This is a genomic window from Clostridium ljungdahlii (genome assembly GCF_001636845.1).
Classification (GTDB): Bacteria; Bacillota; Clostridia; order Clostridiales; family Clostridiaceae; genus Clostridium_B; species Clostridium_B ljungdahlii_A.
Map to the genome: position 1 here is coordinate 57,672 of NZ_LITT01000058.1, position 227,390 is coordinate 285,061.

The 227,390-nt window shown below is 30.7% G+C and carries 199 protein-coding genes, 1 tRNA gene, 1 other RNA gene, 3 pseudogenes, 4 riboswitches and 3 other annotated features (1 of these 211 only partly in view); of the genes and pseudogenes, 172 read left to right on the top strand and 32 right to left on the bottom strand.

Annotated elements, in window-relative coordinates:
• From WY13_RS15830 to WY13_RS15920, 19 genes are all read left to right on the top strand, one after another.
• Positions 1-1,865, top strand: partial view of a penicillin-binding transpeptidase domain-containing protein gene (locus tag WY13_RS15830; protein WP_063556560.1) — the 3' portion only. Its footprint begins 820 nt before the window's first position; only the last 1,865 of its 2,685 coding nucleotides appear in the window; its start codon lies off the left edge, out of view; its stop codon occupies positions 1,863-1,865.
• 249 nt (positions 1,866-2,114) lie between these two features.
• A complete protein-coding gene (gene minC, locus WY13_RS15835; protein ID WP_063556561.1) occupies positions 2,115-2,747 on the top strand; it encodes a septum site-determining protein MinC in 633 nt (210 codons plus the stop codon).
• Between the two features lie 234 nt (positions 2,748-2,981).
• Complete coding sequence (gene minD / locus WY13_RS15840) at positions 2,982-3,779, top strand: septum site-determining protein MinD (protein WP_063556562.1); 798 nt, start codon at positions 2,982-2,984, stop codon at positions 3,777-3,779.
• 15 nt (positions 3,780-3,794) lie between these two features.
• Positions 3,795-4,061, top strand: coding sequence for a cell division topological specificity factor MinE (gene minE / locus WY13_RS15845; protein WP_063556563.1), 267 nt, complete (start codon positions 3,795-3,797; stop codon positions 4,059-4,061).
• A gap of 77 nt (positions 4,062-4,138) precedes the next feature.
• Positions 4,139-5,260 carry a rod shape-determining protein RodA gene (gene rodA, locus WY13_RS15850; protein WP_063556564.1) on the top strand — a complete coding sequence of 374 codons (1,122 nt, stop codon included), beginning with the start codon at positions 4,139-4,141 and terminating at the stop codon, positions 5,258-5,260.
• 12 nt (positions 5,261-5,272) lie between these two features.
• Positions 5,273-5,644, top strand: a complete 372-nt coding sequence (gene mgsA / locus WY13_RS15855) for a methylglyoxal synthase (protein WP_063556565.1) — start codon at positions 5,273-5,275, stop codon at positions 5,642-5,644.
• A 430-nt stretch (positions 5,645-6,074) separates the two neighbouring features.
• The gene (locus tag WY13_RS15860; protein ID WP_063556566.1) at positions 6,075-6,437 is read left to right on the top strand and encodes a hypothetical protein; all 363 of its coding nucleotides are present in this window, start codon (positions 6,075-6,077) and stop codon (positions 6,435-6,437) included.
• Between the two features lie 18 nt (positions 6,438-6,455).
• Positions 6,456-7,307 carry a M50 family metallopeptidase gene (locus WY13_RS15865; protein WP_063556567.1) on the top strand — a complete coding sequence of 284 codons (852 nt, stop codon included), beginning with the start codon at positions 6,456-6,458 and terminating at the stop codon, positions 7,305-7,307.
• Positions 7,308-7,430: 123 nt separating this feature from the next.
• Positions 7,431-9,284: a TIGR03960 family B12-binding radical SAM protein gene (locus tag WY13_RS15870; protein WP_063556568.1), complete on the top strand. Its 1,854-nt coding sequence runs from the start codon at positions 7,431-7,433 to the stop codon at positions 9,282-9,284.
• Positions 9,253-9,969 (top strand): TIGR03936 family radical SAM-associated protein, encoded by a 717-nt coding sequence (locus tag WY13_RS15875; RefSeq protein ID WP_063556569.1) that lies wholly within the window; start codon positions 9,253-9,255, stop codon positions 9,967-9,969. The genes WY13_RS15870 and WY13_RS15875 overlap by 32 nt, the downstream gene beginning before the upstream one ends.
• A 24-nt stretch (positions 9,970-9,993) precedes the next feature.
• Positions 9,994-11,433 carry a ribonuclease E/G gene (locus WY13_RS15880; protein WP_063556570.1) on the top strand — a complete coding sequence of 480 codons (1,440 nt, stop codon included), beginning with the start codon at positions 9,994-9,996 and terminating at the stop codon, positions 11,431-11,433.
• A 133-nt stretch (positions 11,434-11,566) separates the two neighbouring features.
• Complete coding sequence (gene rplU, locus WY13_RS15885) at positions 11,567-11,881, top strand: 50S ribosomal protein L21 (RefSeq protein WP_013237406.1); 315 nt, start codon at positions 11,567-11,569, stop codon at positions 11,879-11,881.
• Between the two features lie 2 nt (positions 11,882-11,883).
• Positions 11,884-12,210: a ribosomal-processing cysteine protease Prp gene (locus WY13_RS15890; protein WP_063556571.1), complete on the top strand. Its 327-nt coding sequence runs from the start codon at positions 11,884-11,886 to the stop codon at positions 12,208-12,210.
• Between the two features lie 4 nt (positions 12,211-12,214).
• Positions 12,215-12,517 carry a 50S ribosomal protein L27 gene (gene rpmA, locus WY13_RS15895; protein WP_013237408.1) on the top strand — a complete coding sequence of 101 codons (303 nt, stop codon included), beginning with the start codon at positions 12,215-12,217 and terminating at the stop codon, positions 12,515-12,517.
• Between the two features lie 170 nt (positions 12,518-12,687).
• Positions 12,688-13,962 carry a GTPase ObgE gene (obgE, locus tag WY13_RS15900; RefSeq protein WP_063556572.1) on the top strand — a complete coding sequence of 425 codons (1,275 nt, stop codon included), beginning with the start codon at positions 12,688-12,690 and terminating at the stop codon, positions 13,960-13,962.
• A 26-nt stretch (positions 13,963-13,988) separates the two neighbouring features.
• Positions 13,989-14,627, top strand: a complete 639-nt coding sequence (gene nadD, locus WY13_RS15905; RefSeq protein WP_063556573.1) for a nicotinate-nucleotide adenylyltransferase — start codon at positions 13,989-13,991, stop codon at positions 14,625-14,627.
• A 130-nt stretch (positions 14,628-14,757) separates the two neighbouring features.
• Positions 14,758-15,333, top strand: coding sequence for a bis(5'-nucleosyl)-tetraphosphatase (symmetrical) YqeK (gene yqeK, locus WY13_RS15910; protein WP_063556574.1), 576 nt, complete (start codon positions 14,758-14,760; stop codon positions 15,331-15,333).
• 77 nt (positions 15,334-15,410) lie between these two features.
• Positions 15,411-15,791: a RidA family protein gene (locus WY13_RS15915; protein WP_063556575.1), complete on the top strand. Its 381-nt coding sequence runs from the start codon at positions 15,411-15,413 to the stop codon at positions 15,789-15,791.
• A 565-nt stretch (positions 15,792-16,356) separates the two neighbouring features.
• Positions 16,357-17,256 (top strand): RluA family pseudouridine synthase, encoded by a 900-nt coding sequence (locus tag WY13_RS15920; protein ID WP_063556576.1) that lies wholly within the window; start codon positions 16,357-16,359, stop codon positions 17,254-17,256.
• A gap of 39 nt (positions 17,257-17,295) precedes the next feature.
• Here WY13_RS15920 and WY13_RS15925 read toward each other — a convergent pair whose 3' ends face one another.
• Entirely contained in the window at positions 17,296-18,522 is a 1,227-nt protein-coding gene (locus WY13_RS15925) for a D-alanyl-D-alanine carboxypeptidase family protein (protein ID WP_063556577.1), read from the bottom strand.
• 145 nt (positions 18,523-18,667) lie between these two features.
• Between WY13_RS15925 and WY13_RS15930 the strand changes: the two genes are divergently transcribed.
• The 10 genes from WY13_RS15930 to WY13_RS15965 all read left to right on the top strand — a co-directional run bounded on the left by WY13_RS15930 (position 18,668) and on the right by WY13_RS15965 (position 29,566).
• A complete protein-coding gene (locus tag WY13_RS15930; protein WP_063556578.1) occupies positions 18,668-19,285 on the top strand; it encodes a helix-hairpin-helix domain-containing protein in 618 nt (205 codons plus the stop codon).
• Between the two features lie 75 nt (positions 19,286-19,360).
• Positions 19,361-20,395, top strand: coding sequence for a selenide, water dikinase SelD (gene selD, locus WY13_RS15935; protein WP_156499067.1), 1,035 nt, complete (start codon positions 19,361-19,363; stop codon positions 20,393-20,395).
• Between the two features lie 26 nt (positions 20,396-20,421).
• Positions 20,422-21,804, top strand: a complete 1,383-nt coding sequence (gene selA / locus WY13_RS15940) for an L-seryl-tRNA(Sec) selenium transferase (RefSeq protein ID WP_063556580.1) — start codon at positions 20,422-20,424, stop codon at positions 21,802-21,804.
• Positions 21,805-21,864: 60 nt separating this feature from the next.
• A complete protein-coding gene (gene selB / locus WY13_RS15945) occupies positions 21,865-23,772 on the top strand; it encodes a selenocysteine-specific translation elongation factor (protein WP_063556581.1) in 1,908 nt (635 codons plus the stop codon).
• Positions 23,773-23,836: 64 nt separating this feature from the next.
• Positions 23,837-23,933, top strand: a tRNA-Sec gene (locus WY13_RS21190).
• A 763-nt stretch (positions 23,934-24,696) separates the two neighbouring features.
• Entirely contained in the window at positions 24,697-24,846 is a 150-nt protein-coding gene (locus tag WY13_RS21565) for a hypothetical protein (protein ID WP_204377972.1), read from the top strand.
• A 163-nt stretch (positions 24,847-25,009) separates the two neighbouring features.
• Positions 25,010-25,813: a methyltetrahydrofolate cobalamin methyltransferase gene (locus tag WY13_RS15950; RefSeq protein WP_063556582.1), complete on the top strand. Its 804-nt coding sequence runs from the start codon at positions 25,010-25,012 to the stop codon at positions 25,811-25,813.
• A gap of 55 nt (positions 25,814-25,868) precedes the next feature.
• Positions 25,869-26,501 (top strand): corrinoid protein, encoded by a 633-nt coding sequence (locus WY13_RS15955; protein ID WP_063556583.1) that lies wholly within the window; start codon positions 25,869-25,871, stop codon positions 26,499-26,501.
• A 34-nt stretch (positions 26,502-26,535) separates the two neighbouring features.
• Positions 26,536-27,513 carry a uroporphyrinogen decarboxylase family protein gene (locus WY13_RS15960; RefSeq protein WP_063556584.1) on the top strand — a complete coding sequence of 326 codons (978 nt, stop codon included), beginning with the start codon at positions 26,536-26,538 and terminating at the stop codon, positions 27,511-27,513.
• Positions 27,514-27,742: 229 nt separating this feature from the next.
• Positions 27,743-29,566, top strand: a complete 1,824-nt coding sequence (locus WY13_RS15965) for an ASKHA domain-containing protein (RefSeq protein ID WP_063556585.1) — start codon at positions 27,743-27,745, stop codon at positions 29,564-29,566.
• A gap of 94 nt (positions 29,567-29,660) precedes the next feature.
• Here the strand turns inward: WY13_RS15965 and WY13_RS15970 are convergent, their stop codons facing one another.
• Positions 29,661-30,203, bottom strand: coding sequence for a TetR/AcrR family transcriptional regulator (locus WY13_RS15970; protein WP_063556586.1), 543 nt, complete (start codon positions 30,201-30,203; stop codon positions 29,661-29,663).
• Positions 30,204-30,472: 269 nt separating this feature from the next.
• Between WY13_RS15970 and WY13_RS15975 the strand changes: the two genes are divergently transcribed.
• The 16 genes from WY13_RS15975 to WY13_RS16050 all read left to right on the top strand — a co-directional run bounded on the left by WY13_RS15975 (position 30,473) and on the right by WY13_RS16050 (position 53,535).
• A complete protein-coding gene (locus WY13_RS15975) occupies positions 30,473-31,750 on the top strand; it encodes an efflux RND transporter periplasmic adaptor subunit (RefSeq protein ID WP_156499069.1) in 1,278 nt (425 codons plus the stop codon).
• A gap of 19 nt (positions 31,751-31,769) precedes the next feature.
• On the top strand, positions 31,770-34,811 hold the full coding sequence (locus WY13_RS15980) for an efflux RND transporter permease subunit (protein ID WP_063556587.1): 3,042 nt from the start codon (positions 31,770-31,772) through the stop codon (positions 34,809-34,811).
• Positions 34,812-34,917: 106 nt separating this feature from the next.
• Complete coding sequence (locus tag WY13_RS15985; RefSeq protein WP_063556588.1) at positions 34,918-35,331, top strand: OsmC family protein; 414 nt, start codon at positions 34,918-34,920, stop codon at positions 35,329-35,331.
• A 225-nt stretch (positions 35,332-35,556) separates the two neighbouring features.
• Positions 35,557-36,423, top strand: coding sequence for a YitT family protein (locus WY13_RS15990; protein ID WP_063556589.1), 867 nt, complete (start codon positions 35,557-35,559; stop codon positions 36,421-36,423).
• A gap of 268 nt (positions 36,424-36,691) precedes the next feature.
• Positions 36,692-37,396 (top strand): hypothetical protein, encoded by a 705-nt coding sequence (locus WY13_RS15995; protein WP_063556590.1) that lies wholly within the window; start codon positions 36,692-36,694, stop codon positions 37,394-37,396.
• Positions 37,397-37,592: 196 nt separating this feature from the next.
• Positions 37,593-39,548, top strand: a complete 1,956-nt coding sequence (locus WY13_RS16000) for an ABC transporter permease (protein ID WP_063556591.1) — start codon at positions 37,593-37,595, stop codon at positions 39,546-39,548.
• 393 nt (positions 39,549-39,941) lie between these two features.
• Positions 39,942-40,640 (top strand): response regulator transcription factor, encoded by a 699-nt coding sequence (locus WY13_RS16005; protein ID WP_063556592.1) that lies wholly within the window; start codon positions 39,942-39,944, stop codon positions 40,638-40,640.
• Positions 40,641-40,643: 3 nt separating this feature from the next.
• Positions 40,644-41,891 carry a sensor histidine kinase gene (locus WY13_RS16010; RefSeq protein WP_063556593.1) on the top strand — a complete coding sequence of 416 codons (1,248 nt, stop codon included), beginning with the start codon at positions 40,644-40,646 and terminating at the stop codon, positions 41,889-41,891.
• Positions 41,892-42,052: 161 nt separating this feature from the next.
• Positions 42,053-43,090, top strand: a complete 1,038-nt coding sequence (locus WY13_RS16015; RefSeq protein ID WP_063556594.1) for an aldose 1-epimerase — start codon at positions 42,053-42,055, stop codon at positions 43,088-43,090.
• 126 nt (positions 43,091-43,216) lie between these two features.
• Positions 43,217-44,617, top strand: coding sequence for a glucuronate isomerase (uxaC, locus tag WY13_RS16020; RefSeq protein ID WP_063556595.1), 1,401 nt, complete (start codon positions 43,217-43,219; stop codon positions 44,615-44,617).
• A 329-nt stretch (positions 44,618-44,946) separates the two neighbouring features.
• On the top strand, positions 44,947-46,338 hold the full coding sequence (locus WY13_RS16025) for a glycoside-pentoside-hexuronide (GPH):cation symporter (RefSeq protein WP_063556596.1): 1,392 nt from the start codon (positions 44,947-44,949) through the stop codon (positions 46,336-46,338).
• Between the two features lie 202 nt (positions 46,339-46,540).
• The gene (locus tag WY13_RS16030; protein ID WP_063556597.1) at positions 46,541-48,262 is read left to right on the top strand and encodes a methyl-accepting chemotaxis protein; all 1,722 of its coding nucleotides are present in this window, start codon (positions 46,541-46,543) and stop codon (positions 48,260-48,262) included.
• 121 nt (positions 48,263-48,383) lie between these two features.
• Positions 48,384-49,403: a LacI family DNA-binding transcriptional regulator gene (locus WY13_RS16035; protein WP_063556598.1), complete on the top strand. Its 1,020-nt coding sequence runs from the start codon at positions 48,384-48,386 to the stop codon at positions 49,401-49,403.
• Between the two features lie 351 nt (positions 49,404-49,754).
• Entirely contained in the window at positions 49,755-51,203 is a 1,449-nt protein-coding gene (locus WY13_RS16040) for a tagaturonate reductase (protein ID WP_063556599.1), read from the top strand.
• 163 nt (positions 51,204-51,366) lie between these two features.
• On the top strand, positions 51,367-52,854 hold the full coding sequence (locus tag WY13_RS16045) for a UxaA family hydrolase (RefSeq protein ID WP_063556600.1): 1,488 nt from the start codon (positions 51,367-51,369) through the stop codon (positions 52,852-52,854).
• 33 nt (positions 52,855-52,887) lie between these two features.
• Positions 52,888-53,535, top strand: coding sequence for a bifunctional 4-hydroxy-2-oxoglutarate aldolase/2-dehydro-3-deoxy-phosphogluconate aldolase (locus WY13_RS16050; protein ID WP_063556601.1), 648 nt, complete (start codon positions 52,888-52,890; stop codon positions 53,533-53,535).
• Positions 53,536-53,587: 52 nt separating this feature from the next.
• Here WY13_RS16050 and WY13_RS16055 read toward each other — a convergent pair whose 3' ends face one another.
• Positions 53,588-54,280, bottom strand: coding sequence for a Crp/Fnr family transcriptional regulator (locus WY13_RS16055; protein ID WP_063556602.1), 693 nt, complete (start codon positions 54,278-54,280; stop codon positions 53,588-53,590).
• Positions 54,281-54,387: 107 nt separating this feature from the next.
• Here WY13_RS16055 and hcp point away from each other — a divergent pair, with 107 nt between their 5' ends.
• The gene (gene hcp / locus WY13_RS16060; protein ID WP_063556603.1) at positions 54,388-55,953 is read left to right on the top strand and encodes a hydroxylamine reductase; all 1,566 of its coding nucleotides are present in this window, start codon (positions 54,388-54,390) and stop codon (positions 55,951-55,953) included.
• Between the two features lie 270 nt (positions 55,954-56,223).
• Here hcp and WY13_RS22330 read toward each other — a convergent pair whose 3' ends face one another.
• Complete coding sequence (locus WY13_RS22330) at positions 56,224-56,523, bottom strand: transposase (protein WP_431602469.1); 300 nt, start codon at positions 56,521-56,523, stop codon at positions 56,224-56,226.
• Between the two features lie 57 nt (positions 56,524-56,580).
• Between WY13_RS22330 and WY13_RS16070 the strand changes: the two genes are divergently transcribed.
• The 4 genes from WY13_RS16070 (at position 56,581) to WY13_RS16085 (ending at position 60,388) form a co-directional block, all read left to right on the top strand.
• Positions 56,581-57,291, top strand: coding sequence for a response regulator transcription factor (locus WY13_RS16070; protein ID WP_063556605.1), 711 nt, complete (start codon positions 56,581-56,583; stop codon positions 57,289-57,291).
• A 15-nt stretch (positions 57,292-57,306) separates the two neighbouring features.
• Positions 57,307-57,594 (top strand): ribosomal protein L7/L12, encoded by a 288-nt coding sequence (locus tag WY13_RS16075; RefSeq protein WP_063556606.1) that lies wholly within the window; start codon positions 57,307-57,309, stop codon positions 57,592-57,594.
• Positions 57,595-57,806: 212 nt separating this feature from the next.
• Positions 57,807-59,255 carry a HAMP domain-containing sensor histidine kinase gene (locus tag WY13_RS16080; protein WP_063556607.1) on the top strand — a complete coding sequence of 483 codons (1,449 nt, stop codon included), beginning with the start codon at positions 57,807-57,809 and terminating at the stop codon, positions 59,253-59,255.
• A gap of 26 nt (positions 59,256-59,281) precedes the next feature.
• Positions 59,282-60,388, top strand: coding sequence for a LolA family protein (locus tag WY13_RS16085; RefSeq protein WP_063556608.1), 1,107 nt, complete (start codon positions 59,282-59,284; stop codon positions 60,386-60,388).
• A 64-nt stretch (positions 60,389-60,452) separates the two neighbouring features.
• On the opposite strand, the gene WY13_RS16090 is transcribed toward WY13_RS16085, so the two are convergent.
• Both WY13_RS16090 and WY13_RS21940 read right to left on the bottom strand, forming a co-directional pair.
• The gene (locus WY13_RS16090; RefSeq protein ID WP_242866531.1) at positions 60,453-61,001 is read right to left on the bottom strand and encodes a sulfite exporter TauE/SafE family protein; all 549 of its coding nucleotides are present in this window, start codon (positions 60,999-61,001) and stop codon (positions 60,453-60,455) included.
• A 2-nt stretch (positions 61,002-61,003) separates the two neighbouring features.
• On the bottom strand, positions 61,004-61,228 hold the full coding sequence (locus tag WY13_RS21940) for a hypothetical protein (RefSeq protein ID WP_242866532.1): 225 nt from the start codon (positions 61,226-61,228) through the stop codon (positions 61,004-61,006).
• A 160-nt stretch (positions 61,229-61,388) separates the two neighbouring features.
• Between WY13_RS21940 and WY13_RS16095 the strand changes: the two genes are divergently transcribed.
• From WY13_RS16095 to holA, 3 genes are all read left to right on the top strand, one after another.
• Positions 61,389-63,977: a cation-translocating P-type ATPase gene (locus WY13_RS16095; protein ID WP_063556609.1), complete on the top strand. Its 2,589-nt coding sequence runs from the start codon at positions 61,389-61,391 to the stop codon at positions 63,975-63,977.
• 91 nt (positions 63,978-64,068) lie between these two features.
• Complete coding sequence (locus WY13_RS16100; protein ID WP_063556610.1) at positions 64,069-65,847, top strand: ComEC/Rec2 family competence protein; 1,779 nt, start codon at positions 64,069-64,071, stop codon at positions 65,845-65,847.
• A 17-nt stretch (positions 65,848-65,864) separates the two neighbouring features.
• A complete protein-coding gene (holA, locus tag WY13_RS16105) occupies positions 65,865-66,890 on the top strand; it encodes a DNA polymerase III subunit delta (protein WP_063556611.1) in 1,026 nt (341 codons plus the stop codon).
• 29 nt (positions 66,891-66,919) lie between these two features.
• Here holA and rpsT read toward each other — a convergent pair whose 3' ends face one another.
• Positions 66,920-67,186 (bottom strand): 30S ribosomal protein S20, encoded by a 267-nt coding sequence (gene rpsT / locus WY13_RS16110; RefSeq protein WP_013237456.1) that lies wholly within the window; start codon positions 67,184-67,186, stop codon positions 66,920-66,922.
• Between the two features lie 391 nt (positions 67,187-67,577).
• Between rpsT and gpr the strand changes: the two genes are divergently transcribed.
• From gpr to WY13_RS16250, 29 genes are all read left to right on the top strand, one after another.
• A complete protein-coding gene (gene gpr / locus WY13_RS16115; protein WP_063556612.1) occupies positions 67,578-68,552 on the top strand; it encodes a GPR endopeptidase in 975 nt (324 codons plus the stop codon).
• 103 nt (positions 68,553-68,655) lie between these two features.
• Positions 68,656-69,729: a stage II sporulation protein P gene (locus tag WY13_RS16120; RefSeq protein WP_431602470.1), complete on the top strand. Its 1,074-nt coding sequence runs from the start codon at positions 68,656-68,658 to the stop codon at positions 69,727-69,729.
• A 98-nt stretch (positions 69,730-69,827) separates the two neighbouring features.
• Entirely contained in the window at positions 69,828-70,151 is a 324-nt protein-coding gene (locus WY13_RS16125) for a hypothetical protein (protein ID WP_192845050.1), read from the top strand.
• Positions 70,152-70,272: 121 nt separating this feature from the next.
• Positions 70,273-72,081 (top strand): translation elongation factor 4, encoded by a 1,809-nt coding sequence (lepA, locus tag WY13_RS16130; RefSeq protein ID WP_063556613.1) that lies wholly within the window; start codon positions 70,273-70,275, stop codon positions 72,079-72,081.
• Positions 72,082-72,129: 48 nt separating this feature from the next.
• Entirely contained in the window at positions 72,130-73,278 is a 1,149-nt protein-coding gene (hemW, locus tag WY13_RS16135) for a radical SAM family heme chaperone HemW (RefSeq protein ID WP_063556614.1), read from the top strand.
• Positions 73,279-73,467: 189 nt separating this feature from the next.
• Complete coding sequence (hrcA, locus tag WY13_RS16140; RefSeq protein ID WP_063556615.1) at positions 73,468-74,508, top strand: heat-inducible transcriptional repressor HrcA; 1,041 nt, start codon at positions 73,468-73,470, stop codon at positions 74,506-74,508.
• A gap of 50 nt (positions 74,509-74,558) precedes the next feature.
• Positions 74,559-75,200, top strand: coding sequence for a nucleotide exchange factor GrpE (gene grpE, locus WY13_RS16145; RefSeq protein WP_063556616.1), 642 nt, complete (start codon positions 74,559-74,561; stop codon positions 75,198-75,200).
• A gap of 83 nt (positions 75,201-75,283) precedes the next feature.
• The gene (gene dnaK / locus WY13_RS16150; protein ID WP_063556617.1) at positions 75,284-77,161 is read left to right on the top strand and encodes a molecular chaperone DnaK; all 1,878 of its coding nucleotides are present in this window, start codon (positions 75,284-75,286) and stop codon (positions 77,159-77,161) included.
• Positions 77,162-77,442: 281 nt separating this feature from the next.
• A complete protein-coding gene (gene dnaJ, locus WY13_RS16155) occupies positions 77,443-78,591 on the top strand; it encodes a molecular chaperone DnaJ (RefSeq protein WP_063556618.1) in 1,149 nt (382 codons plus the stop codon).
• A gap of 448 nt (positions 78,592-79,039) precedes the next feature.
• A complete protein-coding gene (locus WY13_RS21570) occupies positions 79,040-79,207 on the top strand; it encodes a hypothetical protein (protein WP_156499072.1) in 168 nt (55 codons plus the stop codon).
• Positions 79,189-80,130: a 50S ribosomal protein L11 methyltransferase gene (gene prmA / locus WY13_RS16160; RefSeq protein WP_063556619.1), complete on the top strand. Its 942-nt coding sequence runs from the start codon at positions 79,189-79,191 to the stop codon at positions 80,128-80,130. Before WY13_RS21570 ends, prmA begins: the two co-directional genes overlap by 19 nt.
• 10 nt (positions 80,131-80,140) lie before the next feature.
• Positions 80,141-80,896 carry a 16S rRNA (uracil(1498)-N(3))-methyltransferase gene (locus WY13_RS16165; RefSeq protein WP_063556620.1) on the top strand — a complete coding sequence of 252 codons (756 nt, stop codon included), beginning with the start codon at positions 80,141-80,143 and terminating at the stop codon, positions 80,894-80,896.
• A gap of 87 nt (positions 80,897-80,983) precedes the next feature.
• Positions 80,984-82,288 (top strand): tRNA (N(6)-L-threonylcarbamoyladenosine(37)-C(2))-methylthiotransferase MtaB, encoded by a 1,305-nt coding sequence (gene mtaB, locus WY13_RS16170; RefSeq protein WP_063556741.1) that lies wholly within the window; start codon positions 80,984-80,986, stop codon positions 82,286-82,288.
• Positions 82,289-82,347: 59 nt separating this feature from the next.
• Entirely contained in the window at positions 82,348-82,692 is a 345-nt protein-coding gene (locus WY13_RS16175; protein WP_063556621.1) for a histidine triad nucleotide-binding protein, read from the top strand.
• Between the two features lie 139 nt (positions 82,693-82,831).
• Positions 82,832-83,008 (top strand): 30S ribosomal protein S21, encoded by a 177-nt coding sequence (rpsU, locus tag WY13_RS16180; protein ID WP_007061146.1) that lies wholly within the window; start codon positions 82,832-82,834, stop codon positions 83,006-83,008.
• 29 nt (positions 83,009-83,037) lie between these two features.
• The gene (locus tag WY13_RS16185; RefSeq protein WP_063556622.1) at positions 83,038-83,481 is read left to right on the top strand and encodes a GatB/YqeY domain-containing protein; all 444 of its coding nucleotides are present in this window, start codon (positions 83,038-83,040) and stop codon (positions 83,479-83,481) included.
• Between the two features lie 188 nt (positions 83,482-83,669).
• Positions 83,670-83,954 (top strand): sporulation protein YqfC, encoded by a 285-nt coding sequence (gene yqfC, locus WY13_RS16190; protein WP_063556623.1) that lies wholly within the window; start codon positions 83,670-83,672, stop codon positions 83,952-83,954.
• Complete coding sequence (gene yqfD / locus WY13_RS16195) at positions 83,938-85,092, top strand: sporulation protein YqfD (RefSeq protein ID WP_063556624.1); 1,155 nt, start codon at positions 83,938-83,940, stop codon at positions 85,090-85,092. Before yqfC ends, yqfD begins: the two co-directional genes overlap by 17 nt.
• 68 nt (positions 85,093-85,160) lie before the next feature.
• Positions 85,161-87,242 carry an HD family phosphohydrolase gene (locus tag WY13_RS16200; RefSeq protein ID WP_063556625.1) on the top strand — a complete coding sequence of 694 codons (2,082 nt, stop codon included), beginning with the start codon at positions 85,161-85,163 and terminating at the stop codon, positions 87,240-87,242.
• A 223-nt stretch (positions 87,243-87,465) separates the two neighbouring features.
• The gene (gene ybeY / locus WY13_RS16205; RefSeq protein WP_063556626.1) at positions 87,466-87,960 is read left to right on the top strand and encodes an rRNA maturation RNase YbeY; all 495 of its coding nucleotides are present in this window, start codon (positions 87,466-87,468) and stop codon (positions 87,958-87,960) included.
• A 41-nt stretch (positions 87,961-88,001) separates the two neighbouring features.
• Positions 88,002-88,700: a diacylglycerol kinase gene (locus WY13_RS16210; RefSeq protein WP_013237474.1), complete on the top strand. Its 699-nt coding sequence runs from the start codon at positions 88,002-88,004 to the stop codon at positions 88,698-88,700.
• 197 nt (positions 88,701-88,897) lie between these two features.
• The gene (gene era, locus WY13_RS16215; protein ID WP_063556627.1) at positions 88,898-89,779 is read left to right on the top strand and encodes a GTPase Era; all 882 of its coding nucleotides are present in this window, start codon (positions 88,898-88,900) and stop codon (positions 89,777-89,779) included.
• Positions 89,780-89,826: 47 nt separating this feature from the next.
• Complete coding sequence (gene recO / locus WY13_RS16220; protein WP_063556628.1) at positions 89,827-90,600, top strand: DNA repair protein RecO; 774 nt, start codon at positions 89,827-89,829, stop codon at positions 90,598-90,600.
• Positions 90,601-90,616: 16 nt separating this feature from the next.
• Positions 90,617-91,222, top strand: a complete 606-nt coding sequence (locus WY13_RS16225) for a DUF4342 domain-containing protein (protein ID WP_063556629.1) — start codon at positions 90,617-90,619, stop codon at positions 91,220-91,222.
• 208 nt (positions 91,223-91,430) lie between these two features.
• A complete protein-coding gene (locus tag WY13_RS16230; RefSeq protein WP_013237478.1) occupies positions 91,431-92,075 on the top strand; it encodes a helix-turn-helix transcriptional regulator in 645 nt (214 codons plus the stop codon).
• Positions 92,076-92,142: 67 nt separating this feature from the next.
• On the top strand, positions 92,143-94,785 hold the full coding sequence (gene ppdK, locus WY13_RS16235) for a pyruvate, phosphate dikinase (RefSeq protein ID WP_063556630.1): 2,643 nt from the start codon (positions 92,143-92,145) through the stop codon (positions 94,783-94,785).
• A 295-nt stretch (positions 94,786-95,080) separates the two neighbouring features.
• Positions 95,081-95,653 (top strand): recombinase family protein, encoded by a 573-nt coding sequence (locus WY13_RS16240; RefSeq protein ID WP_156499074.1) that lies wholly within the window; start codon positions 95,081-95,083, stop codon positions 95,651-95,653.
• Positions 95,640-96,695 (top strand): hypothetical protein, encoded by a 1,056-nt coding sequence (locus tag WY13_RS16245; protein ID WP_063556632.1) that lies wholly within the window; start codon positions 95,640-95,642, stop codon positions 96,693-96,695. The genes WY13_RS16240 and WY13_RS16245 overlap by 14 nt, the downstream gene beginning before the upstream one ends.
• 294 nt (positions 96,696-96,989) lie before the next feature.
• Positions 96,990-98,000 (top strand): hypothetical protein, encoded by a 1,011-nt coding sequence (locus tag WY13_RS16250; RefSeq protein WP_063556633.1) that lies wholly within the window; start codon positions 96,990-96,992, stop codon positions 97,998-98,000.
• Between the two features lie 346 nt (positions 98,001-98,346).
• Here the strand turns inward: WY13_RS16250 and WY13_RS16255 are convergent, their stop codons facing one another.
• Positions 98,347-98,673, bottom strand: a complete 327-nt coding sequence (locus WY13_RS16255; RefSeq protein ID WP_063556634.1) for a helix-turn-helix domain-containing protein — start codon at positions 98,671-98,673, stop codon at positions 98,347-98,349.
• Between the two features lie 1,052 nt (positions 98,674-99,725).
• Between WY13_RS16255 and WY13_RS16260 the strand changes: the two genes are divergently transcribed.
• From WY13_RS16260 to WY13_RS16330, 17 genes and pseudogenes are all read left to right on the top strand, one after another.
• On the top strand, positions 99,726-100,199 hold the full coding sequence (locus WY13_RS16260) for a helix-turn-helix domain-containing protein (protein WP_063556635.1): 474 nt from the start codon (positions 99,726-99,728) through the stop codon (positions 100,197-100,199).
• Between the two features lie 125 nt (positions 100,200-100,324).
• Positions 100,325-100,498 (top strand): hypothetical protein, encoded by a 174-nt coding sequence (locus WY13_RS21205; protein WP_156499075.1) that lies wholly within the window; start codon positions 100,325-100,327, stop codon positions 100,496-100,498.
• 14 nt (positions 100,499-100,512) lie between these two features.
• A complete protein-coding gene (locus WY13_RS16265) occupies positions 100,513-101,190 on the top strand; it encodes a metallophosphoesterase family protein (protein ID WP_192845051.1) in 678 nt (225 codons plus the stop codon).
• 567 nt (positions 101,191-101,757) lie between these two features.
• Complete coding sequence (locus WY13_RS16270) at positions 101,758-102,960, top strand: cell wall-binding repeat-containing protein (RefSeq protein WP_063556637.1); 1,203 nt, start codon at positions 101,758-101,760, stop codon at positions 102,958-102,960.
• 22 nt (positions 102,961-102,982) lie between these two features.
• Positions 102,983-104,182, top strand: a complete 1,200-nt coding sequence (locus tag WY13_RS16275) for a cell wall-binding repeat-containing protein (RefSeq protein WP_063556638.1) — start codon at positions 102,983-102,985, stop codon at positions 104,180-104,182.
• A gap of 150 nt (positions 104,183-104,332) precedes the next feature.
• Positions 104,333-104,587, top strand: coding sequence for a hypothetical protein (locus tag WY13_RS16280; protein ID WP_063556639.1), 255 nt, complete (start codon positions 104,333-104,335; stop codon positions 104,585-104,587).
• 429 nt (positions 104,588-105,016) lie between these two features.
• On the top strand, positions 105,017-105,412 hold the full coding sequence (locus tag WY13_RS16285; RefSeq protein ID WP_063556640.1) for a hypothetical protein: 396 nt from the start codon (positions 105,017-105,019) through the stop codon (positions 105,410-105,412).
• 181 nt (positions 105,413-105,593) lie between these two features.
• Complete coding sequence (locus WY13_RS16290; RefSeq protein WP_082848543.1) at positions 105,594-106,247, top strand: DUF4417 domain-containing protein; 654 nt, start codon at positions 105,594-105,596, stop codon at positions 106,245-106,247.
• Entirely contained in the window at positions 106,248-106,583 is a 336-nt protein-coding gene (locus WY13_RS16295) for a CPCC family cysteine-rich protein (RefSeq protein WP_063556641.1), read from the top strand.
• Positions 106,584-106,831: 248 nt separating this feature from the next.
• The gene (locus tag WY13_RS16300) at positions 106,832-110,098 is read left to right on the top strand and encodes a hypothetical protein (RefSeq protein WP_063556642.1); all 3,267 of its coding nucleotides are present in this window, start codon (positions 106,832-106,834) and stop codon (positions 110,096-110,098) included.
• 492 nt (positions 110,099-110,590) lie between these two features.
• Positions 110,591-110,902 carry a DUF960 family protein gene (locus WY13_RS16305; RefSeq protein ID WP_063556643.1) on the top strand — a complete coding sequence of 104 codons (312 nt, stop codon included), beginning with the start codon at positions 110,591-110,593 and terminating at the stop codon, positions 110,900-110,902.
• Positions 110,903-111,010: 108 nt separating this feature from the next.
• Entirely contained in the window at positions 111,011-111,415 is a 405-nt protein-coding gene (locus WY13_RS16310) for a hypothetical protein (RefSeq protein ID WP_063556644.1), read from the top strand.
• 699 nt (positions 111,416-112,114) lie between these two features.
• A complete protein-coding gene (locus WY13_RS16315; protein WP_063556645.1) occupies positions 112,115-112,312 on the top strand; it encodes a hypothetical protein in 198 nt (65 codons plus the stop codon).
• A gap of 1,033 nt (positions 112,313-113,345) precedes the next feature.
• Positions 113,346-114,026: a hypothetical protein gene (locus WY13_RS16320; RefSeq protein ID WP_063556646.1), complete on the top strand. Its 681-nt coding sequence runs from the start codon at positions 113,346-113,348 to the stop codon at positions 114,024-114,026.
• A 293-nt stretch (positions 114,027-114,319) separates the two neighbouring features.
• Positions 114,320-114,955 (top strand): annotated as a pseudogene (locus tag WY13_RS16325) (recombinase family protein).
• A 154-nt stretch (positions 114,956-115,109) separates the two neighbouring features.
• Positions 115,110-115,244 carry a hypothetical protein gene (locus tag WY13_RS22140; RefSeq protein ID WP_278321797.1) on the top strand — a complete coding sequence of 45 codons (135 nt, stop codon included), beginning with the start codon at positions 115,110-115,112 and terminating at the stop codon, positions 115,242-115,244.
• The gene (locus WY13_RS16330; protein WP_063556647.1) at positions 115,228-117,015 is read left to right on the top strand and encodes a recombinase family protein; all 1,788 of its coding nucleotides are present in this window, start codon (positions 115,228-115,230) and stop codon (positions 117,013-117,015) included. The genes WY13_RS22140 and WY13_RS16330 overlap by 17 nt, the downstream gene beginning before the upstream one ends.
• Before the next feature lie 504 nt (positions 117,016-117,519).
• Here WY13_RS16330 and WY13_RS16335 read toward each other — a convergent pair.
• Both WY13_RS16335 and WY13_RS21945 read right to left on the bottom strand, forming a co-directional pair.
• On the bottom strand, positions 117,520-117,762 hold the full coding sequence (locus WY13_RS16335) for a hypothetical protein (RefSeq protein ID WP_063556648.1): 243 nt from the start codon (positions 117,760-117,762) through the stop codon (positions 117,520-117,522).
• A 59-nt stretch (positions 117,763-117,821) separates the two neighbouring features.
• On the bottom strand, positions 117,822-120,017 hold the full coding sequence (locus tag WY13_RS21945; RefSeq protein WP_242866533.1) for a hypothetical protein: 2,196 nt from the start codon (positions 120,015-120,017) through the stop codon (positions 117,822-117,824).
• 292 nt (positions 120,018-120,309) lie between these two features.
• Between WY13_RS21945 and ppx the strand changes: the two genes are divergently transcribed.
• Positions 120,310-121,818: an exopolyphosphatase gene (gene ppx, locus WY13_RS16345; RefSeq protein WP_063556649.1), complete on the top strand. Its 1,509-nt coding sequence runs from the start codon at positions 120,310-120,312 to the stop codon at positions 121,816-121,818.
• Positions 121,819-121,863: 45 nt separating this feature from the next.
• On the opposite strand, the gene WY13_RS16350 is transcribed toward ppx, so the two are convergent.
• The gene (locus WY13_RS16350; protein ID WP_063556650.1) at positions 121,864-122,901 is read right to left on the bottom strand and encodes a CotS family spore coat protein; all 1,038 of its coding nucleotides are present in this window, start codon (positions 122,899-122,901) and stop codon (positions 121,864-121,866) included.
• Between the two features lie 402 nt (positions 122,902-123,303).
• On the opposite strand from WY13_RS16350, the gene dnaG reads away from it, so the two are divergent.
• The 22 genes from dnaG (at position 123,304) to WY13_RS16460 (ending at position 145,820) form a co-directional block, all read left to right on the top strand.
• A complete protein-coding gene (gene dnaG, locus WY13_RS16355) occupies positions 123,304-125,076 on the top strand; it encodes a DNA primase (RefSeq protein WP_063556651.1) in 1,773 nt (590 codons plus the stop codon).
• Positions 125,076-126,161: an RNA polymerase sigma factor RpoD gene (gene rpoD, locus WY13_RS16360; RefSeq protein ID WP_063556652.1), complete on the top strand. Its 1,086-nt coding sequence runs from the start codon at positions 125,076-125,078 to the stop codon at positions 126,159-126,161. Before dnaG ends, rpoD begins: the two co-directional genes overlap by 1 nt.
• A gap of 111 nt (positions 126,162-126,272) precedes the next feature.
• Complete coding sequence (locus WY13_RS16365) at positions 126,273-127,163, top strand: PH domain-containing protein (protein ID WP_063556653.1); 891 nt, start codon at positions 126,273-126,275, stop codon at positions 127,161-127,163.
• 82 nt (positions 127,164-127,245) lie between these two features.
• The gene (locus tag WY13_RS16370) at positions 127,246-127,935 is read left to right on the top strand and encodes a tRNA (adenine(22)-N(1))-methyltransferase (protein WP_063556654.1); all 690 of its coding nucleotides are present in this window, start codon (positions 127,246-127,248) and stop codon (positions 127,933-127,935) included.
• The gene (locus WY13_RS16375; RefSeq protein WP_063556655.1) at positions 127,926-128,741 is read left to right on the top strand and encodes a Nif3-like dinuclear metal center hexameric protein; all 816 of its coding nucleotides are present in this window, start codon (positions 127,926-127,928) and stop codon (positions 128,739-128,741) included. Before WY13_RS16370 ends, WY13_RS16375 begins: the two co-directional genes overlap by 10 nt.
• Before the next feature lie 121 nt (positions 128,742-128,862).
• Positions 128,863-129,576 carry a zinc ribbon domain-containing protein gene (locus WY13_RS16380; RefSeq protein ID WP_063556656.1) on the top strand — a complete coding sequence of 238 codons (714 nt, stop codon included), beginning with the start codon at positions 128,863-128,865 and terminating at the stop codon, positions 129,574-129,576.
• Positions 129,577-129,639: 63 nt separating this feature from the next.
• An RNA gene (gene rnpB, locus WY13_RS16385) (RNase P RNA component class A) lies at positions 129,640-129,984 on the top strand.
• Positions 129,985-130,419: 435 nt separating this feature from the next.
• Complete coding sequence (locus tag WY13_RS16390; RefSeq protein WP_063556657.1) at positions 130,420-131,352, top strand: ketopantoate reductase family protein; 933 nt, start codon at positions 130,420-130,422, stop codon at positions 131,350-131,352.
• Between the two features lie 418 nt (positions 131,353-131,770).
• Complete coding sequence (locus tag WY13_RS16395) at positions 131,771-133,078, top strand: MFS transporter (protein WP_063556658.1); 1,308 nt, start codon at positions 131,771-131,773, stop codon at positions 133,076-133,078.
• Positions 133,079-133,323: 245 nt separating this feature from the next.
• Positions 133,324-134,400 (top strand): butyrate kinase, encoded by a 1,077-nt coding sequence (gene buk / locus WY13_RS16400; protein ID WP_063556659.1) that lies wholly within the window; start codon positions 133,324-133,326, stop codon positions 134,398-134,400.
• 156 nt (positions 134,401-134,556) lie between these two features.
• The gene (locus WY13_RS16405; protein WP_063556660.1) at positions 134,557-135,978 is read left to right on the top strand and encodes a non-oxidative hydroxyarylic acid decarboxylases subunit C; all 1,422 of its coding nucleotides are present in this window, start codon (positions 134,557-134,559) and stop codon (positions 135,976-135,978) included.
• Entirely contained in the window at positions 135,978-136,211 is a 234-nt protein-coding gene (locus WY13_RS16410; protein ID WP_063556661.1) for a non-oxidative hydroxyarylic acid decarboxylases subunit D, read from the top strand. The genes WY13_RS16405 and WY13_RS16410 overlap by 1 nt, the downstream gene beginning before the upstream one ends.
• 11 nt (positions 136,212-136,222) lie before the next feature.
• Positions 136,223-136,567, top strand: coding sequence for a hypothetical protein (locus WY13_RS16415; RefSeq protein WP_063556662.1), 345 nt, complete (start codon positions 136,223-136,225; stop codon positions 136,565-136,567).
• A 92-nt stretch (positions 136,568-136,659) separates the two neighbouring features.
• A complete protein-coding gene (locus WY13_RS16420) occupies positions 136,660-137,217 on the top strand; it encodes a UbiX family flavin prenyltransferase (protein WP_063556663.1) in 558 nt (185 codons plus the stop codon).
• A 159-nt stretch (positions 137,218-137,376) separates the two neighbouring features.
• The gene (locus WY13_RS16425) at positions 137,377-138,213 is read left to right on the top strand and encodes a methyl-accepting chemotaxis protein (protein ID WP_063556664.1); all 837 of its coding nucleotides are present in this window, start codon (positions 137,377-137,379) and stop codon (positions 138,211-138,213) included.
• A gap of 1,106 nt (positions 138,214-139,319) precedes the next feature.
• Complete coding sequence (locus tag WY13_RS16430; protein ID WP_063556665.1) at positions 139,320-140,648, top strand: MFS transporter; 1,329 nt, start codon at positions 139,320-139,322, stop codon at positions 140,646-140,648.
• A 264-nt stretch (positions 140,649-140,912) separates the two neighbouring features.
• On the top strand, positions 140,913-141,464 hold the full coding sequence (locus WY13_RS16435; RefSeq protein WP_063556666.1) for a 2-oxoacid:acceptor oxidoreductase family protein: 552 nt from the start codon (positions 140,913-140,915) through the stop codon (positions 141,462-141,464).
• The gene (locus tag WY13_RS16440; protein ID WP_242866534.1) at positions 141,442-141,723 is read left to right on the top strand and encodes a 4Fe-4S binding protein; all 282 of its coding nucleotides are present in this window, start codon (positions 141,442-141,444) and stop codon (positions 141,721-141,723) included. The genes WY13_RS16435 and WY13_RS16440 overlap by 23 nt, the downstream gene beginning before the upstream one ends.
• Positions 141,723-142,934, top strand: a complete 1,212-nt coding sequence (locus WY13_RS16445; RefSeq protein WP_063556668.1) for a transketolase C-terminal domain-containing protein — start codon at positions 141,723-141,725, stop codon at positions 142,932-142,934. Before WY13_RS16440 ends, WY13_RS16445 begins: the two co-directional genes overlap by 1 nt.
• Positions 142,921-143,799: a thiamine pyrophosphate-dependent enzyme gene (locus WY13_RS16450; protein WP_063556669.1), complete on the top strand. Its 879-nt coding sequence runs from the start codon at positions 142,921-142,923 to the stop codon at positions 143,797-143,799. The genes WY13_RS16445 and WY13_RS16450 overlap by 14 nt, the downstream gene beginning before the upstream one ends.
• 84 nt (positions 143,800-143,883) lie before the next feature.
• Entirely contained in the window at positions 143,884-144,777 is an 894-nt protein-coding gene (locus WY13_RS16455) for a bifunctional enoyl-CoA hydratase/phosphate acetyltransferase (protein ID WP_063556670.1), read from the top strand.
• A 278-nt stretch (positions 144,778-145,055) separates the two neighbouring features.
• Complete coding sequence (locus WY13_RS16460; protein ID WP_063556671.1) at positions 145,056-145,820, top strand: IclR family transcriptional regulator; 765 nt, start codon at positions 145,056-145,058, stop codon at positions 145,818-145,820.
• A gap of 135 nt (positions 145,821-145,955) precedes the next feature.
• On the opposite strand, the gene WY13_RS16465 is transcribed toward WY13_RS16460, so the two are convergent.
• Both WY13_RS16465 and WY13_RS16470 read right to left on the bottom strand, forming a co-directional pair.
• Entirely contained in the window at positions 145,956-147,368 is a 1,413-nt protein-coding gene (locus tag WY13_RS16465; RefSeq protein ID WP_082848545.1) for an FAD-dependent oxidoreductase, read from the bottom strand.
• A gap of 270 nt (positions 147,369-147,638) precedes the next feature.
• A complete protein-coding gene (locus WY13_RS16470) occupies positions 147,639-149,126 on the bottom strand; it encodes a pyridoxal-phosphate dependent enzyme (protein WP_063556673.1) in 1,488 nt (495 codons plus the stop codon).
• Positions 149,127-149,342: 216 nt separating this feature from the next.
• Here WY13_RS16470 and WY13_RS16475 point away from each other — a divergent pair, with 216 nt between their 5' ends.
• From WY13_RS16475 to budA, 4 genes are all read left to right on the top strand, one after another.
• Entirely contained in the window at positions 149,343-150,104 is a 762-nt protein-coding gene (locus tag WY13_RS16475) for a sulfite exporter TauE/SafE family protein (RefSeq protein ID WP_063556674.1), read from the top strand.
• Positions 150,105-150,220: 116 nt separating this feature from the next.
• On the top strand, positions 150,221-150,475 hold the full coding sequence (locus WY13_RS16480; protein ID WP_347459480.1) for a DUF1653 domain-containing protein: 255 nt from the start codon (positions 150,221-150,223) through the stop codon (positions 150,473-150,475).
• A gap of 263 nt (positions 150,476-150,738) precedes the next feature.
• Positions 150,739-150,826: riboswitch (glycine riboswitch) on the top strand.
• A gap of 139 nt (positions 150,827-150,965) precedes the next feature.
• Positions 150,966-152,360, top strand: a complete 1,395-nt coding sequence (locus WY13_RS16485; RefSeq protein WP_063556675.1) for an amino acid permease — start codon at positions 150,966-150,968, stop codon at positions 152,358-152,360.
• Positions 152,361-152,478: 118 nt separating this feature from the next.
• Complete coding sequence (budA, locus tag WY13_RS16490) at positions 152,479-153,198, top strand: acetolactate decarboxylase (RefSeq protein ID WP_063556676.1); 720 nt, start codon at positions 152,479-152,481, stop codon at positions 153,196-153,198.
• Positions 153,199-153,240: 42 nt separating this feature from the next.
• Here budA and WY13_RS16495 read toward each other — a convergent pair whose 3' ends face one another.
• Together WY13_RS16495 and WY13_RS16500 are read right to left on the bottom strand one after the other, a co-directional pair.
• Positions 153,241-155,148 (bottom strand): ABC-F family ATP-binding cassette domain-containing protein, encoded by a 1,908-nt coding sequence (locus tag WY13_RS16495; protein ID WP_063556677.1) that lies wholly within the window; start codon positions 155,146-155,148, stop codon positions 153,241-153,243.
• Positions 155,149-155,251: 103 nt separating this feature from the next.
• A complete protein-coding gene (locus WY13_RS16500; protein ID WP_063556678.1) occupies positions 155,252-156,025 on the bottom strand; it encodes a GDSL-type esterase/lipase family protein in 774 nt (257 codons plus the stop codon).
• Between the two features lie 362 nt (positions 156,026-156,387).
• Between WY13_RS16500 and lgt the strand changes: the two genes are divergently transcribed.
• A complete protein-coding gene (gene lgt, locus WY13_RS16505; RefSeq protein WP_063556679.1) occupies positions 156,388-157,158 on the top strand; it encodes a prolipoprotein diacylglyceryl transferase in 771 nt (256 codons plus the stop codon).
• A 576-nt stretch (positions 157,159-157,734) separates the two neighbouring features.
• Here lgt and WY13_RS16510 read toward each other — a convergent pair.
• On the bottom strand, positions 157,735-158,973 hold the full coding sequence (locus WY13_RS16510; protein WP_063556680.1) for a S1C family serine protease: 1,239 nt from the start codon (positions 158,971-158,973) through the stop codon (positions 157,735-157,737).
• Positions 158,974-159,159: 186 nt separating this feature from the next.
• Between WY13_RS16510 and WY13_RS16515 the strand changes: the two genes are divergently transcribed.
• The 8 genes from WY13_RS16515 (at position 159,160) to WY13_RS16555 (ending at position 169,474) form a co-directional block, all read left to right on the top strand.
• Positions 159,160-159,600 carry a MarR family winged helix-turn-helix transcriptional regulator gene (locus WY13_RS16515; RefSeq protein ID WP_063556681.1) on the top strand — a complete coding sequence of 147 codons (441 nt, stop codon included), beginning with the start codon at positions 159,160-159,162 and terminating at the stop codon, positions 159,598-159,600.
• 50 nt (positions 159,601-159,650) lie between these two features.
• Positions 159,651-161,039, top strand: coding sequence for an MATE family efflux transporter (locus tag WY13_RS16520; protein WP_063556682.1), 1,389 nt, complete (start codon positions 159,651-159,653; stop codon positions 161,037-161,039).
• A gap of 111 nt (positions 161,040-161,150) precedes the next feature.
• A complete protein-coding gene (locus WY13_RS16525) occupies positions 161,151-162,827 on the top strand; it encodes a TaqI-like C-terminal specificity domain-containing protein (protein WP_063556683.1) in 1,677 nt (558 codons plus the stop codon).
• 488 nt (positions 162,828-163,315) lie between these two features.
• Complete coding sequence (locus WY13_RS16530; RefSeq protein WP_063556684.1) at positions 163,316-163,525, top strand: hypothetical protein; 210 nt, start codon at positions 163,316-163,318, stop codon at positions 163,523-163,525.
• A 57-nt stretch (positions 163,526-163,582) separates the two neighbouring features.
• A riboswitch (purine riboswitch) is annotated at positions 163,583-163,683 on the top strand.
• Positions 163,684-163,761: 78 nt separating this feature from the next.
• Positions 163,762-165,198: an NCS2 family permease gene (locus WY13_RS16535; RefSeq protein ID WP_063556685.1), complete on the top strand. Its 1,437-nt coding sequence runs from the start codon at positions 163,762-163,764 to the stop codon at positions 165,196-165,198.
• Between the two features lie 242 nt (positions 165,199-165,440).
• A complete protein-coding gene (locus tag WY13_RS16540; protein WP_063556686.1) occupies positions 165,441-166,973 on the top strand; it encodes a spore germination protein in 1,533 nt (510 codons plus the stop codon).
• Positions 166,970-168,130 carry a Ger(x)C family spore germination protein gene (locus WY13_RS16545; RefSeq protein WP_082848546.1) on the top strand — a complete coding sequence of 387 codons (1,161 nt, stop codon included), beginning with the start codon at positions 166,970-166,972 and terminating at the stop codon, positions 168,128-168,130. Before WY13_RS16540 ends, WY13_RS16545 begins: the two co-directional genes overlap by 4 nt.
• A 243-nt stretch (positions 168,131-168,373) precedes the next feature.
• Positions 168,374-169,474, top strand: coding sequence for a GerAB/ArcD/ProY family transporter (locus tag WY13_RS16555; protein WP_063556688.1), 1,101 nt, complete (start codon positions 168,374-168,376; stop codon positions 169,472-169,474).
• A 101-nt stretch (positions 169,475-169,575) separates the two neighbouring features.
• Here the strand turns inward: WY13_RS16555 and WY13_RS16560 are convergent, their stop codons facing one another.
• Both WY13_RS16560 and WY13_RS16565 read right to left on the bottom strand, forming a co-directional pair.
• A complete protein-coding gene (locus tag WY13_RS16560) occupies positions 169,576-169,767 on the bottom strand; it encodes a hypothetical protein (RefSeq protein ID WP_063556689.1) in 192 nt (63 codons plus the stop codon).
• Positions 169,768-169,913: 146 nt separating this feature from the next.
• Positions 169,914-170,507 carry a GDSL-type esterase/lipase family protein gene (locus WY13_RS16565; protein ID WP_063556690.1) on the bottom strand — a complete coding sequence of 198 codons (594 nt, stop codon included), beginning with the start codon at positions 170,505-170,507 and terminating at the stop codon, positions 169,914-169,916.
• A 167-nt stretch (positions 170,508-170,674) separates the two neighbouring features.
• A riboswitch (purine riboswitch) is annotated at positions 170,675-170,777 on the top strand.
• Positions 170,778-170,915: 138 nt separating this feature from the next.
• Between WY13_RS16565 and purE the strand changes: the two genes are divergently transcribed.
• From purE to WY13_RS16610, 9 genes are all read left to right on the top strand, one after another.
• Positions 170,916-171,395: a 5-(carboxyamino)imidazole ribonucleotide mutase gene (gene purE, locus WY13_RS16570; RefSeq protein WP_063556691.1), complete on the top strand. Its 480-nt coding sequence runs from the start codon at positions 170,916-170,918 to the stop codon at positions 171,393-171,395.
• Between the two features lies 1 nt (position 171,396).
• Positions 171,397-172,104 carry a phosphoribosylaminoimidazolesuccinocarboxamide synthase gene (purC, locus tag WY13_RS16575; RefSeq protein ID WP_063556692.1) on the top strand — a complete coding sequence of 236 codons (708 nt, stop codon included), beginning with the start codon at positions 171,397-171,399 and terminating at the stop codon, positions 172,102-172,104.
• 40 nt (positions 172,105-172,144) lie between these two features.
• Positions 172,145-173,590, top strand: coding sequence for an amidophosphoribosyltransferase (gene purF, locus WY13_RS16580; protein WP_063556693.1), 1,446 nt, complete (start codon positions 172,145-172,147; stop codon positions 173,588-173,590).
• A gap of 13 nt (positions 173,591-173,603) precedes the next feature.
• Positions 173,604-174,599, top strand: a complete 996-nt coding sequence (purM, locus tag WY13_RS16585; protein ID WP_063556694.1) for a phosphoribosylformylglycinamidine cyclo-ligase — start codon at positions 173,604-173,606, stop codon at positions 174,597-174,599.
• Positions 174,587-175,201 (top strand): phosphoribosylglycinamide formyltransferase, encoded by a 615-nt coding sequence (gene purN / locus WY13_RS16590; protein WP_063556695.1) that lies wholly within the window; start codon positions 174,587-174,589, stop codon positions 175,199-175,201. Before purM ends, purN begins: the two co-directional genes overlap by 13 nt.
• A 20-nt stretch (positions 175,202-175,221) precedes the next feature.
• On the top strand, positions 175,222-176,721 hold the full coding sequence (gene purH, locus WY13_RS16595; RefSeq protein ID WP_063556696.1) for a bifunctional phosphoribosylaminoimidazolecarboxamide formyltransferase/IMP cyclohydrolase: 1,500 nt from the start codon (positions 175,222-175,224) through the stop codon (positions 176,719-176,721).
• Positions 176,722-176,807: 86 nt separating this feature from the next.
• A complete protein-coding gene (gene purD, locus WY13_RS16600; protein ID WP_063556697.1) occupies positions 176,808-178,049 on the top strand; it encodes a phosphoribosylamine--glycine ligase in 1,242 nt (413 codons plus the stop codon).
• 156 nt (positions 178,050-178,205) lie between these two features.
• Entirely contained in the window at positions 178,206-179,219 is a 1,014-nt protein-coding gene (locus WY13_RS16605; protein WP_063556698.1) for a phosphodiester glycosidase family protein, read from the top strand.
• A gap of 15 nt (positions 179,220-179,234) precedes the next feature.
• The gene (locus WY13_RS16610; RefSeq protein ID WP_063556699.1) at positions 179,235-180,287 is read left to right on the top strand and encodes a hypothetical protein; all 1,053 of its coding nucleotides are present in this window, start codon (positions 179,235-179,237) and stop codon (positions 180,285-180,287) included.
• A gap of 52 nt (positions 180,288-180,339) precedes the next feature.
• Here the strand turns inward: WY13_RS16610 and WY13_RS16615 are convergent, their stop codons facing one another.
• On the bottom strand, positions 180,340-181,233 hold the full coding sequence (locus WY13_RS16615; protein WP_063556700.1) for an MBL fold metallo-hydrolase: 894 nt from the start codon (positions 181,231-181,233) through the stop codon (positions 180,340-180,342).
• Positions 181,234-181,414: 181 nt separating this feature from the next.
• Between WY13_RS16615 and WY13_RS16620 the strand changes: the two genes are divergently transcribed.
• Entirely contained in the window at positions 181,415-181,735 is a 321-nt protein-coding gene (locus tag WY13_RS16620) for a hypothetical protein (RefSeq protein WP_063556701.1), read from the top strand.
• Between the two features lie 48 nt (positions 181,736-181,783).
• Here WY13_RS16620 and WY13_RS16625 read toward each other — a convergent pair whose 3' ends face one another.
• The 4 genes from WY13_RS16625 to WY13_RS16640 all read right to left on the bottom strand — a co-directional run bounded on the left by WY13_RS16625 (position 181,784) and on the right by WY13_RS16640 (position 186,859).
• Positions 181,784-182,419 (bottom strand): hypothetical protein, encoded by a 636-nt coding sequence (locus WY13_RS16625; protein ID WP_063556702.1) that lies wholly within the window; start codon positions 182,417-182,419, stop codon positions 181,784-181,786.
• 19 nt (positions 182,420-182,438) lie between these two features.
• Positions 182,439-184,655 (bottom strand): cell wall-binding repeat-containing protein, encoded by a 2,217-nt coding sequence (locus WY13_RS16630; protein WP_063556703.1) that lies wholly within the window; start codon positions 184,653-184,655, stop codon positions 182,439-182,441.
• Between the two features lie 293 nt (positions 184,656-184,948).
• Positions 184,949-186,301: a 23S rRNA (uracil(1939)-C(5))-methyltransferase RlmD gene (gene rlmD, locus WY13_RS16635; RefSeq protein WP_063556704.1), complete on the bottom strand. Its 1,353-nt coding sequence runs from the start codon at positions 186,299-186,301 to the stop codon at positions 184,949-184,951.
• 3 nt (positions 186,302-186,304) lie between these two features.
• Positions 186,305-186,859 (bottom strand): hypothetical protein, encoded by a 555-nt coding sequence (locus WY13_RS16640; protein ID WP_063556705.1) that lies wholly within the window; start codon positions 186,857-186,859, stop codon positions 186,305-186,307.
• A gap of 179 nt (positions 186,860-187,038) precedes the next feature.
• Between WY13_RS16640 and WY13_RS16645 the strand changes: the two genes are divergently transcribed.
• The 5 genes from WY13_RS16645 (at position 187,039) to WY13_RS16665 (ending at position 192,351) form a co-directional block, all read left to right on the top strand.
• The gene (locus tag WY13_RS16645) at positions 187,039-188,889 is read left to right on the top strand and encodes an LTA synthase family protein (protein ID WP_063556706.1); all 1,851 of its coding nucleotides are present in this window, start codon (positions 187,039-187,041) and stop codon (positions 188,887-188,889) included.
• 58 nt (positions 188,890-188,947) lie between these two features.
• A riboswitch (TPP riboswitch) is annotated at positions 188,948-189,049 on the top strand.
• Positions 189,050-189,112: 63 nt separating this feature from the next.
• Positions 189,113-189,847 (top strand): TatD family hydrolase, encoded by a 735-nt coding sequence (locus WY13_RS16650; RefSeq protein ID WP_063556707.1) that lies wholly within the window; start codon positions 189,113-189,115, stop codon positions 189,845-189,847.
• A 17-nt stretch (positions 189,848-189,864) separates the two neighbouring features.
• The gene (locus tag WY13_RS16655; protein WP_063556708.1) at positions 189,865-190,617 is read left to right on the top strand and encodes an ABC transporter permease; all 753 of its coding nucleotides are present in this window, start codon (positions 189,865-189,867) and stop codon (positions 190,615-190,617) included.
• Positions 190,618-190,628: 11 nt separating this feature from the next.
• Positions 190,629-191,633 (top strand): ABC transporter substrate-binding protein, encoded by a 1,005-nt coding sequence (locus tag WY13_RS16660; protein WP_063556709.1) that lies wholly within the window; start codon positions 190,629-190,631, stop codon positions 191,631-191,633.
• A complete protein-coding gene (locus WY13_RS16665; protein WP_063556745.1) occupies positions 191,614-192,351 on the top strand; it encodes an ABC transporter ATP-binding protein in 738 nt (245 codons plus the stop codon). The genes WY13_RS16660 and WY13_RS16665 overlap by 20 nt, the downstream gene beginning before the upstream one ends.
• Before the next feature lie 84 nt (positions 192,352-192,435).
• Here WY13_RS16665 and WY13_RS16670 read toward each other — a convergent pair whose 3' ends face one another.
• Positions 192,436-192,924 carry a DUF6803 family protein gene (locus WY13_RS16670; RefSeq protein ID WP_063556710.1) on the bottom strand — a complete coding sequence of 163 codons (489 nt, stop codon included), beginning with the start codon at positions 192,922-192,924 and terminating at the stop codon, positions 192,436-192,438.
• Positions 192,925-193,195: 271 nt separating this feature from the next.
• On the opposite strand from WY13_RS16670, the gene WY13_RS16675 reads away from it, so the two are divergent.
• Positions 193,196-193,876 carry a response regulator transcription factor gene (locus tag WY13_RS16675; RefSeq protein ID WP_063556711.1) on the top strand — a complete coding sequence of 227 codons (681 nt, stop codon included), beginning with the start codon at positions 193,196-193,198 and terminating at the stop codon, positions 193,874-193,876.
• Positions 193,877-193,878: 2 nt separating this feature from the next.
• Positions 193,879-195,249 (top strand): sensor histidine kinase, encoded by a 1,371-nt coding sequence (locus WY13_RS16680; RefSeq protein ID WP_063556712.1) that lies wholly within the window; start codon positions 193,879-193,881, stop codon positions 195,247-195,249.
• A 126-nt stretch (positions 195,250-195,375) separates the two neighbouring features.
• Here the strand turns inward: WY13_RS16680 and WY13_RS16685 are convergent, their stop codons facing one another.
• Positions 195,376-196,161, bottom strand: a complete 786-nt coding sequence (locus tag WY13_RS16685; RefSeq protein ID WP_347459495.1) for a PLP-dependent aminotransferase family protein — start codon at positions 196,159-196,161, stop codon at positions 195,376-195,378.
• 158 nt (positions 196,162-196,319) lie between these two features.
• Here WY13_RS16685 and WY13_RS16690 point away from each other — a divergent pair, with 158 nt between their 5' ends.
• The 3 genes from WY13_RS16690 to WY13_RS16700 all read left to right on the top strand — a co-directional run bounded on the left by WY13_RS16690 (position 196,320) and on the right by WY13_RS16700 (position 199,377).
• On the top strand, positions 196,320-197,501 hold the full coding sequence (locus tag WY13_RS16690; RefSeq protein WP_063556713.1) for an MFS transporter: 1,182 nt from the start codon (positions 196,320-196,322) through the stop codon (positions 197,499-197,501).
• 46 nt (positions 197,502-197,547) lie between these two features.
• Complete coding sequence (locus WY13_RS16695) at positions 197,548-197,736, top strand: hypothetical protein (RefSeq protein WP_063556714.1); 189 nt, start codon at positions 197,548-197,550, stop codon at positions 197,734-197,736.
• A gap of 279 nt (positions 197,737-198,015) precedes the next feature.
• Complete coding sequence (locus WY13_RS16700) at positions 198,016-199,377, top strand: Na+/H+ antiporter NhaC family protein (protein ID WP_063556715.1); 1,362 nt, start codon at positions 198,016-198,018, stop codon at positions 199,375-199,377.
• A 10-nt stretch (positions 199,378-199,387) separates the two neighbouring features.
• Here WY13_RS16700 and cls read toward each other — a convergent pair whose 3' ends face one another.
• Together cls and WY13_RS16710 are read right to left on the bottom strand one after the other, a co-directional pair.
• Positions 199,388-200,911 (bottom strand): cardiolipin synthase, encoded by a 1,524-nt coding sequence (gene cls / locus WY13_RS16705; RefSeq protein WP_063556716.1) that lies wholly within the window; start codon positions 200,909-200,911, stop codon positions 199,388-199,390.
• Positions 200,912-200,974: 63 nt separating this feature from the next.
• Positions 200,975-201,361 carry a hypothetical protein gene (locus tag WY13_RS16710; RefSeq protein WP_063556717.1) on the bottom strand — a complete coding sequence of 129 codons (387 nt, stop codon included), beginning with the start codon at positions 201,359-201,361 and terminating at the stop codon, positions 200,975-200,977.
• A gap of 203 nt (positions 201,362-201,564) precedes the next feature.
• Here WY13_RS16710 and WY13_RS22235 point away from each other — a divergent pair, with 203 nt between their 5' ends.
• The 10 genes from WY13_RS22235 (at position 201,565) to cutA (ending at position 213,084) form a co-directional block, all read left to right on the top strand.
• Positions 201,565-202,536 (top strand): ABC transporter permease, encoded by a 972-nt coding sequence (locus WY13_RS22235; RefSeq protein ID WP_347459497.1) that lies wholly within the window; start codon positions 201,565-201,567, stop codon positions 202,534-202,536.
• Between the two features lie 66 nt (positions 202,537-202,602).
• On the top strand, positions 202,603-203,274 hold the full coding sequence (locus WY13_RS22240; protein WP_347459499.1) for an ABC transporter ATP-binding protein: 672 nt from the start codon (positions 202,603-202,605) through the stop codon (positions 203,272-203,274).
• 6 nt (positions 203,275-203,280) lie between these two features.
• Positions 203,281-205,116: an ABC transporter ATP-binding protein gene (locus tag WY13_RS16720; RefSeq protein WP_063556718.1), complete on the top strand. Its 1,836-nt coding sequence runs from the start codon at positions 203,281-203,283 to the stop codon at positions 205,114-205,116.
• A gap of 130 nt (positions 205,117-205,246) precedes the next feature.
• Entirely contained in the window at positions 205,247-207,391 is a 2,145-nt protein-coding gene (gene fdhF, locus WY13_RS16725) for a formate dehydrogenase subunit alpha (protein WP_063556719.1), read from the top strand.
• A gap of 78 nt (positions 207,392-207,469) precedes the next feature.
• Positions 207,470-207,528 (top strand) — a sequence feature (sodium ion sensor (DUF1646 type); this cis-regulatory element may regulate processes involved in with the transportation of sodium ions).
• 46 nt (positions 207,529-207,574) lie between these two features.
• Positions 207,575-208,765 carry a cation:proton antiporter gene (locus WY13_RS16730; protein ID WP_063556720.1) on the top strand — a complete coding sequence of 397 codons (1,191 nt, stop codon included), beginning with the start codon at positions 207,575-207,577 and terminating at the stop codon, positions 208,763-208,765.
• A gap of 170 nt (positions 208,766-208,935) precedes the next feature.
• Positions 208,936-210,363 carry a transglutaminase domain-containing protein gene (locus WY13_RS16735; protein WP_063556721.1) on the top strand — a complete coding sequence of 476 codons (1,428 nt, stop codon included), beginning with the start codon at positions 208,936-208,938 and terminating at the stop codon, positions 210,361-210,363.
• Between the two features lie 131 nt (positions 210,364-210,494).
• A complete protein-coding gene (locus tag WY13_RS16740; RefSeq protein ID WP_063556722.1) occupies positions 210,495-211,019 on the top strand; it encodes an FmdE family protein in 525 nt (174 codons plus the stop codon).
• Positions 211,020-211,150: 131 nt separating this feature from the next.
• Positions 211,151-212,020, top strand: coding sequence for a DUF1002 domain-containing protein (locus tag WY13_RS16745; protein ID WP_063556723.1), 870 nt, complete (start codon positions 211,151-211,153; stop codon positions 212,018-212,020).
• Between the two features lie 276 nt (positions 212,021-212,296).
• Positions 212,297-212,434, top strand: coding sequence for a hypothetical protein (locus WY13_RS21575; RefSeq protein ID WP_204377974.1), 138 nt, complete (start codon positions 212,297-212,299; stop codon positions 212,432-212,434).
• Between the two features lie 314 nt (positions 212,435-212,748).
• Positions 212,749-213,084: a divalent cation tolerance protein CutA gene (gene cutA, locus WY13_RS16750; RefSeq protein WP_063556724.1), complete on the top strand. Its 336-nt coding sequence runs from the start codon at positions 212,749-212,751 to the stop codon at positions 213,082-213,084.
• 41 nt (positions 213,085-213,125) lie between these two features.
• Here cutA and WY13_RS16755 read toward each other — a convergent pair whose 3' ends face one another.
• Complete coding sequence (locus WY13_RS16755; RefSeq protein ID WP_063556725.1) at positions 213,126-215,240, bottom strand: methyl-accepting chemotaxis protein; 2,115 nt, start codon at positions 215,238-215,240, stop codon at positions 213,126-213,128.
• Between the two features lie 383 nt (positions 215,241-215,623).
• Positions 215,624-215,817, top strand: a binding site (T-box leader).
• Positions 215,818-215,866: 49 nt separating this feature from the next.
• Positions 215,867-216,064, top strand: a binding site (T-box leader).
• 166 nt (positions 216,065-216,230) lie between these two features.
• Between WY13_RS16755 and WY13_RS16760 the strand changes: the two genes are divergently transcribed.
• The 5 genes and pseudogenes from WY13_RS16760 to WY13_RS20720 all read left to right on the top strand — a co-directional run.
• The gene (locus WY13_RS16760) at positions 216,231-217,766 is read left to right on the top strand and encodes a 2-isopropylmalate synthase (RefSeq protein ID WP_156499077.1); all 1,536 of its coding nucleotides are present in this window, start codon (positions 216,231-216,233) and stop codon (positions 217,764-217,766) included.
• Between the two features lie 34 nt (positions 217,767-217,800).
• Positions 217,801-219,066 (top strand): 3-isopropylmalate dehydratase large subunit, encoded by a 1,266-nt coding sequence (leuC, locus tag WY13_RS16765; protein ID WP_063556727.1) that lies wholly within the window; start codon positions 217,801-217,803, stop codon positions 219,064-219,066.
• The gene (gene leuD, locus WY13_RS16770; protein WP_063556728.1) at positions 219,066-219,560 is read left to right on the top strand and encodes a 3-isopropylmalate dehydratase small subunit; all 495 of its coding nucleotides are present in this window, start codon (positions 219,066-219,068) and stop codon (positions 219,558-219,560) included. Before leuC ends, leuD begins: the two co-directional genes overlap by 1 nt.
• Complete coding sequence (gene leuB, locus WY13_RS16775; RefSeq protein ID WP_063556729.1) at positions 219,557-220,621, top strand: 3-isopropylmalate dehydrogenase; 1,065 nt, start codon at positions 219,557-219,559, stop codon at positions 220,619-220,621. Before leuD ends, leuB begins: the two co-directional genes overlap by 4 nt.
• A gap of 356 nt (positions 220,622-220,977) precedes the next feature.
• Positions 220,978-221,646 (top strand): annotated as a pseudogene (locus WY13_RS20720) (IS1595 family transposase); the annotation flags it as partial.
• A gap of 196 nt (positions 221,647-221,842) precedes the next feature.
• Here WY13_RS20720 and WY13_RS16785 read toward each other — a convergent pair.
• The 4 genes from WY13_RS16785 to WY13_RS16800 form a co-directional block, all read right to left on the bottom strand.
• Positions 221,843-222,370 (bottom strand): hypothetical protein, encoded by a 528-nt coding sequence (locus WY13_RS16785; protein WP_063556730.1) that lies wholly within the window; start codon positions 222,368-222,370, stop codon positions 221,843-221,845.
• 108 nt (positions 222,371-222,478) lie between these two features.
• Positions 222,479-222,859, bottom strand: coding sequence for a DUF6262 family protein (locus tag WY13_RS16790; RefSeq protein ID WP_063556731.1), 381 nt, complete (start codon positions 222,857-222,859; stop codon positions 222,479-222,481).
• The gene (locus tag WY13_RS16795; protein ID WP_063556732.1) at positions 222,846-224,978 is read right to left on the bottom strand and encodes a tyrosine-type recombinase/integrase; all 2,133 of its coding nucleotides are present in this window, start codon (positions 224,976-224,978) and stop codon (positions 222,846-222,848) included. The genes WY13_RS16790 and WY13_RS16795 overlap by 14 nt, the downstream gene beginning before the upstream one ends.
• Complete coding sequence (locus WY13_RS16800) at positions 224,968-226,101, bottom strand: tyrosine-type recombinase/integrase (RefSeq protein WP_063556733.1); 1,134 nt, start codon at positions 226,099-226,101, stop codon at positions 224,968-224,970. The genes WY13_RS16795 and WY13_RS16800 overlap by 11 nt, the downstream gene beginning before the upstream one ends.
• A gap of 188 nt (positions 226,102-226,289) precedes the next feature.
• Between WY13_RS16800 and WY13_RS21210 the strand changes: the two are divergent.
• Positions 226,290-226,430 (top strand): annotated as a pseudogene (locus WY13_RS21210) (IS1595 family transposase); the annotation flags it as partial.
• A gap of 150 nt (positions 226,431-226,580) precedes the next feature.
• Positions 226,581-227,129 carry a VanZ family protein gene (locus WY13_RS16805; protein WP_063556734.1) on the top strand — a complete coding sequence of 183 codons (549 nt, stop codon included), beginning with the start codon at positions 226,581-226,583 and terminating at the stop codon, positions 227,127-227,129.
• Positions 227,130-227,390 lie beyond the last annotated feature (261 nt).

Consider the following 227,390-nt stretch of genomic DNA (forward strand, 5'->3'; position numbering starts at 1 on the left):
ACTATGATAAATACAAGGAAAAAGGTTATGATGTAAGTAGTGATTATGTAGGTCAGGCAGGTATAGAAGGTGCACTTGAAGATAGATTGAAAGGGTCAAAGGGAGGAAAAATAGTAAAGCTGAATAAAAATGGGAAAATAGTTCAAGAATTAGGTACAAAAGACTCTTACCCAGGTGAAACAGTTCAGTTAACAGTGGATTCCAAGGTTCAAAAAGCAGCAGAAGATGCACTCGATACTACTATGGCAAGTCTCAGATCTAATCCTTATGGGCAGCAGAGATCTGATACTACCAATGCAACTAGAGGGGCAGCAGTAGTACTTGATGTGAATACGGGAGCTGTACTTGCCATGGCCAGCAGGCCAGGATATGATCCAAATATGTTTGCAGTTCCTGGAATGATTTCTCAAGATTTATATCAACAATATTTCAATCCGGATTTAGGAGCTTTTGGAAAGGAATATATAGAAAAGAGAAATATAACTTCAAACTTTCCAGGAGAGACAGAGGATCAGGTGTTAAATACATTATTTCCACTTGATACAAGTATAAAAAATAACACTACTATAAGACAAGATGTTTATGACATATATCCAAAACCGTTTTATAATTATGCTACTCAGTCTTTAATACCTCCGGGTTCTACATTCAAGCCAATGACTGCTATTGCAGGTCTTGAAGGCGGAGTAATAAATCCAGGCTTTTGTGTAGATGATACGGGGCAGTTTGATCAGGGCGGAAAAATTGTAAAGTTTATATTGGATGGACCAAAAGGAGTAGTAGATTTGGCCAAGGCTCTACAAGTATCCAGTAACCCTTATTTTATGACTGTAGGCAAGCGCATTCGTGATGCTCTTGGAGACGATGGACTTGCTAAATATGCCTGGAAGTTTGGGCTTGGCGTTCCTGTAAATAGTGATGTAAAAGCATCCACTGGGATAGAAATTCCAGAAAAGTTTGGGCAGGTATACAATACAGTATCAAATAAAAATACCTATGCTAGTACTTATTTGTGGCAAGTTATGGCTGATCTTAGAGATGGTCAGGATGATAAAGGTCATAAGGTAGTTTCAGTTAACCTATATGATAATAGTAATGATTCAAGTAAGGTAAAGCAAATTAAAAATGATATCAAAACTTTGATAAAGAATTCTGTAAAAGATGGAAAGAGTGCTTTTGATAAAGCAAAATACAAAGAATTATTTTCTGAACTTGTAAAGGAAGATCCTAATAACAAAAAGGATATAAGTGATGAGAAGATGGATGATTTGATTGATGTCATATACAGTATAACTGTTTCAGATGCAAATGCTCAGTTAAAGGTACCAGCTAATATAGAAAATGCTGCTATAGGACAGGGATTGAATGAGTTTACTCCTCTTCAGATGGCAAATTATATTGCTACCCTTGTGAATGGTGGAACTAGATATAAAGTACATTTAGTAGACAAATATTTAAATTCCAACGGAGGAATTATTGAGCAGGTTAAACCGGAAGTCATACAGAAAACTGGAATTAATCAAGAAACTGTAGAAGCCATTAAAGCTGGAATGGGTTCTGTTAATGAAGGAGGTACAGCAGCGCAGGTATTTAATGGATTCCCTATATCTACGGGAGGAAAAACCGGTACTGCAAGTTTAGGAAATCAGGAACAAATAGGAAGAACAGACTATTCTGAATATGTTGGATTTGCGCCTCTCGATAAACCTGAAATAGCAGTATGTGTAGTCCTATTTGATGGTGGTCAAGGAGGATATGGTGCAGCTACTGTAACAAGAGATATTTTTTCATCATATTTTACTGAAACAGGCCGCATAGCTACTAGTACACCTACTAGTACAAATACTCAACAAAACAGTAATTAAAAAAAAGGGGCTGTTGCACTAAGAATAAATATTACAATATACTGTGTTTATCATTAATCTTTAAAACAATATATTGTATGTAAATTTCTTAATGCGGCAGCCCTTTATATGATAATAATTTTAATTAGAATTTAGCTTAAGTAAGAATTTCTAGAACAAGTATTATATTAAAAAATAAAGTTGGAAATTAGAAAGGATTTACGTAAAGTGTGTTGAAATAGTATATGAGGTGACTTATGGAGGCTAATTATGAGGAATAATAATATAATAGTTAAGGGCAATAGAGATGGAATAAATATAATTATAAATAATAATGGTTTTAAAGATTTTGACGAAATGCTTGAAAGTTTAATCAAAAGGCTTTCAACTGGAAAAATGTTTTATAAGGGATGTACTCTAAAAATAACAACGGAATTAAAGAGCGTAAATGAAAAGCAATTTAATAAACTTAAAAATATATTGTTTGAAAAATTTCTCATAAAGGATTGCATATTTGAAGACAGCAGTGAAAAACCAAGCAAAGTATTTTCGGGAATTTACGAAGGAAGAACTAAATTTTTACATAGGACGGTTAGAAGTGGTCAAATAGTAAATTATTCGGGAAATATAGTCGTAATTGGAGATGTAAATGCAGGTTCTGAAATATATGCAGGGGGTAATATAATAGTTTTTGGAGCACTTCATGGATATGCCCATGCTGGATTTGGTGGGAATGCAAAAGCTATAGTTGCTTCAATTTGTTTGCAGCCGGAAATGCTTCAAATTGCAGACATAGTTACCAGATCACCAGAGGACAATATTAAACCCCAGTATCCAGAAGTAGCTAAGATTAGGGAAAATATGATAATAGTAGAACCCTATTTGCCAAATAAGTTTATTTGATATGTCATAGTTAGTAAGAACTTCAGTTTTATTTTATGCTGAAGTTCTTTGTTAGTAACTTTAAAGCTATATAATTGGTATAAATTGTACTGAATAATATTCTGGATTATTCTTGTTATGTCTAGTATAATATTCTATAGATGGTTTTATTGCTTAGATGATTATCGTTAATTGTATACGTTCATATATTAAGAGAGATTTATCTAATAAATTTATTTGATGGAGGTAGTATAGATGGGAGAAGCAATTGTAGTAACATCAGGCAAAGGGGGAGTTGGAAAAACTACTACTACGGCAAATATAGGTACTGCATTAGCTGCTTTGAATAAAAGTGTAGTAGTGGTAGATGGAGATACAGGACTTAGAAATTTAGATGTTCTTATGGGACTTGAAAATAGAATTGTATTTACTATACTTGATGTAGTAGAAGACAAGTGTAGGCTAAAGCAGGCTCTTATAAAGGATAAAAGACTACCAAATTTGTATCTTTTGCCTACAGCACAAACAAGAGATAAAGATGATATAAGTACCCAAGATATGCTGAATTTAATTGAAGAATTAAAAAATGAATACGACTATGTAATTATAGATTGTCCTGCAGGAATTGAGCATGGTTTTGAAAATGCAATAGTAGGGGCAGATAGGGCATTAGTTGTAGTAAATCCTGAAGTTACTTCAGTTAGGGATTCTGACAGAGTCATTGGAAAGTTGGATGCTAAGGGAATTGAAAAACATCAACTTATAGTAAACAGAATAAATTATGAAATGACTAAAAATGGAGATATGCTGGATGTAAATGACATATTAGATAGTTTGGCTATAGAACTTATAGGAGTAGTGCCGGATGACAGAAATATAACTATTTCTACAAATAAGGGTGAACCTATAGTATTGACCAGCGGCTCATTATCAGGACAAGCATTTAGAAATATAGCTAAAAGAATAACGGGAGAAAAAGTGCCTCTTATGGATTTGAATACTAGCCATGAAGGATTATTTTCGTCAATAAAGAAACTATTTGGTATTAAATAAGGGGGTAGTAGGGGAATGGACTTGTTTAAGATGTTCTCTAAGCAATCTTCCAAAGATGTAGCTAAAGAAAGATTGAGATTAATACTAATACACGACAGATGTGATATGTCAAAGGAAGTATTAGACAATATAAAGGATGACATACTTAAAGTACTTTCAAAATATATGGAGATAGATCGTTCTGAAATAGATGTAAAAATGACAAATTCAGAGGAATTAACGGGAAATTCAGCAGCACTTGTGGCCAGTATACCTATAAAAAAGGTTAAATATAATAAATAGGCTATGTATAAATTATGCATAGCTTTTTTATGTTCCTGTGTTATAATCATTATAGTTGTATTGGAGGGATATATAAAATGTTTGAAAAATTTATCATAAATAGGAAGCTTTTAAGGGAATTCGATTTTCCTCTACTAATTACTGTCATAATTGTATGTATCTTTGGAAGTTTAAATATTTATAGTGCTTCCCATATGAGTGATGGAACTTATTATCTTAAGTCCCAGCTTATGTATATGGCTGTAGGGCTTGTACTAACTTATTTTATACTTCTAGTAGATTATTCTGTGATAAAAGGTTATGTCGGCATAATATACTGGTTTTGTGTGTTTTTACTTATAATAAATTGCATACCGGCATTTCAGTCTACAGTTAATGGAGCTTCATCATGGATTAAAATCGGTCCCGTTAGCATGCAGCCTTCTGAATTTGCAAAAATAGGGATTATATTAATGATTGCAAAAAAACTAGAGGATATGGAAGGGAACATAAACAACGTAAAAAATTTTATGAAGCTTATGATTTATCCACTTATTCCTATGGCTCTAATTGTAAAACAGCCTGATATGGGAATGACAATGGTATGTTTTTTTGCGGTTCTTGGGATAGTTTTTATTGCAAAATTGGATTTAAGAGTATTAATAGGAGGACTTTTGGCATTAACTGTTTTAATAGTGATAGCTTTGAATACACCTCTTATAGAAGAATATCAAAAAATGAGAATTATATCTCTATTTAGTCCTGAAAAATATCAAATGTCTTATGCTCTCCAGGTTACCCAATCACAAATAGGAATTGGTTCAGGTGGAATTTGGGGAAAAGGATTCTTGAAAGGAACCCAGATATCAGGAGGGTATGTACCGGAAGCACGTACAGATTTTATATTTTCCGTAGTTGGAGAGGAATGGGGACTTGTTGGTGCTTTAGCTTTGATACTATTTTATGTCATTATACTTTATAGATTCATAAAAATATCCAGAGAAGCTAAAGATATTTTTGGGTCTATAGTATGTGTAGGAATAGCTTCAATGATGTTATTTTCAATTTTTCAAAATGTAGGTATGACTATAGGATTACTTCCTATAACAGGTATAACATTGCCTTTTATGAGTGCAGGTGGAAGTTCGCTGCTTGCAGCATTTATAGAAATAGGTTTAATTTTGAACATAGGTATGAGAAGAAAAAAAATTAATTTTTAGGGGGAAATTTATATGAGAATTGCTTTTATAGCACATGATAAAAAGAAAGATGATATAGTAGATTTTGTAAAAAGATATAAAGATGTTTTTGAAAGCCATGAGATTTTTGCTACAGGAACTACAGGAAAACTTATAAATGAGATGACAGGTTTAAAAGTTAAAAGATTTCTTTCAGGACCTTTAGGCGGGGATCAGGAAATAGGAAGTAAAGTGGCACAGGGAAAAATGGATATAGTTATTTTTTTAAGAGATCCTTTAACTTCACAGCCCCATGAACCAGATATTGCTGCATTACTTAGAATATGTGATGTTCACTGTGTGCCTCTAGCTACTAATTTAGGTTCTGCAGAAGTTTTTGTAAAAGCACTAAAGTCACATAATTAGTAGACAAGCCATATTCTATAGAGTTTCTAAACGAAAAATCAACTTATACTCCGGATATTTTTTACAACCTTCAGCTCGTTAAATATTTTGATAAGGCTAAGCAAAAAATTTTGAAAAAATACTGAGAACTTTTGAAAACTCGTACCTCAAACAATTCAAAAGTTCTAGATTTTTCAGAAATTTTTACCTAAGCCTTATATACAAAATATTTAAAAGAACTTCATTATTGTAAAAATATCCTTGCGTATAAGTTGATTTTTAAGTTAGAAAACTTATATGGAATTTTCATTAATTGTGCGTTGTGAATTAATGAAAATTCCATAGCTCTAAACTTTCCACTCTCGACTGTTTTTTATATGCTTAAGTAATAAATCGGTCACCCTTTAAATATATATAATTATGTGTATCATTTTAAATGGGGGAATCTATATTGGGAAATTATGATTCAGAGTACCAAAATTATTATAATTCTTTAAAAGGAAGAGCCAATTATTCACCATATCATGACAGAATGAGAAGTAGTGGAGGTTTCTTTTTTCAAAAGGGTAACTATTTGGTCAAGAGAATTATAAGGGATCTAATAGGAGTTTTAGTGTTGTTTGCATTCGTTATAGTTTGTAAAATTATTCAGACTCCTCAGACTAAAAGTATATATAATTATTCTAAAGAAATTGTGGATGAAAATTATGATTATAGCAAAATAGAAACTCAACTCAAAAATATAAATATAAATGATATTAAAAACGGGGCTGAAAATGTAATGAATCGAATTAGAGTAAATGAAGAAGAATAAATTTTAAGAGGTATTTCTGTGATTAAAATAAGTAAATATTTTATACCATATGTGATATTTCTGATTTTCATAGGGTATAAAGGGAAACTTATTTATACCTTTATTATAGTTTTTTTCCATGAAATGGTTCATTATTTAGCTGCTAGATATTATAAATTTTCTGGATTTGACATAGAATTTATAGCAATAGGAACAGTTATAAAACTTAAGGATCTAGATGAGGCATCCCCAAGAGAGGATTTGATAATTTCAATTTCTGGTCCTGCAGCTAACTTGATTTTTAGTGCAGTTTTTTATTTTGCATATAAGAATTTTTGTTCAAGCATTTTCTATATGATCTTCTCTATAAATCTAGCTATAGGATTATTTAATTTAATACCGGCTTTTCCTTTGGATGGTGGAAGGATATTGAGAAGTATCCTAAGCTTAAAAATGACTTATAGAAAAGCAAATAGAATCATGATAATGACAAGTATACTTATTGGAATAGTACTTATGTTTATGTACATTCTCTTATTTTTAAATGGATATAGCAATTTTAGTATAGGAATAATAGGAATATTTATAGTTACTACTTCTTTAAGAGAAAATGAAAGGATATCATATATAATTATGGGGGATATAATTAGAAAAAGATATAAATTTATAAAGAGAGGTTATATTGAAAACAGAACTTTATCAATACACTATAAACAGGATTTGCTTACAGCTATGGGGCTATTTGATAAGAATAAGTATAATACATTTATGGTCTTAGATGATGAGATGAATTTAATGGATACAATATATGAAGAAGAGATTATAGAAGGGTTGAAATCATACGGAAATATAACCCTAGAAAAATTTATTGAAATATTAAATGGTAAATAATACTTTTTAACCTAAGGAAGGAGCAAGATTGTATAGATTTTGTCTTTGCCTTAGGTTTATATATTTTAAATTATTTTTGGTTATGCTAAAATATAGGAATGAAACCTAAGAGGAGGATTTTTGATGAATAGAATTTCTGATGATATATTATTTAAAGTGGAAAAACCTGCCCGATATATTGGAGGGGAAATGAATTCCTATGTAAAAAATAAGGATGAAGTAGATATTAGATATGCATTTTGCTTTCCAGATGTATATGAAGTTGGAATGTCATATCTTGGTATGAAAATACTTTACTACATACTAAATGAAAGAAAAGATACTTATTGTGAGAGAGTATTTGCACCATGGCCTGATATGGAAGAGCTTATGAGAAAAAATAATATATCACTTTATGGACTTGAGAGCAAAGATCCTATAAAGAATTTTGATTTTATAGGGTTCACTCTTCAATATGAAATGAGTTATACCAATATTTTAAATATGTTAAATTTAGCTGGACTTTCTGTTAGGGCTTCTGATAGAGGAGAAGAAGATCCTATAATTATGTGTGGAGGACCTTGTGCCTATAACCCTGAACCTCTCTTTGATATAGCAGATATGTTTGCTTTAGGTGAATCTGAGGAACAGATGAACGAGATTATGGATCTTTACAAAGAGTATAAAGGAAGAAAAAAAGAATTTTTGAGGGCGGTGTGCCATATAGAGGGTATATATGTACCTTCTCTTTATGATGTAAACTATAATGAAGATGGAACTATAAGAGAGTTTAAACCGCTTTATGATGATGTGCCACCTAAGATTACTAAAAGGATAATCAAAAATTTTAATGATGTGGAATATCCAGATAAAATTATAGTGCCTTATACAGATATAGTACATGACAGGATAACTCTTGAGACCTTTAGGGGATGTACCAGAGGCTGTAGGTTTTGTCAGGCAGGTATGATATACAGGCCTGTAAGGGAGAAAAAAACATCTAAACTTTTGGAAACAGCAGATAAACTTATAAAAAGTACAGGGTATTCAGAGGTATCTCTTACTTCTTTGAGCATATGTGATTATTCAGATTTAAAAAATTTAGTTGTTAATTTTATAAATGAACATGAAAAAGACAAAGTAGGGTTATCCTTGCCTTCACTTAGAATAGATTCTTTTTCTGTAGGACTTATAAATGAAATACAAAAGGTTAGGAAAACTGGACTTACTTTTGCACCAGAGGCAGGAAGTCAGAGGATGAGAGATGTAATAAATAAGGGTGTTACAGATAAAAATTTGATGGATTCTGTAAGCAGTGCTTTTGAGTCTGGATGGTCTACCATAAAGTTGTATTTTATGATAGGGCTTCCCTACGAAACTATGGAAGATGTAAAGGAAATTGCGTATTTATCCCAAAAAGTAGTGGATGAATATTTCAAAGTACCTAAGGATAAAAGAAAAAAAGGATTAAAAGTAACAGTCAGTACTTCCATATTTGTACCAAAACCTTTTACACCATTTCAGTGGACGGCTCAAATAAAAATGGAAGATGTTAAAGAAGAGATTAGAGAATTGAGATCTTCTATAAGCAGTAGACATATAGTATATAATTGGCATGAAAGTCCCTTAAGCTATTTGGAAGCTGTATTTGCAAGGGGAGATAGAAGGCTCTGTGAAGTACTTATTAAAGCTTACGAAAAGGGAGCTAAGTTCGATAGTTGGTCGGAGTATTTCAATTTTGATTTATGGAAAGAAGCTTTTAAAGAATGTAATGTGGATGGCGATTTTTATGCTTATAGGAATAGAAGTTATGAAGAAATACTTCCTTGGGATTTCATAGATATAGGAGTAAATAAGAAATTTTTAATAGAGGAAAACGAAAAAGCTAAAAGGGCTGAAGTAACTTCAGATTGTAGATTGGGATGTAAAAATTGCGGAGTTAATGTTAATTTAGGAGGTGAATGCTTTGAGGGCTCAGTATTTAATAAAATTCAGTAAAAAACATAGTATAAGGTTCATAGGGCATCTTGATTTATTGAGAACCATACAGAGGATGATAAAGAGATCAGAGCTTCCTGTAGAATATTCCAAGGGATTTAATCCACATATAAATATGTCTATAGCACAGCCTCTAGCTGTAGGAGTTTATTCTTGCGGAGAATATATGGACTTATATTTTGAAGAAGAAGTTTTAGAAGATCATATTAAAGAAAAATTAAATGAAAGTGCACCTAGTGGAATAGAAGTATTAAGGGTGGATAAGGTAAAAAATGTAGAAAATAAAAAAGTATTTAAATCCATGGCGGAAATAAATGCAGCTAAGTACATAATTAACATAAAATATAAAGACGTAAATGAACTTAAAGAAAATATGGAAAACTTAATGAAACGCCCAACTTGGAATACAATAAAGAAGACCAAGAAGGGAGAAAAAGAAGTAGATATAAAAAAATTAGTAAAAAAATTGGATTATAATGTTTTTGAAAATAATCTTAGATTAGAGACTTTGATAAGCTGTGGAAGTGTAGAAAATTTATCTCCAGAACTTTTATCAAGCTTTATACAAGATAATACTGAAAATGCTGACAAAGATTGTTTTATTGATATAATGAGAGAAGAAGTGTATGGTAGAAGACAGAATAGGTTACTCCCATTATATGAGTATGTATCAGACTTATATTAACCTGAAGGAGAGGTGAATTATGGCTTGGAAGAAATATTTGTTGAAAGAAGTGCGGAAGGTTTTTTGAGAATTGCTATAAAGGATAATGGTATTCTAAAAGAATGCCATATTCAGGAAGAAAAGGGCAATGCTTACCCGGGAGAAGTGTACATAGGTGTAGTTAAAAATGTAGTACCAGCTATAAAATGTGCTTTTATAGATATAAACTGCAGGAGAAATGCCTATATGTATATGGATAGCAAATTTAGAAATCTTAACTTAAAAAAAGGTGAAAAAATTTTGGTACAGGTGACAAAGGAAGATTACGGAAGAAAAGGCGCCAAAGTTATCAAAATTATAAGCTTACCAGGCAAATATTGTGTTTTAAGTAATTTTAGTAAAGGTATGAGGTTTTCACAAAAAATACAGGATGAATCGTTTAAGAAGCTTATACTTGAGAAAATAAAAATACCATCAGGTATTGGTGTAATGATAAGAACTGATGCCCAGAATGCTCCAGCAGAATTTATAAATAAAGAAATCCATAAATTGAATGATATATATAACAAGGTAAAAAATAAAGCTCAGTATGCTCTAAAGCCTGAACTCATGTTTGATAGTGGAGGTGCACTTGGTGAAGTACTTAGAGATAGATTGTGGGATAGTAATTTAAAGATATATGTAAACAATGATGTGGATTATAAATATATAGAGGATTTTCTAAAGGGTATATGCAATGTAAATGCACACTTAGAACTGTATACGGGTGAAAAAACTCTTCTGTCTCATTATAATATGGAAAATGAAATATTAAATTTACGAAATAATAGAATAGAATTAAATTGTGGTGGATACATAGTTATAAATAAAACAGAAGCTATGTTTGTAATAGATGTTAATTCGGGTAAAAACATAAGAAATGATAAAATGGATAAAACAGTATTTATAACTAATTTGCAAGCGGCAGAAGAAATTGCAAGGCAAATAGTGCTTAAAAATTTAAGTGGAATAATTTTAATAGATTTTATAGATATGGAGGATGAGGTAGATAAGAAAAAGGTTATGGACAAACTTAAAGCTGGTTTTTTAAATAGCAAAAGTAAGGTTGTTATATACCCTTTTACAGAGTTGAATCTAGTGCAGATAGCTAGAAAAAGACAGGGCAAACCAATATATGATTATATAGAGGAAGATTGCAGGTACTGTGATGGGACAGGAAAAAAGATAAAACTATCTTATATGATGGTTCTCATAAGAAATGAAATTTCAAATATAAGTTGTGACAGGGATGTAAAAGATTTTCACATACAGATAGATGTATCTTATGAAAAGGATGTTAAAAATAATATGGATAGGTTCATAAAAGGCATAGGTGCTGGGGACAAGAGAATATATATTACTTATGAAAAAAAAGTATCTTATAAGATAGAACCTCTTGAGTTTATGAGCCAGATAGAGCATCTGAAAGAGTTTAAAGTAAATTGAAAAAACTTTACAAACAAGAACATATGTGTTAAAATGGCATTTGTAGACCGCTCAAAAAAGGTTTTATAAATTATAGAAAGAATGGATTTTCTATATACCTTTTAGGCGAGACTGGATTGAGGAGGTGTTTTAAATGTATGCAGTTGTAGCTACTGGTGGAAAACAGTATAAGGTTTCAGAAGGAGACGTTATATATGTTGAAAAATTAGATGCTGAAGTTGATTCAACAGTTGAACTTGACAAAGTTTTAGTAGTAGGTAAAGATGACGCAGGTGTAGTTATTGGAAAACCTGTAGTTGAAGGAGCTAAGGTAAGTGCTAAAGTATTGGCACAGGGAAAAGCTAAAAAAGTTATAGTCTTCAAGTATAAGGCTAAAAAAGATTACAGAAAGAAGCAGGGACATAGACAGCCTTACACTAAATTACAAATTGAAAAAATTGATGCGTAATTATGATTGAAGCATTGTTTAAAAAAGAATCTTGTAATTTGGTTTCAGTTGTACTTAAAGGCCATGCAGAGTCAGTTAACCAGGGGTATGACATGGTGTGTAGTGCTGTTTCTGCCATATCTCAAACTACTGTAATAGGAATAACAGAAGTGTTAAAGCTTAAATTAAAGTACTCTATAAAGGATGGATTTTTAAGCTTTTCTTTAAAAGATATGAAAGAGGATGACATTTTAAAATGTCAGGTACTTGTGGAAACTATGTTACTTGGTTTGAAAAGTATTGAATTTAATTTTGGTGAATATATAAATGTAAAGGTAGAGGAGGTGTAATTTTATGTTAATTATGAATCTTCAACTATTTGCCCATAAAAAAGGAGTAGGTAGTTCAAGGAATGGTAGAGATAGTGAATCCAAAAGATTAGGTACTAAATCTGCTGATGGACAGTTTGTTTTAGCTGGAAACATATTGGTTAGACAGCGAGGAACAAAAATTCATCCTGGAACTAACGTTGGAAGAGGATCTGACGATACTTTGTTTGCAAAGATAGATGGTGTAGTTAGATACGAAAGAGTAGGAAAGACTAAAAAGAAGGCCAGCGTATATCCTTTAAAGTTAGAAGAATTAGCAGCTGAATAGTATTATTAAGGCACCCTAATGAGGGTGCTTTTTTAAAATTCCTTATTTTAAGAAAAAAGTTGTATACTGTGGTTAGAGTGAATTACTTACTTATCTGTGGGAATAATAAAATTTAGAATAAAGTGATTTTTTAATTTGATATAATTAACTTTTGAAAGGAAGTGAGCGGCATGTTTGTAGATACAGCTAAAATATTTGTAACCTCTGGAGATGGTGGAGATGGATCCATTTCTTTTAGAAGGGAAAAGTATGTAGCCTTTGGAGGACCAGATGGTGGAGATGGTGGAAAAGGCGGAGATGTTATACTTGTAGCAGATACAGAAAGTACTACACTTTTGGATTTTGCATATAGGAAAAAGTATCGTGCAGAAAAAGGTGAAAATGGATCAGGATCTAAGTGTTTTGGAAGGAATGGAAAGGATCTTTACATAAAAGTACCTATGGGAACAGTTGTAAGAGATGTGAAAACGAATAAAATAATGGCAGATCTTGCCCATCCTGAAGACAAATGCATAGTTGCAAGAGGTGGAAGAGGCGGAAGAGGAAATGTGAGATTTACAACTTCTGTAAGGCAGGCACCAGATTTTGCTGAGCCAGGAATGCCAGGAGAAGAAAGATATATATCATTGGAACTTAAGTTACTGGCAGATGTAGGACTTTTAGGATTCCCAAATGTAGGAAAATCCACTCTTTTGTCTATAGTGACTAAGGCTACACCTAAAATTGCAAATTACCATTTTACAACATTATCTCCTAATCTGGGAGTAACTAATATTTCAGGAATAAAAAGTTTTGTAATAGCAGATATACCGGGTATAATAGAAGGTGCAGCAGAAGGAGTAGGCCTTGGAATTGAATTTTTAAGACATATCCAAAGGACAAGGCTTTTAATACACGTAGTAGATATATCAGGAATTGAAGGAAGAGATGCTTTTGATGATTTTACCAAAATAAATAAGGAATTGAAAAAGTACGATGTGAAACTTTGGGATAAACCTCAGATAATTGCTGCAAACAAATCAGATATGCTATATGATAATGAATTATTTGAAAACTTTAGAAAAAAAGTTGGTCAATTAGGATATGACAAAGTATTTAAAATATCTGCAGCTACAGGACAGGGTGTTAAAGAACTTATGAAGGAAGCTGCTAGGATATTAAGTACTATACCTGTAGAAAATATTGAAATAAATGAAGAAGATAAATTTGTACCTGAAGAAAAGAAATTTACTTATAACATAAGAAAAGAAGAAAATACTTTTATAGTGGAAGGAAGTTTTGTTGATAGGTTACTTGGAAGCGTCAATGTAAATGATCCTGACGAATTACGATATTTTTATAAAGTACTTAAAAACAAAGGAGTTATGCAGGAATTAATGGATATGGGAATTAAAGATGGGGATGTAGTTAAGCTGAATGATTTTGAATTTGATTATGTAATGTAATAAAAAAATAAATGGAGAGAAAATAGATGGTTAAAAAAGCTATTTTTGGGGGAACATTTGATCCAATACACAATGGACATATACATATAGCTTATGAAACTTTATATAGATTGGGAGTAGATAATATTGTATTTGTACCTACAGGTAATCCTCCCCATAAAACGAACAAAGATGTAACAAGTGCTTTTTTGAGATATGAGATGGTAAAGGCAGCTGTAGGTACGGAAAGTAAATTCTCTGTAAGTAAATATGAAATAAATAAGCCTAATTTAAGTTATACGTATAATACCTTAAAACATTTTAATAAAGTCGAAAGGAAAACTAAGTGGTATTTCCTAACTGGAGTAGACTGTCTAATGGACATTGAAAATTGGAACAGGGTAGAGGATATATTTAAGTTGTGTCAATTTATAGTATTTAATAGACCAGGATTTCCAGATTTTACTGCACAAAACATAAAAGAACAGAAAGAAAGAATAGAAAAAAAGTATTCTACTAAAATTATATATTTAGATGCTCCTCTATTTGATATTTCTTCTACAGATATACGAAAAAATATTAAAATGGGCAGAAATGTGAGTTATCTTCTTCCCGAGAGTGTTTATGATATTATTAAACAACATAATCTTTATAAACAGAGTCCTTGGCGTCAGATGGAGTTTTGACTCCACCTGATGCTTAGAAATCGTTATCCAGGGACGTAGCTGCTCTTTATTACCACTTGGAGAAGCGGGAATATTAGAGCAGGTAGTCATCGGATAAATGAAATTAAATAATTTTTTGGAGTGATAAGGGATGTGGAGTGAAGAACAAATCAAAGAATATTTAAATGAGAAGCTGAAGAAAAACAGATATGAGCATAGTTTGAGTGTACAGGATACGGCAATAAAGTTAGCTGAATTTTATCATGTGGATGTTAAAAAGGCAAGCACAGCAGGGCTTGTTCATGATTGTGCTAAGTACATGTCAAATGATGAAATTTTGTCTATGGCACATGAGAATCAGGTTCCTGTAGATGAAGTAAGTGCATTAAATCCTCAACTTCTCCATGGAAATATTGCTGCAGTTATAGCAAAAAATGTTATGGGGATTTATGATGAGGAAATATTGAGTGCAGTATCTTGTCATACTACAGGTAAGAAAGATATGAACCTTTTGGAAAAGATAGTGTATATAGCAGATTACATAGAACCCTTAAGAAATTTCCCAGGAGTAGCAATACTTAGAGAAGAGGCGTTTACAGACTTAGATACTGCACTTTTGGATGCCTTTAATAATACTATAAAAGTTGTAATTGATAGGGGACAACTCTTGCACGTAAATACAATTAGCGGCAGAAATTATTTGGTTTTTAAAAAAGCTCATAGATAAATTCTAATTGTATGAAAGTAAATACGTTATAATTAATATGTTACAAATTTTAAGCTTATTTTAGGAGGTTTTTTATAATGGAAAAAGAAATAATAAGCACAAAAAAAGCACCAGGGGCTGTAGGACCTTATTCTCAGGCTGTTAAGGTTGGAAACTTTTTATTCACATCAGGCCAAATCCCACTGGATCCATCTACAGGAGAATTAGTTTCAAGTGACATTAAAAAGGCAACAGAGAGATCACTTGAAAACATAAAAGCTTTACTAGAAGAAGCAGGAACAAGTTTTGATAAAGTTATTAAGACTACTGTATATGTAAAAAATATGTCAGATTTTGCAGCTGTAAATGAAGTATATGCAAAATATTTTAAAAAGGATATGCCTGCAAGATCTTGTGTAGAAGTAAAGCTTCCAAAGGATGCATTGGTTGAAGTAGAAGTAATAGCATTAGTTGATTAATTGTAGAGTTTCTAGTTTGAAAGTTGACTTATACCAAGCAATATACTGACAAATTTTATCACACTAAAAACTTTTAATAAGTCTAAAGCTTGGTATTTTGAAAACCTAAAGAAACTTAGATAAACTCGTATCTCAAACATATCTAAGTTCTAAGGTTTTCTAAAATACCAAGCTAAGACTTATTTGAAAAAGTTTTTAAATGTGATTTCAATTTTGTCAGTATATTTTATGTATAAGTTCAAATTTCAATTAGAAGACCTCATATAGGTCTATTCTTAGCAATAAACGTATGCAGGGGTATCTTACTGAGTTGTTCTAAGACTTATATACAAAATATTTAAATGTACTTGCTTATTGTAAAATATTTCTATGTATAAGTTTATTTTAAGTTAGAAACCATAACACTTTAGAAAATCTACATATAGAGTTTCTAATTGAAGCTTGCGTCAGCAGTATTATATTTTAGATTTTCTGGAGTTTTAACGAGAGAAAATCATCCATAACTATTAATTCTTAACTATTAATTATTAATTGTATTTAGCTTGTTGCAGAAAGGAAAAGTTGTATGAAGGAAAATAAGATAGTATTTACAGTAGATGAAAAAGATGAAGGCTTGAAATTGAGATACTACCTGCAAAGAGTTCAAAGACTTTCAGGCAGACTTATAAAAGGGGCGGCCTTGAGTGGAAGGATAGAGATAAACAATAAAAGGGTAAAATTAAACCATATAGTAAAGTCAGGGGAAAGCATATCTTTAAACCTTGTAAAAGAGGAGTCTCAAAATGTAGAGCCTGAGAAAATGGATATAGAAGTAGCATACGAAGATGATGATTTGATAGTTGTAAATAAAAGACCGGGTATGGTGGTACATCCTACAAGAAGTTATCCTTCAGGTACCTTAGCTAACGGACTTATGTATTATTTTAAGGAGAAGGGAGAAGACTGTATAGTTAGATTAGTAAGCAGATTGGATATGGATACTTCAGGTCTTATAATAGTTGGAAAAAATCAATTTGCTCATATGGCTCTGGCAAGAGACATGAAAAGTGAAGAATTTGAAAAGAGTTACATTGCTGTCATTCATGGAAAGATGGAAGAAAATGAAGGAACTATAGATTTGCCAATATATAGACAAGAAGGAGAAGACATAAGAAGGATTATAGATGAAAGAGGCCAGAAAAGCATTACTCACTATAAGGTAATGAAAGATTTTAAGAATGATCAGCTATTAAAGCTTACGTTAGAAACAGGAAGAACCCACCAAATAAGGGTACATTTAAGTTATTTAGGTCATCCTCTTTATGGAGATACATTGTATGGAAAAGAGGACGATAGTATGTATATAAATAGGCAGGCACTTCATGCTTATAGGCTTAAATTTCCACACCCTAGGGGAAATAAGATATTGGAGCTAGAAACTGCTATTCCAGAAGATATTTTAAAATTAATAGAAAAAATAAGCTGAAACCCTATGTATTTTAAGTTTCAGCTTATTTTAATATAATTATTTATTAGAAAACACACGTTTTTTCAATACAAATACAACAGCCCAAATTATAATGATAGGTGGTACAGCAAGTAAATATTTATTTTTCATAATAATTTTTTGCATATTGTTAGAATTTAATACTTGTTTTTCACCATGAGTTATGCTGCTTGCAAGCTTTAATTTTCCTATTTCTTTTCCCTCAAAGGATATAGAAGCTTCATCAACTATATCTCCTTTTTTAAAGAACCTAAACATTAAGCTTTTATCCTTTAGGGTTACCTGGGGTACATTTGTATCATCTTTAGGTTTAATATAGTAAAAATCATAAGCAGCAATCAGTGGAACAGAAAGTCCATCTTTATTATAAGTTGTTACTAAAGCCCCTTTTTGGTACAATTTAGTAAAAGTAAAATTGTTAAACCCAAAATTAAATAGAGATACTGCGTCAGGAAAAAAAGTTTTATTTTTATCGTGAATTAGTGCCACTATAAGTTGTTGTCCATTTCTTGTAGCTGTAGACACATAGGAGTGACATGACTGTACAGTATAGCCTGTTTTACCTCCTAGGCATCCACTGTAATAATAAATGGATTGTTTTTGTATCAATTTATTTTCATTCCATACTTCCCTTGGCTGTGGGGATTTGTTGGTAGCTGGAATAGTATAAGATATAGTAGTAGCTATTTTAGAATATTCAGGATACTTAGATAGTGCTCTCATCATTAGAGCTAAATCCCTTGCTGAGGTTTTGTGGTTTTCATCAAATAATCCAGTAGGATTTACGAAATTGGTATTTTTAGCTCCAAGTTCCTTAGCTCTTTTATTCATCTTAACTACAAATTTATCCATAGTACCGCCTATATGCTCTGCTAGTGCTTCTGCACAATCGTTGTCTGAAGCTAGTAGTAAACCATATAACAAGTCTTTTACAGTTAATTGCTCACCTTCACAAAGCCCAACTCTAGTTCCATCTACATTTGGTGGATTTTTACCGATTATAACTTTATCATTTAAATTTGTATTTTCAAGTGTTAAAAGCGCAGTCATTATTTTTGTAGTGGATGCTGGTGGATAAGCAGTATCTGGGTTTTTGGAATACAAAAGCTGGCCAGTAGCTGCATCCAAGATTACAGCGCCATCAGCTGAAACAGGAGGAGGCATTTCTTTAGCATGAACTACTCCATAGGGGTTATTAGAACAAATAAGCAAAAACAGTAGTGCAAATGTGACTATTCTTTTCATTTTTTCCTCCTTTAGGACAATTCCTAAATATTATATCAAAAAAATAATATATATGCGACATAATTTTTTTAAATTGTCAATAATTTAAATTATAAACATAAATATATTTCATTGCAAATTACAATTATATAAAAGGGGAATAGTAATGAGAGATAAGAAAAAAATTATAGGTTCAATTGTTATTTTGATTGTATTTGCTCTATTTTTAATTATAGGGTATGTGAACTCAAGACCATCCAGTAATACTGCAGTGAAGAGTGAAGAAGTATTTAAAGATCAGGATAATGCTGGAGAAGCCTCTAAAAGTAAATCAGATAAAGGCATAACCGTATATGTAAATGGAGAAGTTAAAAATCCTGGAGTTTATAAATTGAAAAATGATAGTAGAATACAGGATATTGTAAAGGAAGCAGGTGGATTTACAGCTGCAGCGGATACAAGTAAACTAAATTTAGCTAAGAAGTTAAAGGATGAAGATTATATATATGTGGACAAAAAAGGAGAGAATGGATCAAATAAGGTTGAACCTGGGGGAAAAGGAGGCAGCAGTGGAGGAGTAGAACAGGATGGAAAGGTAAATATAAACAAGGCTTCCAAAGAAGAATTAAAAACAATATCTGGAGTTGGAGATGTTACTGCCCAAAAGATAATAGACTATAGAGAAAAAAATGGGGATTTTTCTTCTATTGAGGATTTGAAAAAAGTGGGAAGAATAGGTGATAAAACCATTGAAAAGATAAAGGATAAGATAGAGGTAAGGTAGATATAAACCAGATGAAGTTTGTTATAAAATGGTGTACAATATTGTAGAGAATGAATTTCTATTGGAGGTGTTATTTTGAAGTATAAGAGACTAACAGAACTTACTCGAACTTCTGGGTGAGCAGCTAAAATAGGACCGGAGGTCCTTTCTAAAATACTGGGTAAGTTACCTCGAATGGAAAATGAAAATTTAATGGTTGGTATAGAGACTTCGGATGATGCTGCAGTTTATAAATTAGATAATGATACAGCAGTAATACAAACACTTGACTTTTTTACACCAATAGTGGATGATCCTTATACTTTTGGTCAAATAGCCGCAGCAAATTCTCTAAGTGATATATATGCGATGGGAGGAAAGCCTAAAGTAGCACTTAATATAGTTTGTTTTCCTTCCTGCCTTCCTGAAGAGGTGCTAGGAGAAATACTAAAAGGTGGTGCTGATAAAGTTATTGAAGCAGGTGCAGTAGTAGTTGGAGGCCACACTGTAGAGGATAGTGAGCCTAAATATGGGTTGTCAGTTATGGGACTTGTACATCCTAGTAATATACTTAAAAATTGTGGATCTGAAGTAGGGGATGTAATTATACTTACCAAACCTCTGGGTATTGGAATAATTAATACTGCCATAAAAGGAGAAATGGCATCTAAAGAAGCTTATGATAAGGCAGTTAAAGTTATGTCTACTTTAAATAAGTACGCAGGAGAAATAGTAAGCAAATACTCTGTAAGTGCATGCACAGATGTAACCGGTTTTGGAATTATGGGTCACGGATATGAAATGGCTTCTGCATCTGGTGTTACATTAAAGCTTTATGCGAGCAGAATACCTTATATACAAGAGGCAAGAGAATATGCCGAAATGGGATTGGTACCGGCGGGAACATATAGAAATAAAGACTATTTGGAAGGTAAGTATTCAATAGAAAATGTACCTGAGTGGATGGAAGATATTTTATTTGATCCACAGACATCTGGTGGACTTTTTATAACCTGCAGCAAGTCAGAAGGTATTAAAATCATGGAGGAACTTTCAAAGCTTGAAGTGAAATCTTCTGTAATAGGTGAAGTTATACCTTTTCAGGGGAAGAAATATATAGAAGTAGAATAATGGTTTAAAGGGGTGAAAGTCAAGTTTTGGATAAAAAACAATTATTAAGAAAACTTCCTAAAATGGATGAACTCTTGAATGAAGAAATTGTAAAATTAGAGGTTGGCACTACAATGAAAGAAATTGTAATGGAATCTTTGAGAGAAGCTGTAGACAATTATAGAAATCTTATTTTAAAAGGTAAAATTGAAAGCTTTACAAAAGAAGGCATATTGGAAAGCTTTAGAATAATAATTGAACAAAAAAAACAGCCCAACTTGAAAAATGTAATAAATGCTACGGGAGTTATCATACATACGAATCTAGGGAGATCTATTTTAAGTAAGAATGCTTTAAAGAATGTAATTGATGTAGCTCACAATTATAGTAATTTGGAATATGACCTGGAAAAGGGCACAAGAGGATCCAGGTATAGCCACGTAGAAGAGCTGATTAAAAGGATTACGGGAGCAGAGGCTTCTTTAGTTGTAAATAACAATGCAGCTGCAGTAGTTTTGGTTTTAAATACTCTTTGCAGTGGAAAGGAAGCTATAGTGTCTAGGGGACAACTGGTGGAAATAGGGGGTTCCTTTAGAATACCTGAAGTTATGGAATTCAGTGGAGTTAATCTTGTGGAAGTAGGAACAACTAATAAAACCCATCTGAAAGATTATGAAAATGCCCTTAGTGAAAATACGGGAGCATTTTTAAAAGTCCATACATCTAATTTTAAAATAATTGGTTTTTCAGAAGAGGTGTCTTTAGAAGAATTGGTGAAACTGTCAGTAAAAAGCAGGATACCAGTAGTAGAGGATATAGGAAGCGGAACACTTATAGATTTTTCCAAATATGGATTTGAGTATGAGCCTACAGTACAGGAAAGTATAGATAAAGGTGTTGATGTAGTTACTTTTAGTGGAGATAAAATGCTAGGAGGACCTCAGGCGGGCATAATTGTAGGAAAGAAAAAATATATAGAGAAGATGAAAGAAAATCAGCTTACAAGGGCTCTTAGAATAGATAAAATGACTCTTGCAGCTCTTGAAGGTACATTAAAATATTATCTGGATGAAAGTGAAGCAATAAAAAATATACCAACACTGCATATGATACTTGCAAGTAAAGATGAGCAAAAACGCAGGGCTCTTATTTTGAAGGAGAAGCTTAAAAATAAGAATTTGAATTTTAAATTTACTGTAGAAGAAGACTATTCCATGGTAGGAGGGGGATCCATGCCAGGACAAAAAATACCTACCTATGTAATTAAAGCAGAAACCAGCAGTATATCACCAGAACAGGTTGATGAAAAGTTTAGAAAGAGAAAAGTACCTATAATTGTACGGTTAGCACATAATCAAGTTATAATGGATTTAAGGACTATACTAGATAGGGATTTTGACGTTTTGGTAGATGCTTTTACAGAGTTGTAGTTTAAGGTATTTTCTTTTAAATGCCTAACTTGATACATTTCAGTTTGGAGGTAATTTTGCATGAAGCATGTTGTAATAGGAACAGCGGGGCATATAGACCATGGAAAAACTGCACTTATAAGAGCTTTGACTGGAAGGGAAACTGATACTTTAAAAGAAGAGAAGGAAAGAGGAATATCCATAAACCTTGGATTTACTTTCTTTGATTTGCCATCAGGCAAAAAAGCTGGAATTATAGATGTACCTGGCCACGAAAAATTTATAAAAAATATGTTAGCTGGGATTAGTGGTATAGATTTGGTACTTATGGTGATTGCAGCAGATGAGGGAGTTATGCCACAAACTAGAGAGCACTTTGAAATACTTCAACTTTTAAATGTAAGTAAAGGTATTATCGTTGTTACTAAAATAGACCTAGTAGATGAAGAATGGTTGGGTATGGTAATAGAGGATATAAAGAAAGAGTTTAAAGGAACTTTTTTAGAGAATGCTCCCATATGCAAAGTTTCTTCTAAAACTAAAATTGGTTTAGATTCTCTGGCAAAAGAAATAGATAGACTTACAGAAGATGTTTCCCGTAAAGATATAAGAGGACATTTTAGGCTTCCTGTAGATAGAGTCTTTTCTATAAGTGGATTTGGCACAGTTGTAACGGGTACTGTAATTAGTGGAAGTATTAGAGAAGGTGAACAAGTACAAATATATCCTTCTAAAGTATTATGTAAAGTGAGAGGCATACAAATAAATGATAATCAGGTAAAAAAAGCTGAAGCAGGTGAAAGATGCGGAATAAATTTAGCTAATGTAAAAACTAGCAGTATAAATAGGGGAGATGTCATATCATTAGAAAATTTAATGGAACCATCTCTCATGATAGATTGTAAATTACATTATTTAAAGAGTGCACCAAAACCTTTGAAGAATAGACAAAGGGTAAGGATTTACCATGGTACCAGTGAAATCATATGTAGGGTAGTGATACTTGATAAGAAGGAAGTAAATCCAGGAGAAGATTCTTACGTTCAATTTAGATTAGAAAAGCAGCTTACTTCCCAGAGAAAAGATAGATTTGTAATAAGAAGCTATTCTCCTATGAGTACAATAGGTGGAGGAATTATAATAGAACCTTCTGCTAAGAAAGCTAAAAGATTTAATGAGGAATGTATAGAAGGGTTAAGAATAAAAGAAAAAGGGAATACACAAAATATACTAGAAGGTGTCATTAAAAATTTAAGCGAAAGTTATCCTAAAGAAGAGGATATATTAAAAGCTTTGGGTAAAAACGAAGTCAGCATAAAGGATCAGTTGAAAAACCTGGTGGATAATGGAACAATAATAATACTGAATGGAGGAGAAAAGACTGTATATCTTCATAAAGATTTTTTGAATGAAAAAATTGATGTATTAGAGGATATATTAGAAAAGTTTCATGAAGATAATCCTTTAAAAATAGGAATATCAAAAGAGGAAATTAAAAATAAAGTATTTGGAAAAAAAATTAAGCAAAAAATATATGATTGTATAATGGAGTTTTTGGAAAATGAAAATGTTATAAATACTTACAAAAATTTTGTATCTCTAATAGATTTTCAACCTAAATACAATGATATGCAGAATGCTATTAGGAAAAATATACTGAGTGAGTTTAAAAAGCAAAAGTTTATTCCACCAAAGTACTCAGATTTAGAGAGTATGTGCAAGGATAAAAGATCATTTAAAATGGTATTTGAATCTTTAGTTGATAGGGAGGACATAGTTAAAATTTCTGAGAATTTCTGGCTTCTCTCTGAGTACTATGAGAAAGCTAAAGATATTGTAATAAATTTTATAAAGGAGAATGGAAGCATATCAATTGCTGAGTTTAGAGACGAATTGCAAACGAGTAGAAAGTATGCTTTAGCACTTATGGAGCATTTTGACACTATAAAGTTTACCAAGAGAATGGAAGATAAAAGAATCCTTTATTAACCACATATGAATTCGTTGACATTAGGTTTTGGTTTACTTATAATAGTACTTGGTGATTTGAAATGGGAGTAGATAGGTGCTGGTGTGCCTGCCAGTCTTCAAAACTGTGTTGTCGTGCTAATACCACGATGGGTGAGTTCGATTCTCACATATTCCCGCCAGTTGATATTACAAGCTTTAGAAGAATTTACAAAATTCTTTTAAGGCCTTTTTATTTTGAGGAATTTTAGATTTCAAAAAACTTGTGATGATAGGAAATGATACGTAATCTTCGATAATATATGCATTTAATCTCATGAGTACCTCTAATTTATACATTTTGTATAAATTATTTTTAAAAAAATGTACATTTTGCAAATAGAATTACAAATTTCCATTTGCTATAATATAACTATATCAAATGGTTGATAAATTACAACGCTTTCTGCTGGTTTTTCTGTTACCTATACGATAATAAAAAATGTATAAATTCAGTCAGGAGAATTAGAGATTATGGCATATCCTTTCAATTGATGCAACAGATATATATCCTGATTAGAGTTGTGAATAGCTGATGGGGTACATTTCCCTAATATAAATGTTTAATAGGACTTTTTTCGGTGTAGGATGATGAACATATCATATCCAAAAATATTGTAAAAGCACCCAATCTGATTTTATGACTCTTGCTGCGTTATTTTTATCAACTATGTGTACAATGGGTGATATGGTCGTGATACCTATTGTAAGTAATTTATATTAGGTATTAAAAATGATAATTTAGTCAATGCTATTATCGGTGGATCATCCATAATAGGTGTTATTTTTTGCTTTATTGGCAGTGCTTTAGTAGACAGAATAAACAAAAATACATTGATGATTGTCAGCTTTGTCTTGTTGACGTTTACTTCTGTCTTTGACAGTGTAATTGTTAACGATTACTATATGTTGGCATGCCATTTGATTGTTATGGGTGTCACATTGGGATTAGAAGTAGTACCGAAAAATATTCAGGGTACAGCAATTGGTATAATGGGTGTGGCAAACGCAATTGCATCATTTTTTTGTACATATGCAGTTAATGGCCAATACTAGGTGTGATTTGTCTTGTGGCTGGTGTATTTGCCGTGATTGGATTTATTAAAAGTGGAAAAAGTTTGGATGAAAAGCATAAGGTACAAATCAAAGAAGTTTAAAGTATTGTAGTATTAATTGATATAATTGTAACTTAAAGTAAATGTTTAAAGGGGTGTATATTATGATAATAATTGGTGAAAAAATTAATGGAGCGATTCCTTCCACAGGTAAAGCCATTGCAGCAAAGGATGCAGAATTCATAAGAAATCTTGCAATAAAGCAAACAGAAGCAGGTGCAGATTTTATTGATGTTTGTGCTTCAGTAGATGATGACATCGAACTGGAAACAATGAAATGGCTTATAGACATTGTACAGGATGCAACTGATGTGCCAATTGCAGTGGATAGTCCTAACGTCCACACATGCGTAGAAGCCATGAAATATTGTAAAAAGCCAGGCCTTTTCAATTCCGTGTCAATGGAAGGGGACAAGATTGATGTAGCATTCCCTGCAATCGCTGATACAAAATGGGAGTGTGTTGCTCTCTTGAACAGCGACAAAGGAATCCCTAAAACTGCTAAAGACCGTTTGGATGTATTTACAGATTTAATGGCAAAAGTAAAAGAATATAACATTGATCCATCTAGGATGCATATTGATCCCTTGATTGAAATGCTATGTACATCAGAAGAAGGGATTACCATGATAACCGAAGTTATGAAGAAAATCAAAGAATTGTATCCTACGATTCATGTCGTTGGAGCTGTTAGTAATATCTCCTTTAATATTCCAGCTAGGAAAATTGTCAATCAGGCATTTGCAGTATTGGCTATGAATGCAGGAATGGACAGCTTTATTCTTGATCCATTAAATCAGGATTTAATAGGAATGTTGTTTGCAACAGAAGCACTATTAGGTGAAGACGAGTACTGCATGGAATATATTAGAGCATACAGAGAAGGAATATTTGGTAAAAAGAAATAATTATATAAAGTAATAAGGAGAAATAATTATATAAAACAATAGGGAGGAAAAGATAATGTCTAAAATTGAAGAAGTAAAAGTTAATTTAGAGGCAGGTAAAACTAAACTTATTAAAGGATTGGTGCAGGAAGCACTAGATGAGGGAAGCAAAGCAGAAGATATACTTCAAGCTATGATTGACTCAATGGGTGTTGTAGGCGATAAGTTCTCCACAGGAGAAATATTCGTACCTGAAATGCTAATAGCAGCAAAAGCAATGTCAAGAGGCGTAGAAGTGCTTAAACCTCATCTTGCAAGCGGGTCTTCAGCTTCTTTAGGCACATGTATTATTGGAACAGTCGCAGGTGATTTGCATGATATTGGAAAAAATCTGGTTGCAATGATGATGGAAAGTACTGGATTTAAAATAGTAGACCTTGGCGTAGATGTACCTGATGCTAAATTTGTTGAAGCAGTTAAGGCAAATGAAGATGTAAAAATAGTAGCATGTTCAGCACTTCTTACTACAACAATGGCAGCTTTGAAGAAAACAGTTAAGACTTTAAGAGAAAGTGGATTAAAAGGATTTAAGATAATGGTTGGTGGTGCTCCTGTAACGGCTGAATTTGCGGCTTCAATAGGGGCAGATGCATATACGCCTGATGCAGGTAGTGCTGCAATTAAGGCTAAAGAATTGGCAACGGCATAAATATATCATAAATAATATAAGGAGGTATTGATGTATGTTAACTAAAAGACAGAATTTACTCGAAACTATTAAAGGTGGGAATCCAGATCGTTTTGTTAATCAATATGAATTTTTGAATATGATCATGGAGATGCCTATAGGAGTTAAGTCCCAATACGGTGGTGTTTGGAAAGATGATTGGGGAATAACGTGGCAATGGCCAGAAGGTCAACTTGGTGCGTTCCCTGTACATGATGCCGAACACATAGTTTTAAAGGATATTACTGAATGGAAGAAATACGTTAAAATTCCTGAAATTAAGACTTCCGATGAAGCTTGGGGTCCAGCTATTGATCATGTCAATTCTGTCGACCGTAACGAGGAATTTGTGGCACCTTTCTATGCTCCAGGTGTCTTTGAAATGACACATCATCTTATGGGTATGGAAAATGCCTTAATGGCTTTATATGAAGAGCCTGAAGCTATGCATGAGTTAATTGATGCCATTACGCAGCATGAACTAGATGTTGCAAAAGTGATAGTTGAAAAACTTCATCCGGATTGCATTTTTCATCATGATGACTGGGGCAGCCAAAAAAATTCTTTTATCGCTCCTAAAATGTTTGAAGAGTTCTTTTTCCCAGCTTATAAAAAAATCTATGGTTACTATAAAGCCAATGGTGTTGAATTGATTGTTCACCATAGTGATTCTTATGCCGCTAACCTGGTTCCATATATGGTCGAATTGGGCATTGATATCTGGCAAGGTACTATGAATACTAATAACATTCCTGAACTGATCAAGCAATATGGTGGAAAAATATCCTTTATGGGAGGGCTCCACAGCGGTTTGATTGATTTTCCGGATTGGACACTTGAAAATTGTATCAAACATGTGGAAGAAGCTTGCAAAGCTAATGGAAAGAAATACTTTATTCCATGCCTGACTGCGGGTTTACCTGCAGGGTATTTTCCAAATGTATATGAGACAGTAAGTAAGGCAATAGATGAAATGAGTAAAAAAATGTTTTAAGGTACATAACTGAGATAAAACATTTTTGTTGTAAATAAAAAACATTTTGGATCAATGTTAAAATAAATTAATCCAAAATGTTTTTTATGCAAAAAAGAAGTTAATTATCTTATATCACCATTTTCCATTAATGACATTTCAATCACTCCATAGGTTCCGCACATTCCATAAGTCAGTTCAAGTAGAATATAATTATATTTAAAGAAAAATACTTCATAGGAGGAATTACATGAATATTTTCAATAAGAAATTTGAACTTATTATTAATTCAGAAAAAGGTAAAGATATCATAAAGGTTAAACCAGGGGAAAATTTATTTAATGTATTAATGGATAACAGAATATTTATAGATAGTCCCTGCAATGGAAAAGGAATTTGTGGAAAATGTAAAGTTAAAGTAGTAAAAGGATTAAAAGAACCTACTCCACTTGATACAAAACATTTAACTAAAGAAGAGTTAGAAAGTGGATTTAGGTTATCCTGTAATTTGACTATAAATGAAGATTTAGAAATAGTACTTTTAGAAAAGAATAAAGATATGGAAGTATTAATAAATGGGACAGAACAGCAATATACTCTAGATACTGTAGTGGAAAAAAAATATTTAGTAATTGAGAAACCATCCATTAATGATCAACGAGATGATTATAGAAGGTTAAGTGATGCTTGTGAAAGTGATGGTTTACTCATTGGGTTACAATATTTACCCCAAATAAGTGATTTGTTAAGAGGAGCTGATTTTAATGTTACCGCATCACTTTATAAGAATCGTCTTTTACATTTAGAAAACGGTAACTGCTTGCAACAAAACTATGGACTGGCTGTAGATATAGGTACAACTACTATAGTAATCTATTTATTAAATCTAAATGATGGGAAAGTAATAGATATAGATTCAAGAGTTAATAACCAGAGAAGCTATGGGGTTGATGTGGTTTCAAGAATAAATTTTACTATTGAGAATCCAAAAGGATTAGGTATATTGAAGGACAATATTGTAAGTCAGCTCAATGATATGATAGAACTGTTATGTAAAAAAAATAACATAAGTGAAGATAACATATATGATATAGTTATTGTTGGAAACACTATTATGATTCATCTACTACTTGGACTTCCATGTGAAAATATAACTAGGTCACCATATATTCCAGTGGTTACAAAGGCACTGGAGCTTGAAGCTAAGGAGATTGGAATTAAGACTAAAGGTATGGTAAGCTTACTTCCTAGTATATCAGCTTTTGTGGGAAGTGATATAACTGCTGGTATATTATCCTGTGGTATGTTAAATTCAGAAAAATACTCATTATTATTAGACCTTGGAACTAATGGAGAAATTGCACTAGGCAATAAAAACGAAGTAGTAACTTGCTCTACGGCTGCTGGACCAGCTTTTGAAGGTACAAATATTAAGTATGGAATAGGTGCCGTAAAAGGAGCTATAAGCAAGGTTGATTTATCAAGGAATAAAATATATGAAACAATAGGAAATGAAAGGCCCTGCGGAATATGCGGTTCAGGAGTGTTGGATGCTGTCGCACAATTTGTGAAGTTTGGAATATTAGATGAAACAGGTAGAATGGTTGGAAAGGACGAAGTGGAAAACGAGGATTATCAGAATAGGATTGTTGATATAGATAATATGAGACAGTTTATGCTAGTACAAAATAGTATACATGAGGAAAGTATTAGCTTTACACAAAAGGATGTACGAGAAGTTCAATTAGCAAAGGCTGCTGTATGTGCTGGCATCAAAATACTTTTAAAAGAAAAGAACATAAACTTTAATGAAATAGAAAAAGTGTACATTGGCGGCGGATTTGGTAATTATATGGATATAGAAAGTTCTGTTGACATAGGCATGATACCCAAAGAGCTCAAGGGTAAAATTGAATCTGTTGGTAACTGTGCAGGGGGTGGAGCTAAATTATATTTGCTATCAAAACGAATAAGAGAGAATGCAGTAGATATTATTAATAAAACGACATATATAGAGTTATCAAAAAGAAAAGATTTTCAAGAATATTTTATAGATTCTATGATACTGGATTAAGGCATTTGAAAGAAAATAGCAAGTCAAAGATGCGACGAATATTTTTTATCAGACAAGGAGGCAGGTTCCTTAGATAGTGAATCCTACCTCTAATTTAAAGCATTTTAACAAGAATAGCGGCCATATCTTTAGGAGAAACAATCATGTCATCTTTCAACCACTGTTGTATTACTCCAATACAGCCTGATATAGCGAAAGGCATAACATAGTGAGCTTCAGCTTCTGAGGATGTAGTATCCAGTGGAATCTGGCAGTGTTTTATAGCATTTTTAAGCTTTTCTATAAAAGCATAGTCCCCATCATGCACAAGAAATATCTTGGACATTTCAGCATTAGTTTGTATGAACTCAAATAGATATATAAAAAAGGATAGTAAGTCATCATAGGTGGTAGCTTTTTTTGAAAATTTGTCATAGGCTTCACTGAAATCATTAATCAGTTCAGTTTCGACTTTATCTACCATATCAAATATATCTTTATAGTAAAGATAAAAAGTTGATCTATTAACATCTGCTAAGTCTGTAAGTTCCTTTACTGTAATATTATTAATCTTCTTTTTAGATATAAGTTTTGTCAAGGCTTGAAGTAGAGCCTTTTTAGTTTTTCTCACACGCCTATCAAGTTTTTTTCCCTCCATAAAAACCCTCCATAAAAAATATTTCAATAGTTATTCAACACATGTCTATTATTATGTTGAATAACCGACAAAAGAGCAATAGATTAATGATTGAAGTTATACAACACACATTTTATAATAAACGCATGTCGATAAAAGTACAAGTGTCTTATTACTGATATTGTTTGTTCCAGTAGTCAATTCACAATTAAGGATAATTCTCTGTTGTCGAAGAAAATCTAAAAATCTACTGAAATTTTGAATTGTGTTTAAGCTAAAGGAGGTATAACATGAGGAAATTTATATATAAATTTGAGCATATTTGTTCAGCAGTAAAAAAATTAAGTAAAAAAAAGAAAATAGTTTGCATTTGCTTGGCTGTTGTGACTATAGCAGCGTTAAGCACATATTCTATAATTAGCGGAAAATCTGATGAGGAAAAAACGTATACGAGGAGTTATCCAGTAAAGACTTTAGAAATTAAGAGTGGGAGTTATCCTATGTCACTGCAATATCAGGGGCTAACTGGAGGTAGTGAAGTTAGAAAATTATCTTTTAAAAGTTCGGCTAAAATTTTAAAAATATATGTATCTAAAGGTCAGCATGTAAAAAAAGGTGATAAGCTGGTAGATCTTGATAAAAGTGATCTTAATTTTGCAGCACAAGCTGCTAAATCTCAAGTTGATGCAGCTTCTGCACAGTATAATAAGGCGGTAAATGGTGCGCAGCAGGAAGATGTAAGTAAAGCACAGATAGCGGTTAAAAATGCACAAGACAGTAATAATTATTATAAAGATTTGTATGATAAGTACTGTAAACTAAGTGATGCAGGGGCCATTTCGAAACAGGAATTAGATGATGTCAAGTTACAATTAGACAATTCCCAGAATGCATTAAATAGTGCAGAGCAGAGTCTTGAACAAGTGCAAAATGGTTCCAGAGATGAAGATAAAAAGTCACTGTTAGCACAATTAAATGAAGCAAAAGCAAATTATGATTCGAAACAAAATTTACTTCAAGATGCCTCTATGGCAGCAGATCAAAATGGATATGTGGTAGATGTACTGGGTAAAGAAGGAGAAATGCAGCAAGCAGGAGACTCAGTAGTTTTGTTTAGAAGTGAAAATGAAGTCATTACAGTTGGACTTTCAGATGATGATGTAAAGGAAGTAAAAGTTGGTACAAATGCAAAGGTCAAGATAGGGGATGACAGTGCAGAAGGGCAAATCATAAATGTAGTTCAAATGGCTGACAGTAAGTCTGGAACATATAGTGCAGAAATTAAACTTTCAAAACCAATAGATAATAAATTTTATGTAGGACAAACAGCAGCAGTTTATATAGATATGGGGGATAAGAATGCAATATCTATTCCAATTAGTTCTGTTTTAAACGATGGTGAAGATTATGTTTATGTGATTGAAAATGGACATGCTGTTAAGAAAAATGTAACTTTAGGTGATACTGATGAAGATAAAGTTTCAGTGGATGGTTTAAAAAATGGAGATGAGCTCGTAGTTGAAGGAATGAAAACTCTAAAATCAGGATATAAAGTTACAGTTAAATAAAAGAAGAGGAGAATATAATATGGGATTAATTAAGGCGGCTATAAAAAATAAAAAGATTGTATTATTCCTGGTGGCTATAGTTATAATTGGTGGTTTTTACTGTTATAGTGGTATTTCAAAACAGGAAACACCTGATGTTGCATCTCCAGCAGCTATGATTACTACGGTTTATCCAGGTGCCTCATCTAGTGATATAGAAAAGTTAGTTACTAAAAAAGTTGAACAGAAAGTTGAAGAAGTTGATGGATGTGATTATGTAGAATCTTATTCAGAAAGTAATGCATCAATAGTTATCATATATTTAAACAATGATGCTGATCAAGATAAAGCATGGAGAGATTTAAGAGACAAGGTAAAGGATTTAAAGTCTGATCTTCCAAATGGATGTAATGATAGTGAAATTAATACTAACCTTGCAGAAACGGCTGGTATCATAATAAGTGTATCAGGCAATAATTATTCTTATCAACAATTGGGAAATTATGCTGATGATATAAAGAAGCAGCTTCGTGATACTAGTGGTATTTCTAGAATAGATGTAGAAGGTAAGCAGGACAGGCAAGTGAAAGTACAGGTAGATTGGAATAAAATAAATAAATATCAAGTATCTGTAGCAGATGTATGTTCTGTATTAAGTGCACAAAATGTAGACATACCATCGGGGTCTTTAAATCTAGTTACAGGTAAAATAAAAGTAAATACACCTGGTATGTTTAGTTCACTGCATGATATAGAAAATACTGTTGTAGGAGTTTCAAGCAGCACTGGTGAGACCGTAAGAATCAAGGATATAGCTAAAGTATATATGGATTATGATGATGATTCAAATTACAAATTTACTGACAATGGTCAAAATGCAGTATTACTTGCGGGATATTTTCAAAAAAATAAAAATATAGTTCCAATAGGAAAAGATATAACAAAAAAATTAGACACGATAAAAAAGCAGATGCCAAAGGATTTAACTATAGATGAGATTACTTTTCAGCCTAAAGATGTAAGCGATTCTGTTTCTTTCTTTATGAAAAATCTCAGAGATGGAATAATACTTGTAATTGTAACTGTCCTTATAGGTATGGGCTTTAGAAATTCAATGGTAGTATCTGCAGTTATACCTATATCAATATGTATGACATTTATCATTATGTATGCACTTGGAATTAAAGTTGAGCAGATGTCAACTACGGCACTTATTATAGCCCTTGGAATACTTGTTGATGATGCCATAGTAATAGGAGATGTCATACAGGTTGGAATAGATGAAGGCATGACAAGGGATGAAGCAGCATTTAATGGTATAAAGAAGCTCTTTGTTCCAGTATTTACATCTACTCTAATTATTGTAGGAGCCTTTTTACCTCTATTATCAATATCAGGAGAAGTAGGTGAGTTTTTAAAAAGCCTGCCGCAGGTTGTTATAATATGTGTAATTTGCTCTTATTTATCTGCGCTGCTTGTAACTCCGGCTATGTCCTCATTGTTTTTTAGAAAAAGCAAGGAAAGTACCAGAAAAAATCCAATTCGTATGATGTTTGAGAACCTTTTAAAATATGGACTTAAACACAAGAAAAGTATTATTGGGGCAGCACTAGCTGTTTTTGCAGTAGCATTAATTTTAATTAATACACTCGGAATGCAGCTTTTTCCATATGTAGATAAGAATGAAGTATATATAGATGTTGCAAATGAGAAGTTTGACGATATAAAAAGTACCAGTAAGCTTGTAAAAAATATAGAAGGCGTATTAAAACAGCAAAAAGAGGTTACAGCTTATACTTCAGCTATAGGTGGTGGCATGCCTCCATTTTATGTAACACTGCCTACAGTTAATCCTTCTAATGATGTAGCTCAAATTATGGTAAAAGTAGATTTGGATAAGACTAAAAAGTTTAAGACAAGACAGGAATTGGTTGAACATATTCAAGAAGAACTGGATAGTAAAATTTCAGGAGGTACAGCTACAGTAAAACAACTTGAAGAAGCAGTACCTATAGGGGCACCAGTGCGCTTGAGAATTACTGGAGATGATTTAGATCAGATTGAGAATGCTTCCGAAAAAATACAGCAGCAATTAAAAAATATACCTGGAACTATGAATATAAGAGATGATGCAGCTAAAAAAAGTTATCAATATGAAATAAATATAGATGAAAATAGGGCATCACAGCTTGGGTTATTGAAATCAGATATTCTGCAGCAGATAAATATTGCACTTAAAGGTTATACAGCTTCTGTTTATAGAAAAAATGGCAGTGAATATGATATCATGGTTAAAACAAATATTTCATCTGTAGGAGACCTTAAAAATTTATATATTGAATCAAGTGTTACCAAGAACAAGGTGCCTTTATATGAAGTAGCATCTATTAAGCTTAACTCAGAGTTGGATGAGATAAAGCATTATAAAGAGGATAGGACTATAACTGTTTATAGTGATGTTAAAAGTGGATATAATTCAGTTGATATAGAAAATGCATTAAAGCAAAAAATAGATGGAATGAATTTAGACCCAGTAAAAGTTATATATGATGGGGAAAAGGCTCAAATAAGTAAGTACTTTACAAGTCTTGGCATAGCAGGTGTACTTATTTTAGCAATAGTATATATACTTTTATTTATTCAATTTAAATCATTTGTACAACCTCTTGTAATAATGTGTGCACTGCCGCTGTCTCTTATAGGAGTGTCAATAGGACTTCACGCTTTTGGAATGGATTTGTCACTTACAGCTTTTATGGGTGTAATAAGTTTAATTGGAGTTGTTATAAGAAATGCCATACTTCTTATTGAATATATAAATAATGGTAGAGAAGATGGGCTTTCTGTAGATGATGCTTGTATGTATGCTGTAAGTCAAAGATTCAGACCTATAATATTAAGTTCTGTAGCGACTATTACAGCACTTATACCACTAGCTTTTTCAGGAAGTGCACTATTTGGTCCTATGTCGGTTGCTATGATGTTTGGTCTTTTAACAGCTACTTTCTTAACATTTATTGTCGTTCCAGTAATTTATTCTTTAGTAAATAATAAACTTGAATGTAGAGTAAAAAAATTATAAAGATTTATTTACATTACATTAGAAAGTTACATATTATATACAAACACATTAAAATGCAAACAAAGAATAACTTAGACTGAAAAATTATTGAGGAAGTGAGTTTGTAATGCTAACACTTAAATGTAATGCAAAATTAGATGGAACATTTAAAGTACGTGCTAAAGTAGGAAACCATGAATATATTATGGACCATTCAATTGAGAATGGTGGAAAGGATGAAGGTGCGATACCAGGTCAAATGCTATTAGTGGCTTTAGCCGGATGCAAGTTAATGGTGATAAGCAGTTATGCTCAGAAAAGGAGAATTACTTTAGAAGAATGTGAAGCTCAAATCACCGGTGATTTTGATGAAGTTGAGAATGGAATAGGTTTAAATATCAAAGTGGATATCTTAGTTAAAACAGACGCAGATGACAAAGAAATTAAAAAGATGAACGATTTTGTTGATAAAAATTGTAGTATTGCAGCCATCTTATCCCAACCTAACATTGTCGAAGGACAAGTAAAAAGAAAAGAATGATATTTTATTAGTAAATAATAGGTTATATTAATCTTTATATATGTTCTGTAAATCATTATAAGTTTATATATTATTTTGAGAATAGAATTATTTTGTATACACACTTATACTTGTAAAAAATATATAAGTGTGTATTAGTATGAGTAAAAATTCTGTAATATTGAACCTGTGAGAAAAAACTATTATAATAAATATACTAATTAGGAAGGGGGTCGTTATAAAAATATGAAATTTAATATGAAATTTATAAAAAAAGATGACATTATAAATGTAATGCTTATTATTTTTGGAAGTTTTTTAGGATGTATTAGTGTCAACATGTTTTTAACTCATGCCCATTTATTAAGTGGTGGTGTTACTGGAATAGCTTTAATAATACAATATTTATTTAAAATACAAGCAGGATATGTTGTACTTATATTAAATATTCCTCTATTTATTTTAAGTATAATAAAATTAAATAAACGATTTACTATCTATTCATTGATAGGCATGTTAACATTTTCAATAGGATTAATACTTACACAACCTATATCAAACATATTACATATTAATGATAATTTACTTTATTGTATTTATGGTGGAGTTTTAAATGGAATAGGATTTGGTATTGTTTTTTCATATCATGGGTCTACAGGTGGTTTGGACATAATAGCTATGCTCATTAGAAAAAAGCATTCTAATTTTGATATAGGAAAAATATCTTTTTATATAAATCTTATTATAGTTTCCATTAGTGCTTTTATATTTGGAATACCCAATGCTCTTTATACGTTAATAGCCATGTATTTAACATCTGCTGTACTCGATAAAGTAGTACAAGGGTTATATAAATCTAAATCGGTAATCATTATTACTGATAAAGAAAGAGATGTTACCAAACATATACTTAAAGACCTTAACCGTGGAGTAACAATGCTCTATGGAGAAGGTGCCTATACTGAAAAACAAAAAAAGATACTCTTTTGTATAATTCCTTTATCTCAATTACCTGAATTAAAAAAGATTGTTACTTCTTGTGATAAAAAAGCTTTTATAAGTATATCTGATGCTTCTGAAATAATGGGAAAAGGATTTAAAAAAGCTATATAAGCACAAGAGAAGGGATTTCTATAATAGTTATGTTATAGAAGTCCTTTTTTAGTATTTGTAAAACTGTAATGGATTTTTTAGGATTAAAAGAGTGAGCTTTGTCAATTACTTTTATGTTGAACAAATAGCAATGTCAAGTGAGAGCATGGGAAAATTAAAAGAAGAAATAGGCAAATTTAAATTATAGAATTAGTACCTTTTTAGAGTAAGATATTAGCATTTTATTACAATATATTTAAAGTTATATAATTAGGGAGGAAATTATTTTATGAAACATAAAGTAATAACTATAATACTTGTACTTATTATAGTGAGCAGTATTGGTTTGATATTAGGATGTGAAAATCGATCTAAGACATCAACTAATAGTACAAGTGGTAATTCGAATATGAAAACTTCAACTGATAAAAATACAGATAAATCAGCTGCTAAGCAAGAGGTTAAGCAGAGGCAGGTTCAGGGAAAAGCAACAGATTTGGGAGCAGGTACATTTACAGTGGGGAAAGATATAGAAGAAGGATTATATGATGTCACTCCAGAAGATGGACAAGGCAATTTTATAATTCAAAATACACAGCAACCAGATTTAACTGTAAATGAGATTTTAGGAAATGTAGGAGATATGGGTATTTCTAAAGCAAGGGTCGAGCTCGTAAAGGATGAACAAATACAATTAGAAGGTATAAACAAAACACATTTTGAACCTGTTACAGCTCTATTTATTACAGAACATAAAGCAACATCACTTTATAGTGGAAGGTGGAGTGTAGGAGAGGATATTGGTAGTGGAAGATATGTAGTGACACCAGTAGTTGGAGAAGGAAATTTTATAGTTTACAGTAAGAATGAAATGCCTAAAGTAAATGAAATTTTAGGAAATTCTGGAGTGAAACAAGTAACTGTAAATTTAGATGATGGAGATATAATTACAATAATGTCATTAAATCAAGTTGATTTTGCACCTCAAAAATAATATAGAAACCCCAACTTAATTTTAAGTTGGGGTTTTGTTTTTGACGTCAAAAATAATTTAGATTTTATAATATGAGTTTAAATTGCAAAATTGCATACTTACAGAAATGTAAGATTCCACATTTTAATTGTAAGAGTCTAGTTATTGTTATAGATTACTTAAAAAAATATAATAGATTAAGAAAACATAAGTATATGTGAGCATATACAAAAAGGCAGGGATATCAAATACTGTATCAGAATTAAGTAATAAATTTAAAGACAACTGTATTTTAAATAAGGATTTATTGGACTATTCAGGTGAAGGCAGTAATGATTTAAATAAACAATTGTATGGTATAGCAGGTGTAATAATAGGTATAATTGTAATAGCAACTATGGCTGTCATATATAATTCTTTTCAGATAAGTGTAATTGAGAGAATGAAGCAATTTGGACTTTTGAGAGCTGTTGGAGCGACACCAGCACAGATTAGAAAAATAGTTTTGAGGGAAGCATCTATAATAAGTGCAATAGGCATTCCACTTGGGATTTTATCTGGAATATTTGCAATGTTTGTAGTGAGTAAGATATTTAGTATAATGTCAGATACAGCGTTTAACAATTTAAAAATAGTAATTCCTTACTATTTGATTATCATAAGTGCATTAGTTGGATTAGCTTCAATATATTTATCTGCATTTATTCCAGCAAGGGCTGCAGCAAAGGTATCACCTTTAGTTGCTATAAGCAGCAGGACATCTATATCAAAGGAAAAGATAAGCAAAAAAAGGGGAAGTATTTTAAAAAGATTTTTGAGCATTGAAAGTTTAATGGCATTTAAAAATATAAAGAGAAATAAGAAAAAATTCAGAGTTACTGTTTTTTCAATGGTAATAAGTATAACACTTTTTATATTCTTTTCATCTTTTATAAATATGATGACAATTTTTACAGATTCACAGTCTGAAGATGCAAAAATGAATTTTGAATTAATTGGTGTGATTGATAAAAATGGAGCAAGCTCCCTTAAAGAAAATATTATAAACAAAGTAAAGCAAAGTAAACTTGTAGATAAACAATATGTATCCTATGGAACTTATTCTTCCAGTATGTTGATTCCAAATGAAAAGAGAAATGATTACTTAGTCAAAAATGTACCTAAGACTTATAGTGATGTGACCTTTGAAAATAAAAAGATGAGTTCTATAACAACATTGTTTGATATTTATGATGAGGACAAGATTAGAAGCATTAAAGGCTATATTAAATCTGGCAAGGTAGATACTTCAAATATGGCTAAGGAAAATGGTGTTGTCATAGTAAAGAATAGTATGTTAACTGTAAATAAAAAATACTATAATGGTTCAATTACTAATTTAAAAGTTGGAGATACTATTTATATTGATAAAAATATGATGTATAAACCAGTACAGGGAGAAGATTATATTGATAAGAACAAAAAGGAAAATGAAGAGTTTAATAAAGACAATATGATAAAGGTAAAAGTAGCAGCAGTAGTAGATGATGCACCATATCAATTTTATCCAGATAATATTAAACTTTTTCATATTATAATGACAAAAGATGTGATGAAGAATATTACTGGTAGAGATTTAAATAAGATGCCTGTTAAAATATCTGAAATACGCTTAAAGGATAAAAAAGATGAGGATAAGTTTAATAGTTTTATTGAACCAATATGTGATAGAGAAGGAGTAAAGGCTGTTGATATATCCAAACAAGCTGAAGCTGCTAGAGGAGATACGCTGCAGCTTATGGTACTTATGTATGGATTTATAGCTATAATTTCTCTAATAGGTGCAGTTAATATAATAAATACTATAACTACCAACCTGATTTTAAGAAAAAAAGAAATAGCATCTTTAAGTGCTATTGGCATGACTTATAAAAATATAAGACAGATGATATTAAAAGAAGGAGTTTTATATGGATTATATGGTGCATTTTATGGCGGTATTGTAGGCAGCCTGTTATCTTATGCAGTGTCATCACCTATGAGAAAAATTATTGATTTTAAGTGGAATATTCCATGGAACTTGATACTTGTGAGCGGATTAGCTGCAATATTTATAGGGTTAATATCTGTAATAAAACCTTTAGCTAGAATTAAAAGGGAAAATATAATAGATGTCATAAGACAAGAAGATTAAGTGTAATATATAATATAGGGTTTCTAGATTAAAAATTGGTTTGATATAGGCTATATGCTGCTAAATTTCACTGAGAATCCCATAAATTAATCTTGTAGAAGGTGGTTATATGAGGTTTGGTTTTATGTTTGTTGCTGGACTTATTTGCGCTGCTATAATTATTATGGTTGTAAAAGATAGAAAGTCAAATAAAAAGTAAAGATAACAAATTGCTTCTCTAATTAAATATACAGTTCCATTGGCTGCGGATTTACAATTTACACGGATAATTATTGATAAGCACCAAATAAAAAAATATTTCATTTGATGCTTATCAATTTTTGTATATAACTAGACAAAAACTTTAGTTAGCGTATAGAATATATTTTAAAGATATATTGTGGGGGTGCTAATTTGAATAAAATATTACTTCTAGAAGATGATGAAGCACTGGCACTTGGAATTGATTTTACTCTTCAAGATGAGGGATATGAAGTGAAAAGGTGTTCCTGTGTTAGTGAATCTAAAAAAATTTTTGACAGTGAAACTTTTGACATTGTTATATTAGATGTGATGTTACCAGATGGAAGTGGATATGATGTATGTAAATATATACGTAAAAAAAGTCAAATTCCAGTAATATTTCTAACTGCTTGTGACGAAGAAGTAAACGTTGTTTTAGGACTTGATATAGGTGCGGACGATTATATAGCAAAGCCATTTAGAGTAAAAGAATTCATTTCTAGAATTAAGGCAATTTTGAGAAGAACGGAAAAAAACAATTCGGATAAGAGTGATATATTAAAATCCGAAAAAATTGTTTTAAATACAACTAAATTAGAAGCCTATAGAAATGGATGTGATATGTCCCTTTCTATGCAGGAGTATAAATTGTTATTACTTTTTATGACTAATCCAAAAAGGGCTATGAATAGAGAAGAAATACTAGACAAGCTTAGCGAAGGAAGTGGAGATTACTTCGATACAAATACGCTTTCCGTATACATAAAGAGGATAAGAGAAAAAATAGAGGATGACTCTTCAAATCCTAAGTATATAAAAACAAAAAGAGGATTTGGATATGAGTGGGATTTGGAAGTTGAAAAGGAGTAGAACATGAGGGAATATTATGAAAATTCGGAACTTAGGAAAAGTTCCTGTATTATATTGATTTTAGCTTTATTGTCAATACTTATAAGTTCTTATACTATTGATAAGAGTTATGAGAAAATAAAGGATAGTTATGTAGATAATAATGCAACTGTTGTTGGTAAAATAGTAAAGACTCATCCTGAATTGAAAAATGAAGTGGTAACTATTATAACGAAAAATAGCAGTGGGGAAGACATAAAAAGTGGAAGAAAAATACTAAAATATTATGGATATAGCACAGAATTGAATATAGGTTTGATGCCTCAATTGGAAAATAACTATAGAAATTTAATTAAATTTTTACTTACTTCTATGGTTTGTTTCTTTGCAATAGTGTTTTTAACAAATGCTATTTTATATATAAGAATATATAAAAAACTTGAAAGACTTATACTAGCGGCAAAAAATATGTTAGATTATAATTTTGACATAAGAATTTATGAAAATGCGGAAGGTACTTTTGCAAAGCTTGCCTATGCTTTTGATAACATGAGGGTGATTTTAAAAAATAATTTTTCACAAATACAGCATGAAAAAGATTTTTTAGTTAACACTCTGTCGGATATATCACATCAAATAAAAACTCCAATTTCGTCCCTTATAATATATAACGATATACTTTTGAATAGAAAGGTAGATGATAATAAGAAAATTGAATTTTTAGAAAATAGTAAAAATCAATTAAATAGAATTGAATGGCTTGTGAAAAGTTTACTCCAACTTGCAAAATTAGATGCAGGTGCAATAAAGTTTAAAATGATAAGTTTAGATATAAATAAAACTGTAATGGAATCTTTAAAATTTTTAGGTATAAAAGCAGAAAGTAAGAATGTTAAACTCAAATTTTATCCTGGTAGGGATAAAATTATGTTAAAGCATGATCATAATTGGATAAGTGAAGCAATTGTAAATGTGATTAAGAATGCAATTGAACACACGAAGTCTGGTGGGGAAGTTGATGTGTTTACTGAAGTAAGTCAGGTTTGCACTAGGATCATAGTTAAAGACAATGGAGAAGGAATACCGGAAGAAGAACTTAAACATGTTTTTGAAAGATTTTATAAAGGAAAGACTAATAAAAGTACTGAATCCATTGGAATTGGCTTGGCACTTTCAAAATCCATAATCGATGGAAACGGTGGTATGATTGATGTAAAAAGTAAGGTAGGTAAGGAAACTGTTTTTACTGTTACTTTTTTAAATACAAATTAATAAGATGAATTATTTAAATTTCTTGATAATTATATGTAGAATTTGTATAATATATATTATAAAGTATTGTTCACGTTAACAATAATACCATATAAATATTAAGTAAATTTCGAAATATAGTCATAAAATGATGTTCACGTTAACAATAAAGCAAAATGGAGATGGTAAAATTGCCAATTAATGAAAAGCAAGCTGCAAGTGTAGAAGAGGTGTTATGGAAAGGTCATACAGCTGTTAAATTTTCCGCAGGGGGCTATGAAGCACTTATAGTACCTGATGTAGGAGCTAATGTTATAGAACTTAAAAATACTTTGAAGAATATAAGCATACTTAGAAGCCCTAATGAAGATTTAGATTTTGAAGCATTTAAAGAAAGACCTCAAATATATGGATTTCCAGTATTATTTCCTCCAAACAGAATAGAAGATGGAACCTTTAAAGTAGGGGATAAAGTATATAAGTTCCCTATAAATGAACCTAAACGCAATAACTATATACATGGATTTATAAAAAGTGAAAAATGGCAAATAACTAAAAAAGAAGTTATTTCTAAGGATGAAGTTCAAGTAGAAGCTGTTTTTAACTTTACAAAAGAACATGACTTCTATAAGTATTTACCTCATGAATTTAGATTTAAGTTATCTTATAATCTCTCATGTAAAGGATTAAAACAAACTGCTAGTGTGACAAATTTAAGTGATGAGAAGATGCCTATAGGAATAGGATATCATACAGCTTTTAATGTACCGTTTGATGAGAACGGCAATGATGAAGATTTTAGAGTTATGGCCTCGGTAGACAAAAGGTGGGAGCAGAATGAGAGAAATTTACCTACAGGTAAGATTTTAAAGCTTACAGAAGAAGAAAAAAAATTATTAGATGGAGGAATGGAAGTATCAGGGCATCCTATAGAAACTCATTATATGTTAAAAAATATGAATTTGGATGGAAAAGAGTTTAGAGGAGCAGTAATTGAGGACAAGTCTAATAAATTGAGAGTTATATATGAAATGGGAGCGGATTATAAACATCTTGTAATATGGAATGATACTGGAAATAAACATTTTGTATGTATAGAACCTCAAACCTGGGTTATAAATGCGCCTAATGTTAAAATGTCTGATGACATAACTGGATTTAAGACGTTACTGCCAAGGAAAACCTGGAGTGAAAAAATAAGAATATATGTGGAAATGTAAAATAAATATTTTTGCACACGTTAACAGAAAACCATTGCATTTTTTATCCAAAAGAATTATAATATAAATAATCAAGAATGTTCACGTGAACATATTCGAAACAAAATAGAGTAGGTGATTATTGTAATGAAGAAATTTATGGATGAAAATTTTTTATTAACCAACCCAACTGCAATAAATTTGTATAATAACTATGCAAAGGACATGCCTATAATTGACTATCATTGTCATCTAAGTCCTAAAGAAATTTATGAAGACAAGAGATTTAAAAACATAACAGAAGTATGGTTATATGGTGATCATTATAAGTGGAGAGCCATGAGAAGTAATGGTATAGATGAAAAATACATTACTGGAGATTCTACTGATTATGAAAAATTCATGGTTTGGGCGAAAACGTTACAAGTATCTATAGGAAATCCACTTTATCATTGGACTCACCTGGAACTTCAAAGATTTTTTGGAATATATGATGTTTTAAATGAAAAAACTGCTCCTGAAATCTGGAAAAGGGCAAATGAAATACTAAAAGATAAGGATTTTAGTGCAAGAGGTCTTATTAAGAGATCAAATGTCAAGGTTGTATGTACAACAGATGATCCTGCAGATTCTTTAGAGTATCACATAAAGCTTAAAGAATGCAGTGATTTTGACGTAAAGGTTTTGCCAGCATTTAGGCCAGATAAAGCTGTTAAAATAGATGAAGAAACATTTGTGCCATGGATTAAGAAATTAGAAAAAGTGTATGGAAAATCTGTAAATACATTGGATGCACTTTTAGAAGCTTTGAAAGAAAGAGTTGAATTTTTTGAATCTTTAGGATGTAAAGTATCAGATCATGCTATAGACAGCGTGGTATATAAAGAAGCATCTAAAGATGAAGTTGACAGGGTATTAAAAAAAGCATTAAAAGGTGAAAATTTAACTTTGGATGAAGTAAGTGAATATAAGACTTGTGTATTGAAATTTTTAGGAAAACTTTATTCGAAACATGGATGGGTAATGCAGCTCCATATTGCAGCACTTAGAAATAACAATACTAAGATGTTTAAAAAACTGGGACCTGATACTGGATTTGATTCTACAAATGACGAAGGTATTGCATATCCTCTTGCAAGATTTTTGGATTCACTTGAAGTTGAAGATTCTCTTCCAAAGACAATTTTATACAGCTTAAATCCAAAGGACAACTATGTTCTTGGAAGTATGCTTGGAAATTTCCAAGGTACAACTGTTCCAGGAAAAATACAATTTGGAGCAGCTTGGTGGTTTAATGACAATAAAGATGGAATGATTGAACAAATGAAAGCTTTAGCAAATCTAGGACTTTTAAGCCGATTTGTAGGAATGTTAACTGACTCCAGAAGTTTCTTATCCTATACGAGACATGAGTATTTTAGAAGAATACTTTGCAACATGATAGGAGAATGGGTTGAAAATGGAGAGTTCCCAAATGATATGAACAATCTAGGACAAATAGTAAAAGACATATGCTATAATAATGCAGAAAAATATTTTGAAATGTAAAAATTGAAAAATCCCTTATTTATCCGATGACTACCTGCGTTGATACTCCCATGCACACAGTGAAAGCGATTATCACCAAATCAAAGATTTGGGATATCTGCTTCGCCAATTGGGATTAAAGGGCAGCTACGTCACTGGATAACGATTTCTAAGTAAAAGTTAATATATTATCTGGATGCTTTGAAACCCTTAGATAGACTAAATATTCTTGATTATAAGTCTAAATAAAAATTAAAAAATCTGAAAATTTTCAAAAGTGTTTTTATTAGGTATATATGAAATACTACTTATGCATGTGTAAACGATTTTGAATAAAGGAGTTAATTAATATGGAAAAAGATAAATGTAAAAATCCACCATCTGGAGATAAAAAGTTAACCTTAAAAGAAAAGATATCTTATGGTTTTGGTGATTTTGGTAATGGATTTATGTTTGACTTAGGTCAAGCATACCTTTCTAAATTTTTCACAGATGCTTGTGGCATACCAGCAGCAATGGCAAAAAATATATTTGTATATACAAAAATATTTGATGCATTTATGGATCCTATAGCTGGTTCAGCAGTAGATGCTAAGAAGCCTGGAAAGTATGGAAAATTCAGACCTGTAATGATGATTTCAGCTATTATATTAGGTATACTCACAGTAATAACATTTATTATGCCTCATTTTGGTTCAGTAACAGAAAAGCTTATATATGCTTATGCTGCTTATATGATATGGGGACTTGTTTATTCATTTACAAATGATCCTTATGGTTCGCTGGCATCTGTTATGACTCAGGATGTTGAAGAAAGAAGTCAGTTGGCAACGTTTAGACAAGCAGGTTCACTGGGAGCACAGCTTATAACTGGTGTAGCATTTGTACCTATACTAATACATTTTACAAATCCTAGGATTGGATATCCTATAGCTGCTGCTATTATGGCAATTATAGGTATAGGCTCATTTTATATATGCTTTAGAAATACTAGAGAACATGTAAAACCTCAAGCTAAAACAAAGGAAAAGATAGGTGTAAAAGAATGTTTTAAAGTAGTATTTACAAATAAACCACTATTATGTTTAATTCTCATGACATTATTTACTATATCTTCAATGAATGCAAATAACCAGATGATGATATATTATTGTCAATATGCACTTGGTAACGTAAAACTTCAGCCTGTTATAAATTCTATAATGATTGGATGTTCTGTTATAGGTATTGCAGCTATTCCCAAGATGGTTCAAAAATTTGGTAAAAAGAAAACAGCTATGATAGGCTTTATTGTTGGTATTGTTGCTGATGGACTAAATTTTATAGCACCACCTAATCCAGTTGTATTTACAATACTTGTAACTGTTGGATATGTAGCTTTAGCTATTCCAAATGGTGTTACATGGGCTTTTGTTTCAGATGCCATTGATTATGGTGAATGGCATACAGGACAAAGAAAAGAAGGTATAACTTATGCTGCATTTAATTTTTCAAGAAAAATAGCTCAATCGATAGCAGCATATGTTACTTTAGGAGCTTTACAAATGACAGGATATGTAGCAAATGCGCATCAAACTGCAAAGACTATACTTGGAATGAAAGCAGTAATGGCATTGTACCCAGCTTGTGCATTAGCTGTAGCAGCTATTGTAATCGGATTCTTGTACAAATTGACAGACGAAAAATACAGGGCAATAGTAGATGACCTTCATAATGGAAGATATGATGTAACTGTAAAATAGGATGTACTGAATTTTACAAATTATTAAAATTAATATAGTAAAGTGATTGTGTAACCAGTTTCTCTAGGGTTAAATACACTTTAGGTAATACAAGCATTTATTAGGGCTGCTGCATTAGCGATTTTTGAAATCATTATGTACAGTCCTTCTTCTTTAATAGACTAATTACTATTTTTAACATATATTTTTGGGAGGAAAATGTATGATCAAAAGAGCAAAGTTAAATAAACTACAAAATATAAAAATTACACAAAGTGTAATAATAATGTGGGTTATATCTTTATTAGCAACAATTATAATTGGAGTAGTAGGTTATGTAAATACATCTAAAATGTATAATACAATTGATAATGTAAACAGCAATGTTATTCCTAAATTAAAGGATTGGGAAGATGTAAATGGAGATATGGGAGTTTTGAGAAATACTTTAACCAAGATACTTGACAGACCTTTTGATGAAGAAAATGAAAAGACAATGCTAAAATTAAATAAGGATATAACTACCATAATATCTAGAAATGAAAACATATCAAAGAACGATAAAAAAGAAGCTGAACTTGTAAGTCAAATGAAAAATGCGTATGAGCATTATTATTCATTTATACCAAATATAATAGAACAAAGAAAACAAAATATTGTTCCAGATAAGGCAATAACTAATGTGGCAATGGGGAATTATGGTAATGATCTTGCTAAAAAAAATGTCAAGCTTGTTGAATATCAAAAACAAGCTGCCAATGAACAAAGCCAGAATTCAAAAAGTTTATATCACAACAATATGATATTGTTTATTACTATATTTATAATATCAATTTTAATTTTAACAGTGCTATCAGTGGTAATAATCAGTATAATAAAAAATTCAATAGATGAATTTACAGATAAACTAAAAATACTATCGGGCGGTAATTTTAAAATAAAATTTAATTCTCAGCTTACAAATGAATTTGGGACAATGAATAGGGCTTTGAATAAAACTGTTAATTCCATTTCAAATATTATTTCTATAATTAAAAATGATTCTATGGATGTTATGAAACAGTCTGAGTCACTTACAGGATTATCTGAAAAAATGAATTCTTATATAGGGAAAGTTTCAAATTCTATTTCAGATGTAGCTCAAGGGTCTTCACATCAAGCTGAAAAACTTGTGTCTATAAGTTCTAATTTAAATTCTTTTGGAGAAGAAATAAATAAAATAGCTCATTCTATAAACAAAATGGATGAAAGTACTAAAGTTATCAATAAAAAAACAAGGAAAAATAATGCAAAATTGAATGATTTAGGTACTTCTATAAATCAAATTTCATCATCTTATGATGAATCAAGAAAAAAGGTTGATGATTTAGCTGTTAGTATTAAAAAAATTACAGAAATAACGAATCTTATAAATGATATAGCAGATCAGACTGATTTACTTGCTTTAAATGCGGCAATTGAAGCAGCTAGAGCAGGGGAATCCGGGAAGGGATTTTCTGTTGTAGCAGACGAAATCAGAAAACTAGCAGAACAGTCTAAAAGGTCATCAAAAGATATAAATGATTTGATTGGCATTATAAATGAAGAAACGAACGTAGTTACAAAGACAACAAAGGATGCAAATGAGAAACTTGAAAATCAAGTTAGTGTAGTAAAGACTACTATTATTTCATTTAAAGATATAGTAAATGCTATGGATAATATATTACCGCAGGTTGAAGAAGTGAACAATTCAATAATTCTAATTAATAAGAGAAAAGATGAGATAATATCAAATGTGGAGGAATTATCTTCTGTGGCAGAAGAGAATTCAGCGTCTTCCCAGGAAATTTCATCATCTGCTGAAAATATGAATGAGTCATCACAAGATGTAGCAAAGTCAGCGCAATTGTTAAAGGGTACAATGAAAAGAATTTTAAAGCAAGTTGAGAAATTTGTGGTCTAAATAGTGACTAAAGGGCTAATAACTTTAAATTGAATTTTAAAATATAAAATATAGTGAACTTGTAAAAAGTGTGATATTATCAAAAGAAGAAATATAGGTTTATATAAGAAAGGTGGACATAATGAGCATAACAATAAAGGATATAGCAAAATTGGCAAATGTATCACATACAACAGTATCAAGAGCACTTAACAATAGCCCTTTAATAAACGAAGAAACTAAAATAAAGATAAAAGCTATAGCTGATAGATTGAATTACGTTCCAAATTATAGTGCAAAAAGTTTAGTATTGGATAAATCTTATACTATAGGTTTGTTTTTTTCTAGCATAAGTAAGGGTACATCTCCAGGTTTTTTCTTTGATACTGTAACAGGAGTTAATAGCACTATAGAAGAAAAATATAATTTAGTTATAAGAGGTATTGATGATTATAAGGATTTTACAAATATTAATGATAAAAGATTTGATGGAATTATTTTAATGAGTCAAAGTGATAATGACAATCCTTTTATTTATCATGTTGTGGAGAAAGGAATTCCATTAGTTGTCTTGGATAGAGAATTAGATGAAAAATCTTTAATAAACATTATATCTGATGATAAAGAAGGTACCTTTAAGGCTGCAGAACATTTGATAAAAAATGGACATAAAGATATAGCTATAATAGAAGGAAAAGAAGAATTTAAATCTACTAAAAGAAGAAAAGATGGATTTATGGAGGCTTTAATTCAATATAACGTACCAGTCCATAGTGAATATATTATTAAAGGAAATTATAGTATGAAAAGCGGATATAATGCCATGAGGGAACTTATTAATTTATCAAAATCTCCTACAGCAGTAGTTTGCTCTAATGATGATATGGCCGTAGGTGCTATAAAAGCTGTATTTGACAGTGGACTTCAAGTTCCCAAAGATATTTCAATAGTAGGTTTTGACGACATAGCAGTTTCAGAATATACTACCCCGGCACTTACTACTGTAAAGAGACCTATAGGAGAGATAAGTATAGCTGGAGGAAAAAAATTAATTGAGATAATGAATAAAGAAAACTACAAAGGTGAAAAAATTTATATTAAAACAGAGTTTATAGCAAGAGATTCTGTTCTAAACTTAAATAAAAATTATGATATAAAATAAGTTTGATTGATATTGGATAATTATGTTTTTTAGTTTAAACTTATTATATTTTGAAATCTGCCAACTTTAGATGGGAATGACTCAGCTTCAAAAAATAATGTATGGAATGCAATGCCGTGTCATGCCCATAACAGAAGAAAGTAAATGTATTTTATTTTAATAGCAGACTCAGAGAAAACAATTTAATATAAAATTTACAAAAAATAATTTAAAAATATTGTTAACGTGTGCAAAAGGCAGTATAATAGTATAGAAAGAAATAGTCGTAAAAATATATGAAATTTATACAGAAATTAAGTTTAGGTTTAGTTTGTTGTGCACACGTTAACAAAACAATTGGGAGGATAGATTATGAAATTAAATAAGGAAACTTTTAAAAATTATAAGAAATATCCAGAAAAAGTTTTGCAATTTGGGGGAGGTAATTTTTTAAGGGCATTTGTTGACTGGCAAATTGATAAAATGAATAAAGAAGCAGATTTTAATGGAAGTGCAGTAGTAGTTCAGCCTACTAAAGATGGAAAAGCTGATAAACTAAATGCCCAAGATTGTTTATTTAATTTATATCTTCAAGGAATAAAAGATGGAAAATCCGTTAGAGAACATTCTGTCATAAATAGTATAAGTAGAGCTGTCAATCCATATGTACATTATGAAGAATTCTTAAAAGTTGCAGAGCAGCCTGAATTAAGATTTATAGTTTCCAATACTACTGAAGCTGGAATTGCATTTGATGAAAACGATAAGTTAGAAGGCAGATCACAAAATAGTTATCCTGGAAAATTAACAGCATTTTTGTATCACAGATTTCAAACATTCAAGGGAGAGAAGGATAAGGGATTAATAATAATTCCTTGCGAACTCATAGATAGAAATGGTGAGAAACTAAAAGAAATAATACTTAAGTACACAGAAATGTGGAAGTTGGAACAAGACTTTGTAAATTGGTTAGAGGATTCCAATGTATTTTGCTGCAGTTTGGTAGATAGAATAGTTCCTGGATATCCAAAAGATACAATTAAAGAAATAACTGAAGAATTAGGATATGAAGATAGCCTTGTAGATGTAAGCGAACAATTTTATTTATGGGTAATTGAAGGACCACAGTGGATAAAAAATGAACTTCCAACTGAAAAAGCTGGATTAAACGTAAAGTTTGTTGAAGATATGACTCCTTATAGGACAAGAAAAGTTAGAATATTAAATGGAGCTCATACATCTTTAGTACCGGTTGCATATCTTTATGGATTAGATACTGTGGGACAGGCAGTTGAAGATGAAGTTATTGGAAAGTATGTTAGGGAAACTATAAATGATGAAATAATACCTACACTGGATTTACCAGAAGATGAATTAAAATATTTTGCAGGTGCAGTACTTGATAGATTTGCGAATCCATTTGTAAAACATTATCTCATGAGTATAGCATTAAATTCTATGTCAAAATTTGAAACTAGGGATTTGCCTTCACTATTGGAATATTTAAATAGAAAAGGAGAACTTCCTAAAAAATTATGTTTCTCTCTTGCATCATTAATAGAATTCTATAAGGGCAAAAGAGGAGAAGAAGATATAGAGCTAGCTGACAGTGAAGATATCTTAGATTTATACAGATCTTTATGGGAAAGTTATGATGGAACGGAGAAAGGACTTAGAAAGATAGTTACTTCTGTTTTGGCATATGAAAAGAATTGGGAAATGGATCTAAATAAAATAAAGGGCTTAACAGATAAAGTAACTGAATATTTGATAAAAATTGAGAGATTGGGTATGAAAGAGGCTGTAAAAGAGGTTATGTAATAAAATTTACTAAGGTATTAAAGAAACTATCATTATTTGGACTTTGAACTCTTTTAAAAGTTCTTATGGTAGTGAGATTTAATAGTATATCCACCTGTATGTGTCAACTTCTTACTTAGAATAATATAAAAGACATGTTTAGATGAAAGTGAGAGATATTTACATGAAAGATGTTATTAAAATAAATAAAAATGATAATGTAGCTGTGGCATTAAGAAACTTAAAAAAAGATGACATTGTAAAAGTAGAAAATGAAAGTATTTGTCTTAAAGAAGATGTTAAAAGAGGCCATAAAATAGCTGTAAAAAATATTAATAGCAAAGAGAATATAATTAAATATGGTTTCCCAATAGGACATGTAACTTGTGATGTTTTAGAAGGACAGTGGATTCATACACACAATGCTAAAACTAATTTGGAAGGTATAAAAAATTATAATTTTAGTCAAAAGTTAATAAAAAATGTGTTTAAAAATAAGAATTTAACTTTTAAGGGATATAGAAGAGAAAATGGAGATGTAGGTATAAGAAATGAGCTGTGGATAGTACCTACAGTAGGCTGTATCAATGGTATAGCAGATAAAGTTGTAGAAAAATTTAAAGCTGAAGTTGGCCCATTATATATAGACAATACTTTAGTATTAAAGCACAATTATGGATGCTCCCAGCTTGGAGAGGATCATGCTAGTACAAGAACGATACTAGCTGATGTCGTTAAACATCCCAATGCTGGTGGAGTACTTGTAATGGGCCTTGGCTGTGAAAATAATAAAATGTCTGAATTTAAAGAGATATTAGGTGATTATGACAAAAAAAGAGTAAAGTTCTTAGTAGCTCAAGAAGTTTCAGATGAAATAGGAGAGGGGGTAAAGCTGCTAAAAGAACTTTATAAAAATATGAAAAACGACAAGAGGGAAGATGTGCCTTTATCTGAACTTAAAATTGGACTTAAATGTGGAGGCTCTGATGGATTTTCTGGGATAACTGCAAATCCACTTCTAGGTAAATTTTCAGATTGGCTGATTGCACAAGGCGGAACAACCATTTTGACAGAAGTTCCAGAAATGTTTGGAGCAGAAACACTACTTATGAATAGAGCTAAAAATAGAAAAGTATTTGATAAAACTGTTCATTTGATAAATGATTTTAAAGAATACTTCATGAAGTATGATCAGCCTATATACGAAAACCCTTCACCTGGAAATAAAGCAGGAGGGATAACTACTCTTGAGGATAAGTCACTAGGCTGTACACAAAAGGCAGGAATAGAAACGGTAGTGGACGTGCTTGAGTATGGAGAAAAATTAAGAGAAAAAGGATTAAATCTTTTAAGTGCTCCTGGAAATGATTTAGTTGCAGCATCTGCACTGGCATCCTCAGGATGTCAGATTGTTTTATTTACAACAGGCAGGGGAACTCCCTTTGGAAGTTTTGTTCCTACTATGAAGATATCGACTAACTCTCAGTTATATAAATTAAAACCTCATTGGATTGATTTTAACGCAGGAGCCTTAGTAGAAGATAAATCTATGGACAGTTTATTAGATGAATTTATTCAATATGTAATTAAAGTGGCAAACGGTGAACTTGTAAACAACGAAAAAAATAATTTTAAGGAAATAGCTATATTTAAAAGAGGGGTTACCCTGTAATAAAAAATTTAATAGGATGAGGAGGATTTTTAAATGATAGAAAAAATAGAAACTTTAAGAAAAATTACTGAAGTTGGAGTTGTTGCAGTAGTTAGAGCTGAAAATTCTGAAACAGCAGAAAAAATTTCAAAAGCATGCATAGAAGGTGGTATACCTGCAATTGAAGTTACGTTTACTGTTCCTGGAGCAGATAAGGTAATAACATCATTAAAAGAAAAATTTTCAGAAGACGAACTTATAGTAGGGGCAGGGACAGTGCTTGATAGTGAAACAGCTAGAGTTGCAATACTTGCTGGTGCAAAATATATAGTAAGTCCTGGTTTTGACCTGGAAACTGTTAAGTTGTGCAACAGATATCAAGTTCCATACATGGCAGGATGCATGACTATTACTGAAATGATAAGGGCATTGGAAGCAGGAACAGATGTTATTAAATTATTTCCAGGAAGTGCATTTGGTCCTAAAATAGTAAAAGACATAAAGGCACCTCTTCCTCAAGTACCTATTATGCCAACAGGTGGTGTTAATTTAGAAAATGTAGGTGATTGGATAAAAAATGGTTGTATTGCAGTAGGTGTAGGAGGAAAGCTGACAGGTGGTGCAAAAACAGGTAATTATGATGAAGTTACAAAAACTGCAAAACTTTTTGTGGAAAAAGTAAGAGAAGCTAGAAATCAATAGTTAAGGGGAAGCTTAAAAAGAGACAGATACTTGTAATCTGTCTCTTTCATTTTTACTCTGACATATTTTTTAATCCTTCAATATCCTTAATATGAAAAGATGATCTGTTAAAATCAATAAGTCCCTCATCTCTCATATTACACATTTCCCGCGAAAGGGAAGGTCTTGAAACATTTAAAAATTCAGCTAGTTCATTTCGCTTCAAGGGAAGTTTGAAAGTACTTTTCCCTGATTTTTTATATTGTTCTATTAAAAAGGTACTTATTTTACCCCTCAAGTTCTTGATATTTAAATACTCTACATGTTTGTTTAGTACTAGTGCCCTATTGGATATAATTTTAAACATATTGCGAATGAGAGTGCGGTGCCATGAGCACATATTTTTACATTCACCTATAATTTTTTCACCAGGTAAAAATAAAACTGTACACTTATCTTGGGCTTCAACGGTAGCAGGAAGTACAGATTTTCCTGAAAAAACGGCCATTTCACCAAACATGTCTCCTGGATTCAAATTTGTCATAAACATTCTGTTTCCTGCAGCATTTTCCTTTACTACAACAGCTTTTCCAGCTATTACAATTCCAACGCTTTTAAATTCATCTCCACTTATAGCAATCAAATCATTTTTCTTGAATTGACTGATTTTAGGTTTAATGCAATTTAGCATGACAGTAATATCTTCTTTAGTAATATCTTGAAATAAGCTAATTTTTGATAATATATCCACATATTTTTCAAACATTTAATCACCTTTAATTTGGTAACAGAGGATACCGATTTATTACCATTATTATATTATACTCATCTCATAAAAGCAATTAAAAAATAATAAGGTTATGGGGTGTAAATATGGATAATATGTTTTGTTTTCAATGTGAACAAACTGCTTGTGGAAGTGGGTGTACAAAAGTAGGGGCATGTGGAAAGCAGCCTGATGTTGCAAATAAACAGGATAAGCTTACATGCAAACTTGTAGAACTTGCCTATGCTGCTGAAGGAAAAAATAGAGATAAAGCTGTAGATGAAGTTATGATGGAAGGTTTGTTTTCAACTGTTACTAATGTAAATTTTGATGTATCAAGGATTGATGAAATTATAAATGCAGTAGAAGTACAAAGTGAAAAATTTCAAAATGACAGTAAATTCCATTTTGATGGACTTTGGGATGGAGATACTGATATTGTATCCCTTCGCTCTACACTTCTTTTTGGAATTCGTGGTATGGCAGCATATGCATATCATGCCTGTAAGCTTGGTAAAAAAGACGAAGAAGTTATGGATTGGTTCTATAAAGGTATGAGAGCGGTTGGGGGAACGCATTCAGTAGAAGAGTGGCTAAACATTCTAATGGAATTTGGTGGTGTCAACTTAAAGTGTATGGCATTATTAGATGAAGCTAATACATCTGCTTATGGACAACCAGCTCCTGTAAAAGTAACTACAAATGTTGAAAAAGGTCCATTTATAGTTATTACAGGTCATGACTTATATGATTTAAAGATGCTCCTTGAACAGACAGAAGGAAAAGGGATAAATATATATACTCATGGAGAAATGCTCCCTGCACATGGGTATCCCGAGCTTAAAAAATATAAACACTTGAAGGGGAACTTTGGTACTGCATGGCAGAATCAGAGAAAGGAATTTGACAATATTCCTGCACCTATATTATTTACAACTAATTGTCTTGTACCTCCAAGTGAAAATTATTCAGATAGAATATTTACTACAGATGTTGTAGGATTTCCTGGACTTAAACATGTTAAGGCAGATGGAAATGGAAGAAAAGATTTTAGTGAAATTATAAATAAAGCACTTGAACTTGGTGGATATACTGAAGATAAAAATTTTACAGGTATAAATGGTGGAAGTGTACTTACAACTGGATTTGCTCATGATGCAGTGCTTGGAGTAGCAGATAAAATAGTAGAGACAATTAAAAATGGAGGAATCAAGCACATATTCCTGGTAGGAGGCTGTGATGGAGCAAAGTCTGGCAGAAACTATTATACCGAGTTTGTAAAGAAAGCACCAAAGGACAGCCTTATATTAACTCTTGCCTGTGGAAAATATCGTTTTAATGATTTAGATTTAGGAGATATTCAAGGTATTCCACGTATTATTGATGTTGGTCAGTGTAATGATGCTTATTCCGCTATACAGATTGCTTTAGCACTTGCAAATGTATTTAAATGTGGAGTAAATGATTTACCGCTTACACTAGTACTGTCATGGTACGAACAAAAAGCTGTATGTATATTGCTTACTTTATTGTCTCTTGGAATAAAAAACATTTATGTAGGACCTTCTATTCCAGCATTTTTCTCATCAAATGTGTTGAATGTTTTAGTTGATAAATTCAGCATAAAGCCCACTACGACAGTGGAGGATGATTTAAAAGCTATATTGAAATAAGATAGAATATCTATAGAGAGAGTTCCTAAGCAAAAAATCAACTTATGCTCCGAATATTTTTTACAAACACAAGCACGTTAAATATTTTGATAAGTCTAAGCAGAAAATTTATAAAAACCTAAGGACTTTTGAAAACTCGTACCTCAGACAATTCAAAAGTCCTAAGCTTTTTTATAAATTTTCCACTAAGACTTATATACAAAATATTTAAATGTGCTTATTTATTGTAAAAATATTTCTATGTATAAGTTGATTTTTAAGTTAGAAAACTTACACATATAGGGTTTTCAATTTAAAAGTTAACTCTTCAATACAACTTCTAGAAGAAGGTTTAAACAATCTAGCTTTAAGATAATTCCATATATTCTTCTGAGTATTCATATATGGTGAATATCGGGGAAGGTAAATAAGCTTAAGTTTTTCCTTAACCTTTTGGTAAGAAGTTTGAATTAGGAAACTAGTATGATTTTTAGCATTATCAAGGAATACAACAACCTTTTTGCCAGGATTAATTTTCATTAAATATTCCAAATGTGATTTTACTTCTTCGTAAAGAAAATATATATACAATGTAAATATGGAAAATTCATGTTATAATTTTAGAAGTTAGATATGGAGGTTTTATTGATGGGTCAAAGGTTACTGATAGTTGAAGATGATGAGGCAATTGCAAACATATTAAAGGAACATCTTGAAAAAGAAGGATATGAAGTTAATTGGGCATCAAGTGGCAAAGAGGGATTAGAGGATTTTAAAACATATGAATTTGCACTTGTAATGATAGATATAATGCTGCCTGAAATGGATGGCTTCACTCTTTGCAAGAATATAAGATGGATAAATGAAGATATACCAGTAATGATAATAAGTGCAAAGCAGACGGAAATGGATAAAGTGAAAGGATTAAAGCTTGGAGCAGATGATTATATAACAAAACCTTTTAGTTTGATTGAAGTTTCTGCAAGAATTGAAGCGCATTTAAGAAGGTATAAAAAGGTAGATAGAGAGTCTGCCATAAATGGAATATTAAAATTTAAAAATGGACTTATTATAATACCTGAGGAAAAAAAGGTTACTGTGAATGAAAAAGAAATTCAAATGACTATAAAAGAATTTGAACTTTTAAGTCTTATGGCACAAAATCCAAACAAAGTATTTTCAAAAGAAGAATTATATCATCACATATGGGAGAGTATGGATGTTGAAGGAAACAATACTGTAACTGTACACATAAAAGAACTTAGAGAAAAAATAGGAGACAGTAGTAAAAATCCTACTTTTATAAAAACTGTATGGGGAGTAGGCTATAAGTTTATAGGAGAAAGGAATATAGGTTAAATAAGGAGTAAAATTATGGATTATAAAATTGTTCTGATGCTTGCGACAGCAGGATTTCTAATATGGATAGTGACAGATATAAGCCAAATACGAAATGATAATGCAAGAATGAATGCAACTTTGAATAGGATTGCTAGAAAAATAGGAGCATTTGATACATTAACAGATGAATTAAAAAAACTTATTTTGGAGAATGAAAGAATTAAGGCAATCAAATTATATAGAGAGTCTACTGGGTGTGGGCTAGTTGAAGCTAAGGAATATATCGATACTTTAAAAGAAGAACTAAATAAAAATGGCTAATTAAATTTTTCAAGACTCGTTTTGCTAAAGCAAAACATTAATGGCTTTATGAATTTACTAACTAATTTTTAATAAAATATAGAAAAGTTGTATCAAAATGTGTATTTTTGCAGGGTGATATAGCTTTTTTCTTAATTATAAAGAAATTATTAAGTTTTATAAAGAAATGAAAAGTATTTGTATAATGATATTGTACAGGTTAGGAGAAAGATATGAAATTAAAAAAGTGGCTTATATTATCTCATTTAGCAGTTATGCTGACACCTATAATTTTAGCTTTAATCTTGTTTGTAATTATAAATAGTTACAACAAAAATACACAGGTTATGAATTATATATCTACCATGAGCAAATTTAAGGCATACGAGAAAGTGCTTGATGATCCTAATATATATGATGGCAGCTCTTTAACAAATAAAAAATTTGTGATGGATGAAGATAAGAGTTCTGTTGCGATAGAAGTATACAATGCAGTAGGTCAGCAGATATATTCATCAGATGATAACATGTTAGGCTATATTGACAAAAGTGAGATTTATTCTGACCTATATAAAATACAAACAGGAACTAAAGCTAATACTCTGAAAATGCCTGTATTTAAAGATAGTAAATTAGTTGGCTTTTATAAAATAGTTATGACAAGAGACGACTTTATTCAAGCTGTAAATTATAGAACTGTTTTAGTTATTTTATGTTTTATATTTATGGTTTTAGCTGTATTCACATTAGTAGTAATTCTCTTAAATAAAAAATTTAATAAGCCTATTAAACTTTTAATAGAAGGCATGAATAAGTTTGCTGTTGGGGATGAAGTTAATTTAAATTACAAATGTGGTGATGAAATAGGAGAGCTTATAAACCACTTTAATAATATGAAAAATGATATTGAAGAAAAAAGAAAAACTATAGAGCTTCAGCAAAAATCTAAGGAGTACATGATATCTGCAATATCGCATGATTTAAAGACGCCGCTTACTGCCATAAGAGCTTATGCAGAGTCAATGGAATGTGAAGAAGACCTAGGTATGGAAGATTTAAAAAATAAGGTTTCTATTATACTTCACAAAAGTGATTATATGAAAAATATGATAGATGATCTAATGATGTACAACCTTCTTACAACAGATTATAAAATGAAATTTGTGGAACTTGAAGGATCAGAGTTATTTGAAATGCTTTTTTCAGGATATGACAAGCCTTGTGAAAAAAAGAAAATAAAACTTACTTCAAATATAGAAGTAAATGGGAAGTACAATGTAGATGTGAGGCAAATGACAAGGGTAATAGATAACTTAATGGCAAACGCACTTAGATATACAAAAGAAGGAGGAGCCATATACATGGGAGCATTTTCACCTGATGAAGAACTTCCTAATTGGCTTGAAATTAATTCCCAAAATGAGATAAGAAGCTGGAGAGAAAGAAGCCTCTTGATTTTAATCAAAAATGAAGGAAGTGGAATTAAAGATAAGGAAAAGGAAAAAGTATTTATGCCATTTTATCAAAGTGATGATTCCAGAAGTAAAAATATGTGGAAAGGTGTAGGACTTGGATTAAGTATTGTACAACTTGTAATACAAAAACATGGTGGTGAAGTAAAAGTATTTTCAGAAGAAAGCAGTACTGTTTTTATATGTGCTATACCTATGATTAAAAATTAAATAGATATTGGAGGGAGAAATTTATTATGAAAAGGAAAATTATGGCAATATTGACTATGGGGATATTAACGGCAGGTATATTTAGTGGATGTGATGGTCTAAAAAAGGATACTATAATACCAGGAGATGTTATAAGTAAGGCTATGACTGCCTATGAAAAGCCTAAATCCTATTATGGAGAGGCAAAGATGGAAAATTATGAAAATGGCAAGGCGGTTATGAATGGTACTATAAAGGAATGGACAGATAATTCAAATAATAAAATAAGAAGGCGTATAGAAGTTGACAACGAATCAGGTAAAGTGATATCTACAAGTGATGGAGGCAAAATGCTCATATATATGGAAAAAGAAAAAAAGGCAATGACTATGAAAGTAGATGGCGATTTGACTGAAAACAGTGTTGATTATAAATCTCAACTTATGAGGGAACTTAATGCAATATCAAAAACTCATACTTTAATTTATAAAGGTGAGGAAGCTGTAAATGGATTTAAAACTTATCACATATTTGCTAAACCAAAACAGGAAAAGAGTTTAATAGGAGAAGTTAACTTTTGGATAGATAAGGACAATTGGTTCTTAGTAAAAAATACGTCGGAAAATGCTAATACTAAATCAAGTATGGAGTATACAAAGCTTGATTTTTCACCTAAGTTTGATAATAGCTTATTTACCCAAAAGTTACCTTCTGATGTTAAGATAGAACAGATTGATGAAAAAGTTAATCAAAATAAAATAGATATGAAGCAAGCAAAAAAGATAGCAGGAAAACCTATATTAACTTTAAATGAAAAGTCCGGATATAAATTGAAAAGTATTACCTACTTGGATGCGAAGGCAGTTAAGCACAAAGAGATAAATCAGACCTATGAAAAAAATGGAGCAGAAGCCTTAGTTCTTACAACTATCATTTTTAATGATAACAAAATACCTTCTAATAAAGATAATTTAAAACTTGATGGAGAAAAAGATATTACTATAAGAGGTAAAAAAGGAACTTCTATGGAGGATAACGTAAAAAGTATAGCATGGAGTGAAGATGGCTTTAATTATGATATGCTCGTGCAAGATCCTTCAATGAATATGGAACAGGCAAAGAAAATAGTAGAGAGCTTGGAGCATTCCAAGTAAAAAATAAACAGAGACAAGGGATAAATTATACCCCTTGTCTCTATTTTGATGACTTGTAAAAAATTTAAATTATAAGTAATGTGGCGGCTGTAATAGGAACTAAAAGCATTGCAACTTTTAATATTGGTATAGGTACTCTTTTTGTAAATTTAGCACCTATATAGGAACCTGTTATTGTACCTACAACTACTTCAATAAGAAGATGTATGTCTAAATATCCTAAGTGATAATATCCAGCTCCTCCAGCTAAAGCAATAGGTATAATTACCATCATAGTAGTTCCTACAGATTGACGTACTGACATACCTAGAATAAACATCAATCCGATTTGAATAAAACAAGCAGACCCTATGCCAAACAAACCTGAAATGGCACCTGTAACAAGTCCTATTCCACAGGCACGTATCCAAAAACTCATGCCATTAGGTAAAGAATTATTATCCTGAGAAGAATGTCTTTTTTCTATAATAAACATACGAATCCATAAAATTAAGGCTGACAAATATAACATCCCTGAAGTCATCCATTTTAATTCACTAGCAGGTATAATTGCAGAGAAATTAGAGCTAGTCCAAGAACCAATAGCTCCGAAAATTCCTACGGCAAGTCCCACTTTTAGTACAGCGTCGCCTTCTCTATAGTGGCTAAAAGCTCCAGATATGGATGAAAAATCATTGCAGCTAAAGCAGTTCCAAGGGATACATGAATGGTAAAACCAAAAATTACAGTCAAAATGGATATTATAAATCCAGAACCACCTGCCCCTACAAATCCAAGTGCAATTCCAACTATGAACATTACAAGTATTATCTGTACTGCCAACGTCATTCCTTCTTTCAAAGTAAATATTCAAAAAACTTAACATAATGTTTGCATTATACCATATTTTAGACGTAATATTAAAGTATGTAATATAACTAAACGATTATTAAAAAGATGATAATTATATTAAGTATAAATTGCTAATAGCTTTAGACCTGGAAATGGAAGGTGTTAATATATGATTGAGTGGTACAAACGTTCCTGGAGTGAAATAGTAAAGGAATTAAATAGTAATACATACTATGGACTTGATGAAGATCAAATTGTCCCGCTTAGGGAAAAATATGGGAAAAATCACATTGCTATGCCGGATAGTAAAAGTTTGTTTCATCTTATTATGGTGCAGTTTAAGGAGATATGGGTTATATCTTTAATTTTATGTGCTGCCATATTTTCCTACTTAGGTATGTTTATACAGACATCTTTGTCTCTACTTATAATATTTTTAAATATTTTTGCTGTAGCACTAGAACAATATAAGGAAGAGAGAAATTTTAAAGAACTGAGAAAATTAAATTTTGGAATAGCCAGGGTAATAAGAGATGGAAGAACTATGAGGATACCTTTTGAAGAATTGGTAGTAGGAGATATAGTTATAGTTGAACAAGGTCAATTAGTACCAGCTGATATGAGAATTATAGAGAGCAATGATTTAAAAATAGATGAATGCTCCGTTACAGGAGAAAGCTTTATATCGGAAAAATATGAATCCAAAATAGATGATAATGAACTGACACTTTCAGATATGAAAAATGTACTATTTAAATCATCTTCCGTTGTTTCAGGAGATGGTACAGGAATAGTTATAGCTGTGGGAATGGATACTCAAGTAGCTAACATGGTGAAACTTTTACTGAAAGAAGAAGCGGATAGGAAATCTTTTGGTTTTAGGCTCAATAAGATTTTTAATATATTTAGTGAAATTTTAATTTTTGGTCTTCTAATTGCTGGAGGAGTATCCAATTACATATTTCATCATGAAATCTATTATACCTTAAAGAGAGTAGCAAATGTATATTTACTTTCCTTGCCTCAGACATTGTCAGTAATAATTTTACTTATGGGAATTATTTTATTTAAAAATCTAGAAAAAAAGAATATAAATTTTAAGGATTTGTCTAGTGTAGAAAAACTTTCAGAGATATCCACTGTCTGTACAGATAAAGTTGGGGCTTTTTCTAAAAATAAAATGGATATTGTAAAAGCTTATGGAAGTACTGGATTCATTGATATTAGTGAGGAAGCTTTAGAGGATGGCATACATGAAAGCTTGTATAGAATGATGCATATAGGGCTTCTATGCAATGATGTTAAATCTATAAATGGTAATATAGAAAATTCTAGAGAACATTTAGTAGAACAGGCTCTTATAAAATTTTGTCAACAAAATGGAATGGATAAAAAAGATTTAGACAAAAGACATAAGAGAGTATTTCAAATTTTATTCGATAGTGAAAGACGTATAATGACAACTGTAAATAGAATGGATGACAAATACAGAGCTCATGTAAAGGGAGCAGCGGATTCTATCATAGATAGATGTACTCATATGATGAAAAATGGTGTAGAAGTTGATATAACAGAAGAAGATATAAAGGCTATAAAAGATGCGGATATTAGTATGGCTAATGATTGCCTTTATGTGGTAGCATTTGCCTATAGAAATTTCAACTATGAACCGAGTCCTAAAGAAAATATTGAGAGTAACTTAGTTTTTGTAGGGTTAATTGGTTTTGATAATATGCTCAAAGAAAATGCAGTAAATTCTATAAAGAAGGCTCTTTCACTTTCCATTAAGCCTATTATAATTACAGAAGATAATAAACTTACAGCTTTATCTGTAGGAAAAAAGCTAAATTTTGTATCAAGGCTTTCACAAATAATTTCTGGTGTGGAGATAGATAACATGACAGAAGAAGAATTTGAACGTATAGGAGGAAAGGTTAGTATTTTTTCTATGATAAATTCTAAGCATAAAGTAAAGATAGTTAAGACTTTAAAAAGTTATGGATATATAACTGCTATAACTGGGTGGAAGCTAACGGATTTGCCTGCACTTAAGATGTCTAATGTTGGAATAACTAATACTAAGAGCAACATAGTAAAAAAATTATGTGATATATTTACAGAAAACATGGATTTCATGAGTATTATAGATACCATAGAAGATTCAAGAAAAATTATGCATATGATAAAAAAAATGATTGTGTATATCATAAGTTGTAGTACCGGCTTTTTTGTGTTTTTAATGATAAGTTTGTTATTCGACCTTAATATTTCGAATAATATGATTGTGGAGTCACTCTGGTTCAACAGTGCACTTGTATTTTTATCATCCCTAGCTCTTATGTGTCAGTATAAGGAAGAAGAAGGAGACTATGATACGTATACTATTGATAAAGATATAATTAAAGAAAACATGAGTTTTATTGTTTTTGGAGGATTTTTAATGGGAGTTTTAGCATTTGGAGTTTTTTACTTTGCTAGTATACAAAAAAATAAATTTCCGTTATTTACTTCTATTTCATTACTAAATACTTGTGCTGTGTTATTTATATACAGTTTTTCAAATGAAAAATTCTTTAATAACATATATTCAAATGCAATTGTAATTATAAATGTTATTGTTCAGTTGATTGGTATATTAGTTTTAGGAAACTTTCAAATTTTATTTGACATAAATTACTGGAAAATCTTTTTAATTGGCACTGTCATTTGGTTTATATTTTGTATGGTCTATAAATTTAGTAAAAATGAGTATGTTTAACCTGTTATTTTTTGGATAATATAAAGTAACAGGAGGTGGATTTTTTGACTTTATTATATTATGATTATTACTACAATAGGTTAAGGAAGATATGAAAAGACCATTGGTGTTTTACTCTATCTCCTTGGCGTTAGGGTCTTTGTCTGCTTTAGTATTTTTAGATAATGTTTTTATAGCTGCAGCAATAGCAGCTTCTTTTTTTATAATAATGTTTTATACTTTGAAGATTAAATTCTGTATTTTAAGTGCTATTTTTTTTATTTTTGGAGTGGTAAGTTTCAATATGTATTTTAATATACGGCCCCAAGATCCTTCTCAAATTAGGGTAGTGGAAAAGAAAAGCTACTATTTTATAGGAGATTATAGAGGAAGAAAAATCATACTAAAAAATAAATTGGATAAGCTAAAGGAAGGAGAGAATATAAAGGTATATGGTGATTTTAAGAGAGAATTAAATGCACAAAAAGGTATAATAGGCACTTACTATATAAAAAAATATGAGACTGGAAAAAAAGATTTTATATATTCCATATATGAATTTAAAAGAAATATATATGAAAAGTTTAAAGAAGTGATAGGTGAAGAAAGATCAGCTCTTGTTATGGCATTATGCTATGGTGAAACTTCATACATTAGTCAAGATGAAATGCAGAAGTTTCAAAAACTTGGAGTAATTCATGCAGTAAGTGTGTCAGGTTTTCATATGGCTATAATATACCAGGTATTGGAGAGTATAGTAGGACTTAAAATAGCTGTGATTGTATCAGCACTTTATGTATTTTTTACGGGCATGGCAGCTGCAACTATGAGATCATTTATAATGATATTCTTATTTAAATTATCAAAAATATTTTTTAAAGAATATGATAGCATATCCTCTCTCAGCTTGTCAGCTCTGATTTTAATAACTGTAAAACCATATTATATAGTGGATTTAGGATTTGACCTTTCTTTTTTAGCAACTCTTGGAATACTTCTGTACAATGGGAAAATTTATAGAAAACTTTTTATGCTTCCACAAAAATTGGCCTCCAGTATGAGTCTAACTTTTAGTTCTCAAATATTTACTCTACCCTATATTGCATTTACAATTCAAAATTTCAGCTGGGGATTTATGCTTGGCAATTTATTTTTGCTTCCCCTTTTTTCAATTATAGTTGTTTTAGGAAATGCTGCACTTTGTGTATGCTTTGTAGAACCTTTATTTAAATTATTGTGTAAAGCTATGGAAGTTATTTTTACTGCCATAGATGGTGCCAATATGGTTGTTTTGAAACTATGTCCTGAAGTTATATATTTAAAGTATATAGACGGACTTGCCTTTATTGCAGTATTTGTAAGCTTCCTAATGTATAAAAAAGGATATAGAAAATTAAAATATGTTCCAATAGTATGTTTTATTTTAGTATTTTTAGGAGTTTATACACCATTTATGAATATAACTTTTATAAATAATGACAATGGAAAGGCTGCAATTATAAAACAGGGAATAAGTAAAGTTATGATATGCAGCTATGATGACTTTCATTCCAGTTGGATAACAAATATAAAAGATGATCAGTATATAGGAAAAGTAATAACCAATCCTGTAAAAAACTTTACCTATATAATAAATAGTAATTCCTATTTAAAGATAGATAATGATATGAATTCCAAACTTCATGTAAAGAATAAAGAGTTCCAAATTCTATTTGATGATGGAAATAAAAATGATACTGAAGTTTTTAATAGAAACAATTGCATATTTATTTCTAGAATTAAATCTAAAAATAAAAATGCAACTAAAAAGTATGAAAATCCACTAGAAGGCAGTACTTCTTATGTTATAATATTTAATATGATTTTTAAAATACCTACAATATGCGATTAAAATGGAAGTGAGTAAAATTGATAGACATATTTACCTTTGAAAAAAATTTAGAAAAGGGAGATTTGAGGAATTGTTACTTGTTTTGTGGTATAGATGAACTACTTATAAAAGAAAATATAAAAGCTTTAATTAAAAAAGTTATAAATCCTAATTTTATGGATTTAAATTATATGAAATTTGATGGAAGTTCACTTGAAAGTTTTGATCCTGTAATAAATGCCTGTGAGACACTGCCTTTTATGAGTGAAAAAAAAGTTGTACTTGTATATAGAGCTTCTTTTTTTGGTGAAGATAAAAATAAATTGTCCACTGAATTTAAGAGCATACACAGTTACTTGAAAAACCTACCTAAGCACTGCATTTTAATATTTTACTATGTATTTAAAAGTAAAAGAGATAAACCAGGAAGAAAAATATATAGCGTTGACAAGGACATTTGTGTTGTAAAAGCTGACAAGGTAAAGGGAAAACAGCTGGAAAATAAAGTTCAAGAATTTTTCTATGAGCGTGGAAAAGATATAAAAAAATTGGATTTAAGGATATTCTGCAGCCTTATGAACGAAAATAATTTGAGTATAATAGAAAATGAAGTAGAAAAATTGTGCTGTTATACTTATGGAAGAAATATAGAGAGAGAAGACATGAAAAAGATGTTTTTAAGAAGCGGTGATGAGGATATATTTGATTTGGTAAATGCAATATCTGATAAAAAGATAAAAGATGCACTTTACATGTTAAATGAACTCATGTATAAAGGGTATAAAATAAGCTATATTTTATCTATGGTAGAGAGACAGTTCAACCTTCTTTTTAAAATAAAAATGTGCCTGGAAGAGAGAATAACCAAAGAAGAAATCATGAAAGAATTAAACATAAAATCAGAATATGGTTACAGCATTATGGTAAAACAGAGTAAAAAGTTTACAATAAATCAACTAAAAAAAGCGGTGGTATTGTGTTTGAATACAGAAAAGAGAATAAAGAGCTTATCTATAGATGAAAAAACTGAAATGGAACTTTTGATAATAAATACAACTGCATAATAAATAACCGGTTAAAACCGGTTTATTTATTATGCAGTTAATTTATTTAACTTAAAAGCCAATTTAGATTTATTTCTTGATGCTTTATTTTTGTGGATTATACCTTTTGATTCAGCCATATCCAAAGCTTTTACAGCTGCTGTAAAATTAACTTTAGCTTCTTCTACGTTTTTAGTTTCAACAGAAGCTAAGAATTTTTTTATAGTAGTCTTTAATGAAGACTTTATAATTTTATTTCTAAGTGTTTTTGTTTCAATAACTTTTATTCTTTTTTTTGCTGATTTTATATTTGCCATGCTTTCACCCCCTTATAGTTTTATAGACCTCAACAGCGTTGGGGAAACTTGCTAATGGGTCATTCTATTTAACAAATGATATTATAGCATTAAATTTCAACTACTTCAAGTAAAAAATCTTCATTGTTTGTGCATTGTAAGCTGTCAATTGTCAATTTAAGTTATGTGTTGGTATATTGAGTATGAAAACAGCTAATAATAAACTTATCAATTATTTTGAAATCCTATAGAAGAAGAACTTATCCAAGGGCGTACTAGCTGTTATACACAGCATAAGAACTCTAAATCGCTGAAGTTCAAGAGTCCTAATATCTTTCACCTAAAGTGGATGGAGTATTACGGATAGCAGCCAGCGGATAGAAAAATAAAAGTTGAATTAGGAGCGGATAATATGTTTAGTGTGAGAACTGATCTAGCAGTAGAGGCAAGAGAAGTATGTAGAAAAGAAAGAGGAGAAGAAGTCCCAGGGGTAGAGACAGAGGAAAAAATTGAAGATGACATAAGAATAACATATGTGAAAATAGTAGATGACATAGGAGAAAAGGCTATGGGAAAGCCAAAGGGATCTTATATAACTATAGATATGCCTAAGTTTACCCACTACGATGGTGAAATCAGAGATAAGGTAAGTAAAGTAGTTGGAAAAGTGTTATCAGGAGTAATAAAAATAGAGGATAGTGCCATGGTATTAGTTGTAGGATTGGGCAATTGGAATATAACTCCAGATTCACTGGGACCTAAAGTTATTTCTAAATTAATGGTAACAAGGCATTTAAAGCAGCTTGTGCCTGATAAAATAGATGAAGGTATAAGGCCAGTATGTGTCATATCTCCTGGAGTACTAGGAATTACGGGAATTGAAACAGGAGAAATTATAAGGGGAGTTTGTGAAAAGGTAAAGCCAGATTTAATAGTATGTATAGATGCACTGGCATCCAGAAAGATGGATAGGGTAAATTCAACAATACAAATAGGTAACACAGGAATATCTCCAGGTTCTGGGATAGGAAACAGGAGAATGGAATTGAGCCAGAAGACCTTAGGAGTGCCTGTAATAGCTATAGGAGTCCCTACGGTGGTAGATGCGGCTACTATGGCTAATGATACCATTGACTTACTTTTAGATGATCTTATAAATAAAAGTAAAGGCGGAAGTGAATTTTACAAGATGCTGAAATCTGTGGATAAAGATGAAAAACAAGGGGTTATACAAGAAATAATGGAACCTTATGGGGAAAATATTATAGTGACTCCTAAAGATGTGGATTTAGTAATGGATTCAATTTCAAAAATAATTGCTGGTGGTATAAACATAGCACTCCAGCCTGCTCTTGATTTAGAGGACATAAATACTTATTTAAATTAATTTACACTTGTGATAATTTTAATTTCCTTCTCATATAAATTAACAGTATTAAATTTACATGAGAGGGGGGAATTGCTTTAAGAAATTTTAAAGCAGTCAAATATTGAATTACAGAAGATTTAATTTTAAAGGTGATTCTAAATTAGAAATGTGTATTTTAATGTTAACGGTAATACTAGTTATCATTTTGCCATGCATAGCAAAAGCCAATTCGTACAGCAGCAATGTAAAGAGAAATATGTTCTATGTTGAAGTTTTAAATTATGCAATGCCAACAGTAAAGACTACTTCTTTTTCTGAAGATGATATGGCAGAAAATTGTTTTTCTATAGGAAATACTATTTTGAAAACCGTAGGATTAGATATAAATAATCCAAAATCTCTTTTAGGAAGAGAGGTGGCTTTTTTAGGACTAGGCTATTCAAAAAATGAAGATATAAGTTTTAATGAGTTTAAGTTAGATGACAAACAGATTAAAAAAAATGGAAGTACGTCTAAATCAAATACTCAAAATGATTTGAATCTGGAAAATAAAGATGTAACTGTGTATAACCCAAAACTTAAAAAAACTTTAGATGCGAGTAAACCTGAGGTGCTAATATATCATACACATACTACGGAAAGCTATAAGCCAGGTGATGCAAATAGTTTTGATACTACCCAAAATGTATGCGCAGTAGGAGATGTAATAGTAAATGAACTTCAAAACAACTATGGCATATCTGCAATAAATGATAAAACAGTGCATGATGCAGAAGCTTATACCCAAAGTTATTCTAGATCTGCTGTAACACTTGACAAGTATTTGAAAAAGTACGGTGATTTTAAGCTTATAATAGATTTACACAGAGATTCTGTAGATGATAAAAAATCTGTTACAGCCAGGATGAATGGAGAAAATATATCTAAATTTATGTTGGTTATGGCCAGAAAAAATCCTCACTTTGATAAAAACATGGCTATGGCAAATTCTATAATAGATACTTCAAATAAGCTATTTCCAGGACTTTGCAAGGGAGTTTGTTACTATAATTATGGAACAAGGTACTTTAATCAGGATAAGAGCAACAATGCAATACTAATGGAGATTGGAGCAGATATAAACACTTCAGATGAATCCAAAGCCACAGGTAAATATGTTGCTAGAATAATAGCAGAGGTACTTAACAATAAGTGATAAATTTGAAAAATTTTGTATAGAATTAGTAAAAATGTTCATCCTTATAATAGAAACTTTATGCTTTTAAATCTAGTTTCTATGTGGGGTGATTTTTTTTGAGTAAAAAAGGTATTAGGGCTGTGATAATATTTTGCATTATGATAGTACTTTTCGGATTTGTAACTATAACAGCAGGACTTCCTAAATATATAAAAGATAAATCTGATTTTAAAATAAATTATACTGTTTCTCCCTTCGACTTTACAGTTGATGTAGGGGAGTATTCATTATGTCTAAATAATAAAATAGTTTATAATTTTCAAAACGGATCTAAACAAGTTATAAATATAGTAGGAGAAAAAATACATTCAGGTACTTCCTATATTATAAATAAAACTTCAGAGACATTTAAAAATCTAGAAAGTAAGCTCCCTAAATAATGTACTTTTCACTGCATATTTGTTATGATATAATTTACTGTAGTTATTCGTACAGAAAAGCTAGAGATTGATCAAGTAATGAAAATCTTTTAACTTTTCATAGGTATTGGAGGAAAATAGTATGCAGAGCGAAAGACAAAAACATATAAGAAATTTTTCTATAGTTGCTCATATAGACCATGGTAAATCTACACTTGCGGATAGATTGATTGAAAAGACAGGAACTCTTACTGAGAGGGAGATGGACTCCCAGGTACTTGATAATATGGAGTTGGAAAAAGAAAGAGGAATAACTATAAAGTCTCAGGCTGTTAGACTTATATATAAAAGACCTTCAGGAGAAGAATATATACTAAATCTTATAGATACACCGGGACATGTAGATTTTAACTATGAGGTTTCAAGAAGTTTGGCAGCCTGTGAAGGTGCTATTTTAGTTGTGGATGCAACTCAGGGCATACAAGCACAAACCCTTGCAAATTGTTATTTGGCACTGGATCATGATTTAGAGATTGTTCCTGTAATAAATAAAATAGATTTGCCAAGTGCAAGGCCTGAAGAGGTAAAAAATGAGATAGAAGATGTTATAGGAATAGAAGCATCTGATGCACCAACAGTTTCTGCAAAAACTGGACTAAATATAGAACAGGTTTTAGAGGCAATAGTAAGCAAAGTGCCAGCTCCTGAGGGAGATGAAAATGCACCTTTAAAAGCTCTTATATTTGATTCAAATTATGATAGCTATAGAGGAGTAGTTTGTCATATAAGAGTAATGGAAGGCGTAATAAAACCTGGAATGAAGATAAAACTTATGGTTACAGGAAAAGTGTATGAAGTTACGGAAACAGGAATTTTTGTTCCTAATTTTATGCCAAGAGATGGACTTAAAGCAGGAGATGTAGGATACTTTACCGCATCCATTAAAAATGTAAGAGATGCACGTGTGGGAGATACTGTAACCGAAGCTTCTAGAGAAGCCAAAGAGCCACTGAAGGGATACAGGCCTGTTGTTTCAATGGTATATAGTGGTATATATCCCGTAGATGGAGCAAAGTATGGTGAACTTAAAGATGCACTGGAAAAGCTTCAGGTAAATGATGCAGCTTTGTGCTTTGAACCAGAAACTTCTATAGCATTGGGGTTTGGATTTAGATGTGGATTTTTAGGACTTTTGCATATGGACGTTATACAGGAGAGGGTAGAAAGAGAATTTAACCTTGACATAATAACTACAGCTCCTTCTGTTATATATAAGATTGGAAAAACAGATGGTACTGTAATAGAACTTACAAATCCAACAAATATGCCCGAAGCTTCAGAAATAAAGTATATGGAGGAACCTATAGTAAAGGCATCAATAATAACACCTTCTGAATACGTGGGGGCAGTTATGGAACTTTCCCAAAATCGAAGGGGAACTTTTAAAGATATGCAGTATATAGAAACTACCAGAGTTTCCTTAAATTATGAAATTCCACTAAATGAAATAATATATGACTTTTTTGATGTATTAAAATCTAGAACAAGGGGTTATGCTTCACTTGACTATGAGTTAAAAGGATATAAAGCTGCTGAATTAGTAAAGCTTGATATACTTTTAAATGGAGAAGTGGTAGATGCATTGTCCATGATAGTCCCAGAAGAGAGAGCTTATGAAAGAGGAAGAGGTATAGCAGAAAGATTAAAGGAAATAATCCCAAGGCAGCTTTTTGAAATACCAATACAGGCAGCGGTAGGTGGAAAAATTATAGCAAGGGAAACAGTTAAGGCTATGAGAAAAGATGTACTTGCAAAATGTTATGGAGGAGATATATCAAGAAAGAAAAAACTTCTTGAAAAACAAAAAGAAGGAAAGAAGAGAATGAGGCAGGTTGGCTCCGTAGAAATTCCTCAGGAAGCATTTATGGCTATACTTAAAACTGAGGATTAGCATATAACAGGAAATTTGTTAGGAAAATAGGAGGTTGGAAGTGGTTTTATGCAAGGCAAAAATATACATGGTAAAAAGGCTGTGGCTTTATATATACACATACCCTTCTGTAAAAAAAAGTGCCTCTATTGTGATTTCCCATCTTATAGTGGAAAAGAAAAACTTATGATAAATTATACAAAAGCACTGGCTAGAGATATAGAATCTATAGGAGATAGAAAAATAAGAACTATATTTATAGGTGGGGGGACTCCCACCTATTTATCATTAGAATCCTGGAATAACATATATGAAGCATTAAAGAAAATAAATACAGAAGATAATTTAGAATTTACAGTAGAAGGTAATCCGGGTACATTTACAGAAGACAAATTCAAAGTTTTAAGTAAGATGGGAGTAAATAGACTCAGTATAGGTCTTCAGGCTTGGCAGAATTCTATACTTAAATGTATAGGTAGAATTCATACTTTAGAAGATTTTCTAAAGACGTATGACATGGCAAGAAAATTTGGATTTTCAAATATAAACATAGATCTTATGTTTGGTCTTCCAGGTCAGACAATAAAAGATTGGAAAGAATCACTGCAAAATGTAGTTAAGTTGAATCCGGAGCATATATCCTGTTATAGTCTTATAGTGGAAAAAGGTACTCCTTTTTACAATGCATATCAGTCAAAAAGCTTGAATTTGCCTGGAGAAGAAGAAGAAAGACAAATGTATTATTTCACACTTGATTTTTTGTCTAAAATGGGATATGAACAATATGAAATATCCAATTTTTCAAAAAAAGATAGAAAATGCAAGCATAATTTAATTTATTGGAACATGGAGGAATATATAGGTTGTGGGGCAGGTGCCCATTCTTATATAGACGGGTACAGGTATAGAAATACTAAAAATATAGAAGAATATATTTTACAGGGAAATTTGAACCAGTTTTTAAGATTAGATAAACATAAAAATTCTATCTGTGACAGTATGGAGGAATTTGTATTTATGGGCCTTAGAAAAATAGATGGAATTTCTACAAAAGATTTCTATAGGAGATTTAACAAGGATATTTATTCTGTATATGGGAATGTAATTGAAAAGTACATAAACATGGGTATTTTAATAAAAGAGGGACATATGCTGTACTTAAGCAAAAGAGGAATAGAAGTATCTAACAGTGTAATGTGTGATTTTATATTGACATAATTTTAAGTGAATTAGATATTTTAAGCAAATGTAAGAAACCTCAATGAATTCTATTTTAAATTATAAAAAACATACTATTTACCTTCATAATATAGTTATATAGTATTGACAAAAAAAATTATGAGTGATATTTTTTAATCATAGCGATTAGCACTCAACAACAATGAGTGCTAATAAAGAGGTGATATTATGGAAATGGATGAAAGAAAAATAAAAATACTTCAGGCAATAGTAAATGATTATATAAACACTGCAGAGCCTGTTGGATCCAGAACCATAGCTAAAAAATACAATTTAGGTGTAAGTTCAGCTACTATAAGAAATGAAATGGCGGATCTGGAGGAAATGGGTTATTTAGAACAACTTCACAGCTCTTCAGGAAGGATACCTTCTAATAATGGATACAGGTTGTATGTTGACAAATTGATGCAGATACCAAATTTGAGCCAAGAAGAAATGTATATAATAAAATCACAGATTATAGATGCAGCTTTATTTGAGGTTGATAAAATATTAAAGCAGTCTGTTTGTCTTTTATCGGAGCTCACCAAACTTACTTCTATAGTTAGAGCACCTTCAGTTAAAAGGGGCTATATAAAGCATGTACAGTTAATAAACATAGAATCAAGCACCAATATATTATTGGTACTTATAATTGATAGTGGTATTATAAAGAACAATTTGATAAAGGTAGGAAAAACTATTTCAGATGATACTCTTATTAAATTAAGTAATATGCTAAACGTCAGATTAAAGAATTTAAGTGCTGAACAGATAAATTTAGAAGTTATAAATAATTTAAAAAATGATTTCCAAGGATATGAGGATATATTTAATAATATAATTTCTGCATTGTATGATAGTCTAAATAGTGTAGATAATTCAAATATATATACCCAGGGGGCTACAAATATTTTTAATTATCCGGAATATAAGGATATAGAAAAGGCAAGAGAATTTTTATCTATGATGGATAATAAAGATAAAGTTAGCAGCTTACTGAATAGTAATTCAAATATTTCAGTAAAAATTGGGAAGGAAAATTATACAGAAGGTGCAGAAGATTGCAGCGTTGTATCTGCTGTTTACAGTTTGAATGAAAGGCCTATAGGTGAAATTGGAGTCATAGGACCTACAAGGATACCTTATTCTAAAGTCATATCAATACTTGCAAATGTAGTAAAGGAAATGAATTATATTTTAAGTAATGCCTATTCTGATGAAAAATAAAATAAATTTTGTAAAATAGGTATAAATGTTAGATTGGAGGAAGTATCTAAATGTTAAAGGATAAAGGTGATAATAAAGACCTTAATGAAGAATGTGAAAATGATTCAGAAAATGAAAAAAAAGATAAAGATAATGAAACTGTAGATGAAAGTGTAGATGAAAGCACAGAAGATAATTCAGAAGAGGAAGTAGAAGAAACAGAAGATAAAGAGATAAGTTTGCTAGGAGAATTAAAAAAAGAAAATTTGAAATTAAAAGATGAAAATAAAAAGGCAATAAATGAAATGGATTCTATTAAAGATAGACTTGCAAGAGTTATGGCAGAGTATGATAACTTTAGAAAAAGAACTGTTAAAGAGAAGGACAATATTTATTCCGATGCTTGTAAGGATATATTAAAAGAAGTTTTACCAGTGTTAGATAACCTGGAAAGGGCAATAAATGTAGAAGGAAATGCAGAAGATTTGAAAAAGGGCATAGAGATGACAATGAAACAATTTAATAATGCCCTTTCAAAATTAAATGTAGAGGAAATTCCTTGTGAAGGAGAATTTGACCCAAATCTACATAATGCAGTTATGCATATAGAAGATGATAAATATGATAAAAATTCTATAGTAGAAGTATTGCAAAAAGGATACAAAAGAGAAGATAAAATAATTAGATACAGCATGGTTAAGGTGGCAAATTAAGTTTAAACATCAAAGTTAAATTTGTTTGAATTAAATATATGCAATATAATTTTAACGTAGTTAAATTTAGGAGGTAAGTTAATATGTCAAAAATAATAGGTATTGATTTAGGAACAACTAATTCATGTGTCGCAGTTATGGAAGGTGGAGATCCTGCAGTTATAGCAAATTCAGAAGGAGCAAGAACAACTCCATCAGTAGTATCATTCCAGGCGAATGGAGAAAGATTAGTAGGTCAAGTTGCCAAAAGACAGGCAATAACAAATCCTGATAAGACAATAATGTCAATAAAAAGACAAATGGGAACAGACCATAAAGTAAATATAGATGGAAAAGATTATACACCACAGGAGATATCTGCAATGATACTCCAAAAAATAAAGGCAGATGCTGAAGCTTATTTGGGAGAAACTGTAACTGAAGCAGTTATAACAGTACCAGCATATTTTAACGATAGTCAGAGACAGGCAACTAAAGATGCAGGTAAAATTGCAGGATTAAATGTACGTAGAATAATAAATGAACCAACAGCTGCATCACTTGCGTATGGACTTGATAAAACTGATACAAGTCAAAAGATATTTGTATATGACTTAGGTGGAGGTACTTTTGATGTATCCATACTAGAACTTGGAGATGGAGTATTTGAAGTTAAAGCTACAAATGGTGATACTCGTCTAGGTGGAGATGACTTTGACCAAAAAGTTATGGACTATATAGCAGAAGATTTCAAAGCTAAGAATGGTATAGATTTAAGAAATGACAAAATGGCACTTCAAAGATTAAAGGAAGCAGCTGAAAAAGCAAAAATTGAACTTTCAGCATCTACTCAAACAAATATAAATTTACCATTTATTACAGCAGATGCAACTGGTCCAAAACATATAGACATGAACTTGACAAGAGCAAAATTTAATGAGTTGACTCAAGATCTAGTCGAAAGAACAATTGAGCCTATGAGAAAAGCATTAAATGATGCAGGACTTACAATAAATGATATAAATAAAATTATATTAGTTGGTGGTTCTACAAGAATACCAGCTGTTCAGGAAGCAGTTAAGAATTTTACTGGTAAGGATCCATCAAAGGGAGTTAACCCTGATGAATGTGTAGCTGTAGGAGCTGCAATTCAGGCCGGAGTTTTAACTGGAGATGTAAAAGACGTATTACTTCTTGATGTTACACCTCTTACACTTGGAATAGAAACTTTAGGAGGAGTTGCCACTCCACTTATTGATAGAAATACTACGGTACCAACTAAGAAGAGTCAGGTATTTTCAACTGCAGCAGATGGCCAGACTTCAGTTGAAATTCACGTAGTTCAAGGTGAAAGAAAGATGGCTGCTGACGATAAGACTCTTGGAAGATTTACACTTTCAGGAATAGCTCCAGCTCCAAGGGGAATTCCTCAAATTGAAGTTACATTTGACATAGATGCCAATGGCATAGTAAATGTATCTGCTAAAGATAAAGGAACAGGAAAAGAAGCTAATATAACAATTACAGCTTCAACTAATTTAAGCGATGATGAAATAAACAAGGCAGTAGATGAAGCTAAAAAGTTTGAAGAACAGGATAAAAAGAGAAAAGAATCCATAGATATAAAAAATAATGCCGATCAATCTGTATATCAGACAGAAAAGACATTAAAGGATTTGGGAGATAAAGTATCAGCTGAAGATAAGAAAACTGTAGAGGAAAAAGTTGAAGCTTTAAAGAAAATAAAGGATGGAGAAGATTTAGAGGCAATAAAGAAAGCTACTGAAGATTTAACTCAAACTTTCTATGGAATTACATCTAAAATATATAGTCAGAATGCTCAAGCAGGACAAAATCCAGGAGCAGATCCAAATACGGGAGCAGGACAAAATCCAGGAGCAGGAGCAGGCTCTCAAGGTGCATCAGAAAAAAAAGATGACAATGTAGTTGATGCAGATTACAAAGTAGATGATGATAAATAATATTTCCTCTTCACGATTATATAATAAGTGTGTATAATGGTAATAGTTAAGGGATGAGTTTTTATACTCTTCCCTTAATTTAAGTAGCGAACCCAAATCTTCGATTTGGTGTGAGTCACTTACTCATTCGACTGAAAGGAGAAGGAGTTACAGAAATTAGAACCCAAATCTCTGATTTGGTGTGAATCACTTACTCATTTGACCGAAGGGAAAAGGAGTTACAGAAATTAGAACCCAAATTTTAGTTCAATGAAAATATTTTAGGTGGTGAAAAGTAAAAAATGGCACAGAAGGACTATTATGAAGTACTTGGACTTGAAAAAGGTGCAAGTGATGAAGATATAAAAAAAGCATTTAGAAAATTAGCATTGAAATACCACCCAGATAGGAATCCCAACGATAAAAAAGCTGAAGAAAAATTTAAGGAAATAAATGAAGCCTATCAAGTACTCTCAGACCCTCAGAAAAAGGCACAATATGATCAGTTTGGAACAACTGACTTCAATGGCGGCGGTGATGCAGGCTTTGGAGGCTTTGGAGGTTTTGATTTTTCAGACATGGGAGGCTTTGGAGATATATTCGATTCTTTCTTTGGTGGTGGAGGCGGATTTGGCTCTAGCAACAGAAGAAGAAATGCACCACAAAAAGGAGCAGATCTTGAATATACTCTAAATTTAACTTTTGAAGAAGCTGTTTTTGGAGTGGAAAAGGAAATAAATATAGCTAGAAATGAAAAATGTGAGGCTTGTGGTGGAACAGGAGCTAAAAAAGGAACACGGCCCCATACTTGTGATAAATGCGGTGGAACAGGACAGATGAGAACTCAGAGAAATACACCTCTTGGAAGCTTTGTAAGTATGAGCACTTGTGATAAATGCGGTGGAAGAGGAACTATAATAAAAGATCCTTGTCCAGAATGCAGAGGGAAAGGTGCAGTAAGAAAACATAAAAAGATAAAAGTGAAGGTTCCAGCAGGAGTAGATAATGGAAATATAATTCCATTAAGGGGACAAGGAGAAAGTGGCAAGAATGGGGGACAGTCAGGAGATCTTTATGTAAATATAAGGGTTTCACCTCATTCTAAGTTTAAGAGAAAGGGATTTGATATATATACAGATACACATATAAGCTTTGGTAAAGCTTCCCTTGGAACTAGCTTAAAAGTTGCAACTATAGATGGGGATGTAAAGTATGATGTACCATCAGGAACTCAATCAGGAACTGTGTTTAGACTTAAAGGTAAGGGTGTCCCTAGAGTTAATGGTCATGGTAGAGGTGACCAATACGTAAATGTAATTGTTGATGTACCTAAGGATCTAAATGAAAAGCAGAAAGAAGCTATTATAATGCTTATGGAGGCAAGTGGAGAAATACCTGCAGGAGAAAGTGGAAAGAAATCTATCTTTGAAAAACTTAAACATCACCACTAATATAATTAAAATCACTAAGTACATGGAATTATAGAGTTTCTAAGCAAAAAATAAACTTATACTCCGGATATTTTTTACAACCTTCAGCTCGTTAAATATTTTGATAAGGCTAAGAAAAAAATTTTGAAAAATACTGAGAACTTTTGAAAACTCGTGCCTCAAACAATTGAAAAGTTCTAGATTTTTCAAAAATTTTTCCCTAAGCCTTATATACAAAATATTTAAAAGAGCTTCATTATTGTAAAAATATACCTGCGTATAAGTTGATTTTTAAGGTAGAAAACCTATATAGGGTTTTCTATTGAAGTTTAGACTTATTAAAGTTGTTAATGTGATAAAATTTGTCATTATATAATGTGGTATAAGTTAAAGTTCAAATTAGAAACTCTATAGTATCAATGAATCTTACTTAGTGGGAAAAGCAGATATCCCAAATCTTTGATTTAAAATGAATCGATTTCTTTTTAGAGTTTTGTTTCTCCCACTAAGTTTAGATGAATTATCTAGGGGCATAGCTACTGTTATATCCCACTTTGATAGAAATGGGAGCATTACAGTAGGTAGCCATCAGATAAAATTTTGTATAGGAGGAAACCTATGGACAAAGAATGGATAGAAGTCTCAATTACTACTAGCAGCGAGGCAGTAGAGGCAGTTTCAGGAATACTTTACAATACTGAAGTTAAAGGTGTATCTATAGAAGATTCTCAGGATGTAGAATTTAAGAAAAAGCATCCAGAAGATTGGGATTATTTTGATGAAAGCTTACTTAAAATAAAAGATGGAACAGCAGTAGTAAAAGGATATTATAAGCAGGATAAGAACTTAAATGGATATTTAAAATACATAAAAGATAGTATAAATAACTTAGAAAATTTTGGCATAGACAAGGGAAAAGGTTTAATTACGGTATCTAAAGTAAATGAAGAAGACTGGGAGAATAAATGGAAAGAGTACTATAAACCTTATAAAGTTGGAAAAAATATAGTAGTAAAACCAATATGGGAGAATTATGAGGCAGAAAAAGATGATATAATAGTAGAACTTGACCCAGGTATGGCTTTTGGTACTGGTACTCATGAAACTACAAAAATGTGCATAAAGGCGTTAGAAAAATATATTAAACCTGAATATACTGTATTTGATATAGGAACTGGTTCAGGTATACTAGCAATAACTTCTTCAAAACTTGGAGCAAAAGAAGTTACAGGAGTGGATTTGGATCCTGTAGCTGTAAAATCTGCATCAACAAATGTTGGATATAATCATATTAAAAATGTAAATATACTTCACGGAGATCTTATGGATGTAGTTAAAGGCAAGGCCAATATCGTAGTTGCCAATATAATTGCAGATGTTATAATTTTTTTAGCTGATGGAGTTAAGAATTTTATGCTTCCAGGAGGAGTTTTTATATGCTCCGGTATAATATTAGAGAGAAAAGAAGAGGTAGTTGATAAATTAAACAAAACAGGATTTAAAATAGAAGAAATAAATGAAGATGGAGAATGGGTGTGCATAGTAGCATCAGTGAAATAGGTGGTATGTTATGAATAAATTTTTTGTACCTCAGGAAGATATAAATTTTAATACAGCCTATATTAGGGGCGAAGATGTAAAACATATACGAAAAGTACTTAGACTTAAATGTGGAGACAAGATAAATATAAATAACTGTAATGGAAAAGAATTTTTAGGTTCTATAGAGAAAATAGATAAAGATGAAGTTGTGGTAAATATTATAGAAGAACTTACGCTATATAATGAAAGCAAGGTTAAAATTTACCTTTTTCAAGGGTTACCTAAGTCCGGTAAAATGGATTTGATAGTACAGAAGGCTGTTGAACTTGGAGTTTATGAAATTACGCCTGTTGTTACAAGTAGAGTTGTTGTAAAAAATGATTCAGGAGAATTTAAAAAGGTAGATAGATGGAATAAAATTGCTAAGGAAGCTTGTAAGCAGTGTAAGAGAAGCATAATTCCTAGGGTTAATGTTCCAATTAGTTTCAAAGAACTTTTGAGTGAAGGGGAATGTATGGATCTTATAGTAGTTCCCTATGAAAATGAAAGTAATGCAGGTGTAAAAAAAATAGTAAATTCTATAGAAGATAAGAGTAATCTAGATAAAATAGCTATTGTAATAGGACCTGAAGGTGGATTTGAAGAACAAGAGATAGATGAACTTAAAAATATAAACTCTCATATAGTTACATTAGGCCCAAGAATACTTAGAACTGAAACGGCAGGTTTTGTATGCATATCGCTTATCATGTATGAATTAGGAGATTTAGGAGGTCTTTATTAGGTGAATTCAATTAATGAAAAAAAATTTGATTTAACCCTTGATAACAAAGAATTCTTTAATGCTTATGGAAGAAATAAAAAAGTAGGTATGTCTACTTTAGGCTGCAGGGTAAATCAGTATGAAACTGAAGCTATGGCTGAAAAATTTATACAAGAGGGATATGATATTGTAAACTTTGAAGATTATGCAGATGTGTATGTAGTAAATACTTGTACTGTAACCAATATGGGAGATAAAAAATCTAGACAGATGATACATAGGGCTAGGAAAAAAAATAGTAATGCTGTAATTGCTGTAGTAGGGTGTTATTCTCAAATTGCACCAGACAAGGTATCGGAAATAGAAGGAGTAGATGTAGTCCTAGGAACTAGAAATAAAGGAGACGTAGTATACTGGGTAAGTAGGGTCTCTTATGAAGGGAAAAAAATAGTCAAAGTAAATGAAGTATTGAAAAATAAAACATTTGAAGACTTAAAAATAGACGAATACCAAAAGAGAACGAGAGCTTTTTTAAAAATTCAAGATGGGTGTAATAGATTTTGTTCTTATTGTGCAATACCTTTTGCCAGGGGAGCTGTGTGCAGTAAATCTCCAGATAAAATAATTGAGGAAGTAGAAAAATTATCTCGTAATAATTTTAAAGAGATTATACTTTCAGGTATACATATTGCATCTTATGGTACAGATATAGATGGAGACTGGAATCTTTTAAGAATATTGCAGGAAATAGATAAAGTAAAAGGCATCGATAGAGTTAGAATTGGATCTATAGATCCTCAATTTTTTACAGAAGGCGTTATAGAGAAAATGTCAAAATTAGAAAAGTTATGTCCTCATTTTCATCTTTCACTTCAAAGTGGATGCGATGAAACCTTAAAGAGAATGAACAGGAGATATACCACTTCAGAATATGAAAAAATAGTATATGAGATAAGAAATGCCATAGAAAATGCATCTATAACTACAGATATTATAGTTGGGTTCCCTGGAGAAACAGAAGAAGAATTTAATAAAACTTACGATTTTTTAGATAGAATAGCTCTTTCCAAGATGCATGTATTTAAATACAGCAGAAGAAGTGGGACTAAAGCTGCAGATATGCCCGGACAGGTAGATGGTAAAACTAAGGATGAAAGAAGCAGCAAGGTATTGGAGTTAGATAAAAAATTAGAAAAGGAGTTTATGAATAAATTTTTGGGATATAATATGGATGTACTCTATGAACAAGAAATTGACAATCATGGAATATATTACGAAGGCTATACGCCAAATTATATAAAGGTAATAACAAAGTGCGAAAAAGCTTTAAATTTGGAAGGAAAAATCTTGTGTACACAACTTGAAGGTACAAAAGATGGATATATAGAAGGAAAGTTGAAAAAATTTATTTGACTTTAGCAGGATTTTATTATTAATTATTGAATATTATACTGTTAAGGGAGGTGAAATTTATGGAAGACTGTATTTTTTGCAAAATAATAAAAGGTGAAATTCCATCTGAAAAAATATATGAAGATGATATGGTACTAAGTTTTAAAGATATAGAACCAGCTGCACCGGTACATGTACTTATAATACCTAAAAAACATATAGGAAGTATAAATGATCTTACCGAAGATGATTCTAAAATAATTGCTCATATATATTTAGTTGCAAAACAGATTGCAGCTAAACTTGGTATAGATGAAAAAGGATATAGAATTGTAACTAACTGTGGAGAAGAGGCAGGACAGACAGTACATCATGTTCATTTTCATTTACTAGGTGGTAGATCGTTTGCATGGCCTCCGGGCTAAAATTATAGAACATTTAAGAGTTATGAAATTGTTGACAGTATTGAAAGGTTTATTGTATAATGGCTATGTGCTATTTGACCCATGTTAACTGTATTTGATTTTTTAAATTGAATTGAGCTAGCGGAGGGAGGGAGATAATATGTCAGAAATAAAAGTTGGAGAAAATGAAACTATAGAAAGTGCATTGAGAAGATTTAAGAGAAAATGTGCTAGAGCTGGTGTTCTTTCAGAAGTTAGAAAAAGAGAACACTATGAAAAGCCAAGTGTAAAGAGAAAGAAAAAATCAGAAGCTGCAAGAAAGAGAAAATTTAAATAGAATTCTTTGAAAGAGGGTATTAACTGGTAATGTCTCTTAAAGAAAGATTGCAAGAAGACTGGAAGAATGCTTTAAAATCTGGAGACAAATTTAAAGCAAACACTATAAGTATGGCTAAAGCGGCTGTCTTGCTGGTAGAAAAAACTGATGGAAAGAAACTTGACGATGAGAAAATTATAGATATAATAGCAAAAGAAGTCAAAGAGAGGCGTGAATCTATACTTGAATTTGAAAAAGGGAAAAGGCAGGATCTAGTTGAAAAAGCAAAATCTGAAATAGATATCTTGTTGGAATACCTTCCTCAGCAGTTAAGTAAAGAGGAAATTTCCGAAATTATTCGGAATGCAGTTAATGAAGTGGGTGCAGAAAGTATTAGAGATATGAAAAAGGTTATGGCAATTGTTATGCCTAAAACTAGAGGCAGAGCAGATGGCAAACTTGTAAGTCAAATAGTAAAAGAACATTTAAATTAAATAAGTAAAAGGTTGAGATTGTATCTCAACCTTTTTTTACTTCCGGTATGCCCCAAAGATTGTAATTACACATGCCTAATAAATTTAGGAACTTTCTGTAATTTATTATATACATATCTCATAAATTATTAGGAGTAAGCTAATATATTTATTTAAGTGAATATATATAAATTCTTAGAGGTGATACTATGGGAGACAAGATGTACAATGCAAAACGGAATATTGCAGATAAACTGGAATTGCCCGGAGATATAATTTTAAATATGCCCCAAATCAAAATTACAGGAGATAATGAAATAATAATTGAAAATCATAGAGGTATTATAGCATTTGATGAAAGTCAAATAAAAGTTAATTCAGGTATAGGATTGATATCCATATATGGAAGTAGATTTGAAGTGCTTTTTATGGGAGGAAGCACTATAACTATAGGAGGAAGATTTACATCTATAGTCTATGAAGGAAACAAGTAAATTTAGTTTTAAAAACTATAGAAGCGGAATAATTTTATTGGAAATACAATCCCTTATACCTGAAAAATTTATTAACGTTATGTGGAAAAATAACATCTACATAAAAAATATTAAAAAGAAAAGTATTACAACTATGACTATGGAGATAAATTTAAGAGATTATGATAAGATAGAGGATATAGCAAGAAGAACTGGAACTAGAATAAAGATAATAAATAGAAGGGGCCCTATATTTTTTATAATTAAGCTTAAGAGAAAAATAACTTTAGTATCCGGAATAATTTTATTTATAGGAACAATATATTATTTATCTACTTTTATATGGAGTGTAAAAATAAATTCTGAAGAAGGATTGCCGCCTTATATAATAAGACAGCAGCTTAAATCTTATGGCGTAAAGCCAGGTATTAACAAAGATAAAATAAATGTATATAAAATAGAAAAAGATTTAGTAAAGGATAATGACAATATAATGTGGGCAAAGGTGAGAATACAGGGTTCTGAATTAAATGTAAGTGTAGTTCAGAGAAAATCACCTCCTAATATAGTGGAAGAAAACACTCCTTGTAATTTAATAGCCAAAAGGGATGGAAAAGTTGTAAGAGCATATACCACTAAAGGAACTGTTGTTGTAAAAGTAGGGGACGATGTAAAAAAGGGACAGTTACTTGTAAAAGGTGAACAAGGATTGGAAGGATCAACCTATGGTGTTCATGCTGCAGGATATATTATATGTACGACTACCTATGAGGCATCTGAAACTGTAAAAGTAAATAACATAAAAAATGAGAGAACAGGTAAGAAAATAGAAAACTATTATATTAATTTCAGAGGAAAGAAACAGTATCTAAAAAAAGATAATAATAAATTTAATAAATATGATAAAATAGAGGAAAGTAAATTCATCTTTGGAAAAGAGACTTATTTTGAAGTTAAACAAGTTACAGTAAAAGGAAATCTTCAAAAAATAGTACAAGACACTGGAGAAAAACTTTACAATAATATATCTTGCAATTTGGATAAATCTATAAAAGTTGTAAATAAGGTAGTTACTTATGAAGGTCAGGATCCTTGTAAGATTAAAGTACAAGTTACAGCAGAAGAAAACATAGCCATTCCAGATACAATTACAAATTAGGGGCAAAATATAACTAAAGATTATATAAAGAGATTACGTATAAAATGAAGAATAAAGGGTGAGCTTAATTGAAAAAACTATCATTAAAAAAGTTTTTTTTACAAGAAAAAATTAATAAAATAATTGTTTTTATGATAAGTTTGATATTTATTTATTCGCTACTTGTAACTGGACTAACGACGAAAAAATATAACTTGAAGGAAGGAGATATTGCCAAAGTCGATATAAAAGCACCAAGGGAAGTTAAGGATGAATTATCCACAGAAACGCGCATTCGACAGGCAGAGGATTCTGTACCAATTCAATACAATAAAAAACCTGAAGTAAAAACTGGAGTTATCAGTAAGTTAAATAGTTTTTTTTCTAAAATAGATCAGGTAAATAGTTCACAATTAGAAGAAAAGGATAAAATACAAAAATTAAAAAGTGAAGATAATATAGGATTAGCAGATGATGATTATCAGGATATAATAAAGTTGAATAAAGATGAATTAAAGCAACTTCAGGATTTTTTGCAAAAATCTCTCTCAGATATGTATGATAACAATAATATAAGCGACAATACACAAAGGGATAATAGAGAAGATATAAAAAAGGCTCAGGAAATTATATTGCTGAAAGTCAGTACTTCTAATAGCTTGTCAAAAAATTTAAAGGACATAGCTACTAAAATAGGATATTCTCAAATTTCACCAAATTTCTTTTATGATAAAGATAAGACAGAAGAACTTAGAAAAGAAGCTGTAAAAAAAGTCTCACCAGTTATAATAAAAAAGGATCAAATTATAGTAAAAGAAGGCGAACCTGTAACAAGATATCAAATAGAAGTATTAAGAAACTTAGGACTTCTAAATAATAGTTCACATTTTCAATGGCACATTTATATTTCATTAGGCATATTGATTCTTTTAGTATTGGTATTGGAATGGACATATTTTTCTATATATTGTCCTAAAATATATAATGACTTAAAAATGCTTATAATGGTTAATATATTGAGTTTATTAGCTATATTTATGGCTAGGACCATTGGTATGATTTCTACTTTCCTAATACCACTTACATTTGTACCTATGATAGTATCACTTCTTGTTGGAAAAAAAGTTTCACTAGTAATAAGTACTATTAATTGTGTTTTAATAAGTGTGGCTGTACAATTTAGCCTGGACATAACAGTGCTAGCTGTGGTAAATGCTGTAGTAGGAGCTATTATTCTTAAAAAGATGCAGCAGAGAATGGATATATTATTTTCATGTTTATATATGACGGTTATAAATGTTATACTTACTTTTTCAATGGGATTTTTAATCAGTGATAATATGGCAGATGTGGTTGAAAAGGCAGTATATATTGGAATTTCAACTATAATTTCTGGAATTTTAGTTATAGGTTTTTTGCCTCTTTTTGAAGGAGTATTTAATATAGTTACAACTATAAAACTTTTGGAACTATCTAACCCTAATAATCCACTTCTGAAGAGACTGCTCATGGAGGCACCGGGCAGTTATCATCATAGTCTACTAGTTGGAAATTTAGCAGAAGTAGCAGCAGAAGAAGTAGGTGGAAATCCACTTTTGGCCAGGGTAGCTGCTTATTATCATGATATAGGTAAAATAAGAAGACCTTATTTTTTCAAAGAAAACCAACTGGGAAAAGATAATCCTCATAGTAAGTTAACCCCTAGCTTAAGTGCTTTAATAATAATATCCCATGTTAAAGACGGAATTGAAATGGCTAGGGAGTATAAGCTTCCTGAAATAATAATAGATGCTATACAGCAGCATCACGGCACATCTCTTGTAAAATATTTTTATGTTACTATGAAAAATTCAAGTGAAAAACCAGAGGATGTGAAAGAGGATGATTTTAGATACCCAGGGCCAATACCTGAGACAAAGGAATCAGGTATAATAATGTTAGCAGATGGTGTAGAAGCTGCTGTAAGGTCAATAAATGACCCAACTGAGGATAAAATTGAGGAAATGGTAAATAGCATAATTAAAGACAGATTAGATGAAGGACAGCTTAATAATTGTGAACTTACTTTAAAAGATATAGGCAAAATAAAAGTTGCGTTTATAAAAGCTTTACAGGGAATATATCACCATAGAATAGAATACCCGGAGGATAAGGCATTTTCAAAGAAATAACTAGTCAGTATACTAGCCTATTTTCTATCATACTGCGTCGGTAGAACCCTTAGATAGGATTTACTATCTGCGGAATCTGCCTCCTTGTTTGATAAAAAATATTCGTCGCATCTTTGACTTATTATTTTCTTTCAAATGCTTAAATTTTCTCAAAAATCTATCAATCAATTAAAAAGTTCTACTTAAAGTAGAATTTTTACATACTAAATTGGGAGGAACACAAATGATTTTTATAGATAATAGACAAAATAAAATAGAAGTAACACAGGAGTTAGAAGAAAATATAAAAGGTGTAATACAATGCGCTCTAAAAGAAGAGAATGTAAATATTCCATGTGAAATAAGTGTTATTTTTATAGATAATGAAGAGATAAAAAATATAAATAGGGAGAATAGAAACATAGATAAGGTAACTGATGTATTATCTTTTCCAATGTTAGAGTATCCAGAAGGCAGCGTATTTAAACAGGTATATGTAAATCATGAATTTGAAGAAAGTGATATGGATGATGGAAATTTAGTATTAGGTGATATAGCACTTTCTCTTGAAAGAGCAGAGGAACAGGCTCAGGAATTTGGCCATTCATTTTTAAGGGAAGCTTGTTATTTAACAGTACATTCAGTACTTCACCTTTTAGGATATGATCATATGGAGGAAAGTGATAAAAAAATCATGAGGCAGAGGGAAGAGGAAATTTTAAGCGGATTTAAACTGTAATAATGTATATAAGTTAAAATTATATAAAATGAGGAATAGAGATGAAGGTTAAAAAGCTATTGGATAGTTTTAACTATGCTATTGAAGGTATAATATATTCTGTAAGAACTCAGAGAAATATGAAAATACATATGATAGCAGCTCTTTTAGTACTGGTTATATGCTTTATTTATGATTTAAGTAAAATGGAAATATTAGCTGTAATAATAACAATAAGTATTGTTATTATTGCGGAACTTTTTAATACTGCTGTAGAATCTGCTATAGATGCAACTATAAACTACTATCATCCACTTGCTAAAATTGCTAAAAATGTGGCTGCTGGTGGAGTGTTAGTTGCTGCGGTAAATGCTGTTGTGGTAGGATATATAATATTTTGGGATAAACTAAAGTATATTAATTTTATAGTTATGAGAAAGGTAAAAAGTACAAATCCTTATGTAATATTTATAATACTTGCAATTGTATTTATAACTACAATAATTATAAAGGCAATTTTTGGCGAAGGAACTCCATTAAAAGGAGGTATGCCAAGTGGCCATAGTGCCATAGCTTTTTCTATAGCTACTACTATAGCGCTTATATCAGAGCAATTAGCAGTAGTAATATTGAGTTACCTTTTGGCATTTATAGTGGCGCAAAGCAGGGTGGATTCAGATACTCATTCAGTTATAGAAGTAGTTTGCGGAGGAGCATTTGGTGTCTTAATAACTGTATTTCTTTTTAGAGTATTTGGGTAAAAAGAGAATTTAAATACTATATTTATATGTTTTTTAGGGGAATAATATGAATTATATAGACAAGTAATTTTAGAATTTTCATCAGAAATATGGAAAGTATACTATTTAAAATATATGAAAATTTGCATGATAAGAATATAGAAAAAATTTTAGTAGAAACTTTTACAAAAAAGATTTAGAAAATAAGGAGAAAATTTATGTTTAAATCAGGATTTATTACAATAATAGGAAGACCTAATGTGGGAAAATCAACGCTTTTGAATAATATAATGGGGGAAAAATTGTCTATTGTATCTTGTAGGCCGCAGACTACTAGAAACAGTATACAGACTATTCTAACAGAGGATGATTTTCAGTTGGTTTTTGTAGACACACCAGGTATACATAAGCCAAAACATAAACTGGGGGACTATATGGTTAAAGCTGCTGAAGATTCCATCAAAGATGTAGATTTGGTGCTTTTTTTAACTACCCCTGAATTAGAGCCAGGCAAAGGGGATTTGCATATTTTAGAAGAACTTAAAAAATGTAATGTACCTGTGTTTTTAGTTTTAAATAAAATAGATGAAAATCCAGAACAGAGAGTGGCAGAAACTCTAAAAAATTATTCATCTATATTTGATTTTGTGGAGGTAATACCTATATCTGCATTAAAGAAAAAGAATGTGGAAGAATTAATAGATCTTATGGTAAAGTATATGCCTGAAGGACCTAAATATTATCCAGATGATATGATTACGGATAAACAGGAGAAATTTATAGTATCTGAGATAATTAGGGAAAAAGCACTTAGGCTTCTCTCAAAAGAAGTTCCACATGGAATAGCAGTAGAGATAGACTCAATGAAAAAAGACTCAAAGGAAATTTACAATATAGAAGCTACATTACTCTGTGAAAAAGATTCCCATAAGGGTATAATTATAGGTAAAAGTGGTGCTATGTTGAAGAAAATTTCAACTTATGCAAGGAAAGATATTGAAAAATTTTTAGATACTAGGGTCTATTTAAAGGTATGGGTTAAAGTTAAGAAAGAATGGAGAGATAGTGATAGATTGTTAAAAGAATTAGGATATAAATAGTATGGGAATTTATTTTAAAATAAGGACATAATATAATTAGAACTGTAGTGGGGGATGATTTTCTGAACATATTCAAAACTAGAGCTGTCATAATTAAAACTCAAGATATAAAAGAGTCAGATAAATTGGTATGGCTTTTTACTGAAAAATTAGGCAAAATAGCAACTATAGCTAGAGGATCAAAAAGTAGTAAAAACTCTCTATTTTCTACTACACTTCAGTTTTGTTATGGAGATTACGTAGTCTATAAAGGTAAGAACTTGTATGTAATAAATGAAAGTAGTTTAATAGATTCATTTCAGGATTTATTAAATGATTTAAATGATTTGACTTATGCTTCTTATTTTTGTGAACTTACGGATATAGCAATGAATGACGGTGAAACTAGCAGTGAATTATTTAGATATCTGGTTACTTGTTTTTATCTTATAAGAAGTCATGGAGTTGATGTAGAAACTTTAGCCAGAGCATTTGAACTAAAAATTTTACAGATTACAGGATATGGTCTTAATTTTGATCATTGTGCTCTATGTAGAAAAAAAATTACCTCTTTTGATTATTTAAATCTTCAGTATTTAGGCGGAGTTTGCAGTGAATGTGAAAAAGTAAATGGTATACCTATAAAATATGCTACTTCGAGTGCCCTTAAATATCTGTCTAAAATTCCTTTAGAAAATGTATATAAGGTTATATTATCAGAAGATGTAAAAAAAGAACTATATAAAATTTTGACATTAATTATTTCTCAAAACTATTTTAAAAAACCTAAAAGTTTAGACGTTTTGAATTGCCTTCAAAGTTTTGAAAAAAATAAAAATTGAAAAGGAGAGAAAAATTATGAGTGAAATAACATTAGAAAAAATTGATATTATAAGAGAGAGAACTGGGGTAACTTACGCCGAAGCAAAGGAAGCTTTAGAAAATTGTGAAGGAAATGTGGTTGATACACTTATATATATAGAAGAAACTGAAAAATCAACTAAGGATAGTATGTATACTACAAAAGACGAATTTCTTGATTGGTTAAAGGATTTGGTTAGAAAGGGAAATGTAACTAGGATAAAAATAAGAAGAGAGGATAGAATTGTACTTGATATTCCAGTAAATGCAGGTATTGCAGCTACATTAACAGCACTTGTATGGCCTCCACTTATAGCTATAGGCATATTGACTGCTGTATTTACAAAACTGAGCATAGAGATAATAAAAGATGATGGAAGTGTAGAAGTAGTAGATAAAATAATAAAAAGTGGAGTAAAGAACACTGTAGATGATGTAAAAGATAAAGTTTTTAATGCAGCATCTTCTGTAAAAGATAAATTTACTAATAAAAACGAGGATGAAGATAAAAACACATACAAGTATACTGTAAAATTTGATGACATTGATGAGGATGAAAAAGGATATGGAGAAAATGAGGAAAAAAGTAATGATAAGCAATAAATTTTATTATTAAGTTGTATTTGAAAGATATTTTAGGTGCAGCTCATATACAATTTAAAATATATTGATAATTTTGAATAAAACAAAGAAGAACATATTATTAATTTGTATATATGTGGTATAATAGCTTTAAGAATACAGTTATGAACTGTAAATTCCTCTTAGTAAATATTTTTACAATTAATTTAATTTACTATGAAGAGAGAGGGTGGACATCATAAAATTATCACCAAGGCAAGAAAAAATAATAGAATTAGTAAAAGAACATGCACCAATAACAAGTGAACAGCTTGCGTCTAAATTGAATGTTACAAGGGCAGCTTTAAGACCTGATTTAGCCATACTTACAATGACAGGCATATTAGAGGCAAAACCAAAGGTTGGATATATATATTCTCAAAAACCTTCTTACAGTTTATTATATGATTATATAATGGAAATAAAAGTAAAAGATATAATGTCAAAACCAGTAATGGTAGATGAAAATACTACTGTGTATGATGCGATACTATACTTGTTCCTAAATGATGTAGGGACTTTATTTATAGAAAACAATGGTGTTTTGATAGGAGCTGTTTCTAGAAAAGATTTTATAAAAATAGCTATGGGCAGTACAGATATGCATAAAATACCTGTAGGTGTAATAATGACAAGAATGCCCAATATAGTATGTGTGCAGAAGGATGATCCTGCATATTTAGCAGCTCAAAAAATAATGGAGCATGAAGTAGATAGTCTTCCAGTAGTAGAAAAATCTTATGATAAATCCAAAAACGAGACATTTAAAATTATAGGAAAAGTATCAAAAACCAACATAACAAGACTTTTTGTAAAGATAGGGGAGAGTAAATAAACCGATTATTCAGGTAAATCCTGTTAATATACAAGAATGTTAAAAACTTTATAAGGGAGATGTTTGTATGAATGGCAAGAAATACGTTTATCTTTTCAATGAAGGAAATGCTGGCATGAGAAATTTACTTGGAGGCAAGGGAGCTAATCTTGCAGAAATGACCAATCTTGGCATACCCGTTCCTGGTGGATTTACTATATCCACAGAGGCATGTACCAAATATTATGAAGATGGTAAATCTATATCACAGCAAGTTATAGATCAAATTTATGATGCACTTAAAAATGTGGAAGAGACAACAGGAAAAAAATTTGGAAGCATAGAAAATCCATTGTTAGTTTCAGTAAGGTCAGGAGCCAGAGTTTCTATGCCAGGAATGATGGATACTATATTAAATTTAGGATTAAATGATGATACTGTAATAGGACTTAAAAAGTTGACAGGAAATGAAAGATTTGCGTATGATTCTTATAGAAGATTTATTCAAATGTTTTCAGATGTAGTTATGGGAATTGAAAAGAGAGAATTTGAAGATGTACTCGATGACGTAAAGAATGCTAAAGGAGTAAAATACGATACAGATTTAGATGAATCTGATTTAAAGAATATAATCCAGAAATTTAAAGATATTTACAAAAAAGAAGTAAAAGAAGACTTTCCTCAAGATCCTAAGGAACAGTTAATTCAGTCAGTTACTGCAGTGTTCAGATCTTGGGAAAACCCTAGAGCAATAATTTACAGAAGGTTAAATGATATATCAGGTGATTGGGGAACTGCAGTAAACGTTCAATCAATGGTATTTGGAAATATGGGAGAGACTTCAGGAACAGGAGTTGCATTTACTAGAAATCCATCTACAGGAGAAAAGTCCATATTTGGTGAATATCTCATAAATGCTCAAGGAGAGGATGTAGTTGCAGGAATAAGAACACCTCAACCTATAACAAAGCTAAAAGAAGACCTTCCAGAATGTTATTCTCAATTTATGAGTATAGCAAATAAACTTGAAAATCATTATAAAGATATGCAGGATATGGAGTTTACTATAGAGCAGGGAAAATTATATTTCCTTCAAACAAGAAATGGTAAGAGAACAGCTCAGGCTGCACTTAGAATAGCAGTAAATATGGTAGATGAAGGTCTCATCACTAAAGAAGAGGCCATACTTAAAGTTGAGCCTAAACAGCTTGACACACTATTGCATCCAAACTTTGACAGTGATGAATTGAAACGGGCAGCTGTGATAGCAAATGGACTCCCTGCATCACCAGGAGCAGCTTGTGGTAAGATATATTTTACAGCAGATGATGCTAAGAAACATCATGATCAAGGTGAAAAGGTAATACTTGTAAGGCTAGAGACTTCTCCAGAAGATATAGAAGGAATGGCAGCCTCTGAAGGAATACTTACAGTTAGAGGAGGTATGACATCTCATGCAGCTGTTGTAGCAAGAGGTATGGGAACATGCTGTGTAGCTGGATGTGGTGATCTTATAGTAAGTGAAAAGGAAAAGCTTTTCAAAAGATTAGATAAGGTTTATAAAGAAGGAGATTACATATCTTTAGATGGAAGTACTGGAAATGTATATGGAGAGCCTATAAAGACTGTAGCACCAGAAATATCAGGAGATTTTGGAATCTTCATGGGATGGGCTGACAATATAAGAAAATTGGGAGTTAGAACGAATGCAGATACACCAAGAGATGCAAACCAGGCTATTAGTTTTGGTGCCGAAGGAATAGGACTTTGTAGAACAGAGCATATGTTTTTTGATGAAGATAGAATACCAGAAATGAGAGAAATGATAGTTTCAAAAACAGAAGAACAGAGGAGAAAGGCTTTAAATAAATTACTACCAAGACAAAAGAAAGATTTTATTGGCATGTATGAGGCAATGGAAGGAAAACCTGTTACAATTAGATTTTTGGATCCACCACTCCATGAATTCCTACCTACTGAAACTGAGGATATACAGTCTTTAGCTAATGAAATGGGAGTAAGTTTTCAAGAGTTAAAGGATACTATAGATTCTCTACATGAATTTAATCCTATGATGGGACATAGAGGATGCAGACTTACTGTTTCTTATCCAGAAATAGCTGAAATGCAAACAAGGGCTATTATAGAAGCAGCTATAGATGTTAAGAAGAGAAAAGGGTATGATATAGTTCCAGAAATTATGATACCTCTTGTAGGAGAAATAAAAGAATTGAAATATGTTAAAGATGTAGTTGTAAAGGTAGCGGATGAAATAATACAAAAAGAAGGAATAAATTTAAAATATAAAGTAGGAACTATGATAGAAATTCCAAGAGCGGCTATTACAGCTGATGAAATAGCTAAAGAAGCTGAGTTCTTCTCATTTGGAACTAATGATTTAACTCAAATGACTTTTGGATTTTCAAGAGATGATGCAGGTAAATTTTTAAATGATTACTATGATAAAAAAGTATATGAGTTTGATCCGTTCCAAAAGTTAGATCAGGTTGGAGTAGGAAAACTTGTAGAGACTGCTGTAAAATTAGGTAAAAAGACTAGACCTGACATTCATCTTGGAATATGTGGAGAACATGGAGGAGATCCGTCTTCTGTAGAATTTTTTCACAATGTAGGACTTGACTATGTATCTTGTTCACCATTTAGGGTACCTGTAGCAAGACTTGCTGCAGCACAGGCTCAGATAAAACATCCACGACCAACTCAAAAATAAAGTAAATAGTTATAAGAATAGTAAAAAAGCCTTATATAATAGAGGTTTCAGGCTATTTATGCTATAAAAATAATAGAGTATTGAGAATTTAAATTTTAATTAATTTTAGGCTCAATACTCTATTTTATTTATAAATTAGTATTACAGAATAAAATCAATACAAAAATAAAGTATTATGGAACATTTTGTGTTTTTAATTATGAAACACTTTGTGGTAAAATAGTGATGAGAGAAATCCAATTATTAGTATTATTGGCACAGTCAAGATAAAATGATTTAATATTCAGTTCGTGAGGTGATTAAAGTTAGATTAGGGTATGTAAGAGGTAAAAAAAATTCACATATATATGAGACGCAGATGAAATTTTTAAATAGCGCTAAGGTAGACAAGGTGTTTGCTGAAATACACGGTGGAAATATTGAATTAAATGAAATGATTAGATATGCAAGAGCAGGAGATATTATTTTTGTATATAGTATTGAGGCATTAGGTAAAAATATAAAGGCTATAATTAGGTTTATAGTGCAGACACAAGAAAATAAAGTAGAATTGTTTATAAAAACTGAGAATTTTGATACATCTAATGAGTTAGGAAAATATGTATTAAATATAATAAAAGCATTAGATAAAATTAATGGCAAAAATGATAAGATGGAACGGGTGGATGCTCCTAACAAAAAAGGTAGGATACCGAGGGAATTATCAGATTTAAGAGCTTATGAGAGGCAGGTTGAAGAGAAAACTATGAGTGTTAAAGAAGTATGTCAGAGACTTCATATAGGGCGAACTACTTATTATAGAAGGATTAAACAGCTTGAAGGTGTAATGACTGAAAAAGTGGAGGACAAAGGCAATGAGATTATTTAAATTCTTGGTAGTTAGTAATGAAGTAATGGAAAAGTCAAATATGATAACGCCCATAGTAAGAGTTAGGATTAACCACCAAGAAAATAAATTAGATAAAGTAATAATAGCAAAGAACAAATTTTACTTCTATAGAAAAGGTTTAGAGAAAACTGACTATAATATAGTAACTCAATTTAATATTAAAAATAGTAAAAGTGGAATAGTTTTAATGAGTATAGATTATCCTAATGAAGGTAAAGAATTTGCTGAAGAAAATAAGGCGTATGTTATTATTGATGCTGATAATGTTGATAAAGTAATGGAATTAATAGCTCCTGAAAAGTACAGAGATAAAAAGAACTTTCAAGGATGTTATATAAAGGATTGTGAAAGTTGCATAGAATCTCTAAAAATATGTAAAAACAAAAACTTAAGTGTATCGATTAATTCACATGAAAAATATATTAGAGGAACAACCTGGAATTTTGCAAATGATACAACAGGAACAAAAAATGATAATTTTTCTGAAACTCTAGATGGAGTAATTTTTAGAAGAACTATTGAACCTAAAACTGGAGGTATAGTATATTCTAGTTTACAGTGGGAGGATGGTAAAAGACCAGCAAAATTCCACGGAAAAACTATCTATGTATCATTACATCATTGGGTTAAGTGCAAATCAATACCACATCCACGTAAGGAAGAGAAAGATGCTGATTATTCTTTCTATCATATAGGGCATACATTTGACTGTAGAAATAAATTTATAGGGTTGAAGACACTAGAATCCCAAAAAGACTTGTATAAAAAAAATAATCCCAAATATCTCATTAGAAGAGGTAGAAGAGTATTAGCAGGACAGAGATATTTTTCAAATTCTTTGGAGTGTAAAAAGGAATGTTTTAGGAGTCCTAAAGAAAAATTCTGTTATATAAGCAATACTAAGTGTAGAGATTGTGAAGGAGCATTATATATAAATACTAAACAAGGGCTTGTTGACTTGTATAGTCAACTTATGTCAGATGAGTACAAACAATTACTAGGTGTTGATAAGACAATATAAAATTAGTAATAGTGTTTATAGACTTGGTTACAAATGTAATTGAGTCTTTTTTAGTGCCCTAAAAAGTTTCAGCTTGGTAGAAAAGTAGCTTTAACTATTTGTGATCGAAAACACATTTTTAAAAGTGAATCTTTAGGTAGGCTATAGAAGATTTAACATCTCATTAGTATAATTTGGATTTTAAAACCCTACTCTTGGTTAGTGAAAAGGTAAGTAATATTAAATGTAATAAAAAATAAAAAAGAACAATAAAAAAATTAACTTACAAATAATGAAAAAAAGGAGACGGAAATTATGTTTGAGAATGAAGGAAATTTAGAAATGAGGTTAGAAAAGAACGGGACTATAAAAAAAATGGGAGATACGAATAGTAATAGCAATATGTTATCTGTTGAAAAAAATCAGATCAACACGAATGGACATTCAAAGGATCACATTAGCGTATATCATAATCAAAATTGTAACCTTGAAGATATAGCGACAGAGAAAATTTATAGTAACTTAGCAGAGGCACAAGAAAATTTTATTGCACCTGTTGATAAAGGATTTTTAGAAGATGATATTTTGGATAGTGATATTTTATCCGAAATTGCTAAAGCGAAAGCTAGTGGTGCTTTTGTTCGAACTAAGCACTTAACCTTGATCTATGGCAACGAAGAAACTACTAAAATTTTTGCTAAACGAGTGGTTAGAAACGGCAATAGAGGTGAACCGGTCATTGTCTTTGTTTACAAGGACGGTGAATCTTCTTCAGAACTAGAAATTAGTAAGGCCGAACTTATAAGACTTTCACTTGGCAATTACGGGGAGAAAGCTGAGGGAGTAAATAAGAAAGATGTTTCATATGCAGAGACTTTACTTAAAAAAATAGGGGACAGAATTTTGCCATATTGGGAGTTTGATATTGAGATAACGCTCATAGATTTGTTAAAAATACTTTCTAAAAATATTTCTAAGTTGAAAATAGATAGGGGAGATGAATTAGATATCACGATGGTATATTCCTGTATATACAAATATGTTCAAAAATTAAAAACTTATCCCAATAAATGTTACTTAATAAGAAAGGGATTCTATGCGTTGACAAGAGAAGATATGCTTGAAGTGGCAAGTAGCCTAGAGTCTAACATACCTGATCTTATTAAAATTTTAAAGCAAAACAATCTTCTATATCTACAAAACTCTTCCATTGGTAATCAGTGCGAAGTTAAAGGAGTAGGCAGTTGTTATTGCGTTAAGATGCTTGCCAAATACCAAACAGAAGAAGTTGAAGCAATTGATGAAAACATAATTGATGAATTGTAAAGTTGGAAAGATAATTCGTGAATATTTAAGGTGTTATTAGGATCTATTATTGATGGTTGGTAAAACAAATATATAGCTTTTAAGGTATATAGGCTGATATTTCTACGGAGATATCAGCTTTTATTACTGTTATGGACATATAGTCTGACTTATATATATAAATATTATCCCACAAGGCAGATATAAAGGAAATCAATACTTTTGTATTCATTGTATAAATTCATAGGACTATAAAATATTTTATATAGTTCTATGAATATTTAAAACTCTCAGATTTTGTGAGACTTATGTTAAAATTTTAGAATAGATAGAAATATTAAATGAGCTTCCTTCTAAAGAATGGGTGCTATTTTTTTAGTGAAGTAATTAACTTTGTAATTTTAAGTACAACATCTTTTTCTTTGGATGACAAACCTTCTAGCAGTTTAGTAAATTCGTTTGCTTTATAATCAGGCGCTTGTGTTACTGAACCTGATATTAAATATTCTATGGGACATTCTAAAATCAGACTCAATTCTGCTAAACGCTTCAAACTTACATTAACACGACCATTTTCAATTTTACTCATATATTCGCCAGATATACTTAAACATTCAGCCAATCGTTCTTGTGTTAACTTTTTTTCTAAACGTTTTTGACGAATTCTTGAACCAATGATTTCATAATTTATCATATACTCACCTCTTGAATAACTTAATTTCATATTATCAACATTGACCTATAAATATAATGAACTTATAGGTTAATGCTGACATTTAAATTCAATAATAGCTATAAGTTTTAAATTATTGCGTCATTTATTCAAGAGAATATTTTTTCGTAGCTTACTATAGTAAATTTGATCTATATCTATATAGTGAATTTCACAATTACTAATATTTAAAGCACGAAAAATAGCATTTTTATGATTAAGATATGGACGGAAAAAGTAGTATATAAGTATCCCTTAGCAACAGATAGACTATTTAGATAGTAAGGGGGAGAGTTTATTAGTGAATGGATATTTGTATAGGGTAACCTTTCTCTTATTATACTTTCGTGTATTAATAAAGGAGGATCACCTGCAAGTATAGGAGCATATAAATTTTTTACTATGAATTTTAAGATGTTTTTTCTTGGGTCAAAGATTTATGAAATATTTAAGGTTATAGCTGGTGAGGAACTCAATAAAACTTATGTAGATTTAGTGATTGAGGTATTAAACAAACGATTTATCAATGAGTGAACCAGAAATAATAGAGGAACAATAAAATATTCTTATACTGAACTTAATGCAATGTTTGGTATGTATTAGGTTGGAAAAGTTGGAAGAATCACTTGATCATTCAGATAACTTTAATCATTTAGTATTTGGTAGGTGATTTTCTATTATGTGCATATTGAATCTCAAAGATAAAATAAGGTTGAAATGTTAATTATGCACAAAATTCTACTTTAGATTAAAAATATCTTAAATTCTCAACTATATAGACCTTTGAAATAGAAGAATTTTAATAAAAAATTATGTGAATGGTAAATTTCAAATTCAAAATATAATTGAAATGCTGGAAATACTTATTATTGACGTCATTTAATGAAACAGATAAATTTATAAAATAGTTTATAGCTTAAAATTTAAAGACATCTTTGATTTTTTATATGCATGAAAAATATCATTTTCAATCTCAAATAACAACATATGTTTGAAATGATAATATAAATAATATTTTTAGGAGGCTGGTTTAATTGAATAAAAATGATATTTACGAGGTTAATTACATAAGCATAGTTATAAAAGAAAATGTAAACTCTTATTTTTTTATGACAGACGAACAATTACAAGAAATCTATAAGAGAACAAAATTAGATGGATATGAATTAGTAAAAGCATCTTTACAAGTTTTATTAATGATGGCAGATTATTATTCAAGGCAGTCAGTGAAAATGGGTAAAGCTGAATCGGAACTAAAGGCAGCAAAAGAAGAATTAAATGTACTAAGGAGCAAGAACGCTGTAAGTTTAAATGAACTAAGAAAATGCAAAATGAAAAAGGGAGGGAAAACTTCATATAATCATGGAGCAAGTAAGCAATTGGTTGATTACTACGCTAAAAAGGGTATGACTAATAAGGAGATTGCAAAGGAACTAGGTATCAGTGAATCAACAGTATGGAGACGTAAGAAAGAATATGAAAAAGAGTTGTATAAGAATTTTAAATAAAAAAGGCGTGAGAGTTATATCTTGAAAAAATTTATTAGAGGGTTGTATTATTTTACAAATTAATATACAATTCCTTAAAAATGATTTAAAGGTTTTAATTGATTTATATAGGAGGGATAATTTAAATGACGAATCAAGACATAATGGAAATGATTCAAGAATTGAAAAGGAAAAGGGCAAGTGAAGAAGAATTGACTGCCTGTGAGTTGACAATACTTGATATAAACAATATTGCAAAAAGTCAAAATATGAAGTTAACTGATAGAGATATAAACTTTATAAAGTTTTGGATGGAATGATACCAGAGGGAGGCATGATGAAAATATTTTGTACTTCTGATATACATGGTAGATTTGGCTATTTACAAAAGATAATAGATTTTGTAAATAGCCGATATGATATTGATGTAGTAATTTTTGCAGGTGATATTGTTAAAGACTATAAGTGGTCAAACCTTTTGGAATTAGCACAGCATCAAATGAATGATTATAAACGGTTTAAGTCTATGATCATGAAAATCTCGAATAGACGTGTTTATTATATAAGAGGTAATCATGATGTGTTTACTCCTGATGAAGGTGATATGAATTTTCTACCTAATGCATATAAAGCTGGCATTGAAACTTATTTTATACCTTTTGAAAAAATGAGCATTCAGTTTTACCAAATTGATAGGGAATGTACTGAATTAGAGCTGGGTGTATATTTAAAGGACATTGTTATGGGTGGTAAATATGTAGTTGCTCATCAGCCTATTTTTGGGATCCTTGATGAAGGATACAGTGGGCATAATTTTGGAAGTTTAGCAATAAGAAAAAAGATAGTAGCAGATGAACCTAGGTTGTTTATATGCGGTCATGTTCATGAGAATTTTGGAATAAAAAAATTGAATAAAACTACTGTAATAAATTGTGCTTGTATGAAAGGAGCTGTAAGAGGAGTAATTTTTGATACAAGCTCTAATTCATATGCAGAAGTAGTTTTGAATTAAGCAGGGATATAAAGTGCAGTCAATAGTTTAATATTGACTGCATTTGTTAATTATTATTTAAATGATGCTTTAAATAAAGGCTTGTTTTAGCTATTTGAGAACTTATTAACCTATAAATCAATGTTGATTTATAGGTTAATAAAAATTATAATGAAATTAGTGGAATATATGGAATATGCATCTTGACTTTTGAAAGTAGATATATTTTAAGGATCAACTATATGGTGCAAACTATAGTTCTTCATAATTAAGTAAGACTAGTTCTAAATTGTATAATTACATGTGAAAATATAATAAAAATCATATAATTACATAACTGGTAATTAGAATAAATATATACTTTAGAAGTAATTTTTACATAAATATTCATATGAATTCGTTGTAAATTTAGGTATAATGCGGTAACATATAATATATTAATAAATTATTAATAAAAAGTAAAATAATACAATTATTTCTTGTAGGTAAAAAAGCACATCAAGCATATATCAAGAACACATCTTAAAAATTTATAAATATTTACATAATGGCATAAGGGGACATCAAATAATAAGGGAGGAAAAATCTATGAAAGGTAAAAAATTAGTAGCCATACTAGCAATGGTAGGTTTATTGGGTACGTTAAGTGTTACTGTTCGTGCTGATGGTAAGCAATACACTACTAAGAGAGTAGGAGGACAAACACGTATTGAAACAGCTGTCAATATAGCTAATAACTACAGCAGTAATCAGCTTTCAGCAGTTATAGTAACAACAGCGAATAACTTTCCAGAGGCATTAGTTGGTAGTACGCTAGTATCTAAGCTTAAAGCACCAATATTACTTGTAAATCAAACAGCACATGATAGTCAAAGTACATTAGATTATATAAAAACTCACCTAGCATCTAATGGTACAGTATATATACTTGGATCAACATCATCTGTGTCATGGGATATTGAAAGTGCTATAAAGTACTTGGGATACACTAACATCAAAAGATTAGCAGGAACTAATGAAGATGAAACATTAAAGGCAATAACTGATGAAGTTGGAGTTTCAGCAGGAACTCCAGTATTCATAGCTTCGGAAGATAACTTTCCAGACGCTTTATCTGTTAGTTCGATATCAGCTATAAAAGGATATCCTGTAATATTATGTTCTAAAGGAACACTATCAGATTCGGATGTACAGCAGTTGAAGAAAATCAAGCCAAGTGAGGTTTATATAGCAGGTGGTACGGCAGCTGTATCGGATGCTGTAGTACAACAAGTAGCTAGTACAACAGGCTTAGATTCAAACAAAATCACAAGATTATATGGTCAGGATAGGTATGGTACATCTTTAGCCATAGCTAAATTCTTTAATTTGGATACTAAAAATGCCATTATAGCATCTGGAAATAACTTTCCAGATGCCTTAGCAGGAAGTTCTTTGGCGTTGAAAAATAGTGCCCCCATAATTCTTGTTGGAAACGATACAGATAGGCAAAGACAATATCTTGATACTACTTCTATATACAGTTTAACAGTTTTAGGAGGAGAAGGAGCGTTAACATCTAGTGAAGTTAATGCAATTGTTACAGGAGTTCAGTCACAAAGTAGTAGCAGTGGAAGTACAGGAGGAACAAGTAGCAGACAATCAAGTGCAAGTAGTCAAGGTGGAGGAAGCACAGTAAGTCAGCCAACACAGAGCAGTGGAGGAAGTAGCGAAGGATCAACATGGAGAAGCCATGTTCATGAGACACATGGTGGATTTGATACTGATACAACATCTCATATTCACAACTAACTAGTAAAAGGGGGTCAACAATATGGTAAGTAAGAAGCTAGTAGTAGCGGCAGTCTTAGCGGCTGTAATTCAAGCAGGAAGTATTAGTGCATATGCACAAGGTAATTATACAACTACAAGGTTAGGTGGACAAACACGTATAGAAACATCGGTAAAGATAGCGAATAATTATAGTAATAGTAGTAAGGTACAGGCAGTAGTTGTAGCAACGGCAGAGAACTTTCCAGAGGCATTAGTAGGTAGTACACTAGCATCTAAGAATAAGGCGCCAGTACTATTAGTAAGGAAGACGGTACAAGACAGCCAAAGTACTATAGATTATATTAGGGATAATTTAAGATCAGGAGGGGTAGTTTATCTGTTAGGGGATAATAATTCAGTTTCATCGGAAGTAGAGAGTGCCATAAAGAGCAGTGGTTCTTTTAGTATAAAGAGGTTAGCAGGAGTAAATGAAGATGATACTTTAAGGTTAATAAACAATGAAGTAGGGGTAAGCCAGGGAACGCCAGTATTCGTAGCATCAAACAGTGATTTCCCAGATGCACTATCAGCCAGTGGGATAGCGGCAATAAAGGGATATCCAATCATATTAGGAAGTAAGGCAGGGTTATCAGCTAGTGCAATAGATACTTTAAGGAGTATAAAACCAAGTATGGTTTATATATTAGGAGGGGCATTGGTTATGCCTGATACAGTTGTCAACGATATAATGAACAATACTGGTTTATCGGCAAATAAAGTAATAAGGTTATCAGGTCAGGATAGGTATGATACTTCCTTAGCCATAGTAAAGTATTTCAATATAAGTACTAAGAATGCAGTAATAGCTTCAGGAGATAATTTCCCAGATGCGTTAGCAGGTAGTTCATTAGCTGCAAAGGAAAATGCACCAATAATTCTATTAGGCAGTGATGCATCAAGGCAGAAGGCATATTTAAAGAGTGCAGGGATAAATAATTTAACCTTCTTAGGTGGGGATTTAGTAATGACAAGTGCAAAGATGGATTCACTGATAACAGACACACCACCAGCTCAACAAACACCAGTAGTTCAACCAACCCAGCCAACAAACTCAACACCAGATACAGTAGTTCAACCAACACAGCCAACCAGCACATCACAAAGTCAAGGAAGTAGCTGGTCAGATTCAATGAGAAATCACCAATCCGGAAAAAATGGTGGAGGATTTGATACTGATACTGATTCTCATATTCACAATTAAAAGGTAATATAATAAAATATAGAATAAAAGGAAACTCCAATAACTGGGGTTTCTTTTTATGCATTATTTCAATCACTATAGTCAATAAAAATAAAGTAGATTAATTATGGTATAATATTCCTATTACATAGAAAATAGGGGATGTTATACATGCAGTTTAGAAAAATAAATAAGAAGTTTAGAAGAGGATTAGCAATAATAGTAGGGGAAATGGAGGGTAACGATATGAAAACAGATGGTATAGTCATGCATACAGCATTCTGTTTATCAGATAATCCACAATTGATATGTAATGCAACTATAACTAATCAGGACAAAATAATTTATATTTGTGGTCATGGAAACGCAGAGAAAAGAACCATAGGAAAACTATCCATGAACTATATAGCATCTGAATTAATATAATGTTGATGCAAAAAAGGAGACTATTTACAAATTGAATACGGGTAATTGATATATTAGAAATTACATGGAAAATAAAAATGCTTATGATGAAATAAATTAATTTAATAAAAATCAATAGTATCTATAAAGGGTACATTAAAGTTAACAAAGTAATTAGTATATACGCAATATAGGATTGATAACTTAATTAAGTACGTACTAACAGTGAAAGTTATATTATATACAATTGGGGTAGAATCAAATTCCAAAATGCAAAACAAATAAGCTTAAAAATCATTCAATAACTATAATACATATAATATTAAAGCATATGAAATGCAAATGTAGTGCAAATAGAATACATATAAATAACTTTTCTACTTAACATATATTGATTTAAAAAATGAATAGTACTATAATAAAAACAAAAGCAATAAGCGAGGTGAAATTATGTTTGAAAATTTTAAGAGAGTAAATCTGACAACAGGGTTACCATATATGTCAATAACACAAAATGGAATTACATTTTCAAAAAATGTAATTATTAAAATGGGCAGACCAGCTTATGTTGAATTACTAATGAATGATGAAGATAAGCAACTAGCCATTAAAGTTTGTGATGAAGATGAAGAAGATTCAATACAATTTGTGAAAAGTAAAAGAACCATAAATGTGAGGTGGAATAATAAAGATTTTTTAAACACATTATCTAGAATAACAGGATGGAATTTGGAAAAAGAGGGATATCGTGTATTAGGTGATTGGTATGACAGTGAGAAGGCTATGCTATTTGAATTATCTAAAGCAACTCCAATTAAGGAGAAAAAAAATGAATCTGACGATTAAACAGTTTTATTGTTTAAGATAAAAATGAAGCTAATTAAGGCGGCAACCTTAACTAACATCATTTCTTTAAAAAAATTGTGAACATAAAATTACACATAAAATTATTTTAACACGTTCACATTTTTTTTTCAAGATTAGCTGAATAAGTTTAATAAATTTAATTAGGGAAGGTATTAAAATATTGAGTAAAAAAGTTATGAAAAGAGACAGTTTAAAAGAAAGAAAAGAAAAAATAAATAACAAATTATTACGAAATGAATTTCCATCAGACAATAAATGGGGAATACCAAAGTTGGCAAAAGCTAATATAGAAGTATCTGACGTTAAATTAATGGGATTTGATCGCATTGGAAGAACTGTTTTAGGAAATGAAGATAAGGTAATTCATTTTTTCCTTGATGATTCCAAATTTAATTGTGTTTATGATAAGCCAGAAAATAGTTTAAAAAAACTTGCTAGATTTAAGGCTGTGCTAACTCCTGATTTTAGTTTATATATGGATATGCCACCTGCAATTCAGATAAATAATGTTTTTAAAAACAGATGGTGTGGAGCATATTGGCAAGATTATGGTTTTACAGTAATACCAACAATAGGATGGAGCAATGAACAAAGTTTTGAATACTGTTTTTTAGGAATAGAAAGGAGGTCTACAGTTGCAGTCTCAACAGTAGGTAATAGAAGAAGTAAAGATGATTTTATGAAAGGATATGATGCAATGTTTGAGAGAATCAATCCGTCAATAGTCTTATGTTATGGTAAGCCGTTCCAAGAAATGCGAGGAGATGTAGTATATATTTCCTATTTAGATTCAACGGGGAGGTGTTGTGCATAAGTGGGAGGTAGAGGAAAATCATTAAGTTTAAATTACAAGCAAATAGATATTAAGAACTATAAGGATAGACTTGAAATTGAAGATATTATGCATAATGCAGACATTGTACGACAGGCTTTAAACGCTATTAATAGAGATTCATCTGAGACAAGTTTATTTAGAAAATGTTATTGTTGTGAAGAGCATATAATACCAATAAATTCATTCCATAAAAAATGTAATATATGTGGATGGATTGATGATGATTATCAGAATATAAATCCTAATAGTCATGATGGACCTAATGAACTTAGTTTAAATGAGTCGAAAATTATATTTTGGAGAAAAGAAAACTAAAAATGATAAGAGAAGAATATCATATAATGCATAATTCTAATGGAGGTTGGGATAAAAAGGCAATGTGGTTAAAGTAAAAAGTCATATAAATTGATAGATTATCTTTAAAAAAATTTAGATATAAGCCAACAGATACGTATGGTCATTTTACTAATGGAATGTATCCATGGAAAAAAATTGAAATCATTTAATAAATCACTATTACTTATATAGTGAGAGGATAAAATTTAAGAAAGAAGGTTTATTTTATGACTAATGTAGAATCTTCGCTATCAGATTTGACAAATGAAATAAAAGTTCATGGGGCTATTGTTATTGTGGGTGCAGGAATTTCTTTTGAAGCAGGACTTCCTTTGTACAATCAACTTGCTCCATTAATATGGCAAGTTGTAGATGAATTTCCTAGTATTAAAGATATGTATAAACGTGACCGAACTCTACCTGCTAAATTAATCATTGGTAATTCAATAGAAAATCTAAAAAATGCATTTAATTTTATTGAAAATAATGTGGAAGCAGTACTACGATTTAAAGAGTTATTTAAAATATTAAATGATAAACATCACAAGAATCCTTCTATATCACACCAGTATTTGTGTCAGTTGATCCATGCTGGATATATTAAAATTGTTGTATCTTTTAATTGGGATGATTTATTGGAAATGGCTTGGGAACAACTATATGGCACTCAAATTAATGACAATAAAAATAATTTATTAAAACCTCATGGTGACGTACGCAATGTTAATTCGAAATGGATATTTCCAAATAGCTCTGGTGAGATAAGTGTATCGGACAAGAAATCAATCAGTTTAGCATCTGAAAATACCCCATGTACGTTTATTATATTAGGTTATTCTGAATCTGATCCTAATATTGTTGATCAACTTATTGAACCAAATGAAGTAAAAAATAAAGTGTTTAGAATATCTCCATCAGCAATTGATTCTATTCCATTAATGGCATCTGAAGCTCTTAATTCTATCGTAAATAATTTATTACCAAAAGTAACTGATCATTGGATTCATTTGGATTTCTCAAATCAAGTTGGTTTAGAACATGCCATAATGGGTTACCGTCTTCGGGAATCTGATGTATTAGCTTGTCCTAAACTTCCTCAGTTTAGTGAGGCTAAATACAAATTGGAACAAGCACATAGTGTCATTATAGAAAGTGATCCTGGTTGTGGAAAATCTATAACAGCGTATCAACTTGCATATGATTTTTTAATTTCAGGGTGGGAAGTGATTAAATATGATAACACGAAAATAATTTCTTGCTCTGACGTAAAACTGAAAAACAATGGATATAAAACAGTTTATATTATTGATGATGCACAGCAGTTAGATAAAGGTGTGATTAATAAACTTTTAGGGTATGCAAATAATACTCGAAAAATAATTATTACGCAAACACATACATTTGAATTCCCATCTGAAAGTGTGTCAATTTCAAAAGAGCAATCAGTTAAAACAATTTATAATCATTATTTAAAGAATAAAAGTACAATTGTTCCTATAGTTGCAAAGATAAATAAAAAAGTCAACCGGAAAATAGGTGATCTATATATGGATACGCCTTTTGAATACATTTTGAACTTAGCTTCACATGAGAGTACGCCATGGTTGTTTAATTATTCCCTAAGAGGTGGATGGGAAAACACAAAGAATCAATATAGTATAGCAAAGGAATATAAATGTTCAGATATTCTCTTGACTTTAATAGCATTTAAACAAATTATTTCATTAGATAAACCAGTAGAAAAAAATTGGCTTATTGAATCTGTCCAAATATGGAAATATAACTCTGATTGGTGTAATAAATGCTTAAATTTCATGTTTCGAGAAAAAATGATTTTGTCTTTAAATGAAATTCGTACTATGCATTTACAAGCAGCCATTCGTATTGTAATATGCTTTGTTGAAAATCATTCTGTTGAAGAATGTCAACCTTTATTTAAACTTATTAAATCTGAAATGTTAAATAAAAATACTCCGCTTCAGGGAGTTCTTTGGTTTTTCAACTTATTATTTGGTTTTGAAACAAAATATAAAATACTGTATAATATTCTCAACAAAGAATATTGCTATTCATTATTAGATAGATGCATGGTACAAACTGATTCATCATCAATTTTATATGGAATTTATGTAATAGATAATGTAATTCATAGGGACGGACAAATAAAATACAGAGAAATTTGTAAAAAATATAATAATACATTAAAACTCTGGATGGAACAAGTGAATAATAATACTGCCTATTCTTTATCATTGATTTTAAATGATATGATAAATGAAGATAAGGATTGGAAAGTTAAATGGGTTGAGTGTCTAAACATCTCTTCAATTTTTCAAAATTTAAGAAATATAAATACTAAATATCTTTATGATTGGGCAAGTTTTATTGATAGACTTTCAGCTTGTCAAAAAAGGAACTGGAAAAACAAGTTTTATTTAGAACTACCAAAACGAGAAATAGAATTATCACTTTCGAAAACTATTTACACTGATATAAGTGGTATGATGAAAATGATATATACTTTGCTTCAATTTGACAAGGCATATGGTCATAAAAAATTTATAGATTGTTTACCAATTATTAGCCAAGCTTTACATCATAACTTTTCTGATGTTTTAGCTGATCTCGGATTAGATTTTTTAATGTTTATTTGTGGTGAAAATCTTTTTGGTATTGGTCATCCAGATAAATTGCAAAAACAATCAACTAAAGCGTTTATTAATTGTATTAAGCCTGAGATGATTTCTAGTTGCTTATTGACAAAAACTCCTAGAGATTATGAACGACTATATAGATTTATTTTTGAAATACATTGCTATGATCCAGAAAAAATGAAAATTGCTGTCCAAACCATTGATTTTAAAATATTAGATGAATATACTGTTGATTTATGGAAAACACAACCTAGAGAGTTTAGCATGCTTATTAATATGATTTCGATGTTTAGATTAAAAGAAGTAGATGACTGGATTTTTTCTCATTGTAAAGATATGGACTTTTTACGACCAACTTTGGTAGCAATTTCACCTCAAACAGTTGAACAATTTTTGAATGAAAATAAGGAAATCTTCCTTGTTGAGGATAAACAAAATCTATGGAGTTTAAGTGCCTGTGCAGTTAAAAAATTAAAAGCATATGATAAAAATGTATGTAAGGAAGTAATACATAAAAATGGTACTCGTATTAAAAAAAGTCTATTGGAATTGACCCCACTTGATTGGGAGGACTATTTTAAATTCTTTAGCCAGCTCATTAAAGCAGATTTGACATTTGTAAATTCTATATTTGAGGAAATAAATCTTGAAAACCTTAAGATAATATGGATAGATAAAATGAATTCTACACAATATCCAGATAATAAGCAGAAAAAAGCTCTACAAGGATTTAAAAGATTACTTGTTATAATACAAAATGCTACTGATGATATTGAGCTAAACAAAGTTATTATATGCTTGAAATCAGAGGTTAATGAAAGATTGATAAATGCTCACTAAAAATGCTATATAAAGAAGTTTATGCTTCAATGATAAAAATCATACAAAAAGATTATAAAGGAAGTATTATACCTACTCTATTTAAAAATCTATCTAAATGTGAAAATATAATTTCTAGCATTAGGATAAAGTAAATAAAAAAGTAGAGGATGAATATTATAGGTTAATTTTATATAAGATAAAAATTATAAGCACTTGCCTTTATATTTTTTAGAAACTTTTGAATTGGTACTATCAATAAATATAATACTAGGAATATGAGTTTATTGAAGTAATAAATGTATAAGACGTATAAATAACAATATATATGAAACCTTTAATAAAAGAGCATTGTCATGCGTAAGGATAATGCTCTTTATCATTAATCAAAACTTTTGCTTTCAATAAAACTGTAGTTGTTTTGAAGTTGATAAATTTAAGTATTGAATTTTTATAAATTCTGCTTTACCATACCCTTCAAGTTATAAATTTAAAAGAGAAGGATGTGTAAAAATGTTTCAGAACGATAGGTATATGACTTGCGGTATTAAGCATGATATCAATGAAAAAAATCCTGTGACTTTCTTATTGTTATGGAACCTCATTGATGAAATGGAAGTTGATGAAAATAAGAAAGACTATTTACAAATATTTGTACTGCGTGCTAAGTTTGATAAAAAAAACTTACAGGAGATTGTCCACATGCAAGAAAAACCACCATATAAGAAGGTGCATAGATATTTTACAGAGATACCTATAGATGCTAAGGTTTATGCTATTGATGATGGGGAGCACTCAACAATGTTACTTGCAGAAGAATATTAGGTTTATTTGATGAGCTATAAATAAATTCTATATCAAATTATAAATAGTACAAATATGAAATTTGATAGGCATAATGTTAAATTTATTAAAAGGTAGGTGGTCATTAAAATGAGGTTTGAGTATATTGAGAAAACCCTGCAGGAAAGGTATCCATATATTAATACAGGTGATTATATATGGAATCAATTGGTAAGCGCGGATAACGAGTATGGGTCTGGTTGGCATGATCTTATTATTGAACTAGTAGAAAAAATAGAAAACATTTATAAAAAGAATAATATCAATGTTTGTGAATTTAAAATTGACCGAATTAGAGAGAAATATGGAGAATTACAATTTGATGCATTATCAAGTATAAAAGAAGTGTATGCTGTAATAGCAGAATATGAAAATAAGGCATATACAATTTGTGATGAATGCGGTGAAGTAGGTAGTCTATGTGAGAAAAATGGTTGGTTAGAGACATTGTGTGAAAAGTGTGCATTTAAGAATGGTTATAAAAAGTTGGAATAAATAAAAAGGTATATTTTGAAATATTTTTAATAGAGATAAGGAGCTTGTAAAGTTTACAGGCTCTTTATTTTTGCCTTAAATACAAATGATATTTAATAGTATATGTTCACTATAGGTAAAATGTGTTGAGTAGTCATAAAAATAAATTTGTATATATAAAATAGTACATTAAAGTTGCTGGCTGATAGCAGAGAATAACCTATATAACACTGATAATAGGGAAAAAATTCTATGTAATAAATTGTAAGTTTAATAATGTTTGTTATATGGTTTATTGAGTTAAATAAATAGTTGAATAGTGTCCAAAACAAACCAGATTGTGTCACAATTGTTTTTTATGAATTTAATGGTATGTTATAAGTGTAAAGAAGTAAAATTAACCCCAGTGGGTTATATGTGATTTTGAATAGTTATGTAAAAATAAGTAAAATTAATAAGAGATATATAATTATAAGTTTTATCTATACTTAAAATATATTTAGATTGTGCGTGTAAGAGGGCGTTTGATATATATACATATATAATAAAAAAATTGGTAGGGAGGAAAGCAAATGGATAACAGTAAAAATTAACTCTGGAGTTGGTAAGGTATGGTTTACTGGATGGATAGATGCCTATAGGTAATTTTACATTGTCCAAGCTTGACAGTTACTATATGCAACATTAGAACAAAATATGAAACTTAAGGAGGGTTTAATTATGCATGGTAAGTTTAGCATATCACTTCACTTAGAAAATGAAAACCTTGGGGAGATAATTCGAGACTTTAAAACAGATATTTATATAGATGCATTAGATGGGTGTTCTATTGATTACATTAAAGAGTGCATTATATCAGCTTGCAATAGTGCAGTTAATATTACTAATGACATTGATTTAGGAAATATCTTGGAATAATATGGATATAAGGAAGCTTACTACATGTAAAGGATAGCTTTGGCTGTCCTTTTATTTATATTTAAAAAGTAAATTATTTTGAGTTAAAAAAATTTAATGGAGTGGGTTTCATTATGCATATAAGAGACTTGTTAAGAGGAATAAAAGAGCAAATTATTTCAATTTATAGACTAATTAAAGCTTATAGAAGATAAAGCATATTATAAAGGTTTAGTGCCTAAAATACAGGTTTATGTATTTTAGGCACTTTTTTATTTAATACATTTAATCTTCTACTTTAATAAGGCTAGTTTGAAAATTTAGGACATTGCGAGCTATGTAATTATTTTGATTGAAGTAATTATAATTGAAATACTCAAATATGACTAGTAGCTAAATTGGAAGTATATTCTATTTTAATAATTCAAATGTATTTTAGATTCATTCATGTAGCTTGCTAATAAATAAAGCAGACTTTATTTATTTTTGAATTTGAAATTTATGTTAGAATAATGAAACTTTCATGTAGCTAGTGATGAAAAAGGTATTTCTTTAATTAGAAGCAACATTTCATAAAAAGTATGATTAATCTATCAAATAATATTAATAGACAACAGATAAAGAACTTTTATAGTTATGAGCTAAATGATATGAAGTGTTTATCCTATAGAAGTAAATTATTTAATTTACAGGGAATGCGTGTAATTTTCATATTCTAAACTTAATTTAATTGCTATGAGGAACATTACGTATACATCATAAAATTTCTTAATTGAAGTCATAAATTTAAGAAATTTTATAGCTAAGAAAAAATCACTATAGATATAAATAGTAAATTAAGAAATTAAATATTAGATTTTTTAAAAATTATTGCAAAATTGATTGAGATTAGGGGGATAGAGAGAAATAACATCAACTGTAATTATGTATGAAAATAAATTTAAGAAAAAAGTATTAAGTTATGAATGTAAAGATAAAAAGATGCATAAAAAACTATAAGTTAAACTGTCATAGGATACTCTTAAAACAAATGTGAATGATTGGAGGAAAGGCTATGAAGCAAAGAAAATTAATAATGAGAATGACAAAAATAGTTCACCACTGTTTCATGGATAGGGAAGATAACTTGTATAATAAGCCATTTGGACGTCTTGCAGAGTTAGAACTTGAGAAAGAGAGACAAGACTTCCTAAAGGATTACATTGACTTCATAATGCATAGCGATATAGTTGCAGAAACTACTAAGATTTATATAAGAAGTCCTTTTGATTCTGTGGCATCTTCGATTGTAGATTATAATAGAACACTTCCAGAAGGAATAAAAAGTATAAATATTAAAACAGCTGAGTCAAATTGTAATAATAACACTAATAAGTTACTGGAGTATTTTCCTGATGATATGCTTTATAGTGTAATATACAGTAAAAATTGTAATTTAGAGCATTATAATAAACTCTTAGATCTAGCTATAGCTAAAAGGTGCAAGAAGAATAAAATATTTAATAACCTTATACTAAAATTACCTACTGATGTAGAACTTCAAGATAGTTTAGATGAAGATGAGTTTTCGGACTTTGTTAAAATTATTGCTCCATATCTTAGAACTCATATCAAGTATTTAGAGGAAAATATTTCATGTAAAGCAGTTGGATACCTGTTCTATTTAATTTCAACACGCCAGTTGTATGGAATTGATAAAGATAGATATAACCTGTTAAAAGAAATGTTAGAGTAATATTAAGGCAATTCAATAACTAGTTAATAAAGATAAAGCGATCACCTTTTATAAGTGATTGTTTTATTTTAGGTAAAAATAATTAATGTTTTAGATTTATAGTTAATGTTGTAGGCTATTTAATAGCTAGTAATATTTTAGTGTTCATAAATCAATTGATTTTATAAACATAAGATCAAGAAAGAAAAGTAATGAAAAGTGTAGACCAATTGTTTCAATTTTATGACAAAATTGTATATGATATTTGAATATATTTTCATAGACAATTATAGTACCATAAAGAGGTGATTTTTTTGATTTATGGATATATGAGAATAAGCACTAAGAAGGAGAAACAGACAACGGATAGACAAAAAATAACATTAGAAACTTATGCAAAAGGCAATAAGTTTAAATTTGATAAGATTGTAGAAGAAAGGGTAAGTGGAGCTGTTATAGCTGAAAAGAGAGAAGTTTATAGTGATCTAAAAGCTAAAACACTAAGAAAAAATGATATTCTTATAATAACTGATTTAGACAGATTAGGCAGAGATGCAGATGACATAATTTCAGAACTAAAAGAACTTAAAAGTAGAGGAATAAGAGTTATAGCTTTGGATATACCTTACATGAACAAATGGCAAAAGTTAATGGATAGTAGTTTGTACAATATGATTATTGATATAGTCATTACTTTAAAGGCACATATGGCACAGCAAGAAAGAGAGAAGATGGTTGAACGAATCAATTAAGGCCTAAATGCAGCAAGAGCTAGGGGAACTAAATTAGGCAGACCACAAGTCGAGTTACGAAAAGATTTTATTAAAGAATATGAGAAATTTAAAAATGGAACATATGGTAAGATGACTGCTTTAGGGTTTGCAAAGATGCTTGGAATAGGTAGAGCGACCCTATATAAATATATAAACATTTATAAGAATAAAAACTAAAAAAGATAATAATATTTATGATAAAGGCAACCCAACAGAAGTGGTTGCCTTTATCAATAAAAAATACTTATAAAAGATATTTAAACCCCCTGCGTGGTTGGCAATCTTTTTTTTTATATCTTGTATCAATTAAATGATAGGAGAGAAGAAAAAGATGAAAAATGGCCTAAATTTTGTAAAACCACTTATTCAAATTGTGTATGACAGAGGTGAGATAAATGAGCTTACGTATAAAAAAATCATGCATAAGTTAAAAAAGGAGGAAGCTAAAAATGAGAGAAGTAACTAATAAAAATCGTAAGGTAGCAATCTATGGTCGTGTTAGTTCTGAGCATGAGTCACAACTATCAGCCTTTGCAAATCAGATAAAGTGGTATGATGCACAGGCAGAAAGACATCCTGAGTGGGAAATAGTAGAAAAATACTTTGATAAGGGTATTACAGGTACTCAGGCAAGAAAGAGACCAAGCTTTCTAAAAATGATAAATGATGCAGATCAAGGAAAATTTGACTTAATAGTAACACGTGAAGTAAGTAGATTTGCACGTAATACACTTGATGCACTTAAATATACAAGGCAACTCAAGGAACATGGGATAGAGGTTCGTTTTCTAATTGATGATATTAGCACTTTTGACTGTGATGGAGAAACAAGACTTACTAATATGGCTGCATATGCACAAGATGAGAGTAGAAAAATTAGTGAGCGTGTTAAGGCTGGTCAATATATAGCAAGGCATGAAAAAGGTGTTCTTTATGGAAGTGGAAATATACTTGGATACAACAGATTAGGAAAAACTTTTATTATAGATGATGAACAAGCTGAAACGGTAAGGATGATATTTAGGATGTATTTAGATGGTTATGGACTAAGGCTAATAAAAACAGAATTATTAAAAAAGGGAAGAAAAAATTCAAAAGATCAGGTGAAATGGTTTGAGTCAACAATAAGCAGAATGCTAGAAAATCCTATGTATATAGGTAAGCAATACCAGAATAAGACATATGTAAAAGACTTCCTGGATCATAAAATTGTAAGGAATGATAAAATTAATTATTTGTTAATAGATGGAAAGTTTGAACCTATTATATCAGTTGAAGATTTTGAAAAAGTAGCAGCAATTAAAAAAAGGAGGGTCAAGAAGAATCCTGGTCAAAATCCTTATGGTATTAAAACATCTAATGATAAATGGATAAATTTATTGGAATGTAATTGTGGTTCAAGATTTCAGCAGTATAAGTGGAGAAAAGACAAAAAAACAGGTAAAATAAAAAAAGGATATGCATGTAGAAATAGAATAAACAATGGTAGGACGGAGTATAGAAAAAATAATAATTTACCTTTAGATGGGGTGTGTGATAGAAAAACAATTTGTGATTGGCACTTAGAACTTATGATAAAAGACATACTTGAAGAAATATGGGGCTTTCGCAAAGAATCAGTGATCAAAGCTTTTGAACTTATTAAAGATAACTTTGTAGATGATAATATTAACAATGTTAGTACAATAAATAAACTTAATTCTAAGATATTAAGGTACAAGAAAAAAATAAGTGTGCTTACTGATTTATATACTGATGGTGATATCATAAAGAGAGATTTTATTGATAACCGAGATCAGTATAATGGATTCATTAAGACAGCAGAAAGTGAAATAAAACGAATTGATGGAGGCGTAGGCTTAGAGAAAAAAAATTTAGAAAATAAGCTACAGCATATAAAAAAAGTATTAGAACAATTAATTGATTTTAATGTTGAACAATTAGATGATAGTTTAATTAGGCAACTTGTGGATAAAGTTATAGTAAGAAGTGATAATAAATTTGAGTGGCTTTTAAATATCTCTGGTGGTGAAATGGGAGATGTATTCAGTTTTATGCTTAATGAGAAACTTGATATTAAGAGACAAAAGAGTATAGAAACAAGAGATACAAAATATACTTTAGCATTTAGCTCAATAATAAGCTTTGATAGAGCTAGGGCGTACAGAAAGCAATATAACAAATATCTTAGGAAAAATCAATGGACAGATATTAATTATGAGGTTTATGTGAGATAATAAGCAAAGATGAGGCCTATCCAGATGGATTGGTCTTCTCTTTTTAGAGTCGATTAAAAAAGGGCATTTAGATAATAAATTTAAATTTAGTGCATGAAGAAAAAAGTCGTTATGTAAAAAGTGGAACACATAATAAGTGACAGTAAGCTTCTATTAAAAGATTTTTATAAATAAAAAGTACATATATAATAGGAAGGAAAATTTTTACTAGACTGATAAAAAATAAGCAAAGACTATTTTTAAACATTTACATAGAGCAATTTTTAGTATATTATTAATATAAAGATGCTCCGTAATAGTAAAAAATGGAGTTTGGGCTATTAAGATAGCAACAGCTCAAGCTCAGATAAAACATCCAAGAAAGTAATTAAAAGTATAGTAATAGCTTAAAAAGCCTTATAAAATGGCAATTTGAAGCTATCTGTACTATGGCATTGTAACTTAATTTCACCATTGATTTTAAGTACAATGCCATGTTTTTATATAACAAGTTGATTAAAATTATTAGTGCTGCAAACATTTTAATAAATCATAGTGTACAGAAATATCATTCCTATATTCATCAATAAAAATACGATATAGTATTCTGTCATTAATCAGAGTTTGTACAAATATACCATTTGAATAAATGTCATACTGTTCGTCTTCAAATTCAAACATCTCCTTATTAGTTTTTGTAGCTTCAATCATAGTTCTGTCAAAAATTTTAATTTTTTGAAAAAACATTTCTTCACAACTAATTACCATAATATACTCTCCTTTGTATTATTGAACATTTAATATGTTCATATTTTTGTATTTTACTGTTATATAGAATTAGCTAGCTTGGGTTTGAACCCATTTTCAATCCAATAATTTTTGCTATATTGTAAAAAAACTTGCCTGTCATAATTGTTTTCTGTTTCAACATTGTAGAAAATTTTTTGACTGTTTATACTCTCTTTGCCTCTTCTGTCAATTCGGGTATAAGATCCATCTATATTTAAGATTCTGGTTTTTACGGTATCTGCAAGTCCAATACTTAAAATCTCCTTTACCTTAGCTATTGCACTTTTGTCTTCAACTGGAAATAATAACTCTATCCTTCTATCTAAGTTTCTATTCATCCAATCAGCACTGGAAAGATAAATTGTTTCATCTCCATCGTTATAAAAATAGTAAATACGGCTGTGTTCCAAGAATTTTCCTACTATGCTCTTTACAGATATATTTTCACTTATTCCTGGGATACCAGGCCTTAGACAACAAATTCCACGTACAATTAAATAAATATTAACTCCTGCACTTGAGGCTTTGTATAGAGCCATGATAATTTCAACATCCACCAAAGAATTCATCTTTGCAATAATTTTAGCGGGCTTGCCAATACTTGCATTTTTCGTTTCTTGAGATATCATATATAGGAAACGATCTCTTAAATTTAAAGGTGCTAAGCTTAACTTATATAAGTCAGTTGGATGAGAATGTCCCGATAGCATATTAAATACAGCAGATGCATCTGAACCTATATAAGGATTTGTAGTAAACAACCCCAAATCTGTATATAACTGTGCTGTGACATCATTGTAATTGCCTGTACCTAAATGGACATAACGTTTAATTCCATCACTTTCTTTACGAACAACAAGCAATATCTTGCAGTGGGTTTTAAGGCCAACCAAACCGTAAATTACATGACATCCTGCCTTTTCTAAACGCTTTGCCCAGAGAATGTTATTTCCCTCATCAAATCTTGCTATGTTGGCAGTCAACTGTAAATCTTCATCAGAAAATCCAGTAATATTTTGACTGGAAATTATATTATAAGATTGAATACAATGGTTACAGGCATCCACAAAAATTCCTACATCATGAAGAATAGAAGCCGTCTGTAAATAAAGTCTCTCATTTTCTCCAAGCTTATGAAGTTTTTTTGTTTGATCAAATATTGATAAAGCAATTTTTTCAACAAAAGCGGCATGCCTTTTATTAATTCTGTATTTTTCAGCTATATACCACACGGAACTAATAATGTAATTTTGAGAGTCTTCTTTTCTATCAATGCCAAGAAAATCTTCTGCTAAATCATATAAAATGCCTTTTCGTAAGGAGGCCATTGGAATTTGTATATTTTTGTTTTTAGTTATTTTAAGAAAATAATGAAAAATTAAAATTGAAGGTAAAAGTAACTCAGCAGATTTATAAGAAACATTATATGTAAATCTTATTTGATCGTTTGTCATATTTCGAATATGCTCATATAATTCTATAAAGTCTTCTCTTTTTATAAAGTTGCCATTTTCAAAAAAAATTTTTTGCTTATTCAAATCACTTCTTTTCCATATGATTTTTGAAATTGTCTTGAGTTCTCCTCCCAGGCCTATTATGTATTCAAAACTAAGGTTTTCTATAAAACATTTTATGGAATAAAGTTTATTTTCAATAAACTGTTCCATTATTGAAGGAAAATCTAATGTTTTTGCTTCCAATTCACCTAAGGTTTCTCTAAGACGTAAAGATCCTATTTTTGACTGCTCAATAAATTTTAGCTGTCCTTCTTCATAAATTGATACCTCAACAGCTCCTGAGGTAATATTTATAACTAATACTCGTCTTAAAGTGGTTAAATTAAAATTGTAATTAATTTCCTTTAGCATAAGAAGACGTTCTTGAGTAGCATTAATGCATTCAACAAATAAATCTGTTCGAAGCTTTATTTGTTCTAGAATATATTGTTTATTTTCAGCTTCTCTGATTCCACTAGTAGAAATAGCTTTATAAAAATTTACATTATAATCTTTTATTAGCTGTGTAAAATTTTTTAAATGGTAGCACGTTTGATGCATAGTTTGTATAGAAATTTTCTTTGAAGTAAAGGTATCCTTACCTATATTTGTAGGTTTAATTACGTCTTCTAGAATTTTTATAACTTTATCTTTATGAATTTCTGCTATACTCATTTTTAAATAATTAGAGCCTATGTCAATAGCAGCAATAGTATCTCCTTCTTTGATTTTTTTCATAAGGCTTTCCTTCCTTAATATAAAAATATAATTATTATGATAATTTCTACACTTTCCATATCTAATTATAGTATAATTCTAAAGCTTATTGTCGAAAGTTTACATTTCTTAAACGTACTTAACATATACTTAACATAGCCAAAAAAGTTGCAATAAGGGGTGTTATATGATAGTCGATTAAGTTGTTGCAAATGTTTTAGTTATTGAATAAAATTAGAGATAAGTTTATTAATGGCATGTGTTTTATACTGTCAATAATTAGAAAGTTTTGAATTGAAAAAAGGAGAGAAAAATGAAGCAAATAGGGATTATTGATATAGGATCAAATTCAATAAGATTGGTACTTGCTAAGATTAGTGAAAACAAATGTTTTAACATAATAGACGAAGTAAAGGAAACTGTACGGCTTGGCAAGGATATGACTATTCATGGAGAGTTAAATTCTTTAAAGATAGAGAAAGCTATAAAGGCAATATCATTTTTTAAATGTTTATGTGAAGCACAAGGCATTACAGAAATTATAGCAGTAGCTACAGAGGCAGTGCGTAAAGCATCAAATCAGTCAAAGTTTATAAATAGGGTTAAATCAGAATTAAGCATTGAAATAAGGGTATTATCAGGTACAGCAGAGGCTTATTATGATTATTTTGGAAATATAAATAGCATGGACATTTCTAACGCACTTTTAATGGATATTGGAGGAAGTAGTGCAGAACTTATTTGGGTTGAAAACAGAAAACTTAAGTATTCCATTAGTTTGCCTTTTGGTGCAATAAATTTGACAGAAAGATTTTATTTAAATGAAGCTATAGATGAAAAAACAGAAAAGGATTTGAAAAAATTTATACTTTCTTTTTATAAAGATATACCATGGTTAAAAGAGATAAAAAATTTACCTTTAATTGGTATAGGAGGAACATTCCGAAATATAGCTAAGATAAGCCGAAAAAAGAACGAATATCCTATAGACAATATTCATAATTACACAATAACTATGGATGAGGTAGAGGAAATATACAACATGATAAAAATAAAAAATCAGGCAGAACGAAAAAAAATAAAAGGGTTGTCTAAAAACAGGGCAGATATATTTTTGGGTGCTGTCGGTGCTATAGTTACTTTATCTCAATTTCTGAACTTAAAAAAACTTTATGTAAGTGGATGTGGAATTAGAGAAGGAATTATTTATGAATATATTTTGAAAAATAATAAACCTTTGAAAGATGTTTTAGACTTTTCAATAAACAATTATATGGTTAATCATGAAATGAATTTAAATCATGCTAAACAGGTATGGAAACTTGCTGAAAGTTTATATAATGACCTTAAGCCAATACTAAATATTAATTGTGATTACTATAATATTTTAAAAACAGCTGCTCTTCTTCATGATTGTGGAATACACATAAGTTATTATAATCATCATGCCCATTCTTTTTATATAATCTTGAATTCTAAAATAAATGGTTTATCACATAAGGAGCAACTTATGGCTGCGTATATAGCTGCTCTTCATAGAAAAAATGATTTTAAGATAAATTTACAGAAATATGGCAAGGTAATAAGCGAGAATGATATAGAAATTATTGAAAAACTAGCTGTACTAGTACGAATTTGTGAAAATTTAGATGGTGGTATACATGGGAATATAAGCAGCGTATCCTGTACTATAAGGTCAGATAATGTAACTATAAATGTCAAATCCAAGACGGATTCATTTTTAGAAATAAGTCAGGCGTTAGAGTGTACTGCAGCTTTTGAAAAAATTTTTAGTAAGAAGTTAATTATTAAAGCTAGTTGATTTTATAAATGTTCCTAATTAAACTGAATATAAAGTTTCATACTATTAAACAATAATAGTATGAAACTTTTTTTCTACGTATTTTCCTAGACTTATAATAAATTTAAGTTGATTAATATTATTAGAACATTTTTTTAGTATATAGTAAAAAGAATTATGGTTACATTTTGATATGTTTTTATAATAATCTCTAGATATTTTCCAAAATTTTTGAGGAAAAGCTAAATAAGATATTATATATTTATAATCATCTAATGTTAATGGAAAAGTTTTTTCGTATAAATTTAAACATTCTAATGTTATATCTAGCTGCCAATTAGTAGAATTTCGCTTTAGAAATCTTCTTAAGAAATAGGAGATATCATGTGCACAATAGTCTATGCTGCATTTATCAAAATCTATTATCCAAATTTTATTGTTATTATCAAATATTATATTTTTATTTACATAATCTAGGTGGCATAGGCAGGTATTTAGATTATCATAGTTTATAGAAGAAGATATTCTAGAGGACATTTGTGCCAGTATAAGGTTAATTTCAAAATATTGTAGAAACAATTGCGAGAATTTATCTTTATATTTAACTGCCAAATTTGAGCAATTTAACAGCTGCTTAGAATGTTTTTCAAAAGATATATATGTTTTTTCAAAATTAATCCTTTCAATACTACCTTTAATGGGAGTGAAACTTTTGCTTACTTTATGCATTTTTGCTAAATTAGATATGGATACTAAGAGATGATCTTTAATGTTATAATTACATTTAGTACCCGTTATCCAGGGAGTAAGCATAAAAAGCATTTCATTATATTTTACATATCGACCTCCATAAATTGTAGGTAATATTCTAGGAACTCTAATGTTATTTCTAAAAAGCCATTCTATGGCAGAATATACAAAAAGTAAATTTGCTTCATCAAAATATACTTTCTTTAAACAGTAATTTTTATTTAGATGACTTACTTTATATACTGCCCTCTGCTTATCTGTATTTTTAAATTTGATTCTATCTATAGATGCATTATTCATATTGTAATAGGGAAGTACGTATTTTTTTACAGTTTTTTCAGATAACAAATCCATACAAAAACTCCTCAAAAGTTGTTCCTCTATAATAATATTAAAGTACCTTTTATAATATACATTATTCTTAAAAAAAGAAGTTTTAGAAAATAAAATGTAACAAATTTCTTATATAGAGAGGAATAATTTTTAATAGTATGTGGGCAAAATAGGAACAAATACATAGCATTTACAGTAAAGTTACAGAATTAAATTATATATTATATATTTATAAGTAAAATTATGCAGTTTTGAAATTAAAAATTTTTTTTATTGAAGGATATTTAATTTTTGTAAAGAATATATATAGTATATTCCTTATTTGAGAAAAAAAATATTTATTTTTGAAGAAGGAATATAGTAATTTATGTCGAATATATTTATTCTTGAACATAATAATTTAAGATAGGTGGGGATTCGTTAGTGATATCGGAAGATGTCATTCAAAAAATAAAAGATGCAAGTGATATAGTAGATATCATATCTGAAAGTGTAAAGTTAAAAAGGTCAGGTAGAAATTATTTAGGACTATGTCCTTTTCATCATGAAAAAACCCCATCTTTTAGTGTATCTGTGGATAAGCAAATATATAAATGTTTCGGTTGTGGTGAGGCAGGAAATGTAATAACGTTTGTTATGAAACTGAAAAAATTAACTTTTCCCGAAGCATTGAAGATTTTAGCTGATCGAGCAAATATAGATCTGGATGAAACTGGTAATGGAAACAGCAATAGAAAGAATACTTATGAAAAACTTTATAAACTAAATATAGAAGCTGCCAGATATTTTTATAATTGTTTAAATAAAAATAAAATAGCTAAATCCTACATGTTAAATAGAGGAATAACAGAAAAAACCATGAACAAATTTGGTATTGGATATTCTGTTGACAGTTGGAATGATATGCTGATTTTCTTAAAGAAAAAAGGATTTACTGAACTGGATATGCTATCAGATGGACTTATAATTAAAAGTAAAAAGGGAAATTACTATGACAGATTTAGAAACAGAATAATTTTTCCAGTATTTGATTTTAGAGGAAAAGTAATAGGATTTGGAGGAAGAGTATTAGATGATTCTAAACCAAAGTATTTAAATTCTCCAGAAACTCATCTATTTAAAAAAGGTATTAATCTCTATGGATTAAATTTTGCCATAAAAAATAATACTTCTAGAATGTTTATAATTGTGGAAGGATACATGGACTGTATATCTCTTCATCAATATGGTATAACCAATGCAGTGGCTTCTCTAGGTACAGCTCTTACTATAAATCAGGCAAAACTTATGGCTAGATATGTTGATAAAGTTATAATATCTTATGATGCAGATGCAGCAGGTCAAATAGCTACAGTTAGAGGTCTGGATATACTAAAAAGTGTAGGATTGGAAGTAAGGGTTTTAGTAGTACCACAAGGAAAAGATCCTGATGAATTTATTAGGAATAATGGAAAAGATGCTTTTTTAGAACTTGTAGATAAAGCTCTACCACTTATAGAGTATAGAATTCAAAATATAAAAAGTAACATGAATTTCAATGATTCTGAAGATACTATAAAATATGTAGAAAAAGCACTAAAAATATTGTCTCAATTAGATCCTATAGAAAGAGAAATATATGTAAAAAGTATATCTGAAGAAACTGGAATAAGGGATCAAGTACTATATGATATGTTGAATGATAATATTCAAAAAAATGTAAAAAAAAATGAAAAAGTGAATATAGATGCTGGTTTTGGACAAAAATTATATTTAGAGCCAGCATATTTAAAGGCTGAGAGGGCTCTTTTAAAACTTATTTCAGAAAATGAAGAAGCGTTTAAGTATGCTCTAGATAAAATAGAAGTTGATAATATTATATTAGAAAGTCATAAAAAAATATATAGGTATATAGTGGAAAATATGAAATATGATATAGAAAAAAGAAAAAAATTTGTAGAGTTAAATTGTCATGACGTAGATACCTCTAAAGAATGGGTTAATATTATGGAAACTAAAATTAAATATGATAGCAGCAATTATAAAGATATGATAGATAATTTTATAGATAAAATAGAAAGACATAGATTGGAAAAATCCAAGAAACACATTATAAATAGAATAAAAGAATGTGAAGCTCAGGGAAATTTGAATGAATCTCTAAAACTGGCACAAGAATTAATTAAAATACAAAAAAGGATTGGTGAAATGCAGTAATGGCAAAAGGAGGCAATAAAATGAAAAGTAAGAGTGCAAAGCTACAGTTAGTTAAAAAAATCATAGAAAAAGGTAAAAAAAATGGCACCTTAACTTATAAAGAAATAATGGACGAATTAGAAGAGGTGGACTTAAGTCCTGAGCAAATAGAAAAAATATATGAAGCCCTTGAATCCATGGGAATAGAAGTAACTGGTGATGAACATGGAACAGAATCAAATGAGAAAACCTTAGATTTATCGGTTCCTGATGGAATTGCAATAGATGATCCTGTAAGAATGTATTTAAAAGAAATAGGAAAAGTGCCGCTGCTTTTACCAGAAGAAGAAATATCTCTTGCAAAAAGAATAGAAGATGGAGATCAAGTTGCCAAGAAAAAGTTAGCAGAAGCTAATTTGAGATTAGTAGTCAGCATAGCTAAAAGATATGTAGGGAGAGGAATGCTTTTCTTAGATTTAATTCAAGAAGGGAATCTTGGACTTATAAAGGCAGTGGAAAAGTTTGATTACAGAAAGGGATATAAATTTAGTACCTATGCTACATGGTGGATAAGGCAGGCAATTACAAGGGCAATAGCAGATCAGGCAAGGACAATAAGAATACCTGTTCATATGGTAGAAACCATAAATAAACTTGTAAGAGTTTCAAGGCAGTTACTTCAAGAACTTGGAAGAGAACCTCATCCAGAAGAAGTAGCGCAAATAATGGAGATGCCTGTAGATAAAGTAAGAGAGATTATGAAAATAGCACAGGAGCCCGTATCTCTTGAAACCCCTATTGGAGAAGAGGAAGACAGTCACCTTGGAGACTTTATACCAGATGATGAGGCGCCAGCACCTGCAGAGGCAGCAGCTTTTACAATGCTTAAGGAACAGCTTATAAATGTATTGGATACCTTAACTCCAAGGGAAGAAAAAGTTTTAAGACTTAGGTTTGGGCTAGATGATGGAAGAGCTAGAACTCTGGAAGAGGTTGGAAAAGAGTTCAATGTAACTAGAGAGAGAATAAGGCAGATAGAGGCCAAGGCTCTTAGAAAGCTAAGACATCCAAGTAGAAGTAAAAAATTAAAAGATTATTTAGATTAAGGCACCCTTTTCAAGGTGCTTTTACTTGTCTGGAAAACTAATTTGCAGACTTTCAAATAGGAGCAGAATATAACTTTATGATATAATGTTTAATAAAGAAGGTGAGCAAATATGAAAACTACTTATAAATCTGCAAAAGGAGTAGGAGTATGGGTTATAGCAGGTATAACAGTTGTATACAATGTATTTATGATAGTTCTTATGAATTTTATAAATTCCTACGAAATATTTAATCTTTTTAAACTAGCATTTATAGCTGTAAATGTTTATCAAATTTATTATATTATAATTTGTGGAACTTTAAAATACTCTATGGACGAAGAAAATTTATATATAACCAGTATGTTTAAGTTTAAGAATGAAAAAATTCCTTTTAAAGATATAAGAATGTATCAAAAATCTAATGAATACATTAAAGGGGTAAAGCTATCAGGATATGGGAAAAGTAAATTTGCCATAGGAAGATCGTTTATTCATAAAGTAGGTAGAACGTATATGTTTGTTACTTCAACTAAAAATGTTATATACTTAAAGACAGATGATATAACTTATGGAATATCACCGGAAAACTTTCAAGAATTTGAATTAAAAATACAAGAAAGACATATAGAAAATTTACAGTGGGAAAATAAATTAAATAAGGGTGTTGAACTAAGAAAAGAACCCCAATTTTTTGTACCATTTATAATTGCAGCAGTTACAGTTCTAATGCTTACATTAAACCCTATAATCATGTATCTTTATGGAAATTTGCCAGATAGAATGCCTTTAAGCTTTAATCCTAATTTTATAGCTGTAGAATTTGGAACAGGAAAGCAGTTTGCATTTAAACAAATGACATATGGACTTTTGAATATGGGACTGCTGTTTTGTATGTACTATGCTGCATATATTTTTTCTAAATATGATAAAAAGGTTTTTTATAAGTTTATATATACTGCATTAGTAGTGGCAGCATTTTTTTTAATTATGCAGATAAGAATACTTTATACATTTAAATAAGACATTTGAAAGAAAATAGGCTAGCATACTGACTAGTTGTTTATTTTGAAATGCCTAATATTATTTTGGAATGGAGAATTATATGGAAGTTAGTTTAAGGCTTAAAACTGTATCAAGTATGGTAGACAATTGTGAATGTGCAGCGGATATAGGTACAGATCATGGATATGTGCCTATTTATCTAGTAGAAAGTAAGGTGTGTAAAAGGGCTATAGCTTCAGACATAAATAAAGGTCCTGTGGAAAAAGCTAGGTTTAATATAAAACTTCATGGATTAGAAAATAAAATAGATGTAAGACTCGGTAGTGGACTTGCCCCTATAAAGCCTGGAGAAGCTCAGCATGTGATAATTGCAGGTATGGGAGGTAATCTTATAAGGGATATAATTATTGATGGTATGGAAGTATTTAAAAAGTCAGATGCTCTAATACTTCAACCTATGAGAAATTCTGAAGTTCTTAGAGAATATATATACAAAAGTGGTTTTAAAATAATAGATGAAGAATTATGTATTGACGAAAACAGATTTTATGAGATAATAAAAATAAGATATGATAATGAAAAACAAGAAATAGATAGTATATTCTATGAAGTGGGAAAGGCTTTGATAGACAAAAAGCATAAGCTTCTTTTAAAATTTGTAAGAAGTAAGATCGAATCTTATAATAAAATAGTTTTAAATATAAAAGACAATACGGAGCTAGCGAGAAGGAGAAAAGAAGATTTATGTAATAAAATAAAGAAGCTGCAGGAGTTGATAGAATGTATTTAAGAGTACAGGATGTACATGATATATTGGAAAAAAGAGCACCTTCCATACTTAAAGAAAGCTATGATAATGTAGGACTTATGGTAGGAGATATGAAATGTGAAGTAGGATCTATACTTGTGGCTTTAGATTGTACACTAGAGGTAATAGAAGAAGCTGTAAGGAATAATTGTAATCTTATATTTACCCATCACCCACTACTTTTTAAAAGGCCATATACCATAACTACTGATACTCTAATAGGAAAGAAAATAATAGAGTTAATAAGAAATAATATAAATGTATATTCCAGTCACACTAATCTTGATTCTGTAAAAGGCGGAATAAATGATATTATTATGGAAAAGCTTGGACTTACCAATCATAAGGTTATTGAACCTTCTAGAATTAAGAATTATGGTGAAAATGATTGTGGTATAGGAAGAATTGCAAGCCTTACCGAACCTATGACTTTAGCTAGGTTTTGTAATGAGGTAAAGAAATGTTTGAATATATCTTCAGTTAGATATTCAGGAAATGAACTTAAAATTATAAATAAAGTGGCTCTTATAAACGGAAGTGGCCAGGATTATTTTGATGCAGCTAAAGTATTAGGTGCAGATTGTGTTATTACAGGTGATACTACTTATCATTATGTAAGTGATTTTCAAGAACAAGGTATAGCTGTAATTGATGCAGGACATTTCGGAACAGAATGGCCTGCTATGGAAATTATAGCTAATTTTCTAAGACATGAAATAAAAGTAAGAGGATTTGAGAATACTGTAATTTTGTCAAAAGTAAATAAAAGTCCGTATAAATATAAGTAGAAATGAAGGTTGAATTCATTTCTACTTTTTTTAAAATAAATATGGAAAGTATTTCACAGTGTGGTGCTATTTACTCTAGAATTATATTTAAAAAATTTATTTAAATTAATGGGAGGAAGATATGATAAATTTACTTATTGAAATTCAGAAAAATATGGGGATTATAAAGAAAAATAAGAAAGATATAAAAGAAGGTTTAAATGTTAGCTTATTGAAAGAGATGAAAAAAGAATTTGAGGCAGAAAAGCTAGATTACAAAAATATAGATAATAAATTTAAAAAGATAGAAGAAGATATGAAAGGTCTTGAAGAAAAAATAAGCAAACTAAAAGTGGATATAAAAGTAGACGAGAATAAGTTATATGGAGACATGAAGTATGACTTGAAGTTTATGGAAACGCTGGAGAAGTCCATTAAATTGAAAGAAAATGATATAAAGAAACTGGAAGAGGATAGTTTAAATCTTATGTATGAAGAAGAGAGTATATCAAAAGAAAGATCTAAAAGTAGAAAAAAGTTAATGGATTTAAAAGAAAAGTTTTATAATTGTAAGGAAAGTAGCAGTGAAAACAGAGTTAGAGCTAAAGAAAATATAGTTAAGGCAGAAGGTAATATTAAGAAATTTGAACAACGTATTCCTAAAAAACTTTTGGATGAGTTTAATGAACTATGTTCTGTTAAGGGAACAGGAGCTGCCTTAATTTCAAAAGGAGTCTGTTCTGGGTGTAAAATGAAGGTATCTGCTGTTACTGTAGATGATATTAAAAAGAATAAGCATATAGTTTATTGTGATAATTGCGGTAGAATAGTACATTATAACCATTCAATTGAATAACTTACATTAAAAAATTAAAATTTTTGTTGTAATATTTTATTAGTTATGATATTATGTAACTCGTAAGTAAGTCAGACAATCGCTGCTGTAGAAATACAGGAGAGGAAAGTCCGGGCTTCATAGGGCAGGGTGCTGGGTAACACCCAGTCAGGGTGACCTGAAGGAAAGTGCAACAGAAATATACCGCCGAAATTTATTTCGGTAAGGTTGGAAAGGCGAGGTAAGAGCTCACCAGCGCATTGGTGACTTTGCGGCTATGTAAACCCCATCTGAAGCAAGATCGAATAGGAAAGCATATAAAAGCGGCCCGCTTTGCTTTCGGGTAGTATCGCTTGAGCCCACTGGTAACAATGGGCCTAGATAGATGATTGTCTAATACAGAACTCGGCTTATAGATTTGCTTACCCACTAGAAAACACTAGGTTTGTACCTGGTGCTTTTTTATTTTGCCATACTATTAGCCGTCAACCAATTTTGAAATGCTATCTGTAGCCTGCTTTTGCATTTTTTTATTTACATGGGAATATATATTTGCGGTAGTAGAAATGTCTTTATGTCCAAGATGTTTGTTAGTGGTAAGATAAAATTACTATCCAAATGTAAGGATTGATATTAATGTAAGAGATCAAATTGTTCAAGAACTATTAAAAATATCTGAAGAAGTGTTAGTAAAATTAGGGTATGTTTAGAGAATAAACATACCCTAATTTTTATTTGCATAAAATTATAAGAAGTCTGAAAAAAATTTTTTTCAGTAGACAGAAATGAAAAAAAAGAGTATATTTATCTTATAAAGAAATGATATGTAACATAAAGAAACAAAATCAGAAGGAGGAACAAATAATGAAGATTGTAGTGATAGGTGCAGGTGCTATGGGGAGTTTATTTGGAGGATTGCTTAGCGAAAGTGGAAACGATGTCACATTCGTTGATGTTTCTAAAGCCCATATTGATGCTATTAATAGAGATGGACTTCTTCTTACAACAACATCTGGTGCTAGATACATAAAAGTTGCAGCAAAATATGCACAAGATGTAAATGAAACTCCAGATCTTGCAATTATATTTACAAAAACTGTTTATTCAGCAGATGCTATGGAGTCTGCTAAACCTTTCATAGGAGATAATACCTATGTAATGACATTGCAGAATGGACTTGGAAATGTAGAGTTAATTGAAAAATACGTTCCAAAAGAACGAATTATTGTAGGTATGACTAATTTCCCAAGTGATCTTGTAGGACCAGGAAAAGTAAGCTCTATGGGAAGCGGAATAGTAGTAGCTATGAGTGCAAATGGGCAAGATCATCCATTATTAAGAACCGTTGAAAAAGAATTCAACAAGGCTGGTCTTAATTGTGAAATTTCCAAAGATGTGTTTGTTCATATTTGGGAGAAGGTGGCTTTTAATGCTGCGATGAATACACTAACAGCAGTTACAAGGCTGCGCATAGGAGATATGTCTTCAACTGAGGAGGGACGCTCTCTTGCGTTTGAAATTGCTGCAGAAGTTATTTCAGTGGCTAATAAATGTGGAGTTGATGCCAAATTGCAAACTGTAATTAAAAATCTTGAAATGGCTTTTTCAGAACATGGAAGTCATATGCCTTCAATGATGCAGGACATGCTTGCCAAAAGACAAACAGAGGTGGATTTTATAAATGGTGCTGTAGTTAAACAAGCAGAGTCAGTGGGAATTGATGTACCAGTAACACGAGTTATGTATTCTTTGATCAAAATTATTCAACAAAGGTACATTAATCAAGTATTAGAATAGTTTTCTGTTTTATTATGATTTAAAAAGTTTTGTGATGCATATCTCTTAAACTTATAGAAGTTTAGTTTTTTATGGATTCCAGTAAAATTTTTTGTTTTACTGGAATTTGTTGTATTTAATATAGAGTAATATAGAAAGTGTTTCTTTATATTAAATAATAATTAACATGAAGAAATATTTTTTGAAAAACTATTTACAAAATAGTCTGATAAGTTTATAATTATTATAAGAAACGGCGTTTAATATAAAGAAACAAAGGAAATTTTAGATGAAAGCAATGCTTATATTTTTGTATAAATTAAGATATGAAACAAGTATTATAATGTTGGTTCATGCTATTTCTAAGGTAGGTTGTTTAAAATCTAGGGGAAAATAAAAAGATATCCTTCTAGATTAAATAAAAAAGGAGGTAGTAAATGTGAATGAAAATTTAAGTAATGGGATTCCAAAAGGTAGGTGGGTACATATAATTCCACCGGCAATGCTAGTGTACATAGTTGCATTTATGGACCGTACGAACATAGGATTTGCTATAGCAGGAGGAATGGACAAAGCTTTAGGCATGACAGCTACTGCATCTGGTCTTGTTGCAGGTATATTCTTTATTGGATATTTGACGCTTCAAGTACCAGGGGCTCGAATGGCAGAACGAGGGAGTGCTAAGAAATTTATAGCAGTAACAATTATTGCATGGGGAGTACTTGCAGTTCTTTCAGGGTTGGTACAAAATATGACGCAACTACTTATTACCCGTTTTATGCTGGGTGTTGCAGAAGGAGGCGTTTGGCCAGCAATACTAACAATTCTAAGTCACTGGTTTCCAAATGAAGAGCGTGGTAGGGCAAATGCATTTTTTATTATGAATGTTCCAATTGCTTCAATCATTACTGGACCATTGTCAGGTTTCATTGTATCAACATATGGTTGGAGAAATGTATTTATAATAGAAGGAGCAATAGCAATAATATTATTATTTATTTGGTTCCCACTTATTAGTGATCGTCCTGGCGATGCTAAATGGATTAGCAAAGAAGAAAAGGATTACATCGAATCTAAACTACGTGAAGAACAAGAATTGCTAAAAGGAAAAGAAGTAGAAAAAGTATCAATTAGCAAAATTTTATCGAATGTAAATATGTGGAAACTAGTTATAATTTATATGTGCTTTTGTATTGGAACTTATGGATTTTCACTTTGGTTACCAACGCTTTTAAAAACACTAACTCACTCAGGAATGACTGGTGTAGGGTTACTGTCAGCTATTCCATATATAGGTACAATTATTGGGTTATATGTTTTTGCGGAACTTTCAGATAGAACCATGAATAGAAGGCTTTACACAGCTATACCTTTGTTAGCATTTGGAATATGTTTAGCGCTATCAGTAGTATTTAGGAATAATGTTTGGGTATCATTTGCATTTCTTATAGGTTGTGGTGTATTCTTTCAAGCTCCATCAAGTACATTTTGGACAATGCCACCATTATTATTTGAAAGTGATATGGCGGCAAGTTCTCGTGGGGTCATAAATGGATTAGGAAATTTAGGCGGATTTTTAGGACCATATTTAGTAGGATTCTTAACTACCTTATTTAACTCAGGAGTGGGTATTTATAGTTTAGCAGGATTTATGGCAATAGGATTTCTGGTAACAATGACACTGCCAGAAAAAACTGCAGGAGCTAATACAAAATCAAGTTTATCAAAGGGTCAAGCTATTGAGTAGAAATTGTTAGTCATTTTATATCATATGAGGAAATACAGTCATCAGAAGTAAAAGAGGGTGGACATAAATGATCAAAAAATCATCAATACAAATAAATGTATTCGTATAAATCAAATAATAAATAGTAAGTCAAATCAAAGCAATAGCTGTTCTGTATATAGATACAGTTATTGCTTTATAGATAAATGTGAATTGCAATATACAGTGAGATTTGTTGTAAAAAATATAAATTAAGAGGTGGTAAAATGTTTAAAATATTAGCAATAAATTTAGGTTCAACATCAACAAAAATGGCATATTATGAGGATGACATCTGTATAAATCGTGTAACAGAAGAGCATCCTACAGAGGATATTGTAAAATTTCCTGATATAATGGATCAGCACCAATATCGTAAAGAAATAGTTGAAGAATTTCTTGAAAAAAATAAAATTGATAAATCTTCACTTGATTCTATTGTTAGCCGTGGAGGACACACAAAACCATTAGAAGGTGGAGTATATCGTGTTAATAATGAAATGCTCCTTCAACAGGCTAGTGGAATGTATGGTCGTCATGCTTGCGATTTGGGTAGTAAAATAGCTTATGAAATGTGCAAGGATACAAAAGCCATTCCTTTAGTGGTAGACACTCCAGTTACTGATGAATTTGAACCTGTAGCAAGATTGTCAGGACATCCATTGATGACTCGACATAGTAGATTTCATGCCTTGAGTCATAAAGCTACTGCTAAAAGATATGCTCGTGAAAATGGGATAAGCTATAATGAAATTAATCTAATTGTAGCTCATCTTGGTGGTGGAATTTCAGTAGCAGCTCATAAAAATGGACGTATGATTGATGGTGACAATGCGTTAGATGGAGATGGAACTTTTTCTACAAATCGTACAGGGGCACTACCAGTAGGTGAATTAGTAAAAATATGCTATTCAGGTGAATACACTTATGACGAGGTAAAAAGAATGCTTAATGGAGAGGGAGGACTTGTAGCCTACCTTGGCACCAGCGATGTTAGAACCGTAGAAAAGATGGCAGAAACAGATGAAAAAGCTGCTTTGTGTCTTGAGGCAATGATCTATCAAGTATGTAAGGAAATAGGTGCCATGAGTACAGTACTTTGTGGTGACGTTAAAGCTATTCTGCTTACTGGTGGTATTGCAAATTCCAAATATGTTGTGCAGAGAATAAAGGATAGATGTGCCTTTATTGCTCCAATTGTAGTATTCCCAGGTGAAAATGAAATGGAATCTCTTGCCAGAGGTGCCCTTGAGGCTCTTCGTGGAGAGGAAACTATAAGAGAATTAACAGCGGATTGTATTTAAGGATTTTTATGATATAGAAAATAGTAATTTAAAAGATGAAAAGATAATATAAACATTCACAAGCTGTTTTTCAAATATTGAAATATAAATCATTGACCACAATAGTGAACTGTGTTCAACAATAATGAACAACGTAAAGTGAAAGGAGAGATAGAAGTGTCTTATAAAGATTTGAGAGAATTTTTGGCGGTATTAGAAAAAGAAAATCAATTAATAAGAGTTAAAGATGAAGTTATGCCTGAACCAGATTTAAGTGCAATAGGAAGATCTGTTCCAGATATGGAAAGTGCTCCAGCAGTTATTGTAGAAAAGGTAAAAGGGTATAAAAATAGTGTAGCATTAAACGTACATGGCTCATGGCAGAACCATGCATTGATGTTGGGGTTACCAAAAGATACTCCAGTTAAGGAACAATTTTTTGAATTAAATAAAAGGTGGTCAGATTATCCAATTAAACCTGTATGGGTGGAGAATGCACCAGTTAAAGAAATTAAGATTACCACTGATATTAATTTATTTGATGTACTTCCTCTTTTCAGAGTTAATAAGAATGATGGAGGTTTTTACATATCTAAAGCTTTAATAGTTAGTAAAGATCCAGAAGATCCAGATAATTTTGAAAAACAAAATGTTGGTACTTATAGAATACAAGTAAAGGGAAAAGATTTAGTTGGAATTCAACCACTGCCTTTCCATGATATAGCAGTTCACTTGAAAAAAGCAGAAGAAAGAAATGAACCATTGCCAATAGCAATATGCATTGGTAATGATCCAGTACTTAATTTTATGTCAAGTACACCAATTGAATATGTCCAATCAGAATATGATTTTGCAGGAGCATTAAAAGGTGAACCTATAGAACTTACAAAAAGCGAACAGGGAGACTTAGATATTCCAGCTAGGAGTGAAGTTATTCTTGAAGGTTATATAATACCAAGAAAAAGAAAAATAGAAGGTCCTTTTGGAGAATTTCCAGGAAGTTATTCGGGAGCTAGACTTCAACCAGAAGTAAAAATACACACGATCACTCATAGAACAAACCCTATTTTTGAGAATTTATATTTGGGTATGCCTTGGACAGAAATAGACTATTTAATGGCTTTAAACACAAGTCTTCCTTTATATAGACAACTTAAAAGAGATTTTCCAGAAGTAGTTGCTGTAAATGCTATGTATACTCATGGAATAGGTGTTATTGTTTCAACTAAATCAAGATTTGGAGGATATGGTAAGTCAGTAGCAATGAGACTATTATCTACTCCTCATGGAATGCCTTATTCTAAAATAGTTATTGTAGTTGATGAATTTGTAGATCCATTTAATTTAGAACAAGTTATGTGGGCTTTAACTACAAGAGTAAGACCAGATAAAGATGTGGTTCTTATCCCTAACGCTCCAGGTATGCCATTAGATCCTTCGTCAGAACCAGCTGGAATGCATACAAAACTTATTATAGATGCTACAACTCCAGTTGCTCCAGATAAAGCTAGGAATACAGAACTACTAGATCTTCCAGAAAAAGTAGATTATTGGATGAATTATCTAAAAAATATAGTAAGAAATGAGGGAACTAAGTAATGATCTGTCCAAGATGCGATTCTAAAAATGTAAATTTATTAACAAAAGCACCTGTTGATGATGCATGGGAAGTGTATATATGTGAAACATGCTGCTTTTCATGGAGATCAACTGAAAGCGATGATATAAAAGATCCAGAAAAATATGATAAGAGATTTAAAATAGATAGTAGTAAAATTTCTTCACTTGATCAAATACCACCAATTCCTGAATTAATTAAGAAAAAAGACTAGAGCTATAATTAATGATACAAATAAATAGAAAGTTAAATAGAATAGAAATACAACTTGTAGCATTTGATATGGGTAAGGATATATGTATAATATTAACTGGAGGGGAAGCACACCTTGGTTCTGTAACAATAGGTATACAAGATTATTCACCTGAAACATTTCCAATTGGAACACATAAGGAATATGTAATTACAGAGATGCTAGGAGAAATATTAAAAAAAAGATATTCAGGAAATTTTGCAATATGCTGTGGTATACATTTAGATAACATTACAAAAGAAGAAATATCAGATATTACTAGTTTATCTTGTCAAATGGTAGAAGAAATGTGTTTGCAGCTAAAAATGAAAGAATAAATAACATAGAAAAAGATCTATTGCATATTTCAAAAATAAAAAAGATCTATGCAATAGGTCTTTTTCAATAATTGGTTTTAGGAGATGAAATAATGGAAATTGTAGTTGGAGTGACAGGTGCAACAGGAACTATTTATGCAGTAAGACTGCTGGAGGTTTTAAAAGAAAATAAAAATATAAACACTCATTTAATTATGAGTGAATGGGCAAAAAAGAATTTAGAAATAGAAACAGATTACTCATTAGATTATTTAGAGAGTTTAGCAACTTACATATATGATCATAAGAATTTAGGTGCAAAAACTTCTAGTGGGTCATTTATCACAGATGGAATGGTAATTCTGCCTTGTAGTATGAAAACACTTAGTTCAATTGCTAATGGCTATGATGATAATTTGATTTCAAGAACTGCTGGTGTAATGATAAAAGAAGGAAGAAGATTAATATTGAGTCCAAGGGAAACACCATTAAGTCCTATACATATAGAAAACATGCTTAAATTATCAAGAATTGGAGTAAGAATAGTTCCACCAATGCCAGCCTTTTATAATATCCCTCAAAGCCTAGATGATATAATAAACCATCACGTAATGAAAATATTTGATCAATTTGGAATTATTTACAATGAAGCAAAAAGGTGGGATGGTTAACCATAGGATTATAATATGACTACTTTAATAGTTGTTACAGTTAACTGTTGCAGATGTTAAGGCGTTTTTTATTTCAATAATTTCTAAAATAGACTTCTAAGCTAACGGCTTTGTCGTGTCTTGTATTAATTCTTAGTATAGAGAAGGAGTGTGATAGAAATGCTAGAAAATATGGAACCTGATTCGATATTAGAATCATTTAATAAATTGATACCATATTTAAAATATTTTTTTGAACCAGATTCGAATTTTGCAGTGACCAACACAGAAAAATTTTTAAATTATGTTCAAGGTGAAAATATGAGAGCTGAAGTAGAGCCTGGAGATCCAATTAAAACTAATGGTATTATTTATAAAGCTATACAAACAGGAGAAATTCAATCAGATGTAATTCCAAAGGAAAGAAATGGATTTGCTTTTAAAGCTGTGGCAGTTCCTGTTAAAGATAATCAAGGAAAAGTATCAGGCGTAATAACAGTAGGGAAAAGTTTGGAAAAACAAGAGCAAATGTATAATTTGTCTCTAAATTTATCAACAGCACTTCAACAAATAACCACAGCAGTTACTAACATTGCCAATATTGCTCAAAATATAGCAGAAATCAATGGAAAATTGCTTATAGATACACAAGAATATACTGAAGAAATAGGAAAGACGAAAGAAATTCTTCAAGTATTAAATAGCATAAGCAGTAAAACAAATATTCTTGGCTTAAATGCAGCAATTGAAGCAACAAGGGCTGGAGATGCGGGAAGAGGGTTTAAAATAGTAGCTGAGGAAATAAGAAAGTTATCCAACTTAAGCACTGAGTCTATTGGAAAAACTAAAGGAATTCTCGAACTAATAAAGGAAGTATTTGATAATTTTTCTATTGACATTAGTAAATCTAATAAAATGACCCAGGAACAAGCATCGACTCTTCAGGAAATAGCTGCATCTTTAGAAAAGATTAATTCAACGTCTTATGTGCTTGAGAAAATGGCAGCAAAAGTATAGAATATGGTGAAATGCTAAAAAATCAACCACAAATAGATACAGTAAAAGTTAGTCGAACAGTTTATCTATCCTTGGGCAAAAGAATGAGCAGAGTTCTATTCATGGAACAAATATAAGTACGGTATCAACTTTTAGATGATACCATAAACTTTATGTTGATTTACGATGGAAAATATTTAATATATAATAAAAAAGAAAGTTATTTTTTTAACAATATGTTTACTGAAAGGAGTATTTTCTATGAAAATAAAAGCAGCGGTAGTACATGAAAATAATTTTGGTGGTGTAATGAGTGATGGTACAAAGCGTCTTTCTCAAAATGGACAAGAGATATCATCTTTCTTTGGTCAATATAAATAAAGCTTTTGAAGACTCGCATAATGGAAAGGTCATTAAAGCTGTGTTAAAAATGAATTAGGGTATAAGGATAAAAAGATGAGAAAAGAAAATTTGGAGGCTATTTCTAAAAATGCATGCATAATACCATGAGATTCTCATATAGAATTCGATATTCAATATGAAAATAATAAGGGATTTAGTACTGAAAATAAAATTAATTTTATTTTCAGCACTAAATCCTATTTTTGTTTTTAATACTAAAAATAAAGCTTTAGGTATTGAATGGAAAATTTGAAATAGTTATCTGTTTAATAAATTTTATAATTGTTTCCCTATAATATATAACGAGTACCATAGAGAAAAAATTTTCAAAATCTATTTACAAAAAAATCAGAAAAGTCTATAATTATATATAAAGAAACAAAGTTTTACATAAAGAAACAATATATGCTTAAAATCAATATTTTAATTACGAATGAGAGGAAGAATAAAGTTGAGTTTAATGAAAACGGTATCAATCATTGCAAGAGCTGTGGAATTTGTGTAAATGAATGTCATAAGAAGCGCATTAGTGTGGTACCAGAAAGGAGTAAAGTTCAATGAGTCCATAAAATGCTAGATGGAATAGCAACTGCTAGCATCACGAGGATTAGCTCATAAGATTAAGAAAAATTTGGTGTATAACTTTGAATAGTATTATCATAGAAAGATTGGCAAATTGATATACGGAAAAATCCATAGAAAATAATTTTAAAAGGAGAATGAGTATGAGAAAAATTGATGTAAATGAGATCATTGAGAGTGGAAAATTTAATAATTATTTTTTAGTAATTTTAGGTTTACTCATGTTTATAGTAATATTTGATGGATATGATATGGGAGTTTATGGGGTTACGCTGCCTTTGATCATGAAAGAGTTGAGATTGACAGCAACTCAAGTAGGCTTATTAGCAAGTACGGCTATGGTTGGAATGATGCTTGGGGCTTCACTTTTTGGATCTTTAGCAGATATCATTGGACGAAAAAAAGTTATAATCATCGGAATATTTATTTATTCCATTTTTAATGGCATAGTTGGTTTTGTACATAGTGCTTCAGTTTTTGCAGTAATCCGTTTTATAGCAGGGTTGGGCATGGGAGCTATTACACCAGTTATTGTCAGCCTTTTATCCGAATTTTCACCTAAAGCTAATAGAACATTTCTACTTACTTTAGTGGTTATTGGAGTTCCAATTGGTCAGTTAGGTGCTTCACTGGCAGGAGTTGTATTCTTGAGTGCTCATGGTTGGAGAGTATTTTACTACGCTACATTTGTATCATTAATTGCTGTATTTTTTATAGTTGTTCACGTGCCTGAATCGATGAAATTTTATGTAGCAAAGGGAAAAACGGACATCATTAGAAAGATTTTATCTAAAACTAATCCTGAATTTGTTTTTTCAGATGAAGATGTGTATGAAGTTAGTGATTTAAACAGTAAGAAGGTTTCTATATCCAGTTTATTTGGAAAGGATTATGCTAGGAATACAATTCTTATTTGGATAGCCTTTTTCTGCAACCTATATCTCTATTTTGGTGTGTCAACATGGCTTCCTAAGTTAATGACAATTATGGGATATACGTTGACATCAAGCATTGTTTTTTTAGCTATTTTCCTTATGGGAGGAATTGTTCTAGGCCCATTTATTGGGGTGCTTGGAGACAAATTTGGATACAAAAAGGTTATGCCGCTTCTATATATAGGGTCTGCCATTCTGATTAGTCTTTTGAGCTTTAAAAGTAGTACGGTAGTATTTTATATACTGTTGTTCTTAGCTGGAGCCGCAATAAGTTCGGTTCAGAATTTGACTCTCGCAGTAGCACCAGAGTTTTATCCTATATCCATTCGTGGAACGGCAGTGGGTTGGGGATCAGCTATTTCTCGTTTGGGGAGTGCAACAGCACCAATAATTATTGGTGTATTAATTCAGGCGAATTTTTCTATGACAACAGTTTTCGAATCATTCATAATTCCAGCTATTATTGGATGTATATCAATTTTGCTCACTAAAAAGGGGCCTAATATGTCTTCTAATATAGCTAAAGAAAGTCAATAACAGGCATAATCAAATTTATATATATATAAAAGGTAAAGTTATAAAACGTGGAGTAGAATAAATTAATATACGTTTCTCTATATTACACAGGAAGTATTATAAAGAAAAAGTTTTTGAAAGCTATTTACAAAAGAATTAAAAAAGTCTATAATTATATATAAAGAAACGATGTATACTATAAAGAAACGAGCATACAATCAAAATCAATACTTTAACTAAGTATATCTTTTACTTTAATTACATATGAAAGGAAGGAAGAATGAAATGATTAAATTAAAATTTTACGGACTAGGAGGACAAGGTATAGTAACAGCAGCAAAAATGTTGTCAGAAGCAGTATCCTTGAATGAAGGAAAATACGCTATTACAGTACCAGCATATGGACATGAAAGAAGAGGTGCACCTGTTAATACCAGTATCATTATAGATGATGAGCCAGTGTTATTAAACTCATTTGTTTATGATCCTGATATTGTATTAGTGGCAGATAGTTCAATTATAGATAAAGGTATAGACATTTCAGAAGGTATCCATGAAAATAGTATTTTGGTATTAAATACTGAAGACGAAAATATTTTAGAACGTTACAAGAAGTATAATTTTAAAGAATTATATTATGTGGATGGAACTAGAGTAGCAGTAGAAAACATAGGCTTGGCAATTCCAAATGCTTCAATGCTTGGTGCATTGGCAGCAACAGGTTTAGTTAAAATTGAATCAATTGAAGATGCTATTAAAATAACATTTGGTAAAAAGGCGGGTGATAAAAATGCAAAAGCAGCAAGAGAATCTTATGAAAAAATCAAAAAAATGTAGTGTATATGGACCGGTGGCTAATGTGTATGCTGCTGCAAACACAGGAAGCTGGAGATTAGAAAGACCAAAAGTTGACTTTGAAGCATGTGTGAAATGTGGAACTTGTGAAAAATATTGTCCAGCAAATGTAATTGATGTTATAAAGGATAAAGTCGAGTGTATTGAAATCGATTTTAACTATTGTAAAGGCTGTGGAATTTGTGCAAATGAATGTCCTAAGAAATGCATTAGTATGGTACCGGAAAGGAGTGACGTTTAATGTCTTATAAAATGCTAGATGGAAATGGAGCAGCAGTTGAAGCTATAAAAATGGCAAAAGTGAAAGTAGTATCAGCATATCCAATAACCCCTCAAAGTACAATAGCAGAAAAGCTATCAGAATTAGTAGCATCAGGAGAATTGAAAGCAGAATATGTTCGTGTTGAATCAGAGCATACAGCTTTATCAGTGGCGACAACAGCTCAGTTAACAGGAGTGAGAACAGCAACTGCTACAGCATCACAAGGATTAGCTTTAATGCATGAAGTATTAGGAATGACATCAGGAGTAAGAGTTCCAATCGTAATGCCAGTTGTAAATAGAGGACTTGCAGCACCATGGACATTATGGTGTGAACATGGAGATGCAATGGCAGAAAGAGACTCGGGATGGCTGCAATTCTATTGTCAAAATGTACAAGAAGTATTTGACATGACGATTATGGCATATAAGGTTGCGGAGGATGAAAAGGTATTGACACCAGCAATGGTATGTTTAGATGGTTTCTTTCTTTCTCACTCAATGCAAAAAATAGATGTACCAAGTCAAGAATTAGTAGATGAATTTTTAGGACCATATGTTCCTAAAAATACATATTTAGATACATCAGATCCTATGTTTGTATGCAACTTAACAGGGTCTGATGATTATACAGAAATGAGATATCAACAAAAGGTAGGGATGGATAACTCATTTGAGGTTATAGAAAAGGCACAAAAAGAATTTGAAGAAAAGTTTGGAAGAAAGCTAAGTATTGTAGAGGGATATAGAACAGAAGATGCAGATGTAGTATTAGTAGCATTAGGTTCAATGTGTGGTACTGCAAAATATGTAGTTAACAAATTAAGAGAACAAGGTAAAAAAGTAGGATTAGTAAAGATTGTAGTATTTAGACCATTCCCAGTAAATTATCTAAAAGAAGTTTTAAAAGGAAAAGAAGTAATTGGAGTATTTGATAGAAGTGCTGGATTAGGTGGTCAAGGTGGTCCAGTTTGGAGTGAAACTTGTGCAGCTATGAAAGCAGCAGATTGTGATATAAGACACTATGTAGGCGGACTTGGAGGAAGAGACGTTACAGTAGATACTATAGAAAAGATATTTAATGAACTTTTAGAAATAAAAGAAGGAAAAAGAAAAGATCATACAGAGTGGATAGATGTAAAAGAAAATGCTATGGATATAAGGCAGGTGGAAAAAAATGCACGAGATTAAACATAATTCAAAGGGATTAATACCACATGGAGTAAGTGCATGTGCGGGTTGTGGAATGGAATTAGTTATAAGAAATGTTTTGGATGTATTAGGTGAAGATACAATAATTATTATACCACCAGGATGCTCAGCATTATTTTCAGGTTACGGAAATGAAACAGCAATAAAAATTCCAGGATATCAAGGAAACTTAGAAAATACTGCAGCAGGTGCAGCAGGAGTAAGAGCAGCATTAAATGCAATGGGAAATACTCATACAACAGTTGTTGGTTTTGCTGGTGATGGAGGAACTGTTGATATAGGACTTCAATCATTATCTGGCGTACTAGAAAGAAGAGATAAAGTGCTTTATATATGCTATGATAATGAAGCTTACATGAATACAGGAATACAGGGTAGCAGCTCAACACCATTCCTAGCAAGTACAACAACTACACCAGCAGGAAAACCAACTGGAAGAAAAGATTTAATGCAAATAGCAATTGCGCATGATATACCTTATGCAGCAACAGCTTCAATTTGCAATTTAACAGATTTAAAGAAAAAAGTGCAGAAAGCAAAGGATACAGATGGACCATCTCTATTGCATATAAACACACCATGTCCTACAGGATGGAGATATAATCCTGCTAAGACAATAGAAGTAGCGAGAGCAGCTGTACAAACAGGATGCTGGGTTCTATTTGAATATGAAGATGGAAAAATCACAATAAATAGTAAGCCAAAGGAATTAAAGCCTGTGGAAGAGTATATTAAACTTCAAGGAAGATTTAAAGGTTTAAGTTCAGAGCAAAGAGAAGAATTACAAAAATATACTACAGAACATTATGAAAAATACATTAAGAGATTAGAGAGTATGGTTTAATACAAACATTAATAAGATAAGGAGTATTGTAAAAAGGCAATAACTCCTTACTTTCATAATTATAACATTATTAGAGGTGAGAAAATGATAAATAGTTTAAATGACTTAATAAAGCAAGTAAGAAGTAGAAAAAAGAGAAAGATTGCTGTAGCGGCAGCAGAGGATTTAGATGTACTAGATGTAGTTGAAGTAGTTAAAAAACTTGAATTAGCGGAGTTTATCCTTGTGGGTGATAAAGAAAAAATAGAAAAAATAGCAGCAGATAATAATAAGAGGCTTTTGTGTGAAGTGGTACATGAACCTGATCATAAGAAAGCGGCAGAAAAGGCAGTTGAGCTTGTGGTAAAGGGTGAAGCAGGAGCAATAATGAAGGGATTGCTCCATACAGGTACTTTTTTAAAGGCAGTTTTAAACAAAGAAAAGGGATTAAATAGAGGAAAATTAGTAAGTCAAATATCTGTCTTTGACAAAGAATCTGGAGAAGGACTTCAGTTACTTACAGATTGTGCAATGGCTATACAACCGTCTTTAGATGAAAAAAAGCAGATTATAGAAAATGCTGTAGCTTTAGCATTAAAATTAGGGTATGACAAGCCCAAAGTTGCATTACTTTCAGCACTTGAGGTAGTAAATCCGGCAATAAATGATACTTTAGAAGCGGCTATATTAAGTAAAATGGGAGATAGAGGTCAGATAAAAAATGCTATAATAGATGGACCTTTAGCGTTAGACAATGCAATATCTCTAGAGTCAGCAAAGCATAAAGGTATAGAAGGTGTAGTAGCAGGACAAGCCGATATTTTAGTAGCACCTAATCTACAAGTAGGAAATGTGTTAACAAAAGCACTTACTTATTATGCACATAAAGATGTAGCCGCAGCCGTAATAGGAGCAGGAGCGCCTGTAATTATGACTTCAAGAGCTGATTTTGTAAAAAATAAAGTTCTTTCAGTAGCACTTGCAAGTTATATATCATAATAGAATATTATAATAGAAAGTTAAAATGGAAGAGCTAGGAAAAGTTCTTCCATTTTAATTTACAACTTATCATATAAAATATATTTTTTACAATAATTTTATATCAAAATGCTTATGGTATGAGGTTGTAGTTAGTATATAAATACAAGCAGCTATGTTGCATAGTAGCCATCATTATGATAATATCGTATTTGAATACTGTAAAATAATGCTTAATAAAAAGTTTTAAAATTAAAATTGTATATGATATTACATATGTATAAAAAGGTGGTTTAATAATGGATAACGACAAATATTTGCTTAGCTCAGTTTATAATACATTAGAAGTATTAGATTTACTAAGTAAATATGAAGAAATTGGACTTGCAGAAATTAGTAAAGAATTGGGTATGGGAAAAGCAAGTGTTTTTAGAATGCTTTATACTTTGGAAAAAAAAGAATTTGTCTATAAAACATCTGATGCTAAGTATAAGCTTGGAATAAAATTTGCTCATTATGGCTCAATTGTATTAGAAAGACAAAATAAATTTTCTATTGCTAAGCCGTTCTTGCAAAAGCTTAGAGATAAATATAATGAGACTACTCATTTAGCTATTCTTGATGAAAACTACAATATTATTTTTATGAATAAGGAATCTAGTAATTCTACTATACAAATGACATCGAAAATAGGTGCTAAATTGCCAGCATATTGTACTGGAACAGGTAAGGTACTATTAGCAAATATTTTAGATGAGAAATTAGAAAAAAAAGTACAGGAGTTTAAATTTGAAAAAAGGACAGAGTGTACTATTACAGATCCAAATGAATTTATTGAAGAATTAAGAAAGATAAGAATACAGGGATATGGTGAAGATATAGAAGAGTGTGAGATTGGATTAGTATGTTATGCAGCTCCGATAAAAGATATTAATGGAAAAACAGTTGCAGCAATAAGTATTTCAGGACCAACAGCACGAATGAAACAGAGTAAAGAAATTTTAATATGTTCAATTAAAGAAGTTGCTGAGGAGTTATCAAAAGCAATAGGATATAATGTTTGAATAATTAAATTGAAAAGAGCATATGTACAATGTAAATAGTATTTTAAGAATCAGCTTATAATTGTCAACTATAAGCTGATTACAAAAACATTAAAGTATATGACGAGTTTATTTTAAATTAGATTTGGATAGAAATTAAATTTCAACTGCAATATTAAATGCTGAGAAAGTAGCATTCATTATATTCTTTGGACTATCACAGTCACCAACAGCGAATGTATCTAAAGGCATTTTAGATGCAAGTTCTTTGTATAGTTTGTTATCTGCTTTAAGTCCAAGAGCAATGACTGTAGTATCAGCTTCAAGAGTATTAATATTTCCATCTTTATCTTCTATAACAACACCATTGTTATTAAATTCGTTAATTTTGCTGTTTCCAACAAATTTAGCGCCAGCTTTTTTAACTTCATCAAGTAAAGAGAAACGAATAATATAGAACATACTCTTACAGAAATCTCCATCAGGAATCATATCAACTACAGTAACATCTTTTCCTTGTCTAGCTAAAGCTAATGCTGATTCAACACCAGTTAGGCCACCGCCACAAACAATAACTTTTTGTCCAACTTTGGCTGTACCATTATCAACATCGCAAACATCTTTAACGTTGTCATTATTAATACCAGGTATATTTGGTCTAAAGAATTTAGCTCCTGTTGCTACGATGACAGCATCTGGTTTTTCTTTAAGAATCATGTCTGCAGTTGCTACTGTATTTAATCTAATGTTAGCACCACATTCTTCAGTTTGACGGATTATCCAGTTTTTATAATTACGTAATTCTTGTTTAAATGGTAAAACACTGGCATCATGAAGTAATCCGCCAAGCTTGCTTGATTTTTCAATTATTGTAACATTATGGCCACGTTCGGTTAAGGTTAGAGCTGATTGCATACCAGCAGGACCGCTACCTATAACGTATACATTCTTTTTAACATCAGCCTTAGGAACATTACGATAACGGTGCTCACGTCCAATCTTTGGATTAACTGCACATCTTAAAGGTAAACCATGGTATATAGCACCACATCCATCCATACATCTTATGCATGGACGAGTTTTATCTTCATGTCCTCTTATTGCATTTTCAATCATATTAGGACCAGCCATTAAAGAACGGCACATACCAACAATATCAGCTTTACCTTCAGCAAGAATTTGTTCTGCTTCTTCTATAGAATATATGTTACCTACAACTGATACAGGTATAGAAACTGCTTCTTTTATTCTTTTTGAATATTCTACATTAATCATGTGTGGTTGTAAATATGAAGGGCATAGCCACATAACACCTGTTTCGTTAAATACATTTCCTCTGGAGACGTCAATACAGTCAACATATTTTTGAACTTCTTGTGCATAGATTAGAGTTTCATCAAACTCAAGACCACCAGGAGTCATTTCATTTGCACTCATACGAATTTCAAGAGGATAATTTGGACCTACAGCATCACGAATTGCCTTTATTACTTCCAATGGGAATTTCATACGATTTTCAAATGATCCACCATATTCATCAGTACGAATATTACTTACTGGTGATAACAATATAACTAAAAGATTTATAGATTATATTTCAAGTTTAGATTTATAGAACAGGCTTAAAGTAAATAAGAAGGCATATAGAGTCAGAAATGAGATTAATTTTGTATGCCTTAATCAATCCACTAGCTAAGTTTAACATCATAAACTTTAGAAAGCAAGAAAAGGGAGTGCTGCAATAGCAATTTTTTAGATTGCTTTGAACAGTCCCTTTTATAGATAAATCTGCTTAAAAGTTGAAAATTAAAAATGGACAACTTTTATTATTACTAAGCATTATAGATTCTTTGTCAAACCAGTTTTCTCATTAAAGGCCTCGATGTATTTATCAAGTTCTGGTCCCATTTGGTGAAGCTTACCCCAGTAATTATCATAATCATACCATTGTGCATTTAATTCTTCTAAATCATATTGTTGTTGTTCAATCCATGTATAGTATTTAAGATTATGAATACGTTTTTTACTTTGATATGTTAATTCTTCCATACTATCAGTTCTAACGCCTAAAACATTTCTATTATGATCTATAGCACCATCAACAACTTCATAAGCCCTTCCTCTTTCAGCAGTCATTTCTTGTAATCTTGATTGATACATTTCTGCTGAATCAGTAAGTACTGTTATTACCATATCATTTTCATTTAATTCATAATATTTTGCGAATTTGATACATGAAAGTATATTTGCTGAACCTGATATACCAACCCATGAAAGCTTTTTAATTACATCCTCTTTAACTCCTGCAGACCTTAGATATTCTTGCCCAGCAGGTTCATTAAATAGACGGAACATAGCTAAACTATCATTATCATCTATTGCAATAACCATATCTGTATTTTTTACATTATGAATCCACGGCACATGTTTGTCTCCAATGCCTTCAATTCTATGTTCACCAAAACCATTGCTAAGCAGTGTCGGACATTGTAATGCTTCGCCAACTGCAAATTTAGCATTTGGATACTGATCCTTTAAATAGTCTGCACTGCCTAAAGTTCCAGCTGATCCTGAAGTTAAACATACGCCAGCAAGTTTTCCCTTCTCACCAGCTTCAGCTTTAATAACTGATTCCATAGCACTGCCGGTAACTTCATAATGCCATAAGTGATTACCGAGTTCACCAAATTGATTAAATATAACAACATTATCTCTTGTTCTTCTTAGTTCCCATGTTTTATCGTAGATTTCTTTTACGTTACTTTCAGAACCAGGGGTAGCAATAACTTCTCCAGCTACTTTTTTGAGCCAATCAAAACGTTCTTTACTCATATTTTCCGGTAGGATAGCAATTGAACTGCAGCCTAATAATGCTGAGTTATAAGCTCCCCCACGGCAGAAGTTACCTGTTGAAGGCCATACTGCCTGATGGTAAGTAGGATCAAATTGACCAGTTACTAAACGTGGAACTAGACAAGCAAAGCTTGCCCCAACTTTGTGAGCTCCTGTTGGAAAGAACTTTCCTGCCATAGCAAAAATTCTAGCTTTAACACCTGAAATTTCAGAAGGAATTTCAATATAGTTTGGTAATTTGTTGTACAAACCACCTTTTGCTACAGGCTCATTATACCAGGAAATTCTAAATAAATTAATGGGATCTATGTCCCATAATCCTGTTTCTTTTAATCTAGCTTTAATTTTTGCAGGTACCTTGCTGGAATCTTTCATTTGTGCTAGTGTTGGAATAATGATGTTTTTTTCTTTGGCACTGGCTGCTGTTTTTTTCAATTGTTCTTCATTGATTGTTAAATCGATCAATTTATGCATCCTTTTTACCTCCTAATTTATACAAATTAAAATTAGACTAACTAGTTAGTCAACATATTCTATTCTTTAGTATATAATATTTCTTATTATATGTCAAAAATAACCATAGATAATCCAGTATAAATTGAGTTTATATGATAAATAAAATATATAAATTTGATTATATATTAAAAAGTTGGTAATATCAATTTGTATGAATTTATGGGGAGGTTAGAAATGATTACATATATTATAGTATGTCCGCTGGTTTTTATTGCAGGTTTCGTAGATGCAATTGCAGGTGGAGGAGGACTTATATCACTTCCAGCATATATGATTTCAGGTATTCCGGTTCATTTTGCTATTGGCACAAATAAAATGAGTTCCTGTATGGGGACAATTATAGCTACATGTCGATATGCTAAAAATGGATATATAAAGTTGAAACTAGGAATTTGCAGCGCAGTTTGTGCTTTGATTGGGTCACCGCTTGGAGCTCTTCTTTCCTTAAAAATAGAAGACTTCTATTTTAAAATTTTAATGCTGTTCATTTTGCCTATAACAGCATTTTATGTTTTACGCAAGAATAACCTTGAGGATAATAAAAAGGAAACATTAATTAATTATAAAACTTACATAACATGTATGATAATTGCATTTTTTTTAGGAGTTTATGATGGCTTTTATGGTCCAGGAACAGGAACGTTTTTATTGCTATTATTGACAAGCATCGCAAATTTGAGCATGAATACTTCTGCAGGAATAACAAAAGCTATAAATCTATCATCAAATATAGCTAGTCTAGTAACGTTTATTATAAATGCAAAAGTATTTTTAGTTTTGGGTTTGGTCGCAGGTTTATTTAGTATTGCTGGAAATTATATTGGCTCTGGTTATTTTACAAAAAGCGGATCAAAAGTAGTACGTCCTGTAATTATAATTGTACTTACGATTTTTTTCATTAAAATATTAGTCGAGATATTATCCAAGCAATTATAATTGCAATTATGAAACTGATAAGTAACCTGGTATACCGCATTACTGCCATGATGCTGCAGTGGGTAAAAGATGTTATTAAAGAAGATTATTAATATGTATTTAGGAGTGTGAAATATATGGACGAATTAGAAAAAAGAAAAATAGAATTACGAAATCATAAAGGAAAGATGGTTAGACACTTTAAAAATAAAAATTACTTAATATTAGACTTTGCAACACATACTGAGACAGAAGAAGAATTAGTTATATATAAAGCTCTTTACGGTAATTGCGGTGTATTCGCAAGACCAATAGACATGTTTGTTAGTGAAATAGATCATGAAAAGTATCCTGAGATAAGCCAAAAATGGAGATTTGAATTAATTAAATAAAAGAAATCATTTTTATTTCTCTAATTTTATTTATTTCTGACTTAATATGGTCACTTTAGTATAAACCCTTTTAGGAATTATGATGAAATATAAATTCTATTTTAGCTAAAAGTGAAGAAATTGTTGCAATTTTATCAGATATGTATTAGTATATAGTAAAATTAATAATTCAGATGAAGATAGTGGGAGAGTTATGGCTTTTGCCATTCACCGAAGAAGTAAATCTTTCAGGTACCTATTTAATTATAGAGATGACCGCTATTGGATGAATCCTTGGAGAGACTCTTTATTGAGCACCGAAGGAGAAAGTCGCATGGCGAAACTCTCAGGTAAAAGGACAGGGAAAAGGTAACACATCTTACAAAAGTAATACATAATCAATTACTTCATTTAGATCTTATCTATTCCCATTTGTATCTCCAATCACAAAATATTTATATAGGAAAAAGCATTTTCAGTATATGCTTTTTGACTAAGATGGAGGGATAAAATGGATCAATTAACATCAGAAAATCAAAATTTATCAAGAGGACTAAAAAATCGTCATGTCCAATTACTTGCAATTGGAGGTGCAATTGGTACTGGATTATTTCTTGGTTCAGGCAGGTCCATTCACTTGGCTGGTCCATCTATTCTATTTGCATATGCTATAACAGGAATTATTTTATTTTTTGTAATGCGTGCCCTTGGCGAATTATTGCTTTCTAATTTAAATTACCATTCTTTTGTAGAGTTTGTGTACGATTATCTAGGAGAAGGAGCAGCATTCATTACTGGATGGACATACTGGTTCTGCTGGATTTCACTTGCTATGGCCGATGTAGCTGCCACTGGACTTTATGTACAATACTGGATTCCCAATATACCTCGATGGGTACCAAGCCTTATAGTTCTTGTAATTTTACTAATTATGAACCTTACTGCGGTAAAATTATTTGGTGAAATGGAATTCTGGTTTGCATTAATTAAAGTCGTTGCAATTTTGGCGCTTATTATAGTTGGTACATTTATGATTATTAAAGGATTTTCTACAAATGCCGGTGTATCTAGCTTTTCAAACCTTTGGAGACATGGCGGTTGGTTACCAAATGGGGTAAATGGTTTTATACTTTCATTTCAAATGGTTGTATTTGCGTTCACTGGAATCGAATTGGTTGGTTTGACAGCTGGTGAAACTGAAAATCCAGAGCATGTTATTCCAAGGGCTATCAACAACATTCCAATTAGAATTATTATTTTCTATGTCGGAGCACTTGCTGTTATTATGGGAATATATCCATGGAACTCAATCAATCCAGCTAAAAGTCCATTTGTACAGGTATTTGCCTCAGTTGGAGTTGCAGCAGCAGCAAGCATTGTAAATTTTGTTGTACTAACATCAGCTGCATCTGCTTGTAACAGCGGTATTTTCAGTACAAGCCGTATGGTCTATTCTCTTGCTAAAGAAAATAATGCACCTGAGTCAATGAAAAAATTAACTTCTAACCATATACCTTGCAATGCTGCAATATTTTCTGCAGCCGTTATCTTGATTGCAGTTATTTTAAATTATATCATGCCAGGTGAAGTATTTGTACTAATTACAAGTATATCAACATTTTGCTATATATATATTTGGGCAATTATAGTTATCTGCCACATGAAATATCGTAAAACTAAATCTGAACTTGCTGCCAAGAACAAATTTAAAATGCCACTTTATCCAATCATGAACTATATAATTCTAGCATTCTTTGCTTTTGTTATAGTTACATTGGCACTTAATAATGAAACTCGTGTAGCCCTATTTGTAACGCCTGTATGGTTTGTAATGCTTGGGGTGATTTACAAGGTATTTAAATCAAAAAAGAAAATTGAAGAAGATAGCAAAAGAAATTTAGCATAGGCTAACACTTAGGAAATTCTCTGAACGTTTTAAATAAGTGTGTTTAATTGTAGGTGACAGTTCTAAGAGTAGAAAGTAGGAATTTGCTATGCTATAATGACATAGAGGTGAATGTAATATGGATGATGAGGTGAAAGTCCCAAACCATATATATCAAATGTCTACAATAAATGCACTTGTTTCGGGACTATATGATGGCTGTGTTTCATTATCTAAACTTCTTAAAAAAGGAAACTTTGGAATAGGTACTTTTAAAGGTCTAGATGGTGAACTAACTCTCTTAAATGGAACTTTTTATAGGACTAAACCTGATGGCAGTGTATACGTATGTTCCAAAAATGTATCCGTTCCTTTTGCTGTAGTAACTGAAATGGAGAGTTATAACACTTATAATATTCAAAATTGTACTTCTTATGAAGATATAAGAAAAGAATTGGACAGCTTTATAGAAAGCAAAAATATATTTTATGCTTTCTATATGGAAGGTAGATTTAATTATGTAAAAACACGTACTGTTGTAAAACAGAATATGCCTTATAAGCCTATGGCTGAAGTTGTTAAAGATCAGCCTATGTTCGAATATAATGATGTTGATGGATATGTGATTGGATTTAGATGCCCTGATTATGTTGAAGGTCTTAATGTTCCTGGATATCATTTCCACTTTATAAATAAAGATAAGAAATTTGGTGGACATATAAGCGAATTTTCTATTGAAAGTGTAAAGGCTTATGTACAGAACTGTTCCTGCTTTAGAATGGAACTTCCTAAAAATGAAAATTTTTATAATATGGAAGTACAAGATAGAAACGATGAGATAACAAGTGTTGAAAAATAAAGTATTGATAGAAAAAACACTAGACAGTGCTAATAACAATGTCTAGTGTTTTTTCTCTTGTTCAATTTTTTCATTGAGTTCATTTAGGTAAGTCCACCTGTCCATCTTTTTTTCTAGCTCTTTTTCCAGTGAATTCTTTTCGGATAAGAGATCTTCAAGAAGTGCATAATCAGATGAAGCAGCTTCCATTTCTATTTTCTTTTCAGATATAGATTTTTCTAGATTTTCAATTACCTCATCTATTTTGTCAAATTCCATTTGTTCTGCATAGGTAAATTTTAAAGGCTTTTCTTTTTGCAACTTATAATTGTTTTTAGCTGTATTTTTCTTAGGGGTTATTTTTTCCTCTGATATTTTTGTAGCTTTGTGAAAATAGGAATAGTTTCCTGTATATTGAGTGATTTTACCATTTCCTTCAAAAGAAAATATTTTATCAACTGTTTTGTCAAGGAAGTATCTGTCATGGGATACAGCTATAACAGTTCCTTCAAAATCATTAATATAATCTTCTAGGATTGTAAGTGTTTCTATATCCAGATCATTTGTTGGTTCGTCCAGCAAAAGTACATTAGGATAATTCATCAGTATTTTTAGAAGATATAATCTTCTTCGTTCTCCTCCTGAAAGTTTTCCAAGGGGAGTCCATTGAACTGAAGGTTCAAATAGAAAATTTTCAAGTACAGAAGAAGCACTTATTTTTTCGCCCGATGGAGTTGAGGCATATTCTGATGTCCCACGTATGTATTCAATTACCCTTTCATTCATATCCATATCAGAAATTCCCTGAGAATAGTATCCTATCTTTACTGTTTCACCTATATCTATAGTACCGCTGTCCGGCAGAATTTTTTGAGTTAAAATATTCATAAGAGTGGATTTACCGCTTCCATTAGGTCCAATAATACCTATCCTATCATTATTTAATACGTTATAAGTGAAATTTTTAATTAATGTCTTTTCACCAAAACTCTTGCTTATGTTATCCAGGTTTATGACTTTTTTACCGATTCTTGTACTCTGAAGACTAATATTAAGTTTTGATTTATTCAAAGATGTACCTTCTGTAGTTAATTGTTCAAATCTTTCTATTCGGGCTTTTTGTTTTGTACTTCTTGCTTTTGCACCTCTTCTTATCCAGGAAAGTTCTTTTCTTATAAGATTTTGCCTTTTTCTTTCATTGGCATTTTCAGTTTCAAGTCTTTCAGCTTTTTCTTCGAGAAAGTTACTATAGTTTCCTGTATAACTATAGAGTTTTCCCCTGTCAAGTTCAAACATTCTATTAGTTATTTTGTCCAAAAAAAATCTATCATGGGTTACCATAATGAGGGCACCACTTCGTTTTGTTAAGAACTCTTCTAACCACTCTATGGTTTCATCGTCAAGGTGGTTTGTAGGCTCATCAAGTATTAAAATATTTGAAGTGGTTATAAGAGCAGATGCAAGAGCTACTCTTTTTTTCTGACCTCCAGAGAGCACAGATATTTTTTCATTAAAATCATTTATTCCAAGTTTGGTTAAAATAGTTTTAGCCTGACTTTCAATTTCCCACACATTTTGTGCATCCATTTTGGAATTTAAGGTTCCAATTTTAGCTTGAAGACTCTTGTCTTCTGGATTCTTTTCAATAAGTTTAAGAGTTTTTTCATATTCTCGTAAAAGGCTCATAACAGGAGAAGTGCCTCTAAAAATCTGCTCAAGTACTGTTAGATTACTGTTTGTAAAATCAGAATTTTGTGGAAGGTATCCTATAGAGGCTTCTTTTGACTTAGTAATTTTACCTCCATCTGATGTTTCACATCCTGCAATTACCTTTAAAAGTGTGGATTTTCCTGTACCATTTACACCTATAACACCTATTTTGTCTCCTTCATTTATACCTAGACATATATTTTTAAATAATATTTTTTCACTGTAACTTTTACTTATATTTTCTGCAGTTAACAAGTTCATTTTTTCACACATCCTTTATTTTATCATATCATGTATTGGGGCTAGACCCAAATATAAAAAATTCCAATAGATTTAATTTATATAAATTTATTGGAACTTTTTATTACAAATAAGATTTTATAGCGTCTCTCCATACTTTATAGCCTTTCCCGTTTACATGTAATCCGCCTATAGTGTATTCTTTATAAAGTTTATTTTGGTTTGGCAGAGTAAAGAGGGGATACAGATTTATATATTGTACATTTGAGTTTTTACAAAGGTCATTTAAGGATACATTTAAATTTGTTATCTGGTTATCTTTTGTTTTGGTTTTATATATATCTTTATTTATAGGAAGAACACTTTCTACATATATTAAAGTGTTAGGAGAATCAGTTTTTATATTTTGTAGTATCCTAGAATAATTTTTTATAATCTTTCCTATAGGTAATCCTTTGTCAATGTCATTTATTCCAAGCATAATAAAAATTTTTCGAGGTTTTAATTTTGTAATTTCACTTAATCTGTTTAAAGCTCCAGAAGTAGTATCAGAACTAATGCCGCGGTTTAATATATCAGGATTATCTAGCAGTTCATTCCACTGTCCAATGTCTGTAAGACTGTCTCCTAGAAATACTATTTTACCTTGTTCTCTGTATGAGTTTACATAAGTCGTAACCTTTTCAATGTAATACTCAGAATAAATTTTAGGATCCAAATTTATATTTTTCAGTATATCTGTATCTTCAGAGATGACAGTATTGCTTGAAAAACTTGTGGCTTGAGGTGGTGGAGAATTTAAGGATGATTTTAAACAATTATTTGAATACAATATAATTGAAAATATTGTTATGGTACTTATTATTAGTAGCAGCTTTTGTAAATTTTTAGTTTGCATGGACATCCTCCTTAAATTTTAAAAAATATATATATCTATCTTTACTTATTATGATAAAAAGTATGTAGGATAAATCCTGAGTAAAGGTAAAATTAAGTTAAAAGTTAATACAATATTAAGAGACTAAACAATTATTTAATATATGTGACATATTGTTGTCACATATATCGTATAAAATAATAAATGTACTTAGGTAAAGTTTAATAATAGTAAAATAATAGTCCCCTCTATTATTCAAATAGGCACTGATAATTGGCAGTGCTTATTTTTTATGAGTAAATTGTATTTAATTAAAAACATTGGTACAATTGGATATAAGCTTATAATAACAAAATTATATTTTAGAAAGGTCGTAATGTTTTATGAATCCAGTAGCATTTTCTATTAATGGCTTTCAAATAAGATGGTATGGTATAATGATAGCTTTAGGAGTTATGGCAGCACTTTTTTTAGCTAAATTCAACTGTAAAAACAAAAACTACAATTTTGATAATATAGTAGATACTTTTTTAATATCTTTTCCCTTTGCTATAATAGGAGCTAGAGCCTACTATGTTATTTTTCAATTTCAGGATTATAAAGATAATATTATAGATGTATTCAATATAAGGCAAGGGGGTCTTGCTATTCATGGAGGACTTATATTTGGGCTTACAGCTGCGTATATATACACCAGACATAAGAAAATAGATTTTATAAAATTAGCTGATTGTGTAGCACCTTCTATAATACTTGCTCAGGCAATAGGAAGGTGGGGGAACTTTTTTAACGGAGAGGCTCATGGTGGACCTGTAAGTTATCAATTTATAAGTAAATTTCCATTGTTTATACAAAAGGGAATGTTTATAGATGGAACTTATTATCACCCTACATTTTTGTATGAATCTCTGTGGAATTTAACTGTGTGTATAATTCTAGTATATATTTTGAGAAGAAGGCATAATAGGGGTTCTGTAATAGCAGCATACATAGGTTTGTACTCACTAGGAAGGTTTTTTATAGAAGGACTTAGAACTGACAGTTTAATGCTTGGAAGTATAAGAGTAGCACAGTTAGTTAGTCTTACAGGAGTTATATTTAGCATAGGCTTTTTCATATATTTAAAGCACAAGAAAAGTATAAACTCATTATAGATATTCTAAACAAAAAATAAGATTACACTCCGAATATTTTTTACACCATTCAGCTCGTTAAATATTTTGATAAGTCTAAGTGAAAAATTTAAAAAATATAAGAACTTTTGAAAACTCGTACCTCAGACAATTCAAAAGTTCTAATTTTTTATATAAATTTTTCACTAAGACTTATGTACAAAATATTTAAATGTGCTTCATTATTGTAAAAAATATATCTGCGTATAATCTTATTTTTAAGTTAGAAAGCATTTATAATATAGTTAATAAATATTTTAAGTCTAAAATATGATTTATATAGAATTTCCAATTGAAATTTAAACTTATACGTAAAATGTAATGACAAAGTTGAAAGCACATTTAAAAACTTTTCAATAAGTCTTAGCGAGGTATTTTAGAAAATCTTAGGAGCTTAGATATGTCTGAGGTACGAGTTTATCTAAGGTTCTTAGATTTTCAAAATACCGAGCTTTAGACTTGTCAAAAGTTTTTATGGTGCTGAAATTTGTCATTACATGCTTTGTATAAGGTTACTTTCAAACTGCAAAATCTATATCTGTATTTGATTTAAAGGTTTTATTCTGTCAATGTTAGATTCAGTGTTTTGTTACTTCCATTTCTGTTTACGACAATTTCCACTGTATCTCCAGATTTGTGAGTAGCTTTTATATCATTTATATCACTTATAGACTTTACAGATTTACCGTCAAATTTTTGAATAACATCTCCAACCTTAAGTCCACATTTTTCTGCGGCACTAAATTCTTGTACTTCTGCTACATATACACCTTCAGGTACATTATATGCTTGAGAAAGCTGTGAATTTATATCTCTACCTGCAATACCTAGCTTTAAAATAGGTTTTAAAAGACCACTTAATTTAGGTTTTACAGTGTCTATTGGTATTGCAAATCCAATTCCTTCTACTCCACTTCCACCTATTTTAGCAGAATTTATACCTATTACTTGACCTGCAGAATTTACGAGTGCACCGCCGCTGTTACCTGGGTTTATGGCAGCATCTGTTTGAAGATAGTCCTGAGTATTATTGCCAACTTTAATATCCCTATTTGTTGCACTTATAACACCAGTAGTTACAGTACCTAATAATTCTTTACCAAGAGGATTTCCTATAGCTACTACAGAATCACCTACCTGAAGATTCTTTGAATCACCTAATTCTGCTACAGCTGGCATTTTTTCATTGGTAGTTACTTTAATTATGGCTAGATCCAGGCCTGCATCATAATTTACTACTTTCGCAGTTGCTTCTTTTTTATTGTTAAATATTACACTTACTTTTTCAGCAGACTCTATAACATGATAATTTGTAAGTATATATCCATCCTCATTTATTATTATACCTGAGCCCATGCCGTCATCCTGGCTGTCACTACTGCTGCCGTTTGATTGACTTTCATCAGATTGGCTGTTACCAGAAAATCCAAATATATCGGATGACTGAGAAGCAGTTTTTATAGATACTCCAACTACAGCAGGACCTACTTTTTTTGCTATTTCAGATACGGTAAGGCCGCCTTTCACAGTTGATACAGGGGAAGCACTTATAGTAGAAGATTTTTCACTTCCTGTATTTTGGAAAGCTAGATTTTGATATAATGGGGTGCTCTTAAACATACCTAATTTTGGTACAAAATATAAGGCACCTGCAATTGAAATACTTCCACCTAGTATACTGCATACTAATCCTACAGCTATATAAGACATAAATTTTTTACTTCTTTTAAGTTTGTCTTTGAACTTAGTTTTTAAACTTATCTCTGAAGTATCATATTTGTTGTTGAAATTGCCCATGTAAGTACCTCCTAAAAAATTTTATTATTTATTTCATGTATATATAATAGATTTGCTTTGTTACAGTTGTATGACAGAAGTGTTAATGAGTTGTGACAATTTTGCTTGAAATTTTACTAAAGAGTATTGACAATACTTATTTATTATTATAACATAGGTTGTGCAATTAATTAGGAGGCTAACTAAATGGAAAGCAAAGTAAAATGTGAACCCTGTGATAAATTTATAACATATTGGCTTAGAGTAATTTATAGAAATATGACAAATTTACATAATAGTAAGCTTGCTAAATATGGTTTGACTACATCACAAGTAGGAGTACTTGTACACTTATGGATAGAAGATGGGTTAACTCAGAAGGAAATAGCCGAAGAACTTCAATTAAGACCAGCTTCCATTACAGGACTTGTAAATACTTTAGTATCAAAGGGATGGATAGATAGAAAAGAGGATACTAAAGATGCTAGAATAAATAGAATTTATCTTACAGAAGAAGGAAAAAACATAAGGATTAAATGTATGTCAGCAAACGATGAAATAGAGGAAATCTTAAGTAGTGGGTTTTCAAAAGAAGAAAAACAGCTTATGCTTTGTTGGCTGAAAAAATTGAATAAGAATTTATTATAGAACAGCCTAAAATATTTAGGCTATTAACTATTTCTATAGGAGGAATTAATTTGGAACGATCAGTAAAATTAAGAGATGAAAAGGTTGGTAAATTACTATTGGAATTTTCTATACCAGCTATAATTGGCATGCTAGTTAACTCGCTTTATATTGTAATAGATAGGATATTTATAGGAAGAGTTGTTGGAGCTATGGCTATATCAGGTGTAAGTTTGACTTTCCCTATATCCATAATTATAATGGCTTTTGGTATGCTTGTAGGAATAGGTGCTGCAGCAAGGATATCCATAAGACTGGGAGAAAACAATAAAGATGGAGCAGAGCACATATTAGGAAATGCATTTGTACTTTTAATTATAGTTTCTATAGTAATTACAATTTTGGGACTTATTTTTGTGGACCCTATGCTGAGGGGGTTTGGAGCTAGTGATAACACTATAGGTTATGCTAAGCAGTTTATAACTATTCTAATTTCTGTTTCTATATTTCAAACTGTAGGTTTTGGATTAAACAATGTAATACGTTCAGAAGGCGATCCTAAGACGGCAATGAATACAATGCTCATAGGTGGTATATGTAATATAATATTGGATTTCCTATTTATATATATACTTCATTTTGGAATAAGAGGAGCGGCTATAGCTACTTCAATTTCTCAGGGGATAAATATGATATGGGTACTTCATTATTTCTTAAATGGAAATAGCATGCTTAAAATAAAAAAGAAGTATCTTCGTTTAAACAAAGATATAGTTACAAGCATTTTTTCAATAGGAATGTCTCCTTTTGCAATGCAGATTGCTGCAAGTTTGGTGAATGTGATATTAAACAAAAGCTTAGGAATATATGGGGGAGATTTAGCTATAGGTGCTATGGGTATAATAAATGGTATAGCTACTATGATACTTATGCCTATATTTGGAATAAATCAAGGAGCACAGCCAGTAATTGGATTTAATTATGGAGCCAAATTGCATAGACGTGTAAAAAAAGCATTGTTACTTGCAATTGCAGCAGCAACTTTTGTATCTGCAGCAGGAGGGATTGCAGTTCAAATTTTTCCTACAGCTTTAGTAAATATGTTTAACAAATCTGATATGAATTTGACTAATATAACTGTAAATGGAATAAAAATATTTATGATTATGTTCCCTATAGTAGGATTTCAAATAGTAAGTTCTAACTTTTTTCAAGCTATAGGAAAAGCTAAAATATCTATGTTTTTGGCACTTTTAAGACAAGTGATAGTTCTTATTCCTATGCTTCTTATACTTCCAAGAATATTTAAGCTAAATGGAGTGTGGATGGCAGCTCCTGTATCCGATGCTGCAGCTTCCATATTGACGGCTTTGTTTTTATATTTTGAAATTAGGAAGTTAAATTCAAATGGAAAAGAAAATGTACATTCACCAGAAGTATCTGCAGAATGCACAAAGTAATCAATTCACAATGTACGATGCACAGTTCACAATTAAGGATGATTTTCTGTTGTTATAGAAAATCTACCGAAATTGTGCATTGTGAACTGTGAATTAAAAAAGAGGTATGGTATGCATAAGTGGTGTGATTCATCTATACTTGGAGAGATGTATGAAAGATCAATGGAAAAGGAAGAAAGAAAACGGAAGGGGAGTTTTTATACTCCTCATTACATAGTTGACTATATAGTGAAGAACATTATGTCAAATTTGGATCTTAAAAAAAATCCTTGTATAAAAGTATTAGATCCTTCTTGTGGAAGTGGACATTTTCTAGTAAGAGTATATGAGATTTTAATGGAAAAGTTTAGTGAAAATTTAGATCACATTAGAAATGCTTTTAAGGATAAAATTTATACCGTTGAAACTGAAGATGGATTAAAGAGAATAGATGGGATTCACTATTGGCAGCAGGAAAATTTAAGTCTTCATATATTAAAGAAATGTATATATGGCGCAGATATAGACAGTACAGCTGTAGGGCTTACAAGAATTAATTTAAGTAAAGTTAGCGGCATAAACATTAACATAGAGGACAATATCATATGCTGCAACAGTCTTATAAAGTGGAATGAAATTGATGATATAGAAGAATACAAGGAATCTAATATTCAATCTGCTGCTAAATTTTGGAATAGGAAATATGATTATGTACTTGGAAATCCTCCCTGGGTATCTTTAAGTCGAAAGAATAAGATGAATATAGAAGATGGATTATTACAGTATTATAGTGAAAATTATAATGGAAATACATATTTACCTAATCTGTATGAGTATTTTATAAAAAGGTCTATGGAAATATTAAAATCTGGAGGAAGATTTGGATTTGTAGTTCCTGATAGGCTGTCACGAAATCTTCAATACAGTGAACTTAGAAAGAGTTTACTTGAAAATTATAATATATTAAATCTTGTGTTTGAGATAGATTTTCCGGAAATAAACACGGATTCTATGATTATAATAGCAGAAAATAAACATAAAAAGGTAAATAAGATAAAAATAGATATTTATAAAAAGAGAACATATGAAATGTATCAGCATGAATATCTGAGAAATTCAAAATTTAAGTTTACATATTGCTGTTATAATCAAAACTTGAAGATAAAGGATTGCATAGAGAAAGATAGCAGCAAATTAGAAATCATTTGCAAGACTTTTACAGGATTTATAGGTTATAGTAAAAAAATAACTCCTATTAAAAAAAATGAACATCAGGTTGAAGTATTAAAAGGGGAAAACATAAAAAAATTTCAAGTTTTAAACAATTACTATTATGATTTTGTACCTGAAAACATAATAGGTGGAACTAAAAATATAGAAAAGCTTACTTTTAAAAATAAATTAGTAATAAGAAAAACTGGAAAAAATTTAATAGCAGCTTTGGATGATAAGGGACGTATAATAGAACAATCTCTATATGGAATAATAAGTACAAATGAGGAATTTTCCCCTCAGTATATTTTGGCAATATTGAATTCAGAGTTAATTCAATGGTATTATTTAAACTTTTTAATTACCAATTCTAATTCTATTCCACAAATTAAAAAATGCAATTTGGATGAAATACCAATAAGACGCTGCAGCAGACAAACTAAAGAAGATATAGAAAAATTAGTTTACAAAATTATGAATGATAATGATGAAGAAAGAAATATGTTGAAGAAAATATTAGATGACGAGATATTTGAATTGTACAATATTGATTATAATTATAGAAGAATTATATTGAATGATATTGAAAATAATTAACTCAACTTTCGCAGTTTAAAAATATTGCGTCGCAATATTTTTGAGAGGACAGAGGACAATTGACAGAGGACAGTGAAGGAGGATTTTTCTCCCCTGCACTACGAAAAATCTTTAATTAGATTTTTAATGACTCATTTCGCTAAAGCGAAATATTGCTGACTTATATAAATTTTAAGCTTTTTTGCATTAGCAAAACAAGCTTAAAAAAATAAATTAGTTTTCTGAATAAGGAAGAAAACTTACCTTCACTGTCCTATGTCCTTTGTCAATTGTCCTCTAAAAAGTGCTTTGCAATATTTTTATATTAAGTAAAAATTTTATGTGTGCTGTTTCACATTCTGTATACAAAAAAGTACTTGATTTTTAGTTATGTTCTCCCTAATATATTTATTAAGGATGGTGAAGAATATGAAAAATTTTAAGCTTTAATTCATTTCAGATTTTATAAGTATCCAAATATAAATAGTAGATAGGGGGGTAAATAATTTATGATTACTTTATTTGGAATTTTATTTGCAATTTTTGCTCTATATATTGTATTTTCTTTATTGGGAATTATAGTACTTCCACTTGTAGGCATAGTTATATTTCTAGCTTTTATAATGGCTATCATAGGATTTGCTTTTAAAATAGTATTTTCACTACCTTTTTTAATATTCGTTATTATACTTGGATTTTTATATTTTAGTAAGAAATAGTTTATAAAAATGTTGACTTATTATGAACAAGATGATAATATAAAAACGTACATTATATAATTTTTTTGACAGAACATTCGTATAATCTTGATAATATGGTTCAAGAGTATCTACCAAGGTACCAAAAATCCTTGACTATGAGTGGATTCCGTGAAAATGGTATTTCTTTTAACTATTTTCTAACTTGGATTATCCTATAATTCATGTTAGAAATTTTTTATTTTGGAGGTAATTACATGAATGTTGAAAAAGCGAACAAAAATGACGGTGGCAATTTATCTTTTTTAGAATCATTTTTTAAATTGCCGGAAAACAATACTACTGTAAGGACGGAGATTTTAGCAGGGGTTACTACTTTTATTACTATGGCCTATATAATCTTTGTAAATCCGACTATACTTATGCAGGCAGGAATGAATGTACACGGACTTATGGGAGATGCAGCGGTTAAAGCTGGGTTATCTGCAATAAACGACCCTATTGTAGGCTCTATATTTACGGCAACCTGTATAGCAGCGGCTGTTGGAACTTTCATAATGGCACTTTACGCAAATCTACCTTTTGCACAGGCACCAGGAATGGGACTTAATGCATTTTTTACTTACAGTGTTTGCTTAGGTATGCACTATACATGGCACCAAGCACTGGCAGCAGTTTTAGTTTCAGGAATAATTTTTATTATAATAACGGTAACTTCCATAAGAGAAAAAATTGTAGATGCTCTTCCATTTAATTTAAAACTTGCTATATCAGGAGGTATCGGACTTTTTATAGCTCTTATAGGTCTAAAAAATGCAGGGATTGTAGTATCGGATCCTTCTACGCTGGTTGCTTTTGGAAAACTTACTAGTGCACCTGTTCTGTTATCAATTATAGGTATTTTAATTACAGTTATACTTATGGCAAGAGATGTTAAAGGATCAATTTTAATAGGAATAATATTAACTACTATAGTTGGTATACCTTTTGGAGTGACACATCTTACAGGAATAAAAATTGTAAGTGCACCACCATCACTTGCACCTACATTCTTTGCTTTTGATTTTAAAGGTCTTTTAGGAATTGGAAAAGCAGGGGTAGTTGGAGGTTTAACTAGTATAATTATGGTAGTCATAACATTTACTTTAGTAGATTTGTTTGATACTATAGGAACACTTGTTGGAACAGCTGAAAAAGCTGGCATGGTTGATGAAAATGGAAGAGTTAAAAATATGCACAAAGCTCTTTTTGCAGATTCCCTTGCAACTACTATTGGTTCAATGCTAGGAACAAGTACTGTTAATACATATGTAGAATCTACTTCAGGTGTATCTGCAGGAGGTAGGACAGGACTTACATCATGTGTTGTTGGAATACTATTTATACTTTCATTATTCTTTAGTGGACTAGTTGGAATAGTTCCTACCCAAGCTACAGCTCCAGCACTTATAATTGTAGGGGCACTTATGATTGGAGTAGTTACTAAAATAGACTTTAGTGATTTTACAGAAGGACTTCCAGCTTTCTTTGCTATAGCATTTATGCCTTTTAGTTACAGTATAGCAAATGGTATAGCAGCAGCAATAATATTTTATCCAATAGTTAAAATAGTTACAGGAAAATATAAGGAAGTTCATCCAATAGTATATGTACTTGCAGCTTTATTTATATTTAGATTTGCTATGCTTTCATAATTGGGGATAAAAACAAAAATAAGAGCTATTTATAGCAATTTGAAAAATTGCTATAAATAGCTCTTATTTTTGTTTTTGAAGTAAATTAGAAATATCTAAATGTTTTGTGTGGTTTTCTAATGCAATTTTGCTATTTTTTCTTTCGATTTATTTATAAAAAATCAATATGTAAATATGTATATTGTGTACAAGTTTGATAAATAATATTATAAAGTTATATATTAAGGTGGTCTATTATAAATATGCGTAATAAAAATGCAAGAGCCAATAATAAAACTTCACACCAAAATTCTATAAAAAATCACATAATTAGTAATTCTATTCAGCTAAATATAAGTCTAATTAAAGAGATTTTTAATGATAATGATACACTTATTGTAAGATATTTTGAAAATCAGAAAAACAACAATGTTAAATGTTGTATAATCTTTTTTCAGGAAATGATAGATAGTGAAACAATAAACGCTAATATTATAAAGCCAATAATTGAAAATACATACTTAAATGAAGAAAATAGTAACATTGAAGATATTTTAAATCACATAATTTTTTCAAATAATGTGAATAAAACTAATGATGTAAATGAAATTATTGAATCAATCTTAAATGGCAATACCGTTCTTTTTTTAGAAGGCACATCAGAAGCTTTAATTATAAGTACCGTTGGATGGAAACCTAGAGCTATTAAAGAACCGGAAGGAGAAAAAATCCTGCGGGGACCGAGAGAAGGATTTACAGAATCCCTTATGGTAAATCTTTCTATGATAAGAAGAAAACTGTTAATTCCCGAATTAAAGTTTAAGTTTAGAGTATTAGGTACACAAACGCAAACAAAAATTTGCTTATGTTATATAAACGGTATAGTTAATAACAAAATACTTAATGAGTTAAATAAAAGATTAGACAGCATTGACATTGATGGTGTTATAGCTTCTGGCTACATACAAGAGCTTATCAATGATGAACCTTTTTCACCATTTAAGACAATAGGCAGCACTGAAAGACCCGATATTGTTGCAGCAAAATTATTGGAGGGTCGTATTGCAATTATAGTAGATGGTACTCCGGTTGCATTAACTGTTCCGCATATTTTTATTGAACTTTTTCAGTCTAATGATGATTACTATATTAATTTTTATTTTTCTTCAATAAGCCGATTACTAAGAATACTGAGTTTTATAATAACTATAAGTCTGCCTTCGCTTTTTATAGCATTAACCACCTTTCACATTGAAGCAATACCAACATCATTAGTTATAAGTATAACTGCAGCAAGGCAAGGTATCCCCTTTCCCATTACGTTAGAAGCTTTGTTGCTGTTGATTGCATTTGAAATTCTCAGAGAAACTGGTGTGCGAATGCCAAATCAAATTGGGCAAGCTTTTAGCATAGTTGGTGCATTAGTATTAGGTCAGGCGTCAGTTGATGCGAGATTTGTAAGTGCACCAATGATAATTATCATAGCACTTACAGGAATAACAGGACTTGCAATTCCCAAAATTAAAGGTGGCTCTATTTTATTAAGAATAATATTATTAATGCTTTCTTCTATATTAGGACTATATGGTTTTGTATTTGGAATAATAGGTATACTGATTTATTTATTTAAAATGCGTTCCTTTGGAGTACCTTATATGCTCAGTCTCATGACATTAAATCCTGAAGATTTAAAAGATACAGCCATAAGAGCACCTTGGTTTTATATGAAATACCGTCCAAAATTCATTGCTGCTAACAACTTAGTAAGAAGGTCATCTGGAGGTAAGAAAAGTTGAAAATCAAAAGCAGGATACTTTCTATTTTATTAGTGTTATTATCTTCAGTAATATTATGTGGATGTTGGAATTATGTAGATATTGAAAAATATTCACTTGTAATAGGATTTTCACTGGATAAAGATAAAAAAAGCAATAAATATGTAGTAAATGCAGAAGTACTGAATTTTCAAATGTCTGGAAAAGAAGCTAAAGCAGTATCAAACATAATTGAATCGAAAGGGGATACTATATTTGATGCAATGAGAAATATGATAAATACTACTGGCAATAAATTACATTGGGGGCATGCAAAAATTTTTATTATAAGCAAAGATATAGCAGAAGAAGGCATTATTCCAGCACTTGATTTACCTTACAGAGATGCTGAAATGAGAGAAGAAATATATGTATTAATTTCAAATAAAAACACTGCAAAGGAAATACTGCAGAATAAAACTATAGCCTCAAATTTAAAATCTTTTGATATTGCTAAAATGATAGAACATCAAAGAGCACTTGCAAATGTACCTATAGTTAGGGTTTATGAGATTATCAATAATATTGAAGAAGATGATATATCATCAGTTTTGCCTCTTTGTGATATAAAAGCAAGTGATGGTAAACAGGCTGCAGAATTAACTGGTACAGCTGTGTTTAAAGGCGATAAGCTTGTTGGATCTTTAAATACAGAGGAATCAAAATATTTTCTTTTTGCAACTAATCAAATTGATAAAACATTGTTGGTAGAAAAAATTTTGGATGATGATCAGATGACTAACATAACTCTGGAAGTATTTGAAAGCAAAACAAAAGTAAAACCAATCTATCAAAATGGAAAGCTCAGTGTCGATATGAATATTAGATTAGATGCATCAATAGCAGAGATTGACGGGAGTAGAGATTTTATCCAAGGAAGCAGACGTGAAAAGCTTAAACAAGCAGCTGAAGAATCACTAAAAGTATCGATAGGAAGTACAATTAACAAGGTTCAAAATAACTATGAAACAGATATTTTTGGATTTGGCAAACATATAAAATCCGACATACCTTCAGTTTGGAATGATGTTAAAGATAAATGGGACGATACTTTTAAAAACATGAATGTAAACATAAATATTGAAATTCAGCTTAGAAACAGTGCACTTAATTCAAAAACTATTGAAAGAGGAATGTAATTTATAATGTTATTTATTTTATATTTGTTTATAATAACACTTTTTATTATATATGATCTTATTCCAGTAGCTAACAGCAAAAACTGGAAAGTCTTTATTGTTTATGCAACTTTTATACTATTTTCTTTTGTACTTGATGTATTATCTGCTCTTCATATTAGGGTGCCCAGTCCGGCAGTACCTATAAAAAAAATCATTGAATTTATATTTAAGTTATAAGATTACTTGAAAGGAGAGAAATATGTGGATAGACAAATAATATCTAATTCTCAAGGCATATGTATAATGTCTATGTTCTTAATTGGTACTTCTATTGTGCTAGAAGTTGCTAAAAATGCGAAACAAGATGCTTGGATATCCATAGCACTTGGAATAATTATGTCACTGCCAATGATTGTTGTTTATTCAAAGCTGCTTAATAATTTTCCTGGAAAAGATCTGTATGATATTTTTCAGTATGTATTTGGTAAAAAAATTGGTAAAGTAATTTCAGTATTATTTATCTGGTATGTATTCCACTTGGGTGCTTTAGTAATAAGAGTTTTTTCTGAATTTGTAAATGTAGTTTCATTGCCTGAAACGCCTCAATCTATTTTCGCTATTTTTCTCGGCCTATTGTGTATTTGGGCTGTAAAATCTGGCATTGAAGTTTTAGGTCGCTTATCGATGTTTTTTTTACCATTGATTATAGTAATTACAATAATTATTATGGTTCTCCTTTATACTAATGCCCACTTTATAAATTTAAAACCTATATTATATAATAATACAAAGCAGGTTTTGCTAGGCGCATTTTCTTCTTTTTCTTTTCCATTTACTCAATCAATTATCTTTACCACAGTTTTTCATTCACTTAGAAATAAAAAGAAAATATTTGAAGTATTTCTTAAAGCACTGTTAATAAGCGGTATATTTCTTTTATTGTCTTCTATTAATAATGTTATTGTTTTAGGTGTTCAAACAACTACAGATTTATATTTTCCCCAATTTACATCCACAAGAACGATTAAAATAGGTGATTTTATTGAAAGATTTGAAATTATTATTGCATTAATATTTGTACTCATGGGATTTATTAAGGTAAGTGTGTGCTTGTATGCCGCATCAACTGGAACTGCCAAAATATTCAATATAAATAATTATGAGATAATGGTTGGACCAATTGGACTTCTTATGATAAATTTATCACAAATATTATATAATAATACTATGGAAATGCTTTATTGGGCTAATAATATATACATTTACTATGCTGTTCCGTTTCAAGTAATCCTACCGATAGTAACATTGATTATCTCACAAATAAAATTAAAATCAAATAAATCGAAACCAAAGGTGTTTTAGAAAATGCATTAACTAATACCATACTTTCAGGCTTTTTAAACTTAAGAATTGTATTTTTTGTAAGAAAGCTGTTACACATTTAGTATAACAGCTATACATTTTTAGTCTACAAAACTATTCCAGTAATTTGAATAATCAATTGCTACAGGTGATACATTGGAATATTTTACATCATAGTGTTCAGCTAATGCATTTATGAATTGTTTTGCAGGCATTCCGGATTTTTCTATTAAATCTTCAATTTGCTTTTGTAAGTCCTCTGGTATTTTAGAAAAACAGTAGGTAGTATTCATTTTAACAAATCCCCCTTATAATATAGTACTAACATTTAATATATTATATGATATATAACTTTTTAAGTGTGATATATACGCTGAATTCCTATCTTTAGTATAACACTATATGCAAAAAAATTCAATAAAGAGTAGCCTATAACATACTATTTTTTATGTGCTTCTATTAAAGTAAGTGTTTTTTGTATACATTCTGCCATTAATTTATGACCTAGTGCTGTAGGATGAATCCCATCTATAAACAAATCGTCATTGGTGTTTGTTTCTAATTTTTCCTGGAAGCAGCTATAAAAGTCTGCATAAAAAAGACTATTTTTAGTGCAAAAATCTATTATCCAATTTCTGTATTCAATTTCTAGCTTACTCACTTTCTCATAATCTAAAGTACTATCCCATTTTTCCTTAGCTAATTTTTTGTATACGAGAGGTTCTATGCCTATTATTGTAATTATTTTTGCAGATAAGGCTTCTTTTATGATCTCTTTTAAATTATCTGTTACTAGTTTTAGAGATCTTCCAGCCATAAAGTCATTACATCCAACCGTAATAAGTACGTGACTAGGGCTATTTTGAATTACATCTTTATAAGAACGTGACAACATTCCTGAAGCCGTATCTCCACATACCCCTTTGTTTAAAATATCTATTTGAAGTTTTTCTCTTAGGATGGATACAAAACATTCACTGTTAGAAACACCATATCCAGCAGTTAAGCTGTCTCCTATACATACCATTTTCATATTTAAATAATCTCCTTCCAATTTTTAAAACGTAAAATAATGTTCGATATGGTATGAACATTACTGCTATATAATTTTTTACAATCTCAAAATATACGAATATTATATGCCAAATTAGTTTAAATGTATTGAATTATATAATTTGATATGATAATATAAGTATATCATAAATAAATGAATAGAATATCCATATAATCCTAATAATGAGGTTTAGGAGTATCTACAGGGAACCGTAAAATTCTCATATCTATGGATAACTTTATTTAAAGCTGGATATTTTTATACCAAGTTTTAGTTAAGGTTACTAACTTAAGGTTTCAAATAGATTCTCCATAGTAGATTTATTGAAACCTTTTTATTATACTTTTGGTGATATAATCTAACATTTGTTGTTTAAGGAGGACGAATATGAAAGTAGCAATTATATTTGGAAGTAGTTCCGACATTGACAAGATGAAAGGAGCTGCCAAAGCCTTAAAAGAATTTGATATTCAATATGAGGCATATATTTTATCAGCTCACAGGGTTCCAGAAAAGCTTTTGGAAACTGTAAAAAAATTAGAAGAAGAAGGCTGTGAATGTATTATTTCAGGTGCTGGTCTTGCAGCACATCTTCCAGGAGTTATTGCAGCTAATACAACTATTCCAGTTATAGGAGTTCCACTTAATGCAGCTATTTCTGGATTGGATTCTCTCTTTTCAATAGTACAGATGCCAAAATCCATACCTGTAGCTACAGTTGGAATAAATAACAGTTACAATGCAGGCATGCTGGCAGTAGAGATTTTAGCACTTAAATATTCTGAAATTAAAAAGAAATTAATTGAATATAGAAAAAATATGAAAGAAAAGTTTATAGCTGAAAATGGAAAAGGAGTGGAATTATAATATGGAAAAAGGAAAAATGATATATGAAGGAAAAGCAAAAAAGGTATATGAAACAGAAGATGAAGACAAGGTAATAATCTATTATAAAGATGATGCTACAGCTTTTAATGGAGAGAAAAAGGGACAAATATCAGATAAAGGAGTATTAAATAACACAATTACTTCAATGCTCTTTGAATTACTTGAAAAACACGGTATAGAAACTCACTTTGAGGAGAAATTGAATGATAGAGAACAACTTTGTAAAAAGGTAGAAATAGTTCCTCTAGAAGTAATTGTTAGAAATGTAGCAGCAGGAAGTATGGCAAAGAGATTGGGACTAGAAGAAGGTACACCATTAAAGACTACTGTATATGAAATAAGCTACAAAAATGATGAACTTGGAGATCCTCTTATAAATGATTATCATGCAGTTGCAATTGGAGCTGCTACTTTTGATGAGCTTAAAACTATATATAAGATGACAGAATCCATAAACAATATCTTAAAAGAATTTTTCTTAAAACAGGGAATAAAACTAATAGATTTCAAATTGGAATTTGGAAAATTCAATGGAAAAATAGTTTTAGCTGATGAGATATCACCAGATACATGTAGATTATGGGATGCAAAGACTAATGAAAAATTAGATAAAGATAGATTTAGAAGAGATATGGGAAATGTAAAAGAAGCCTATGTAGAAATATTGAAGAGAATAAGTAAAAATTAGCAGCTGCCTTAATTTTATGGTTAAAAGGAGAGAATTTTTGATGTGCACTTTAAATGATAAATTTAATACTTGCTCCTGTATTGATTTGGAGGAAGATAAATTCAAGGATGAATGCGGCGTATTTGGAATATTTTCTAAGAACAATATAGATGTAGCATCTTTAACTTATTATGGACTATATGCTCTCCAGCATAGGGGGCAGGAAAGTGCAGGTATTGTGGTCTCTGATGGAAGTGAATTTAAGTATCATAAAGGGATGGGACTTGTAGCAGATGTATTTAATAAGGATATATTAGAAGGACTTAAAGGAAAAAGTGCTATAGGTCATGTAAGGTATTCTACAGCAGGGTCTAGTACTTTAAACAATGCTCAGCCGCTTATGGTGAAATATAAACTTGGATCTATTGCTATAGCACACAATGGTACTTTGGTCAATGCAGATGTCATAAGAGGACTTTTAGAAGATGCAGGATATATCTTTCAGACATCTGTAGATTCAGAAGTTATTTTAAGTCTTATTGCAAGAGAGGCTAGGAGAGATATAGGTAAGGCTGTAGTAGATACAGTTCAGGCAGTGAAAGGTTCTTATGCCATTACTATTTTAACGGAAAATGAACTCATAGGTGTAAGAGATCCAAATGGGATAAGACCGCTTTGTATAGGTGAATTAAACGGAGATTATATACTCTGCTCTGAAAGCTGTGCCCTGGATTCTATAGGAGCAAATTTTATAAGAGATGTAAAGCCTGGAGAAATTGTAATTATAAACGACGATGGAATTAAATCTATAAATTTTGCAGAAAAGACAAAATGTGAAACTTGCTCTTTTGAATATATATATTTTGCAAGGCCGGATAGTACTATAGATGATATAAACGTATATACATCAAGAGTTAAAGCAGGAAGGATACTTTATAGGGAAAATCCAGTGGAGGCAGATGTGGTTATAGGTGTTCCTGATTCGGGGATACCAGCAGCTCTTGGATATTCAGAAGAATCTGGAATACCTTATGCTATAGGATTTATAAAAAATAAATATGTAGGAAGAACATTTATTGCTCCATCCCAAGAACTTAGGTCTAGAGCAGTAGCTGTAAAGTTAAACCCTTTAAAGGTAAATGTAGAAGGAAAAAGAGTGGTAATTGTTGATGATTCCATAGTTAGAGGAACTACCAGTGGAAAACTTGTAGAAATACTTAGGAAAGCTGGAGCTACTGAAGTGCACTTTAGAGTTTCATCTCCTGTAGTTAAGTATCCTTGTTATTTTGGAATTGATACCCCTTATAGGTCTCAACTCATAGGTTCTAATGCAAAAATAGAGGAAATAAGGGATAAAATAGGGGCAGATAGTTTAGGCTATATAAGTATAGATGGAATTTTGAAATCCCTTCAATGTACTGATTCAAAAGGATATTGTTTAGGGTGCTTTAATGGAATATATCCCATATCTGTACCTATAGAAAAAGATAAAAATTATTTAGAGTAAGAGGTGGTTTGCTGTGGTAACATATAAAGATTCCGGTGTAAATATTGAAGAAGGATATAAGTCAGTAAAACTTATGAAAGAATATTCATCTAAGACTTTTATACCAGGAGTTCTAAATGGACTTGGAAGTTTTGCAGGTATGTTTGAACTTGGTAAATATAAAAATCCAGTACTTGTATCTGGAACAGATGGAGTAGGAACAAAGTTAAAAATAGCATTTCAAATGAAAATGTATGATACAGTGGGAATAGATTGCGTGGCTATGTGTGTAAATGATGTTTTGTGCCATGGTGCAAAACCCCTGTTTTTTTTAGACTACCTAGCTTGCTCTAATTTAGAAGCAGAAGTTGCAGCAGATTTGGTTAAAGGCGTATCAGATGGATGTATTCAGGCAGGTTGTGCCCTAATTGGTGGAGAAACTGCTGAAATGCCCGGCTTTTATTCCAAGGGAGACTACGACATGGCAGGATTCACTGTAGGAGTTGTGGAAAGAGATAATATAATAAATGGAAGTACAGTAGAAGAAGGAGATGCCCTTATAGGAATAGCATCCAGTGGGGTTCACAGTAACGGATATTCCTTAGTAAGGAAAATTGTAAAAGATTTTGATGAGGACTTTTTAGGTACGCCTATAGGAAAAGTACTTTTGACACCTACAAAGATATATGTAAAGCCTGTACTTAAACTTTTGGATAAATTTAAAATTAAGGCTATGGCGCATATAACTGGAGGGGGATTCTTTGAAAACATACCTAGAATGTTTAAAGATGATTTTACTGCAGTTATAGATAAGAAGAGCATTGAAGTGCCACCTATATTTAAGCATTTAATGGAACTAGGGGTAGAAGAAAAGCAGATGTACAATACTTATAATATGGGAATAGGATTTGTACTATGTGTAGATAATAAAGATGCTAAAAACGTAGTGGAAGAATTAAATAAAATGGGTGAAAAGGCATATACAATAGGAAGTGTAAAAAGAGGGGAAAAAGCAGTATGTTTAAAATAGCAGTTTTGGTTTCTGGAGGAGGTACTGACCTTCAGTCTATAATAGATGCAGTTGAGAGCGGATATATAAAAAGCTGCAGTATAGAAGCTGTAATAGGTGACAGACCTGGAATTTATGCTTTAGAAAGAGCTGAAAAGCATAATATAAAATCCTATGTATTAGATAAGAAAATATATAAGTCTAATATTTCTCAGGAAATATTAAAGATGCTTAAAGACAAAGTTGACTTAATAGTATGTGCAGGTTGGCTTTCCATACTTAAAGGAGAGCTGATTTCAGAATTTAGAAATAAAATAGTAAATATACACCCTTCTTTAATACCATCCTTTTGCGGAGATGGTATGTATGGCATAAAGGTTCATGAAAAGGCAATTGAGTATGGAGTTAAAGTATCAGGCTGCACTGTACACTTTGTAGATGAGGGTACAGACAGCGGTCCTATAATAATTCAAAAGACAGTTCCTGTATATTTTGAAGATACTCCAGAAATGCTTCAAAAGAAAATATTAGAAGAAGAGCATAAAGCCCTTCCTGAAGTTATCAAACTTATTTCTGAAAACAAGATAGTGGTGAAAAACAGAATAGTAAAAGTTTGTAATTAAAATAATTGGAGGCGCAAATTATGATAAATCGTGCATTAATAAGTGTTTATAACAAAAGTGGCTTATTGGATTTAGCAAAGTTTTTGATAAATAGGGGAGTTGAAATAATATCTACAGGTGGAACTTATAGATATCTAGTAGAAAATAATATAAAGGTTACAGAAGTGTCTAAAGTTACTGGATTTGATGAGATACTAGATGGCAGAGTAAAGACACTTCATCCAGTTATACATGGCGGTATACTTGCCAAAAGAGACAATAAAGAACATATGGATACTATAAAGAGTAAGAACATAAAACCAATAGATATGGTAGTCGTAAATTTATATCCTTTTTTCGATAAGGTATGTGATAATATAACTTTTGATGAAAAAATAGAATTTATAGATATTGGCGGTCCAACTATGATAAGAGCTGCAGCCAAAAATTTTCAAGATGTAATAGTTGTTACAGATGTAAATGACTATTCACAAATAATTAAGGAGATAGAAACTTCTGGAGACGTAAAATATGAATTTAGAAGAAAACTTGCAGGTAAGGTATTTAATTTGATGTCTGCCTATGATGGAGCTATAAGTAACTTCCTACTTGAAGATGAATATCCAGAATACCTAAGCTTGTCTTATAAAAAATTTGAAAGTTTAAGATATGGAGAAAATCCACATCAAAGTGCAGCTTATTACACAGAAACTGTAGGAAAAGCTCCTATGAAAGACTTTGAGCAGTTAAGTGGTAAGACACTTTCATATAATAATATGAGAGATATGGATATGGCCTGGAAGGCAGTAAATGAATTTGAGGAAGTATGCTGTGTTGCAGTTAAGCACAATACTCCTTGTGGCGTAGCCCTTGGAAAAGATCTACATGAGGCTTATGTAAAAGCTTATGAATGTGATTCTACTTCTATTTTTGGAGGTATTATAGCTGTAAATAGAAAATTAGATGCAAAGACTGCGGAAGAAATAGCTAAAATTTTTGTTGAAATAGTCATAGCACCAGATTTTGATAAGGATGCAGTTGAAATATTAAAGGCAAAGAAAAATCTAAGGATAATTAAATGTGATGTAAAACCTACTAATGATTTTGAAATATCAAAATTGGATGGTGGGATACTTGTACAATCTTCTGATGATAAATTGATAGATGAGACTAAAGTAGTTACGGAAAAGAAACCTTCAAAGGAAGAAATGGATAATTTGATATTTGGAATGAAGGTTTGTAAATACGTAAAATCAAATGCCATTGTAGTAGTTAAAGATTTTATGGCTAAAGGAATTGGTGGAGGACAGGTAAATAGAATATGGCCTGCATGCCAGGCACTTGATAGAGCAGGAGATGGGGTAGTGCTTGCCTCAGATGCATTTTTCCCATTTAGTGATGTAGTATGTGAAGCAGCAAAACATGGAATAAAATCTATAATACAACCAGGAGGTTCCATAAAAGATAATGATTCTATAGATGAATGTAATAAAAATGGAATTTCTATGGTGTTTACAGGGGTAAGACATTTTAAACATTAATTCTTGAGGCATTTGAAAAAATAGGTTAGCATCTTGATTGGTTATTTCTTTGAAAATGCCTACTATGAAAAGGGGGATTTTATATAATGAAGGTACTTGTAATAGGTTCCGGTGGAAGAGAACATGCTATTTGCTGGAAAATATCTCAAAGTCCCAAGGTGGATAAAATATTTTGTGCTCCAGGAAATGGAGGAACGGATATAGTAGATAAATGTAGTAATCTGAACATAACAGATATAGATGGACTTATAGATTTTGCATCTAAAGAAAATATAGACTTAACTGTGGTAGGCCCTGAAGGACCACTTACAGAAGGCATAGTGGATAAATTTAAAAGCAAGGGACTTAAAATATTTGGACCAAGTTTAAAAGCTGCTCAGCTTGAGGGAAGTAAAATCTATTCTAAGGATTTCATGAAAAAGTATGGAATTAAAACTGCTGAGTATTGCACTTTTGATGATAAAAACAGTGCTTTAAAGTACATAGAAAATTGTAGATATCCTGTAGTTATAAAGGCTGACGGGTTAGCAGCAGGAAAAGGTGTTTCCATATGCCAGAATTATGATGAAGCAAGTACTGCATTAAATGATTTTATGGTAAAGGACGTATTTAAAGGGGCAGGAAAAAATGTAGTTATTGAAGAGTTCCTAGAGGGAGTAGAGGCTTCAATACTTACAATAACAGATGGGAATACTATTCTTCCTTTTATATCTTCAAAGGATCATAAGCAAATATATGATGAGGGTTTAGGACCAAATACAGGTGGAATGGGAGCTATAGCTCCAAATCCATACTGCACGGAGGAAGTTTTAAAAAACTTTGAGAAAAATATAATGGAACCTACTTTAAGAGGAATACAGCAGGAAAACTTAGATTATGTGGGAATAATCTTCTTCGGTATTATGATAACAAAAAAAGGAGTTTATTTGTTAGAGTATAATGTTAGAATGGGTGATCCTGAAACTCAAGCTGTACTTCCACTTATGAAAAGTGATTTCGTAGATCTTATGGAAAATGCTATAGATAGAAAACTTGATAAATTTAATTTGGAATGGGAAAAGGGAGCTTCCTGCTGCGTTGTAGCTGCTTCTAAAGGGTATCCTTTAAAGTATGATACTGGTTTTAAAATAGAAGGCATTGAAAAATCCAGTAATGTTTTTGCGGCAGGGGTTAAAAAAGAAGATGGACAGTTTAAGACATCTGGTGGAAGGGTTTTAGTAACTTATGGAGTTGGAAATGATTTAAATTCTGCTGTGGAAGCTGCTTACTGCAATTTGAAAAAAATAAGTTTCTCGGGCATGTATTTTAGAACAGATATAGGAAAGTAAATTATAATTTTAGTGTAAAATTTAGAAAAACTGATTTGCCTTAATTTTCATAAGGCAGGTCAGTTTTTTAAATTAACAAAATGTAAAAGATTTTTCAGTGGAAATAATTTAAAAATAATAGTAAAATAGTTCTATACTGTATGGAGGTTAATTTAAATGAATGATTCGAGAAATAGACGAAGGAAAAATATAAAAAGAAAAAAAAAGTTTTCTCTTAGACTGTTCTTTTTGTTTATAATTTATGAGCTTATAGTAGTTGTAGTTACTAGCCCTTTGCTAGTATTTTATGGGCCATTTAAAAATGTAAAAAACCAGATAGTAAGCACGGCTATGGCTACTTTTACTCATCAATACATAGCAACTCTTTTTTTGTCAAAGGATGAAATAAATAAAATACTTCAAGAAGGTAAGAGTGGTCAAACTACTAGCCAGGAAGCTGAAGATTTAAATGATGTAAATATAAATCATGTAGGTGATAAGGACATAAAAAGGTATGATATACCTAGCACAAGATTTGATGGTTATATTTTAGAGATAAAAGATCCTAAGAGAATACGTATAGGATATACTAGTAAATTAAGAGAAGTTGGAGAAAGAACAAGTGAAATAGCACAGAGAAATGGAGCTGTTGCAGCTATAAATGGAGGTGGATTTACAGATAAATCTGGTGGAAAATATTGGGTAGGAACAGGAGGCTATCCAGAGGGAATTATAATATCTGGTGGTAAGGTAATATACAGTGATGTAAAATCTAATGAGAAAATAAATGTTACAGCTTTTACTCCAACTGGAAGACTTATAGTTGGAGACCACACACTTAAGGAACTCCTTGCCGATGGTGTAACGGAGGCAATTTCTTTTAGGAACTCACTTATAATAAATGGCAAGACTGTATCAGTAGAAAATGAAGGTTTAAATCCTAGAACAGCTATAGGACAGAAGGCAGATGGAACAATAGTCATGCTGGCTATAGATGGTAGAAAAGGATTGAAAATGGGAGCTTCATTAAAAGAAGTACAAAATATACTTTTGCAGCAAGGTGTAATTAATGCAAGCAATTTAGATGGAGGTTCATCCACTACAATGTACTTTAATGGAGAAGTAATAAATAATCCTTGTGATTGGAACGGTGAGAGAACTGTAGCTACAGCTATATATGTAAAACCTTAGAGGAGAGTGTGGTAGATGAAAAAACTTAAGAGAATAATTGTGTGGACAATGATTCCTATAGTTATGGAATTAGCAGGCCTTTTATTAGTAGATAAATTTTATTTTGGTGGCGACTCTAATTTCAATATAAAAAAAGTAGATACTACTTCAAAACAGACAGCCAACAAAATTAGTGTAAAAATACCTGAAGATGCAAAGATGGTAAAAGTATCCTACAGCGGAAATTACATATCATATTATGATGGCCAATCTTTACAAGTAATTGATACATTAAAAAATAGTAAAAAAGAAGTGGACTTACAAAATGATTTATCCTATTATACCTGGAACTTGGATACAGATAACATACTTGTAGCAGAAAAGACAAGTGGAGGATCAGAATCGAGAAATTTAAAATTTGAGACTTATGATGCAAAACGTGATTCAACTTATCCATTGAAGAATGAGGAGAAGAAACAGGAACTTTCAATATTACTTCCAGATAATTCTTATGATGTAAAACATATAGCTTTTTCTGGAGCTAGCAATGTAATCTATGTTAGCAGTGCTACTAATGGAGAAGGCAGTAGTAGAATATATAGAATTGATGTAATGATCAGGATGAATTTAGTAAATTTCGTAAGATGCCAGCTTGGAAATATGGCTGCTATAAATGGAACAAATGGTGATGAACTTATATATGAAGACAGGACTTCTAATAGAATAAGAACTAGCAGGGGTGGAATAATAGCCACTGGTGAAAATGCTATGCATTATTTATTAAACACAGATAACGATGACAATATTTATATAGGAAATGGGGAAGACAATAAAGTTAATAAAATAATTGTAGCAAATCTTAAAACAAATAAAAGCAGCTGGAAGGAATACACGCTTCCAGGACCTGTAAATAAAAATGATATATATATTACAAGAAGCGGCAATATATATATAAATGACTCAAAAAATAGTCAGGTAAAAGACATTACTACAGGCAAGGTTACCAAGTATTCAGGAAATTTTGTATCTATATATAAGTATGGAGTAATAAGTCAGGATGGCAAAAAACTAACAAACAGTTTATTTTAGGCATTTGAAAAAAATAACTAGCTACTACGCTAGTTATTTTCTTTAATATACCTTAGTTGGATTTGAAATAGTATAAGTTACCATCTTCTATAGAATAGTCTATGAGCTTTTCATTGTATAAATAGGATATAAATGCAGATATTCCTCCAAAATTCAAATGATATTCATGAAAGTTTAAGGATAAATTGTTTAAAATAGTTATGTCTTCTAATATGTTTTCTCTAGTGAGCGGCTGATCTAAAAGATCTAGAATTTGATTTTTATATTTATCTACATTTTTAATGTTTTTGTCAACTAAAGAATTTATTTCACTTTTATCCAGTACCTTTTTGGAGTGGCTTATTACAAAGTAATCTGCATCTATGTCCTTAATTTTATTCAATGACAGAAGACTATCTTCTATATTATATAAGTATGGGAAGGAGTATTTATCCAGTATCTCACTGCTGAATATGGAATCTCCAAGGAAGCATACTTTTTCAGGAGTTACTATTCCTATTTGTTCTATTGAATGTCCAGGAAGTGCAATAATGTTAAATTTCTCGTCATTCAATTTATTTATGCCATATTCTAAAATGGAATCTACCTCTAGAGGTTTATTACTCCTGTTAAATGCCTTTGAAGGGTAGGACGAGGAAAGAATAGATGAAAAGAGCTCTGTATTTTCCATAAATAATTTTTCCAATTTAGATGTATATACTAGACAGCCTGGATAGTTTTTCTTAAAGTATAGATTTCCACCACAGTGATCTAAGTGACTGTGTGTATTTATTATGTACTTTGGATGCAGACTGTTTTCTATAAGCAAGTTTTCTATTTTTTTTGCTTCAGTGTTATTTATGCCTGTATCTACAATTAGGCAGTTTTTATTTTTAAATATGAATACTCCACAGTTAGTTGGAGCATCTATGTAATAGGTATTTCCTTTTATCTTATTTAAAGTCATTAAAAACACTTCCTTGAAATATTTGAATTATTATTTTGCATACATAGATGATAACATATTTTATCTTTAAAACAAATATAGTTCTCAATATGAAATGAAATTTTGAAATTAGGGATTTATAATGATATAATTTTTAATAGGTATTTTTACGTTAAGATAATTTTAAATGGAGGTATTTTAAATGGATTCGGCTATGACAGGGTTACTTATGTTTATGGGATTCATGGGTGTTATGCAGGGACTTGGAATGAAATATAGCAAAGCTGTGAGGACAAAATTTAAATTAGATGCAGAAGGTGTAGATCAAAAATATGTTAATTTTAAGGCTAATTTTTTAATTATACTGGGAGGAATAATATTAATATTCCAATTAATTATTTTTATAAATCCTACATTTGGTAATAGACTAGAAATAATGTTACCAGCAGTTTTACTTGTAGGTATTACCTGGGATTTTATATATAAAAGAACGAGATTTAAACATAATGGCAAGAAAAAGTAATATTTGATTTTAAAATGTCTGTACAATTTATGTACAGACATTTTAAAATCAGCTTTTTCTCATACTGCACAAATTCCTATTTGGGCATCTGGAACAGTCATGATCTTTTTTATTTAATTTTATATTTTTATCAGCTCCATATATATACGCCATAGAACGCATGGAAGAAAGTATATAGTCTTCATTTACAGTCAAATTTAAAAAATTCTCCGCATCTAGTTTATCTAGTATATACTTTTGACATTTAAGAGGAATCTCTCCATCTCCAGGAGATATTCTACAACTCAATCCTAAATGCAACTCTTTAACTTTAGCGTATATGTGGCTAAAGAGTTGGGAGCTGAGTTCAAACAAGTAAGATGAAGCCATAGCATCAAGCATCATGCCTTCCTTCATATTTCCATAGGAAAAGAATTCATTTACTTTACTCGTACAATTATCACCCATAGTTATAATGCAATACACGATGTATTCATAATTTTTTACAGCTTCAAAGTTAAAGCTATCTTCTCTTTTTTCTATTTCAAATATTCCTGTTGGTTCTATATTTTCATATAAAATAGGAAGAAGTTTTTCATATAAATATTCTATTTCTTCATTTTTTATTATACTGCCATAGGACTTTAAAGTTTGTATTACTTGATCTTTGTTTAATTTAAAATCAAAGTCCAGTATTACATCCATTTTTATTACCCCCAAAGTATCAATTATGTTTTATATAATCAACCCATTGATTTCTAATATCCATAAAGTAATTGTCACCTGTTATAGAGTAAATTGCTTCTAGTAAATCTATATGAACCTTGTGATAATCTAAAGCAGGATTAGCATCCCTAGATGTCATTAGATGGCTTAAATCATAACTGGTGAAACCACCTATGTCATAGTAAGGTAATACTATTTTCAAGGTTTTAATCCCTTCATTGAAATAATAACTTGTTTGATCACCGCTTATGTCAGATACTGTTTTTGAAAGTTGATCCCAATCATATATACCTAGTAATGTAAACATATATCCATTTAATGTATAAGTAGGTGTTGTGTTCACATACTCTTGAAAGAATATATCACTTTTAAATCTAGGGTCTAGGCTGCCAAGGGTGTCCATAACGCCCCCCTGACTTATTGGCGTTATCAAATAGTTGAAAGCCTTGTTACCGGCATCAATATATTTGTGGTCGTGAGTTATTTCGTAAGCACGAGAAAAAACATTTAATGATTCACCTTGAGCCATACTTGAAGTCCAATTAGTTCCAAGAGATTCATAGGAGTAATAGGGAAACTTGTATCTAAAACTTCCATCACTATCCATGTGATCAAGAAGAAAATCGGTACACTTTATAAATTGACTTAATACAGATGTATCTCCATGCAAATATTTTGTATGCAGATAAAGTGCATATTGGCATATTGTCACATAATTATACTGAGATCCAAATTCTCTATAGGTTACTATTGGAATTCCATTGTCATCAAAACTTAATATATCAGATTTATTAAAATGATCACTTGTAAAGAAATCTAAATAATCCGACATAGCTTTATATGTAATTGGATTATCAAAATTAAAGTTAAGTTTGCTGTATTCTTCAATAGCATTTTGAACTATAGCTTTAGAACTTTCTTTGTAGACATATTTGCTTATTATAGGATTTTTTGATGCTGCAACATTTTTGTATACAGTAGCATTAATTTTAATATTTTCAGGAACTGGCAACTGAAGTAAATAATTATAAATATTTAAAGCTGAATCATAATTTCCCTGATTATGAATGTTTACTGCAGTATCTAGCAAATGGTATGCATCACTGTCAAAGGCTGTCTTTAAATTATAATCGTTAGGATATAATGAAATACCTAAAGCTATGTTCTTAAAAGCAGCTAGTTCATCAGAAGAAGCTTGTTCATTGTAGGAGTTAATAAAGTCATCAGGTGTAATGTCTTCTGAATCTGTAAAAAATCTATTTATTAGATAGTCTGGAGTAACATCTTCTCCACCTACAACTACACACTCTTTTAGTGTAGCCTTGTTGCTCCTAACCATTCTAATCTGGTCAGAAGACATATTGTCATTTACGAGTACTACGGGCGAATCATTTTTGGCAGCTAGGGGAGAAATAGATAGTCCATCTGGATAATTTATTCCTGCTGCTACATATATTTTTTGTGCTTTTGAAAGATCATAAAATTCTTTAATTACATTTGCATTTGTATCATACCTGGTTTGACCACTTAGCCTTTCATAATCACCAAAGTAAGAAGCGGTATCGTCAGGAATAACACCTTGTCCACCAATCACATAGGTTTTTGAAGGCTTTAAGGTATTTACATAGTCCTTAAGTACATCAGGGACACCACTTTTAGGAGTTAAAACGATAGGTTCAGCTTTACTTGAAGCATAGGATGAAATGGATAATGCATCTGCAAAACTTTCTGATGAAACAACAAATAGCTGATTACCTCCAACTTCCTTTGCAATTTCAATGGAAGTTTCAATTCTCGTAGCTCCACCTAATCTTTTTACATTCAAGTTTTTTTGGGTCAGTTCGGTCTCTATTTCACTAGAAACGGCACTTGTTCCACCAATTAAAAATATATTTTTAACACCTAGGCTTGTCAATTTATTTTGTATTTCAGGACTTAAAGTGTTTCCATCTGTCATTAATAAAGGTGCATTGTACTTGGCACTTAAAGGTGCTGCACAAATTGCATCTGGAAAATTTTCACCTGAAACAATAATTGCATAATCAGAATGATCGCTCCAGCCATAGTCAGCTATTTTCATATTAGTTGAGTATCTGTTCGGGCCAGATAATCTTGTTATAGTTGGACTTTGAGACTGAGCATTGATTACAGTAGTTTTTGAAAATATTAATGCTGTAGAAATTATTAAAGTAGTTATAACTTTTTTTGATAACATAAATTTCCTCCGATTTAGTTAGATCTTTACTAGAAAACATAACTGAAGTCCATATAAATGATATCATTATATTATTATATTATCAACAATAACAACATTAGTACCGTTAATTTTAATAAGTAACCAAAAATGCTAATAATGTAATACTAAGCCTTAACTGCCGATAGGTGGACATTATTCGTCACGTCATTCAGTATCATTGTAGGATGCCTGAAGTTTATAATTGCTGTTAAGTAGTTTATTGGAGTAAAAAAAAAATCAATTGCCATCACTTTTAATGGTGGCAATTGATTTTATTTGTTTAGTTTAACCACGGTTTCGACGTGGGGAGTGTGAGGAAACATATCCATAAGTTTTACTTTATCTACATTGTAACCTGCATTAATTAATACATTTAAATCTTGAACTAAAGTTTTAGGATTACAGGATACGTAAATTATTTCAGGCGCATTAAAATCAATTACATATTTTAATGCTTTAGGATGAACTCCTGGCCTTGGTGGATCAAGTATTATTATGTCTGGTTTATCCTCTAAAGTATTTAAAACATCCTTTACATCTCCGGCTGTGAACCTACAGTTTTTTATATTATTTAACTTGGCATTTTCATTTGCAGAAGCAACAGCCTTTTCTATAAGTTCTACTCCTATTACTTTATTTACACTAGAAGCTAAAACTTGACCTATAGTTCCCGTACCGCAGTACAAGTCAAAAACTGTTTTTGAGGAAGCATCTCCAAGAAAATCTTTAATTATAGCATATAGTTTTTCCGTACCTCTTGAATTGGTCTGAAAGAAAGACTCAGGAGATATTTTAAACTTCAATCCTAAAATTTCTTCCATAATATAATCTCTACCATATAGAATTTCTACGTTATCTGCTTTTACCATGTCTGATAGATTGTCGTTTACAGTATGAAGTATCCCAACTAAAGTGCCTTTATAGTTGAGACCTTGCAATAATTTATTAAACCCATCTAAATCAAATTGTATTTGAGAAGTTGTCACAATGTTTATAAGTATTTCTCCAGTATTTCTACCTTTTCTCAATACTAAATTTCTTAGATATCCCTCGTGGTTTTTTATTTTGTAATATGGTAAATTTTTTTCTCTGAAATAAGTCACAACTTTATCTAAAATAAGTGTAAAATCTGCATCTACTAGGCTGCAATTATCTACATTTACAACGCCGAAAGATCTTCCCTTTATATGCATTCCAAGGGTGAGTTGTCCTCCCCTTTGTTCATCACCAAAGGAAAATTCCATTTTATTCCTATACCTTATTTTTTCAGGACTTTTTTCTATGCCTAGAAACTCAAAGTCACAGATGGATGCCTTTTCAAATAGATCTAAGACTTGTTTTTCTTTTAGTTCTAATTGCTTGCTATAAGGTATAAACTGAGAGGTACATCCACCACATAAATTAAAATGAGGACAAAAAGGATCTACTGCATAATTTACATTTTCAAGTATTTCTGTAACTTTCGCTTCTAAATAGTGTTTTGTTTTCTTTGTAATTCTGGCTTTTACCTTTTGACCTGGAACAGTATTTTTTATAAGTACGTCCATATCATCTTTTTTTGCTATTCCTATAGCTGGAAATTGTAGTTCTTCTATGAAAAATTCATATTCGCTGCCTTTTTTCAACTTTTAATCTTTCCTTTCTATGGATGTCGTTTTGGCGAACTTTTCACCTAATGTTTTATTTAATCTGGAACTTTTCATTATAATAGGATATAGAATTAGTATTACTACAAATAGTATAATAAATACTCCCTTCATATCCGACACATAGTATCCAAATATGAGCCTTAATATCAAGTCAAATAAATATAAAGCTGCTATTGAAACTACAGCTGACACAGCTGTGTCTATGAAAGAAATTTTGAAATTTCGCATCAGAGTTCCCTTTTTCTCACTTGACTTATCCTTACTAGGTTCAATTTTATTTGGAACTTCTTCATTAATATGTTCTACTTGTTTATTTTGTTCCTCTAATTCCTTCTTTTTTTGTTCTTCTTCAAGTCTTGCTTTCTCTTCTTCAAGCTTTTTTTGTTCTTCTAATTTTTTATTTTTAAGCTCTTCAAGTTTTTTCTCTTCTTCTAAATTTTTATTTTTAAGTTCTTCCAAAAATTGTTTTTTGTCTTCTTCATTTACTGAGAGTTCTCCTATATTATCTTCTATGTTATCTTCTTTTTCTCCCATTAAATATACAACCTCCTAATTCTTTTGACTTCTTCATAATAAATATATTATGCTACACTATGGCATTTATGTAAATAGGTACGAAAAAATACTTTCATTTTGTTAACATATTGTTTTATAATTATACATATTAGCTTCATCAATTTTAGGATTACAAATGTCTATAGGGGGAAAGTAGTATGGATAAAATTAAGTCTTTTTTTATAAATTTTATAGATGTAATTTTTTTTGTAACTGTAGTAATGTTTAAAATACTAGTATATGGAAACCATATAAGTTCATTTAAAAGTTTATTTATTCCAGCTTTAGCTTCAGTGATGATATTGGTATCTATTGCCTGTATTTTTAAAACAAGGGGTCGTGCTAGATTTTTGTATATATGTAATTGTATTATAAGTATATTCATAGTCAGTGATCTGATTTATTATAAATATTTTAAAGATATTATATCTGTATCTGTTCTGATAAGTGGACTTCAATTAAATGCAGTAAAATCTAGTGTGGCTAATCTACTGGACTTTAAAGATTTTTTATATCTTTTTGATATTATATTTGTAATTCCCTTCATAAATAGATATTTGGCAGGCCACAATAGAAAAATTTCTACAAAAGTTAGAGTATCTATGTTTTTAGCATTCATTTTAGTAGGTATTCTTATTGATTTCAAAAGCTTTTATGCTTTATCAAAGGAACAACCCAGACTTCTTACAACTATGTATAATAAAGTATATATAGCCAAAAAATTGGGTACAGTAAATTATCATTGCCTGGATATTTATAATTGTGCTTCTGCCAATATAAATAGACTAACTCCTGTGTCTAAGGATAAAGTTCAGGCTATAGAGTATTTTATAGATAAAAGCAAGTCCAGTCATGAAAATTTAAATGGAATCGGACAAGGTAAAAACTTGATAATGATACAGGTAGAGGCACTTCAAGGATTTGTTATAAATTCTTCTATAAATGGAAAAGAGATAACCCCCAATTTAAATAGATGGATAAGACGTTCGGAGTACTTTGATAATTTTTACTATCAGGTGGCAGCTGGAGGAACTTCTGATGCAGAATTTATGACAAACAATTCACTTTATCCTGCTTCGGCAGGTGCAGCTTATTTGCTTTACTCTGGCAATGAATACAATGCAATGCCAAAAAATTTTAAGAGTAAAGGTTATTACACTGCAGCTCTACACGGATTTAGGGAAAGTTTTTGGAATAGAAATATAATGTATAAAAAGTTTGGTTTTGATACTTTTTATGGTGAAAAAAGTTATAAACAAAATGAGTCTATAGGACTTGGTTTAAGCGATAGGTCTTTTCTCAGCCAATCCATAGACAAGCTAAAAGATATGAAAAGTCCGTATTATGCTTTCTTAATAACTCTAACAAGTCATTTTCCTTATGATGAGGTAAATAAATATGGAGATTTTGATGTAGGAGATTATGAAGGAAGTCTTATTGGAAATTACATAAAGGCAATACATTACACGGATGAACAGCTTGGAATGTTTTTAGATGAATTAGACAAAAATGGTACTTTGAAAAATTCAATAGTTGTACTATATGGAGATCATTATGCAATACCTAAAGATAAACAAGATCAGCTTTTTAGCTTTTTAAAGACGAGTTCCAAATCTGATTTAGAGTGGGAAAAGCTTCAAAAGGTTCCTATGTTTATTCATTTCCCTGATGAATCTGTTAAAGGGGTAAACCATGTTTATGGAGGTCAGATGGACATATATCCTACGGTATGCAATTTATTTAAACTTAAGGAAGAAGACATGCTTGGTAAAGACCTCTTTAATCCTGAGAGCGAAAGAGTTATATTTAGGAATGGTTCTTTTATAGATAAAGATTGCTATTATTCTTCACAAGATGATATTTATTATGATGTAAATACGGGAAATAAAATTTCTAAAAGTGATAAACTTGAAAAAGAAGAAGATTACATATTGAATCAGCTTGGTTATTCAGATTATATTTTGAGACATAATTTAATTAAAAAACTAAATTTGGACAAGAACAAATAATATATTTACATTTATTTGGATAAGTGTTAGTATAAAAATGTAATTAATCTAAAATTATTTATAGTGCCAGGGGTGCCATTTGTGCTGAGAAAAGTGAAAACTTTAACCCTTCGAACCTGATTCGGGTAACGCCGACGTAGGAAAGCTGCTTTAATATTGGATTCAAAGCACTGTTTTTATAATAGTGCTTTTTATTTTTGTTAAAGTATAGGGAGAGAATAAAATGTTTGTAGATGCGCATAATCATATGGATTTTTATAAAGACAATTTAAGTAATGCAATTGATAGTATAAATCACAGCAATATCAAAACCTTGGGATGTTCTATGGATTTAGAGAGTTATATATTTACAAAAAAATTAAGTAAAGATAATAAAAATATAACTCCATGTCTTGGAATACATCCGTGGGAGGCACATAAAAACTACAAGGATTTAGATAAGTTCGATGATTATGTAAAGGAATGTAAAATTATTGGAGAAATAGGACTTGACTACTATTGGGTTTTGGAGAAAGAAAAATATCCTTATATGAATCTAGTATTTGAATACTTTTTAGGTAAGGCTAGGGAATATGACAAAATAACAAACATTCATACTAAAGGAGCAGAAAAGGAGGTATTGGATTATATAAAGAAATATGATTTAAGAACACCTATAATTCATTGGTATAGTGGAGATTTGAACATACTAAAAAAGCTTTTGGAGTATGGGTGCTATTTTACAATAAGTGTTGATATAGGATATTCTAAACTTACAGATGATATAGTAAAAATTATTCCTCTAGGTAGAATTTTAACAGAAACTGATGGCCCTACTTCACTTGAATGGGTAAATAAGAAATATGGATATCCATCCGAAGTTATAAATATTGTAAGAAAAATTTCTTTAATAAAGAATCTCCAGTTTGAAGAAGTTAGAGAAAAAATTTATGACAATTTTAATAAATTAAAATTATAGACTGAAGGTGCTTATATATGGAAAAAGCAAAAAACATTCAAAGTAAAATATATCCTATAGCTACAATAGTAATAGTTGTACTTATATGGCAGTTAACAATAAACTTTGCCCACGTTCCTCAGTATATTATTCCTTCTCCGCTGGATATTTTAAAAACTCTTGTATCAGATTTTCAAAATATAATGGAAAATACGGAAACCACATTGTACGAGTCTTTTATAGGTTTTTTTATATCTATAATATTTTCCTTTATATTAGCTGTAATAATGGATAGTTTTGAAATTGTGAGAAAGTCAATATATCCTATTTTACTAATATCTCAAACTATTCCAACTATAGCAATTGCACCTTTGTTTATAATATGGTTTGGATTTGGGGTACTTCCTAAAATAATAGTAGTGGTAATGGTATGCTTTTTCCCGATAGTTGTAAGCCTCGTAGATGGATTTGAGAAAGTAGACAGGGATTATATAAATTTATTTAGCACTATGAAAGCCTCAAGATTACAGACATTTTATCACTTAAAGCTTCCCTATGCTATGGTGAATTTTTTTTCAGGCTTAAAAATAGCAGCAACTTATATGATAATGTCTGCGATTATAGGTGAATGGCTTGGAGGAGATAATGGCATTGGGGTATACATGGTAAGGGCAAAAAATGCCTATCAATTGGACAAGGTTTTTGCTTCAATTTTAGTCATTGTTATTGTAAGCATTATAATAATCTACATTATAGATTTTATAGGTAAAAAAATAATACATTGGAAATAGAGGAGACGAATATGAAAAAAAGTAAAATTATATTTTTGACGGTAACTATATTTGTTATAAGTTTGTTATTTGGGGGATGTGGAACATCTGAAAAGAAACAGGCAGCTGCTTCTTTAGATAAAACTACGGTAATACTTGATTGGACTCCAAATACAGATCATACAGGATTATATGTAGCACTAGATAAAGGATATTATAAAGAGGAAGGACTGGATGTGAAGATAGTTCAACCTTCACAAGGTAATGTGACAAATCTTGTAGCTGCAGGCAAAGGAGATTTTGGCGTAAGCTATCAGGAAGATGTAACCTATGCAGTTACAAACAAGGATCCACTTCCTATAAAATCCATCGCGGCAATAATACAGCATAACACTTCAGGTTTTGCGTCACCTAAAAGCAAAAATATAAAAAGTGTAAAGGATTTTGAAGGAAAAGTTTATGGAGGATGGGGTTCCCCTTCAGAAGAAGCTGTAATCAAAGCTGTTATGGAGAAAAATGGAGCAGATTTCAGTAAGCTTAAAATTGTGAATATGGGAACTGATGATTTCTTTGCATCTACGAAGAAAAATGTTGATTTTGCATGGATCTACCAAGGATGGACTGGAGTTGAAGCAAAATTAAAAGGTGTGGACTTAAATTTTATACCTGTCAAAGATTTAGATCCTGCACTTGATTACTACACTCCTATTTTAATAACTAGTAATAAAAATATTAGTCAAAATCCAGATAAAGTTAGAAAATTTTTAAAAGCTACAGCAAAGGGATATGAATATGCTATAAAAAATCCTGATGAAAGTGCAAAAATACTTGTCAAATATGCACCAGAAATAGATAAGAAATTGGCTGTAGAAAGTCAGAAGTATATGGCAAAACAGTACATAGCAGATGCACCTAGGTGGGGTGTAATGAAATCTGATGTATGGAGTAGATATGCTAAGTTTTTGCAAAGTAAAGGGTTAATTAAAAAGGAGCTAAAAACAAGCGATGCTTTCACAAATGAATTTTTACCAAAATAAACAGGATGATTCCATTATAAAAGTTAAAAATGTGAGTAGAAGTTTTGAGGAAAATCTTATACTAAAAGATATATCCATTAACTTAAAAAAGGGAGAATTCGTTTCTATTTTAGGGCCAAGTGGATGCGGAAAGAGTACTTTGTTTAATATAATAACTGGTATTATTAAAGAAGATAGTGGAGAGGTTTCAGTAAAAGGGGATCTAGGGTATATGCAGCAGAAGGATTTGCTTTTGCCCTGGAAAACTGTAATGGAAAATGTAGTGCTTCCACTTGATATAAGAGGTAGTAATAAAAGAGAATCGAGAGAAAGGGCAGTTAAGTATATTGAAATAGTTGGTCTTAAAGGCTATGAAAAGAAATATCCCTATGAACTTTCAGGAGGCATGAGACAGAGAGCAAGTTTTTTAAGAACTTTTCTATCTTCTGAGGAAATAATGTTACTTGATGAACCCTTTGGTGCACTGGATTCTATAACTAGAGGTAAAATGCAAAGATGGATTCTTGATATGAAGCAAGAATTGAAAAGAAGCATACTCTTTGTAACTCATGATATAGAAGAAGCAATTTTGCTCTCCGATAGAATATATGTACTGTCCTCTAAACCTGGAATGATTAAAAAAGAAATTAACGTAGATTTTGAAAGTGAGAACAAGAAGAACAGAATATTTTCTGAAAAACTTTTAGAAATGAAAGCAGATATTCTAAAATTTCTTTAAAAAGAATAATAGTAAAAATAGACTTATACGGAGTATAAGTCTATTTTTACTTAAAAAGTTGAATTGTGTTCTTTAAATTATAAGCTACATATTGTGCATGGATGGCATACTGCTTATAATTTCAGGATTTACCATGCCAAAAATCATTGCCACATGGGCTACTACAAGAAATCCCCCTACAAGAATAAAATGAATCTTCATTTTTGATTCTGGAGTTTTATTCTTAAATATTATATTAAGTTCCATCAATGCTATAGGTAAAAGAAATACAACGCCGCTTAAGTAAAAACCAACTGCTACCACATCAACCCATGTATGCCATCCTCCAGTGTTAGTTAAAGGTATCACAGCATTAAATAATAGGTAGATAAATATACCGGTAAAGTAAAATCCGTCAAAAATACCAACGATTTTATTTAAAGTTTTAATACCACCGCTTTGTATTTTATTGAAAATTATAAAAAATTCTGTAATTGTTAGAGTCTCCGCACATATCACAGGTATGGCCATAAAAATTATTAAATTCCAAGGTTGATTGGCTGCAAGTAGTGACATGTAATGTGTCATGTTCATAATTAATTACCTCCTAAAATGTTTTATTGATAAACTATGATTTCTTAAGTTCAAATAAACTGAACTGTAATCACATCTTCCTGTACAATATATCAAGAAAATATGTAGATATTATGGAGATATTTAAATCATCTTTATAAATTCAACATAATTTTTTGATAATATAGAATAAGAAGACATATAGTAACGACAAAATCTAATAAATATGAGTATATAGAAGTATTAGAATATGTTTAGAACTCTGTTTATGAAATAATATTGGAGGTATGTTATGAATACTATTTTAGTTATTGAGGATGAAATAAAAGTATCAGATGTTATAAAAGCCTATCTTGAAAGAGAAGGATATAAGGTTTATTGCACTACCACTGGTCTTGAAGGAATAAAATTATTTAATAAAATTGAATTTAAATTAGTAATACTTGACCTAATGCTTCCGGATATTGACGGCGAAGAGGTATGTAGTACAATTAGAAGAATATCTAATGTACATATATTTATGCTGACAGCTAAAGTAACTTTATCAGATAAATTGCAAGGCTTAAATATGGGGGCAGATGAATACTTAACTAAACCTTGCAGTCCAAGGGAACTTACAGCTAGAGTAAATGCACTATTTAGAAGGCTATCTTCTGCTGAAGAATCTGAAATTATTTCTAGAGATGGATTATTAGTAATAAACCATGACAAAAGATGTGTGAAGCTAAAGGGAGAAGAAATACCTATGACACCTAATGAGTTTAATATTTTATACGTTCTTGCTAAAAATAAAGGCAGGGTTTTAAGTCGTGAGCAGTTGATTGAACAGGTATTTGGTATTGATTTTGAAGGTTCCGATAGAACTATAGATGTGCATATAAAAAATATTAGAAAAAAAATAGAAAGGGATACGCGATTTCCAAAGTATATTATAACTGTAATAAAATTAGGTTACAAATTTGGTGGTGAATAGAAATGCAAAGTATAAGAAAAAGGTTAAGTTTAGTTCTAGTACTCTGCACTATTATAACTGTAGTATTGTCTACATTTTTTGTAAATCATGCAGTGGACAATACCTTTAATAAATATATAGCAGATAACCAAATCAAAAGGAATCAGCGAATTGTGGATTATTTTCAGCAAATTTATAAGAGGGATAAGAAATGGACGAAAAATTCAGGTGTAGAGATGCAGCATGAAGGATATATGAGTAATTATTGTTTAACATTATTTGATGAAAATAAAAGAGAGGTATGGGGGATGAAACCTGATGAATTAAAAAATATGCCGATGTTTAGTAAACAAGACGTAAATAGTGCTGGTGAATATAAGACAAATACATTTTCAATTAAATATGACAATAAAGTAGTAGGGTATATATCTATAGGCCAATACCAACCAATATTTTTATCAGAGCAAGACATAAATTTTAAAAATTCAATAAATAGGAATATGATTGTGAGTGTATTAATTGCAATATGCATTTCTATATTTTTAAGCGTTTTGTTTTCAGAGCAGTTGTCATATCCTATAAAAAAGGTTTCAGAAGCATCTGTAAATTTATCCAGAGGTGATTATGAAGCTAAGCTAGAATTTAATAGTAGTGTACTTGAAATAAAAAATCTTATTAATAGCATTGATATTCTTAGAGAAAAGCTAAAGTATCAGGATGATATTAGAAAAAGGCTGGTTTCTGATATATCCCATGAATTAAGAACTCCTTTAAATATACTGCAAAATAATTTAGAAGCAATGATAGATGGCATATTTCCAGCAACTACAGATAGGCTTAATGCCTTGAATGATGAGGTTATACGATTTGGAGGACTTATAGATAATCTAGATATTTTAAAAGAATTTGAAAGTAAAGAAGTAATATTAAATTTTGAAAAAATACCTTTAGAGGAATTGATTTATAACATATGTGAAGAAATAAAGTTACAAGCTAAAAGTAAAGGAATTGATTTGATATTTAATGCTGCTGTGGGCGAAAAATATTTGATATCAGGAGATACGGATAAACTTAAACAGGTATTTATTAATATTTTATCAAATTCTGTTAAGTTTACTTTACCTGGAGGCAAGATAGCTGTTAATTTAAGCTTTGACAGACAACATGTAATTGTAAGTATAAAAGACAGTGGAATAGGTATAAAAAAAGAAGATTTGCCATTTATTTTTGAAAGACTTTATAGAGGAGATAAAAGTAGAAATGAAATTAAAGGCAGTGGTATAGGACTAACTATTGTGAAAAAGATATTGATTCTCCATTCTGCAAGCATTGATGTAAAAAGTGAAGAAGGCAAGGGTACCTGCTTTATTTTAAATTTTAATAGAGTAAAATAAATTACAGGGATTTTAAGCTGCAACCTTAGAATCCCTGTAATTTATATACTAATATGTAAGACTTATACACAAAATATTTAAAGGAACTTCATGATTGTAAAAATATGGCTATTATAAGTAAGCTTTCTACTTAATCATAGTGCAAATTTTGTTTATGCCTTTTTCAATTTCAATGGTATTAGTTCTACTAACACTTAGTCTTACTAATTTTTTTGGTGTATTAGTATTTAAATAAAATATATTTGGATCGGTGAGAAGAATGTTTTTTAATTTTAACCCATTAATCATATAGTCTATATGTGTATTGTTAACGACCTCAAAACTGGCAAAAAAACCTGAAGTGGGAACGTGCCAAATTATATTAGAGTTGTAACAAGTTTTTACGCATTTACTAAGACAGATCATTCTTTTAGAATATACCTCTCTAAGTTTTTTTGTATGTATGTCAAACATACCACTTTTTATATAAATTTCTAAAGCTCCCTGTGACAGTACAGATGTGCTTAAATCATTCCATTTTTTATATTTGCCAAAAGTTTTTAGTATCTCTTTTGGAAGTACAATTGCAGAAATTCTTAATCCAGGCAGTAATACTTTAGAATAGGTTTTTACATATATAACTTTTGAGTAAGAATCTAAAGCATATATTGGATCAGACTTTTTTTCAATATCCAAGTCAGCTAAATAATCATCTTCAACTATATATACATTATATTTTTGACAAAGTTTTAATATTTGTTTTTTTTCACTATTTGAATATGAAAATCCTGTAGGATTGTGAAAACGCGGGATAATATAAAAAAATTTTATATCTTTGTGTTTAAATATATTTTCAAGTTCATAAAAGTTTATTCCTTTTGCAGTTCTGTTTATACCTATAATATTTACATTATTAAGTTTTAAAGATTCTATTAAATATTTGTTCTTTTATATATGTGTAAATAACGTCATACTTCATAAAACTACCTACTTCCTATAAATCTGTACTAGGCCACATTAGTATTTTTGGCATTGTATAGAAAATATATATTTCCTATACTTTAATTATACTATATAAGGAGATATAAAATATGAAGCATTTAATTTGTAAAAATGAAGAACAAGTAAGCTTAAAATATGATATATTAATTGTAATTTTAGGAATTGGAGGATTTATTTCTGCTGCTGATAATTGGTTTGTGTCTCCAATACTTCCAGCTATAGCTTCAGAATTTAATGCATCAATCCCCAAGACTGGTATTATATTGACATTATACATGATACCCTATGGAATAATGCAGCCTGTTTATGGATATTTCAGTGATTGTTACAGTAAAGCTAGAATACTTAAGTTGATTATATGTGGATTTGCTTTAGGAACTTGTGGATGTGCATTTGCTAGTTCTTTATTTGTACTGAGCATATGGAGGACAGTAACAGGATTTTTTGCTGCAGGTATTATAGCTGTATCTTTAGCTTTGATTGGAGATACTGTTCCAGTTTCAAAGCGATCAAAATATGTTGGAAAATTTATGGGGATTGTTTTCCTAGGACAAGGTTTTAGCGCTGGATTAGGTGGAACATTAGCTAAATATTTTAGCTGGCGTGTACTATTTATTTTTTTTGTGGCAGCTGCAATATGCACGGTATTTCTTTTGTTTACTATACCTAAAGATAATATTGTTCCTATAGATGAAAAGTTTTTTACTGAAGTTAAACGTGTTACTTTAACACCAAATGGGAAAATAATTTTTCCTATGGCATTTATAGCTGGTTTTTTATTTTTGGGTTTGTATAGTTATTTAGGTGCCTATTTTCACTATGCTTTAAAGTTAAATTATATGCAATGTGGAATAATTGTAATGTTTTATGGATTTGCTTGCCTTGGTGCGGGTTCTATCATGGGAAAGTTAAATGTAAAAATAGGACCTAAAAATGTGATCATATTGGGTGAAGTATTTGCACTAATGACGGCTCTGTTTTTAATAAATTTTCACTGCTGGCAAATGGGTTTAGTCGCCACTATCAGTTTGGGTATTGGATATATTTTTGTTCAATCTACATTGGCTACTATGGCTTTTGATGTGGCATCTGATTCTAAAGGGTTACCTTCAGGATTAATTGGATTTGGTCTATTTTGTGGTGGTGGGTTGGGAAGTGCTTTTAGTGGCTTTGTCATTGCTAAAATAAGCTATCAGTTACTATGGGTAATATTTTTTATTTTTATTTCAATCTTTATTTTTGTAACATATAAACATATTAATAATGAATAAAACTTTTTTATGTAACAAAAACTATTGGTAGAAAGGAGAGATAAGAATGAAATTAACAGTTGAAGATATGATAAAACAAAAACTTCTTGATGAGCAGGAGAGTGTTAGAGATTACCAGGAGTATTCTGGTAAAATAGAGGATAAAGAAATAAATCAGGTGTTTAAAAAATTTGCAGAAGAATCTGCCTTGCAAGCACGGGAACTAGAAAAATTGCTTAATAAATTTGAAAGATAACTATATAGAATTATCTCATAGAAGGTTATTGTGACCTTCTATTTTTTATAAAAATTACTAGACTTTTTTAACAAAGATAATATAATATAAAATGTGGGAGTTTTTTAAATATTTACTCAACTTTATTAGTAAAAAAATAATGCGAAGCGAAGACTTTCGAGTTGACAGTTGATATTGGATAATTGACAGTGAGGGATGATTTTTAGCTATCGCAAAAAATCCACATTAACTATTAACTAAAAAAGTTGGGATAATTATTAATTGTTTTGGAGGCATATTATGTGCAATAAGAACATCCAGGAAAGGCATAGGTACATCGTTTTAATTTTTACATTTATGGCCATACTCAGCTCTATAGTTTTTAAGGCATCATTATTTTACGCATTTACTATAAGTATAATTTTTTCAACCTGTATTTTTATAAAAAGTGGATTTAGTGTTACGGAGTTATTAGTTATGATAAAGAATAGCCTTCTTGATTGCAGACAATTACTTACTTTAATTTTATTGATAGGGGCTTTAATCCCTGTATGGTTTTCGTCTGGAGTTATACCTACAATAATGTACTATGGCTTTAAATATATGCAGCACATGAATATTTTATTTACGATTTTTATACTTACGTCTGGTGTAGCAGTATTTATAGGATCTGCTTTTGCAACTATAAGTACTATTGGAATTGCAAGCTTAGGGTTAGCAAAGGCTTTTGGAATTCCAGATTATATTATTTTAGGAGTAATTGTTTCAGGTGCATTTTTAGCAGATAAAATGTCTCCGATTTCAGGACTTGTAAATCTTACCTTAACCACTGTTAAAACATCCTATAAAAATATGTTGTCATCTATGGTTAAGATATTATTTCCTGCATATTTAATAGCTGGCTCTGTATATTTTTACATTGGACAAAGGTATAGTTTGGGTTCTAATTCTTCAAATATAAATAGATATACTACCGCCATTAAAAAGAGTTTTGTAATTTCACCACTCTTTTTACTAATACCTGCAGTAATTTTTATAGTGTCTTTTTTAGGTGTAAAAATAGTTAACTCACTTTCAATTGGACTAGCTGCTAGTGTGATTTTATCTATGGTAGTACAAAATACTAGCATTTGGGGTGTTGTCATGGAAATAACTACGGGTTATGTGGGAAATACAAAATATGAGTATTTGAATAAGGTATTAACTGGTGGTGGAATAACTTCTATGGTTGAGGTCTTATTGATAATGGGAGGAGCTATTTCGTTAAATAGTATTTTTCAAGGAACAGGACTTATAGAACCTATAGTGGATAAAGTAATTTCAACTATAAAATCAAAGGAAGAATTGGTTATAAAGACTTGTGCTATAAGTGGAATGTCCACAATAGCTTGTGATCAAACTGTTGGTATAATATTACCTGGACAACTTTTGAGACACAAGTACGAGGAATTAGGTGTGGAAAATAAGATATTAGCTAGAACAATATCTGATACTGGAACTGTTATTGCTCCATTAGTTCCGTGGAATGTGAATTCCTTATTAATTTTAGCAGTTACAGGTATTTCTACCATTAAGTATGCACCCTATGCTTTGTTGTGTTACACTTTGCCAATTGTCACTATACTTGCAACATGCATCTGCAAAGTCAAAAAAGCAGGATAACATAAATTATCTATACCAATGGAGCAAACATTCTCAAAATTGATTCTACAATTTTTTTTGAAAGACTTCTTTTTTCCCATACATCTTTGTTTATCTTTTTTGATACTTCTATAGTTCTTAAAAAATCTTTGTAAATATTATCTATTATGGGGACATTGTACAGGTAGGTTGCACATTCAAAATGCAAATATAAACTTCTGTAATCTAAGTTTATAGTTCCAACTACTGCACATTCCCCATCAGATACAAAAGTTTTTCCATGGATAAATCCTGGTGTATATTCGTATATTTTTACTCCTGAATCTAATAAGTTGTCGTAATGAGATCTAGTGAGGATCTGTACGATTTTTTTATCTGGAATAAAAGGTGTTATTATTCTCACATCTACTCCCCTTTTTGCTGCGAGGCAAAGTGCTAGTGTCATTTCATAGCCTATTACCAAGTAGGGGGTAGTAATATAAATGTAATTTTTAGCACTGTTTATAATGTTTAAATACACGTATTCTGCTGCGCCGTCAGGTTTTATGGGCCCACTGTTATAAGGCATTACAATACCCTGACTTTTTTCTAGTTTGCATGAAGTCTTATATTTTGAAAAGTCCTCTTTCTTTTTTGATATTGATTGCCACATTCTTAAGAACATAATTGTAAAACTATAAACTGCTTCTCCTTTTAAGCATACAGCCATGTCCTTCCAGTAGCCATATTTTTTGTATTCATTTATATATTCATCACCTATATTAATGCCACCAGTAAAGGCAACTTTTCCGTCAATTACAGTTATCTTTCTATGATCTCTATAATTTAACATAAAATTTAAGATTATTTTAAAAGGATTAAATATTTTTAGCTTTATATTATTTGTTTTAAGGGATTTTTTAAAGTTCTTTGGTAAAACAACCAGAGAACCTACATAGTCTACTAGGACTCTAACTTCTACACCACTTTTAGATTTTTCTTTTAAGATTTCAAAAATTTCATCCCACATTTTACTTTTTGAGATTATGAAGTACTCTAAAAAAATAAATTTTTTGGCATTTTTCAATTCTTCTAAAAGTTTTTTATACATGTCTTCACCCGAAGAGAAGTAATCAACTTTTGTATTTATATAGCATCCATAGTTGCTAATATTTTTTATAAGTCTTGTTTCATTGTATCTTATTTTATTTTCCTTTTTAAAAGAAGAAAGCATATCTTGGTCTTCTTTTGGAAATACGTCTTTATCCAATTCTATTTTGTTTATCTTATTAAAATTACGTTTTATTCCAATCATCGAAAAAATATAAATAAGTGATCCTACTACTGGAATGAGAAGAATTAGAACTATCCAGCTGATTTTATAAGAAGTATTTTTATCCTTATAGTTTAAATGAATTACGAAAATGACACTTATGATTTCAAAAAAGATAAAGTAATATATTAAGGATATATTAAATGAATTGAAAACTAGTGCAATAGCTACAAATTGAAACATTGTCCAAAATATTAAAATTACAAATTTAAAAACTGCCACAAATATTCTTCTTTCACCCAAATAGCAGCACCTACTTTTCAAGTTTTTATTCTATTTTATCATAAACTATGTTAATGAAAAAGGTTATGATTTCCTTTTAAAAGAAGTACCACAATTTTTACATGTTATGGTTATTTTCCCTTTGTGTCTAGGAACTCTTAATTTTTGGGAGCAGTTTGGACACTTAAATATTTTATATTGTTTATGATTGTTCATAGAGTAGGTAAATCCACTAAACTTTTTAGCTACAGGTGAAATGAAATTTTCATAAGCCTCAAGTTCCTTGTATCTTCTGTATTTATTTCTTGAAAGGCACCTCCAGGTACTGTATATGAAAAATACAAACCCTAGTGTAGCTGTACGTCTAAATAAAGATAGAACAATTCCGCCAATATAAAGGTGGGTAGAAAGTTTATCAATGCCATAACTTTCTCTAAAATAATAGGAAAGTTTATTTAAAAAATTTTTCAAAGTAATCGCCTCTTTAAATTAGATTTATATTCATAGGTTTACATAATATTCTATTTAACTTCTAGATAATTATACAGTATAATCGAAATTTTTGCATTAGGTAAGAAGCTTAATTAATTTTACGTTCATAATTGAAATTGCAATTAAAAAGTAATATTATCAATAAATAAGATAAAATTTTGGGAGTGTGTCCATTGAAATATATGAAAAAATATATACATAAATACTGGAAGGGTTTTTGTCTTGCTATATTTTGTCTTGCTGTGGAAGCAATGTGTGATTTGATGCAGCCTACTATAATGTCAAAAATAGTAGATATAGGTGTAGCAAATAAGAATATGGATTATATAGTTAAGCATGGATTTATAATGCTGACAATTACTGGATTAGGTGCGCTAGGTGCATCAGGACGTAATATATTATCTGGAAGTGTTTCTCAAAAATTTAGTAAGGATTTAAGGGAAGATTTATTTAAAAGAATTCAAAGCTTTTCCTTTAACAGTATTGATAAATTTAAAAGTAGTTCACTTATAACACGTCTTACCAATGATGTAACTCAAGTTCAAAATTTTGTCAATGGACTTATGAGGATATTTGTGAAGGCTCCTATTGTTTGTATTGGAAGTATTATTATGGCGTCCAAACTGAATTTACATTTAGCAGTGATTTTGTTTATTATAATACCAATTATAGTTTTACTTATATTCTTAAATATGAAAATAGGATATCCCTATTTTATGAAGGTTCAAGTATCACTTGATAAAATAAATTCTGTTATGAGGGAATATTTGTCCGGAGTAAGGGTGGTAAAGGCATTTAACAGATTTAATTATGAAAGTGAAAAATTTAAAATTGCAAATGAAAATTTAGGAAAATTAACTACAACTGCAATGCGTATCATGTCTTTATTTTCTCCAGGAAGAAATTTGATTATAAATATAGGAATAATATGTGTTTTGTGGATTGGTGGAAAGTATGTAGAGGCAGGAAGCATTCAAGTAGGACAAATAATTGCTTTTACTAATTATATGACACAAATACTTTTTTCTATTATGATGATATCTGCTATATTCAATGTATTTGCTAGATCTAAAGCTTCAGCAGTTAGAATTTTTGAAGTATTGGATGAGGAGGATGACATAGAGCTTAATGAAGTATCTGTAAATTTTATGTAAAGAGGGAGGATAGATTTTGAAAATGTATGTTTTTCCTATTCAGAAGGGCATCAAGTTATAAATAATATTAGTTTTACCTGTATGCCAGGGGAAACAGTTGGTATTGTTGGACCTACAGGTTCAGGTAAAAGCAGCTTAGTGAATTTAATACCTAGATTTTATAATGTAACTTCTGGAATAATAAAAATTGATGGAGTGAATGTACAGAATATAGATGAAAAAATTTTGATGGATAAAATAGCTTTAGTGCCTCAAAAAACAACATTGTTTACTGGAACTGTTTTTGAGAATATAAGATGGGGCAGAGAAAATGCTTCTCTAGAAGAAGTAAAAAAAGTGTGTGAAATTTCAGAAGTTAATGAATTTATACATAGATTTCCTGAAAAATATGATACTAAAATTGGACAAGAAGGAATTAATTTTTCAGGTGGACAAAAACAGAGAATTTCCATAGCACGTGCACTTATTAAAAAGCCTGAAGTACTTATATTTGATGATTGTACAAGTGCATTAGATGCAGTTACAGAAATTAGGATAAGAGAAAATTTAAGAAAATATTTAAGAAATTTAACGTGTATCATAATTTCACAGAAAATATCTTCTATAATGTGGGCTGATAAAATACTTGTAATTGATGGTGGAAAATTAATAGGTATTGGAAAACACGATGAACTTATGAAAAACTGTAAAACTTATGAAGACATATTCATATCTCAGTTTGGAAAGGAGAGCATATAAGAGGATATGGGAAAGTATGATAGAAATAACATAGCGGTGCCTTTAGGGTCTAGAAAGAGAGGAAGGGGAAGAAGACTTGGACCTGCGGAAAAACCAAAAAATTTAAGAAAAACGATTCTAAGACTGTGGAAATATTTTGGAAGTGAAAGAAAATTGTTAGTTATAATACTCATATCTGTAATAATAGATTCTGCAGTAGGGCTTATGGGACCTTATCTTTTAGGAAAAGCTATTGATGCCATGTCAGAATCCTATGGAAAAGTAAACTTTCATATTCTTTGGATAATGGTTATGCTGCTTTTATTAACTTATGTAGTGGATGCTATTTTAACTTTTTTTCAGGGATGGATTATGGCAGGGGTAGCCCAGCGGATAATAATGGGTCTTAGAAAAAACTTATTCGGTAAACTTCAAAAACTTCCTTTATCTTTTTTTGATATGAATACTCACGGAGAAATTATGAGCAGACTTACAAATGATGTAGAAAACGTAAGTAGTACTATATCACAATCTACTGTTCAGCTTATGTCAGGGGTAATAACAGTTTTAGGATCTTTTGTAATGATGCTTATATTAAGTCCGTTTCTTACTTTTGTAACTTTAATTACAGTACCTATGGTCTTTTTATTAACTAAGAGTATAGCAAAAAAAACAAATCCGCTGTTTAAAAATCAACAGATAGAACTTGGAAAACTTAATGGACATATAGAGGAAACAATATCTGGGTTCCAAGTAGTAAAAGCTTTTAATCATGGAGAAAAGTGTGTAGAGGAATTTAATAAAATAAATTCTTCCCTATGTGAAGTAGGATTAAAAGCCCAAATTTGGTCAGGATTTTTAATGCCAATTATGAATGTAATAAACAATATAGGTTTTGCAGCTGTAGCAGGTGTAGGGGGAGTTTTAGCTTTAAAAAATATTATAACAGTGGGAGTTATAGCTAGTTTTTTAAGTTATTCAAGGCAATTTGCAAGACCATTAAATGATATAGCTAGTATATTTAATACACTCCAATCAGCAGCAGCAGGTGCAGAAAGAGTATTTGAAGTGCTGGATGAAAAAGAGGAGTTGAAAGATATTTCTCATGCAAAAGTATTTGAGCATGTAAAAGGGCGGGTTACCTTTGAAAACGTAAGCTTCTGCTATAGAAAAGATGTTAAAATACTAAAAAACATAAATTTTGATATAAATCCAGGTACAAAAGTTGCTCTTGTTGGATCTACAGGAGCTGGCAAAACAACTATTGTAAATTTGATCACCAGATTTTATGATGTATCAGATGGTAAAATTTTGATTGATGGAGAGGATATAAGAAATTATAAGAGAGATAGTCTTAGAAAATGCTTTGGCATAGTTCTTCAGGATACGTATCTTTTTGCAGGAACAATACTTGAAAATATCAGGTATGGTAAATTAGATGCAGATTTTACTGAAATTAAGCAGGCAGTCAGGTTTGCTAATGCAGAGACATTTATTGAAAGACTTCCACAGAAATACAATACTTTAATTCATGAGGGAGGAAACAATTTAAGCCAAGGTGAAAGGCAGCTTATAGCTATATCAAGGGCAATACTTTCAAATCCTGCAATACTTATTCTAGATGAAGCTACTAGTAATGTGGATACACTAACAGAACTTAAGATAGAGGATGCCATGAATAAACTTATGAAGGGGAGAACTAGTTTTATTATTGCCCATAGGTTAAGCACTATTAAAAATTCAGATATTATAATGGTAGTAGATAAGGGAGAAATAATAGAGAAAGGAAGCCATAGAGATTTAATTAAAAAGAAGAGTATGTATTACAATATGTATTATAATCAATTTTATAGAAAAGAGTGACTATAAAAAATTTTGATACTACTAATAGCAACGAATAAGTATTTTTTATAGTCTTTGAATTACACGCTTTTTTAGTGATATATTAAATATAGAAAGATTCAAAAATATAAAAAATAATGGGGTAGTTATTATGGAGAATAAAGTATTAACTGTATGTCCTTACTGTGGTGCTGGTTGCAGACTGTATTTAGTGGTTGAAGATGGTAAAATTAAGAGAGCTGAGCCTGCTATGGGCAGAACCAATGAGGGAGAGCTGTGTCTTAAAGGTTATTATGGATGGGATTATTTAAACGATCCTAAACTTTTAACTCCACGTATAAGAAAACCTAAGATACGAAAAAATGGCAAGTTCGAAGAAGTTACTTGGGATGAAGCTATCAGTTTTACTGCAAAAAGATTAGGAGAAATAAGAGACAAGTATGGTGCTGATTCTATAATGGGTACTGGTTGTTCTAGAGGTCCTGGAAATGAAGCTAACTATATTATGCAAAAATTTATGAGGGCTGTTATTGGGACAAATAATGTGGACAACTGTGCTAGAGTTTGTCATGGACCTTCTGTAGCTGGACTTGCTAAAGTGTTGGGAAATGGTGCAATGTCTAATAGTATTCCTGAAATTGATAATGCAGACCTGGTATTTATTTTTGGGTATAATCCTGCAGAATCTCATCCTATGGTAGCAAGAAGAATAGTGAAAGCAAGACAAAAAGGTGCAAAAATAGTAGTAGTGGACCCTAGGATAACAGAAAGTGTAAGGATTTCAGATTTATGGCTTCCGATAAAGGGCGGTACTAATATGGCGCTTGTAAACGGTTTTGCCAATATTCTTATTAATGAAGGTTTATACAATAAAGATTACGTAGAAAAATATACAGAAGGACTTGATGAATATATTAAAGTTATAAAGAAATATACACCTGAATATGTAGAAAAAATAGTAAATGTACCAGCAGAAAAGATTAAAAAAGCTATGGAAATGTATGCTTCAGCTAAAAACCCAATGATACTTTATGGTATGGGAGTATGTCAATTTGGTCAAGCTGTAGATGTGGTAAAAGGATTAGCTGGATTGGCACTGCTAACGGGAAATTATGGAAGACCAAGTGTCGGAATAGGACCTGTAAGAGGACAAAACAACGTACAGGGAGCTTGTGATATGGGAGCACTTCCAAATAATTTTCCAGGATATCAAAGTGTTACGGATAAAAATGTGAGAGAAAAATTTGAAAAAGCCTGGGGAGTAAAAAATCTTCCAGACAAGATTGGCTATCATTTGACTGAAGTACCTAAAGCAGTACTTGAGGAACATAAATTAAAGGCATATTATATCATGGGTGAAGATTGTGTTCAAAGTGATCCAAATTCAAATGAAGTAAGGAAGGCTTTGGATGAGCTTGAATTTGTAGTAGTTCAGGACATATTTATGAATAAAACTACATTACATGCAGATGTGATTCTGCCAGCAACTGCCTGGGGAGAACATGAAGGGGTATATAGTGCTGCAGATAGAGGATTGCAAAAGTTTAACAAGGCAGTTGAACCAATTGGTGAAGCAAAACCTGATTGGCAGATAATTTGTGAGTTATCTTCAGCTATGGGATATAAAATGCACTATAACAACACAAAGGAAATATGGGATGAGATGAGAAGCCTTTCACCTAAATTTGCAGGTGCAACTTATGAGAAAATGGAAACTTTAGATGGTGTACTTTGGCCATGTCCTACAGAAGACCATCCAGGAACTCCTGTTTTGTATGAAAACAATGAATTCAGTACTCCGAGCAAAAAGGGTATTTTATTTGCTTCAGAATGGAGATCTACAGAAGAATCACCAGATGAGAAATATCCACTTAGTTTGTGTACAGTCAGAGAAATAGGTCATTACTCTGTAAGGACAATGACGGGAAATTGCCGTGCTCTACAGCAGCTGGAAGATGAACCTGGAAAAATACAGATGAGTATAGAAGATGCAGAAGAGCTTGGAATTAAAACAGGGGATTTAGTTAGGGTATCTTCAAAAAGAGGTTCTGTAGTAACACGGGCAAATGTTACAGATAGAGTTTTAAAAGGAGCTACTTATATGACTTACCAATGGTGGATTGGTGCTTGCAATGAACTTACAGTGGATAATCTGGATCCTATATCAAAAACTCCAGAATATAAATACTGTGCAGTTAAGGTCGAAACAATAGAAGACCAAGATAAAGCTGAAGAGTATATTGATGATACTTATAAAGCTTTGCGTAAAAAGTTGGGTATTGTAACTGCAAATTAGGATATATAAGAGTTATTGCATAATTAACATGATTATGATATTATATCAACAAGTAAAATTAAAAATAATGTGTATTTCGGTTGGACAAATATTTATTTGTTTTCAAGAAGATAATATGACTTTTGGGGTGGAAAGTCCTTTAGGGGGCTTTCTACTTTTTTAAGCTAAAATAAGGAGGTTATAATGGAAAAAACTTTATTAGATATAGTGTTAATTCTTATATGTACAAGGATAGGTGGAATTATTAGTAGAAAGTTGAAGATGCCAGAGGTTTTAGGGGCACTCATTGCAGGTGTAATACTTGGTCCTGTTATTTTAAATGTTGTTCAGTATGATGATAATATAAAGCTTCTCTCAAATTTAGGAGTAATTATGCTCATGTTTCTTGCAGGTCTTGAGACTAATATTGAAGAATTTAAAAAAGCAGGTTTATCTTCTTTTATAATTGCCATGTGCGGCATTATTTTACCTCTTATTTTGGGAACTTTAAGTGCATATATGTTTTTTAATAATTTCCTAGAAAATGTATTTGTTGGAGTTATTTTAACGGCCACTAGTGTAAGTATTAGTGTGGAAACTCTTAAGGAACTTGGTAAGCTAAATACAAGGGCTGGTATAAATATTTTGGGAGCTGCTGTAATAGATGATGTTTTAGGGCTTATGCTCATATCTATAGTACTTGCAGTAGCCCAAAACTCTGGTTCTGGAGCCTCAGCTTCCGGGATGATGTCACTTGTTTTTGTGTTTGTAAAAATAATTTTATTTTGTGGATTTTCTATATTGGCCATAGTGTGTTTACCTAAGTATATAAATAAATTTACTAGGGATGTAAAACCAGGTAAAGATATGCTCACCTTTTCATTGGCGTTTGCACTTTTAATAGCGTGTGCTGCGGAATACCTTGGTATAGCAGCTATTACAGGGGCATATATATGCGGTCTTATACTTTCTTCTATTGAGCATAAAAAATATTTAGAAAGAAATATCAAAGCAATTTCTTCTGGATTTTTATCACTTATATTTTTTGCAAGTGTGGGCATTGAAGCAAATTTAAAAGGTCTCAATCTAGAAGTACTCATTATTACCTTAGTTATGTTTGTTATTGCAGTTATTGGAAAAATGATTGGATGTGGTGGTGCAGCTAGAGCTCTTAAAATGAGTAAAAGTGAGTCCTTACAAATTGGAGTAGGTATGATCTCTAGAGGTGAAGTTGCTATAATTACTGCAAATATAGGATTACAAAAAAATATTATATCGGAGGAAATATTTCTTCCAACTTTAATGGTTGTAATACTTACTACAATTATAACTCCTGTACTTCTAAAAGTGGCTTTTTCTTATAAAAAGAATTCTTTGTCTGAGCTAGATATTTAAATCATCCTTAATTGTGAATTGTGAATTGATTAAAACATCTGGACACTATAGTAAAATACAATTATAATTTAGCTAAAGAAACAGAAAATCTGGAATTGGATAAAGAAATGAAGAAACGCACTATCTAAATGTATGAAATTAAAAAATAATTGTTGTTGGGAGATGGTATTGTGTTTAAGAAAATAAGTAAGTTTATTGTGGTAGCTGCCGCGTGTGGATTGCTATTTGTGGGGAAAAATTGCTATGCTGCAGAAAATTATAGAATTTGGAATAATGATGCCACCTCTAATGTAGCCAATAACAAGACATGGACAATAAGTTTTAATAAGAATATTGATATAAATTCAGCAAAAAACTCTATTAAAGTATATGAGCAAGACAATAATCAATCAGTAGCAGTTAATGTAGTGAGTTCAAAATCAGATGTTGTGCAGGTTTCACCTGAAAATCCCTACACTTCTGGTGAAAAATACGTTTTGGTAATAGATAATAACTTAAAATCTACTGATGGCAAGCAATTAAATGAAGGAGTAAAATACAATTTTACAGTAGATGGGCAAAATAGTTCCAATGGTGAAATTTCAATAGAAAATTATACTCAGTATTACAATGCGGTAAAGGATGCACTTTCTAATTATAAGGATACTTTAGTTTTAAATATAACAAACTATGATAGGAGCACTTATAATTTGGGTGTCATAGATAAGATTTTGCAGGACAATCCAAATTTAAGAGATTGGTATTCAAGTGCAGGAAGTAATATTGAAGGTTCTAGTTCTACTAAAATGACTATAAATTTTAAGTATGATGATACTAAGCAAAATTTAATAACTAAGGAAAATGCAATACAGCAAAAAGTCGATCAAGTAGTAAACAGTGTCACAACACCTCAAATGAAAGACTATGAAAAAGAATTGGCACTTCACGATTATGTGGTAAATAATACAGAATATGATCAAAGGGCAGGTACAGCGGATATGCCTGATGATTCCTATACTGCTTATGGAGTTTTAGTGAATAAAACAGCAGTTTGTCAGGGTTATGCAGATGCTATGGACAGGCTTCTTACAGCTGCTGGTATAGAATGTAAAATGGTAATAGGACAGGGAAATGATGGAGATGGATGGATAAGCCATGCCTGGAATATAGTAAAAATACAGGGTGAATATTATGAACTTGATTCTACCTGGGACGATCCTGTTACAAATGATGGATCCAAGCTCCTTTCACATTCTTACTTCAATATAACTGATTCTCAGATTGCCCAAGATCATGAGTGGGATAAATCAGATTATCCTGAATGTAACAGTACTGACTATAGTTTTGACAAGCTAAATGTGACGGAGAAAGATAGATATGGCAATGATATAAATGTTGTAGGTAATTATAGTGACTTTTACAATGCATTAAAAAATTATGTAATTAGTCAGAGGCAATCTTTTAGCATTAAAATATTAAATTATAATTCTACAAATTACAATGTTCCAAAAACCTTGAAGCAAATAGTTACCAAATATAATATTTATGGAGACTATAATTTGACCTACTATTCAGACGAAATATCAGGTGCAGAAGTTTTCACAATAGTAAAATCTTAATTGAAGAAAGTAAGGGGGTCTCTGATCCCCTTACTTAATTGTTACATGTATTTGAAATGAATTATATTATTGTAAAGTTTTATATAAATGACGTATAATTTATATAAACGATTTAGTCAGGAGGGAACAAAATGGATAAAAAATTATGGGAAAAATGTGTTGAATTTCACGGACATTTATGTCCTGGACTTGCAATAGGCTATAAGGCCAGTGAGGCAGCTAAAGAAAAAATGGGAATTTCTTTTTCAAAAGATGAGGAGATAGTGTGCATAACTGAAAACGATGCCTGTGGAGTAGATGCGGTTCAGGTAATAACAGGGTGCACTATGGGAAAGGGAAACTTAATTTATAGAGACCGCGGTAAAATGGCGTTTAGTTTTTTTAATAGAAAAAATGGTGATGCTCTGAGAGTGGTATTAAAAAATTGGCCGAGAAGTGGGGACAGACAAAAAGATATTGATTATTTGCTAAATTGCCCTTGTGAAAAATTATTTTATTATAAAAAACCAGAGTTTTCTGTGCCGGAAAAGGCTAGGTCATTTAATAACATAGTATGTGAAAATTGTGGAGAAGATACGGCTGAGCACAGAATTAGAATAATGAATGGAAAAAAGGTATGTTTAGATTGTTTTAAAGAGTATTCAAGGAAAGAATAAATATTTTAATAATATCTTAAAATTTTATATTTGGTTATAATTTTATACTTCTTTTATTAATAAATATAGTATAGTATATTTATGATATATATTAATCTTTATCAAACTAAATTAAAAAGGAGTTTAAACACATGAAATTTAAAACAATTTTTAGTAAATTATTGATAGTGCTTATGGCTATAACTGTAGTTTTACCTATTTCAGGAAATAGAGTTTATGCAGATGCCTATAAAGTTGTAACCTTGGGAGGAGATCTCACAAATAGCCAGAAAGAAGAAATGCTTAAGTATTTTGGAGTTACTAGACAGGATGCTAATGTAATAGATGTCAATATAGATGAAGAGAAAAAATATTTAGGAGATGTTGCAAGCAGTGATAAAATAGGTACAAAATCTATATCCTGTGCTTATGTAGAACCAACGTCCAGTGGTGGATTAAATGTATCTACAAATAACATATATTGGGTAAGCAGCAGTATGATAAAAAATGCACTGATTACTGCAGGAATAAAAAATGCAAATGTTAAGGCATCAGCTCCTTTTAATGTATCTGGAACAGCAGCTCTTACTGGAATTTTAAAGGGGTTTGAAAATAGTGCAAACGGTGGCAAAATTGATGAAAATAAAAAGAAAGCTGCTAATGACGAATTGGTTACTACAGGAGAGTTAGGAGACAAGATAGGGAAAGACAAAGCTGCTGGTGTAATGAATGATATAAAAACACAAGTAGTTAAAGATAAGCCTTCAACTGAAGCTGGGGTAAGAAAGATAGTTGAAAATGTAACTAATAACTATAATTTAAATTTGAGCACCGGAGATATTGATAAAATAACTAATGTTATGAATAAAATAAATGGTTTAAATTTGAATTTTGGAGATATAAAAAGTCAGTTAGGTAGTGTTGCAGATCAGTTAAAGGGTACTTTATCTAGCGAACAGACTCAGGGATTTTTTGCTAAAATTATTAATGCAGTTAAAAACTTTTTTTCTAATCTATTTTAGTATAGTTTAGAACTAAGAGTGGATAATTGAAAGTCATGGATGATTTCCTTCTGTTAAAATTACAGAAAATCTAAAATATAGTGCCATTGAAGCAAAGCTTCAATAAGCTTTAAATTTAAGATTTTTCCTAACATAGTGGAGAAAAATTATCATTTACTCTTTATTCTTAACTTTTAACTATTAATTCAAATATAATTGGAGGTAGCGACAGTTGCTACCTCAAGTTATACAAAGTTATATAAACTTACTTGGTATTAATATTTTATCAATGAAGAAATGGTGAATGATTTAATTAGTATAGTTACTTGTTTTTCTGCTAGATTATATGGAGCAAGAGGTGGAAGAAAAGTTAAAAAAGATATCCAAAAATCTATTAAAGAAATAGAAAAGGAAAGAAGAGGTGAAAAGACCTGATTTTTGGATAGCTAATAGAAAAAAATTATTAGGATTAGTGAGTTAGTATTAACTTTAAAATAGATCAAAATTTGCACAAGTACACCTAGTAGGAAAGGCTTGTGTGATTAGAAATATTTTAGGGGCTGAGTAACACTCGCAATTTTGTTGGACTTTATAGGGATAGTAATTGAATTATAAAGGCTGATACAAAATTTTAATGCGGAAGTATTAACCTTAGTAGTTGAATCCTGTGAAGCTACCACGTTATTAACGGATAATGTAAAAATATTAGACGAGTAAGATTATCGAATATTTAGAAATCAGGAATAATTTTGGAATATAAAAATTATAAGATGGAAACTTTTATACCTGAGGAATATGTGACAAAACTTCGGGAGAGTTTGAATGATATAGGAGCACTAAGTATAGGTGGAAATTATGACAACTGTATGTCAGTTTCTAAAGTTACAGGGTATTGGAGACCCCTTTCAGGAGCAAATCCGTTTAAAGGAGAAAAAGGTGAAGTAAGTGAAGAAGAGGAATGTAAAGTAGAGTTTTGCTGTAAGAGTGACATAGTGGAAAAAGCTATAAGCACCATAAGAAAGGTTCATCCTTATGAAGAACCGGTTATAAATGTAATACCTCTTTCGAATTTTGTAAAATATTAAAAAGCATGAAGTTATAGTAACTTCATGCTTTTTAATATATATCATATTTTTAATTTTGAAACTAATCCTTTAAGATTTTCATTTCTTTCTTTAGCATATTCTGAAAGATGCTTAGCTTTCTCTGATTTTTCTACTATTGTGTTAGTTTTTTCAGCAATCGTAGTAGTTCCGTTTGCACCTTCATTTGCAGCAGTTGTTACACCATTTATTATTTCCGATAAATTTTTAATTGAATCAAGAATTTGGTTTGATGCATCATCAAATTCTGAAACCATGTTTTTAATGGAGTTTGCATCTAAACTGTACTTATCTGCTGCGTCAAGCATAGTTTGGTAATCTAGTTTAACGTTATTTGTCATATAATCCATCATACCATTTGCACTTTGTGCAAGATTATTTACTGAAGCAATTACCTTTTCTGTTATTTGTTTAATTTTTGAAACTGCATTAGAAGAATCATCTGCAAGTTTTGCTATTTCATCTGCAACTACTGAAAAACCTTTACCGGCTTCTCCAGCTCTTGCTGCTTCTATTGCTGCATTAAGAGCTAGAAGACTAGTTTGTTCGGTTATTTCCATTATGGTATTTGAAAGAACAGTAATTTCATCAACAGATTTTGATTGTTCTAAGGCACTTTTAAGTTTTTCACTTGTTTCCTCATAAATTTCAAGCCTTTTTTTCTCTGATTCTAAAAAGCCTGCCTTCAATTTTTTTGCAGTATCATCAATTTCTTTAGCTGATACCGCACCTTCTTTAGCCTTGTTGGCTATAACTTCCACTGATTTTTCTATTTCATTTGATGTAGCATTCATTTCTTCTGTAGATGCTGCTGTTTCTTCCATAGTTGCTGATAACTCTTCAGTAGTTGAAGCAACATCTTCTATATTTGAATTTAATTCTTCCATATGTTTTACAGTGTCTATAACTGCACCCTCTACATTTGAGGACTCCTCTTTGACACCTAGAACAAGTTCCCCAATGGAACCTTGCATTTTATCAATGGATTTTGCAAGTATACCTATCTCATCTTCCTTATGTAAAAATTCTTCTGGTATTTTCTCAGTAAAATCAGCATTCGAAAGCACTTCCAGATGGTTACATGCTACAGTTACAGGATAAATATTTCTTTTAATAAGAATAAACATTAATGCAATTACTGCTAGGGTAATAATTATAGCCATAAGCATTATTATTCTGAAAAGTTGGGTATATTCAACATACATTTGTTTATCTGAAATTATTGAGACAAAGGTCCATTTGTTAGCTACTCCATTTAAAGCTATAGGAGAGTATGCTTTTAGTGATAAAGTTCCTGTTGCTATGGCTTTTTTGTGTGTTTGGAAACTTTCACCATTAGAGATTTTATCCAAAGTATCTTTTTCACTTTTATCTAGATCAACTACATTATTGTTCACTAATCCTTGGTTTTTACCATTCGCAACAATTTTGCCTGTATTTGTAATTATTGATGCATAACCATCCATAGGTTTTGCCTTATTGACAGTTTGCTGTAGATTTTCGAGTTTAATATCTGCTCCTACAACTCCTAAAAAATTTCCACTATCATCAAGTATAGGCATTGTTAGTGAAGTAATTAAAATGTTTTTGCCATCTACTTTATATGTATATGGTTCTATTAAACAAGTTTTTTTCGTTTTCTTTGGAAGAAAATAATAATTTCCACTACTTTCATCATTATAGCCTGTACAAGGTTCTAGTTTTATGCTTCCGTTTTCTCGTACGAGATAGGGCACAAATCTACCAGTAGCATCATAACTATCCTTATTTATATAGGCACTATCTTTTCCGTCAAATGTATTAGGTTCCCAAGCGGTGTATAATCCTAGTATATTGCTATTTTTTTCTAGTGTAGTTTTTAAAATCTCAATTACTTGTTCTCTGCTTAAACTTCCTGATTTTTTACAATATAGAACAGTATTTTTTATTCCTTCAATAGTAGCCTGTGATACTTTAAAGTCTCCCTGTATATCTTTTGCGAAGGCATCTGACACCTGCTTTGCTTGTTCGCTGGCTTGATTATAAGAACTTTGTTGAACTTTTTTAAGTGTAACACCTTCAATAATAGCAATTCCTAAAAGCACTACTATGCCAAGCGTAATACTTAATTTAGTCGCTAGATTTAATTTTTTAAACATGCCAACTCTCCTTTCAAATTTTATATGACAATTAATAACATAATTATCATATATTTATGCACTTTTCATTATTTTTCTTTACCTTTATTTATTCGTTATGTATGAGTAGAAAAATTAGTGCAAATATTAAATATTTTAGTAAAAGTTAAGGAATTTTGTAGATAATGTATATGTATATCAAGTATAGACAGTGAAATCAAAAGGTTGTATAATACATTTAAATTTAATAAAGAATGCTTCTTTACTTTATGTGCTTATTCTGAATGCTTTCGACTTAATTTTTATATGCGAAAGTTGAGTAAATTACAATGAATAATTGTAAATAGGCTATTGACATGAGATTCTATTTATATTATACTTACTAATATCATAAATAGTTAATTGTAAAAACTTAGATAGGGATTAGTAGATTTGTATTATATTTTAAGAGAGTGGTGAAGGGTGTAAATCCACATATAGTATATTTTGAACTCGCCCTGGAGTTGTAGGCTGAATTATAGTAAGCTGAGCCGGCGAAAGCCGTTATTAAATTAAGTAAAAATTTGGATGGTACCGCGACAGACTTCTCGCTCCAAGAGAAGCCTGTTTTTGTATTATAATTTTGCGGTATATAAAAAACTGAAAATAAGAAAACTGTGATAGGGAATAGTAAATGTAATTTATATTTTAAAGAGAGTGGGAAAAGGTGAAAACCCATAGATGTTGTACATTGAACTCATCCTTGAGTTATAGGCTGAAATTACAGTAAGCTGTATCGGTAAAATGCCGTTATTGAATTGAGTAATAATTTGGGTGGTACCGCGAACAGACTTCTCGCCCCAAGAGAGGCCTGTTTTTTTATACCCCTAAATATTAAAAGAAATTGAAATAGAAGTTTTTTTACTGGCCAGCAAAAAACTTGTGTTAGGCATTTGAAAGAAAATAGGATAACATACTGACTGATTATTTCTTTGAAAATGCCTTATATAAAAATAAATTTAGGAGGATTTAATCATGAGTAAGATAAATATATTTGATACTACACTTAGGGATGGAGAGCAGACGCCAAATGTCAGTTTAAACATAAATGATAAACTTACAGTTGCAAAACAACTTCAAAAATTATCTGTGGATGTTATAGAAGCTGGATTTCCAAGAGCTTCGGAAGGAGATTTTGAAGCAGTTAAGGCTATAGCACAAAATATAGAAGGACCTGTGATAGTTGGTCTTGCAAGAGCTGTAAAAGATGATATATGTGAAGCTTGGGAAGCTCTTAAATATTCTAAAAAACCTAGAATTCATGTTTTTATTGCTACATCAGATTTGCATATGAAATATAAACTTAAAATGGAACCTGATGAAGTTTTAAAGAAAGCAATTGAAATGGTAACTTATGCTAAAAGCTTGTGTCCTAGCATAGAATTTTCTCCAGAAGATGCTACAAGGACTAGACCTGAGTTTTTATATAAAGTAGTAGAAGCTGTTATAGATGCAGGGGCAGATGTGGTAAATATACCAGATACAGTGGGTTATACTACTCCAAGTGAATATGGAGCGCTTATAAAAGGAATTAAAGATAATGTGCCCAATATAGACAAAGCCATAATAAGTGTTCACTGTCACAATGATCTAGGCCTTGCCGTGGCAAATTCCCTGGCAGCTGTTGAAAATGGAGCACAGCAGGTTGAATGTGCAGTAAATGGCTTAGGGGAGAGAGCAGGAAATGCAGCACTTGAAGAAATAGTAATGGCAATTAAAACTAGATTTGATTGCTTCAATTGTGAAACAGGTATTGTAACAGAAGAAATAACAAGAACCAGCAAGCTTGTGAGTCATATAACTGGAATGCAGGTTCAAAATAATAAAGCTGTAGTAGGTGCAAATGCATTTGCACATGAATCAGGTATACACCAGCATGGTGTTTTAAATTGCAGGGAAACTTATGAAATTATGACACCTGAATCTGTGGGACTTAAGAAAAGTCTTATAGTGTTAGGAAAACATTCAGGAAGGCATGCTTTTGTAGAACGTCTTGAAGAATTGGGATATAAAAATTTAGGTAAAGAAAAAATAGATGAAATATTCAAAGAATTCAAAGATTTGGCCGATAAAAAGAAGCATGTTTCAGATGAAGACATAGAAAGTCTTGTAAAAAATGAAATTTTCCAGGTTCCTGAAGTATTTAACTTAAAATACTATCAGGTTTCTACAGGAAATGCAGTGACATCAACTTCTACTGTGGAAATAGAATATGACGGTAAAAATATAAAAGAAGCTTCCTGCGGTGATGGTCCTGTAGATGCTACTTTTAAGGCTATTGAAAAAGCTATAGGGATAGATGTTACGTTAAATGACTATTTTATAAAATCTGTAGGATATGGTAAAGATGCACTAGGGGAGGCTACTGTAAAGATTGAAAAAGAAGGTAAAATTTTTTCTGCTAAAGGAGTAAGTACAGATATAGTAGAAGCAAGTGGCAAAGCATTTATAAATGCTATGAACAAAATTCATTATGAGAGTTCTCTAAAAAAAGTTGAAGAATGCTAATATATAATATAAATTTTGATAGGAGTTGATAAACATGGGCATGACCATGACGCAAAAAATACTAGCTCACCATGCAAAAATGGATGAAGTAAAGGCAGGACAATTAATAAAAGTTAAATTGGATTTAGTACTTGGGAATGATATAACTACGCCAGTAGCTATAAATGAGTTTAATAAAATTGGTCTTAACAATGTTTTTGACAAAAATAAAATAGCTATTGTGCCTGACCACTTTACACCAAATAAGGATATAAAATCTGCAGAGCAGTGTAAATATGTTAGAGAATTTGTAAAGAAGATGGAAATCAAAAATTATTTTGAAGTTGGAAGAATGGGAATAGAGCATGCTTTAATTCCAGAAAAAGGTCTTGCAGTTTGTGGAGATGTAGTAATAGGTGCAGATTCTCATACTTGTACTTATGGAGCTTTAGGTGCATTTTCTACAGGAATTGGTAGTACAGATATGGCAGCAGGTATGGCTACAGGGGAAGCTTGGTTTAAGGTGCCAGAAGCTATAAAATTTGTTCTTAAAGGAAAGCTTACTAAATGGGTAAGTGGAAAAGACGTAATACTTCATATTATTGGTATGATAGGAGTAGATGGGGCACTTTATAAATCCATGGAATTTGCAGGTGAAGGAGTAAGTTCACTTACTATGGATGATCGTTTTACCATATGTAATATGGCCATTGAAGCAGGGGCTAAAAACGGAATTTTCCCTGTAGATGAAAATACTATAAATTATGTGAAAGAACATTCAAAGAAAAATTATACTGTATATGAAGCAGATAGTGATGCTGAGTATAGCCAGGTTATAGAAATAGATTTATCAAAAATTCGTCCTACAGTGGCATTTCCACATATACCTGAAAATACAAAGACCATTGATGAGGTAGGAGACATAAAAATAGATCAGGTTGTCATAGGTTCCTGTACTAATGGTAGAATAGGAGATTTAAGGGCAGCAGCTAGCATTTTAAAAGGAAGAAAAGTTAATGAAAATGTAAGAGCTATTATTTTCCCTGCTACTCAAGCTATATATCTTCAGGCAATGAAAGAAGGACTTATTGAAATATTCATAGAGGCAGGGGCAGTGGTAAGTACTCCTACCTGTGGACCTTGTCTTGGTGGACATATGGGAATATTGGCAGAAGGAGAAAGGGCAGTTTCCACTACCAATAGAAATTTTGTAGGTAGAATGGGACATGTAAAGAGTGAAGTATACCTGGCAAGTCCAGAAGTAGCAGCAGCTTCAGCAGTAACAGGTAAAATTTCATCACCAGAGGAGGTAGTAAAATAATGATAAAAGGAAAGGCAATTAAGTATGGAGATAATGTAGATACGGATGTTATAATTCCAGCTAGATATCTAAACACCAGTGACCATAAGGAACTTGCTTCTCACTGTATGGAGGATATAGATAAAGATTTCTCAAATAAGATAAATAAGGGAGATATAATGATAGCTGGTAAAAATTTTGGATGTGGTTCTTCTAGAGAACATGCACCTATAGCTATTAAAGCTTCTGGAATAAGCTGTATTATAGCTGAGACATTTGCTAGAATATTTTTTAGAAATTCCATAAATATAGGACTTCCTATAATGGAATGTGAAGAAGCTGCAAAGGACATAGATGAAAAAGATGAAGTATCTGTAGATACAGTTTCTGGAGTAATAACAAATATAACTAAAAGCAAAACTTATAAAGCTGTTCCTTTTCCTGAATTTATGCAGAAGATCATAAAATCAGAGGGACTTATAAACTATATAAAAGAAGAGGTGGAAAACAAGTGAAGATAGCTATAATACCAGGAGACGGAATTGGAAAAGAAATAATTGCACAGGCAAAGAAAGTGTTAAAGGCAGCCTCTGTAAAATATAAATTTGATTTTGAATATGAGGAAGTACTTTTAGGTGGCGCTGCAGTGGATGCCACAGGAGTTCCTCTTCCAGATAAGACTGTTGAAGTTTGCAAAAAAAGTGATGCTGTACTTTTAGGCGCAGTAGGCGGACCTAAATGGGATAGTTTGCCTAGTAAACTTAGACCAGAAGCTGGTCTTTTGGGTATAAGAAAAGCCCTTGGGGTATTTGCAAATTTGAGACCTGCCATACTATTTCCAGAGCTTATATCAGCTTCAAATTTAAAACCAGAAGTACTTGGCGGCGGCTTAGATATTATGATAGTAAGAGAATTAATAGGTGGGGCGTATTTTGGAGAGAAAAACAGAATAGATATTGAAGGTGGAAAAAAAGCCTGGGATACCATAAGTTATACCAGCTTTGAAATAGATAGAATTACTAGAAAGGCTTTTGAAATTGCAAGAAAGAGAAATAACAGACTTACTTTAGTAGATAAGGCCAATGTACTTGAAAGTTCCAAGCTGTGGAGAGAAGTAGTGGGAAACATAGCAAAGGAATATGAAGATGTAGAAATAAATTATATGTATGTGGACAATGCTTCCATGCAGCTTATAAGAGATCCTAAACAATTTGATGTAATTTTAACTGAAAATATGTTTGGAGACATTTTAAGTGATGAAGCTTCAATGCTTACGGGTTCTCTTGGAATGCTGCCTTCTGCAAGTGTAAGGGGAGATTCCTTTGGATTATATGAGCCTGTACATGGTTCTGCACCAGATATCGCAGGGCAGAATAAGGCAAATCCAATTGGAACAATTATGAGTGTTGCCATGATGCTTAAGTATAGTTTTGATATGGAACAGGCCTATGTGGATATAAAAAATGCCATATCAAAAGTGCTTAAAGAAGGTTACAGAACAGGTGATATAGCACTTGAAGGATCAAAATTAGTTGGTACAGAAGAAATGGGAGACTTAATAGTTAAGAATTTATAATGTAGAGTTTCTAAGTAAAAATAAACTTATACTCCGAATATTTTTACAACCACAAGTATGTTAAATATTTTGATAAGCCTAATTAGAAAATTTGTAAGAACCTAAGGAATTTTGAAAACTCGTACCTCAGACAATTCAAAATTCCTAAGTTTTTTAACAAATTTTCCATTAAGGCTTATATACAAAATATTTAAATATACTTGTTTATTGTAAAATATTCTTACGTATAAGTTTATTTTAGTTAGAAATATTACAGATTGAAAACTTTAAACTTGACTTAATGTTAATTTAGAAATTTTAGAATTTTAGATATGTCTGAGGTATGAGTTTAGATAAGCTTCTAAGATTCTCTAAAATACCTCACTAAGACTTATAAAAAAGTTTTTAAGTGTGATTTCAATGTTGAAAATAGATATTTAATAGTAAACTTGGATAAGTGGCTTAAATATGCTAAGTACATGATTAATGGCTACTCTATTAGGAAAAGTGCTAAAATTGTAGAAATTAACATAGCAACAAGTTTCTTTTGGAGACATAAAATTCTCGATTGCATAAGCACATTTTTAGGTAAAGGATACGTTGATGGTGTTGTTGAAGCAGATGAAGTATTCTTTGCAGAAAGTTTTAAAGGTACAAAACCTTCTAACATGCCAAGACACTCTCGTAAAAGAGGCAAACAAGTTAAGAAAAGGGGTATCTCCAAGGAAAAGGTTTGCATTGCTACTGTTATTGATAGGCAGGGTAATTTAATTATGGAATTAGCATGTAAAGGTAGAATTACATCTAATGAATTAGAAACATTATATTATGGGCATATAGCAAATGGTTCTATACTTTGTACTGATAGTCATAAAAGTTATATTCAATTTACAGATGATTTATCATTAGAACATAAACGTATAAAAAGAGGAAAACATAAAGAAGGATTATATCATATTCAACATATTAATGCTCTCCATAGCAATTTAAAGAAATGGATGAATAGGTTTAATGGTGTTGCAACAAAATATATAAGTAATTATATTATTATCAAGAGCAAATTTACAAAAAACATTAAAATACAAAACCCTCAATATAATATACATGTATAATATGTTACAATAATAAAAAACCCAACGACTTGTTGGAGTTTTTATTTCGTAATGTAAGAACTGTGGATAACCTGTGGATAAAGTTGTTAATAACATTTGCTTCGTCTTTTAACAATAATCCGTACCAACATTATGCTAATTTTTTTGTATTAAGACATTCCTCAAGAAATATATTAATATCCTTATTGTTTTTTAAAGTAATAACTTTTTCTTTATATGGGGAAATTCTATCTTTTAAATTGTCTTTTCCTTCATCATAATCTTTTGACCATTGCAACATACATTTAAGCATTTTGTATCGTGGATTATAAATACATTCTTCAATACCAAGTCGTTGCTTTACCCAGCGTTTAATAATCCTGTAATTCCTTAATTTCGGAGAAATTTCAAGTAAAATAATTGTATCTGCCATCTTTAAACCCTCTTCAAAACAAGGTCTCCCTGTATCTTCGATAATCCAACTTGTTTGCTGTATTATTGAATAAAACAGATTATCCCTTTCTTCAACGGGTCTTTTACAATTACCCCAAGGGTTTGATTTATCAGAGATATGTACAATTTCATCAAGTGGTTGGTAAAGGATTTTTAATATTAGGGACAATTTTTTTGCAAGTGTTGACTTGCCACTTGATACTGAACCAACAATATATATTTTCATATTTAATTACTCCTTTACATACAAATAACTTTTCTTCGTTATAAATTACAATTGTTCATTAATTTATATATTAAATATACACTATAAAAGGTTAAGAATTCTATAATATTATAGCCTTTTATAAATATCTGCATAATTAACCTTGACTTGTTCTTTAAGTTCCTTATTTTCTTCTTCAAGTCTTTTTATTTTTCGCTTTAAACTTGCTATAATAGCGTCTTTATTGTTATCATCCATTTTTCTTTTCACTTGTGATGGAGTAGGTACTTGTGATTGTTGGTGTCTAAGTGTTTCTATACGTTCTCTGATATCTATATTATCATAGAGTGTTTTTTTAGTAACTCCACTTTCACTTGCAACGCTATTAAAATTGATAGGCTTTTGAGCTTTTACAAGCCTTTGTATTGCTTTATCTACCTTTTCTTGAGTTATAGCCTTACGTTTATTATGTAATTCTTTTAAATGCTCTATACGGTTATAATTGCTCATTTAATTCACCTTTCTTCTTTAACTTGTCTAATCTACTGTAAATCATACTTCCTTGCGAAATTTTAGAGTAAATATCTTCATATAATTTAAGTAATTCTTCATTTTCACTAACCATTTCAGTTCTATTATACATTTTAGCATTTTCAATCATAGTTTTAGTTGAGTTTATTAATATCTCATACTTAGTGATATCTCCTTCAAATGCTCCAACACACAAATCTTTACAAGGGCTGCCATTATTACAAGTTAAACATGGTGGTTGTTTAGCATAACTACATTTACCATTTTTTCTTTGCATACATGTACCATAAGGTGTATCAAGTGCATTTAATTTATGATTAGTATATAACATATCTATAATATCAGAAGGAATTTCTCCATCATTTTCTTCTTTTAATTTATCACTTTCATCAAAACTAAATATTCCTTGTTTTACTGCCTTATCAAAGACTTTTCTTTTAGTGTCATCAAGCAGCTTTGCATATCTCATAGTCATTTCTGGTGAAGCATGAGCAAGTAATTCCTGTACTGTTAGTATATCAGCACCACCATTTAATAATTTTATGGCATATGTATGTCGAAAAGCATGATTTTTAAAGTGAAATATTTCTCCATACTCATCTTTTATAGAATATTCTCTTGCAAATCTATTTAAATTAGATTGAACATGACTACTTAGATAAGGAATTCCCTTTCTTTTTCCACTATATCTAACAAAAATGAATCCTTCAGGATTATTATATTCGTTACTAATTTCTTTACCATTATGGATTAAAACTGCTATCATATTAGCTAATTCATCATCTATAGGAATTCTGTGGTCCTTAATATATGTCTTTTCAATATCAGTTTCTATCCAAAATCTATTATTGAGTTTGATTAAACAATCAAATTTTAATCCTAATACATCAGATATTCTTAGTCCAGTCTTATACATTATCCATACTATTGGAACTGTATCCTTGTAAAGTCCATTTATGTTTTCAAATAATTGCTCTAATACAAAGTCTGGAACATAATCTATCTTAGATGCATTTTTCTTTTCTCTTGATGGTTTGTCTTCTTTATATATTAGCTTTCTTATATCTTCCAAAGGGGCAATAGGGAATTCTTTTAACTGAATATCACATAAAAATTTATTTATATTAGATATGGCAGTTATTTTATAAGTGTTTGGGTTAGAATTCCTATGAGTCAAATTTTCTTCTATATATATATTTAAGTGCTCATAATATTTTAACATATCAACTCTTTTTAGTTCTTTTAATGATTTCCATTCTGGGTGTTCTGCACTAAGAAAATTTAATAAATTCGGAATGTATGTCATGTAATTTACTGCCGTTCCCCAACTAAAACTATTGCCACTAATAAGCCTTTGTTTGAAATAATCCTTAACCCCTTGTCTAAAATACTTATTTTTAATGACAGTAAAATTAATAGAATTAACTTTAGCTGTTTTATTATATTTTATTCCATATTCTCTAAGTCTGCGAATATTCCAGATATCTTTTATCCATTCCTCTCTACTATCAGCCAATTCAAATAAATTCCAATATACATTTTCTAAATAACAAGCTATAGCTGTTTTTTTATAATATGTATTTCCTGTAGTATCAGTTAAAACTTTATTTAATTCTATTGTCTTTAAGTTGTTAATTTCAAGCCAGTCTATCCATTCAAAATTAGCTTTTTCTATATCAAGTTCTAAAATTGATGATATATTGGGATATCTATCATTAATAAATTCAGCCAATCTTTTGTTGTATTTACTTTGAGTTACTATTGAATAAGATATCGACCATTCATTAGAAAATATTTTTTGTTGAAACAGATATTTGATTTCTCTATTTAAGGTTAAGTTATTAAAGGTGAAATGAATATTTTTACTGCGAGCTTTCATTTCATATCTGCTATACTGCTCTTTTAGATGAGAAACATTAGAAAAAAAGTCTACATGCCATAGGTTATTTTTCAAAAAATAATCTGTTTGTATTTCTTTATAACTTACTGACTTATCGTCATTTATTAATATTTCAACATATTTTGATAGCTCATTTGTTATTTTATCATTATATTCACTTGAATTTTCATGTCCTAATTTAATTATATTATTTTTCATTAGTATCTCCTTTGTTTATCTGAAATGATGGCTGTGCTAATTCCCAACTTGCTCTTATATCTTCGTCAGAAGGGTGTAAATACATATTCATGGTTGTTTGTATCTGCGCATGACCTGCTCTTTCTTGGGTTGCTTTAACATCTTTTGTTGCTTGGTAGTATACTGTCAGGCTTGTATGTCTTAAAAGGTGAGCATGAACATCTATTCCAGTTTTCTTTTTTAATCTTTTAAATAAATCACTAACATCTTGATATTCTAAAGGTTGACCTTTGTTTTCACCTCTTAGTTTTACAAATACAGAATTAGTGTCTATCTCTAATTCATCTAAAATATCATAAGCATAATCATCAAATAGGTCTATTAACTCTTGTGATATATGTATCTCTCTTTCTCCTGTTTTCAACCTTGCCCCATTAGGAAGTTCCCCTCTATCAACTAATCTAATTCTATGACCGTTATTGTGGTCGAATATAATATCCTCTATAAATAAAGATAAGGCTTCGCCGATTCGGAGTCCTGTTTCAAATAACAACTTTATTAAGAATTCATCTCTAATATTAGTTGTTGCATTATAGACTTTTTGCATTTCTTCTTTTGTAAGAACTTTTATTTTACGTCTTGGTTCTTTAATTTTTAATATATTCTTACTTGAAGGCTTGTTTTTATTTAAATGATAGAGAAAATCTTTATAGTGTACATGCCCTCCAGTAAATATTTGTTTCATAAGCTTATCAACCATATCATTGTTTATTTCTTCTGTTCTATATAAATAATCATAAAAGCTTGTTACAACTGTTATAATTAAGTTAACTGTCTTTTCAGTTCTTTTTGATTTAGTTAGTTTTATATTAACCACCTTATTACTTTCATATGGGTTCCTGAGCCACCCTACAAAGTCAGACAGTATGTTTATGTTAACAATTCTATAATCTACATCTATTTCTTGTAGGTATTCAAAATATAATTTCAAAGAATAAGCATAAGTCTTTTGAGTGTTGAAACTCTTCTCACCATTGTCAATATACTTTAGATATTTCGCTGCTGGTATTATTGGTAGTCCATTATCATCAACCAGTAAGTATCTTCTTTGATTATTATCTAACTTGACTTCTTGTACCTTCATTTGTTGTTCTCCTTTGTAAATCCTATATATCTATTATACAAACACACATTCCTATATGCTATAAGTATATTCTACCAACTATACTATTTTAATAATCTCTGTTAAAATAATATAGTATATAAAAAAAGATATGGAATTAGTGCTTATAATACACTATCTATCCCATATCTATAATACTATATTTAAATATTAAGTGGTTCAAATGGCTTCAAATATTTGATACAGATAAAGAGATAATAAAGGCTAAGAACTTTATGGTTCAAAGCAATGTAACCCATTCATATATCAAAATAAAAGATTTGAAAAATAGAGAGCCAATGTATGTATAGCATGTGTGATATTTTGCAAATTATGTTATAACAAGTATTATTAAAAACTATAATTTAATGAACAATAGTAATAAAAAATGTACTACCGATTATTTACAAACTTAATATCATAGAATAGGCAGTGATGAAATGATAAATGGAGGTATTTTGATGAATAAGCAAGACAGAATTGGAACAGTATTTTTATATGGAGTTTTCGTTTTTTACATACTTTTTTTAATTAAATTATTGTTATTATCAAGAGTTTCGCTTTTTGAGGTGTTTAATAGTCAAAGGACTTTACATAGGTCAATCAATCTCATTCCTTTTCATAGTATATCGGAATATATATCTGGAAGCACTATGAATTTAAGAAGATTTGCTTTTAGTAACTTGGTTGGCAATATCATTATTTTTATTCCACTTGGTGTATATTTGACATTATTCAAAAAAGATAAAAGAGTAATCCTCAATCTGTTGTTTATATTCATAGTGAGTTTATTTGTTGAAGTCATTCAGGGGCTTTTGGCTTTAGGAACAGCGGACATTGATGACATAATTTTAAATTGTTTGGGTGGATTAGTTGGGATTTTAGGGTATAAGTTTTTATTGTTGCTATTAAAAGATGAAAAAAAAGTACGTGTTGTAATCACAATAATATCTGTAATAGGATTACCTGTTTTATTATATTTATTATTCATGGTGAGATTGAGGATTTAAATATCTTTATTGCATATACAAGAAGATACCCTACACAAAAAGAACGTAGAAATTAAGCGTAATCTACAGTAAATTTAATGTACAATATTCAAATATTGTACATTATAGGTGGACAATCCCACCTATAATTTTTATTGTCAAGAAAACCACCGGTAATGCCGGTGGATAAAAGGGCTTAAGCTCTGAACAATAAAAACCCCCTATGATATAATTTGAACGACTGACAATCGCAAAAATTAAAATATCATAGGGAGGTGTCGT

Coding starts and splice junctions, on each gene's coding strand:
- minC (WP_063556561.1), top strand. CDS start 2,115: ATGAGGAATAATAATATAATAGTTAAGGGCAATAGAGATGGAATAAAT.
- minD (WP_063556562.1), top strand. CDS start 2,982: ATGGGAGAAGCAATTGTAGTAACATCAGGCAAAGGGGGAGTTGGAAAA.
- minE (WP_063556563.1), top strand. CDS start 3,795: ATGGACTTGTTTAAGATGTTCTCTAAGCAATCTTCCAAAGATGTAGCT.
- rodA (WP_063556564.1), top strand. CDS start 4,139: ATGTTTGAAAAATTTATCATAAATAGGAAGCTTTTAAGGGAATTCGAT.
- mgsA (WP_063556565.1), top strand. CDS start 5,273: ATGAGAATTGCTTTTATAGCACATGATAAAAAGAAAGATGATATAGTA.
- WY13_RS15870 (WP_063556568.1), top strand. CDS start 7,431: ATGAATAGAATTTCTGATGATATATTATTTAAAGTGGAAAAACCTGCC.
- rplU (WP_013237406.1), top strand. CDS start 11,567: ATGTATGCAGTTGTAGCTACTGGTGGAAAACAGTATAAGGTTTCAGAA.
- WY13_RS15890 (WP_063556571.1), top strand. CDS start 11,884: ATGATTGAAGCATTGTTTAAAAAAGAATCTTGTAATTTGGTTTCAGTT.
- rpmA (WP_013237408.1), top strand. CDS start 12,215: ATGTTAATTATGAATCTTCAACTATTTGCCCATAAAAAAGGAGTAGGT.
- obgE (WP_063556572.1), top strand. CDS start 12,688: ATGTTTGTAGATACAGCTAAAATATTTGTAACCTCTGGAGATGGTGGA.
- nadD (WP_063556573.1), top strand. CDS start 13,989: ATGGTTAAAAAAGCTATTTTTGGGGGAACATTTGATCCAATACACAAT.
- yqeK (WP_063556574.1), top strand. CDS start 14,758: ATGTGGAGTGAAGAACAAATCAAAGAATATTTAAATGAGAAGCTGAAG.
- WY13_RS15915 (WP_063556575.1), top strand. CDS start 15,411: ATGGAAAAAGAAATAATAAGCACAAAAAAAGCACCAGGGGCTGTAGGA.
- WY13_RS15920 (WP_063556576.1), top strand. CDS start 16,357: ATGAAGGAAAATAAGATAGTATTTACAGTAGATGAAAAAGATGAAGGC.
- WY13_RS15925 (WP_063556577.1), bottom strand. CDS start 18,522: ATGAAAAGAATAGTCACATTTGCACTACTGTTTTTGCTTATTTGTTCT.
- WY13_RS15930 (WP_063556578.1), top strand. CDS start 18,668: ATGAGAGATAAGAAAAAAATTATAGGTTCAATTGTTATTTTGATTGTA.
- selB (WP_063556581.1), top strand. CDS start 21,865: ATGAAGCATGTTGTAATAGGAACAGCGGGGCATATAGACCATGGAAAA.
- WY13_RS21565 (WP_204377972.1), top strand. CDS start 24,697: ATGTTGGCATGCCATTTGATTGTTATGGGTGTCACATTGGGATTAGAA.
- WY13_RS15950 (WP_063556582.1), top strand. CDS start 25,010: ATGATAATAATTGGTGAAAAAATTAATGGAGCGATTCCTTCCACAGGT.
- WY13_RS15955 (WP_063556583.1), top strand. CDS start 25,869: ATGTCTAAAATTGAAGAAGTAAAAGTTAATTTAGAGGCAGGTAAAACT.
- WY13_RS15960 (WP_063556584.1), top strand. CDS start 26,536: ATGTTAACTAAAAGACAGAATTTACTCGAAACTATTAAAGGTGGGAAT.
- WY13_RS15965 (WP_063556585.1), top strand. CDS start 27,743: ATGAATATTTTCAATAAGAAATTTGAACTTATTATTAATTCAGAAAAA.
- WY13_RS15970 (WP_063556586.1), bottom strand. CDS start 30,203: ATGGAGGGAAAAAAACTTGATAGGCGTGTGAGAAAAACTAAAAAGGCT.
- WY13_RS15975 (WP_156499069.1), top strand. CDS start 30,473: ATGAGGAAATTTATATATAAATTTGAGCATATTTGTTCAGCAGTAAAA.
- WY13_RS15980 (WP_063556587.1), top strand. CDS start 31,770: ATGGGATTAATTAAGGCGGCTATAAAAAATAAAAAGATTGTATTATTC.
- WY13_RS15985 (WP_063556588.1), top strand. CDS start 34,918: ATGCTAACACTTAAATGTAATGCAAAATTAGATGGAACATTTAAAGTA.
- WY13_RS15990 (WP_063556589.1), top strand. CDS start 35,557: ATGAAATTTAATATGAAATTTATAAAAAAAGATGACATTATAAATGTA.
- WY13_RS15995 (WP_063556590.1), top strand. CDS start 36,692: ATGAAACATAAAGTAATAACTATAATACTTGTACTTATTATAGTGAGC.
- WY13_RS16010 (WP_063556593.1), top strand. CDS start 40,644: ATGAGGGAATATTATGAAAATTCGGAACTTAGGAAAAGTTCCTGTATT.
- WY13_RS16015 (WP_063556594.1), top strand. CDS start 42,053: ATGGTAAAATTGCCAATTAATGAAAAGCAAGCTGCAAGTGTAGAAGAG.
- uxaC (WP_063556595.1), top strand. CDS start 43,217: ATGAAGAAATTTATGGATGAAAATTTTTTATTAACCAACCCAACTGCA.
- WY13_RS16025 (WP_063556596.1), top strand. CDS start 44,947: ATGGAAAAAGATAAATGTAAAAATCCACCATCTGGAGATAAAAAGTTA.
- WY13_RS16030 (WP_063556597.1), top strand. CDS start 46,541: ATGATCAAAAGAGCAAAGTTAAATAAACTACAAAATATAAAAATTACA.
- WY13_RS16035 (WP_063556598.1), top strand. CDS start 48,384: ATGAGCATAACAATAAAGGATATAGCAAAATTGGCAAATGTATCACAT.
- WY13_RS16040 (WP_063556599.1), top strand. CDS start 49,755: ATGAAATTAAATAAGGAAACTTTTAAAAATTATAAGAAATATCCAGAA.
- WY13_RS16045 (WP_063556600.1), top strand. CDS start 51,367: ATGAAAGATGTTATTAAAATAAATAAAAATGATAATGTAGCTGTGGCA.
- WY13_RS16050 (WP_063556601.1), top strand. CDS start 52,888: ATGATAGAAAAAATAGAAACTTTAAGAAAAATTACTGAAGTTGGAGTT.
- WY13_RS16055 (WP_063556602.1), bottom strand. CDS start 54,280: ATGTTTGAAAAATATGTGGATATATTATCAAAAATTAGCTTATTTCAA.
- hcp (WP_063556603.1), top strand. CDS start 54,388: ATGGATAATATGTTTTGTTTTCAATGTGAACAAACTGCTTGTGGAAGT.
- WY13_RS16070 (WP_063556605.1), top strand. CDS start 56,581: ATGGGTCAAAGGTTACTGATAGTTGAAGATGATGAGGCAATTGCAAAC.
- WY13_RS16075 (WP_063556606.1), top strand. CDS start 57,307: ATGGATTATAAAATTGTTCTGATGCTTGCGACAGCAGGATTTCTAATA.
- WY13_RS16080 (WP_063556607.1), top strand. CDS start 57,807: ATGAAATTAAAAAAGTGGCTTATATTATCTCATTTAGCAGTTATGCTG.
- WY13_RS16085 (WP_063556608.1), top strand. CDS start 59,282: ATGAAAAGGAAAATTATGGCAATATTGACTATGGGGATATTAACGGCA.
- WY13_RS16095 (WP_063556609.1), top strand. CDS start 61,389: ATGATTGAGTGGTACAAACGTTCCTGGAGTGAAATAGTAAAGGAATTA.
- WY13_RS16100 (WP_063556610.1), top strand. CDS start 64,069: ATGAAAAGACCATTGGTGTTTTACTCTATCTCCTTGGCGTTAGGGTCT.
- rpsT (WP_013237456.1), bottom strand. CDS start 67,186: ATGGCAAATATAAAATCAGCAAAAAAAAGAATAAAAGTTATTGAAACA.
- gpr (WP_063556612.1), top strand. CDS start 67,578: ATGTTTAGTGTGAGAACTGATCTAGCAGTAGAGGCAAGAGAAGTATGT.
- lepA (WP_063556613.1), top strand. CDS start 70,273: ATGCAGAGCGAAAGACAAAAACATATAAGAAATTTTTCTATAGTTGCT.
- hemW (WP_063556614.1), top strand. CDS start 72,130: ATGCAAGGCAAAAATATACATGGTAAAAAGGCTGTGGCTTTATATATA.
- hrcA (WP_063556615.1), top strand. CDS start 73,468: ATGGAAATGGATGAAAGAAAAATAAAAATACTTCAGGCAATAGTAAAT.
- grpE (WP_063556616.1), top strand. CDS start 74,559: ATGTTAAAGGATAAAGGTGATAATAAAGACCTTAATGAAGAATGTGAA.
- dnaK (WP_063556617.1), top strand. CDS start 75,284: ATGTCAAAAATAATAGGTATTGATTTAGGAACAACTAATTCATGTGTC.
- dnaJ (WP_063556618.1), top strand. CDS start 77,443: ATGGCACAGAAGGACTATTATGAAGTACTTGGACTTGAAAAAGGTGCA.
- WY13_RS21570 (WP_156499072.1), top strand. CDS start 79,040: ATGAATCGATTTCTTTTTAGAGTTTTGTTTCTCCCACTAAGTTTAGAT.
- prmA (WP_063556619.1), top strand. CDS start 79,189: ATGGACAAAGAATGGATAGAAGTCTCAATTACTACTAGCAGCGAGGCA.
- WY13_RS16165 (WP_063556620.1), top strand. CDS start 80,141: ATGAATAAATTTTTTGTACCTCAGGAAGATATAAATTTTAATACAGCC.
- mtaB (WP_063556741.1), top strand. CDS start 80,984: ATGTCTACTTTAGGCTGCAGGGTAAATCAGTATGAAACTGAAGCTATG.
- WY13_RS16175 (WP_063556621.1), top strand. CDS start 82,348: ATGGAAGACTGTATTTTTTGCAAAATAATAAAAGGTGAAATTCCATCT.
- rpsU (WP_007061146.1), top strand. CDS start 82,832: ATGTCAGAAATAAAAGTTGGAGAAAATGAAACTATAGAAAGTGCATTG.
- WY13_RS16185 (WP_063556622.1), top strand. CDS start 83,038: ATGTCTCTTAAAGAAAGATTGCAAGAAGACTGGAAGAATGCTTTAAAA.
- yqfC (WP_063556623.1), top strand. CDS start 83,670: ATGGGAGACAAGATGTACAATGCAAAACGGAATATTGCAGATAAACTG.
- yqfD (WP_063556624.1), top strand. CDS start 83,938: ATGAAGGAAACAAGTAAATTTAGTTTTAAAAACTATAGAAGCGGAATA.
- ybeY (WP_063556626.1), top strand. CDS start 87,466: ATGATTTTTATAGATAATAGACAAAATAAAATAGAAGTAACACAGGAG.
- WY13_RS16210 (WP_013237474.1), top strand. CDS start 88,002: ATGAAGGTTAAAAAGCTATTGGATAGTTTTAACTATGCTATTGAAGGT.
- era (WP_063556627.1), top strand. CDS start 88,898: ATGTTTAAATCAGGATTTATTACAATAATAGGAAGACCTAATGTGGGA.
- WY13_RS16225 (WP_063556629.1), top strand. CDS start 90,617: ATGAGTGAAATAACATTAGAAAAAATTGATATTATAAGAGAGAGAACT.
- ppdK (WP_063556630.1), top strand. CDS start 92,143: ATGAATGGCAAGAAATACGTTTATCTTTTCAATGAAGGAAATGCTGGC.
- WY13_RS16245 (WP_063556632.1), top strand. CDS start 95,640: ATGAGATTATTTAAATTCTTGGTAGTTAGTAATGAAGTAATGGAAAAG.
- WY13_RS16250 (WP_063556633.1), top strand. CDS start 96,990: ATGTTTGAGAATGAAGGAAATTTAGAAATGAGGTTAGAAAAGAACGGG.
- WY13_RS16255 (WP_063556634.1), bottom strand. CDS start 98,673: ATGATAAATTATGAAATCATTGGTTCAAGAATTCGTCAAAAACGTTTA.
- WY13_RS21205 (WP_156499075.1), top strand. CDS start 100,325: ATGACGAATCAAGACATAATGGAAATGATTCAAGAATTGAAAAGGAAA.
- WY13_RS16265 (WP_192845051.1), top strand. CDS start 100,513: ATGATGAAAATATTTTGTACTTCTGATATACATGGTAGATTTGGCTAT.
- WY13_RS16270 (WP_063556637.1), top strand. CDS start 101,758: ATGAAAGGTAAAAAATTAGTAGCCATACTAGCAATGGTAGGTTTATTG.
- WY13_RS16275 (WP_063556638.1), top strand. CDS start 102,983: ATGGTAAGTAAGAAGCTAGTAGTAGCGGCAGTCTTAGCGGCTGTAATT.
- WY13_RS16280 (WP_063556639.1), top strand. CDS start 104,333: ATGCAGTTTAGAAAAATAAATAAGAAGTTTAGAAGAGGATTAGCAATA.
- WY13_RS16285 (WP_063556640.1), top strand. CDS start 105,017: ATGTTTGAAAATTTTAAGAGAGTAAATCTGACAACAGGGTTACCATAT.
- WY13_RS16300 (WP_063556642.1), top strand. CDS start 106,832: ATGACTAATGTAGAATCTTCGCTATCAGATTTGACAAATGAAATAAAA.
- WY13_RS16305 (WP_063556643.1), top strand. CDS start 110,591: ATGTTTCAGAACGATAGGTATATGACTTGCGGTATTAAGCATGATATC.
- WY13_RS16310 (WP_063556644.1), top strand. CDS start 111,011: ATGAGGTTTGAGTATATTGAGAAAACCCTGCAGGAAAGGTATCCATAT.
- WY13_RS16315 (WP_063556645.1), top strand. CDS start 112,115: ATGCATGGTAAGTTTAGCATATCACTTCACTTAGAAAATGAAAACCTT.
- WY13_RS16320 (WP_063556646.1), top strand. CDS start 113,346: ATGAAGCAAAGAAAATTAATAATGAGAATGACAAAAATAGTTCACCAC.
- WY13_RS22140 (WP_278321797.1), top strand. CDS start 115,110: ATGAAAAATGGCCTAAATTTTGTAAAACCACTTATTCAAATTGTGTAT.
- WY13_RS16330 (WP_063556647.1), top strand. CDS start 115,228: ATGAGAGAAGTAACTAATAAAAATCGTAAGGTAGCAATCTATGGTCGT.
- WY13_RS16335 (WP_063556648.1), bottom strand. CDS start 117,762: ATGGTAATTAGTTGTGAAGAAATGTTTTTTCAAAAAATTAAAATTTTT.
- WY13_RS21945 (WP_242866533.1), bottom strand. CDS start 120,017: ATGAAAAAAATCAAAGAAGGAGATACTATTGCTGCTATTGACATAGGC.
- ppx (WP_063556649.1), top strand. CDS start 120,310: ATGAAGCAAATAGGGATTATTGATATAGGATCAAATTCAATAAGATTG.
- WY13_RS16350 (WP_063556650.1), bottom strand. CDS start 122,901: ATGGATTTGTTATCTGAAAAAACTGTAAAAAAATACGTACTTCCCTAT.
- rpoD (WP_063556652.1), top strand. CDS start 125,076: ATGGCAAAAGGAGGCAATAAAATGAAAAGTAAGAGTGCAAAGCTACAG.
- WY13_RS16365 (WP_063556653.1), top strand. CDS start 126,273: ATGAAAACTACTTATAAATCTGCAAAAGGAGTAGGAGTATGGGTTATA.
- WY13_RS16370 (WP_063556654.1), top strand. CDS start 127,246: ATGGAAGTTAGTTTAAGGCTTAAAACTGTATCAAGTATGGTAGACAAT.
- WY13_RS16375 (WP_063556655.1), top strand. CDS start 127,926: ATGTATTTAAGAGTACAGGATGTACATGATATATTGGAAAAAAGAGCA.
- WY13_RS16380 (WP_063556656.1), top strand. CDS start 128,863: ATGATAAATTTACTTATTGAAATTCAGAAAAATATGGGGATTATAAAG.
- WY13_RS16390 (WP_063556657.1), top strand. CDS start 130,420: ATGAAGATTGTAGTGATAGGTGCAGGTGCTATGGGGAGTTTATTTGGA.
- buk (WP_063556659.1), top strand. CDS start 133,324: ATGTTTAAAATATTAGCAATAAATTTAGGTTCAACATCAACAAAAATG.
- WY13_RS16410 (WP_063556661.1), top strand. CDS start 135,978: ATGATCTGTCCAAGATGCGATTCTAAAAATGTAAATTTATTAACAAAA.
- WY13_RS16415 (WP_063556662.1), top strand. CDS start 136,223: ATGATACAAATAAATAGAAAGTTAAATAGAATAGAAATACAACTTGTA.
- WY13_RS16420 (WP_063556663.1), top strand. CDS start 136,660: ATGGAAATTGTAGTTGGAGTGACAGGTGCAACAGGAACTATTTATGCA.
- WY13_RS16425 (WP_063556664.1), top strand. CDS start 137,377: ATGCTAGAAAATATGGAACCTGATTCGATATTAGAATCATTTAATAAA.
- WY13_RS16430 (WP_063556665.1), top strand. CDS start 139,320: ATGAGAAAAATTGATGTAAATGAGATCATTGAGAGTGGAAAATTTAAT.
- WY13_RS16435 (WP_063556666.1), top strand. CDS start 140,913: ATGATTAAATTAAAATTTTACGGACTAGGAGGACAAGGTATAGTAACA.
- WY13_RS16440 (WP_242866534.1), top strand. CDS start 141,442: ATGAAAAAATCAAAAAAATGTAGTGTATATGGACCGGTGGCTAATGTG.
- WY13_RS16445 (WP_063556668.1), top strand. CDS start 141,723: ATGTCTTATAAAATGCTAGATGGAAATGGAGCAGCAGTTGAAGCTATA.
- WY13_RS16450 (WP_063556669.1), top strand. CDS start 142,921: ATGCACGAGATTAAACATAATTCAAAGGGATTAATACCACATGGAGTA.
- WY13_RS16455 (WP_063556670.1), top strand. CDS start 143,884: ATGATAAATAGTTTAAATGACTTAATAAAGCAAGTAAGAAGTAGAAAA.
- WY13_RS16460 (WP_063556671.1), top strand. CDS start 145,056: ATGGATAACGACAAATATTTGCTTAGCTCAGTTTATAATACATTAGAA.
- WY13_RS16470 (WP_063556673.1), bottom strand. CDS start 149,126: ATGCATAAATTGATCGATTTAACAATCAATGAAGAACAATTGAAAAAA.
- WY13_RS16475 (WP_063556674.1), top strand. CDS start 149,343: ATGATTACATATATTATAGTATGTCCGCTGGTTTTTATTGCAGGTTTC.
- WY13_RS16480 (WP_347459480.1), top strand. CDS start 150,221: ATGGACGAATTAGAAAAAAGAAAAATAGAATTACGAAATCATAAAGGA.
- WY13_RS16485 (WP_063556675.1), top strand. CDS start 150,966: ATGGATCAATTAACATCAGAAAATCAAAATTTATCAAGAGGACTAAAA.
- budA (WP_063556676.1), top strand. CDS start 152,479: ATGGATGATGAGGTGAAAGTCCCAAACCATATATATCAAATGTCTACA.
- WY13_RS16495 (WP_063556677.1), bottom strand. CDS start 155,148: ATGAACTTGTTAACTGCAGAAAATATAAGTAAAAGTTACAGTGAAAAA.
- WY13_RS16500 (WP_063556678.1), bottom strand. CDS start 156,025: ATGCAAACTAAAAATTTACAAAAGCTGCTACTAATAATAAGTACCATA.
- lgt (WP_063556679.1), top strand. CDS start 156,388: ATGAATCCAGTAGCATTTTCTATTAATGGCTTTCAAATAAGATGGTAT.
- WY13_RS16510 (WP_063556680.1), bottom strand. CDS start 158,973: ATGGGCAATTTCAACAACAAATATGATACTTCAGAGATAAGTTTAAAA.
- WY13_RS16515 (WP_063556681.1), top strand. CDS start 159,160: ATGGAAAGCAAAGTAAAATGTGAACCCTGTGATAAATTTATAACATAT.
- WY13_RS16525 (WP_063556683.1), top strand. CDS start 161,151: ATGCATAAGTGGTGTGATTCATCTATACTTGGAGAGATGTATGAAAGA.
- WY13_RS16530 (WP_063556684.1), top strand. CDS start 163,316: ATGATTACTTTATTTGGAATTTTATTTGCAATTTTTGCTCTATATATT.
- WY13_RS16535 (WP_063556685.1), top strand. CDS start 163,762: ATGAATGTTGAAAAAGCGAACAAAAATGACGGTGGCAATTTATCTTTT.
- WY13_RS16540 (WP_063556686.1), top strand. CDS start 165,441: ATGCGTAATAAAAATGCAAGAGCCAATAATAAAACTTCACACCAAAAT.
- WY13_RS16560 (WP_063556689.1), bottom strand. CDS start 169,767: ATGAATACTACCTACTGTTTTTCTAAAATACCAGAGGACTTACAAAAG.
- WY13_RS16565 (WP_063556690.1), bottom strand. CDS start 170,507: ATGAAAATGGTATGTATAGGAGACAGCTTAACTGCTGGATATGGTGTT.
- purE (WP_063556691.1), top strand. CDS start 170,916: ATGAAAGTAGCAATTATATTTGGAAGTAGTTCCGACATTGACAAGATG.
- purC (WP_063556692.1), top strand. CDS start 171,397: ATGGAAAAAGGAAAAATGATATATGAAGGAAAAGCAAAAAAGGTATAT.
- purF (WP_063556693.1), top strand. CDS start 172,145: ATGTGCACTTTAAATGATAAATTTAATACTTGCTCCTGTATTGATTTG.
- purN (WP_063556695.1), top strand. CDS start 174,587: ATGTTTAAAATAGCAGTTTTGGTTTCTGGAGGAGGTACTGACCTTCAG.
- purH (WP_063556696.1), top strand. CDS start 175,222: ATGATAAATCGTGCATTAATAAGTGTTTATAACAAAAGTGGCTTATTG.
- purD (WP_063556697.1), top strand. CDS start 176,808: ATGAAGGTACTTGTAATAGGTTCCGGTGGAAGAGAACATGCTATTTGC.
- WY13_RS16605 (WP_063556698.1), top strand. CDS start 178,206: ATGAATGATTCGAGAAATAGACGAAGGAAAAATATAAAAAGAAAAAAA.
- WY13_RS16610 (WP_063556699.1), top strand. CDS start 179,235: ATGAAAAAACTTAAGAGAATAATTGTGTGGACAATGATTCCTATAGTT.
- WY13_RS16615 (WP_063556700.1), bottom strand. CDS start 181,233: ATGACTTTAAATAAGATAAAAGGAAATACCTATTACATAGATGCTCCA.
- WY13_RS16620 (WP_063556701.1), top strand. CDS start 181,415: ATGGATTCGGCTATGACAGGGTTACTTATGTTTATGGGATTCATGGGT.
- WY13_RS16625 (WP_063556702.1), bottom strand. CDS start 182,419: ATGGATGTAATACTGGACTTTGATTTTAAATTAAACAAAGATCAAGTA.
- WY13_RS16630 (WP_063556703.1), bottom strand. CDS start 184,655: ATGTTATCAAAAAAAGTTATAACTACTTTAATAATTTCTACAGCATTA.
- WY13_RS16640 (WP_063556705.1), bottom strand. CDS start 186,859: ATGGGAGAAAAAGAAGATAACATAGAAGATAATATAGGAGAACTCTCA.
- WY13_RS16645 (WP_063556706.1), top strand. CDS start 187,039: ATGGATAAAATTAAGTCTTTTTTTATAAATTTTATAGATGTAATTTTT.
- WY13_RS16650 (WP_063556707.1), top strand. CDS start 189,113: ATGTTTGTAGATGCGCATAATCATATGGATTTTTATAAAGACAATTTA.
- WY13_RS16655 (WP_063556708.1), top strand. CDS start 189,865: ATGGAAAAAGCAAAAAACATTCAAAGTAAAATATATCCTATAGCTACA.
- WY13_RS16660 (WP_063556709.1), top strand. CDS start 190,629: ATGAAAAAAAGTAAAATTATATTTTTGACGGTAACTATATTTGTTATA.
- WY13_RS16665 (WP_063556745.1), top strand. CDS start 191,614: ATGAATTTTTACCAAAATAAACAGGATGATTCCATTATAAAAGTTAAA.
- WY13_RS16670 (WP_063556710.1), bottom strand. CDS start 192,924: ATGAACATGACACATTACATGTCACTACTTGCAGCCAATCAACCTTGG.
- WY13_RS16675 (WP_063556711.1), top strand. CDS start 193,196: ATGAATACTATTTTAGTTATTGAGGATGAAATAAAAGTATCAGATGTT.
- WY13_RS16680 (WP_063556712.1), top strand. CDS start 193,879: ATGCAAAGTATAAGAAAAAGGTTAAGTTTAGTTCTAGTACTCTGCACT.
- WY13_RS16690 (WP_063556713.1), top strand. CDS start 196,320: ATGAAGCATTTAATTTGTAAAAATGAAGAACAAGTAAGCTTAAAATAT.
- WY13_RS16695 (WP_063556714.1), top strand. CDS start 197,548: ATGAAATTAACAGTTGAAGATATGATAAAACAAAAACTTCTTGATGAG.
- WY13_RS16700 (WP_063556715.1), top strand. CDS start 198,016: ATGTGCAATAAGAACATCCAGGAAAGGCATAGGTACATCGTTTTAATT.
- WY13_RS22235 (WP_347459497.1), top strand. CDS start 201,565: ATGAAAAAATATATACATAAATACTGGAAGGGTTTTTGTCTTGCTATA.
- WY13_RS16720 (WP_063556718.1), top strand. CDS start 203,281: ATGGGAAAGTATGATAGAAATAACATAGCGGTGCCTTTAGGGTCTAGA.
- fdhF (WP_063556719.1), top strand. CDS start 205,247: ATGGAGAATAAAGTATTAACTGTATGTCCTTACTGTGGTGCTGGTTGC.
- WY13_RS16730 (WP_063556720.1), top strand. CDS start 207,575: ATGGAAAAAACTTTATTAGATATAGTGTTAATTCTTATATGTACAAGG.
- WY13_RS16740 (WP_063556722.1), top strand. CDS start 210,495: ATGGATAAAAAATTATGGGAAAAATGTGTTGAATTTCACGGACATTTA.
- WY13_RS16745 (WP_063556723.1), top strand. CDS start 211,151: ATGAAATTTAAAACAATTTTTAGTAAATTATTGATAGTGCTTATGGCT.
- WY13_RS21575 (WP_204377974.1), top strand. CDS start 212,297: ATGGTGAATGATTTAATTAGTATAGTTACTTGTTTTTCTGCTAGATTA.
- WY13_RS16755 (WP_063556725.1), bottom strand. CDS start 215,240: ATGTTTAAAAAATTAAATCTAGCGACTAAATTAAGTATTACGCTTGGC.
- leuC (WP_063556727.1), top strand. CDS start 217,801: ATGGGCATGACCATGACGCAAAAAATACTAGCTCACCATGCAAAAATG.
- leuD (WP_063556728.1), top strand. CDS start 219,066: ATGATAAAAGGAAAGGCAATTAAGTATGGAGATAATGTAGATACGGAT.
- WY13_RS16785 (WP_063556730.1), bottom strand. CDS start 222,370: ATGAAAATATATATTGTTGGTTCAGTATCAAGTGGCAAGTCAACACTT.
- WY13_RS16790 (WP_063556731.1), bottom strand. CDS start 222,859: ATGAGCAATTATAACCGTATAGAGCATTTAAAAGAATTACATAATAAA.
- WY13_RS16795 (WP_063556732.1), bottom strand. CDS start 224,978: ATGAAAAATAATATAATTAAATTAGGACATGAAAATTCAAGTGAATAT.
- WY13_RS16800 (WP_063556733.1), bottom strand. CDS start 226,101: ATGAAGGTACAAGAAGTCAAGTTAGATAATAATCAAAGAAGATACTTA.
- WY13_RS16805 (WP_063556734.1), top strand. CDS start 226,581: ATGAATAAGCAAGACAGAATTGGAACAGTATTTTTATATGGAGTTTTC.